Origin of the sequence: Paenibacillus sp. R14(2021) (assembly GCF_019431355.1) — a bacterium.
Taxonomy (GTDB): Bacteria; Bacillota; Bacilli; order Paenibacillales; family Paenibacillaceae; genus Paenibacillus_Z.
The window spans coordinates 4,796,374-5,027,059 of the sequence record NZ_CP080269.1 but is presented as its reverse complement, the minus strand read 5'-3'; the positions used below and the strand labels follow the sequence as shown (position 1 = coordinate 5,027,059).

At 52.8% G+C, this 230,686-nt stretch carries 175 protein-coding genes, 12 tRNA genes, 3 rRNA genes and 1 pseudogene (2 of these 191 running past the window's edge); 37 read left to right on the top strand and 154 right to left on the bottom strand.

The annotated features are described in order from the left end of the window. On the top strand, positions 1-1,106 hold the 3' portion of the coding sequence (locus tag KXU80_RS23280; protein ID WP_219835512.1) for an APC family permease. It extends 712 nt beyond the left edge of the window; 1,106 of the gene's 1,818 nt are visible here — the last part of the coding sequence; its start codon lies beyond the left edge, outside the window; its stop codon occupies positions 1,104-1,106. Between the two features lie 199 nt (positions 1,107-1,305). Here KXU80_RS23280 and mgrA read toward each other — a convergent pair whose 3' ends face one another. The 11 genes from mgrA to queF all read right to left on the bottom strand — a co-directional run bounded on the left by mgrA (position 1,306) and on the right by queF (position 13,934). Continuing rightward, positions 1,306-2,298, bottom strand: a complete 993-nt coding sequence (mgrA, locus tag KXU80_RS23275; protein ID WP_219835511.1) for an L-glyceraldehyde 3-phosphate reductase — start codon at positions 2,296-2,298, stop codon at positions 1,306-1,308. Between the two features lie 79 nt (positions 2,299-2,377). After that, positions 2,378-3,226 (bottom strand): AraC family transcriptional regulator, encoded by an 849-nt coding sequence (locus KXU80_RS23270; protein WP_219835510.1) that lies wholly within the window; start codon positions 3,224-3,226, stop codon positions 2,378-2,380. A 105-nt stretch (positions 3,227-3,331) separates the two neighbouring features. Continuing rightward, on the bottom strand, positions 3,332-4,777 hold the full coding sequence (locus KXU80_RS23265; RefSeq protein ID WP_219835509.1) for a bifunctional 2-methylcitrate dehydratase/aconitate hydratase: 1,446 nt from the start codon (positions 4,775-4,777) through the stop codon (positions 3,332-3,334). Between the two features lie 36 nt (positions 4,778-4,813). After that, positions 4,814-6,142 (bottom strand): citrate/2-methylcitrate synthase, encoded by a 1,329-nt coding sequence (locus KXU80_RS23260; RefSeq protein WP_219835508.1) that lies wholly within the window; start codon positions 6,140-6,142, stop codon positions 4,814-4,816. Between the two features lie 3 nt (positions 6,143-6,145). Continuing rightward, positions 6,146-7,054, bottom strand: coding sequence for a methylisocitrate lyase (gene prpB / locus KXU80_RS23255; protein ID WP_219835507.1), 909 nt, complete (start codon positions 7,052-7,054; stop codon positions 6,146-6,148). Between the two features lie 41 nt (positions 7,055-7,095). After that, the gene (locus KXU80_RS23250; protein WP_219835506.1) at positions 7,096-8,250 is read right to left on the bottom strand and encodes an acyl-CoA dehydrogenase family protein; all 1,155 of its coding nucleotides are present in this window, start codon (positions 8,248-8,250) and stop codon (positions 7,096-7,098) included. Positions 8,251-8,257: 7 nt separating this feature from the next. After that, a complete protein-coding gene (locus KXU80_RS23245; RefSeq protein ID WP_219835505.1) occupies positions 8,258-9,118 on the bottom strand; it encodes a 3-hydroxybutyryl-CoA dehydrogenase in 861 nt (286 codons plus the stop codon). Between the two features lie 155 nt (positions 9,119-9,273). Then, the gene (locus KXU80_RS23240) at positions 9,274-10,476 is read right to left on the bottom strand and encodes an acetyl-CoA C-acyltransferase (protein WP_219839194.1); all 1,203 of its coding nucleotides are present in this window, start codon (positions 10,474-10,476) and stop codon (positions 9,274-9,276) included. Continuing rightward, complete coding sequence (locus KXU80_RS23235) at positions 10,469-11,623, bottom strand: acyl-CoA dehydrogenase family protein (protein WP_219835504.1); 1,155 nt, start codon at positions 11,621-11,623, stop codon at positions 10,469-10,471. Before KXU80_RS23235 ends, KXU80_RS23240 begins: the two co-directional genes overlap by 8 nt. A 524-nt stretch (positions 11,624-12,147) precedes the next feature. Continuing rightward, positions 12,148-13,350: an MFS transporter gene (locus KXU80_RS23230; RefSeq protein WP_219835503.1), complete on the bottom strand. Its 1,203-nt coding sequence runs from the start codon at positions 13,348-13,350 to the stop codon at positions 12,148-12,150. Positions 13,351-13,436: 86 nt separating this feature from the next. Further along, positions 13,437-13,934, bottom strand: coding sequence for a preQ(1) synthase (gene queF, locus KXU80_RS23225; RefSeq protein WP_219835502.1), 498 nt, complete (start codon positions 13,932-13,934; stop codon positions 13,437-13,439). Between the two features lie 102 nt (positions 13,935-14,036). On the opposite strand from queF, the gene KXU80_RS23220 reads away from it, so the two are divergent. After that, entirely contained in the window at positions 14,037-14,558 is a 522-nt protein-coding gene (locus tag KXU80_RS23220; RefSeq protein ID WP_219835501.1) for a DinB family protein, read from the top strand. Between the two features lie 65 nt (positions 14,559-14,623). On the opposite strand, the gene deoC is transcribed toward KXU80_RS23220, so the two are convergent. The 6 genes from deoC to KXU80_RS23190 form a co-directional block, all read right to left on the bottom strand. Continuing rightward, positions 14,624-15,307, bottom strand: coding sequence for a deoxyribose-phosphate aldolase (deoC, locus tag KXU80_RS23215; protein WP_219835500.1), 684 nt, complete (start codon positions 15,305-15,307; stop codon positions 14,624-14,626). A gap of 29 nt (positions 15,308-15,336) precedes the next feature. Then, positions 15,337-16,290, bottom strand: a complete 954-nt coding sequence (locus KXU80_RS23210; RefSeq protein ID WP_219835499.1) for a DNA-binding transcriptional repressor DeoR — start codon at positions 16,288-16,290, stop codon at positions 15,337-15,339. Positions 16,291-16,319: 29 nt separating this feature from the next. Next, the gene (locus KXU80_RS23205) at positions 16,320-17,276 is read right to left on the bottom strand and encodes an ABC transporter permease (RefSeq protein WP_219835498.1); all 957 of its coding nucleotides are present in this window, start codon (positions 17,274-17,276) and stop codon (positions 16,320-16,322) included. 3 nt (positions 17,277-17,279) lie between these two features. Then, the gene (locus KXU80_RS23200; RefSeq protein ID WP_219835497.1) at positions 17,280-18,374 is read right to left on the bottom strand and encodes an ABC transporter permease; all 1,095 of its coding nucleotides are present in this window, start codon (positions 18,372-18,374) and stop codon (positions 17,280-17,282) included. After that, positions 18,371-19,894 carry an ABC transporter ATP-binding protein gene (locus tag KXU80_RS23195; protein WP_219835496.1) on the bottom strand — a complete coding sequence of 508 codons (1,524 nt, stop codon included), beginning with the start codon at positions 19,892-19,894 and terminating at the stop codon, positions 18,371-18,373. The genes KXU80_RS23200 and KXU80_RS23195 overlap by 4 nt, the downstream gene beginning before the upstream one ends. Positions 19,895-19,993: 99 nt before the next feature. Beyond that, entirely contained in the window at positions 19,994-21,118 is a 1,125-nt protein-coding gene (locus tag KXU80_RS23190; RefSeq protein WP_219835495.1) for a BMP family lipoprotein, read from the bottom strand. A gap of 569 nt (positions 21,119-21,687) precedes the next feature. Here KXU80_RS23190 and KXU80_RS28210 point away from each other — a divergent pair. Then, complete coding sequence (locus tag KXU80_RS28210; RefSeq protein WP_258171120.1) at positions 21,688-21,894, top strand: hypothetical protein; 207 nt, start codon at positions 21,688-21,690, stop codon at positions 21,892-21,894. A 68-nt stretch (positions 21,895-21,962) separates the two neighbouring features. On the opposite strand, the gene KXU80_RS23180 is transcribed toward KXU80_RS28210, so the two are convergent. The 4 genes from KXU80_RS23180 to KXU80_RS23165 all read right to left on the bottom strand — a co-directional run bounded on the left by KXU80_RS23180 (position 21,963) and on the right by KXU80_RS23165 (position 27,508). After that, positions 21,963-24,020, bottom strand: coding sequence for an acyltransferase family protein (locus KXU80_RS23180; protein ID WP_219835493.1), 2,058 nt, complete (start codon positions 24,018-24,020; stop codon positions 21,963-21,965). Between the two features lie 222 nt (positions 24,021-24,242). Then, on the bottom strand, positions 24,243-25,352 hold the full coding sequence (locus KXU80_RS23175) for an N-acetylmuramoyl-L-alanine amidase family protein (RefSeq protein WP_219835492.1): 1,110 nt from the start codon (positions 25,350-25,352) through the stop codon (positions 24,243-24,245). A gap of 138 nt (positions 25,353-25,490) precedes the next feature. Beyond that, entirely contained in the window at positions 25,491-26,723 is a 1,233-nt protein-coding gene (locus tag KXU80_RS23170; RefSeq protein ID WP_374987801.1) for an RtcB family protein, read from the bottom strand. Beyond that, positions 26,723-27,508 (bottom strand): nucleotidyltransferase domain-containing protein, encoded by a 786-nt coding sequence (locus tag KXU80_RS23165; protein ID WP_258171490.1) that lies wholly within the window; start codon positions 27,506-27,508, stop codon positions 26,723-26,725. Before KXU80_RS23165 ends, KXU80_RS23170 begins: the two co-directional genes overlap by 1 nt. A 168-nt stretch (positions 27,509-27,676) precedes the next feature. Between KXU80_RS23165 and KXU80_RS23160 the strand changes: the two genes are divergently transcribed. Together KXU80_RS23160 and KXU80_RS23155 are read left to right on the top strand one after the other, a co-directional pair. Beyond that, entirely contained in the window at positions 27,677-29,062 is a 1,386-nt protein-coding gene (locus KXU80_RS23160) for a helix-turn-helix transcriptional regulator (RefSeq protein ID WP_219839192.1), read from the top strand. Beyond that, complete coding sequence (locus tag KXU80_RS23155; protein WP_219835490.1) at positions 29,049-29,879, top strand: WYL domain-containing protein; 831 nt, start codon at positions 29,049-29,051, stop codon at positions 29,877-29,879. Before KXU80_RS23160 ends, KXU80_RS23155 begins: the two co-directional genes overlap by 14 nt. An 80-nt stretch (positions 29,880-29,959) precedes the next feature. Here the strand turns inward: KXU80_RS23155 and KXU80_RS23150 are convergent, their stop codons facing one another. The 8 genes from KXU80_RS23150 to KXU80_RS23115 all read right to left on the bottom strand — a co-directional run bounded on the left by KXU80_RS23150 (position 29,960) and on the right by KXU80_RS23115 (position 35,393). After that, entirely contained in the window at positions 29,960-30,280 is a 321-nt protein-coding gene (locus KXU80_RS23150; RefSeq protein ID WP_219839191.1) for a low molecular weight protein tyrosine phosphatase family protein, read from the bottom strand. Further along, positions 30,277-31,008 carry a class I SAM-dependent methyltransferase gene (locus tag KXU80_RS23145; RefSeq protein WP_258171119.1) on the bottom strand — a complete coding sequence of 244 codons (732 nt, stop codon included), beginning with the start codon at positions 31,006-31,008 and terminating at the stop codon, positions 30,277-30,279. Before KXU80_RS23145 ends, KXU80_RS23150 begins: the two co-directional genes overlap by 4 nt. An 89-nt stretch (positions 31,009-31,097) precedes the next feature. Next, positions 31,098-31,622: a hypothetical protein gene (locus KXU80_RS23140; protein WP_219835489.1), complete on the bottom strand. Its 525-nt coding sequence runs from the start codon at positions 31,620-31,622 to the stop codon at positions 31,098-31,100. A 105-nt stretch (positions 31,623-31,727) separates the two neighbouring features. Then, a complete protein-coding gene (locus tag KXU80_RS23135; RefSeq protein ID WP_219835488.1) occupies positions 31,728-32,243 on the bottom strand; it encodes a hypothetical protein in 516 nt (171 codons plus the stop codon). A 121-nt stretch (positions 32,244-32,364) separates the two neighbouring features. Then, positions 32,365-33,288: an SMP-30/gluconolactonase/LRE family protein gene (locus tag KXU80_RS23130; protein ID WP_219835487.1), complete on the bottom strand. Its 924-nt coding sequence runs from the start codon at positions 33,286-33,288 to the stop codon at positions 32,365-32,367. A 30-nt stretch (positions 33,289-33,318) separates the two neighbouring features. Further along, positions 33,319-34,467, bottom strand: a complete 1,149-nt coding sequence (locus KXU80_RS23125) for a mandelate racemase/muconate lactonizing enzyme family protein (protein ID WP_219835486.1) — start codon at positions 34,465-34,467, stop codon at positions 33,319-33,321. Between the two features lie 285 nt (positions 34,468-34,752). Continuing rightward, complete coding sequence (locus KXU80_RS23120; RefSeq protein ID WP_258171488.1) at positions 34,753-34,965, bottom strand: FCD domain-containing protein; 213 nt, start codon at positions 34,963-34,965, stop codon at positions 34,753-34,755. 41 nt (positions 34,966-35,006) lie between these two features. After that, positions 35,007-35,393 (bottom strand): GntR family transcriptional regulator, encoded by a 387-nt coding sequence (locus KXU80_RS23115; protein WP_219835485.1) that lies wholly within the window; start codon positions 35,391-35,393, stop codon positions 35,007-35,009. Between the two features lie 66 nt (positions 35,394-35,459). Here KXU80_RS23115 and KXU80_RS23110 point away from each other — a divergent pair, with 66 nt between their 5' ends. Then, complete coding sequence (locus tag KXU80_RS23110; protein ID WP_219835484.1) at positions 35,460-36,095, top strand: GntR family transcriptional regulator; 636 nt, start codon at positions 35,460-35,462, stop codon at positions 36,093-36,095. A 306-nt stretch (positions 36,096-36,401) separates the two neighbouring features. On the opposite strand, the gene KXU80_RS23105 is transcribed toward KXU80_RS23110, so the two are convergent. The 17 genes from KXU80_RS23105 to KXU80_RS23025 form a co-directional block, all read right to left on the bottom strand. Beyond that, entirely contained in the window at positions 36,402-36,971 is a 570-nt protein-coding gene (locus KXU80_RS23105) for a xanthine phosphoribosyltransferase (RefSeq protein WP_219835483.1), read from the bottom strand. Between the two features lie 132 nt (positions 36,972-37,103). Then, positions 37,104-37,180 (bottom strand) — tRNA-Pro (locus tag KXU80_RS23100). A 24-nt stretch (positions 37,181-37,204) separates the two neighbouring features. Continuing rightward, a tRNA-Arg gene (locus KXU80_RS23095) sits at positions 37,205-37,281 on the bottom strand. Between the two features lie 3 nt (positions 37,282-37,284). Beyond that, positions 37,285-37,359, bottom strand: a tRNA-Gly gene (locus KXU80_RS23090). A gap of 8 nt (positions 37,360-37,367) precedes the next feature. Continuing rightward, positions 37,368-37,450, bottom strand: a tRNA-Leu gene (locus tag KXU80_RS23085). Positions 37,451-37,484: 34 nt separating this feature from the next. Further along, positions 37,485-37,560: transfer RNA gene (locus tag KXU80_RS23080), tRNA-Lys, on the bottom strand. 9 nt (positions 37,561-37,569) lie between these two features. Further along, positions 37,570-37,645, bottom strand: a tRNA-Thr gene (locus KXU80_RS23075). 42 nt (positions 37,646-37,687) lie between these two features. Next, positions 37,688-37,764, bottom strand: a tRNA-Asp gene (locus KXU80_RS23070). A gap of 18 nt (positions 37,765-37,782) precedes the next feature. Next, a tRNA-Met gene (locus KXU80_RS23065) sits at positions 37,783-37,859 on the bottom strand. A 17-nt stretch (positions 37,860-37,876) separates the two neighbouring features. Then, positions 37,877-37,952 (bottom strand) — tRNA-Val (locus tag KXU80_RS23060). Between the two features lie 13 nt (positions 37,953-37,965). Next, a tRNA-Glu gene (locus tag KXU80_RS23055) sits at positions 37,966-38,040 on the bottom strand. A 13-nt stretch (positions 38,041-38,053) separates the two neighbouring features. Beyond that, positions 38,054-38,144 (bottom strand) — tRNA-Ser (locus KXU80_RS23050). 7 nt (positions 38,145-38,151) lie between these two features. Then, positions 38,152-38,227: transfer RNA gene (locus KXU80_RS23045), tRNA-Asn, on the bottom strand. Positions 38,228-38,350: 123 nt separating this feature from the next. After that, positions 38,351-41,277, bottom strand: a 23S ribosomal RNA gene (locus KXU80_RS23040). Between the two features lie 425 nt (positions 41,278-41,702). Further along, positions 41,703-41,819 (bottom strand): 5S ribosomal RNA (gene rrf / locus KXU80_RS23035). Between the two features lie 169 nt (positions 41,820-41,988). Continuing rightward, positions 41,989-43,531: ribosomal RNA gene (locus KXU80_RS23030) — 16S ribosomal RNA — on the bottom strand. The 16S, 23S and 5S rRNA genes sit together here with 12 tRNA genes alongside, the layout of an rRNA operon. Positions 43,532-44,118: 587 nt before the next feature. Further along, the gene (locus tag KXU80_RS23025) at positions 44,119-48,798 is read right to left on the bottom strand and encodes an S-layer homology domain-containing protein (protein WP_219835482.1); all 4,680 of its coding nucleotides are present in this window, start codon (positions 48,796-48,798) and stop codon (positions 44,119-44,121) included. A gap of 208 nt (positions 48,799-49,006) precedes the next feature. Here KXU80_RS23025 and KXU80_RS23020 point away from each other — a divergent pair, with 208 nt between their 5' ends. Then, the gene (locus KXU80_RS23020; RefSeq protein ID WP_219835481.1) at positions 49,007-50,164 is read left to right on the top strand and encodes an acyltransferase; all 1,158 of its coding nucleotides are present in this window, start codon (positions 49,007-49,009) and stop codon (positions 50,162-50,164) included. Between the two features lie 8 nt (positions 50,165-50,172). On the opposite strand, the gene KXU80_RS23015 is transcribed toward KXU80_RS23020, so the two are convergent. The 28 genes from KXU80_RS23015 to KXU80_RS22880 form a co-directional block, all read right to left on the bottom strand. Then, complete coding sequence (locus KXU80_RS23015; protein ID WP_219835480.1) at positions 50,173-50,520, bottom strand: hypothetical protein; 348 nt, start codon at positions 50,518-50,520, stop codon at positions 50,173-50,175. Positions 50,521-50,743: 223 nt separating this feature from the next. Continuing rightward, entirely contained in the window at positions 50,744-52,186 is a 1,443-nt protein-coding gene (locus KXU80_RS23010) for a nicotinate phosphoribosyltransferase (protein ID WP_219835479.1), read from the bottom strand. 15 nt (positions 52,187-52,201) lie between these two features. Further along, positions 52,202-52,759, bottom strand: coding sequence for a cysteine hydrolase family protein (locus KXU80_RS23005; protein ID WP_219835478.1), 558 nt, complete (start codon positions 52,757-52,759; stop codon positions 52,202-52,204). 55 nt (positions 52,760-52,814) lie between these two features. Then, the gene (locus tag KXU80_RS23000) at positions 52,815-53,588 is read right to left on the bottom strand and encodes an NUDIX hydrolase (RefSeq protein WP_258171118.1); all 774 of its coding nucleotides are present in this window, start codon (positions 53,586-53,588) and stop codon (positions 52,815-52,817) included. Positions 53,589-53,735: 147 nt separating this feature from the next. Then, on the bottom strand, positions 53,736-53,921 hold the full coding sequence (locus tag KXU80_RS22995; protein ID WP_219835476.1) for a DUF3934 domain-containing protein: 186 nt from the start codon (positions 53,919-53,921) through the stop codon (positions 53,736-53,738). Positions 53,922-53,927: 6 nt separating this feature from the next. Then, complete coding sequence (locus KXU80_RS22990; RefSeq protein ID WP_219835475.1) at positions 53,928-54,371, bottom strand: HEAT repeat domain-containing protein; 444 nt, start codon at positions 54,369-54,371, stop codon at positions 53,928-53,930. Positions 54,372-54,705: 334 nt separating this feature from the next. Continuing rightward, on the bottom strand, positions 54,706-55,056 hold the full coding sequence (locus KXU80_RS22985; RefSeq protein WP_219835474.1) for a hypothetical protein: 351 nt from the start codon (positions 55,054-55,056) through the stop codon (positions 54,706-54,708). Between the two features lie 154 nt (positions 55,057-55,210). Then, positions 55,211-56,056: a carbohydrate ABC transporter permease gene (locus KXU80_RS22980; RefSeq protein ID WP_219835473.1), complete on the bottom strand. Its 846-nt coding sequence runs from the start codon at positions 56,054-56,056 to the stop codon at positions 55,211-55,213. A gap of 13 nt (positions 56,057-56,069) precedes the next feature. Continuing rightward, entirely contained in the window at positions 56,070-56,972 is a 903-nt protein-coding gene (locus KXU80_RS22975) for a carbohydrate ABC transporter permease (RefSeq protein ID WP_219835472.1), read from the bottom strand. Between the two features lie 98 nt (positions 56,973-57,070). After that, positions 57,071-58,468 carry an ABC transporter substrate-binding protein gene (locus KXU80_RS22970; protein WP_219835471.1) on the bottom strand — a complete coding sequence of 466 codons (1,398 nt, stop codon included), beginning with the start codon at positions 58,466-58,468 and terminating at the stop codon, positions 57,071-57,073. Between the two features lie 411 nt (positions 58,469-58,879). Then, positions 58,880-60,163 carry an extracellular solute-binding protein gene (locus KXU80_RS22965; RefSeq protein ID WP_219835470.1) on the bottom strand — a complete coding sequence of 428 codons (1,284 nt, stop codon included), beginning with the start codon at positions 60,161-60,163 and terminating at the stop codon, positions 58,880-58,882. Between the two features lie 28 nt (positions 60,164-60,191). Continuing rightward, entirely contained in the window at positions 60,192-61,178 is a 987-nt protein-coding gene (locus KXU80_RS22960) for a substrate-binding domain-containing protein (protein ID WP_219835469.1), read from the bottom strand. An 18-nt stretch (positions 61,179-61,196) separates the two neighbouring features. Further along, a complete protein-coding gene (locus KXU80_RS22955) occupies positions 61,197-62,978 on the bottom strand; it encodes a cache domain-containing sensor histidine kinase (RefSeq protein WP_219835468.1) in 1,782 nt (593 codons plus the stop codon). A gap of 1 nt (position 62,979) precedes the next feature. Further along, entirely contained in the window at positions 62,980-64,599 is a 1,620-nt protein-coding gene (locus tag KXU80_RS22950; RefSeq protein ID WP_219835467.1) for a response regulator transcription factor, read from the bottom strand. 122 nt (positions 64,600-64,721) lie between these two features. Beyond that, positions 64,722-65,429, bottom strand: a complete 708-nt coding sequence (locus KXU80_RS22945) for a response regulator (protein WP_219835466.1) — start codon at positions 65,427-65,429, stop codon at positions 64,722-64,724. After that, positions 65,426-66,988 carry an ATP-binding protein gene (locus KXU80_RS22940; RefSeq protein ID WP_258171117.1) on the bottom strand — a complete coding sequence of 521 codons (1,563 nt, stop codon included), beginning with the start codon at positions 66,986-66,988 and terminating at the stop codon, positions 65,426-65,428. The genes KXU80_RS22945 and KXU80_RS22940 overlap by 4 nt, the downstream gene beginning before the upstream one ends. Before the next feature lie 54 nt (positions 66,989-67,042). After that, positions 67,043-69,370, bottom strand: coding sequence for a histidine kinase (locus KXU80_RS22935; RefSeq protein ID WP_219835465.1), 2,328 nt, complete (start codon positions 69,368-69,370; stop codon positions 67,043-67,045). Positions 69,371-69,455: 85 nt separating this feature from the next. Next, positions 69,456-70,019 carry a potassium-transporting ATPase subunit KdpC gene (gene kdpC / locus KXU80_RS22930; protein WP_219835464.1) on the bottom strand — a complete coding sequence of 188 codons (564 nt, stop codon included), beginning with the start codon at positions 70,017-70,019 and terminating at the stop codon, positions 69,456-69,458. 25 nt (positions 70,020-70,044) lie between these two features. Beyond that, positions 70,045-72,087, bottom strand: coding sequence for a potassium-transporting ATPase subunit KdpB (gene kdpB, locus KXU80_RS22925; RefSeq protein WP_219835463.1), 2,043 nt, complete (start codon positions 72,085-72,087; stop codon positions 70,045-70,047). 94 nt (positions 72,088-72,181) lie between these two features. Next, entirely contained in the window at positions 72,182-73,855 is a 1,674-nt protein-coding gene (gene kdpA / locus KXU80_RS22920) for a potassium-transporting ATPase subunit KdpA (protein ID WP_219839187.1), read from the bottom strand. 47 nt (positions 73,856-73,902) lie between these two features. Then, positions 73,903-73,947 carry a potassium-transporting ATPase subunit F gene (locus KXU80_RS28520; RefSeq protein WP_374987800.1) on the bottom strand — a complete coding sequence of 15 codons (45 nt, stop codon included), beginning with the start codon at positions 73,945-73,947 and terminating at the stop codon, positions 73,903-73,905. 208 nt (positions 73,948-74,155) lie between these two features. Beyond that, positions 74,156-74,308: a hypothetical protein gene (locus KXU80_RS22910; RefSeq protein ID WP_219835462.1), complete on the bottom strand. Its 153-nt coding sequence runs from the start codon at positions 74,306-74,308 to the stop codon at positions 74,156-74,158. 195 nt (positions 74,309-74,503) lie between these two features. Next, entirely contained in the window at positions 74,504-75,343 is an 840-nt protein-coding gene (locus tag KXU80_RS22905; RefSeq protein ID WP_219835461.1) for a methyl-accepting chemotaxis protein, read from the bottom strand. 176 nt (positions 75,344-75,519) lie between these two features. Continuing rightward, a complete protein-coding gene (locus KXU80_RS22900) occupies positions 75,520-76,731 on the bottom strand; it encodes an enolase C-terminal domain-like protein (protein WP_258171116.1) in 1,212 nt (403 codons plus the stop codon). A 93-nt stretch (positions 76,732-76,824) separates the two neighbouring features. Then, entirely contained in the window at positions 76,825-79,902 is a 3,078-nt protein-coding gene (locus tag KXU80_RS22895) for a discoidin domain-containing protein (protein ID WP_219835460.1), read from the bottom strand. Between the two features lie 196 nt (positions 79,903-80,098). Beyond that, complete coding sequence (locus KXU80_RS22890) at positions 80,099-81,778, bottom strand: ABC transporter substrate-binding protein (protein ID WP_258171115.1); 1,680 nt, start codon at positions 81,776-81,778, stop codon at positions 80,099-80,101. 192 nt (positions 81,779-81,970) lie between these two features. Next, positions 81,971-83,743, bottom strand: coding sequence for a sensor histidine kinase (locus KXU80_RS22885; RefSeq protein ID WP_219835459.1), 1,773 nt, complete (start codon positions 83,741-83,743; stop codon positions 81,971-81,973). Then, a complete protein-coding gene (locus tag KXU80_RS22880) occupies positions 83,718-85,289 on the bottom strand; it encodes a response regulator transcription factor (protein WP_219835458.1) in 1,572 nt (523 codons plus the stop codon). Before KXU80_RS22880 ends, KXU80_RS22885 begins: the two co-directional genes overlap by 26 nt. A 188-nt stretch (positions 85,290-85,477) precedes the next feature. On the opposite strand from KXU80_RS22880, the gene KXU80_RS22875 reads away from it, so the two are divergent. From KXU80_RS22875 to KXU80_RS22865, 3 genes are all read left to right on the top strand, one after another. Beyond that, positions 85,478-86,446 carry an ABC transporter permease gene (locus KXU80_RS22875; protein ID WP_219835457.1) on the top strand — a complete coding sequence of 323 codons (969 nt, stop codon included), beginning with the start codon at positions 85,478-85,480 and terminating at the stop codon, positions 86,444-86,446. Positions 86,447-86,463: 17 nt separating this feature from the next. Further along, positions 86,464-87,357: a carbohydrate ABC transporter permease gene (locus tag KXU80_RS22870; protein WP_219835456.1), complete on the top strand. Its 894-nt coding sequence runs from the start codon at positions 86,464-86,466 to the stop codon at positions 87,355-87,357. A 159-nt stretch (positions 87,358-87,516) separates the two neighbouring features. Further along, positions 87,517-88,320, top strand: coding sequence for an SDR family oxidoreductase (locus KXU80_RS22865; protein ID WP_219835455.1), 804 nt, complete (start codon positions 87,517-87,519; stop codon positions 88,318-88,320). 210 nt (positions 88,321-88,530) lie between these two features. On the opposite strand, the gene KXU80_RS22860 is transcribed toward KXU80_RS22865, so the two are convergent. After that, positions 88,531-88,866 carry a YflT domain-containing protein gene (locus KXU80_RS22860; protein ID WP_308858123.1) on the bottom strand — a complete coding sequence of 112 codons (336 nt, stop codon included), beginning with the start codon at positions 88,864-88,866 and terminating at the stop codon, positions 88,531-88,533. A 221-nt stretch (positions 88,867-89,087) separates the two neighbouring features. Here KXU80_RS22860 and KXU80_RS22855 point away from each other — a divergent pair, with 221 nt between their 5' ends. The 8 genes from KXU80_RS22855 (at position 89,088) to KXU80_RS22820 (ending at position 98,192) form a co-directional block, all read left to right on the top strand. After that, positions 89,088-90,836, top strand: a complete 1,749-nt coding sequence (locus KXU80_RS22855) for an alpha-glycosidase (RefSeq protein WP_219839182.1) — start codon at positions 89,088-89,090, stop codon at positions 90,834-90,836. Between the two features lie 189 nt (positions 90,837-91,025). Beyond that, complete coding sequence (locus KXU80_RS22850; RefSeq protein ID WP_219835454.1) at positions 91,026-92,267, top strand: sugar phosphate nucleotidyltransferase; 1,242 nt, start codon at positions 91,026-91,028, stop codon at positions 92,265-92,267. Positions 92,268-92,671: 404 nt separating this feature from the next. Continuing rightward, entirely contained in the window at positions 92,672-93,148 is a 477-nt protein-coding gene (locus tag KXU80_RS22845) for a chromate efflux transcriptional regulator ChrS (protein WP_219835453.1), read from the top strand. A 139-nt stretch (positions 93,149-93,287) separates the two neighbouring features. Continuing rightward, positions 93,288-93,884 carry a chromate efflux transporter ChrB gene (locus KXU80_RS22840; protein ID WP_219835452.1) on the top strand — a complete coding sequence of 199 codons (597 nt, stop codon included), beginning with the start codon at positions 93,288-93,290 and terminating at the stop codon, positions 93,882-93,884. Continuing rightward, a complete protein-coding gene (locus tag KXU80_RS22835; RefSeq protein WP_219835451.1) occupies positions 93,881-94,420 on the top strand; it encodes a chromate efflux transporter ChrA in 540 nt (179 codons plus the stop codon). Before KXU80_RS22840 ends, KXU80_RS22835 begins: the two co-directional genes overlap by 4 nt. A 148-nt stretch (positions 94,421-94,568) precedes the next feature. Next, a complete protein-coding gene (locus tag KXU80_RS22830; RefSeq protein ID WP_219835450.1) occupies positions 94,569-96,263 on the top strand; it encodes an S-layer homology domain-containing protein in 1,695 nt (564 codons plus the stop codon). 189 nt (positions 96,264-96,452) lie between these two features. Further along, positions 96,453-96,773: a hypothetical protein gene (locus tag KXU80_RS22825; RefSeq protein ID WP_219835449.1), complete on the top strand. Its 321-nt coding sequence runs from the start codon at positions 96,453-96,455 to the stop codon at positions 96,771-96,773. 174 nt (positions 96,774-96,947) lie between these two features. After that, complete coding sequence (locus KXU80_RS22820; RefSeq protein WP_219835448.1) at positions 96,948-98,192, top strand: cytochrome P450; 1,245 nt, start codon at positions 96,948-96,950, stop codon at positions 98,190-98,192. A gap of 206 nt (positions 98,193-98,398) precedes the next feature. On the opposite strand, the gene KXU80_RS22815 is transcribed toward KXU80_RS22820, so the two are convergent. The 7 genes from KXU80_RS22815 to KXU80_RS22785 all read right to left on the bottom strand — a co-directional run bounded on the left by KXU80_RS22815 (position 98,399) and on the right by KXU80_RS22785 (position 108,200). Next, a complete protein-coding gene (locus KXU80_RS22815; protein WP_219835447.1) occupies positions 98,399-98,701 on the bottom strand; it encodes a hypothetical protein in 303 nt (100 codons plus the stop codon). A 138-nt stretch (positions 98,702-98,839) separates the two neighbouring features. Further along, positions 98,840-100,864: an ABC transporter ATP-binding protein gene (locus tag KXU80_RS22810; protein WP_219835446.1), complete on the bottom strand. Its 2,025-nt coding sequence runs from the start codon at positions 100,862-100,864 to the stop codon at positions 98,840-98,842. Positions 100,865-100,925: 61 nt separating this feature from the next. Beyond that, positions 100,926-102,677, bottom strand: a complete 1,752-nt coding sequence (locus tag KXU80_RS22805; RefSeq protein ID WP_219835445.1) for an ABC transporter ATP-binding protein — start codon at positions 102,675-102,677, stop codon at positions 100,926-100,928. A gap of 422 nt (positions 102,678-103,099) precedes the next feature. Next, the gene (locus tag KXU80_RS22800; RefSeq protein ID WP_219835444.1) at positions 103,100-103,948 is read right to left on the bottom strand and encodes a DMT family transporter; all 849 of its coding nucleotides are present in this window, start codon (positions 103,946-103,948) and stop codon (positions 103,100-103,102) included. 2 nt (positions 103,949-103,950) lie between these two features. Continuing rightward, positions 103,951-106,365 carry an RNA polymerase recycling motor HelD gene (gene helD, locus KXU80_RS22795; protein ID WP_374987799.1) on the bottom strand — a complete coding sequence of 805 codons (2,415 nt, stop codon included), beginning with the start codon at positions 106,363-106,365 and terminating at the stop codon, positions 103,951-103,953. Between the two features lie 314 nt (positions 106,366-106,679). Further along, on the bottom strand, positions 106,680-107,111 hold the full coding sequence (locus KXU80_RS22790) for a VOC family protein (protein ID WP_219839180.1): 432 nt from the start codon (positions 107,109-107,111) through the stop codon (positions 106,680-106,682). Between the two features lie 90 nt (positions 107,112-107,201). Further along, complete coding sequence (locus KXU80_RS22785; protein ID WP_219835443.1) at positions 107,202-108,200, bottom strand: phosphotransferase enzyme family protein; 999 nt, start codon at positions 108,198-108,200, stop codon at positions 107,202-107,204. Between the two features lie 495 nt (positions 108,201-108,695). On the opposite strand from KXU80_RS22785, the gene KXU80_RS22780 reads away from it, so the two are divergent. Beyond that, a complete protein-coding gene (locus KXU80_RS22780) occupies positions 108,696-109,469 on the top strand; it encodes a phosphotransferase (RefSeq protein WP_219835442.1) in 774 nt (257 codons plus the stop codon). Here KXU80_RS22780 and KXU80_RS22775 read toward each other — a convergent pair. The 12 genes from KXU80_RS22775 to KXU80_RS22720 all read right to left on the bottom strand — a co-directional run bounded on the left by KXU80_RS22775 (position 109,466) and on the right by KXU80_RS22720 (position 120,104). Continuing rightward, entirely contained in the window at positions 109,466-109,834 is a 369-nt protein-coding gene (locus tag KXU80_RS22775) for an HIRAN domain-containing protein (protein ID WP_219835441.1), read from the bottom strand. The two genes, KXU80_RS22780 and KXU80_RS22775, sit on opposite strands and share 4 nt — an antisense overlap. 216 nt (positions 109,835-110,050) lie before the next feature. Continuing rightward, a complete protein-coding gene (locus KXU80_RS22770; RefSeq protein WP_219835440.1) occupies positions 110,051-110,266 on the bottom strand; it encodes an S-layer homology domain-containing protein in 216 nt (71 codons plus the stop codon). Then, positions 110,227-111,048 carry an AAC(3) family N-acetyltransferase gene (locus KXU80_RS22765; RefSeq protein ID WP_219835439.1) on the bottom strand — a complete coding sequence of 274 codons (822 nt, stop codon included), beginning with the start codon at positions 111,046-111,048 and terminating at the stop codon, positions 110,227-110,229. Before KXU80_RS22765 ends, KXU80_RS22770 begins: the two co-directional genes overlap by 40 nt. A 19-nt stretch (positions 111,049-111,067) precedes the next feature. Further along, positions 111,068-112,078 (bottom strand): LacI family DNA-binding transcriptional regulator, encoded by a 1,011-nt coding sequence (locus tag KXU80_RS22760; RefSeq protein ID WP_219835438.1) that lies wholly within the window; start codon positions 112,076-112,078, stop codon positions 111,068-111,070. A gap of 63 nt (positions 112,079-112,141) precedes the next feature. Next, positions 112,142-112,624: a DinB family protein gene (locus KXU80_RS22755; RefSeq protein ID WP_219835437.1), complete on the bottom strand. Its 483-nt coding sequence runs from the start codon at positions 112,622-112,624 to the stop codon at positions 112,142-112,144. A gap of 190 nt (positions 112,625-112,814) precedes the next feature. Continuing rightward, entirely contained in the window at positions 112,815-113,210 is a 396-nt protein-coding gene (locus KXU80_RS22750) for a GNAT family N-acetyltransferase (RefSeq protein ID WP_219835436.1), read from the bottom strand. A gap of 145 nt (positions 113,211-113,355) precedes the next feature. Beyond that, entirely contained in the window at positions 113,356-113,736 is a 381-nt protein-coding gene (locus KXU80_RS22745; RefSeq protein ID WP_219835435.1) for a VOC family protein, read from the bottom strand. A 233-nt stretch (positions 113,737-113,969) separates the two neighbouring features. After that, positions 113,970-114,794, bottom strand: a complete 825-nt coding sequence (locus tag KXU80_RS22740; RefSeq protein ID WP_219835434.1) for a carbohydrate ABC transporter permease — start codon at positions 114,792-114,794, stop codon at positions 113,970-113,972. Next, positions 114,791-115,675 (bottom strand): carbohydrate ABC transporter permease, encoded by an 885-nt coding sequence (locus tag KXU80_RS22735; RefSeq protein WP_219835433.1) that lies wholly within the window; start codon positions 115,673-115,675, stop codon positions 114,791-114,793. Before KXU80_RS22735 ends, KXU80_RS22740 begins: the two co-directional genes overlap by 4 nt. Positions 115,676-115,768: 93 nt before the next feature. Then, positions 115,769-117,112, bottom strand: coding sequence for an ABC transporter substrate-binding protein (locus tag KXU80_RS22730; RefSeq protein WP_219835432.1), 1,344 nt, complete (start codon positions 117,110-117,112; stop codon positions 115,769-115,771). A gap of 125 nt (positions 117,113-117,237) precedes the next feature. Beyond that, positions 117,238-118,314 (bottom strand): response regulator, encoded by a 1,077-nt coding sequence (locus tag KXU80_RS22725; protein ID WP_219835431.1) that lies wholly within the window; start codon positions 118,312-118,314, stop codon positions 117,238-117,240. Then, entirely contained in the window at positions 118,311-120,104 is a 1,794-nt protein-coding gene (locus KXU80_RS22720) for a sensor histidine kinase (RefSeq protein ID WP_219835430.1), read from the bottom strand. Before KXU80_RS22720 ends, KXU80_RS22725 begins: the two co-directional genes overlap by 4 nt. Before the next feature lie 310 nt (positions 120,105-120,414). Between KXU80_RS22720 and KXU80_RS22715 the strand changes: the two genes are divergently transcribed. Beyond that, complete coding sequence (locus KXU80_RS22715) at positions 120,415-121,572, top strand: acyl-CoA dehydrogenase family protein (RefSeq protein ID WP_219835429.1); 1,158 nt, start codon at positions 120,415-120,417, stop codon at positions 121,570-121,572. A gap of 7 nt (positions 121,573-121,579) precedes the next feature. Here KXU80_RS22715 and KXU80_RS22710 read toward each other — a convergent pair whose 3' ends face one another. The 6 genes from KXU80_RS22710 to KXU80_RS22685 form a co-directional block, all read right to left on the bottom strand. Beyond that, on the bottom strand, positions 121,580-122,290 hold the full coding sequence (locus KXU80_RS22710; RefSeq protein ID WP_219835428.1) for a PIG-L family deacetylase: 711 nt from the start codon (positions 122,288-122,290) through the stop codon (positions 121,580-121,582). Then, a complete protein-coding gene (locus KXU80_RS22705) occupies positions 122,287-122,601 on the bottom strand; it encodes a DUF1806 family protein (protein ID WP_308858122.1) in 315 nt (104 codons plus the stop codon). Before KXU80_RS22705 ends, KXU80_RS22710 begins: the two co-directional genes overlap by 4 nt. Before the next feature lie 107 nt (positions 122,602-122,708). After that, the gene (locus KXU80_RS22700; protein ID WP_219835427.1) at positions 122,709-123,332 is read right to left on the bottom strand and encodes a hypothetical protein; all 624 of its coding nucleotides are present in this window, start codon (positions 123,330-123,332) and stop codon (positions 122,709-122,711) included. A 173-nt stretch (positions 123,333-123,505) separates the two neighbouring features. Next, positions 123,506-123,847 carry a carbohydrate-binding protein gene (locus KXU80_RS22695; protein WP_219835426.1) on the bottom strand — a complete coding sequence of 114 codons (342 nt, stop codon included), beginning with the start codon at positions 123,845-123,847 and terminating at the stop codon, positions 123,506-123,508. Next, a complete protein-coding gene (bshB2, locus tag KXU80_RS22690) occupies positions 123,837-124,496 on the bottom strand; it encodes a bacillithiol biosynthesis deacetylase BshB2 (protein ID WP_219839178.1) in 660 nt (219 codons plus the stop codon). The genes KXU80_RS22695 and bshB2 overlap by 11 nt, the downstream gene beginning before the upstream one ends. A gap of 23 nt (positions 124,497-124,519) precedes the next feature. After that, positions 124,520-124,864: a YojF family protein gene (locus tag KXU80_RS22685; RefSeq protein ID WP_219835425.1), complete on the bottom strand. Its 345-nt coding sequence runs from the start codon at positions 124,862-124,864 to the stop codon at positions 124,520-124,522. A 203-nt stretch (positions 124,865-125,067) separates the two neighbouring features. Between KXU80_RS22685 and KXU80_RS28330 the strand changes: the two genes are divergently transcribed. The 4 genes from KXU80_RS28330 (at position 125,068) to KXU80_RS22665 (ending at position 129,105) form a co-directional block, all read left to right on the top strand. After that, positions 125,068-125,877: a methyl-accepting chemotaxis protein gene (locus KXU80_RS28330; protein WP_219835424.1), complete on the top strand. Its 810-nt coding sequence runs from the start codon at positions 125,068-125,070 to the stop codon at positions 125,875-125,877. Between the two features lie 266 nt (positions 125,878-126,143). After that, positions 126,144-126,941: an SDR family NAD(P)-dependent oxidoreductase gene (locus KXU80_RS22675; protein WP_219835423.1), complete on the top strand. Its 798-nt coding sequence runs from the start codon at positions 126,144-126,146 to the stop codon at positions 126,939-126,941. Positions 126,942-126,944: 3 nt separating this feature from the next. Continuing rightward, positions 126,945-127,679: an SDR family NAD(P)-dependent oxidoreductase gene (locus KXU80_RS22670; RefSeq protein WP_219835422.1), complete on the top strand. Its 735-nt coding sequence runs from the start codon at positions 126,945-126,947 to the stop codon at positions 127,677-127,679. A 40-nt stretch (positions 127,680-127,719) separates the two neighbouring features. Next, positions 127,720-129,105 carry a mandelate racemase/muconate lactonizing enzyme family protein gene (locus tag KXU80_RS22665; RefSeq protein WP_219835421.1) on the top strand — a complete coding sequence of 462 codons (1,386 nt, stop codon included), beginning with the start codon at positions 127,720-127,722 and terminating at the stop codon, positions 129,103-129,105. Between the two features lie 158 nt (positions 129,106-129,263). Here the strand turns inward: KXU80_RS22665 and KXU80_RS22660 are convergent, their stop codons facing one another. From KXU80_RS22660 to KXU80_RS22645, 4 genes are all read right to left on the bottom strand, one after another. Further along, positions 129,264-130,229 carry a mannonate dehydratase gene (locus KXU80_RS22660; protein ID WP_219835420.1) on the bottom strand — a complete coding sequence of 322 codons (966 nt, stop codon included), beginning with the start codon at positions 130,227-130,229 and terminating at the stop codon, positions 129,264-129,266. 135 nt (positions 130,230-130,364) lie between these two features. After that, positions 130,365-131,744: an ABC transporter substrate-binding protein gene (locus KXU80_RS22655; RefSeq protein ID WP_219835419.1), complete on the bottom strand. Its 1,380-nt coding sequence runs from the start codon at positions 131,742-131,744 to the stop codon at positions 130,365-130,367. Between the two features lie 39 nt (positions 131,745-131,783). Then, positions 131,784-132,614, bottom strand: a complete 831-nt coding sequence (locus KXU80_RS22650) for a carbohydrate ABC transporter permease (protein ID WP_219835418.1) — start codon at positions 132,612-132,614, stop codon at positions 131,784-131,786. Further along, positions 132,611-133,528 carry a carbohydrate ABC transporter permease gene (locus KXU80_RS22645; RefSeq protein ID WP_219839177.1) on the bottom strand — a complete coding sequence of 306 codons (918 nt, stop codon included), beginning with the start codon at positions 133,526-133,528 and terminating at the stop codon, positions 132,611-132,613. The genes KXU80_RS22650 and KXU80_RS22645 overlap by 4 nt, the downstream gene beginning before the upstream one ends. A 340-nt stretch (positions 133,529-133,868) precedes the next feature. Between KXU80_RS22645 and KXU80_RS22640 the strand changes: the two genes are divergently transcribed. After that, a complete protein-coding gene (locus KXU80_RS22640) occupies positions 133,869-134,771 on the top strand; it encodes an RraA family protein (RefSeq protein WP_219835417.1) in 903 nt (300 codons plus the stop codon). A gap of 86 nt (positions 134,772-134,857) precedes the next feature. Here the strand turns inward: KXU80_RS22640 and KXU80_RS22635 are convergent, their stop codons facing one another. The 14 genes from KXU80_RS22635 to KXU80_RS22570 all read right to left on the bottom strand — a co-directional run bounded on the left by KXU80_RS22635 (position 134,858) and on the right by KXU80_RS22570 (position 154,052). Continuing rightward, positions 134,858-136,027, bottom strand: coding sequence for a helix-turn-helix domain-containing protein (locus KXU80_RS22635; protein ID WP_219835416.1), 1,170 nt, complete (start codon positions 136,025-136,027; stop codon positions 134,858-134,860). Between the two features lie 57 nt (positions 136,028-136,084). Beyond that, positions 136,085-136,741, bottom strand: coding sequence for a GntR family transcriptional regulator (locus KXU80_RS22630; RefSeq protein ID WP_258171114.1), 657 nt, complete (start codon positions 136,739-136,741; stop codon positions 136,085-136,087). Between the two features lie 251 nt (positions 136,742-136,992). Then, entirely contained in the window at positions 136,993-137,280 is a 288-nt protein-coding gene (locus KXU80_RS22625) for a hypothetical protein (protein ID WP_219835414.1), read from the bottom strand. A 291-nt stretch (positions 137,281-137,571) separates the two neighbouring features. After that, the gene (locus KXU80_RS22620) at positions 137,572-138,354 is read right to left on the bottom strand and encodes a copper homeostasis protein CutC (protein WP_219835413.1); all 783 of its coding nucleotides are present in this window, start codon (positions 138,352-138,354) and stop codon (positions 137,572-137,574) included. 2 nt (positions 138,355-138,356) lie between these two features. After that, positions 138,357-139,385 (bottom strand): family 20 glycosylhydrolase, encoded by a 1,029-nt coding sequence (locus KXU80_RS22615; protein WP_219835412.1) that lies wholly within the window; start codon positions 139,383-139,385, stop codon positions 138,357-138,359. A 31-nt stretch (positions 139,386-139,416) separates the two neighbouring features. Then, positions 139,417-140,370: a carbohydrate ABC transporter permease gene (locus KXU80_RS22610; RefSeq protein ID WP_258171113.1), complete on the bottom strand. Its 954-nt coding sequence runs from the start codon at positions 140,368-140,370 to the stop codon at positions 139,417-139,419. A gap of 101 nt (positions 140,371-140,471) precedes the next feature. Then, on the bottom strand, positions 140,472-141,365 hold the full coding sequence (locus KXU80_RS22605) for a carbohydrate ABC transporter permease (RefSeq protein WP_219835411.1): 894 nt from the start codon (positions 141,363-141,365) through the stop codon (positions 140,472-140,474). 1 nt (position 141,366) lies between these two features. Continuing rightward, positions 141,367-143,979 carry a DUF5696 domain-containing protein gene (locus KXU80_RS22600; RefSeq protein ID WP_219835410.1) on the bottom strand — a complete coding sequence of 871 codons (2,613 nt, stop codon included), beginning with the start codon at positions 143,977-143,979 and terminating at the stop codon, positions 141,367-141,369. Positions 143,980-144,003: 24 nt separating this feature from the next. Beyond that, positions 144,004-146,064 (bottom strand): YIP1 family protein, encoded by a 2,061-nt coding sequence (locus KXU80_RS22595; protein WP_219835409.1) that lies wholly within the window; start codon positions 146,062-146,064, stop codon positions 144,004-144,006. A gap of 15 nt (positions 146,065-146,079) precedes the next feature. Further along, positions 146,080-146,952 carry a carbohydrate ABC transporter permease gene (locus KXU80_RS22590; RefSeq protein WP_219835408.1) on the bottom strand — a complete coding sequence of 291 codons (873 nt, stop codon included), beginning with the start codon at positions 146,950-146,952 and terminating at the stop codon, positions 146,080-146,082. Positions 146,953-146,957: 5 nt separating this feature from the next. After that, positions 146,958-147,860, bottom strand: a complete 903-nt coding sequence (locus KXU80_RS22585) for a carbohydrate ABC transporter permease (protein WP_219839175.1) — start codon at positions 147,858-147,860, stop codon at positions 146,958-146,960. 85 nt (positions 147,861-147,945) lie between these two features. After that, positions 147,946-150,900, bottom strand: a complete 2,955-nt coding sequence (locus KXU80_RS22580) for an extracellular solute-binding protein (RefSeq protein WP_219835407.1) — start codon at positions 150,898-150,900, stop codon at positions 147,946-147,948. 94 nt (positions 150,901-150,994) lie between these two features. Continuing rightward, positions 150,995-152,416: an ABC transporter substrate-binding protein gene (locus KXU80_RS22575; RefSeq protein ID WP_219835406.1), complete on the bottom strand. Its 1,422-nt coding sequence runs from the start codon at positions 152,414-152,416 to the stop codon at positions 150,995-150,997. A 481-nt stretch (positions 152,417-152,897) separates the two neighbouring features. Then, entirely contained in the window at positions 152,898-154,052 is a 1,155-nt protein-coding gene (locus KXU80_RS22570; protein WP_219835405.1) for a GntR family transcriptional regulator, read from the bottom strand. Between the two features lie 123 nt (positions 154,053-154,175). On the opposite strand from KXU80_RS22570, the gene KXU80_RS22565 reads away from it, so the two are divergent. Further along, positions 154,176-156,830, top strand: coding sequence for a transglutaminase domain-containing protein (locus KXU80_RS22565; RefSeq protein WP_219835404.1), 2,655 nt, complete (start codon positions 154,176-154,178; stop codon positions 156,828-156,830). Between the two features lie 206 nt (positions 156,831-157,036). Here KXU80_RS22565 and KXU80_RS22560 read toward each other — a convergent pair whose 3' ends face one another. The 4 genes from KXU80_RS22560 to KXU80_RS28515 all read right to left on the bottom strand — a co-directional run bounded on the left by KXU80_RS22560 (position 157,037) and on the right by KXU80_RS28515 (position 167,494). After that, on the bottom strand, positions 157,037-162,331 hold the full coding sequence (locus KXU80_RS22560) for an S-layer homology domain-containing protein (protein WP_219835403.1): 5,295 nt from the start codon (positions 162,329-162,331) through the stop codon (positions 157,037-157,039). Between the two features lie 284 nt (positions 162,332-162,615). Continuing rightward, complete coding sequence (locus KXU80_RS22555) at positions 162,616-165,528, bottom strand: S-layer homology domain-containing protein (RefSeq protein ID WP_219835402.1); 2,913 nt, start codon at positions 165,526-165,528, stop codon at positions 162,616-162,618. Positions 165,529-165,687: 159 nt separating this feature from the next. Further along, positions 165,688-166,311, bottom strand: coding sequence for a response regulator transcription factor (locus tag KXU80_RS22550; protein ID WP_219835401.1), 624 nt, complete (start codon positions 166,309-166,311; stop codon positions 165,688-165,690). A gap of 151 nt (positions 166,312-166,462) precedes the next feature. Further along, entirely contained in the window at positions 166,463-167,494 is a 1,032-nt protein-coding gene (locus KXU80_RS28515) for a LysM peptidoglycan-binding domain-containing protein (RefSeq protein ID WP_219835400.1), read from the bottom strand. A gap of 343 nt (positions 167,495-167,837) precedes the next feature. On the opposite strand from KXU80_RS28515, the gene KXU80_RS22540 reads away from it, so the two are divergent. Together KXU80_RS22540 and KXU80_RS22535 are read left to right on the top strand one after the other, a co-directional pair. Beyond that, entirely contained in the window at positions 167,838-168,881 is a 1,044-nt protein-coding gene (locus tag KXU80_RS22540; protein WP_219835399.1) for a stalk domain-containing protein, read from the top strand. 271 nt (positions 168,882-169,152) lie between these two features. Next, complete coding sequence (locus KXU80_RS22535; RefSeq protein WP_219835398.1) at positions 169,153-170,094, top strand: LLM class oxidoreductase; 942 nt, start codon at positions 169,153-169,155, stop codon at positions 170,092-170,094. Positions 170,095-170,165: 71 nt separating this feature from the next. On the opposite strand, the gene KXU80_RS22530 is transcribed toward KXU80_RS22535, so the two are convergent. From KXU80_RS22530 to KXU80_RS22510, 5 genes are all read right to left on the bottom strand, one after another. Further along, entirely contained in the window at positions 170,166-171,002 is an 837-nt protein-coding gene (locus tag KXU80_RS22530) for a phytanoyl-CoA dioxygenase family protein (RefSeq protein ID WP_219835397.1), read from the bottom strand. Positions 171,003-171,064: 62 nt separating this feature from the next. Next, positions 171,065-172,081 (bottom strand): LacI family DNA-binding transcriptional regulator, encoded by a 1,017-nt coding sequence (locus tag KXU80_RS22525; RefSeq protein WP_219835396.1) that lies wholly within the window; start codon positions 172,079-172,081, stop codon positions 171,065-171,067. Positions 172,082-172,126: 45 nt separating this feature from the next. Next, positions 172,127-172,966 (bottom strand): carbohydrate ABC transporter permease, encoded by an 840-nt coding sequence (locus KXU80_RS22520; RefSeq protein WP_219835395.1) that lies wholly within the window; start codon positions 172,964-172,966, stop codon positions 172,127-172,129. An 18-nt stretch (positions 172,967-172,984) separates the two neighbouring features. Further along, positions 172,985-173,860: a carbohydrate ABC transporter permease gene (locus tag KXU80_RS22515; RefSeq protein WP_219835394.1), complete on the bottom strand. Its 876-nt coding sequence runs from the start codon at positions 173,858-173,860 to the stop codon at positions 172,985-172,987. 125 nt (positions 173,861-173,985) lie between these two features. After that, positions 173,986-175,383, bottom strand: coding sequence for an ABC transporter substrate-binding protein (locus tag KXU80_RS22510; RefSeq protein ID WP_219835393.1), 1,398 nt, complete (start codon positions 175,381-175,383; stop codon positions 173,986-173,988). Positions 175,384-175,917: 534 nt separating this feature from the next. Between KXU80_RS22510 and KXU80_RS22505 the strand changes: the two genes are divergently transcribed. After that, positions 175,918-177,687 (top strand): ABC transporter ATP-binding protein, encoded by a 1,770-nt coding sequence (locus tag KXU80_RS22505; RefSeq protein ID WP_219835392.1) that lies wholly within the window; start codon positions 175,918-175,920, stop codon positions 177,685-177,687. Further along, on the top strand, positions 177,680-179,458 hold the full coding sequence (locus tag KXU80_RS22500; RefSeq protein ID WP_219835391.1) for an ABC transporter ATP-binding protein: 1,779 nt from the start codon (positions 177,680-177,682) through the stop codon (positions 179,456-179,458). The genes KXU80_RS22505 and KXU80_RS22500 overlap by 8 nt, the downstream gene beginning before the upstream one ends. A 53-nt stretch (positions 179,459-179,511) precedes the next feature. Here KXU80_RS22500 and KXU80_RS22495 read toward each other — a convergent pair whose 3' ends face one another. The 6 genes from KXU80_RS22495 to KXU80_RS22475 form a co-directional block, all read right to left on the bottom strand. Next, positions 179,512-180,051 (bottom strand): DinB family protein, encoded by a 540-nt coding sequence (locus tag KXU80_RS22495; protein WP_219835390.1) that lies wholly within the window; start codon positions 180,049-180,051, stop codon positions 179,512-179,514. 76 nt (positions 180,052-180,127) lie between these two features. Then, positions 180,128-181,042 carry a helix-turn-helix transcriptional regulator gene (locus KXU80_RS22490; RefSeq protein WP_219835389.1) on the bottom strand — a complete coding sequence of 305 codons (915 nt, stop codon included), beginning with the start codon at positions 181,040-181,042 and terminating at the stop codon, positions 180,128-180,130. 279 nt (positions 181,043-181,321) lie between these two features. Beyond that, a complete protein-coding gene (locus KXU80_RS22485; RefSeq protein ID WP_258171112.1) occupies positions 181,322-181,717 on the bottom strand; it encodes a TM2 domain-containing protein in 396 nt (131 codons plus the stop codon). A gap of 148 nt (positions 181,718-181,865) precedes the next feature. Continuing rightward, positions 181,866-182,486, bottom strand: coding sequence for a DUF8743 domain-containing protein (locus KXU80_RS28190; RefSeq protein WP_258171111.1), 621 nt, complete (start codon positions 182,484-182,486; stop codon positions 181,866-181,868). Between the two features lie 11 nt (positions 182,487-182,497). After that, positions 182,498-184,276 (bottom strand): restriction endonuclease-like protein, encoded by a 1,779-nt coding sequence (locus KXU80_RS22480; RefSeq protein ID WP_258171110.1) that lies wholly within the window; start codon positions 184,274-184,276, stop codon positions 182,498-182,500. After that, positions 184,248-187,004, bottom strand: a complete 2,757-nt coding sequence (locus KXU80_RS22475) for an MrcB family domain-containing protein (RefSeq protein ID WP_219835388.1) — start codon at positions 187,002-187,004, stop codon at positions 184,248-184,250. The genes KXU80_RS22480 and KXU80_RS22475 overlap by 29 nt, the downstream gene beginning before the upstream one ends. Positions 187,005-187,125: 121 nt before the next feature. Between KXU80_RS22475 and KXU80_RS22470 the strand changes: the two genes are divergently transcribed. Beyond that, the gene (locus KXU80_RS22470) at positions 187,126-187,725 is read left to right on the top strand and encodes a restriction endonuclease (protein ID WP_219835387.1); all 600 of its coding nucleotides are present in this window, start codon (positions 187,126-187,128) and stop codon (positions 187,723-187,725) included. Between the two features lie 200 nt (positions 187,726-187,925). Here the strand turns inward: KXU80_RS22470 and KXU80_RS22465 are convergent, their stop codons facing one another. The 14 genes from KXU80_RS22465 to KXU80_RS22400 all read right to left on the bottom strand — a co-directional run bounded on the left by KXU80_RS22465 (position 187,926) and on the right by KXU80_RS22400 (position 209,669). Next, positions 187,926-188,708: an alpha/beta fold hydrolase gene (locus KXU80_RS22465; protein ID WP_219835386.1), complete on the bottom strand. Its 783-nt coding sequence runs from the start codon at positions 188,706-188,708 to the stop codon at positions 187,926-187,928. A gap of 211 nt (positions 188,709-188,919) precedes the next feature. Beyond that, positions 188,920-190,236: a hemopexin repeat-containing protein gene (locus tag KXU80_RS22460; protein ID WP_219835385.1), complete on the bottom strand. Its 1,317-nt coding sequence runs from the start codon at positions 190,234-190,236 to the stop codon at positions 188,920-188,922. Between the two features lie 53 nt (positions 190,237-190,289). Further along, a complete protein-coding gene (locus KXU80_RS22455; RefSeq protein ID WP_219835384.1) occupies positions 190,290-194,519 on the bottom strand; it encodes a hypothetical protein in 4,230 nt (1,409 codons plus the stop codon). 25 nt (positions 194,520-194,544) lie between these two features. Next, the gene (locus tag KXU80_RS22450) at positions 194,545-197,613 is read right to left on the bottom strand and encodes a hypothetical protein (protein ID WP_219835383.1); all 3,069 of its coding nucleotides are present in this window, start codon (positions 197,611-197,613) and stop codon (positions 194,545-194,547) included. 177 nt (positions 197,614-197,790) lie between these two features. Then, the gene (locus KXU80_RS22445; protein WP_219835382.1) at positions 197,791-199,824 is read right to left on the bottom strand and encodes a helix-turn-helix transcriptional regulator; all 2,034 of its coding nucleotides are present in this window, start codon (positions 199,822-199,824) and stop codon (positions 197,791-197,793) included. Positions 199,825-199,995: 171 nt separating this feature from the next. Further along, positions 199,996-200,940 carry an ABC transporter substrate-binding protein gene (locus KXU80_RS22440; RefSeq protein ID WP_219835381.1) on the bottom strand — a complete coding sequence of 315 codons (945 nt, stop codon included), beginning with the start codon at positions 200,938-200,940 and terminating at the stop codon, positions 199,996-199,998. A gap of 37 nt (positions 200,941-200,977) precedes the next feature. Then, positions 200,978-201,619, bottom strand: coding sequence for an ABC transporter permease (locus KXU80_RS22435; RefSeq protein WP_219835380.1), 642 nt, complete (start codon positions 201,617-201,619; stop codon positions 200,978-200,980). Continuing rightward, positions 201,616-202,626, bottom strand: a complete 1,011-nt coding sequence (locus tag KXU80_RS22430; RefSeq protein ID WP_258171109.1) for an ABC transporter ATP-binding protein — start codon at positions 202,624-202,626, stop codon at positions 201,616-201,618. Before KXU80_RS22430 ends, KXU80_RS22435 begins: the two co-directional genes overlap by 4 nt. Positions 202,627-202,675: 49 nt before the next feature. Then, the gene (locus tag KXU80_RS22425) at positions 202,676-203,482 is read right to left on the bottom strand and encodes a DUF427 domain-containing protein (protein ID WP_219835379.1); all 807 of its coding nucleotides are present in this window, start codon (positions 203,480-203,482) and stop codon (positions 202,676-202,678) included. 222 nt (positions 203,483-203,704) lie between these two features. Beyond that, positions 203,705-204,274: an SF0329 family protein gene (locus tag KXU80_RS22420; protein ID WP_219835378.1), complete on the bottom strand. Its 570-nt coding sequence runs from the start codon at positions 204,272-204,274 to the stop codon at positions 203,705-203,707. 464 nt (positions 204,275-204,738) lie between these two features. Beyond that, a complete protein-coding gene (locus KXU80_RS22415; protein ID WP_219835377.1) occupies positions 204,739-205,683 on the bottom strand; it encodes a hypothetical protein in 945 nt (314 codons plus the stop codon). Position 205,684: 1 nt separating this feature from the next. Then, positions 205,685-206,362 (bottom strand): response regulator, encoded by a 678-nt coding sequence (locus KXU80_RS22410; RefSeq protein WP_219835376.1) that lies wholly within the window; start codon positions 206,360-206,362, stop codon positions 205,685-205,687. Between the two features lie 2 nt (positions 206,363-206,364). Beyond that, the gene (locus tag KXU80_RS22405; RefSeq protein WP_258171486.1) at positions 206,365-208,395 is read right to left on the bottom strand and encodes a sensor histidine kinase; all 2,031 of its coding nucleotides are present in this window, start codon (positions 208,393-208,395) and stop codon (positions 206,365-206,367) included. A gap of 89 nt (positions 208,396-208,484) precedes the next feature. Next, complete coding sequence (locus tag KXU80_RS22400; protein ID WP_219835374.1) at positions 208,485-209,669, bottom strand: MvaI/BcnI family restriction endonuclease; 1,185 nt, start codon at positions 209,667-209,669, stop codon at positions 208,485-208,487. A 213-nt stretch (positions 209,670-209,882) separates the two neighbouring features. Here KXU80_RS22400 and KXU80_RS22395 point away from each other — a divergent pair, with 213 nt between their 5' ends. Next, positions 209,883-211,241 (top strand): DNA cytosine methyltransferase, encoded by a 1,359-nt coding sequence (locus KXU80_RS22395; protein ID WP_219835373.1) that lies wholly within the window; start codon positions 209,883-209,885, stop codon positions 211,239-211,241. A gap of 217 nt (positions 211,242-211,458) precedes the next feature. On the opposite strand, the gene KXU80_RS22390 is transcribed toward KXU80_RS22395, so the two are convergent. The 6 genes and pseudogenes from KXU80_RS22390 to KXU80_RS28510 all read right to left on the bottom strand — a co-directional run bounded on the left by KXU80_RS22390 (position 211,459) and on the right by KXU80_RS28510 (position 223,951). Next, the gene (locus KXU80_RS22390; RefSeq protein WP_219835372.1) at positions 211,459-212,532 is read right to left on the bottom strand and encodes a PD-(D/E)XK nuclease family protein; all 1,074 of its coding nucleotides are present in this window, start codon (positions 212,530-212,532) and stop codon (positions 211,459-211,461) included. Beyond that, the gene (locus KXU80_RS22385) at positions 212,519-218,203 is read right to left on the bottom strand and encodes a DEAD/DEAH box helicase (protein WP_219835371.1); all 5,685 of its coding nucleotides are present in this window, start codon (positions 218,201-218,203) and stop codon (positions 212,519-212,521) included. Before KXU80_RS22385 ends, KXU80_RS22390 begins: the two co-directional genes overlap by 14 nt. Positions 218,204-218,219: 16 nt before the next feature. After that, on the bottom strand, positions 218,220-219,179 hold the full coding sequence (locus tag KXU80_RS22380; protein ID WP_219835370.1) for a hypothetical protein: 960 nt from the start codon (positions 219,177-219,179) through the stop codon (positions 218,220-218,222). Then, positions 219,169-221,211, bottom strand: a complete 2,043-nt coding sequence (locus KXU80_RS22375; protein ID WP_219835369.1) for a hypothetical protein — start codon at positions 221,209-221,211, stop codon at positions 219,169-219,171. The genes KXU80_RS22380 and KXU80_RS22375 overlap by 11 nt, the downstream gene beginning before the upstream one ends. Positions 221,212-221,338: 127 nt before the next feature. Beyond that, the gene (locus KXU80_RS22370) at positions 221,339-223,045 is read right to left on the bottom strand and encodes a hypothetical protein (RefSeq protein ID WP_219835368.1); all 1,707 of its coding nucleotides are present in this window, start codon (positions 223,043-223,045) and stop codon (positions 221,339-221,341) included. A 21-nt stretch (positions 223,046-223,066) separates the two neighbouring features. Beyond that, positions 223,067-223,951 (bottom strand): annotated as a pseudogene (locus KXU80_RS28510) (phosphorothioated DNA-binding restriction endonuclease). A gap of 1,987 nt (positions 223,952-225,938) precedes the next feature. Here KXU80_RS28510 and KXU80_RS22360 point away from each other — a divergent pair. Then, the gene (locus KXU80_RS22360) at positions 225,939-226,790 is read left to right on the top strand and encodes a ParB/RepB/Spo0J family partition protein (protein ID WP_219835367.1); all 852 of its coding nucleotides are present in this window, start codon (positions 225,939-225,941) and stop codon (positions 226,788-226,790) included. Then, the gene (locus tag KXU80_RS22355) at positions 226,790-227,713 is read left to right on the top strand and encodes a phage integrase N-terminal domain-containing protein (protein WP_219835366.1); all 924 of its coding nucleotides are present in this window, start codon (positions 226,790-226,792) and stop codon (positions 227,711-227,713) included. Before KXU80_RS22360 ends, KXU80_RS22355 begins: the two co-directional genes overlap by 1 nt. 729 nt (positions 227,714-228,442) lie before the next feature. On the opposite strand, the gene KXU80_RS22350 is transcribed toward KXU80_RS22355, so the two are convergent. Beyond that, a complete protein-coding gene (locus KXU80_RS22350; protein ID WP_219835365.1) occupies positions 228,443-228,751 on the bottom strand; it encodes a hypothetical protein in 309 nt (102 codons plus the stop codon). Between the two features lie 160 nt (positions 228,752-228,911). Between KXU80_RS22350 and KXU80_RS22345 the strand changes: the two genes are divergently transcribed. From KXU80_RS22345 to KXU80_RS22335, 3 genes are all read left to right on the top strand, one after another. Further along, positions 228,912-229,283 carry a helix-turn-helix domain-containing protein gene (locus KXU80_RS22345; RefSeq protein WP_219835364.1) on the top strand — a complete coding sequence of 124 codons (372 nt, stop codon included), beginning with the start codon at positions 228,912-228,914 and terminating at the stop codon, positions 229,281-229,283. Positions 229,284-230,000: 717 nt separating this feature from the next. Then, a complete protein-coding gene (locus tag KXU80_RS22340) occupies positions 230,001-230,258 on the top strand; it encodes a helix-turn-helix domain-containing protein (protein ID WP_258171107.1) in 258 nt (85 codons plus the stop codon). Positions 230,259-230,272: 14 nt separating this feature from the next. Further along, a protein-coding gene (locus tag KXU80_RS22335; protein WP_219835363.1) for a tyrosine-type recombinase/integrase crosses the window boundary here: on the top strand, positions 230,273-230,686 show its 5' portion. It continues 768 nt past the right edge of the window; the window shows 414 of its 1,182 coding nt (coding positions 1-414); the start codon lies at positions 230,273-230,275; its stop codon lies beyond the right edge, outside the window.

The window sequence follows — 230,686 nt, the reverse complement described above, 5'->3', positions numbered from 1 at the left end:
CGAACTTCAAGAAACCGGCGGAACGCAATGCCGCCCTGACGCTCATCATGATGGGCGCCATTCTTGGCGTGATGTTCATCGGCATCAGCTTGCTCGCGTATTGGAACGGCATTGTCCCGAATCCCAAGGAAACAGTCGTATCCCAAATCGCGAACGCCACCTTCGGGCGGGGCATACTGTACTACATCATTCAGGGGATTACGGCCTTGATACTGTTCTTGGCCGCCAACACCGCCTATTCGGCCTTCCCGCTGCTCGCGTTCATGCTGGCGAAGGACAAATACATGCCGCATGCCTTCATGGTGCGGGGCGACCGTCTCGGCTTCTCGAACGGGATTATTTTCTTAGGCGTATTCTCTGCGCTGCTCGTCGTGCTGTTCCACGGCAATACCGAGAATCTCATCCCGCTCTATGCGGTCGGGGTGTTCATTCCGTTCACGCTGTCCCAGCTCGGCATGATGGTGCGCTGGCTGCGCCTTAAGCCGGCCAACTGGCTGTTCGGCTTCATCGTCAATACGATCGGTATGCTGACGACGCTGGTCATTACGCTGATCTTTATTTTCACGAAGTTCAGCCAAATTTGGTTCGTCTTCATCTTCCTGCCGATCGTCATCATGATCTTCTACAAGATCAGCCGCCACTATACGAATACCGCCGATGAGCTTCGCATCAACATCGACAAGGAAAAGCCGGTGATCAAAGGCAGCACCGTCGTCGTGCCTGTTGCCGGTATCACAAAAGTCGTGCTGCATTCCATCAGCTATGCCAAGTCGCTTACCGATAACGTCGTCGCGGTCTATGTCGGCTTCGATGAGGAAGAGATTGAGCGGCTGGAGAAGAAATGGGAAGAGTGGAATCCCGGCGTTCGCCTGATCGTCCTGCGTTCCAGCTACCGCAGCATTATCCGCCCGATCATCCGCTTCATTGAGACGGTAGAATGGAAGACGCAGGAAACCGACCATATCACGGTGCTCATTCCGCAGTTCATCACAAAACACTGGTGGCAGAACTTCCTGCATAACCAATCCAGCCTGCTGCTCCGCGCCTATCTGTTCAACCAGAAGGATATCGTTATCGCGACGGTTCCATATCACTTGATGCGTTAATGGCCGTGCTCGCAGAGCCCATAAATCAACAAAACGTGCACCTTCCGCGAGGAGGTGCACGTTTTGTTTTAGGGAGGGGCTATGCCCTCATGCTTCCGGGCCGGTCCGTTCGCCAGAAGCTTCGACAATTACCGGATTCCTCTGGTTGTACAAAAAAAAGCGGAAAGCATGCAGCCATGCTTCCCGCTCACTTCCTCATCTACCCAAGCAATATCGCGTCGATGAGCGCTAGCTCGCTGTCCGTAAAATCAGGCGCCGCAAGCGCACCGACCGCATCATCGATCTGGCTGATCTTGCTCGCGCCGATCAGCGCGGAGGTAACGCGTCCGCCGCGCAGCACCCAGGCTAGCGCCATCTGCGACAGCTTCTGCCCGCGGGCACGTGCCAGCTCGTCCAAGCGGCGCACCTTGGCGAGAATTTCATCCGTGATGGTCTCTGCCTTCAAGAACCTGGAAGGTCCTGCGGCGCGGGAATCCGGCGCAATGCCGTTCAGGTAGCGGTCTGTCAGAATGCCGGCTCTCAGCGGAGAGAAGGCGATGGAACCGATCCCCTCTTCCTCCAGCACGTCCAGCAGTCCGTCCTCCACCCAGCGGTCCATCATGTTGTACCTCGGCTGATGAATGAGGCACGGCGTTCCCAGCGATTTCAGAATGCGCGAAGCCTCGCGCGTCTGCTCGGCCGAGTAATTGGAGAGGCCGACATACAGTGCTTTGCCCTGACGGACGATCAAATCCAGCGCGCTCATCGTTTCTTCCAGCGGCGTATCCGGGTCCGGACGGTGATGATAGAAAATATCGACATAATCGAGACCCATCCGAGTCAAGCTCTGGTTCAGGCTCGCCACGAGGTACTTCTTGGAGCCCCATTCCCCGTATGGCCCGGGCCACATGTCATAGCCTGCCTTCGTTGAGATAATCAGCTCATCGCGGTAAGGCGCCAAATCCTGCTTCAGAAGGCTACCGAAATTCTCTTCGGCGGAGCCGGGAGGCGGTCCGTAATTGTTCGCAAGATCAAAATGGGTAATCCCGAGATCGAATGCTTTCCTCGCCATTGCCCGCTGGCTCTCCAGCATATTGATGCCGCCGAAATTATGCCACAAGCCAAGCGAAATCGCAGGCAGGCGCAGCCCGCTACGTCCTGAGCGATTGTATGTCATTTTGTCGTATCGTTCTTGTTGGGCGCTATATTTCATGTTCAAAAATCCTCCTTAGTTTCATTACTATCATCTTAAAGGTGGGCCGTGAACAAGCCAATGTCAGCAAGGATGATAGTTATGTTATAATGTCAGCCCTCACACTAGACGGCATAAGCTGCTTCGGCGAGACGCCCTTTACTTTCTTGAACATTTTCGAGAAAAGCAGCGCATCTTGATAGCCGACGGACCTAGCGACCTCGCCGACCGTGTACGCACCGCTTTCCAGCAGGTCGCTAGCCCGATCCATCCGGTATTGAAGCAAATACTGCTGCGGCGGGAGGCCGAGCGCTTCTTTGAACAGGACGGAGAAATATTTGCGGTCCAGTCCGATCAGAGCGGCAAGCTGTGCGACGGTTAAATTCTCGGAGAAGTGGGCGTGGATAAACGCGATGCTGCGGTGAACGTAGCTGTCCTGCTTCCTTACGCTGGCATGCTTGTCCGCGGATGCCGGGGCCGCCTCGACCAAGGCAACCATAAATGAATAAAGAAGCGTCGTCAGCCGAAGATCAACACTGCCCCCCTGCTGCAGCGCGTCGCAGAGCGATTCGTAGAGCCCCGGCATGAGCTTCAGATCCATGGCAAAGACCGGCTCGGCCGGCTTCAGACTCGTACCGGCCAAAATATCCGGCATGCGCGCGCCTTGGAACGCCATCCATGAATACGTCCACGGCTCGGCCTCGTCCGCTTCATAGCGCGTTACCACCTGCGGGTAAATCAAGAACGCCTCGCCCGCTGACAGCTTGTACGACCGGTCGCCGACGGTTACCGTTCCGAACCCGTCATGCACGAAATGGACCTTATAGCATTCCCGGATGCCAGGTCCTACAGAATTGCCGGGCGTGCACTGCTCCTTGCCCCAATACAGGAGCTCCAGATCCGTATCCTCGCGGTAAGGCCGCTCAGGGTTGAAGATCGATTTTCCCATGCCGAATGCCTCCTCCGTGCAACCTTCTGCTAGCATCATAGCATAGAACAACTAGAAAAGCCTGCGCCGCCGGCACCCTGCTCACCGGTGTACACAGGCTCCTACTCACTTCGCCAGCAGGTCCATAAACTGATGTACCGCCATGGCGTCAAGCGTATCCGGGTCTTCGCAAATCGAGAGAATGCGGCGCACCCGTTCATCCGAATAGCCCGCGGCCAGATTGCTTTCGCATTTCCGCTTCAGCAGCGGGATGCCCTCCTCCCGTCTGCGCCGGTGGCCGATCGGATATTCGGTAATGACCTGCTCCGTCATGCTGCCGTCTTGAAAAAACACCTGCACGCCGTTCGCGATGGAGCGCTTCTCGGGATCCAGGTAGTCTCTGGAAAACTGAGCGTTCTCCACAATCTTCATTCTTGCCCTCAGCCGGTCGATTCGCGGATCCGCAGCCGCCGAATCCTCGTAATGATCCGCGGTCAAGCAGCCGTGAATCAGCCCGACGGCCGTCATGTACTGCAGGCAGTGGTCGCGGTCGGCCGGATTGTGCAGCGGTCCCTGCTTGTCGATGATGCGAATAGCGGACTCATGGGTTGCAATCACGATTCGGGCGATCTCCTCCAGCCTGCCGGCCACCCGGGGATGAAGCGCAATTGCGCTCTCCACGGCGGTCTGGGCGTGAAACTCGGCGGGGTAGGCGATTTTGAACAGGACGTTCTCCATCACATAGGAACCGAAGGGACGTTCCTGCGTCAGAGGCCGGCCTCTAAACAAGGCGTCGCTGAAGCCCCAGCCCTGCGCGGACAAGACGGACGGATAGCCCATCTCGCCGCGCAGCGTGAGGAAGGCCAGCTGCATGGCGCGGCTGGCGGCATCGCCAGCCGCCCAGGACTTGCGCGAGCCGGTGTTCGGCGCATGTCTGTAGACGCGGAGCGGATGACCGTCTAGCCAGGCATGCGACAACGCGCTGATGACCGCGTCCTTCGTGCCGCCGAGCAGACCGGTAACGATGGCGGTCGAAGCCACCTTGACGAGAATGACGTGATCCAGGCCGACCCGGTTGAAGCTGTTGCCCAGCGCGAGCACGCCTTGAATTTCATGCGCCTTGATCATCGCAGTCAGGACGTCGCGCATGCGAAGCGGAGGCTGGCCCGCCGCCTCGTTCTGCCGGCTGGCATAGTCCGCCGCCGCTAGAATCGCGCCGAGATTGTCGGAGGGATGGCCCCATTCCGCCGCCAGCCAAGTGTCGTTATAATCGAGCCAGCGGATCATGCAGCCGATGTTGAAGGCCGCCGTCACGGGATCCAGCCTATAAGCCGTGCCGGGAATCCGGACGCCGCTTTGCAGCTCCGCGCCGGGCACGACGGGACCGAGCAGCTTCGTGCATGCGGGATAGCTGAGCGCAAGTATGCCGCAGCCCAGCGTATCCATCAGGCAGTATCGCGCCGTCTCATAAGCCAGCTCGCTGTCGATCACGGCATCCGACGCATAGTCGGCAATATCGACAAGCAGCTGGTCCGGCTGGGGTCTTGCGTTATTTTCAAAGCCGTCCGTCATTCGTGCTCACCTCGCTTTCACGAGCGATTGGGATCGTTAACGTCTTCCGTGCAGCTCCAGCCAAGGCTGGTTGTCAGGTCCGACATATGCAGCGGTCGGCCGGATAATACGGTTGTTCTGCCGCTGCTCCATAATGTGGGCGCTCCAGCCCGCGAGCCGGGCGATGACGAAGATCGGCGTAAACATCTCCGTTGGAATGCCCATGAAATGATACGCCGTCGCGCTGTAGAAATCCAAATTCGGGAACAGCGCCTTCTCCTCGCGCATCACCTCTTCAACCGCTTCAGAGATCGGGTAGAGCCCAGCGTCCTGAGCCCAAAGCGAAAGCATCTCGGACCATTTCTTGATAATGTCCGAGCGCGGATCGGAAATGGCGTATACCCGGTGCCCGAAGCCCATGATGAGCTGCTTCGACGCAAGCATGGCCCGGATGCCTTCGACGGCTTCCTCCGGCGATTGGAACTGCGTAATGAGCGCCATCACCGCTTCGTTGGCCCCGCCATGCAAGTTGCCGCGCAGCGTGCCGATGCCTGTTGCGATGCAGGCATAGTAGTTGGACAGCGTGGATGCCGTCACACGGGCGGCGAACGTGGACGCATTGAACTCGTGCTCCGCGTACAGCGTCAGTGATATATCGAAGACGCGCTGGGAACGCGTCTCGGGATGCCTCCCGTGCAGCAGATGAAGAAAATGGCCGGCAACGGTGTAGCTGTCCGGATCGAAAGCCGGCGCTTTCGCAGAAGCGCTTCCGTCAGGTACAGCCGCAGCAGACTGGTCCGGACTTTCGCCCTCCACCGGCGTTCCCGCCGCACCGGACGAGCGGCCTTCGGCACCAGCATGCTCCGATCCTTCAGCCGCGCTGTTGGGAAGCCCATCATCCGTATCTGCGCGAAACACCCGACGCACCGGTTCGGCGGATGCCGGCGCCGCTGCAGCCCGGCCTCCGCCCCGGTGATAATGATGCCAATGCAGCAGCATGGGGCCCGTCAGCGCGATGAGCCGGTCGGCGATATCGGCAGCCGTCCGCTGCGGCGACTCCGGCTCCAGCGTCCCAAGCGCTGCACAGCCGATCTGCAGCACCTCCATGGGATGGGAGCTGGCCGGAAGCAGCTCCAAGAACTGCTGCAGCACCGCGGGCAGACGACTCGCGGCTGCCAGCTTGCGCCGGTAATCCGTCAGCTCGTCGACGTTCGGGAGCTTGCCGCGAATGAGCAGATATGCCGTTTCCTCGAAGCTGCCGTTCTCCGCCAAATCCTCGATTGCATAGCCGCGATACGTAAGTCCCCGCCCGTCCTTGCCTACCGTGCTGATTGCCGTCTCCCCTGCTTCCACGCCGGCCAAGCCGCCGGGCTTTTTCACGGCCATCCCTTATCCCTCCTCCGAGTTATTACCTGCGTCAAATAACGCATCCAGCTTCCGTTCGTAATCGTAATAGCCCAAATACCGGTACAGCTCCTCGCGCGTCTGCATGAGCCCAGTCACATCCGCCTGCGTTCCTTTCCCCCGAATGGCCTCGTACACGCGGAGCGCCGCGGCATTCATCGCCCGAAACGCGGACAGCGGATACAGCACCATCGCCGCGCCGGCGGTGCCCAGCTCCTCTACCGTAAACAGCGGCGTGCGCCCGAACTCCGTCATGTTCGCGAGTACCGGCACCGTGACCTGCGCCGTAAAGGCTTGGTATTCCGCCAAGCTGCCCGCCGCCTCCAGAAAAATCATGTCTGCGCCGGCTTCCACATAAGCCAGCGCACGCGCAACCGCGCCTTCCATGCCTTCCGCGGCAAGCGCATCGGTTCGCGCCATGAGGACGAAATCCGCGTCATACCGTGCGTCCGCCGCGCTCGCAAGGCGGTCGGCCATCTCGCTAGTCGTTACAAGCCCCTTGTTCGGCCGGTGGCCGCAGCGCTTCGCGGCCACCTGATCCTCGATGTGAATGCCTGCCGCTCCGGCGCGAATCATTTCTTTTACCGTGCGGGCGATATTGAACGCGGAGCCGAAGCCCGTATCCGCATCGACCAGCAGCGGCAGCTCCACCGCTCCGCTGATGCGGCGGACATCCTCCGCCACGTCGTGCTGCGTCGTGATGCCGAGATCCGGCAGCCCGAAGGAAGCATTTGCTACACCCGCGCCGGAAACGTACAAGGCGCGGAATCCCGCTGCCTGTGCCAGCATAGCCGCATAGGCATTGACGGCGCCTGCGATCTGCAGCGGCTTCTCCTGCCGGAGCGCCTCCCTGAACCGGCTTCCCGGTGATAATCGGCTTGATTGTGCTGCCATTAACGCGCAGCCTCCTTTCACTAACGGTATTGTTCCGTCCGCTATCGCTTAAGCAGCTCACCCGAAATCACGATCCGATGAATCTCGTTCGTGCCTTCATAGATCTGCGTTACCTTCGCATCCCGGAACAGCCGCTCCGCCGGCTGCTCCTCCGTCAATCCGCCACCTCCGCACCACTGCAGCGCCCGCGTCGCGACGCTCATCGCCGTATCGCTGGCGAACATTTTGGCCATCGACGCTTCCATCGCGCAGGGCCTGCCCTGCCGCAGCAGATCCGCGGCGCGGTAGACGAGCAGCGCGGCCGCCTCCACCTGCGCCGCCATCTCGCGCAGCTCGCTTGCGGCTCTCTCCCGCTGGCGCGGCGGCGCCTCGCGCATGCCGAGCTCCGCCTGCGACAGCGCGGCCCGCGCGATGCCGAGCGCCTGCGCGCCGATGCCGATGCGGCCGCCGCTCAGCGCGGATTTGGCAATGCGGAAGCCTTGCCCTTCCGCGCCAAGCCGCTGCGAAGCCGGAATCCGCGCCTCCTCCAGGATGAGCTCGCATGTATTGGAGCCGCGGAGCCCCATCTTCTTCTCCTTCTTCCCGACGCGGAAGCCGGGCGTATCCTTGCCCACGAGAAAGGCTGTCATGCCGCTCGTTCCCGTCCGCAGGTCGTCCGGCGCTGCTGCGCTGGCGTCCTGCAACGCAGCGAACAACAGATACTGATCCGCCTCCCCCGCGTTCGTAATAAACACCTTGGACCCTGACAGCACATACGCATCCCCGCTGCGCACAGCCGCCGTCCGAATGGTCGAAGCGTCCGAGCCCGCATGCGGTTCCGTCAGCGCAAACGCGCCCAGCCAAGCGCCGGAGGCAAGCTGCGGCAGGCAGCGGCGCTTCTGCTCCGGGGTGCCGTGATAGACAATTGGCAAGGTTCCGACCGATGTATGCACCGCCAGAATGACCCCGACTGCCGCGCTGACCCGCGAGATTTCCTCGATGGCCAGCATGTAGGCGACCATATCGCAGCCGCTCCCGCCGTATTCCGACGCAATCGGCAGCCCCAGCAAGCCCTGCCGTCCCATCTCATCCACGAGCGCCCGGGGGAAGACATCGCTCTCTTCCATCGCCAGAACGGCCGCAGCCACATGGGAAGCCGCAAATGTCCGTACCCGTTCCCGCAGCGCCTCCTGCTCCTGCGTAAACCGAAACCTCACCGGATGATCAGCTCCCTTCCCCGTAAACGTAGAACCCGCGGCCGCTCTTGCGTCCCAGCCAGCCTGCGTGCACATAGCTGCGAAGCAGCGGACAGGGCCTGTATTTGGAATCGCCGAAGCCGTCATGCAGCGTTTCCATAATGGCGAGGCATGTGTCCAAGCCGATGAGATCAGCTAGGGCGAGCGGGCCCATGGGGTGATTCATCCCGAGCTTCAGGATCCCGTCCACGGCCTCCGCTGAAGCGACGCCTTCATACACGGTATAGATCGCCTCGTTGATCATCGGCATGAGAATCCGGTTGCTCACGAACCCGGGGAAATCCCGCACCTCAAGCGGCGTCTTCCCCATCCTTTCGGCGAGGCCCGCCGTTCTTGCGTACGTCTCGTCGCTCGTGCGCAGCCCCCGGATCATCTCCACCAGCTTCATCACGGGCACGGGATTCATGAAATGCATGCCGATGACCTGCTCCGGCCGCCGCGTCGCCGCAGCCAATTCCGTCACCGACAGCGAAGACGTATTGCTCGCCAAAATCGCCCTTTCCCCGCATATTCCGTCCAGCGCGGAGAAGATCGCCTTCTTCACCGGCATGCTCTCCGTCGCCGCTTCAATGACCAGATCGGCACCTGCCGCATGCTCCAGCCCGCCGCCCGGATGGATGCGGGCCAGCGCCTCCGAAGCCGCCTCCGGCGCGATGCGCCCCTTGGCGGCACTGTCCGCCAGCCGGCCGCCGATGCCGGCAAGTGCCTCCGATACCCGCGCATCGTCCGTATCATGCAGCAGCACCCGGCAGCCTGATAACGCCGCGACCTGCGCGATGCCGCTGCCCATCTGCCCGGCGCCGACGACTGAAACCGAATGGATATCCATGCTGCCCGCCCTCCTTCGTCTAGCCGATTAAATGACTGTGAAACTTCGTCGACGCCTGGGCCCAACTGCTCCTTCCGCAACGCAGTTCGGAGCATGGCGGCTTAGCTGCGCACCGCTTACAGCTTAGCTCGCAGCGCGGAGCTCCGCACTCACGCTCACCCGTCAACCCGAATCAACAGCGCATCTCCCTGCCCGCCGCCGCTGCAAATCGCGGCGATGCCGAGTCCGCCGCCGCGGCGCCGCAGGCCGTTCATCAGCGTCACGACAATCCGCGCGCCGCTTGCGCCGACGGGATGCCCAAGCGCAATGGCACCGCCGTGCACGTTGACCTTGCTGCTGTCCCAGCCGAGCAGCTTGCCGCAGGCGAGCACGACAACCGCGAACGCCTCGTTCAGCTCGATGCGGTCAACGGCATCCAGCTGCAAACCTTGACGCTGCAGCAGCTTCTGCACGGCAAGCACCGGCGCGATCGGATAGAGGCGCGGCTCCACGGCGACGGCCGCGTGTCCGAGCAGCACCGCCTGCGGCGTATAGCCTTCGCGCAGCGCCCTCACCTTGGACGCGACGATCAGCGCGGAGGCGCCGTCGTTAAGGCCCGGGGCGTTGCCCGCCGTTACCGTGCCGGTGCCGTCCGCCGAGAACGAGGGACGCAGCGCCGCAAGCTTCGCCGCGCTGGTATCGCCCCGCGGCGCCTCGTCCGTGTCCACGGCGAATACGTGGCTCTGCGACTCGGGGCTTCCTCCGGCAAGGGGCACCGGGATGATCTCGCTGTGAAAGATACCCTGCAGTTTCCCCAGCACTGCGCGTTCATGGCTGCGCAGTGCCCATTCGTCCTGCTCAGTCCGGCTGATGCCGTACTCGGCTGCGATGCTGTCGGCATAGTCACCCATATGCCGGTCGGCGAAAGCGCAGCGGAGGCCGTCGCGCAGCAGCAAATCGGCGGCTCCGCCGTTACCGAGCCGCCGCCCGAAGCGAAGATCGGGCAGCGCATGCGGTACGCTGCTCATGCTCTCCATCCCGCCGGCGACGATCAGCTCCGCATCGCCTGCCGTGATGACTTGCGCAGCCAAAGTAAGGCTGCGCATGCCGGAGGCGCATACTTTGTTCACGGTCTCGGCGGGTACGTGGGCGCCAAGACCCGCATGCATCGCGGCCTGCCGAGCCGGGTTCTGCCCCGCCCCGGCTCCGACCGCCATGCCCATGATCACTTCGTCAACGGCTTGCGGGGCGACCCCGCCCCGACGAAGGGCCCCTTGAATCGCGATGCCGCCAAGCTCCGCCGCCGTAAACCCTTTTAATGCACCGCCAAACTTGCCGATCGGCGTGCGTGCGCTGCCGACGATTACCGTTTCAGCCACGGCGCCTCCCCCTTCCCGTTCTAGGCTGCGACGCCGCAAGATCAAGCTCCTTGAAGATTTGGACGGTCTTAGCATCCCGCATGCAGCGCTCTACGGGATACTCCTTCATATAGCCGTATCCGCCGTACACCTGCACCGCATGAATGCCGTTCGCCATCGCCGCGTCCGCCGCGAAGCTCAGCGCAAGCGCGGACGTCCCCTCGTCGGCCAATCCCTCATCCTCGCGCCAGGCCGCCTGGCAAGCCAGCAGCCCGGCCGCGTCCGCCGCCGTCTTCATATCCGCGAGCAGGAACGCAATCGCTTGATGCTTCGCGATCGGCTTGCCGAACTGCGCACGTTCCTGCGCGTAACCAAGTGCCGCATCGAGCGCTCCTTGTGCGATGCCCGCAGCGACCGCCGCAAGCCCGTAACGGACGCCTGTGGAAGCTCGCCTTGCTATGGCGCGTCCCTGTCCTTCCCCGCCGAGCCGATGCGCCTTCGGAATACGGCAGCCCTCGAACGACAGATGCGCCATACCCGCCGCGCGCAAGCCAAGCTTCTTTACGACGGGCTGGATGACAAGGCCCGGGCAATTCTTTTCCAGAATAAACGCATTGTATCGTCCTCGGCCGCTGGTTCCCGGTTCCCCGGCCGTCTCGGCATAGATAATGAAGAGCTCCCCGTGCGCGCCGCCGGGAACGTATTTTTGCTGGCCTTCCAGCAGGTAACTGTCACCGTCACGCTTCGCCGTTACGCCGACCCGCAGCTGCGATCCTCCGACAGCCGCGCCGGGGAGCACGCCTGCACTAGGCAGCCGCCCATCGATCAACGAGCCCAAATACGCCTCCTTTGCCTCCGCGCTGCCAAACCGAACGAGCGGCCAAGCCGCCAAGAACAAATGCGCCCACAGCGCCGCCCCGAGCGATGCGCTGACCCGGGACAGCTCCTGCAGCACCAGCGCGAAGCTGACAAAACCTCCTCCGGCGCCGCCGTCTTCCTCCGGCCAAGGCAAGGCCGTGAACCCTAATGCCGCCATCTCGTCAAACGACTGCCTGTCGAATCGTTCCGCCTCGTCCAGCACGGCTGCCCGCCGCGCTGCCTCCTGTTCGGCAAACCGCGCCGCCATGCCGCGGATCATCATCTCTTCCTCCGAAAGCCCGAATTCCACGTCAAGACGCTCCCCCCTTCTTGAACCAGACAGAGCGTGCCGGCTTAACTAGCGCTTATTACATCGTATTTGCTCTGCCTGCAATTCATGATAAAGCGAGGAAACCGATGCATGCGAAACCGAGAACAGAAGCAGTCCCATGTCATGTCCTCCCCCTGCCGTTTAACGACAACAATCCCGTTACCCGCCTGATTCAGGCGGATAACGGGATTATTTATACGATCTTACAGAAATGTTCTTCGTTTGATGACAGTCCGCTAACAATATCCAGCTACGATGGTAGCATTGCAACCCTAATCCGGAGCTCAGGGAGGAATATTCGCTCATGAAACGAATGCGCAGCTTGAAATCGCGCCTTTCGAAATGGAGAAATGCATGGAAGTCGCTGCAAAACGGACCTCTTCCGCAAGCGATGTAATTTGCGGCGCAGCAGCGAGCGAAAGCGCCGATTTTCCCCAAACAAAAACCACTCCGCCCGCCGAAGTGGTTCTTCTTTTTCCCCGAAAGGTATACTACGATTCTACTCACCCTGACTTGGCGGCAGCTTCAGGCATGTTCTGCGTCCTCAGCTTAAACAACAGCGCCGACACCAGCAGCAAGCTCCCGTTGATGACGAAAATCCAGCGAATCGGCATCCAGCCGCCGAGCAGCCCGCCGATAATCGGACCTGCCATCGTGGCGATCTGGGCAGCCGACTGATTGAGGCTGAACGCTCTGCCGCGGAAATCCGCTTCCGTAATCTGCACGATCATCGCATTAATCGACGGCGATACAGCGGCGAAGAAGAGACCGTAGCTGAACCGCAGAATGCCGAAGCCGATGTAGTTCGACACCAGTACCTGCAGCAAATTGCCGATCCCGCTGCCGACAAGCCCGATCAGCAGCATCTGCTTGTAGCCGAATTTCCGCCCCCACTTGCCCCAGCGCGGCGCCATGATGACCGTGGCAATGCCCACCGCCGAGAAAATAATGCCGGAGCTCAGCGATGCGCTGCTCTTCTCTACCCCCATGCGCAGCACGTAGACCGTAATGAGCGGCTCCAGAATCATGACGGAGAACGTGCTGACCGCAACCATCGTGAGCAGCATCGTGAACATCCGGTTCGAGAGCGCATGCTTCAAATCATCCCGCACATGCGACCTGGCTGCTTTGCGGTTGAAGTTCTGCTCCTTGACGAGGAACGTCGCGATCAGCGCCGAAATCAGCACGATGGCACTCGAGAACAGGAAGGCTTCGCGGTTGCCGAAATAATGGCTCACGACGCCGCCGACCAGCGGTCCGATGATGCTTCCCGTCGCTCCGGACGTCGACATGATGCCAAGGGCATAGCCTGTCTTCTCCTCCGGTGTATTCGTTGCCACGAGCGCGATCGAAGACGGCACGAAGCCGGCCAGCAGCCCCTGGAAAATGCGTATAACCAGAAATGTATACGGATCATGCACGAAGTAATTGATCAGGTAGAGCGCCGCAAGACTATAGCCAGATCGGATCAGCATCGGCTTGCGACCGTATTTATCGGATAACGACCCCCAATATGGCGAGATCAGCGCGCTGGCCAGAAACGTAATGCCAAACGCTACGCCAGACCAGGCTTCCAAATGATGCTCGACGCCAAGCTCCGTATTCAGGAAAATCGGCAGAAACGGTATCGAGATTGAATAGGCCATGCTGCAGAAAAAAACACCGATCCACAGAATGGCTAAGTTGCGTTCCCACGAAAAATTCATTGCTGCAGCCCCGTCCTTTCACAAGCACAAGAACATGCGGTCTCAGCAATGAGCTGCTGGGGCCGCACATTCTTATCCGGCTCGGCCTAGCGATTGTCTACTTTCTCGGGATACATATCGTGATTCATGAGACGATGGTTTGCCATTTCCTCGAATTTCGTGCCGGGGCGGCCCCAGTTGCAGTACGGGTCGATCGAAATGCCGCCGCGCGGCGTGAATTTCCCCCATACCTCGATATAGCGCGGCTCCATCAGCGCGATCAGATCGTTCATGATGATGTTCATGCAGTCTTCATGGAAATCGCCATGGTTGCGGAAGCTGAACAGATACAGCTTGAGCGACTTACTTTCGACCATTTTCACGTCCGGGATGTAAGAAATATAGATGGTTGCAAAATCCGGCTGTCCCGTAATCGGGCATAGGCTCGTAAACTCCGGGCAGTTGAACTTGACGAAATAATCGCGGCTCACATGCTTATTGTCGAACGTCTCCAGCACCTCCGGGCTGTAAGTAAACAAATAAGAGGTCCCTTGGTTGCCCAAATGGGTAATACCGTGCAATTCTTCTTTTGCTCTTCCTGACATTTGCTTCATCACTCCTTGTATTTGCACTGTACGGGCGTTACTCTTGTTCTAGTAGCTTACACCTTTAAGCTGTCTAAATTCAACTTCGAGGAGAGGATCCCCATGCTTAGCACGCCTGCAGCCGGCGAGTTCGGCGCTCATTTTGGTCATTATATCGGTCTCGTTGCCGACCGGGACGTTCTTACGCAATTAAACGACAATCAGACGCAGTTGACCTCGCTTTATACGGAACTGACGACGGAACAATCGCTGTTCCGGTATGCCTCCGGCAAGTGGAGCCTGAAAGAAGTACTTGGCCACATCGTAGACACGGAGCGGATTATGAGCTACCGGATGCTGCGCATTGCGCGCGGGGATCAGACGCCCCTCCCCGGCTTTGAAGAGAATGATTACGTCGCCGCCGCCGATTTCGACAGCCGTTCCATTCAGGAGCTGCTAGGCGGCTACATAGCTGTGCGCGCCGCCACAGTCAGCCTCATAACGAGCATTGCGGCAGAAGCATGGACACGCCAAGGCGTTGCAAGCGGCACCGGCATGTCTGCCCGCGCATTCGCGTATGTAATCGCTGGGCACGAACGGCATCATTTAAACATCATCCAAGAACGGTATTTAACCGCGCTCTGAACACGATAAAATAATTGAGAGAGGTGCATCTCTGCACCTCTCTCATGCTTGCCTATCCCTTGTAATTAATAGCCCTCGCCGCTTCCGCCGCTCACGATCGCCACGCTTGCGCTGGCGCCGATTCGCGTTGCGCCCGCTTCAATCAGCTTAAGCACGGTTTCCAGATCACGTACGCCGCCCGATGCTTTAACGCCCATCTCCGGTCCAACCGCTTCACGCATGAGCGCGATGTCAGCCACCGTAGCTCCGCCATGTCCGAAGCCCGTAGACGTCTTCACGAAGTCCGCGCCTGCATGCTTGCAAATCGCACTGGCCTTCACTTTCTCTTCATCGGTCAGCAAGCCGACCTCCAGAATGACCTTCATCACGGCACGGCCCTTGCACGCTTCTGCAACCGCACGCACATCCTGACTCACGGCCTCGAAACGGCCGGACTTCAATGCACCGACATTCAACACCATATCGATCTCCGTCGCTCCGGCCGCGATCGCGTCTCTTGCTTCCGCGACTTTCGAAAACGTGCTCGAAGCCCCGAGTGGAAATCCGATTACCGTCGTGATGCCGACGCCCGTGCCTTGCAGCTGCTCCGCTGCTTCAGATACCCAGTAAGGATTGATACAGACGGTCGCAAACTTGTTTTGCTTCGCCTCCGTGCACAATTTGACGATATCCGAGAATGTCGCTTCCGGCTTCAACAAGGTATGGTCAAAGTAAGCAGCCAGTGCTGCTCCTGTTAATTCGTTGCTCATTCTAATCCGTTCCTTTCTTTCATGCGGGTTTATGGACGATCCATCAAGTACTTGGCGGTAAACTGGTCGGTAATCAGCACATTCGTATATTTGCCTCGAAGAGCACCGTAAATACCATCTACTTTGCGAATGCCGCCTGCAACAAGAATAGATTGCTCCTTCTTCTTCAAGTCGTTCAAATCAATGCCGATTGTCCGTTGGTCCAGCTCCTGCGAGCAGATGATCCCGTCAATATTGAAGTAGCGGGAGCAGATGTCTCCTGCCCCCTTCTCGTAAATCAGCTTCAACTCTTCATCGCTAAAATAGTTCGCCTTGATCAATACGGAATCTTCCGTCGGTGCGCCGACCGTCACCATCGCCACATTCGCCTTCTTGCCCAGCTCCAGAATATTGCGAATATGGCGGTCGGTCTCGATCGTGCGCTTCACTTCCGGGTTATCGAAAATCGCCGGCAAGGGGATGAAGTACGGAATCGTGTGAAATGCTTTGCCGAACAAGCTGATAATTTCGCTGGCATAGGTGCTCGTCTCGGAGTGGCTGACACCGCCGTTCAACTGCACAACCTTGACATCCCTTACATGCTTATCCTGCAAATTAAGCGCTACTTCATACAGCGTCGTTCCCCACGTCGCTGCCACGATATCGCCGTCCTTGATGATATTGTCGAGATATTTGGCGGCTGCCACGCCCAAATACTTGCGTACAACGACATCCGCATAATGCGGTACGTTGACAATGACCACTTTCTTGAGTCCAAATTTTCGTTCGATTTGACCGGCTAGAAGATCGTTGTTCTCTATGGGGTCAATAATATTGATGACCACATAGCCTTCTTCCTTCGCCTGCTGAATGAACCGACTGACCGTCGGCCTCGATACGCCTAGCTGCTTCGCGATTTCCTGTTGACTGTAGTCCAACTGGTAATACATCCGAACGGCATCTATCATTTTCCCTCGTTTGTCGTCAGTGCGTTCGTCATACATGGGTTCTCAACACTCCCCTGGCCCAAGATTTAACGTTTACCGGAATCGAATACCTCCCCTGCCGCTTTAGGTGCCTGCGAACTCTTGGAGAACACCACCAGCGCGATCAATGTCACTGCGTATGGAAACACTTTAAGGATATACGGCGGAATCTCAGCCAATGCCGGAATAACCTGCGACACGTTGGCAATCGTCGTTGCGAAGCCGAAGAACAGCGTCGCCGCGAGAATACCGAGCGGCCGCCATTGGCCGAAGATCAATGCCGCGAGAGCAAGGAAGCCAAGGCCCGATACGGAGCCCGTAAATTCCCCCGAAATCGTAACCAAGTGAATGGCGCCGCCAAGACCTGCGAAAGCACCGGAAATGATAACGCCGATGTACCGCATCCGTCTGACGTTAACGCCGGCCGCCTCTGCTGCCTGCGGATACTCGCCGCAAGAACGAAGACGCAGGCCGAATGGCGTCTTCTTCAGCAAGAAGGCACTGAACAGCACGATAGCGAGAATGATCCACGTCGTCCAGTAGGTCTTGGAGAAGAGAAGCGGCCCAAGAACCGGAATATGGGACAACCCCGGTACATTAAAGGGCTGAAATCCATTTTCAAGCCGAATATTGCCGCTGCCTGTAATGTTGCGCGACAGGAATACGGTAATCGCACCAGCGATCATGTTAATTGCGGTACCGCTGATGACTTGATTGGCGCTCAGATGGATGCTCGCGAAGGCGTGCAGCAGGGAGAAGAGAATGCCGACGACCGTCGCAATCAGCAGACCAATCCAGATGGACTGCATCGGATGTCCCGGCCAAGCCGCGTTCAATTTGTAGATCGTGAACGCGCTCGTGAACGAGCCGATAATCATGAGCCCTTCTAGACCGATATTGACTACGCCGCTTCGCTCGCTGAACAGCCCGCCCAAAGCGGTAATGAGCAGCGGAATCGTAAACATGATCGCGTAAGGAAATATTTGAACAAGTGTCGTCCACATCAGCTATCCCTTCTCCTTTCCGTTGACCGGTCCGCCTGTGCCGCCGTTAACCGGCATTGAAGGAGCGCGCCTTTTGTTTAATATCCGCGTAATCAGCTTATCGAGCAGCACGCTCGTAGCCGCAAAGTAGATAATGATCGCGATAATCGAATCCGCGATTTCCGGCGGTATTTCCGTCATGGCGTTCATAAAGCCGCGTCCCGAATATAGTAATCCAAAGAACATCGCGGACAGCAGCACGCCAAGCGGGGAATTCGCGCCGAGCAGCGCAACGGCGATTCCGTCGTACCCTTGCGACGGCAGCACGCCGATCTGAATGTTCGCACCGTTGCCCGCGTATTGAGCCAAGCCGCCGAGGCCGGATAGCGCGCCGGAGATCAGCATGGAACGAATGATGCTTTGGTTGACGCGAATACCGCCGTACTCGGCGGAATGCCGGTTGTGACCGACCGCTTTGAGCTCGTACCCAAGCGTTGTTCTGTTAATGATGAACGCGATGAGAATCGTAGCAATTACCCCAAGGTATAGACCCATATTGACATAGGAGCCGCCGAACAGATCCGACAAATGCATCGCTTTAAGCGTCGCCTTATCGGGAAGGAGCCTGGACTCCGTCTCGATCTGCTCCCCTTTCAAGTAAGCAGGCACGGCGTAATACACCGTCCAATAGGCGACCCAGTTCATCATAATCGTGGATACAACCTCGTGAACGTTGAACCGCGCTTTAAGCAAGCCCGGAATATACGCCCATACACCGCCGCCAAGGATCGCTGCCAGAATCATCATCGCTAGCAGCAGCGGTCTGGACGTATCCACATTGAGGCCGATTACGGTTGCGCAGAAGCCGCCGAACAGCATTTGTCCCGCTGCCCCGATGTTGAACAGCCCCGTACGGAAAGCGAATGCTACCGACAAGCCGGTGAATACGAGCGGCGTTCCCGTTGCCAGCGTATTGCCGAAGCGCTCGGAATTTTTTAAGCCGCCTTGAAAGAGGAACTTGTATCCCTCTATGGGATCATGCCCTGTCGCTGCCATCAGAATTGCGCCGCCGAGTAAGCCGAACAATACCGCAAACAGGGATATCACGATGCTTCTCATTGTTCTCCCCCTTTGCTTACGCCGGCCATCAGCAAGCCTATTTCTTTTTCGTTCGTTTCGGAAGCATCCACGATGCCGATTAATTCTCCGCCGTTCACAACCGCGATACGATCGGAGACGTTCAAGACTTCGTCGAGCTCAAGCGATATGAGTAGCACTGCTTTTCCTTTGTCTCGGTGCTCGATAAGCCGCTTATGAATATATTCGATAGACCCGACGTCAAGTCCGCGCGTTGGCTGAACCGCGATGAGCAGATCCGGATTAAGCTCGATTTCCCGCCCGATAATCGCTTTCTGCTGGTTACCGCCTGACAACGAACGCGAGACGGACACAGGACCGCGTCCCGAGCGTACGTCGAAGCTGCTAAGAATGTCGCTCGTATATTTCCGAATCGCGGACCGGTTCAGAATCCAGCGCTTCGAGAACGGCTGCTTATTGTACACTTCCAAGATCATGTTCTCTTCCAGTGTATAGTCAAGCACCAGGCCCCGCTTATGCCGATCCTCCGGAATATGAGCAATCCCTTTATCGATCCGCGACCGGATGGAATCGCGCGTGATGTCCTTTCCTTGAAGAAGAATACGCCCGCTTTCCGTCTTGCGCAGTCCTGTAATCGCTTCCACCAGCTCCGTTTGACCATTGCCTTCCACGCCCGCAATACCAACAATTTCCCCTGCGCGAACGTCGAGGTTGAAGCTCTTCAGCCCGGCTACTTTCTTGTTGTTATTGACGGTCAGTTGTTCCAGCTTCAGGATAACTTCACCCGGCTTGCTGCGTTCTTTGTTCACTTTGAACGAAACGTTGCGGCCAACCATCATTTCCGCCATTTGCAGTTCATTGGTCGTTTTGACATCGACCGTGCCGATCGTCTTGCCTCTGCGGATAACCGTGCAGCGGTCCGCAACCGCTTTGATTTCCTTCAGCTTGTGGGTAATCAGAATAATCGATTTGCGCTCGGCTACCAGCTTCAGCATAATTTTGCTAAGCTCTTCGATCTCCTGCGGCGTCAGAACGGCAGACGGCTCATCGAAAATAAGCACCTCTGCGTCGCGGTAGAGCATCTTCAGAATTTCAACCCGCTGCTGCATGCCGACAGAGATATCCTCGATCTTCGCATGAGGGTCCACATTGAGGCCATAATGCTTGGACAGCTCTTCAATCTTACGGGAAGCCCCTTGGATATTCAGAACGCCGCCGCGCGTCAGCTCATTGCCCAAAATAATATTTTCCGTAACGGTAAAATTGCTAACCAGCTTGAAATGCTGATGCACCATCCCGATACCGTAATTGTTCGCGACGTTGGGATTGGCGATTCGAACCTGCTTGCCGCCAACCTTGATGGAGCCGCTGTCTGGCTGGTACATGCCGAACAGAATGCTCATCAACGTCGATTTGCCCGCCCCGTTCTCGCCGAGAAGCGCATGGATTTCTCCCTTCCGCAGCTGAAGGGTTATATCATCGTTCGCGATGACGCCAGGAAATTCTTTGTGAATATTGATCATTTCCACTACAAACTCCATACGATACGGCTCCTTTATCACAATAATCGTAAGGCAAGCAACCAAAAAGAGACGGATCTGCCCGTCTCTTCAAGGATATGACATACTTATAGCCTATTTTTATTTAATCAAATCGCCTTTTTCGGCAGCCACTTTGATCTCGCCGCTTTTCAGCTTCGTGATCACTTCGTTGACTTTCGTTATCGTAGTGTCGTCCAGGTTCGGGTTCGTTGCAGGAATACCTACGCCGTCGTTCTTGATGTCGAATGTCAAGGTTTGTCCACCTGGGAATTTGCCTTCTTGCAGCGCCTTCACCATATCGAAGGAAGCTTCGGAAACCTTCTTCATTGCAGATGTAAGGATGATGGATTTGTCGCCTTCATATACGCCGTCTTTGTATTGGTCGCCGTCAACGCCTACGATCCATACGGATTTGCCTGCTTTAGCGCGCGTTTTCGCCTCGTTAATCGCACCTACGCCTACGCCGCCTGCAGCGGTGAAGATGAAGTTAACGCCGCGGTCATACATTTGCGCCGCGATTTGGCCGCCTGCTGCCGCATCGTCGAAGCTGCCTTGGTACACGACATTTTCAGGCTTAAGCGTGATTTTCGTACCGAGATTGTCGTTCGCGTATTTCAGGCCTTGTTGGAAGCCCCAGTTATACTTTTGAACCGGCGGGATTTCAATGCCGCCGATGAAGCCAGCTTCGCCTTGTTTCAGCTGCAGCGCGGACGCTACGCCTGCGATGAAGCCCGATTCATGCTCTGCGAAGAAGATCGATACCGTGTTCGCTCCAACTTTTGGCGTCATATCCTTTGCTGTATGCGGTGAGCCGTCGATTAGGACGAAGTTTGCATCTTTGTATTTATCTTGTGCTGCATAGATAGCTGTTTCGAATTTGAAGCCTGGTACGACAACCATTTTGTAGCCTGCATCGTACAGGTTGCCGATTTCTTTCAAGTAGTCGGATTCTGTTGTGCCAGTCGGTTTCAAGTATTTGCTCTCAACGCCTAGATCTTTCGTAGCGCGCAGCAAGCCTTCCCAAGTACCTTGGTTAAACGATTTGTCGTCAATGGTGCCGGAATCCGTTACCATACCTGCTTTAAACGATGCCTTCGTGCCTTCGTGCGCGCTTCCGCCGTTCGTACCTGCGTTCGTGCCTTCGTTCTTGCTGTTGTTATTGCCGCACGCTGCCAAAACCAAGATCAACGTACAAATAACGAGCAGCCCAATACTTTTCTTCATTCCTTTACGCCCCATTTCCATATTTAGGTGTGTTACAGCCCCTGATTGAACATTTGTAAAAAAGCTGTTTTATCATTTGTTTGATATGTAACAAATATACGGGGATTTTCCCTTTTTGTAAACAGCTTTTGTTGAAATAACCTGTACTTCCTCTCTCTTAACGTTAGATTATGTGACATCAGATTGACACCTATCCTTATTTCACCATCGTATTACCGGAATCCTGGGGTCTTTCCAACATTCTTCCTGACGTATCATAGGTTTTCAATTTGCAAGCATGTCCCCATTCGAAGCCTGGATGGGACTGCTCACAAGCACAGCCGTCTTCATTCGTCGAGTCATTTCGACAGCAAACGACTTCAGTATGTAGTATAGCCGAATTCACTGGTAATTTCTTCATAAATAAACATGAAAGTGTTAATTTTTTTCTGGATGACGCCGTGGGCATCCACAGTGTTCGAGCAGGCAGCAGGTACATAAGCATACAACAGTTTCCGAATCGTATATTGCCAAAGGAGTGATTCTATCCATGTTCCCCCCCTAATCAAGCCAGTCAAATGCAGAGCGGCATGCAGCTGCAGCAAAAAGCGATGTACCTTATCGGCCGTCCGGTCGGCATTTCCTTGAAGAACGGTCACGGCGTATCCGGCACCCTCTGCAGCGTCCAAAACGGCGAAGTCTATGTGGTCCAATATTTGTATGCATCCCAGTTTGCCACCTTCCATTACCCCTTCAACCAAATCAACGATATTCTTCCATACCCCGCGTGTCAGTAAACTAAAACAAGAGCCGCCCTTCGTCATGTCCCCATGACCTCGGGCAGCTCCGTTTAGAGGAAGCAGGACTAGCTTATACTGCGGTGCTTCAACGAATCGACGATCAGATTGGCAAAAAACTCGCCGCCGCTCCGTTTCAGATGAACGCCGTCTTTGGCGAAGAAGTCCTCATGATCCTTGCTGGCGGTATACCAATCGATCAATTTCGTATTCGGCGTGTTTGCAACGGTATCTGTCAGCATGTCATTCACGACATCCTGCCATTTGCGCGGCACGCGGGTGTTCACAAAATAAATGGTATGGTCTTCGCCGATCGCTTCCAGCAGCTGATTAAGCTGCTTCTGCGTAAAGGAGCCATTGGTGCCGAGCTCGACAACGACGATTTGGCCAAGCTGCCTGCGCTTCTTGAGATCTGCAATCACGTCGTCCGCCTGAGACATTTGACGGCCGACCTTCCCTTCGACGACGACGCCTTTGATCCGTTTCTCCAGGAAAGACTTGGCGTCCAGAATAACGGAATCACCGATAACCGTTACACCAGAGCCTGCTTTCGGATTCGTTGTGGCTGGCTGCTGTTCGTGCCCGCCCGAATTCCCTGCTGCAGAGCCGCCTTCCGGCTTCCCTGCCTCAGAGCTGCTATTGTCTCCGGCCACCTCCGGTTTCAGATTCCCGCTGTTCCCTCTGTTCGGGCCTTTGCCGCTGCCCCCGCCCGGTGAGCCGGATCCTGGTTTTGTTGTATCGGCGCCGCCCCCCTTTGAATCATCAGCCGGTGTTCCCGAGCCGGCTGTCCCGTCTGATGCACCGGATTCCGCCGCGTGGCCCATGGTATCCACTAATCCAGCACTGCCCCCATCCGATGCATGGTTAACGGGCTGGTTATTTTCCGCTGCCGTATGGCCGTCGTCGCCTTCAACCTTATTGTTCGGACTCGAGCAGGATACGCTGACGATCATCAGCGCGCAGATGCCCGCAATCATCATGCCCCGGCCATGTTTCAACGGACTCACGCGTAAGTCTGCCGCGAACTTGCTGCGAAGCTTGCTGAGCGCACCGTGCCGAATCGGCTCCTCCACATAACGCCAAGACAGCTCGGCAAGCATTATGGATACGAGCACTTGAACCATGGCGCGGACCGGGTGGAATTCATCCACCTGCGCCGCCGGCGTCGATAATGCAATGACGGGATAGTGATACAGATATATCCCGTACGACCTGACGCCCAGCCGCCTGATCGGCTTGCTCCCGATCAGGCGGGCCAGCCGGCTTGCCGGGTGAGCCATCGCCGCAACGACGGCTGCGGTCGCTGCCGATACAATCACCATGCCGCCGCGATAGAGGAAGGTATCGTATTCGCCGACACGAGCAATCATGAACGCAACCGTCAGGAGTCCGGCGATTCCGACCGCATCAAGAACGGCTCTGCCGCGGTGTGAAAGCGCGCTGCTCAGCTTCCAGCTCGGCCAGACGACCGCCAGGGCCGCGCCGGTCAACAGCCCAAAGGCGCGCGTATCCGTACCGTAATACACCCGGCTCGGATCAAGCCCGGGCACATAAATCAGCGCCATAGCGGCTGCCGATACCGCCGCTCCGCCTAGAATCCAGAGCAGCAGCCTGCCGCGCTGCCGAAGCTTGCGCGCCATGAATACGAGTACGATCGGCCATATGAGATAGAACTGCTCTTCGACCGCAAGCGACCAGAGATGGCCGAGCGGAGAAGGCGGTCCGAAGCTTTCAAAGTAAGACACGTGATGGAAGATCATCCGCCAGTTGCTGTAATAAAGCAGCGCCGATACGATCTCGCCTTTCATCGCGAATAATCGAGCTGGGTCAGTGACCAGCAGCCATGCCGACACGAGCGTCAGCATGATCATCATCGCAGGCAGCAGACGCCGCGCCCGCCGAATCCAGAAATCCCCCAGGTTCAGACGCCCTGCCGTGGCATGCTGCTTGAGTAGAATATCAGTGATGAGATAGCCGGAAAGAACGAAGAAGATGCCGACACCCAGCAATCCGCCCGGCACCCATGAGAGGTTAAGATGATAGGCGATGACTGCAAAAACAGCGATCGCGCGCAGCCCGTCAAGGCCGGGCATATAACGGCCGCTGTTTCCTAATGGTTTTGGCATAAAACATTCTCCTTCCAGCAGGGGACGCTTCCCTCATGCTGTCTCGATTACCGCGTGATCCGGTTACAGTGTCGATTATAAGACGCGCTCCATTTAATGTCGTTACAGAAGAGTTACAACACGGTATCAAAGCAGCGCCTGCTCCTGCTCGATTTTGTAACCAATTGGACAAGCCTCGAATACACAAAAAATCCCCTCGGCCTGCGCCGAAGGGATCAACCATTAATGAAAATAATCCGCTACGCCTCTCGCGATCGCCGCGGCTGCTTTTCGCTGGTATGCGGAACCGCGGACGATCGACTCGTCCTTCGGATTAGAGAGGAAACCCAGCTCCACCAGCGTCGCGACGGTGTCGTTCTCGCGAAGCACATACAGATCGCCGAAGGAAAGCCCGTTGCTGCGAAGTCCGCTGCCGGCCCCGTTCAGCTCCGCCTCGACCGCCTGAGCAAGCGGCTTGTCCTTCTTCTCGGAGTAGAAGAAGGTGAGCACCCCGCTCGTCTTCTTCACGGACGAATTATAGTGAATGCTGACGAAGGCGTCGGCACGCTTATTTTCGCTGATGCGAACTCGCTCCGACAGCTCCGGTTTCACGTCCGTCGTACGCGTCATAATGACGGTCGCGCCGAGCCGCGCCAGCTCCTGCTTGAGATATTGCGCCGTGCTGAGCGTAAGCTCCTTCTCTTTCGTATCATAGGTCGTTCCGATCATGCCGGGATCACTGCCGCCATGTCCGGGATCGACGACGATAACTTTACCTCTAATGCCCTTGCCGGACGGCTTTGAAAGTCCCGCGCCTTTGCCGACATATTCCTTGGCCACCCAGCCCGCAACCTTATTGACCGTTAGGATGTGAAGCCAATCGCCTTTGCTGCCGGAGATCGTAACCTGCTCGCCTTGCTTAAGCGATCCCACGACTTTGTAGCTCGTCCCTGGACCGGAGCGAATACGCAGGGAATCCGTGATGACCGTCGCGGTCGAGCCCGGGTTCGTGCTCACATGGCCCGACGAAGGAGAGCCTGTCGACGTGCCCGCCGTCTGACCGCTGTTATCCGACTTGCGCAGCAGATAGCCTGCCGCATAACCGACGAGTTTATTGCGCTTGATCTGTACCCAGCCGTCGTCTTCCTCGTCCGTAACCGTAACGGTATCTCCGGCCTTTAATTGGCCGACGACAGAAGCCTGCAGAGACGGTTCGCTGCGGACATTGAGCACGGCGCTGCTGACTTTGGCTTGATAGGGAAGCTTGGTCGTTGCCGACGCTTCGCTGGAACGCAAGCCTAGGACACCGATAACAATAACTAGAATAAGAGCCAGACTGATCTGTTTTCGCATACAATCTCCTTCCTGCTGATAGAAAAGGTAGACTCCTATTATAGCAGGGCTGGAAGAATACGACATCCTACAATTTGGCCGTTTTTGTTACCATTCAAGGATCTTCATGAAGCGTGATTTCGCCTTCATTCGATCGCCCTAATCCTTATACGGGTCAAACTCATCCGCCCCGGCCATGCATACGCCGATCGGCTTCAGTACGTGAAGCACGTCGATGGTCCCGGCATGAGCGTCCAGCACATCCTGCAATTTGCGGTAGACGAACGGACTTTCGTCGGTTCCGGCACCGCGAAGCTCGACGCCGAAGGCATCCACCGCCGACTTCATCTGTGCCGGGGTAATCCGTCCTCCGCTGCGGGTACGGGTTTTCCAGTTCATTTTGCCCGCGGCTTCCGTTCGGCTCATGACACGGCCCGCTCCATGCACCGTGCTGTAGAAGGCATCCCGGTTCTCGGCCGTGTCCTTGCCCTTCACGATGACGGAGATGTCGCCCATGCTGCCACCGATAAAACCAAGCTGCCCTGGCGCGGAAGGCGTCGCTCCTTTGCGGACGACCACGGTATCCATACCGCTATGGCGTTCTTTCCAAGCGTAGTTATGATGGTTGTGCACTTCGAACTCCGCCTCGGCGCCCAGTATCCTGAGCACTTGGCTCATGACGTAATCCCGGCCAGCATAGGCATAACGCCCGGCCAGCCGCATGGCACGATCATACATGTCGCCAAGCTCGCTATGCAGAGCTAGCAGCACCGGCGGCTGATCCATCGATTCGCCCGGAGCCTTGCCGAGAAACTCCCGCCCCGCGGCCATGTTCATGAACCCGCTCGCCGTCTTGTGACCGAAGCCGCGGCTGCCAAAATGGTTCGCCGCCCACAATCTGCCCGTCGTCTCCTCCTCGAACAGATCCACAAAATGATTGCCGCTTCCAACCGTTCCCAGCTGATCGCGCGCAAGCGTCAGTAGCTTATCATGCTCCTGCCGCCCGACTGCCCGGTACACCGCCCAATCCGGGTCGTCGAACAGCTCGTGATCGACGCGTTCCTTGTTCACCCGCCCGACGCCGAACGAGATGTTTCGCGCAATTTCATTCATGACGGCGGCAAGGCGCGGCTTCACGTCCTTCGCCATCAGGTTCGTACGCACCGCTTTATTGCCGCAGCCGATATCGTAACCAACGCCGGAGGGCGAGGTTTGCCCGTCGTATACGACGACGCCTCCGATCGGCTGGCTGTAGCCTTTGTGATGATCCGCCATAAGCAAAGTCTGCACGACATTGCCGGCGGACGCGCAAGTTTTCGCTTGCGATACCGCCCCTTCATCAGGGGTGCCCCAAACGCGTACGCCGTCTATAAGTGTATATGCCACCTGCATCATCGCTCCCATGCTTCATAAATTGCGGACCGGAATATCCGGTCCAATTCGCTGCCCTGCGCTGGCTGAGCTGCCGGAATCGATACCGCGGCTTCTTCGAAGTACGCGATCTGCGCCTCCAGATAATCGTTCAGAACGGCCAGACGAGGCTCGTAATCCAGCTCGTCACCGGCGATTTTGCGCGCCAGCAGCCGGTCGATGGTCAGCCTCAGCTCGCTGTTCTCCGGAATCATAGCCGCCGCTAATGTTTGAAAGTCCATCGGCGGCATCGTGCCCGTGCGCTCGATCCAGCGGCAGGCCAGAATCAGCCGCAGCACATAGAAATATTTCTTCATTCGCACGCGGTCGCCCTGCAGGTAGACCCGGTAGTTCCCCCGTGCCATATGCAAGTAATGATAGAGGCAAGAACGGGGCGAGAAGGCGAGCGGCGACAGCCCGCGAATCCGTTCGGCGGCCGTCGTTTGCTCCATATAGAGAATCGGCGACTGCAGCCATTCCAGCAGCGGAGGGTTCGATTTGCGGAACAGCTTTAGCGCCTTCCTCAAATCCCACCCGCTGATATCCAGCATGCTGCTGATCGGCCGCTCAATAACATCCCTGCGTTCGTCAATCGATAGATATTCGTCCATGGGGCGCACATAGATGAACCGCACATCGTAGTCGCTGTCCTTGGACGGGAAGCCCCAGGCCCGGCTGCCGGATTCGCAAGCATAGAGGATGCGCACCTGTTCCTCCTGCTCAATGGCTGCGAGCTGTTCGTTGATCTGTGCTTTCGAGTAGCTGATGGTCAATGGAATCCTCTCCTTCGTTTCCGGCTCTTGCATCATTGTCCATGATTGCGCAAGTTTCGAACACGGCGAAAGTATGGCGATGCGCGAGAAACATTGCCGTTCCACATCAAGATGAGCCCTGCTACAATAGAGGCATAGCACAGATGGAAGCCGGTGACAACGTTGGCAAAAGAAAGCTTCGATAAAGAAATCCAGTTTCTGCGCATGCTCGTTCTGACCAGCGGCGCCTATAACCGGCAGCAGTTTGCGGACCGGCTCGGCATTTCGGTCCATACCTTCGACAAAACGATCCGCCGCCTGAAGGAGATCGTCAGCGCCGTACAGCAGCTTCCCGATGAAAGCAGCCGGGAGTTTACGGAGGCGGTCCGCTTCAGCTACTACGATTCCGCGGATCCGATGCTGCTCTTCCTGTTCCGGGCGAAGTCGCTCAAGGAATCCGAGAGCTACCGCCTTGCCCTGCTGCTCTCGGCCCTGCACGAGAAGCCGATGACGGCGCTGGAGCTGCTGGAGCACTGCTGCAACGAGCCTACCGGCGGGGACATGCTCTTCCCGGACGAGAAGACGATCCGCATGGATCTGAAATATATGGAGGAGGTCGGCGTCATCAAGCGGGCGACCGGGCCGCGTCCTTACCGTTACCGCATTCAGAACGACCTTGTGCGCGAGCTGTCGAACGACGAGCTTGTCGATCTGATGGACTTCGTGGATGTCATGGCCAACACGCAGGTGCCTTCGGTGCAGGGCTATCTGCTTCGCGACCATCTCCGCAAAAGTCTAACGAGCAGCGGCTCCAATACGGACAATTCCGGCCCTGTAGTGGAAGCCGCTGACGCGGAGCATGCCGAAGCGTCTGCGGCTTATCGCCTGCAGGCAGCTGCGGAGCCTTTTCTCTACAAATATCACTACTACTCCCGCATACTCGATGAGGCACATCTGTTTACGCTGCTCGCGGCGATCCGCAGCCAGCGCAGGGTGAACTTCCTGTATTTCTCGCCTAAATCCGAGCGGAGCTACGGCGCCAAGAACACCAATCCGCTGTTCGAGCGGGAGAACAGCGGCACCGAGCAGACCGCACTGCCGATCCGAATTGTCTATGACCACCAGTACGGCAGATGGTATATGCTCGCCAACAACAGCCGGGACGGCATTCGTAAATTCCGGCTGGAGGGCATGACGCAAATTACCGAAGGCGATGCCGTCGAGCCTGCGGTGTTCGAAGCAAAGAAAGCCGAGCTCGAAGCCCGCATGCAGCACAGCTGGCTGATCGACACGGGCGCTCCCGTTAAGGTGCGGGCGCGTTTCTTCCACCCCGGCGCTGGCCAGCCTAACTTCGTACGCGAGCGGGTGCTGCTGCAGGGGCAGTGGGGCGAAATCGTCGAGGAAGAAGACGAGGCGTTCATCTATGAAATCACCGTGAACGGCATTACGGAAATTCGGCCTTGGCTGCGGAGCTTCGGCTCCAGCTGCGAGGTGCTCGCGCCAATCCAGCTGCGGCGGGAAATGATCGCGGAGTGGAAGGAGATTGCCGGCTACTATGAATCCATTTGAAAAAATCTTCAATTACCAAGTCGTCTCCCGCCTGTCCGGATCCGGTACCTTCATGGTGACGTCCCACGAACGGGCCTGGCTCAAGCTGATGCTGCAGCACCCGGCAGCAGTGTCGGCATTTGCCCCAGAAACGCTGGCCAAGCTGCAGTATATCCTTCAAGAAGACGACGCGTTGACACTGGAGGCGATTTTTGAGGAGAAAGCACGCAGCCGCGAGAAGCAGGTCTATCACCCGCTTCTTCGTCCCCTGCGAAGATGCATTGCAGCGGGGTCAGGCGTGCTGCTGTCTTACTTCGTCAAGGATGAACGCGAATTCTCCCGCCAGCAAGGCGTTCCGTACAAGCTGGAGTATTCCATGGTGAAACGGGAGTGGTACCTGCTCTGGTACAACCTCCGGCAGCGCTCGTTCATGTCCACGAAGCTCGCCAAAATGACGGCAGCCGAAGAATTAAAGCTCGCACCGGAGCGCTTCGAGCAGGCGATGGCGTTCATTGCGCACAGACAGGAACGCGTCCGGCAGACGGCGCTGATCGAGGTCGTGCCTGACTATAATCGGGAGCTGTCGCGTATCCTTTATGCGTTCTCCTGCTTCGAGAAGAGCGTCGACTACGACGAGGATGCCCATGTCTACACGGTGAAGCTCACCTTCGGCAGCGACGAGAGCGAGTACGTGCTGTCTAAGATCCACTTTCTCGGCAAGCGGGTACGGATCGCCGAAGGTGATTATTTGCGGAAGCGAATGCTGGAATCCTCGCGGAAGGCGCTGGAACGATACGGAGTTAAGGCTGTGGAGGCCGAGGAAGATTTAATTGGTTGACCAGCATGAAAAGTCCGGCAGCCTATGCGCTTAATAGCGCAGCTGCCGGACTTTTTAACATACGATATACAGATCTTCCTTCACTCGGCGTATTCCGAAACTCCTGTCTTCAACAGCTCTACGAGCTCTACATCCATGAAACGGTAATCGTCCGGTATCCCCAAACAGATCAGTCTCTTGCTATGAAGCATGTCCGGGAACTTCTCCTTGATGCGCCGGACATGCTTCTTCTCCATCGCGAAGATGAGATCCGCCCAGCCGATATGACCGGCCGTCAGCTTGATTCTCGCTGCATCCTCCGTACCTGCCGAGCGGACCTGCCACCCGTCTGTGTCTTCGAAAATCTTCTCCGCCGTCAAGCTCCGCCACTTGTTGCGGCTGCATACGAACAATACGTTTATTGCAATCCCTCTTTCGCTGGCTTTCTTCCATACATCACGACAAAATTGAAATACTTGTAGACGCAGTCCACGTCCGAGAACCCGGCTTGCGTCAGCCAAGACAGCTGTTCGTTTAATCCTGCCATGCGGTCGATCTTCGTCCGCTCGTAGGCCGCTTCAAGCTCCAGCTGCGAAAGTCCGCTGGCCTGAATCTTCCGCGTCCAGTCCTCTTTATACAACGCATCGATGAACGGCGTACGACCGAGCACCTGATCCGCATTGACGAAAACACCGCCCTGCTTCAGATTGGCATATGCATGATTGTATACGGCTGCTTTCTCGGGATCGGACAAATGATGGATGGACAGACCGGATATGACGATGTCGTACTCATTCTCGGCTTTGTAATCCGTATAGTCCTCACAGAGATACGTAACGCCGGACTGTTCCCCGAACCGCGCCTTCGCGATGGCCAGCATCTTGTCCGATAGGTCAATCAGCGTCAGCTTCGCCTTCGGGTATTGCTGAAGCAGCATCGAAGCGAACAGCCCCGTTCCCGCTCCCAGATCCAGTATACGGGGCTCTTCCGCATGCGACACTGCCAGTGAGACGGCCGTGCCGTAATAATCGTCAAAGCAAGGAATTAACTTACGGCGCTGCGTGTCGTAACTTGCTGCCGACGCGTCGAACGTCATGCGCACATGGTGCATATCTTCCATCTCGACCACCTCCAAGGTTGCCTCCATCATAATCCACCGCGCCTGCCGCGTGAAATACGAAGAACCTATATGCCCCATTGGTTTCGCCTATGCCGGCGCTTGCCCTGGACTTCTTGCCCTTATTCGACCCCGTAAGCCTCCAGCGCTTCCAGCGTCTGCAGCATGTGATCGATCAGCTCGGGCAGGTCTCCCATCTGCTCCTCGTTAATCTTGCGATTGAAGTGAAGCTCGATTTCGTTCTGGTAACCTCTGTTTGCTTCACCGTACGTGAAGCTGAGCGTTTGCGTCGGAGGCAGCTCCGGCTGCCAAATCGTCATCAGGTGATTCTCAATGTAAGCGCAGGTTTGCACTGCATCATCGACCGGCATGTAGAAACGCAGTCTGACCGCACAGCCCGGTTGAACGCCGGGTTGATCTAGAATTTCAGCGGCCAAATCTTTCAGCGATGCCTCCAAGCGCACTTCGGCTGTTATCCCGCTTCCGTTCATCAGCGTGAACTGAAGCGCAAACACCCGAGACATAACGGCCATTTCCATGCGATCTATGCGGTGCGTAATCATGATCCGGTTATCCAGATTGTCTAAGTCGTATACGTGGTTCTCAATCGCGACCTTCAAGTTGTCAAAAATCGTAGGATCGAACATCTGGACCTCCTTGTATATGGCGAGTTTTCCCTATAGCTAACACTTACTACGCCGCAAACGAAAAACCCTTCCACGCACGTGGAAGGGTATTAATTTTTCTTACCGTTACGGGATAAACTGCTGTACGATCCGAACCACCTTGCCGTCCTTGATCGTCAAATGGTATGGATACTGGCTCACGTCGATCAACCCGTTCTGATGATAGATCGCATTAAATTTCGCGAGCGAAATGGCTTGATTCCACTCCGTCGTCCCTTGCACCAAGCTGCCGGTATGGTCATAGATTTGCATCATGACGTCCGCTTGCGGGTCAACCTCGAACGTCTCCAGCTTCTCATCGTCGTTAACGATGTAATAGCCGTCCGGTGCGCCGTCTTCGCCTGCATCCGGTTCGTCTTTCAGAAATTCGGCGTCCGCCGCTTTGCCCTCGAACCACTGGATAGGGTCCGCCTGCAGCGTCATTCTGCCGCCTTGTTGGTTGATATTGTGAATGAATACGGTGATCATATCCGGTGTTTGGACAACTGGGGTGTAACCTTCATTATCGACTGCCGACGCCGTTGAAATACATGCCGTTAAGCCTAGAATCGAAAGTAGAATACCCATAGCGTGCCGTTTCATCAAACACCATCTCCTCGCCAGCGGTTGCAAGCAAATTTGTGCGAATGCCTTCGCCTCTAACTCTACTATACTCGATTTTAGAGACTTTGATAGCCCGCCGCGAGTCGTGTTTTGCTAAAGATTAGTTTAAGCTTTTGCCGCTTCGAAACGCATGCGTCGGCGTCCCCCCAACCCCTGGCCGATACATGAAAATCCCTCCCGCATGCGGCTGTTCCTGGAGCTCCGCAGGCGAGATTCCGATGCTTGCCGTCGTGATGTAGAGTGTGCCGAGATCCTCGCCGCCGAATACGCAAGAAGTCGCTTTCGCCGCAGGCACGTAGACAGCCTCCAGCTTCTTGCCCGTAGCCGGATTCCACCTGGACACCTGCCAGCCGCCCCAATGCGCGATCCAGAGCATGCCTTCGGCATCGATGGTCATGCCGTCCGGTGCCCCTTCCTCTTCGCGGAAATCAATGATAACCCGCGGATTCGCGATGTCCCCTGCAGCCGCGTCATAATCGAATGCTCTTACCGTACCCTTCATGGAATCGATATAGTACATTGTCGTCTCGTCCTCGTTCCACGCGATGCCGTTAGACACCCCGACCCCGTCGTATGCTTTGCGGCAGCTAAGATCATTGTCCAGGACGTATAAGGCGCCGGTCACGTTCGCTTCGACGTCCTGCATGGTGCCCGCCCAATAGCGCCCGGCAGAATCGCATTTGCCGTCATTGAACCGGTTACCCGGCTTATCGGATTCCGGATCGACGATGGCCGTCAGCGTGCTCGTACGGCAGTCAAAGCGCTCGAACCCGTCACGCGTCGCGAGATAGACGACCTCGTCGTCTTCGGCATCGCAGACGACTGCTCCGACGGTTTTCCCCATATTGAACTGTTCGTTGCTGCCAGTTGCCGTATCGAGGTGCCCGAAGGACAGGCCTTGAATATCCACCCAATACAGCCTGTTTTGCCGGGCATTCCAATGCGGCCCTTCAGCCAAAATCGCTTTCGAATCCAGCAGCAGCTCCGCCGCATGGGCAAATTGTTTCGCTTTCGTTTGTGTCATCGACCACTCACTCCTCAGCATGAAATTGGACTACTTAACAGACTCGCGCTTCTCCCAGCCCTGTTTGAATAGGGGCAGCCAGTTTCCTACCTGGTACGGATGCTTGTCGATCTCCGCTAGATTGAGCTCCACGCCAAGGCCCGGCCCTTCCGGCGGCAGCAGATAGCCGTTCTGCACCTTCAGCGCAGGCTGCAGCACCTGCTCCTCCCAAGGCTCGTTGAACTCATCGAAAATTTCATGCAAATAGAAGTTCGGCGTTGCCATATTGAGATGACTGCATACGACGGAGCAGACCGGTCCTTGCGCGCTGTGTGGTGCCGTCACGCCGTTATGGGCGTGCACCATGCCGCAAACCTGCTTCGAAGCGGCGATGCCGAGAAACTGCGGCTCGAGTTGGATAATGTGGACTGCATCATGCCGCAGCAGCTCCGCGAACTGCTCGCGTGAATAGTAGTCTTCGCCGCAGGCAACCGGCACCGGGCTGCGCCTTGCCACTTCCACCATAGAGGATATAAGATGCGGGGGCACAGGCGCTTCGAACCACGTCGGCTCGTATTTCGCCATGGCGTCCGCGAACTGCAGCGCCGTGGACACGCTGAACCGATTGTGGCCTTCGATCAGAATATCGACACCCGGCCCAACCGCTTCCCTGACGGCCGCGATATTCTCCAGCGCCGCCGCAAAATCCGGCCGGTTCACCATCCGCCACGCCGCACCGAACGGATCGAACTTCAGCGCCGTATAGCCCTTGGCGACAACGATCTTCGCCTTCTCGAAGAAGTTGTCCGGCGTGTTCGGCCCACGGTACCAGCCGTTGGCATAGGCGCGCAGCTTATCATGGCATTTGCCCCCGAGCAGCTTGTACAGCGGCTGGTTCGTTACCTTCCCCATAATGTCCCAGCAAGCGGTTTCAATGGCGGCCAGCGCAGACCCTTGAATTTGTCCGCCGTCGGAGTAGACGTCGCGGAACAGCCGCAGGCCGATCGTTTCCACGTCGAACGGATCACGCCCGATGACAAGATGCTTCAACTCATGAATAGCCGCCTCGACCGTCTTCGCAAATCCGTTCAGTGTTCCTTCACCAAGCCCCGTAACGCCCTCATCCGTATCCACGAGCACGAACAGCCAATTCTTCCATGGATTGCCCAAAATAAACGTGCGAATCTCCGTGATTTTCATCCCATCGTCTCCCCGCTGCGCAAGTTTACGTACAGCTTCAACGTAGCACAGCTGCTCCAGGTCGTACAAGATGTCTAACTTTTATACATGAGATGATTGGTTTGCGTTCACTTCGTAAGAAGGGAATGCAGCATTCATCTGAGATGATTGGTTTGCGTTCACTTCGTAAGAAGGGAATGCAGCATTCATCTGAGATGATTGGTTTGCGTAAGATGATTGGTTTGTGTAAGAAGATTGATTTGCGTTCTCGACGCGAGACGAGAATACAGCATTCATCTCCGCCGCCTAGAGCATAATCTTCTTCACGTATTCAATATGCGCTTCAATAAGTCGAACGGCCGCTGCCCTATCTTGGCCTGCAAGCGCTTGGCGGATTTGCCGGTGCTCGGCCAAGCTGCTGATCAGTCTTCGCTTGTTTTTGACAAATGTCATACGAACCACGAGCAGAAATTTATCTTGAATTCTCGACATAACCTCCATGTACTCCCCGTTATCCAGACCCGCGACAATCAGGGCATGAAACTCGCGGTCGAGTTCGACTAACGCGTAATATCATCCCGCTGCACAGCCTCGTCCTGCAAATCCAGATTTTCGTCCAGCTTTCGAAAGAACGCTTCATCCATCCGTCCCGTCAGCTTTCGGGCGGCATACGTTTCAAGCGACAGCCGCAGCTCATAAAATTCAAGGATTTTCTTCAGTGACAGCTCCTGCACGAATACACCCTGCTTCGGTGACAGCTTCACGAGCCCCATCATCTCCAAACGGTCCAAGGCAGACCGGATCGGCGTCTTGCTCATACCAAGAAGCTCGCTTAGAAACTTCTCGGATAAGAATGTTCCACCCGCCCAATCTCCATGGACGATATGCCCTTTGATCGTTTGAAAAGCCTTATCTCGTAGCGTAACGGCGCCCTTCTGCTTGTCCATACAGCACTCCCCTCTCATGCTATACTGCAAATATAGTTATTTTCGGAAAAGGAGGTTCGAACGCCCATGTCCAATATCTCTCTTCGCGATCAAGCCTATCATAGCATCTATGAACAAATGCTGTCCGGCGAACTGGTCCGAGGATCTGTCACCTCCGAGATCCAGCTCAGCGAGGAGCTGAAGATGAGCCGTACGCCCGTACGTGCTGCGCTTCAGCAGCTGGAGACGGAAGGCTTCGTACGAATCGTTCCGAAGCATGGCGTACTTGTTCTTGACACCTCCGCCCAGCGAGTCAGCGATGTATTGGAGGTAATCGCAGCCCTAGTACTGTTCGCGGTCATTCGTGTGCAGCTTCTAGATCCAGATGGGCTGAGTGGTCTGTCCCGCGAACTCCTCGGTGAGCTTGAGACACTTGCGTCCGATGCTGCATCAGAAAGCTGCACGCAGCAGCTGTGTAGGTTCGAGCTTAAGGCAATCGAACGGATTGTTGCGCTTAGCCATAACCAGGAGATGAAGGAAACGCTACGGCGCAGCGCAGCCCGGCTCTATTGGACCAACAATCACCGCCGCTGGGCTGCCCCATATCGCGGCGACATGCTGATCGCAATTAAACAGCTGCTTAGCCGCTTATGTGCACCGCTTGCAGAACTTCAAATCGTATTGCAGCAGTACGTGCATGTGCTCAAGCGAACATGGAATTGATTTGAATAGCTTTTCATATCTACGTTTTCTTTCGACAAAGTATACCGATAATTGCATTCTGAGGAGGTACCCCTGCAAATAATGTCGACTATCATCTGTTCAAAACGATCCTTGCAGGCCTCATCGAGCTTCTCCTGTTTACCATTTTTATCAGCCTGACCTTCCTTATTTCGCGGAGTCTCAAACAGTTGAGCAGCATGCCTCCTCTGACTGCAGGTCCTCTTGCGGATCAGCTCGCTCATACAGAAAACGTCCTCGCCTTAGGCGAGGACGTTTTCACATTCATGGGTTGTTGAAGCTTTGATTCTATGCAAATACAACCTCTCCGCTATCCAGCGAAGCAACGCGCGCAAGCGATTCCACGCGATAACCATGTTCCAGCAGCTTGCCCCGTCCAGATTGGAACGACTTCTCGATGACGATACCAATTCCAGCAACCTCAGCCCCCGCTTTTTGTACGATCCTAGCCATGCCAAGCGCGGCTTCGCCATTCGCAAGGAAATCATCAATAATAAGCACGCGGTCACCTGGAGACAAAAACTTCCGCGATACGGTAACCTCGCTCTCCTCCTGCTTCGTGTACGAATAGACCCGCTCAGTGTAGAGATCCTCCCGAAGCGTTAGCGATTTCCGCTTGCGCGCAAACACCATCGGCACCCGCATCAACCAGGCCGTCATGACCGCTGGGGCAATACCGGAAGATTCTACCGTCATGATTTTTGTCACGCGGCTTTCACGGAACAATCCGTCAAACGTCCGGCCTATCTCCATCATCAGCTCCGCATCGACCTGATGATTCAAGAACGTATCCACCTTCAGCACGCCGCCATCCAATACGATACCATCCTGTTTTATTTTCTGTTTCAGTAATTCCATTATTCCACGTCCTTTCTTCTGTATGCAGTGTAACAAAAAATCTCCACGTAGTATGCTTTGCTTGCCATTGTAACGCGAATGATAAGCACAAAAAAACTTCCTGCCTAAGCAAGAAGTTCAAGGATTTACGAATGGTCGGGACGACACGATTTGAACATGCGACCCCCTGGTCCCAAACCAGGTGCTCTACCAAGCTGAGCTACGTCCCGATATGAAAAGAAGTGAAAAAGAAATGGCGTGCCCTGAGAGATTCGAACTCCCGACCTTTTGATTCGTAGTCAAATGCTCTATCCAGCTGAGCTAAGGGCACATATGGAGCGGAAGACGGGAATCGAACCCGCGACCCTCGCCTTGGCAAGGCGATGCTCTACCGCTGAGCCACTTCCGCAAAATGTATGGTGCGCGTAGAGGGACTTGAACCCCCACGGTCGCCCGCCAGATCCTAAGTCTGGTGCGTCTGCCAATTCCGCCATACGCGCGCACAATGCATGTACCACTTTCCTTTGAAGAAAATGGTGAGCCATGTAGGACTCGAACCTACGACACCCTGATTAAAAGTCAGGTGCTCTACCAACTGAGCTAATGGCTCGTCTAAAGATGGTGCCGGCGAGAGGATTCGAACCCCCGACCTACTGATTACAAGTCAGTTGCTCTACCAACTGAGCTACACCGGCATGTTGATGATTCTGTTTCATCTGTGCTGCCATTTGTTAAAATGGCGGAGCCGACGGGATTCGAACCCGCGGTCTCCTGCGTGACAGGCAGGCATGTTGGGCCACTACACCACGGCTCCACATGATGAAAGAGAATTTGGTTGCGGGGGCAGGATTTGAACCTGCGGCCTTCGGGTTATGAGCCCGACGAGCTACCGAGCTGCTCCACCCCGCGTCATTAGAAATCATTTATGGTGGAGGCTGACGGGATCGAACCGCCGACCCTCTGCTTGTAAGGCAGATGCTCTCCCAGCTGAGCTAAGCCTCCATAAGGATGAAAATGGTGACCCGTAGGGGACTCGAACCCCTGTTACCTCCGTGAAAGGGAGGTGTCTTAACCACTTGACCAACGGGCCTTATGTAACAATCTGGCGGAGAGAGAGGGATTCGAACCCTCGCACCACTTACGCAGTCTAACCCCTTAGCAGAGGGTCCCCTTGAGCCACTTGGGTATCTCTCCAAATGAATGGCTCCCCGAACAGGACTCGAACCTGTGACAACTCGATTAACAGTCGAGTGCTCTACCAACTGAGCTATCAGGGAACGGTAATACATTCGGGCAACTTTCACCCTGAAAACTGGATACGAACCTTTGCGAAGGTCATTACTTAGCTGAGCGAAGATGTTAACGTTGGTTTCCGAAGTGAACCCCTTAACAGGGTTCAATAGGATAAGCCCTCGACCGATTAGTATTCGTCAGCTGCATGCATTGCTGCACTTCCACCTCGAACCTATCAACCTGGTCGTCTACCAGGGGTCTTACGAATTGGGAAATCTCATCTTGAGGGGGGCTTCACGCTTAGATGCTTTCAGCGCTTATCCCGTCCGCACTTGGCTACCCAGCGGTGCTCCTGGCGGAACAACTGGTACACCAGCGGTGCGTCCATCCCGGTCCTCTCGTACTAAGGACAGCTCCTCTCAAATTTCCTACGCCCACGACAGATAGGGACCGAACTGTCTCACGACGTTCTGAACCCAGCTCGCGTACCGCTTTAATGGGCGAACAGCCCAACCCTTGGGACCTACTTCAGCCCCAGGATGCGATGAGCCGACATCGAGGTGCCAAACCTCCCCGTCGATGTGGACTCTTGGGGAGATAAGCCTGTTATCCCCAGGGTAGCTTTTATCCGTTGAGCGATGGCCCTTCCATTCGGTACCACCGGATCACTAAGCCCGACTTTCGTCCCTGCTCGACTTGTAGGTCTCGCAGTCAAGCTCCCTTATGCCTTTGCACGCTGCGAATGATTTCCAACCATTCTGAGGGAACCTTTGGGCGCCTCCGTTACATTTTAGGAGGCGACCGCCCCAGTCAAACTGCCCACCTGACACGGTCCCTGTACCGGATTACGGTACCAGGTTAGAACTCCGATACGATCAGGGTGGTATCCCAACGTTGCCTCCACCGAAGCTGGCGCTCCGGCTTCTTAGGCTCCCACCTATCCTGTACAGATCGTACCAAAGTCCAATATCAAGCTGCAGTAAAGCTCCATGGGGTCTTTCCGTCTTGTCGCGGGTAACCTGCATCTTCACAGGTATTAAAATTTCACCGGATCTCTCGTTGAGACAGCGCCCAAGTCGTTACGCCATTCGTGCGGGTCAGAATTTACCTGACAAGGAATTTCGCTACCTTAGGACCGTTATAGTTACGGCCGCCGTTTACTGGGGCTTCGGTTCATAGCTTCGCCTTGCGGCTAACCACTCCCCTTAACCTTCCAGCACCGGGCAGGCGTCAGCCCGTATACTTCGCCTTACGGCTTCGCACAGACCTGTGTTTTTGCTAAACAGTCGCTTGGGCCTTTTCACTGCGGCCCCCTCGGGCTATTCACCCTACCGAGGCACCCCTTCTCCCGAAGTTACGGGGTCATTTTGCCGAGTTCCTTAACGAGAGTTCTTCCGAGCGCCTTAGCATACTCTGCTCGACTACCTGTGTCGGTTTGCGGTACGGGCACCTTCACCTGGCTAGAGGCTTTTCTTGGCAGCCTGAACTCATGACCTTCGCTACTGCAATTTTCGCTCCCCATCACAGCCCAGCCTTATCGATGTGCGGATTTGCCTACACATCAGCCTCACTGCTTGGACGGGCATCCATCAGCCCGCGTCACTATCCTTCTGCGTCACCCCATTGCTCGTAACGGCTTACGGTGGTACAGGAATATCAACCTGTTGTCCTTCGACTACGCCTTTCGGCCTCGCCTTAGGTCCCGACTTACCCTGAGCGGACGAGCCTTCCTCAGGAAACCTTAGTCTTACGGCGGACAAGATTCTCACTTGTCTTTTCGTTACTCATACCGGCATTCTCACTTGAATGCGCTCCACCAGTCCTTACGGTCTGACTTCAACGTACATTCAACGCTCCCCTACCCCTGCAACATAAGTTGCAAGCCATAGCTTCGGTGGTGTGTTTAGCCCCGTTACATTTTCGGCGCAGAGTCACTCGACCAGTGAGCTATTACGCACTCTTTAAATGGTGGCTGCTTCTAAGCCAACATCCTGGTTGTCTTTGCAACTCCACATCCTTTCCCACTTAACACACACTTGGGGACCTTAGCTGATGGTCTGGGCTGTTTCCCTCTTGACAATGGATCTTAGCACTCACTGTCTGACTCCCGGATATAAGTACATGGCATTCGGAGTTTGACTGGACTTGGTAACCCTTGGCGGGCCCCGCACCCAATCAGTGCTCTACCTCCACGACTCTAAATTCCGAGGCTAGCCCTAAAGCTATTTCGGGGAGAACCAGCTATCTCCGAGTTCGATTGGAATTTCTCCGCTACCCCCACCTCATCCCCGCATTTTTCAACATGCGTGGGTTCGGGCCTCCAGTGCGTGTTACCGCACCTTCACCCTGGACAGGGGTAGATCACACGGTTTCGGGTCTACGTCCACATACTCATTCGCCCTATTCAGACTCGCTTTCGCTGCGGCTCCGGCTCTTCACCTTAACCTTGCATGGGAACGTAACTCGCCGGTTCATTCTACAAAAGGCACGCCATCACCCATATAGAGGGCTCTGACTTCTTGTAAGCGCACGGTTTCAGGTTCTGTTTCACTCCGCTTCCGCGGTGCTTTTCACCTTTCCCTCACGGTACTGCTTCGCTATCGGTCGCTAGGGAGTATTTAGCCTTGGCAGATGGTCCTGCCGGATTCCCACGAGGTTTCACGTGTCTCGCGGTACTCAGGATCCGTCTCGGAGAGTATTGACTTTAGACTACAGGGCTTTTACCTCTTATAGCGGGCCTTTCCAGACCTCTTCGTCTAGCCAACACCTTTGTAACTCCATGTGAGACGTCCTACAACCCCAAGGAGCAAGCTCCTTGGTTTGGGCTAATCCGCGTTCGCTCGCCGCTACTGACGGAATCACTATTGTTTTCTCTTCCTCAGGGTACTTAGATGTTTCAGTTCCCCTGGTGTGCCTCTTATGCAGCTATGTATTCACTGCATAGTGACTGGATATTACTCCAGCCGGGTTTCCCCATTCGGACATCCCCGGATCAAAGCCTGCTTACGGCTCCCCGAGGCATTTCGTTGTTCGCCACGTCCTTCTTCGGCTCCTAGCGCCTAGGCATCCTCCGTGCGCTCTTAGTAGCTTAACCTTGATGATTGGCTTGCGTGTACAATCCTAAGATTGGACATGCAGCATTCATCTTGTGCTTCGGTTTATGGTGCCGATTGTGCTCATGTGGTGCCGCCGCTTCAGTCCCGTCAACTTCGATGAAGCCTCCCGTGGTGCTTCGCACCAAAGTCGTTCTCATTCGAATTTGCCGGCGCTTTCGCTCCGTACCAAAATCGCTGCAATGACAAAACCTTCGCTAACAATCTTCGTTAATCTCAGCTAAGAGATGTTTCGCAAATTTCGTATCCAGTTTTCAAGGTGCAAGGAATTTTTGCGGTCGATGTCCTTCCTGAAATGACTTCAGTAAAAGATACAACCTTCAAAAATTGTTTTCTGAACGATACGCTTCTTGAATGACTTCAAGAAAGTAACATCCATTAAACAATATTGGTGCTATTAGCACCCGCTTGGCAACGTCCTACTCTCCCAGGACCCTGCGGTCCAAGTACCATCGGCGCTGGAGGGCTTAACGGTCGTGTTCGGGATGGGTACGCGTGGTTCCCCTCCGCCATCGCCACCAAACGGATAAGATGTTTTACGGTCGAATGCGCTTCCTGAATTCCTTCAGTAAAAGCATCAACCTTATGGTTTTGTTGAAGATTTGCGCCTTCAAAACTGAACATGAGCGACCATGTCATTTGTGCATCTTGCGATGCTATCTGATCTTCATCGAGATCAGGTATTCTCTTAGAAAGGAGGTGATCCAGCCGCACCTTCCGATACGGCTACCTTGTTACGACTTCACCCCAATCATCTACCCCACCTTCGGCGGCTGGCTCCCTTGCGGGTTACCCCACCGACTTCGGGTGTTGTAAACTCTCGTGGTGTGACGGGCGGTGTGTACAAGACCCGGGAACGTATTCACCGCGGCATGCTGATCCGCGATTACTAGCAATTCCGACTTCATGCAGGCGAGTTGCAGCCTGCAATCCGAACTGAGACCGGCTTTGATAGGATTCGCTCCACCTCGCGGTTTCGCTTCCCGTTGTACCGGCCATTGTAGTACGTGTGTAGCCCAGCTCATAAGGGGCATGATGATTTGACGTCATCCCCACCTTCCTCCGGTTTGTCACCGGCAGTCACCTTAGAGTGCCCACCCGAAGTGCTGGCAACTAAGATCAAGGGTTGCGCTCGTTGCGGGACTTAACCCAACATCTCACGACACGAGCTGACGACAACCATGCACCACCTGTCTCCAATGCTCCGAAGAGGGGCACTATCTCTAATGCTTTCATTGGGATGTCAAGAGCTGGTAAGGTTCTTCGCGTTGCTTCGAATTAAACCACATACTCCACTGCTTGTGCGGGTCCCGTCAATTCCTTTGAGTTTCACTCTTGCGAGCGTACTCCCCAGGCGGAATGCTTAATGTGTTAACTTCGGCACCAAGGGTATCGAAACCCCTAACACCTAGCATTCATCGTTTACGGCGTGGACTACCAGGGTATCTAATCCTGTTTGCTCCCCACGCTTTCGCGCCTCAGCGTCAGTTACAGCCCAGAAAGTCGCCTTCGCCACTGGTGTTCCTCCACATCTCTACGCATTTCACCGCTACACGTGGAATTCCACTTTCCTCTTCTGTACTCAAGCCTTGCAGTTTTCGATGCGAATCAGAGTTGAGCTCTGAGATTAAACACCAAACTTACAAAGCCGCCTGCGCGCGCTTTACGCCCAATAATTCCGGACAACGCTTGCCCCTACGTATTACCGCGGCTGCTGGCACGTAGTTAGCCGGGGCTTTCTTCTCAGGTACCGTCATTCCAAGCGCAGTTACTCGCCTGGCTGTTCTTCCCTGGCAACAGAGCTTTACGATCCGAGAACCTTCATCACTCACGCGGCGTTGCTCCGTCAGACTTTCGTCCATTGCGGAAGATTCCCTACTGCTGCCTCCCGTAGGAGTCTGGGCCGTGTCTCAGTCCCAGTGTGGCCGATCACCCTCTCAGGTCGGCTACGCATCGTCGCCTTGGTGAGCCGTTACCCCACCAACTAGCTAATGCGCCGCAGGCCCATCTGCAAGTGACAGCTTGCGCCGCCTTCCCCAATTCCCTCATGCGAGGAAATTGTGTATCCGGTATTAGCATTCGTTTCCGAATGTTATCCCAGTCTTGCAGGCAGGTTGCCTACGTGTTACTCACCCGTCCGCCGCTAACCTTCCCCGAAGGAAAGATCCGCTCGACTTGCATGTATTAGGCACGCCGCCAGCGTTCGTCCTGAGCCAGGATCAAACTCTCCATAAAAGACGATTGGTTTGCGTGTGCAACCGTGAGGTTGAACATGCAGTATTCGTCTAGATGAATTTGCTTGTTAGCTCATTCAAAAACTAGCTTGTTTAAATCTGTATGACAGATCGCTCATTGTTCAGTTTTCAAGGAACAAGTTGTTGTTTATTCTAGCGTCCGGCTCATGACCGGAATTAGAATATATCATATTTCGAAACAACTTTGCAAGCTTTATTTTTCAAAACTTTCAAGTGTTTCGCGCCGTTCCGATTAGTTTGTCTCGGCCGGAATTAGAATATACCATACGCGATTTGATTTGTGCAAGCATTTTTTCGGAATTTGTCGAAAAACATATATTAAGCCTCGTCAAGCAGTTGTCAGCCAATCCAATCATCGTGACAGACTGATTATCTTGTTCTTCCCGGTCCTTTCCACTGCTCCGTCGTCCTAGCATAACCCGCCCAATGGAATAAGTTGAGCACTGTGAACGGTTAGGAGAGGCAGGAATTTGTAGAAGGTGAATAGTAGCTTACTTGTGTACTTACTTCCTAATTAAATAAAAAGCGCCGAGCTAAGCCCGGCGCCTTGTGTCTTGTAAGCTGCTATTAGTTAAGTTGGAACGTGTCGAAAAACTGTCCTTTGTTCGTCCCGCCTATGGTGATTGTCACATTAGCGGTTAAGGTTAGTTTGAAATGCGTCGCATCTACCTTAACGGCTTTGGCTGCGACATTCGCTGCTTGAAGCTGCCAATTCAGATCAGCAACCATATCGTCCATGTCGTTATAAGCCCACTCCAGCACGATCGATGCCGTATGGTTACCATCTCCAACCGTAAATGAACGATTCTTACTAGTATCATCATTGGTCCCATAGAATTGATTACTCGTGAAGAAAGCCGCGTAGCCGCCGTCAAGCGTAATATGTGCTTGCGGTCCTGTCGCAAACGTAAAGATGGAGAACGTATTTCCGAAACCGACGGCTCCCAGCGTACGCAGGCCTAGATCAATATGATGATCATTGCAGTACTGCTGGATAAAGCTGTCGACTGCCGATCCTACCGCCTGTCCGGTTGTGAGCCCATTCAGCGGAATATCCCAGTTCAAATCAACCGGAATCGTAACTATGCCGTCGCTAATCGTGAATTGAATCGGGTGTGATCCGAAATTCGTGTCGGTGATCGTGATGCTTTCCCCTCTTGCCTGTGTTGCGTACACCGTTTCAAAATCAAAATTCGTCACGGACAGACTCGTGATGAACAGCGATTGGTACAGCGCAGCGATTTTCGCAACTGCGTCGTCCAGTATGGTTTTATTGGTCACCAAACCTTGCTGTGCGATGGTGAGTGCAGCATAAGCTTGGCTTGCAGCCTGCACTGCCCCTTCATCGGCCAAAGTAATAACATTGGTTGCCGGAAGTGCATTGATTTGGTTGATTACTGTGTTTGCAGCTTGTTGATCCAGCAGCAGCTGGGCTTTGAGCGCGGCGATTTTGGTTTTCGCTGCCGTGAGCGTGCCCGCATTCGTGACCAGCTGTTTTTGAGCTGCTGTCAGCACGTTGTACGCGTCATCCGCTGCTGTTACTGCTGCCTCGTCTCCGAGCGTCAGTGCGTTCGTTGCCGGAAGCGCGCTGATTTGCGTAATCACAGGAGCTGCCGCTTTGAGGTCGACGATCTTTGCCTTCGCTGCCGTGAGCGTGCTCGTATTCGTAACAAGCAGTTTTTGTGCAGCCGTCAGCGCATTATACGCGTTATCCGCTGCTGCTACTGCGGCCTCGTCTCCAAGCGTCAGCGCATTCGCTGCCGGGAGTGCACCAATTTGCAAGGTCACGAGTGCTGCCGCTTTAAGATCAGCGATCTTTAACTTCGCTGCCGTCAGTGCGCTCGTATTTGTGACTAGCAGCTTCTGTGCCGCGGTCAAAGCGTTAAACGCGTTATCTGCTGCTGTTACTGCTGCTTCGTCTCCGAGCGTCAGTACATTCGCTGCAGGAAGTGCATCGATTTGAGAGGTCACGAGTGCTGCCGCTTTAAGATCAGCGATCTTTGCCTTCGCTGCCGTCAGTGTGCTCGTATTTGTGACCAGCAGCTTCTGCGCCGCGGTCAAAGCATTATACGCGTTATCTGCTGCTGTTACTGCTGCTTCGTCTCCGAGCGTTAGTACGATCACTGCAGGGAGTGCGCCGATTTGCGAGATTACGAGTGCTGCCGCTTTAAGGTCGGCGATCTTTGCCTTCGCTGCAGTGAGCGTGCTCGTATTCGTGACTAACAGCTGCTGAGAAGCCGTCAGCGCGTTATACGCGTTATCTGCTGCTGTTACTGCTGCTTCGTCTCCGAGCGTCAGTGCGTTCGCTGCAGGGAGTGCACCGATTTGAGCGATGACAAGAGCTGCCGCTTTAAGATCGGCAATCTGTGCCTTCGCTGCCGTGAGCGTGCTCGTATTCGTAACGAGCAGTTTTTGTGCAGCCGTCAGCGCGTTATATGCGTCATCTGCTGCTATTACTGCCGCCTCGTCTCCGAGCGTCAGTGCGTTCACTGCTGGGAGCGCGCCGATTTGAGAGATGACAGGAGCTGCTGCTTTAAGATCGGCGATCTTTGCCTTCGCTGTCGTGAGCGTGCTCGTATTCGTCACCAACAGCTTCTGAGCCGCGGTCAAAGCATTATATGCGTTATCCGCTGCTATTACCGCCCCCTCGTCTCCGAGCGTCAGTGCGTTCGCTGCTGGGAGCGCGCCGATTTGGGTAATCACGAGTGCTGCCGCTTTGAGATCGGCGATTTTTGCCTTCGCTGCCGTGAGCGTGCTCGCATTCGTGACCAGCAGCTTCTGCTCGGCCGTCAACGCGTTATACGCGTTATCCACTGCGGTTACTGCCGCCTCGTCTCCGAGCGTCAGAGCGTCCACTGCCGGAAGCGCACTGATTTGCAATACCACCGGAGCTGCCGATTTGAGATCGGCGATCATGGCCTTCGCAGCCGTGAGTTTGCTCGTATTCGTGACCAGCAGCTTCTGCTCAGCGGTCAGTGCGTTATACGCGCTATCCGCTGCTGTTACTGCTGCTTCGTCTCCGAGCGTAAGTACGTTCACTGCAGGGAGCGCGCCGATTTGCGTAATCACGAGTGCTGCCGCTTTGAGATCAGCGATCATTGCCTTCGCTTCTGCGAGCTTGCCCGTATTCGTGACAAGCAGCTTCTGCTCGGCCGTCAGCGCGTTATATGCGTTATCCGCCGCTGTTACTGCTGCTTCATCGTGAATCAGCGTTAGCTGAGCGGCTGCTGGAATCGCGTTGATTAAGGCGATGACGTCGCCGGCAGCTTGCTGATCCGCTTGCTGCTCGGCTTTGAGCGCGGCGATTTTTGCTTTGGCCCCTGTAAGTTTGACCGCATTCGTGACAAGCAGCTTCTGCGCCGCGGTCAGCGCGTTATACGCGTTATCCGCTGCCGTTACCGCTGCCTCGTCTCCTAGCGTGAGCGCATCGGCTGCCGGAAGCGCGCCGATTTGCGTAATCACGGGTGCTGCCGCTTTGAGGTCGGCGATCTTGGTTATGGCTGCCGTCAGCTTACTCTTATTGGTGACGAGTGCTTGCTGCGCTGCCGTTAAAGCACCGTAAGCATCACTTGCCGCCTTCACGGCTGCTTCATCGTGAACAACCGTAAGGTCAGCTGTCGCCGGGAGCGCGTCGATTAGTGCGATGACCGCGTTTGCAGCCTGCTGGTCGGCTAGCTGCTGGGCTTTCAGATCCGCGATTTTCGTCTTCGCTTCGTTCAGCTTGCCCGTATTGGTAACCAGCGCCTTCTGCGCCGCTGTTAGTGCGTCATAGGCACTGCTTGCCGCCGTTACAGCCGCTTCGTTCGCAAGCGTAATGTTTAACGCCGCGGGAAGCGCCGCTATTAGCGAGATAACGCTGTCCGCTGCACGCTGGTCGATTTGCCCCTGCGTCAGGCCTCCGCCGGAAGAAGGCGGGTTAATCGGATTGCCATGTTCATCGACCTTGTTAGTCGGCTGGGAAGAAAAGGTTGTGGACGTTCTCGCATCTAGGTTCATTTGAGCCGTTTCTACCGTTCCTCCGCCAAAAACGTCAACAGCAGCGTTCAGCACCAATTTTACAACCTTTGCATCATTGCCGAGATTAATATCATTATCTTTGGAATCTTCATTGACGGTGAAAATATGAACATCGCCGCGCGGGATGTCGATTCGTACACTCGTACTCGAGACGTCAATATCGTCGAACGAGCCCAGCAGCGTGACTACGGCGCCTTTGGGGAGCAGCTTGCTTAATTGCACGTCCGTAAATCCTTCGCCGGTCAATTGGGATTCTTCGATCGTCACTCTGGACTGCACGACGACGTTAGCGACCGTCGTAGAGCCTTCCGCTACGATCCGGACGGTGCCCGTCCCTTTATCGACGACGATTTTGAGTAATACGGAATCCACGAAATGGATACTGTGCTCGCCGCCGCCGCTTACCGTTGTCGTACCTTTCACAGTGACATGATCCAAGACTGCATCGCCTTCGCCGATCCCCGCCGCTAATGTAAGATTGCCTTCAATCACGATATTCCGCAGCGTAACTCCCGGACTGGTTATCGTTACATCGCCTTTAATCGTTTGGCTGCCCGTTGCCGGACCGAAGGTTCCCGGCTTATCAAACAGAGATGCCACCGGCTTCACCGTAATGGCGTGATTGAGAATAACGACCGCTTCGGCACGCGAAGCATTGCTGCCTGGTTTAAACGAGTTGTCTTCGTAGCCTTTCATGATGCCGCCTGCTCCGACAGCGCCAATGGCACCTTTACTCCACGCCGGAATAGCCGCCGCATCGCTAAAGAAGTCTGCTGCTTTCTCCGAAGGCGTTAAGCCCAGCAGCCGTTCGACGATAAGCGCGATTTCCTGGCGGGTAATCGGCGCCTTTGGATGGATGGTGCCGTCTTGAAGGCCGGTTAGGTAACCCGCCTTAACAGCTTTCTGAATTTCGGCGTAGCTCCAGTCGGTTGTCTTCAAATCTTTGAACGCGGCAGTGCCGGCTGCAGTGAAGCCGAATGCACGGTTAACGAGCGCAACGAATTCCGCGCGCGTCACGCTTCCGTTCGGCTTAAAGCTGCCATCGCCGTATCCGCCGATCCAACCCTTTGCGATCCATTCCTTCAAATCCTGCTCCGCCCAATGCCCGCTAATATCCGCCGCAGTCTTATCTGTTTCCGCTGCTGCATGTACCGCCCCAAGCGACGTGAGAGAAAGTGAGCCCGCCATTGCAAGGCTGACCATCTTCTTCGTCATTTTTGCTTTTCCCATGAGATGCCTCCAGTATGAAATTTTCCTCCACAACCTATGTAAAAAGACATTATATGTTATTTTCGGCATGGTTCGATAGATACCTCTCTACGAAATTGTGTCGATTATGCAAAATGAGGCGAAATAGGGGTAACCACGTTACGCGATTGCACCGTTCCCAAATAACTGCTATCGTGTGAAAGTCTATGGAATCGGAGAGGATGGAACGATGCGTAAAAATAGAATCGAAGAAATCGAAGCACTGCGGGGGCTCTCGTTCATGGCCGTGGTTATGCAGCATGCCGCCGCTCATTATTTTCCCATGCCGGAGGCTCGGCTCGGCGACGGCGTGATGCTCGGCATCATCCTGCTCGCCGCCAAATTCGCTGTTCCGATGTTCGTGTTCATGACGGGACTTGTCCTGTTCTATAATTATGACGGCGATATTCGCTATGGGACGTTTGTCGGCAAGCGATGCAAGGATATCCTGCTGCCCTACGTGCCATGGGCCGTGCTTTATGCCGTGGAATTCCAGCACTTGAATCTATGGGATGCTGCATCGCTGTCTAGGCTTGGGATGATGATTTTCACTGGAAAAGCATCCTATCATCTCTGGTATATCGTGATGATCTTCCAGTTCTATCTGCTCTTCCCGCTCCTGCAGCGAATGGTTAGAAAAGTAAGCATCCACTCCGCCCGAACGGCGGCAGCCATTGTGCTGGCATTGGGCGTGCTTTACCTTGTGCTGATGTACAAAGGCAGCGCGATCTATCATGCATCCTTCCGCATTCATGCGGCTTTCCTTCGCGGCTGCTTCACGACTTATTTGGACCGCAATGCAATCATGTATTTCTTTTACTTCGCCCTTGGTGCGTTTGCCGGATTGCATCTGGAGGTATGGAGAAACTGGCTGGATAAAAGCCGATATATCATCTGGGCGCTCTATGCCGCTGCCATTGGTGCGATGCTCGTGAAGGTCGTTGATCATTTCAAGCTTGTCCCGGCGGTGCGCATCCGCTTCGACGTGCTTGCGCTGCTGCGGCTCGATATGTCCGTGCTTCTTATCCTTTCGATTGCCGCTGTCTACATCTTCACGCTGCGGCTCGTGCGGCAGGGGCCGGCCTATCTAACTCGGCCGGTCAGCATCATTGGCGCCTATTCATACGCGGCCTATCTGGCTCATGCCTACGTGCTCCGATACACGGAACGGTTGACGGACGCGATGCTCCCGGGCGGATCGGTCACCTCGCGGTCTCTCCTCGCCTGCGCGCTTTGCGTCCTGCTGTCCGTTATTGCCGCATGGACGGTGCGAACGTTGGCTGCAGCCGTTCGGCAGTTCTACAGCGCCCGCAAACGGGAATCGTTCGAGCGCACAAACTCCGCCTAGACGGGAAGCTACTTACGCTCGACTTGCAGGGAGGAAACCAGCTTTACCGTGTACGCGTTCTTGATAGCCTCTTCAGAAATTACGTTCAGCTTAATCAAGCTTGCGATCTTGCCTGAATCGGGCCTGGAGAGCAGCCGCCACAGCTCTAAGTTCGGCAGCGCTTCGAACAGCTTAGTCTCGTCGTATTCCTTGCGCTCCTGCGGAACAATTTTCACTCTGTAATTTCCGAGTTCCATGGCCGAAGTCCCTTGTTCGGAGCAATACGATAAAATTTCTTCACGCAGTTCGGCTAATTCCTGCTCAATTTCCTTCTGTTTCTGCTTCAGCTGGTAGTAGTTTTTGATCTTCTTGTCCATATCGGATCGCACTCCTCTCGTCTCGTGCTGATATATATGCAGGACGCGAGCGCAATAGAGCATCCGGCGGAATTCGCATCACCGACTTATCGCAGCAGAGACGCGGATTTGGGGAGAGGGATTGCAGGACAAAAAAACCGGCAGCAACGGACGTATGAATCTGTCCGTCGCTGCCGGTTTTCATTTTAGGCCCGAAGCTGTGTTTCGTACCATCTAAAGCTTCTCACTGCCGATACTTCGCAATGAGCGCCATTTTCAGCTGCCACGCCGTCTCGCTGAGATTGACTCGGTACTCCGAAGGATTCGTCTTGCGCAGCACCTGCGGCCAAAAGAGCGATAGCTGCTCGCGGTGGTAGCTGCGGATTTCTTCCAGAGCCGGCAGCGTATAGACAAGCTCGCCGTCTTCGAATATGCGCACCAGCAGCGGTACCGCATCGTACTGCTTTATCTCCTTCTGAATATATTGATGCACGGGATCGAACAGCGTGAGCGGCTCTTCCGTATTAATCGGGCCTTCTTCCACGAGTGTCATATAATCGCCTTCCGCAATGCCGGTCTCGCGGTTGATGATCCGGTAAACCTCTTTGCGCCCTGGCGTCGACACCTTCTCCGGATTGCCGGAAATCTTGATGACCGGCACGTACTCCCCGTCTTTCTCACGCGCTACCATTTTGTAAACGCCACCAAGCGATGGCTGATCGCCGGATGTGATCAGCTGCGTGCCGACGCCCCAGACATCGATCTTGGCACCCTGTCCCTTGAGGCTCAAAATCAGCGCTTCATCTAAATCATTGGAAGCAACAATGCCGACATAATGCAGGCCCGCTTCATCCAGCATCCGCCTGGCTTCCTGGGACAGGTAGGCCAAATCGCCGCTGTCGAGACGGATGGCATTCATGCGTTTGCCGCGGCGCTCCAGCATGCGTCCGATGCGGATGGCGTTCGGCACGCCGCTGCGCAGCGTATCGTACGTGTCGACAAGCAGCGTCACTTGATCCGGCAGCACCTCCGCAAATTTGCGGAACGCTTCCTCTTCGCTATCATGGCCCTGCACCCAAGAATGGGCATGCGTTCCCTTCGTCGGGATGCCGAAAAGCAGGCCCGCACGCAGATTGGACGTCGCGTGAAAGCCGGAAATGTAAGTCGCTCTGGCGCCCCAGACGGAAGCATCGGCCTCCTGCGCGCGCCTCGTTCCGAATTCAAGCAGACCGTCATCGCCGGCGACTTGTTTAATACGCGAAGCTTTGGTCGCGATCAACGTCTGGAAATTAACGAAATTGAGAATCGCCGTTTCAATTAGCTGCGCTTCGAAAATCCGCGCGGTGACGCGAAGCATCGGTTCATTTGGGAAAACGACCGTGCCTTCAGGAACAGCATCCAGCTGCCCCGTGAACCGAAACTCGCGCAGCGCATCCAGAAACTCTTCCTTGTATCCTTCCTCCTGCTCGCGAAGGAACGCGACTTCTTCTTCCCCGAAACGAAGGCCCTGAATATAGTGCACGACGCGTTCTAGACCCGCAAAAACCGCATATCCGTTCCCGAAGGGCAGCTTGCGAAAATATACGTCGAATACCGATCCCTCGTTGTGCGTACCCTGCACCCAGTGGGCGTACATCATATTGATTTGATATTTGTCCGTATGAAGCGTCAAATTCTCGTAATCCATACCGTGCTCTCTCCTTTACATCGTGATCCGGTGGCCATTTCTGTAAATATCCGCCCCAAGCGTCCGTTCGAAATGCGTCAATGCCCAGTCATGGCCCGGCAAATTAAAGGATGCAACCGCGTCTGCGTGGACGTTGATCCGAAAGCCTCTATTATAGGCGTCTACAGCCGTGTGCAGGACGCAAATATCGGTGCACACGCCGATCAAATGCAGCTCTTCAATGCCTCTCATGCGGAGCTGCAGTTCCAAGTCCGTTCCGCAAAAGGCACTGTAGCGCGTTTTGTCCATCCAGTAGATCCGGCTCTGATTCACCTCGTAGACATCCTTCAGCTTCCCGTAGAGCTCCCTGCCGCTGGTTCCTTCGATATTATGCGGAGGGAAAAGTCTATGCTCGGGATGCAGTTCATCTCGTTCCCGGTGCAAATCGACGGCCATGACGACAAAATCCCCCTGCGCAGCAAACTGCTCCGTCAGCCTGGCCATGCGTTCCTCGATATCAATCGCCGGCTGGCCGCACGGCAGCTTGCCGACCACGAAGTCGTACGTATAATCGATGACGATAAGTGCTTTCATAAGCATTCTCCTTTCGGGATCAGCGCATGCGAGGCAGCCCCTAGTCTGCTGCTCATCAGCTGTAGATCGACAGCTGCGGCACATAGTCTGTGAATCGATACAGCTGCGCCGCGCGCTGCGAGTGGCGGTTCGATTGTTTCAGCTCGCCCTTGTGGTCGCGTAGTTCCTCTATAATGCCTTTGCGGCTCTTCGTGGACGTGATCTTGCGGATGAAGTTTTTCTCCTCGAATGCCGGCACAACGGCTTCAATGACTTGATAGAGCTCGCCGATCGTAAATGCATCCGGCAGAAACGACTTCGCAATGGTCGTCGTCAGCATCTTGGTACGAATCTGTTCCAGCGCGTCCCGCAAAATCTGCCGGTGGTCGAAAGCGAGCTCCATCTCCAGCGCCTCCTGTACCGGAAACAGCTTGACGTCGGCAGCATCATCTGCCGCACGGCGATTCAGCAGCGCATGCTCGTGTACGAGCGCGAAGAAGGCATGCGAGATCATCCAACCGCGGGGATCGCGTCCCGGCGCGCTGTAGGCGTTGAAGTATTCGATATGCACATCCGCGACGCCCGTCTCTTCCTGCAGCTCCCGCAGCGCGCTGCCTTGCAGCGTCTCGGTTTCCTTCGAGAAGCCGCCGGGCAAAGCCCATTGGCCTGCGTACGGCCAGGCTTTGCGCTGGATCAGCAGCACCTCCAGCCGGCGCAGCGGCAGCGATTTCTTCGCGGTATTGCGCTCCGTGGACGTTATGGTGAAAATGACAATATCAGCCGGCGCACCGTCAGGCGTTCGATAATGGCCCGCGGAATAAGCGGCAGCTTCGTCTAGCGGGTCGTTCAAGGGATTCACCTGCTTCGATTTTTATAATGTCATTTTGACATATTTAAAAAGAAAGTCAAGGGGCGTAAACAGAAAAAATCCTCATCTGGGCAAAGCTGCCTGTTCTCCAGCTTGTACCCGATGAGGATTCTTAATACGTAATCCCGCTTATTTGGGGGATTTCGCCCCTTTACCGGCCGTTGCCGCCGGAGCTGTACCGCCCGCTCCGTCCGGTCTCTTCGTGCCCTTGCTCTTGTACGGCTTCGGCGCATTCTTCAAGCGTTTCTCGCTTGCCTGCCACCGGTTCCAGCCCTTCTTGTCCGTGCCGCGGCCCGTGCCGCCGCCTTTGCTCATAACGGACTACCTAGCCGACAAGGAAGACCATGTGTTCTCCAGCCATGCATCAAATCCGGCTTCCTTATCGCCTTCGTAAGTATCGTAAACATCCGTCCTCATGTGCTGCAGCTTGTCTTTGAACTGCTGGTACGTGTGGCCTTCGGGCAGGCTCTTCTTGATGCGGAGCAGGATTTTGGCCGTGCCTTTGATCAGCTCGCCCTTCTTCCGTACCGGCGCCTCTCCCTCTTCGCCCAGCTCGACCAGCTTGCGGTGAGCGGCCTCCTGCACCTGATAGACCGTATCACTCTTCGCGATGCGGGCAAGAAGCGCAATGACAGCGGGGTCTGCCATCTTGCTCAGTTCCTCCACCGCTTTAAGCCGCTCTCTCCAGTTGGACATGCGTCCTGCGGATTTCTTCAATTCCTCCAAGCTTGGCGTCTCATCCGTTCGTTGTTCTGTAAATTCCAATTAACATCCTACTCCCTTGCCTCTATATTCGGCTTGCGTACAAGGCCGAAAATGCCGGACCTCTATTGCGCTACTCTATATGAAAACATAAAGCGGGCGGTTAAGCAAACCCCGCCCTGCAAGCCCAGCCAAGAATCCGGTTGCCTGCGCGTCTTCACCGGCTTTCCGACCACCCAAGTTCGGAGCGTCGGGGCACAAAGGCTGCCGTCTTAGGCGCAAACGAAGAAGCCCGCCCTTCTTCCATCTGGAAGTCGGGCAGGCTTCACGCAGGCCGAGCCGGAGCCAGCCATGATTGCCCCGCAGAGCGAGTCGCTCCGGCTGCACGGACAGCCGTTTACAGCGGAATACGGTAAGACGAATGCGCTTCTATAATATGCTCGCCTTGGTTATAGACCCATTTGAAGGCGAACTGACTGCCTTCGTAGCTTGTGCGCCTTCGCAGATCCGGCAGCACGACTGCTTCGAAGTTAGTAAGCAGCGCCTCTTGAATTTCGGTTAGCCGCAGCTCGTTCGCGTCGCGCTGCTCCTTGGCCGCTTCTTTCGAAGGGGCTGTCTGCAGGAAATAAGCAAGTCCAACCTGATCCGGCGTTAAGTCTGCCGGCAGCGGCTGACCTGAACCTCGGAACACTTCCTTCACCGTCTCCAGCCAGTCCTCATAAAGATGAATCGTAATGTCGTTCGCCATTTGCCCTAAAGCTCCTTCAATATCACGTTTACCGTTTATTGTAGGGCGAACCGACTTCCATCGCAAGCGGTCCCGGCGGGAACAAGGCTTCTGCCGTTCACCGGCAGTTCACGGCAATCTATTCATTACCGCTAAGTCGGGCCTGGTGTCCATCCTACTTGACGGCACCGGCCGTAATGCCGCTCGCGATTCGGCGCTGGAAGACAATATAGACGAGAAGCACCGGCACGATGGTGAAGAACAAGGCGGCGAAGAGCGGTCCCCATTCGGTTCGGTATTGCATTTCCGCCTGCATGACCCCGATTTCCACCGGCAGCGTGTACTGGGTCGGATCGTTCACGAGAATCGTGCCGACGATGTACTCGTTCCAGATGTTGAGTACGTTGACGATGGCGACCGTGATCAGCCCCGGCTGCGAGAGCGGCAGCATGACCCGGAAGAACGTGCCGAAGTACGACGCGCCGTCCATGATCGAAGCCTCTTCGAGCTCCTTCGGCAGCGATTTGAAGAAACCGACGAGCACGAAGATACCGAAGGCCAGCACGCTGGAGGTGTAGACGAGGATAAGCCCGATTTTCGTATTGATCAGATGCATGGAATTCATCAAGAAGAACAGCGGGATGAGCGCCAAAATGAACGGCACCATCATGGAAGCCATGTACAGCAGGTAAAGCGCGCCGCTTCCCGGGAATTTATAGCGGGCGAGGACGTAGGCGGTCGTCGCCGCAAGCAGCAGGCCAAGCACGGTCGAACCTGTCGTGATGACAATGGAATTCAGGAAATACGAATCGAAATTGTACCGGTCCCACACGTAAGAGAAGTTGGACCAAAGCAGCGGGAAATCCGGCAGCGCCCAGGGCAGGTGGCGGAAGAACTGGTCGTTGTTCTTGAGCGCGTCGAGCAGCGTCCAGAGAAGCGGATAAAGCACGGACAAGCCCCAGAGGCACAAAATGGCGTAGAACGCGTATTTGACGATCGGGTTGCGAATGCCGCTTTTCATGATGTGATCCCCCTTAGCTCAGCTCGACGGACTCATGACGAAGCAGCCGCTGAAGCAGGACTGTCGTAATAAGCGAGAGCACCAGAATAAGTACGCCGATCGCGGCGCCGAAGCCGAAATGGTATTGCCGGAACGCCATTTGGTACAAATACGAGCCCATGACCTGCGTGCTGTTGTCGGGCCCGCCCTCGGTCATGATCCAAACGATGACGAAGGAGCCGTTCAGCGTTGTCATCATGATGTTCAGAATGGACACCTTCATCTGTTCCCAAATGAGCGGAACGGTAATGTTGACGAACTGCTTCCACTGGCCCGCGCCTTCGAGATTCGCCGCTTCGAAATACGAGGCGGGGATGTTCTGAATCGCCGCGATGAGCAAGATCATGTAGAAGCCGATGCCCGCCCAGATTGCCGGGGGAAGCAGCATCCAGATCGTATGGTTGGTGAAGCCGAGCCAGGTGATCGTCACCTTCTCGTCGGTGAACAGAGACAGAAACGCATTCAGGAAGCCGATTTGCGGATTGTATATGAAATTCCACAAGACGCCGATAACGACGACGGAAATAACGTTCGGAATGAAGAAAATCGACCGGAAGAAGCCGGCCAGCTTAAAATTGAACCGCGTGAGCGCAACCGCGAAGAAGGTAGCAAGCACCATGATACCGACGACTTTGCCCAGCACGAGGAAATAATCGTTGCCGATCGCGCGCCAGATGATGGGATCCTTGAACATTTCGATGAAGTTATCGAACCCGATGAAATCTTTGTTCTGCGACATGCCGGACCAATCGAACATGGAATAATAAAGTCCTTTGGCGACCGGATAGATCGTAAACAAGCAGAAAAACGCGAATGTCGGGATGATGAATAATGCGATGAAAAGCCTTCTCTGCCACTTGGCGCTGCCAGATTCCATGACGCCGACCGCCCTTCCGTAAATTCACGGAGGATGATCAAGGCTGAACAGCCGCCCCGTCATCCTCCGCTCTCTCTTCGTGTAAACTGCTTATGTGCTTATTTCGCTGCTTTTTTGACGACGTCGGTTACGCGGGTGACCCACTCTTCCGGCGTGATTTTGCTGATGGTCAGCGCGTCGGTTGCATCCTGCATTGCTTTGTCGACATCCGCGTTGAACGTGATCGTCGGGATGACGACCGTGTTTGGATCGGTCAGGTACTTGGCCGCGTCCTTAACAAAGCTAGGCGCGTTGGAAGCGCTGATGTCGCCTTTGATGTTGGACGGCGCGCCGCTCAGCTCTGCCCATTGGGACGCCTGCGCTTTCGAGAAGACGAATTGCAGGAACGCTTTGGCCGCGTCTTTGTTCTTCGCGTTCTTGGCGATCGCGACGGTGGCCGTCGATGTGTTCGCTACGATCTTCTGGCCGGCATCCTGCGTGATGGACGGAATGAAGCCGAAGTCGAAGCCTTGCGGAATGTCCTTGGACATTTCATTCGGCAGCCAGAGGCCGTTCGGAATGAACGCGTCCTTGTTTTGCAGGAACAGCATTTGCGAATCGGTGTGGTTGATTTGGATCGACGCTTTATCGATGAAGCCTTTGTCGCGCAGCGCGACGATTTTGTTCAGGGCGGTCAGGACGGACGGGCTTTGGTACGCCTCCACCTTGTTCGCTGCCATGTCCTGCAGAATCTTGTAGTCGCCGCCGTTCGCGGATACGATCGCCGGGTACAGGAACGCGCCGTTGATGTAGTACGGATATTTACCGGTATGGATGAACGGCGTAATGCCGGCCGATTTGATTTTGTCGCTGACGTCCATGAACTGCTGGAAGTCCTGAGGCTCGGTCCAGCCTTTTTCCTTGAAGAGTGCTTTGTTCCAGAAAATGCCCCATGAGTTCAGGACGAGCGGGATGTTGTAGATTTTGCCGTCATACTGCTGCGGCGGCTGGGCGAGAATGTCGATGATTTTGTCGCCGTCGACGTTCTTCGCGTCTTTGATCCAGTCGGTCAAGTCTTCGAGCTGGCCGTCTTCGACCATTTGGCGGTCGTTCAGCTCGGGGCCGTCGATATACACGAAATCAGGCGGGTTGCCGCCGATCCAGCGGGGTTTGTTTTGTTCGTTGATTTTCGGGCCGCCGAGCGCTTTGACGTGCAGGTCCGGGTTCGCCGCTTGGAAATCGGCGATAACCTTCGTCCACCACTTGTCCCCGTATCCGCCGACGAAATATTGAATTTCAAAATCGCCAGTCAGCTTCGCGCCGTCCGTTGTCGCCGCGTCCGTGCCTGCGTTGCCCGTGCTCGCGTTCGTCGTATTCGCCGCCGTGTTGGCCGGTTCGTTCTTGGCAGGCGTATTCGCCGCGTTGCCGCCGTCGTTGTTCGATCCGCAGCCTGCAAGTGCCATAGAAGCGAGCAATACGGCCGCGCTCATTGTCGCGGCTTTTTTCTTGTTCATCATAGAAACAAACCCTCCCGATTATCGTGATATATGGCGCCGGTCCGCGCGGTTCCAGAATCGGAAACCCCGCGCTGCGTCTTGTGCTTCAGCGCTTACTACCATCATAGCGGGCAGGTCGATTTGGCTGAATCGAGTATCTTCCATGAATTCTTTACTATTTTCTTATTGTAAAAAAGTGCTGGGTGAGTGGAGGATTGGCGAATGTGGGTGGTTTGGTAGACCTCTTTAGCGCAAAATCGCTGAGTTGAGCCAATGTGGGTGGTTTGGTAGACCTTTTTAGCCCGAAATCGCTGAATTCAGCCAATGTGGGTGGTTTGGTAGACCTCTTTAGCCCGAAATCGCTGAATTCAGCCAATGTGGTCGCCTATAACATAGCAAAAAAACCGGCCTGCTTTGCGGACCGGCTTCTCTCTATTGCTGCTGCCTGCTGCGCTTTTCGGCGAAATGCTGCAGCTCGTCGAGCGCCTTCTTGGGCGCGAGATGATCGTAGAGCACCGCATCGCCAAGCTTGCGCGCATAATCCATGATCGCCTGCCAAGCAGGCTCCTGCACGGGATAAAACTTCGCCTGGCTGAGCGCGTCGAGATTGGCTTTCATAACAAGATCCTGCGCCGCCAGCTTAGCGCCGACTTGGGCGTTGGCCGGCAGGAAGCCTTCGCGCTGGATCATCTCCTGGTAGGACGGGTCGTCGTATAAATAGTCGAGAAACTTGGAGAGTGCCTCCTTGTCGGTATGATCCGTCTTGAAGGAGACGAGCACGTCATGCACCCCGAAGGAGATCGGCCGGCTGCCTTCCTTGACGGGAATCGGACCTACACCCCACTTCAGGCCGGGAAATTCCTTCGGCACGACGGAGGAGAAGTAGTTGCCCGAAATCATCATCCCGAGCTTGCCGTCACCGAGAATGCGCTGCTTCTCGTCCCGCGTCGTAATCGTCGGCTCCGGATCCGTAAGCCCCCCGTCGTACAACGCCTTCAAATACGTCAGCCCTTCCACGTTGGCGGGCGAGTTGATCGTCCATTTGCCGTTCTGGATCCACCCGCCGCCGGCGCCGAAGAAGAAATACGACAAGTACGCCTGCGTCTCGTTGTCGGTTAGATCGACGCCGAAGCCGTAAGCGGCGCCGGCCTTCTTGATCCGAAGCGCGTCTGCCTTCAGCTCCGACCACGTGCGCGGCGGCTGCCGGATGCCGGCTTGATCGAATATCGCTTCGTTGTAGTACAGGTTGCGGATCGATGCGACATAAGGAATGGCATACTGGCGCCCGCCGATCTGATCCATTCGCATCAAATTCGGATACAGCTTGTTCCGCAGCTCCGACGAGAGAATATCGTTAAAGTCGTTCAGCAGGCCGTCTTCCGCGAAATGGGCATACACATTCGTGTTGAGCAGATCGGGCGGCTGGTTCTGACTGATCATCGTCGTGTAGATGCCGTCGAGAATGTCCCAATTCGCGACCTGGAGCTCGATGTCGATCAGCGGATTCTTGAGCTCGAATTCCTTGACCAGCTTCTCGAGAATCGGCTTCGTCTCCATGCTGTATTCCGACGCCACGAATCGGATAAGCGACCGCTTCTCTTGGGGAGCGGCCGCATGCCCGTCCTCTTTGCCCGCGCAGGACGCAAGCAGCACAGTAAGCGGCAGCAGGGCAATGACTGCGCCAAGTCCCGGCAATCGCTTGAAAGCACCTATCATGGCATGGACACTCCCTTCTTATGCCGAATTATTGGATGACCGTAAACGGGAACAGCAGCTGTTGATTTTCCGGCAAATACATATTGGCCCGCGTTACGACGGCGGCGCCGATTCTCGTCGTGCCTGCCGACTTGCGACCGTCGATCAGCTTCATGGCTGTCTTGACGCCGAGATAGCCTACGTTAAACGGCTTCGGCACGACAAGGGCGTTCACGGAGCCTTCTTCAAGCAGCTGAATTTCGTAGATCGTGCTTTCAAAGCCGACGAGCTTGTAGACATCGGTCTTCTTCGCTTCCTTGAGCGCCTTGGCCACCCCAAGCGTCGAGCCTTCGTTCAGCGTGATGAACGCCGTGATTCCGCTCGGCTTTGTCAGCAGCGATTTGGCGATATCATACGCGCTCTGCTCGGAATCTCCCGTATAGTACGTACCGAAAATTTGGCCGCCGTGCGCTTGCAGCGACTGCTTCACGCCTTCATAGCGCTGCTTGGATACGGGCGACTTCAACGAACTGCTGAACACCGCGACGACAGGACGTTTCTTCGTCAACCCGGCAGCCGTATCTCCGGCCTGCCGTCCGGCTTGCAGATGGTCATTGGCTACGAAGGCCGGCGCCTCCGTCAGCTTCGGCGCGGTATCCATGACCACGAGCGGAATGCCCGCTTCGCGAATGGCATCGAGCAGTGCCGGCATGCGCGGGTCGTCCACCGGCGCGACCGCGATTGCGTCCGGCTTGCGCTCGATCGCCGCTTGCAGCGCCCGAATCTGCGCTTCAGTGTCAGACTCTTGCAGCGGCCCCTGCAGGTCGAGCTCGACGCCGAGCTCCTTGGCCGCGGTCTGAGCGCCCGAGCTCATCGTCTGCCAATAGTCGGAACGGACGTTGAGCGACTTCAGCACGACGGTAATGGTTGTGTCCCCGTGCTCCGGCGCCATAAACAGCCTGGAGAAAAAGACCGCATAGAAGGCGGCTGCCAGAAGCACGAGAACGAGCAGAATCGTAAGGCGTTGCTTGCGCATGGGGGCGTTCTTCCTTTGTTAGAGTGTCGGGATCGTAATCGTCACGCAGGTGCCGGCTTCGAGCTCGCTGCGGATTTGGATGCCGTATTCATGGCCGAAATAAAGCTTGATCCGCTCGTTCACGTTGCGGATGCCGATGCCGCTTGTCCGGTTCTCCCCGTCATCGGGAAGCAGAAGCCGCTGGAGCTGCTCCGGCGACATGCCTTGTCCGTTGTCTTCGATCTCGAAGACGATGTTGTCACCCTGCTGCGTGCCTCGAATCGTAATCATGCCTTTGTCCGCGCTGCCCCGGATCCCATGATAGATGGCATTCTCCACGAACGGCTGCAGCAGAAGCTTGAGTGTCTTGAAGCGCAGAATGTCGTCTGCGATGTCGATCTCGTAGTCGAGCTGACTCTCGTAGCGCATCTTCTGTATGAGCAGATAGTTCGTAATATGCTCCGCTTCCACCCGGATCGGAATGATCTCCTGATCCTTCGTAATGCTCGCCCGGAACAGCTTCGCCAGCGCAGAGGTCATGAGCACGACCTCCTCATGCTGCTTCTGCTCCGCCATCCATACGATGGAGTCGAGCGTGTTGTACAGAAAATGCGGATTGATCTGCGCCTGCAGCAGCATCAGCTCGCTCTTGCGCTTGCTCTCCTGGTTGAGAATGATCTCGTCCATGAGCGTCTTGATGCGGCCAACCATCATGTTGAAGGTGCGGCCAAGCTGCCCGATCTCGTTCATCTGTCCGATTTCCGTCTGAATATGGAAGTTCCCGCGTTCCACGAGCTTCATATCCGCTTGTAAATCCTTAATCGGCCTGGAGAGCCGATGCGACAGCCAGAACGAAATAATAAGCGATATGGCCAGCCCGCACAGCGCATAGAGCAGAATCGAATTGCGAAGCGCAGCTTTGCTTGCGATCAGCTCGTCCGTGTAGGCCACGCCGACGATTTTCCAGCCGAAGCTGGTGTCCTGAATAGAATAGATGCGTTTGCCTTCATCGCCGCCCGCGATGAAGGAAGTGCCGCTCCTCGCGGCAGTCACTTGCGGAATCAGCTCCGTGCGCAGATTGCTGTTGATGAGCTGCTGCTGGGGATGATAGACGATGTTTCCTTTCTGGTCGACGATGAAGACGTAGCCTCGCTTGCCCAGATTGATATTGCTTGCGAGATCGTTAATGACGCTGAGGTTCAGGTCGACGAGGAACACGCCCTCGGCCGTAATCCCGTCCGTGCTCTTGAGCTCGCGGCTCAAGGAGACGACCCAGCGGTATTCGTTCTGAATGATGTTCTGCACATGCGGCGCCGATATGATGGACTTGCCCCCCGCGCTGCGCGCATCGACGTACCAAGGCTGCTCCTGCAGCTTCGCGTTGGGATTGAGCGCCGTAATCCGCCGGTCGGAGACGAATCGGCCGTTATAGCCGAATACCATGATGTTCGCGATGTCCTTGCGGGTATACAGAATGGCCTGAAACAGGTCGGAGATCCGTTTCTCGTAGGGCCTGCGCTCCTCGGCGCTGATGAAGCTGTTGTCGGAGATGTAGTATTTGACATCCTTGCTCGTCATCGCAAGCAGGGAGATATTCTCCATGTTGTCGACGTAGGACTGGATATTCGTGTTTACTTGCTTGATGATTTCTTCGATGTAGCCCTGCGCGTTCTTCTCGACCGCGGTGACGGACAATTGGTAGCTGATGAGGCTGGTCGAGACGATCGCGGCCAGAATGAGGCAGGAAAACGCAAGCGAAATGCTCGACTGAATGCTTTTGAGCGGAAATATGGGCAGGCGGAGCGGACGTTCTCTTGCCATATTAGAAACCGTTCTCCTTTGTCAGCTTATCGCGGTACTCTTTCGGCGTTACGCCGGCGCGTTTCTTGAACAGCAGGCTGAAATAATTGGGGTCGCTGTAGCCGACCTGACAGGCGATCTCATATGACTTCAAGCTCGTCGACTGAAGAAGCTCCTTCGCCTTGGCCATCCGAACGCCGGTCAAATACTCAATGAACGTCTCGCCTGTCTGCTGCTTGAACACGAGGCTGAAATAACTGGTGCTCATCAGCACATGTCGGCACAGGTCCTGAAGCGACATTTTGTCGTTGGCGTAGTTCGTCTCAATGTATTCGACCGCCCGATGAATCTGCATGCTCGTAAAATGATTGCGGTTGTCGGCGATCTCCGTCATGACGGCGTAGACGACCTGCTTGAGCCAGCCTTCGATTTCGTCCAGCGTCTTGTAGCTGTACACGTCCATGAGCATCATCTGGCTGTCGATCGACGCTTCCCGGTCATGCGCGACTACGTCCTGAATGGCGTTCATGAGCGTGAGCACGATCTTCTGCATGTACAGGAAGCAAGCCTCGATCGGCACGCGCGACTGCTTCAATTCGGCAATGCCGCGCCCGATCAAGTCGTGCGCCTCCTGGATCGAGCCTGTCTTGACGATCGAGACGAGCTTGCGGTCCCAGGAAGGCGGCGGCACGGCATCCGGCTGGCCTTCCATGTCCAGAATGCCGAGCACCTGGTTCTTGCCGTAGAGGAAACGGTAGTCCAGCGCGGACAGCGCGCCTTTGTAAGAGGCGGGTAGCATCTCGGCGGAATGGCAGATGCGGCCGACGCCTGCCGTTACCGTGAATTTCAGAAATTTCTCGATGTGGTAGCGTACGGCTTCCGCGAAACGGAAAGCAGCTTCGTACAGATCGTTCTCGCTGCCGTTCAAGGAAAGAATGGCAACCATGCGCTCTTCGCGGGTACGAAAGACGATCGCCTGCTCGCGCTCGGCGATCTCCTCGAAAATATCAAAAGCGGCAAACCGCAGAAATTCAACGTCATGCTCGTAGGAGAGCAGCTCCCGCTCCCCGAAGTCATCGATGTCGGCCGCGACGACGACCGTGTTCGCGGCAAGCGGCGGCAGGCCGAAATACGCGAATCGGTCATCGATTTCCGCCTTGCCGAGACCGACGGCGACGAGCCGCTCGAGAAATCGCTCCTTCAGCAGCGGCACGCTCTGCTTCAGCTGGCTCTGCAGCCGGCTGAGGTCCTCGCGCCGCTGCCGTTCTTCGTCCATTTCGCCGCGGACCTTATCGAGCAGCTGCCGGATCTCGCGGGCGGTAATCGGCTTTAGTATGAAGTCCGACACTTTCAGGCGCAGCGCCTGCTGGGCGTAGTCAAATTGATCGAATCCGGTGAGAATAATGATTTTTATATAGGGGTAGCTTTCGACGACCAAGCCGGCTAGCTCCAGGCCGTCCATGAAGGGCATGCTGATATCGGAGATGACGAGATCCGGCTTGTCCTGCTCAATCGCCTCCCATGCCTCCCGTCCGTTAGCATAGTCGCCGATTAGCTCGAAGCCATGCTCCCGCCAATCAATCGTGTTCTTCAGGCCGACGCGGACGACGGCCTCGTCGTCGACGATAATCGCTTTGTACATCGCTAATCAATCCTCCCGCATCCTTAGATTAGCCCATCGCGATCATACTCGTCCATGTCTATTTCTCAACCGCCAACCTCAATTGGTATATATATCCTTAGCGTGCAAAAGAGCCGTTCGGATTACCCGAGCGGCTCTTGCAGCAGAAACCGGTAGCCAATGCCCGGCTCCGTCTCGATAAAGGTCGGCCGCGTCGGATCTTCCTCCAGCTTCTTGCGCAAATGGCCGATATAAATGCGCAAATAATGACTGTCCGATTCATGGTGATGCCCGCCCCACACCTGCTGCAGCAGCTGCCGCTGGGTGATGACTTTGCCGGCATGCGAAGCGAGTATCTTCAGCAGCTCGTATTCCGTCGGCGTCAGCTTCACCCGGTTGCCGTCCAGTTCCACAAGCCGCTGCGCCAAGTCGATAACGAGACGGCCCAAATGCAGCACCGGCTCGCTCTTGGCATTCCCCGCATGGCGCAGCGCGACGCGAATTCGGGCAACCAGCTCGCCCATCCCGAACGGCTTGGTCACGTAATCGTCGGCTCCGCTGTCGAGCGCCGCGATCTTGTCCTCTTCCCGCTCCTTCGCCGTCAGTACGATAATCGGTATGCTCGTCCATTCCCGAATGCGTTTCAGCACTTCCATGCCGGACACATCCGGCAGACCCAAGTCCAGCACGATCAAGTCGGGATGACCGATGCTCGCCTGATAGACGCCTGCTTCTCCTGCCTCCGCTTCCAGAATATCAAAGCCGTGCGCCTTCAGCGTCACCTTCAGCAGCTTGCGAATTTGCGGCTCATCGTCCACGATGAGAATCCGCGCGCCATTCGTCGTTGTCATAACGTTTCCTCCTCCTCCTCTTGCAAATTCGGCAAATCTGCCGTTTCCGCGGGCAGCGATATACGTATCTCGGCTCCCTTCGTCCGGTGCGCTTCCGCGGCGATCGTGCCGCCGTGCGCCTCGACGATGCCTTTGCAGATCGCAAGGCCAAGACCTGTTCCCGTCACGCCGCCGGTCGTGCGCCCCCGGTAAAACTTATCGAAGACGCGGTCGATGTCCGCCGGCGCGATACCAACGCCTTCATCGGTAACCGAAAAGCGAATCCACGGCCCTTCCTGCCAAACCTCGATCACGATCTTGCTGCCATCCGGCGAATACTTAATCGCGTTGCTGACGACATTGATCAGCACCTGTTCAAGCAGCAGCTCATCGCCTCGAAAATAAGGCACCGGATCAGGCAGCTTGACTTGAATATGCCGCTGTTGGCGGAAATCCTCCACCTGCGCCAGCACGACGCCGAGCATATCCCCGGCATCGCACCAGTTCCGACGCAGCTGCAGCATGCCGCTCTCCAGCTTGACCATGCCGAGCAAATTCGTAACGAGACGGTTCATCCGCAGCGCGCCATCCCGAATCGTCACAAGCAGCTCGATTCGATCGGCAGGGGTAAACATCCCGTCCCCGTCGATCAGCCCCGTCGCGGAGCCGATTATCGTGGCGAGCGGCGTGCGCAGCTCGTGAGAGACGGAATCGAGGATCGCCGTCCGCAGCCGCTCGGACTCTGCCGTCAGCTGCGCCAGCTTCGCTTCCTCGCTGAGCTTCAAGCGGGCGATCGCACTTGCGGCCAGTCCGGCGAAAGCCTCCAGCAGACGGCGGCTGTCCGCGGTCAGCTCGCCGCCGCCCTGCTCCAAGCGAATGGCGAGCACGCCGTAGATCCGCTCCTCGGTGTACAAGGGCACGAACAGGCCCGGGAATTCCCGCAGCTCGCCCGTACCCCGACCTGCCGGCCTGCTGCGCCGATGCACCCAGCGCGCGACGGCCATGGCGGCTTCTCCTTCGCCGAAACCGTCGTTGCCTGCGGAACGGGCCGTCAGCGCCAACTCGCCTGCGGCATCGGGCAAATACACGGCGACCGGGCTTAGAGTCGTTTCGGCCACCTGCGATACGACATTGCCGAGCAGCACTTGAATATCGCCGATGGCGGTCATTTGCCGGCTCAGCGTATAAAGTGCCGCAGTATGCGCTTCCCGGCGCTCGGCAAGATGCAGCTGCTGCTTCAACCTAGCGGCCAGCGTCGCCGTCAGTGCGGCAACAGCCAAGTAAACCCCGAACGACAGCACATACCGCAGATCCTCCACCGTGAAGCTGAGAAACGGCGGGACGAAGAAATAATCGAAAGCGAGCACCCCTGCGGCAGCCGCATAGAATGACGGGCGCAGCCCCCAGTATACGGCGCTGAACAGCACCGGAAACAAATAAATCAAAGCGACATTCACCGCATCGAAAGCAAAACCCAGCGCATTAAGAATCGCTGTAAGCGCCGCTATACCTAAGGTGATTAAAATATAAGGCTTCAGCATGAATTTCTGTTTGAATGCAGCAAGCAGCGTCCGGTGCACCTCCAATGTAACCGAGCGGCATTGTAGCCGAATCGAGATTATGCTCGGTGCTTCTTATTCTTTCATCGTATCATAATCGGCCACGATCAATATATCCCGATGCCGCGACAAACGGATCAGCCGTTTGACGACGGTGCTTCTTCGCTGCACGTTCCACCACGAATTCTTCGTCTGTCCCATGATGAGCTGCGTCGCTTCCGCTTCGTTCGCTTTCTCCGACAGCAGATTCGCGATCCCATGCCGCGATTCGCAGCGATGGACAGTAAACGTCCCGCCGAGGCTGACCGTCAAGTGCTCCAGCTCTTCCAGCCTGCGTTTCCGTTCTTCTCCGCTTCCCTCGCCGGCGATATCAATATGCTGAACATGCCAAGCCGCCTTCAGCCGGTGCGCCGTACGGAATCCGCGCCGAATGAGCCGTTCGGCATGCGGCGTGTTGTTCACGCAGACGAAAATCACTTCCTTCCGCCGCCATGGGCCGCGAAGGGAGCTGGTCCGCTCCAGCGATTCCAGCCGTTCGTCCACGTCGTCGGCGATTTCGCGCAGCGCAAGCTCGCGCAGGGCTATGAGATTGCCTGTCTTGAAGAAATGCGACAGCGCTTGGTCGACCTTGCCCATCGCGTAAATCTTGCCCTCGCGCATCCGTTTGCGCAGTGCTTCCGGGGCTACGTCGATTAATTGTACTTCATCCGCCATTTGCAGCATACGGTCCGGCACCGTTTCCCTGACGCGGATGCCCGTAATTTGGGCCACCGCGTCGTTTAGGCTTTCCAAATGCTGCACGTTTACAGTCGTAATGACCGAGATGCCGGCATCCAAAATTTCCAGCACATCCTCATAACGCTTCTTGTTCCTGCTCCCCGGCACGTTCGTGTGCGCGAGCTCGTCGACGAGCACCACCTCGGGGCTGCTTCCAATGATCGCCGTCACGTCCATTTCTTCCAGCGTCACGCCTTGATAGTGTGTCATCCGCTTCGGAACGATCGGCAGATTCGCGATCTGGGCCACCGTTTCCTCGCGTCCGTGGGTTTCCAGCAAGCCGATCCGCACGTCGATCCCTTTGCGCAGATAGTCATTGCCTTCTCGCAGCATCGTATAGGTTTTGCCGACGCCCGGCGCAGCCCCGATATAGACTTTAAAGGTGCCTCGCTTGATTTCGCCGATCCGCTCCGTCACTTCCTGCTCGCTCAGCCGGCGGTACCGCTGCTGCTGATCCGCAGGAGAAGCGAACTTCGCCGGCAGCAAGCGCTCCCCTTCGCGCTCCGTGCGGTCCGCAACAAGGAAGACATCCAAGTTCCTTGCGCGCTTCAACAGCTGATCCACGATCGAACCCTGCCAAATCTCCTGCCAGCGGGTATGCTTCGTGTGCCCCATCACGATGCGGGTCACGCCATGGCGCGCCGCATAGTCCACGATCGTCCTCGGAATAAGTCTGCGATTCCGATAAGGCAGCTCCTCGAATTCGCCGCCGACCTTCTCCACCAGCTTGATCATGCTCCTGCGAAACGCAGCCGCCTCCTTCGACAAGGAGCGTTTCCCGTCTCGGAACGTGACGACCATCAGCTCGCCGTTCAGCCGCTTCGCGATTTGCTGGCCGCGCCGAACGTAGATCGATCCGTTCCAATGATACTGCGCCGAGACGAGAATCCGCTCGCCCGTCCCTGCCGGACCTGCGAGTCCGCGCTCCTCCCGGTATGCCCGCAGCGATTCGCTGACATCCTCCGCCATGAGGCGAAGCGCGAGCTCGCGCAGGACGCCGAGGTTCCCCCGCTTGAACAGCGAAGTTTCCTTGCTGCCCTGCAAATGCCCTTCCGCAAGCCGGTTCAGCACCGTTTCCGGCGTAACATCAATGAGCCGCACCTCGCTCGCCAGCTCCAGCGTATCCGCGGGGACCGTATACTTCACCTCGATGCCGGTCAGCTTATGCGCCAGCTCCGTATATCCCTCGAGCTCATAGACGTTCACCGTCGTAATGACGCTGATGCCATGTCCAAGCAGCCATTTGATGTCTTCCAGCCGCGTCGGGAAACGGGCTTCCGGCCGGTTCCGATGCGCCAAGCCGTCCACGAGCACGACCTCCGGGTTGCGGGCAAGCAGCGCGTCCACGTTCAAGTCCTTGCTTTCCGCGCCGTCCCGGTACCAATGGATACTCGGCACCCGCTCCAGCTCGCCGAGCTGCTCCACCGTCTCCGGCCGCTGCAGCGTCGATACCGCGCAAATGACGACGTCGACGCCCTGCTGGCGAAGTGTCTGCCCCTCCCGAAGCATATGATAGGTTTTGCCGGAGCCGCTGACAGGACCGATATAAATCTTCAGCGTCCCCAGGTGCAGCTTGGAGATCGACTGCAATATTTCCTCCGGCGTCTTGCGTTTAAAGCTCTCCATTGCCGCAATCCCCCTCTGATTCGTAAACGTAAGCGAGTAGACAGACAAAGCCACTCCCAGGTTGCGACGGGAGCGGCTGCAGCCGTTAGAGCTTGATTTGTTTCAGCAATTCGGTATTCAAGTCATTGACATTGACGCGGGGTTCTCCGAAGATGCCCAGTTGACGGCCTTTGGCAAGATTGTCGATCAGCTTATTGAGGTCGTCCGCGCTCATGCCGGTTTCCTTGCTGATTCGCGGCACCTGCGCCTTGGCCGCTTCCGGCGAGAGATCCGGGTCAAATCCTGAGCCGGATGCCGTTACGAGATCCGCCGGGATGTCCGTCAGCGAAGGATCGTTCTTCTTCACGCCGGCGACTTTATCGCCCATTTCCTTTACGTAATCCGCAGTGGCCACGGCTCTGTTGGAGCCGGCCGAAGCCGTCGGATCATACTTGGCGCCGGAATCCCTCGGATGGAAGAGCTTCGGCGTTTCTACGCTTTGCGCCAGCAGCTCCGAGCCTTTCACTACGCCGCCCTCCTCCATCAGACTGCCGTTCGCCTGCATCGGAAATAAGAGCTGCGCCGCCCCGGTCGTGACGAGCGGATAGATCAAGCCGCACAGCAGCATAAAGAAGAGGGAAACGCGTATAGCGGTCATTAACATTTTCATAGGTCATGCTCCTCTGAATTCGGTTTTAGGCAAGGTGAAGCCCATAGAGCACAAGGTCGATGAGTTTAATGCCGATGAACGGCACGATAACCCCGCCGATGCCGTAGAGCAGCACATTGCGCGACAGGAGACGGTCCGCGCTCATCGCGCGGTATTTCACGCCCTTCATCGCAACAGGAATCAGCAGCGGAATGATAACCGCATTGAAGATCAGTGCCGATAGAATCGCCGACTTCGGCGAATACAGGTGCATAATGTTCAGCGACTGCAGCTGCGGCATCGCAAGGACGAACATCGCCGGGATGATGGCGAAATATTTGGCGATGTCGTTCGAGATCGAGAACGTCGTCAGCGCGCCGCGCGTAATGAGCAGCTGTTTACCAATGGATACGACGGACAGCAGCTTCGTCGGATCGGAATCCAAATCGATCATATTGGCAGCTTCCTTCGCCGCCATCGTACCGGAATTCATCGCGAGGCCGACATCGGCCTGCGCCAGTGCAGGCGCATCGTTCGTACCGTCGCCCGTCATCGCGACGAGCTTGCCTTCCTGCTGTTCTTTGCGAATTGCCGCGATCTTGTCCTCCGGCTTCGCTTCCGCGATAAAGTCGTCGACGCCCGCTTCAAGCGCGATGGTTGCAGCCGTGAGCGGATTGTCACCCGTACACATGATGGTCTTGATACCCATGGCCCGCAATTCTGCAAACCGCTCTTTCAGTCCCGGCTTAACGGTATCCTTCAAGTAAATAACGCCGTAGATCCGGTTGTCGATGGCAAGCGCGAGCGGCGTTCCGCCGGCTTTGGCGATTTTGTTCGCGATGTCGTCCAGATCATGCGGCACGCTGCCGCCTTTGGCCGTCACATGCCGCTTCATGGCATCCACGGCGCCTTTGCGAATTTGTGCGCCGCTTGCGAGGTTCAGCCCCGACATGCGCGTCTCCGCGGTGAAATCAATAATTTCAGCATCCGCATAGTCTCTTTCCACTTGCGACTCCCCGCGCTTAACGGCCAGCTCAACGATCGATCTGCCTTCAGGCGTCTCGTCCTTCACCGAAGCGAGCAGCGCAGCTGCCGTCATCTCCTGAGGCGCTATGCCAAGGACGGGCAGGAACTCGGAGGCCATCCGGTTGCCGTAGGTGACCGTTCCCGTCTTATCGAGAATAAGTGTATTGATGTCTCCGGCCGCTTCCACCGCTTTACCCGACATGGCAAGCACATTATACTGCGTGACGCGGTCCATGCCCGCGATGCCGATCGCAGACAATAGTCCGCCGATCGTGGTTGGAATCAAACAAACGAGCAGGGCGATCAGCGTTGCGATGTCGAGCTTGATATTCAAGTAGCCGGCCATCGGAACCATCGTCAAAATAACGAGCATGAAGATCATCGTCAATACGGCAAGCAGCGTCGTCAGTGCGATTTCGTTCGGCGTTTTCTGCCGCTTGGCGCCTTCGACAAGCGAGATCATACGATCCAGGAACGACTCACCCGGATCCGTCATGACTTTGACGACGATATAGTCAGAGGCTACTCTCGTACCGCCGGTTACGGACGAGAAATCGCCGCCGGCTTCCTTGATAACCGGAGCGGATTCCCCCGTGATCGCCGACTCGTCAATGGATGCGAGACCTTCGATGATCTCGCCGTCTGTCGGAATGATCTCTCCCGCGTCGACGCGGACGATATCGCCTTTTCTCAGCTCCGTGGATGAGACCTGCTTCAGCTTGCCGTCCTTCTGAAGCAGCTTCGCCATCGTATCCGATTTGGTCTTGCGCAGCGTGTCGGCTTGCGCCTTGCCGCGCCCTTCCGCCAACGCTTCGGCGAAATTGGCGAACAGCACGGTGAACAGCAGGATAAAGAATACCGCGATATTGTACCCCCGGCCCGCGCTCGAAGCGACGAACAAGTCCGGTTTAATCGATAGCAGCAAGGTGATGAACGTTCCGACCTCAACGATGAACATCACCGGGTTTTTAATCATAACAGCGGGGTTCAGCTTCTTGAACGCGTCCGCCGAAGCTTGCAGGACAATTTCTGTCGTTAATGTTTTTCTGCGTGCAGCAGCCATATAGATCCTCCCTCGAATTAACGCCATTCTCCCAGGCGGTGAAGCTGCGCGGCTGCCGGCCGTTATCGCATAACGGCAGCCTGCGTTTCACCGCTTAGCGCGGCATAGCCAAATGTTCGGCAATCGGTCCCAGTGCAAGCGACGGGAAGAACGTGAGCGCCCCGATGACGAGAATAATCATGATGAGTATGCCCGTGAACAAAGGCGTGTTGGTTCTCAGCGTTCCCGTCGTGACCGGTACGACCCGCTTAACGGCGAGTGATCCGGCAATGGCGAGCATCGCGATAATCGAAATGTACCGGCCGAACAGCATCGCAACGCCGATACCGATATTGTAGAAGTCCGTATTCGCGGTCAAGCCGCCGAAGGCCGAGCCGTTATTGGCAGCGCCTGATGCGAAGGCGTACAGCACCTCCGTCAGACCGTGCATGCCGGGATTGGCGATGGACGACTGCGCGGAAGGACTGAGAAACGCGATCGCGGTCGGTGCCAGAATCATAAACGGATGTATGAGCAGTGCGATGGAAGCGAGCTTTACTTCCCTGCCTTCGATCTTCTTACCGAGGAATTCCGGCGTCCGTCCCACCATCAAGCCGCAAATAAATATGGATAAGATGAGATACAATAACCCATTAAGAAGCCCTACGCCCTTGCCGCCGAATACGTTGTTGAGCATCATTTGAGCCAGCGCGGTGAAACCGCCCATCGGCGTTAGCGATTCATGCATGTTGTTCACGCTGCCTGTTGTCGCCGCCGTCGTAACCGCCGTGAACAAGGCGGATTCCGATACGCCGAGCCTGACTTCCTTGCCTTCCATATTGCCGTGAACGCCCATGGCATCAATAGCCGCCACGCCTTTGTATTCCGAGAAGAAGACGGTCGTCAGCATGACCAGGAAAATGAATCCCATCGCAGCGAACAGCGCCCAGCCCTGCTTCTTGTTGCGGATCATCAAGCCAAATGCGTACACAAGAGCCGTTGGCAGCAGCATCATGCTCACCGTATGGACAAGATTCGTGAGCGGTGTCGGATTCTCGAACGGATGCGCTGCATTTGTGCCGAACCATCCTCCGCCGTTCGTACCGAGATGCTTGATCGATTCCAGCGATGCCACTAAGCCCCGCGTAATCGTCTGCTCTCCCCCTGCCAGCGTGGAGGCATGCACCGCGCCGAGCAGCGTCTGCGGAATCCCTTGGAAGACAAGGAAGATCGCCGCGATAAAGCTGAGCGGCAGAAAGACACGCGTGATGGAACGCGTCATATCGACGTAGAAGTTACCCAGATCATCCTTGCGTCCGATCAGGCCTCGGATGAAAGCTATCGCGATCGCGAACCCTGTTGCAGCCGACGTGAACATCGGGAACGTAATCGCCAGCAGCTGCGATAGGTAGGATAGGCCGTTCTCGCCGCTGTACGACTGCCAGTTCGTATTGGTCATAAACGAGATGGCTGTATTGAACGCCTGGCCTGCAGGCATATTGCCGATGCCGTCGGGATTCATCGGCAGGAAGCTCTGCAGCCTCAGAACGAGATAAATCAGAATCAGCATGACGAAATTGGATAACAGCACAGCGCCTAAGTAAGCGCGCCAGCCCATGGATTCTCCTTCACGGACACCCATGATGCGGTAGAGCATGCGCTCGAACGGACCGAATACACGATCCAGCCTCGTTTTTTCCTGCGAAAATACGTTGCAGAGATAAATACCTGCAGGTTTGACCAACAGCATTATAATAACGAGCGTAATGGCGACCTGTACGAATCCCATACCCATAGCAAACTTTCCTCCTCATTAATCAAGCAGCGACCGCTTAGTTAAAACTTCTCCGGTTTCACCAAGACGAAACCAAGATAAATCATCAACGCGATGGCAAGAATACCGATCACGATCATGGCCCTTCCCCCTTATGCTTTCTCGCAAAATTTCATGAATCCCCAAAGCAAACCGAATAGGGCTGCGAACAGGAACACCATGGTTGCATCATTGACCATCTCTGCATCCTCCTCCAATCGACTTCCAGCAGCGTTCGCCGCAGCTATAGGCGCCCTGCGAACGCGGCATCCTATGCTAATCCAGCATGTACGAGATTCTGCCGGTCCGGGAATGGACGATGAAAGGCAAGCCCTGCGCAAGCAGCAGCTTCATAAAATGTTCTCCCGCCGGTGTTAAGACCGACACGACAGTAAAGGCTGAGCCCTGCTGCATGTCTTGATCGCTCATGTTCCGCCTCCTTGCGCTCTTCTGTACACAGACATCTTAATCCCATTCCGTATAAATTCGGGGTAAAGAGATTGCACGCTGCGCGTAAAAATAATATAAAAATATATCAATATTCGCCTCGACCGAGACAGCGATAACGCAAAAAAGGCCGCATCCCGGTTCTGCCGGGATGCGGCCCTTCAGTGTGCATATGCCCTACTCGTGCTGATTCAGCGCAAATCTATCCATCAAGCCATTCGCCGTAACGGCGATATGCTCGAAAGCCTCGTCCAGTTCCTTGACGCTTTCGGAATGATGCGACATGTCGTGTTTGATCGCATCAATATCGGTGCTAATTTCCTTCAGCCGTTCTTGCATTTGGTTCAATTGCTCGCGGATGTCCTTGGACGACTCGCGGCTTTGCACCGCCATTCGGCGGATTTCGTTCGCGACGACGGAGAAGCCCCGCCCGAATTCGCCCGCATGCGCTGCCTCGATCGAGGCGTTCAAGCCCAGGAGGTTAGAGGTATCGGCGAGCTCCTGCACGATGCCGATGATGGACTGGATGCCGCCGATGTCCTGATTCAGCGTCTCGGATTTCGCCGAGAGCTTGTCCATCTCCTTGTTGATCGCGCTGAAAGCCGAAGCAATTTGATTGGACGTTGCCGTCATTTGCTCGACGGAAGCCGCCAAGCCTTCGGAGGAACCGCGGATCCAATCGACCTTATGGTTCAGGATCGCCGAGGTCAGCGCGCCGACAACCTCTCCTTCGAAGTACAGCGGCGTCGACGTGGCGACATAGGATACCCCGAACGCCTCCGGTCCGCGTTCCTCTTGGAATACGCGGCCGAACGTGATTGCCTTGTCCGACACCGTATTCGCCAGTTTCGACCGCGGCGTACCGACGGGAATGTCGACCTTCACGGTTGGCGAAGCGAGGAAGGCGATTACTTTATCCGTATCCAGCAGGACAAGCGATCCGTCCTCCGGTAAAATGTTCAAAATGCTGCCGAGCATATCGATTACGGAATGCAAATAGCTTTCTTTGGTCATCATGACGCTCCCCAACTCCAATCGTCTCTTTGTATGCTTTATCGGCATGACGTATCATGAAATTTAATACTAATTTCTTCCATTAAATAGGCAAAAGCCGCCCTTGCGGACGGCTTCAATCATGCTGCGATTCATCACTTCCAATGCTTGTACACGCTGGGCCTTGCACCTCAACCAGCCTACCTGCTCCAGCCGCTCGCCTGTACCTCCCGCGTGAAACGTTCGGCGTCAAACCGGATGCCGAAGCCAGGCTCCGCGGGCACATGAAACCGTCCATCTGCCACGCGGTAAGCGGATGCGTCCATCCCTTCGATGACAATATCGTCGTACTCGACGAACGCGAAGTGCTCGATCGCCGCAGCGATATGCCCGGACGCATAGATACCGTAAGCGTTGCCGTAACAATGCGGCGCGGATTGCAGCCCGTGCCGATCCAAGCGAGCGCCGAGCTCCAGCCAATGCGTAAAGCCGGGATGGATAATGTCGTACTGGAGCACGTCCACATGGCCGCGTATCGCCCAATCGACAAGGTGGGGCGAGGCCAGACCCTCGCCGTCGGCAATGAGCACCCGCTGATCTTGCGCGCGCAGCCACTCCTTCAAATCGGCGTACAGCGCGTCGTCCTCGTGAAACATCTCTTCGATCCAGTGCAAATTGACGTCCGATACGGCCGTCAGCACTTCCTTCGTCAAATTGAGATTGTACGCGTTGTTCGCATCGATCATGATAAGCCCTTCCGGTCCCGCAACCTCCGCCACGCCGTGGATGATGGCAATGTCGCGCTTGGTACCTTCCCAGAGCGGCATATGCCGCCCGCCGCGTCCGACCTTGATCTTGAAATGGCGGTGCCCCTTCGCGAAGCCTTCGGAAGCTTCCTGCTTCATCAGTTCCACCGCGGCCCGCTCGTCGGCCAGATGCAGGTCGTCAAAATACAGCGAGGTGTCGTAGCACGGCACGACGAGCGGCGTCCCCGGCACGCGGTGCGCGCCCGCCACCAGCTCGTAGACCGGCTTCTCCCACGTCTGTCCCAGCCAGTCCAGAATCGGATATTCCAGCGCCAGACGGTACGGCTCCAGCAGATGGCCCGTTACGGCGTCGAATAAGTCGGCCAGCCGCTTGCCGATGACCGCGTCCGCAAGCTCCTTCGTCAGCGCAATGCTGTTGCCGTAGCCGTGCCGGCCGTCGATCGTGATCCGCGCGACCGGAACCGAGCAGGCTTTGCCATGCATGCCGATTCTGCCGTTCAAGCCGGCATGCCGGGCGCGCTCGCCCCGCAGCGTCGCGAATTCGATGCGCTCGATGATCCAGCTTCGTTCCAGATTAGATACATCCATCTTGTTTTCCGCCTCCATTCGATTGCTGCCCCGATTGGACATATTCCACCCGCCCATTCTGCACTCCTATCCGCAAAATGGCCATAAAGACTTCAATATCGCGACGCAACGAAGACGGCGGGGTCGATTCCCGCCGTCTCTTATCCTTCCTTATCCGTTCGAGTACACGCTGAAAATCAAGTCCCGCTTCCCGTCGTTTTCCGTCATCCACGTCTTGCCGCCGTCGAGGGACAGCTTCTCGTAACCGTCCGCGTACGGATCGTTATCACTGTACGCGAAGCCGTAGTTGTTGTCCGTCGATGCCGTGTCCACGGATTTCGGCGACCGGAGGATCAGGCCGTACTTCTTGCTCGTATCCAAGTTATTCAGCTTCGGATAGATGGCGTATGGACTCACGCTTCCCGGTATATTGTACGCCGGCAGCGATGCGGAGAAGATCACGTTCTCCGGATTGTCGTTCGCGTCCAGCGTAACGATATCGAAGTAATAGGCATCCGCCGGCACCGCGTTTACGTAGCTCTCGTAAATGTAGACGTCCATCTTCGGCAAATCGCTCTTCGTCAGCTTGAACACTTGCATCCGCTGAACCTTGGCGCGGATATCGGAGTATTTCGCATAGTCCGTGTTGCTTGCGTCCTGCACGAGGTAGGCACCGCCGCCATTGACGTGGTACGCTTCGATCTCGCTGATCGAAGGAATGATATAATTCGTTTTCATGAACAGTCTGATCTTGGAGGTCGTGACCGTCTTGAAATTGATCGTCTTGTTGTCGCCCACCGTGAAGCCCTTCGTGATGTCGACGTAGCGCGTGCCGTCCCAATACTGCAGCGCGTAGTTGGCGATTTGGAAATAAGCGCCCTTGTATTCCTTCAAGACGACTTGGTTGACGTCCGTCGGCTGGCCGAAGTCGATCTCCGCCCATTCGTTGTTATAGTGCCCGTCGGCAGCGCTCCATCTCGTGGACAGCTGGCCGTCGGTCAGCTTCGCGCCTTCATAGCCGGAATCGGCCCACGTCGACGATACGTTCACCGGCTTGCCGAGCGCAAGATTGACCGGCATGCCGCCGTCCCTGCCGGAACCGCCGTTCGTAATTTTAATGATCGCCGTGCCGTTCGGCGGCAGCTTATAGGTGAATTGACCTTTGGCTTTGCCGAGCCCGCTGCCCGAGTAAATCTCCGTCAACGTATAGTTCGCGCTCTCGTTCAAGCCGAGATCGGACAGCTTCACGTTAATCGCAGCCTCTTCCTTCGCGTTCCAGTTCGAGAGTCCGACGTAGACATTGCCGCGCTTATCAGCCGAATACATGATAGACGGCGCATGCTCGGTCTTATGGTAGAAATTCGTCATGCTGACGGGCTTCGCCGCTTGGCCGGTCGCCGCGACATCGAGCAGCGCCTTGTTGTTCAGGAGGCTCATGCGCTCCTCACTGAGGAACGGGATGTTGTCGCCGATCAGCCAGTGCCCGCCGCCCATCGCGACCGTCGTCGCCAGCAGCTTGCCTTCGCTTTGGCTGTATTTGTACCAGAAGCCTTGCGTGAAGTTTTCCGGCATGATCATATCGGGATCGTTGTATTCGTACAGCGTACCGTTCGTCCACCAGGACGCCATGTCGTTGAACGCTTGGCGCTCGATGCCGCCGTAGCCGTATAAGCCGAGCGACGTATCGCAGGCCGCTCTTCTGCCATGCGCGAACGCAGCCGGCAGCAGCGGCGCGATCGACTCGTTAATGTAGACCGGACGGTTCGCGGCAAGCACCGTTTCCCGGATAATGCCCATGCCGATGCGGTACGCCTGCACGCCGTTTACATTCGGATCGTAATGCAGGCCTTCGTACATGCCCATATCGATAAAATCAAGCTTGAGGTAATCGTAGCCCCAATCCATGTAGCGCTTGATCGACGAGCGGATGGCGGCTTGGGCGGCCGGGTGCGAAATATCCATCGCGTACGTGCCCAAATACGTGCGGATCGGCTTGCCGTTCTCGTCCTTCAGGCAAATATCCCGGTAGGTTGCGTCCGTGCCCGGAATCGCCTGATCGAGCCACGAATCGTAAATCGTGAACGGCGTCTGATAGCCGCCGACCTTCAGCCCTTTACTGTGCACATAATCGGCGAACGCTTTCATGCCTTCCTCGAAGGGCAGATCGGCCTGCGGCCAGAATCCGCCGTCCTGGTTGAAATACTCGTAGCCGAGCGGCTTCAGGTTCTCCGCGACGTAATCGACCATCGCGTACATCGCTTCCGCGCTGGCATAGCCGTAATGTGAATAGTAGGTGTTGTAGCCCATCGGCACGTTGCCCTTCCATTCCATATGGGGCTCACCGATGTTGTACACCTTGCCGTATTCCTCCAAGCCCGCTTGGTAATCCCCGTAATAACCGAAGAAGAAACGATCCGAGCTGACGTTCGGCCCGCTTTGCGAACCGCCCCAGTTATAGACGCTGAACGCGGTCAGCGGTCCGTTCGCCTCGACCGCTTGGCCGAGCTTCTGGCTGCTCTTCCAATTCTTCACCGTCGCTGCCCCGGCCACGAAGCCTTGTTTGGCGGTATTGTCGAACACCGAGGACACCCAGTGGCTGATGCCGTTGAATGGCTCCCAGTTCAACTGCTCGCCTTCGTAGCGGTCGGCGCCGTTCTGGCTGCTGCCGAAATCGTTCACCGGCGCGACGCCGAAGTCGAAGTTGTTCGTATACGGCGTCGTCAGAATCCGTTTATCGGCACCCGCGCCGATATCGAGATTGGCGGCGGCGACCGGCTCTAGGATCTCGACCGCCTTCGTTCCGCTGCCGCTCACGCTCATATCGGAGAGGAAATACGCCCGATCCGCGTACAGATACAGATTCAGTGTGAGTGCCGGTCCGGCATCCAGCTGGCTGCGGATCGACAGCTTCATGCCGTCTTGTCCGTAGCCGTCGCCGGACAGCTTGCTCCATTCGGCCGTCCGCTTCGCGGGATCGGAGGAGCGGTAGCGCGTATCTTCGCCCGCAAATTTGATATCGGAGCCGAAATCGCGCATCACCGTCAACCCGCCCCATGCGAGATTTCCGAGTCCCGTGGCCAGATCGTATGTAATCGTGTACTGCCCGTTCGTGGCCGATATCACGTCTTTATTTTGTTCGATATTCAGCTTAGGCTTCGCTTCTGCCTCATGCACCTGCGGTATTAAAGTCCCTCCCAGAATCAACGTGACTACGACGGCAATCAGCCGCGTCCACAACAAGTTACGCATGAATGGCCTCCTTCGGATAAAGTCACTATATACCCGCGCTCGCGTTCCGCCACGCTAACATACGAGCCACGGAAGTGTGCGGAGCCGAGGGGCGCCGGAGGCGCCCCGTTCAATGCTCCCCATGAAGATGCCGCTGCCGTACGCGGTCAAACCGAACGCACCCTAGCATGGCGGCAGTCTAGTTCTCTTCCCATCCTTATTTCCAAAGTTCCATCCGTTTGTTGTAATTGTCGGTATAGATTTTCTCCAGCTTCGTCAGGCCGGCCGTTTCCAATTCCTTCATCATCTTGTCGTAGGTCGCAACGGCTTCGTCCTGCGAAGCAGCCATGACCATGCGCGGGAAGTACTTGGAGGTCGTCTCGTTCACCTTCTGCTGGATGATCGCTTCCGGCGTGCCGCCGCTCGGACCAAGGTTATCATATGGCGCCGTGTCGATGGACGTATCCGCAAGGTTCTTGATTGCAAGCGCAGATACCGGTTCCGTCTCGTAGCGGCCGATCAAGTCATACGGCGTGCCGTCCGAGCCTGGACCGTTCTTGATCGTCCATGTCCATTTGCGGATGCCCGTTTCCTTGGAATAAGCGCCCCAGTCCTTCTTGAAGCCTGCCAGCGTTTCCGGTCTTGGCACGTGCTTGCCGTCCTTCATGTCCCAATCCTTGCCTTCGATGCCCCACATCATCAGGTACTGTCCTTCTTCGCTTGCGAGGAAATCCAGGAATTTAATGGCGCGGACCGGATCCTTATTGCTCTTGGAAATCCCGATGCCATCCCAGCCTAAGGAGCTCTTCAGTCCGTAAGTCGCCTTGGAAGGATCTACGCCCGGAGCGAGTACTTTATACGGATAGAATTGACTCTCGTCCTTCAGTGATTGATCCTTGGCCGCCTCCTTCAGAATGGCGTTCGGCTTGCCAAGATTCCAGAACGCGTCAGCCGTTGCAAAATAGTTCGTGCTGGCCAGCTTCTGCTCATACTGCTGCGTCTTGTTCGTCGCCCACTCGGGATCGATCAGCCCTTGCGTATAGAGCGAGTTCATGAATTTGATCATATCGAGGTATCTCGGATCCTTCACATCGGCCTGCAGCCCGCCGTCCGTCTGGTAGTAGGGCATCATGCCGAACATGCCTTTGAACGAGCCGGTGATCGCGCCCATGTTCTCGCCGTTGAACGTCATCGGCACGGTCGGCTTGCCGTTCACAGTCGGATACTTCTCCTTGTACTTCTTCAGCAGGTCTACGAATTCGTCGGTGCTGAACGGCTGGCCATTGTTCACTTTGTCGCCGACGCCAAGCTCCTTCATGACGTCCATGCGCATCAAGAAGCCGAATATCGGATACTGCTCCAGGCCATACCAGTTGGCCAGGTAGTAGTTCTTGCCGTCTGCGCTTCTTGTTTTCTTCAGCATGTCGCCGTACATTTCCTTAATGTGTGTGCCGTATTTATCGATGAGATCATTCAGCGGAATGAGCGCGCCCGCCGCGATGTATTTCTCGAGAATATCGCCGCGGCCGATGTCCAGAATATCCGGCAAATCGCTGCTCGCCAGCATCAGGTTCAGCTTCTCGGACGGGTTGCCCGTCGGCTGCTGGATTTCGAGGGACACGTTCGTCCGCTTCGTGATCTCCTTGGCAACCGGGTTGTCGAACGAATCGCCGACGTTCTTGTCAAAGAACGTGAACGTCATCGGCTTATTATCCTCGGCTGCGCCAGCATTGCCATTGTCATCGCCTGCCGTGTTGCCCGCTTCATTGGCGGCCGGAGCGTTTGCTCCCGCACCGTCATTCGCAGCCGGCTTATTGTTGTTGCCGCCGCATCCCGCAAGCATCGTTGCCATCAACACCATGGCGACTGTAAATCGAAATTGTCCTTTTTTCCACATCGCGTTTTTATTCCCCCTTAACGTATTGGCGACTTGCCATGACAGCGATTACATAATTCGGCTGGAAGCCTGCCGGCTCCGCGAGGCATGTGCGAATCGCTGCTGCCTAGGTTTATTTTAGTCACCCGTTCCGCTGTGAATCTATACAACTTTGCATGCAATCATAACGGAAAACGACTTTCATCGCTCCGCTCACCGCGCCTTCGGCATCCGAATGTATACCGCCGTACCCATCCCCAGCCTGCTATGCACCTGCACGCCATAACGCTCTCCGAACGCCAGCTGGATACGCTTATGGACGTTATAGATGCCGTAACCAAGCGCTTGATCCGGCTTCTCCCGCATGCGCGCCATCACCTCGCGGGGGATTCCCATCCCGTCGTCGATCACAGCCAGCACAAAGTCGTCGCCTTCTTCCATCAGCTTGATTACGATATGAATGCCGTTCTCCTCGTCCCACATGGCATGATTGATGCAGTTCTCGATGAACGGCTGCAGAATCAGCTTCGGCACCGTGTAATGAAGCAGGGACTCGTCCAGCACGAAATGCACGCCAAACAGCCCCTCGAACCTGACCCTCTGGATGGCGAGGTAATGCTCGGTCAAGCGGATTTCCTGCTCGATCGGAATGCTTTTCTTACCCTTGCTGAGCGAGATCCGGTAGAATTTCGCTAGGTCATCCGCCATCAGATGGCTGTCCCGGTTGTTGCCCGCGACCGCAAGCGCAGAGATGGAGGCAAGCGTGTTATAGAGAAAATGGGGCGAAATTTGCGCCTGCAGGCTGTCCATCTCCGCTTCTTTCTGCGAAATTTCCTTCTTGTACACGTCGTTGATCAAATCCTGAATCGTCACCGCCATTTTCCTCAGCGCAAAAGACAACTGTCCCACTTCGTCCGTTCCCATCCGCGGCAGGTGCACATCGAAATTCCCCCGTTCCACCTTGCGGATTTGCTGCAGCAGCCATTCGAAGCGCTTCGTCATCAGCTGGCTCGTCGCGTAAATCAAGACGATCGCCAGGGCAATGCAAGCCAAGGAGATATAGAGCATTTTTCGGGAGGCGCTCGACGCTTGCTTGATCAGCTCATCATAGGGAAGCACCACGAACGTTTTCCACCCGTTAGGCAGCGATTTCTGAACCAGAATCGACGGTTCTCCGGCAATGTCGCTGTAGACGATGGAGCCCTTGTTCAGCGCATCCGTGTCCGCGCCGCTCGGCACGATGTCGGAAACTTTCCGATACGGGGAATTTTTGATGCTGGAGGTGATGATATTGCCGTTCGCATCGGAGACGTAGATCGCCTTATTCTTGTTCTCCTTCTCGATCAGGGAATAGAGCTCCCACTCGGAGATTTCCATCGTCAGGATGCCGTACGGATAATTGAGGCTCAAATAGTTAAGCGACCGCGCCAGAAGGATGACCTTCCCGTTCGCGGCCGTGCTGTTCAAGTAAAAGTTCGTGATCTGCCCCTCCGCATGAAGCGACTGCTGGACCAAGGCCGGCGGAAGCTCCTCCATATGCTTAATGAAGAACCCGTCCGAATTGAGCGAATTGTTGTTCGAGTAGATCGTGATCGCCTTCAAGTTCGGGTTCATGGCCAAAATCTTGTACAGCGACTTGTTGATGTAATCGAAGGCGTCCAGCACGAACACATCGTTCTTCTTATACGGATTCACCAAATAATTGCGAAGCTCCGTGTCCAAATAAATCAGCGTGGAAATTTGCGAATACAGATCAAGCTTGTTCTCGATGTTGTTGTTGATTTGGTCCATCGTGCTGCCGACGTTGTCGACCGCCTGGCTGATCAGCTGGTCCTTGATCGTATGGTAGGCGTACGACACGAGAACTGAGACCGGCACGATCGTAACCAACAGGAAGACGAGAAACAGCTTGCTGCGGTACCGCTTGTTGACCAGATTCATATAGACGCGCGACAGCGGATTATAGAAACTTCTTGCGATATTCATTCGGCGTGACTCCTTGCGTTTTGTAGAAGAACGAGCAGAAGTAGGACGTATTGTCGTAGCCGACCTTCCGGGCGACTTCATGGATTTTGAGCGTACGGTCGCGAAGGAGCTCCAGCGATTTGTTCAGCCGGATCGCCGTCAAATACTCGTGGATGGTGCAGCCCTTCTTCTCCTTGAACAGCACGCGCAAATAATTCGGAGACAGATAGACTTTGCCCGCCAAATAGTCGATCGTCAGCGAATCGAAGTATTCGTTGTCGATGATATCCATCACCTGCTGCACCAGCAGCATATGGTGATCCTGCTGCCTGCTCTCGATATGGATGCAAATCCGGTTGACCATGTCCAGCGTGATATCCCTGATCTCTCCAATCGACTCCGCGCGCTCGACGGCCTTCTGCCAGTCGCTTCGTTCACCAACAGCCCTTAGCCCCGCCCTGTCCTCGTATTTGGCATATTCGGTATCAATGGCACGCAGCAGTTCCCCCGTTCCTTGGCGCACATGCGCTTCGGCAGCGCGGAGCCGAATCATTACATCGTAATAATGCCGCACCGCCTCGCCGGCCCCTTCGCGGTCCGACAAATCGAGCCGATCGAGCCTTCCGGACTGCGCGCGTTCCTCGCCGCTGAGCTCCAAGTCCAGCCGGTCGCGCAGCTTGGATGCCAGCACCACATGCCCCGGCCCAAGCAGGAAACGTTCACGCACCGCACGCCTTGCCGTTTCGTACATCGAGCGGCCCTCCTGCAGCGTATTCGCTTTGTCGCATACGCCGATTGTCGCCGTTAAAGCGCTTGCAAGTTCGACCGTGCGCGCTGTTTCCTCCCAGAGGAAAGCATAGCCATCGCCTTCGGCGGCACAGGGCAGCGCAAGCAGCCACTCCTGCTCCTGCAGTCTGATCACGGTTCCCTCGACTCGGCGGACTTCGAGCAGTTCCTTCAACAGGGACGTTATACGGACCGCCTCTTGTCCGGCCTGCGGGTCGACAGCACGCCGAGCGGCATATCCGTCCAAATTTATTAAAGCGATTACAAATTTCAAGTCCGTATAAGCCGGGTACATCCCGGTCAGCTCCAGCCAGGCTTGTTCACGGCTCCCGCCGTCTTCTGCCGTGAGCAGCGTTTCGACTTGGTTCTCGATCAGCATTTCCTTGGAACGGCGAAGCAGCTTCGCCTTCTCTACCTCCGCCTTTACTTTGGCCATGACGGCGGATAGCTCCCTGCGGTCGATCGGCTTGAGCAGGTACCCGACCGCGCCTGTATGCAGCGCGGATTTGACGTATGTAAATTCATCGTGTCCGCTTAGGAAAACGACCTTGATCCAGTCATATCGTTCTTGAATGAGAGAGGCCAGCTGGAGTCCGTCCATGAACGGCATGCGCACGTCGGACAGCACGATATCAGGCTGCAGCACTTGGATTTGCTCCCACGCCTTCTTGCCGTTCTTCGCCGAGCCGATAACCTCGATCCCCATATCCGCCCAATTCATATGGTTCACCATCAAATTCAGCTCGATGGTTTCATCCTCCACCAGAAATATCGTCAGCAATCCGAACCCCTCCAGCTCTATTCGATGTTGGCCTTATTATACTACCCGCATCAGCCTTGAAGAAGAGGCGATCCGCATGGAACGGACATGAAAGACGTTTTCCCGTACATTTCTGTACATTGTTGTATTGCTGGCCGAAATTGCGAGCCCGTATACTTTTCACATTATGAACGAAAGAGGTGCACCTCATGGAAACGGCTGTTACGACAATTCGCACCAAGAAAGAGGCGGCCAAGAAGAATTTCACGCACCGGATCAAGGAACAGCGGTATCTCCTGCTTATGCTCCTTCCCGCGATTGTATGGGCGGTTCTATTTGCCTACCTGCCGATGGCCGGACTCTACATGGCCTTTATTAATTACCAGCCCGCGCTCGGCAATTTCTGGAGCAATATGTTCCAAGGCGAGTTCGTCGGGATGAAGTGGTTCACCTATTTCTTCAACAACGGCGATTTCTTCATCATCATGCGAAATACGCTTGCTTCGACGCTGCTTACACTCGTCGTGTCCTTCCCCATTCCGATCATCATTGCCATCGCTGTCAATGAAATCAAAGGCGCCGCGTTCAAGAAAACGGTGCAGACCGTCTCTTACCTGCCGCATTTTATTTCCTGGGTAATCGCCGCGAACATCATCGTTACGGTGCTCTCCTCGGACGGTATCGTGAACAATGTGCTGAAATGGCTGCATATTACCCGTGACAGCATTTTGTTTCTGTCGGAGGGCAAATATTTCTGGTGGATCGTTGCCTTCGGCAATACGTGGAAGGAAATGGGCTACAGCTCGATCATTTATTTGGCCGCAATCTCGTCGATCAATTTGGATCTGTACGAAGCCGCCAAGGTGGACGGGGCCGGCCGGTTCAAGCAAATTATCTACGTCACGCTGCCGCACTTGAAGCCGACCATCGTCATCCTGCTGATCTTCTCGCTCGGAGGCGTGCTAAATGCCGGCTTTGATCAGCATTTCCTGCTCGGCAACGGCCTGAACCAGGATTATTCCGACGTACTCTCCACGTACTCGTTCCGTTATGGTTTGCAAAACTCCATGTTCTCCTATGCATCGGCCGTCGGTTTGTTCAACTCCGTCGTGGCATTCATCATCATCGTGATCGTCAATTACGCCTCCAAGAAGTTCAACAACCAATCGCTATTCTAAAAGAAAGCAGGTGCCGTATGTTCGCCAAAAGCACGCTCTCGGATAAAGTATTCGATACGCTCATGTACGCGTTTCTGTGCATCGTCTTCCTCGTTACCTTCTATCCCTTCTGGAACATCCTGATCGTATCGCTCAACGATGCGACGGACTCCGTCCGCGGCGGCCTCTATCTGTGGCCAAGGAAGTTCACGCTGGAGAGCTACCAATCGATTCTCCGCAATTCGGAGCTCATCAGCTCCGTGAAGGTAACCGCCCTGCGGACGATCGTCGGTACCCCGCTGTCCGTGCTTGCCATCTGCATGATGGCCTATTCACTCAGCAAACGCGAATTGATCGCCTGGCGCTTCTTCACCTTGTTCTTCATCTTCACCATGTACTTCGGCGGCGGCTTGATTCCGACCTACATGATCATCAAATCACTTCATCTGATCGATTCGTTCTGGGTTTTTGTATTCCCCGGGCTGATCGGGGTCTTCCTCATGATTCTGGTGCGTACGTATATCGAGCAGCTGCCTCCCGAGCTGGAAGAGTCGGCCCGCATCGACGGCGCCAACGATATGCAAATCTTCGGAAGCATCATTCTTCCGCTCTGCATCCCGGTGCTCGCCACCATTGCGCTGTTCATTGGCATCGGCCACTGGAATGCCTGGTACGATTCCTATATTTATACCTACAAGCCGTCGCTGAAGACGCTGCAGGCCGTGCTTGTGAAGATTCTGAACCAGTACCAGACCGGCGCCATGGTGTCCGAAGCGGAGCAGCTGGCTCAATCCTCGAAGCGCATCCCGGTATCCGGCGAGAGCATCCGCATGGCGGTTACGATGGTCTCCACACTGCCGATCATTCTGGTTTATCCGTTTATCCAGCGTTTCTTCGTGAAAGGAATCATGATGGGCGCGATCAAAAGCTAGTCCTGCGTACTTGAGGTGTTATCCCAAGTCTATGGTTGCCGCCCCTTGAAAAGGGGTATGAAAGATAACAGCCCCGTTCGGGACACTGCTTTCCGAGGCGGGTAATGAGCACTTGCGGGATACCATCGAAATTGAAGTGCGAAGGAGGCTATTCGATCTATGGCTAAATCGGGTGATACGGGAAGAGCGGGCAACAAAGTCGCTTTCGTTACGGGGGCGGGTTCGGGCATCGGAAGAGCCGCAGCACTGCGGCTGGCCAAGGAAGGCGCGAAGGTTGCGCTGGTCGACCTGAGGGAGGACCGCATTGCGGATGTCAGGGATGAGATTCTGCATGCCGGCGGCGAGGCTATCGCTATAGAAGCGAATATCTCGCAGCCTACCGAGGTTGAGCATGCTACCCGGCAAGCTGTGAGCCAATGGGACCGGCTCGATATTGTATTTGCCAACGCAGGTATCAATGGCACGGTTGCACCCATAGAGACGATGTCGCCGGAGGACTGGAGCATGACGCTCGATACGAACTTGAAGGGCACGTTTCTGACCGTTAAATACGCCATTCCGTTTCTTAAAGCACGCGGCGGCAGCATCATCATCACAAGCTCCATCAACGGCAATCGGGTGTTCTCCAATTTCGGCATGAGCGCGTACAGCACGTCCAAAGCCGGACAAGTCGCCTTCATGCAAATGGCTGCACTGGAGCTCGCCCAATTCGGCATTCGCGTCAATGCGATATGTCCCGGTGCCATCCGGACGCATATCGATCAGAGCACGCATCCCGTGCCGGGGCTCGAAGCAATCAAGATCCCGGTCAACTATCCGGAAGGCGAACATCCGCTGGAGGACGGTCCAGGTCGAGCAGCCCAAGTGGCTGACCTCGTACTGTTCCTCGCTTCCGACGAATCGAGTCACATTACGGGCACCCCGATCTTCATTGACGGTGCAGAGTCGCTGCTACGCGGATAATACGAATAATCAGACATGAAGCGAAGCAGGCGGGGACCCTACCCTCGCCTGCTTTGTTTATGGAGCTGCATTCATGCATCCCACTCACGCTTCACGCCATAAGCGATTCTGCCGCCTGCTCGATTCATACGCAAACAGGCCGCCGTCCTTGGAGGACGGCGGCCTTCGCGCATCGATCACATTCGTTCGCTGCTCAGTTCGTTGTTCCTATTAATGGACGTTCGTAATGACGAGTAAACGACCGCGGTCAAGCTCCTCTTCGTAACGTTCCGCTTCCAGTTCGGTCAAGCCGATGGACTGCAGCTGGGAGCGAATTTCATCGCCCCTCGATCTGAACACATTCGCCATCGCTTGGAACATGCCTTCTTCCTTCATCCCGATCTCATTGGCTGAAGCCGTTTCGGATAGCGATTTGGTCTGTTCGCTGTCATGGGCAAGGACGTAAATGTCCTCCTGCTTGTATCCTCTTCGATTCAGTTCCTGCACGGTATGCAGTGCATCCATGGCTGTCGTCACAATTTGAACGCTCGGTTTCATCTGTTGCATGAGAATCCCTCCGCTTTTCAAAATAGATTTGCCAGGTGAGGCTAGTCTGGTTTTACCCCTGCGGAGGACAGGTGAAACAATTCGGCGTCGCGGCATCGCGTTACAGCGTGCGGCGTATTCCGATTCAGCGCGGCGCTAAGCCGTGTATAGGAGAGAAAGAGAGAGGCTGTCCACTTGCGGCATCGTTCGAATCCTCAGATACAGCAAAGGAGCTGAAGTCCATGTTTCAGGAATGCTTCCATCACTCGTCGCGCAGCAACTGGGCATACGCCTACGATAAGGACACGATTCATCTGCGGGTGCAGACCAAACGCGATGATGTCGAGGAAGTAACCACGATCGCCGGAGACAAATACGATTGGGGCAGCTTCAATGAAGAAATTCCGATGCTGCGGATCGCAACTGACCATTTCTTTGATTATTGGGAGGCGGCGGTCCAGCCGAAATTCAAGCGGTTCTCCTACATCTTCCGCCTGCGGCAGGGGGATGAGACGGTTTATTTGACGGAAGGCGGCATTTGCGCAGATTCGCCTCAGCCGACCGCGGGTTACTATGAATTTCCGTACATCCACGAAATCGATATTTTCGCAGCGCCGGAATGGGCCAAGTCCGCTGTATTCTATCAGATCATGCCTGACCGCTTCGCTAACGGGGACCCCGGGCTCAGCCCGGACGGCGTGCTGGATTGGGGCGCAGCGCCTACGAACGAGAGCTGCTTCGGCGGCGATCTGGCAGGCATTCTTGACAAGCTGGATCATCTGACCGACCTCGGCGTGACAGCGATCTATATGACGCCGATCTTTGTATCGCCCTCGAACCATAAGTACGACACGGTCGATTATATGCGAATCGATGAACACTTCGGCGATAACGCGGCCCTCAAGCAGCTCGTCCATGCCTGTCATGAGCGCGGAATCCGGGTGGTGCTCGACGCGGTGTTCAACCATACGAGCGAGCAATTTGCGCCGTTTCAGGACGTGCTGAAGCATGGCGAGCATTCCGAATACGCCGACTGGTTTCATGTGCGTTCTTTTCCCGCCGAAGTCAGAGACGGTATGGCGACCTACGATACATTCGGTTTCTTCGGCCAAATGCCGAAGCTGAATACCGCCAATTCGAAGGTCAAGAAGTACCTGCTCGACGTCGCCCGTTACTGGATCCGCGAGACGAATATCGACGGCTGGCGGCTCGATGTGGCTAACGAGGTCGATCACCACTTCTGGCGTGCGTTCCGCCAAGCCGTCAAAGAGGAGAAAGCCGATGCCTATATCATCGGCGAAGTATGGAGCGATTCGCGTACCTGGCTGCTCGGCGACCAGTTCGATTCCGTCATGAACTACCCCTTCGCCGACAAGGTGCTCGGCTTCTTCACGGGTGACAACCTCATCGATGGACGCACCTTCTCGGAGGGAATGAACAATTTGCTTATGCGCTATCCGCAAGGCACGAACGAGGTGATCTTCAACCTGCTGTCGAGCCATGATACGCCGCGGGTGCTGACCCGTGCCGGCGGCAACAAGATGAAGCTGAAGCTCGCGGCCGTGTTTCTGATGACGTACATCGGCACGCCGTGCATATTCTACGGGGATGAGATCGGCATGAAGGGCGGCGACGATCCCGAATGCCGGGGCTGCATGATTTGGGACGAAGCCGGTCAAGACCGCGAGCTGTACGACTTCTACAAGCTGCTGATCGCGCTGCGCAAGTCGCATCCCGCACTGCTGAGCGGTCGCTTCCGTTTCTTAAAGGCGGATGAAGGCGATACCCGCATCGTCTACGAACGGCTCGGCGAAGGCGAGCATTTCACCGTTTGGATGAATCCTTCCGCCGAGCGCACCGTGCTCTCCCATGCCATGGACACGAATGATTGGCATGACGCGCTAACGGGCGATCATGCGCCTGCGGAGAACGGTGAGCAGCACGTGGCGCTCTCCCCCTACGGGTACCGTATATTAATGCGTAAGCTGTAAGGGATCGTCCCGCTTCCCGGCAGCGCTTGTTCACCGCTGTGCAGACCCTCTAAGAGACGGGTATATACCCGCCGTTTTCCCGTTTGAAGCGGTATTTTCAGCTATGCCCGGGAAATTTTTATTAACGTTTCATTCGTCTTTCCCGGCGTGTATGTAGGAAGTACCAATTGACTTCGGGGAGGAAACCACATGAATACGAATGCTTGTGTCGCCATGCTGCTTGCAGGTGGAGAAGGACGCCGGTTGGCACCTCTTACAGGAAAGATGGCTAAGCCCGCCGTACCTTTTGGCGGCAGTTGCCGCATTATTGATTATACGCTCAGCAACTGCGTGAATTCGGGCATCGGGCAGATCGGCGTGCTTACGCAGTACATGGCGGATTCGCTTCACGCCCACATCGGGGACGGCGCCGATTGGTGCTTCGGCGATCATGCTGCTAACATCGCTCTGCTGCCATCCAATCGCATCGGCGGGGAGGGTTACCGAGGAACCGCGGATGCGATCTATCAGAATATCGATTTTATCGATGCTCAGAATCCGGAGCATGTACTGATTCTCTCAGGCGATCACATCTATAAGATGGACTATCGCAGCATGCTGCAGGATCATATCGCAAATGGCGCGGATGCAACGATCGCCGTAAAGCGCGTCCCCTGGCGCGATGCCAGCCGATTTGGCATTTTGGAGACGGACGAACAGCGGCGAATCGTCGAATTCGTAGAGAAACCAGCCAAACCGCAGAGCAACCTGGCTTCCATGGGTATTTATATGTTCAACTGGGATGCGCTTCGGACAGCGCTGCTCGCGGACCACAGGAACCCGGCTTCGAGCGGTGATTTCGGCATCGATGTCCTTCCCGCCCTGCTAAGAAACGGGACAAGCTTGCTCGCGCACGCATTCGACGGATACTGGCGCGATGTCGGCACGGTGGAGAGTTTATGGGAAGCGCACATGGACCTGATCGGCGGCAAGCTGGATGAGCATTCGAATGTCAAAGCGAAGCCATGGCCGATTCTGACTCGGGATCGTACTCCAACGATCTGCTCCTATTTATGTCCCAACGCCGACGTGCAGGGCTCTTACGTTCATGTCGGGAGCTCAGTCAAGGGCGAGTTCGACCGCAGCGTGATATTCGGAGACGTCGTAGTTGAGGAAGGTGCTGATATTCAGGAGAGCATCCTGATGCCCAGCGTTCATATAGGCGCCAACGTGCGTCTGTCCCGTGCCATTATCGGCGAAGGTGCGGTCATCGAGGACGGAGCGGTTATCGGAAGCTTGAGCGGCGACGTCACCGTTATTGCGCCGGGCGAACGCGTCGCAGCCCATCCCCGCTTCACCGTCAAGCCGTCGCTTCTGCCGCAGCCCCTGTTCGAGGGCCGCGAGACGGCGGCGGCCGATCTGCTGCTAGGCAAGCAGACGTATGGCGGCTGAATTAGCCAGCCAGGAGAGATTGAATCGGCGATACCTGATAGCGGCCAGTCTAACTGGCAGGCAAGGCAAACCGCAGCCATTATTGATGTACATTATTATAGAAGAAACAGAAACAGCGTAGCACGGTTTGGGACGCGATGCGCCAGGAGGCCTGCTCCGCAGCGCCGAATCATGACAAGGGAGAGGAGCCATCGGCTCCTCTCCCTGTCTCATGCTGCGCACTTTGCGCGCATTACTTCTTATTCGCTTCTTCCACTTCGGCATCGCCGCCGTATACGAGCGGCTGCAGTGCTTTGTCACTCCGATTTTGAGATGTAACTTAAAAACATGCGAAGTAGACATCTGATAAGACAATGGGTAAGATAGGGATAATTAAAAGCGCCTACCCGAAGGAGTGAGCTTTCATGCATACGCCGAACGATATTCCTGTCGCCAATTTGGACGATACCGACCGCAAAATCATCTCCATGCTCCATGCCAACAGCCGCATTTCCTATACCGATTTGGCCAAAGAAGTCGGCCTCTCCCGCGTTGCCGTTCAAGCCCGCGTCAATGCATTGTCGGAGGACGGCGTCATCGAACGGTTCACGGTCGTGCTGAATCCGGAGCGGATGGGCATTCAAGTATCCGCCTTCTTCAACGTGGAGGTCGAACCGCTGCATCTGCATAATGTCGCGGACAAATTGTCCGAGGAACCGGCCGTAACGAGCCTCTACCACATGACAGGGCCTTCCAAGCTGCATATGCACGGTCTCTTCGCCAACAATCAAGAGATGCAGGAGTTTCTGAAAGAGAAGCTGTACGTGCTGCCAGGCATCATGAGCGTCGACACCCAAGTGCTTATCAACCGCTACAAGAGCCGGATGGGCATGCGGCTATAGTTTCGTTTCGAATAAATTATTGCATATACACCTTACATTCGTAATTTATTTTTCATTTCTGTAGTCATTTTAAATGTGTTTGTGCTATATTTATTCCTAACCTCGATTAGGAATACGTACAGAAAGGCGTGGTCCGTCCATGCGAACAAACCAAGTTTGGCAGCTTTACATGTCCATGGCCCGAACCGGAATCGTCGGTTTCGGCGGCGGCCCCTCCGTTATTCCACTCATTCGCCACGAGGCCGTGAAGCGGCATCAATGGATGACCGATGACGAATTCGCGGAAGTTCTTGCGATCGCCAACACGCTTCCCGGGCCGATTGCCACGAAGATGGCCGCTTATCTGGGCCACAGGCTGCTGGGTGCAGGAGGTGCGATCGGCTCCGTCCTTGCCCATATTTTACCCTCCGGTCTCGCTATTCTTGCCCTCTACACCATCGCGACTCAGTTAGCCGGCTCCCATATCGTCTCCATGATGATTGCTGCCGTCAATCCCGTCATTGCCGTCATGCTCGGCCAGATGACCTATGAATTTCTGCACAAGACGGTCAAAGGCTTCGGCGTATGGGTCGGCATGATCCTCTTCTGCTTCGTGTTCGCACTCATCATGTTCACGCATCTCCACCCGGCGATCATGATCGTCCTCTTCCTTGGCTATGGCTTCTTCCATTACAAGCTCGTTGAACGGTTGATGCTGAAGGCCGTCACGCCTAAGAAAGGCGGGTATCCTTCATGATTTTATGGCATCTGCTGCTTGCTTTCTTCTTGGCTAATGTACTCGGTTACGGCGGTGGCCCCGCTTCCATTCCGTTCATGTACCAGGAAGTCGTAACGCATTTCAACTGGATCAGTGACGATCAGTTTTCCAATATGCTGGCGCTCGGCAACATGCTTCCAGGACCGATCGCCACGAAGATCGCCATCTATGTGGGCTATGACCAAGCCGGCTGGCTGGGCTCCGTTGCTGCGCTTGCGGCGACAACCGTCCCCTCCGCCGTTGTCTTGATCCTGCTGCTCAAGGTGCTTCATAAGCACCGTACATCCAAGGCGGTCAAAGGCATGACGCTGCTCGTGCAGCCGATCATCGCCGCCATGATGCTGCAGCTCACATGGAAAACAGGACTCCTCTCTTTTCATGCTCTCGGCATTTTGCAGACGGTCGTTCTGTTTGCCTTCGCGCTGCTCGCGCTCGTAAAGTTCCGTATTCATCCGGCGCTCGTCATCTGCGGCGCCCTGGCTTACGGGGGGCTTGTGCTGCCTTATATAAAATAACAGCGGTAGACCTGGGCGAAGATTATTGTCCCGGACTACCGCTGTTATTTTGAACAGCCCCTTCACTAGTAAATAGGACTAAACGTTTATACAGGAAATACCGACTAAAGAAGGTATGATCTATCACATTCTCTTAGGAGGTATCTGCATGCTTTTAAAGAAAGCTTCCAAACAAATGACTACGGTAATCGTGATTCTCACACTGCTGCTCACCCTATGCAGCGGGCTAGCCTCTGCCGAAGCCCAGGCGGGAGCTGAACCGGGGGGAGACGGAAACGTACCGCCGACTGTTGTCAGCCTAACGGCCGATAAAGCGATCACCATGAACGTCGGTGCTTCCAGAACCGTGCGCATTACAGCTCACATGAGCGATAACACGACGTCCGATGTAACGAGTATCGCGCAATGGTCAACCTCCGACGCAAGCGTTGTTTCCGTTACAGGTTCGGGAACACTTACCGCGGCTGGCCCAGGTACCGCCACTTTGACGGCAGCCTTGAATAGCCTATCGATTAGCATCGCAGTCACGGTGTCGCAGCCTGCGGGCGGCGATGGCGGAAGTCCACCACCTCCCACTCCCCCGACTGTTCTCAGCCTAACGGCCGATAAAGCGATCACCATGACCGTCGGTGCCTCCAGAACCGTACGCATCACGGCTCATATGAGCGATAACACGACGACCGATGCGACGAGCATCGCGCAATGGTCGACGTCCAACGCAAGCGTTGTCTCCGTTACAGGTTCCGGGACACTTACCGCAGCTGGTCCGGGTACTGCCACTTTGACGGCAGCCTTGAATAGCTTATCGATTAGCATCGCAGTCACGGTGTCGCAGCCTGCGGGCGGCGATGGCGGTAGCCCGACACCTCCTACTCCCCCAACTGTTGTCAGCCTAACGGCCGATAAAGCGATCAGCATGACCGTCGGCGCTTCCAGAACCGTACACATCACGGCTCACATGAGCGATAACACGACGACCGATGCGACGAGTATCGCGCAATGGTCAACTTCCAATGCAAGTGTTGTTTCCGTTACAAGTACCGGGACACTTACCGCAGCTGGGCCGGGTACAGCCACTTTGACGGCAGCCTTGAATAACCTGTCGATTAGCATCGCAGTCACGGTGTCGCAGCCTGCGGGCGGCGATGGCGGAAGCCCAACACCACCACCACCATCACCACCGATTCTCGATTCCAAACCAGAACCCGCACAAGAATCGGAACAATTGACGTTTAAAAAAGGTGTTGTTGATGCTGATGCATTGAAAGCAGAGGTAAAGAACGCCATTGAAACAGCACCGGCGGTTACGTTCAATGACGTGCCTTCAACAAGCTGGAGCTCCAAATCGGTTGCTCTGGCTGCGCAAGTCGGCTTTGTTGAGGGGTATGGCGATGGAACGTTCCATGCCGATGCTTCCGTCACTCGGGCTGAATTTGCTTCTATGCTGGTAAAAGGACTAGGCATCGAGGCGAAAAGCACCGACAGCTTCGCGGATGTTCACGGGCACTGGGCAGAAGCAGCTATCCAAGCCCTCAAGTCAAATGGAATCATCGGCGGTTACGCAGAGGGAACCTTCAAACCGAACAATGAGATATCCCGCGCTGAGATTGCAGCAATCCTCTCAAAGGTAATGAACCTGAGCCTTGTTACGGAATCTTCCAAATTCTTGGATGTATCGGGCAGTTGGGCGGAACAGTCGATCAACCAACTCGCTAATGCGGGTATCCTAAGCGGTAAAGGATCAAATAAATTCGACCCGAACGCTACCGCGTCTCGAGCAGAATCCGTTACGATGATCCTTCGTGTGTTGAATGTAAACCTGAACCTCGGTCTTCAACTTTAATCGTGTGGTCTAGCAAAGAAAGCGGCGGGCACTGTGGATACAGTGTCCGCCGTTTTATGTTAATGAGCTGCCGTTTTATGTGATTAAACAACCGTTTTTATATTATTTTGGTTAAGCCTGCTTCTCGCTTAAGTGGATACTTTATAGTAAAATGATGTCTCAGCCATACTGAAATTACGGGGTGCAGACATGCCGATTAGCTTCACCAAAGCGCTTATTCATCAGCTCGAGCGGGAGATCGCCGATATCGAGAGCAGAAGCATGGACGCGAAGAACAAGATCGAGAGGGCCCAGTCCAAGCGCAAGCAATTGCAGCGAGATATGAAATTAAGCCAATCGCACAGCGATTTGAGCAGCAAAATGACACGAATGAACAAGCTGGACGAAGAGATCAAATCCGCTCAGCGCCTGCAGGCCGAGCTCTTCAAGCAGGCTGCCGCCAAGAAACATACCCTTGAGCAGCAGCTTGCCAAGACTCCCCGGCAACAGGAGCCTGGCGGCGAGCAATAGTCCGATGGAACGCAAAAATCCGCGAATGCTAGCGGATTTTGCTGTTCAAACAGCTGTATACGACTAGATAATATGGAAATAAAATCAATTCAAGAAGGAGGATGCCAAGAATGCCTCGAATTAGGTACTAGAAGCAGCGAATAAAATCCTCTTAAGCAAAGGTGCGTGACCGCATTGCAGAAGCAGCAACCAGCTAAGGAAATGCCGGATATTCCATCCTGGTTCGATTCTTATTCCGACCGTTTGCACCACGATCCTTACCCTTTTTATGCGCATTTGCAGGCCAATGCGCCGCTCTATGAGCTGGAAGGGCGCGGCTCCTGGATCGCCTCGAGATACGAGGACGTTAACCGGATTCTCAAGGACCCGCTGTTCGTCCGCGAATACCGGAACGCCGTGCCGCAGCAGCAAGAACTGCCTCAGCCGCCGGCCGAATGGAAGCCGGTCAACGACCTGCTGGACAACTGGATGCTGTTTCGCGACGCGCCTTCGCATACGCGGCTAAGGGGCTTAGTCAGCCACGCTTTTACCCCGCGGACAATGGAGCGGCTGAAGCCCCAGATCGCCTCGATCGCGGCATTCTTGGCCGACCGGATGGCGGAGCAGGCACAGCCTGACTTGATCGCGTCGTTCGCCTTTCCGTTTCCGGTCATCGTCATCGCGGAGCTGCTCGGTGTGCCGTCCGAAGACCGTGAGCTGTTCAAGGACTGGTCGCATGTCTTCGCACGGGTGCTGGAAGGCGTAGATCAAACACCCGAATTCGCGCTGCAAGCGAAGCAAGCCGCCGAAGAAATAACCGCTTACTTCCGTGGTCTAGTCGCCGCGCGCAAAGCTTCGCCGCGCGAAGACATGATCAGCGAGCTGATTGCCGCGCAGGATCAAGCCGACAAGCTGACCGAGCAGGAGCTGATCGCAACCTGCGTGCTGCTGCTCGTCGCCGGGCATGAAACGACCGTGAACCTGATCGGCAACAGCGTCCTCCTGCTGCTCCGTCATCCAGATCAGCTGGCTCGCCTGCTCGAAACGCCGGATTTGGCCGCTTCCGCCGTCGAAGAAGCGCTTCGCTTCGAAAGCCCCGTGCAGATGACGTCGCGCTTCGCATCCTGCGATTACGAAATCGGCGGCCGAATCATCCCGCAGGGCTATAACGTCAGCGTACTGCTTGGCGCGGCGAACCGCGATGCCGCCCACTTCGACCGCCCGGAGCTATTCGATATCGGGCGCTCGGCGAACCGGCACCTGGCCTTCGCCTCCGGGCCCCACTTCTGCCTCGGGGCGCCGCTTGCGCGTCTTGAAGGCGCGATCGCGTTGACAACGCTGCTGGAACGGTATCCAAACATGAAGCTCGCCGATGAGAAGCTCGATTGGCGGAGAAATATATTATTTCGCGGGCTGTCGACGATGTCCGTGAAAGTATAACGAACCTACATAAGGCATCGGCAGCTTCGGACACGATTATCGTGTGAAGCTGCCGATGCCTTCGTGCTGCGCCAAGGACATATGTCCTTCCCAAGACCACGGCTTCTATTCTTTACTAAGAGGAGTAACGCGGAGGGGGATGTATTTCTGGGATTCGAACAGGCGCAAGCAGCGCAGCGTTGTATAGGTAATACAGCCAGCCCTCCTTACTCCAGCTTAAAGCGGCTCAGCTGCTCCCATAGCCCTTCCCGCTTCAAAATCTCCACCTGCTTCGCCCCGATCAAATCGAAATGTGGAAATGGCTGCCTGCGGTGGATGTACTTCGGCTCCAGGCCGTTCTCCAGGCACCACGCCGTCAATTTATCCAGATCGTCACAGCCCACCTTGGTGACGGTCTTCACGCCCTTGAACCGGGGCTCATGCCAATAATGCGTAATATAAGCGATTTCCCCGCTTGCCGCACGCGCTTTCCAGCGTTCCAGCTCTTCCCTTTTCACGCCGAATGCCATACCGGCCTCCCCCTCCATACGCGATTTCATCATCATTGTATGAACCAGTGTACCAAAAATCCGCTTGTATTGCCCGCTGGCTCGGCAGCACGCAAAAGGCCTCCGCGTTGACCCTAAGTCAAAACGGAGGCCTTCGCCCTATGCGCCTGCTGCAACCGCAGCGCCTTGCTGCAGCTGGTACATCGCATAATATTTGCCGCCAACGGCCATGAGCTCGTCGTGGTTGCCGCGCTCCACGATCCGTCCGCGGTCGAGCACGAGAATCTGGTCCGCCGCGCGGATGGTCGAGAGCCGGTGCGCAATGACGAACGTCGTCCGTCCCCGCTTCAGCACGTCAAGCGCCTGCTGGATGACGGCCTCGGTCTCGGTGTCGATGCTGGCCGTTGCCTCATCCAGAATCAGAATCGCCGGATCGAATGCCAGTGCACGCGCGAACGAGATGAGCTGCCGCTGCCCGGCGGACAGCGTGCTGCCCTTCTCGATGACCGGCTCATCCAAGCCACCCGGCAGCTGCATGAACATCTCATAGGCGCCGACATCTCGCAGCGCTTGCTCTACCTTGGCGCGCGTAATCGACGGATCGTCCAAGCTCACGTTGGATGCGATCGTTCCCGTGAACAGGAACGGATCCTGCAGCACGATACCCATATGTTCGCGCAGCTGCTGCTTCGTCATGCTGCGCGCATCGATGCCGTCGATCGAGATCACGCCGCGTTCGACATCGTAGAACCGGAACAGCAGGTTCAGAATGGAGCTTTTACCTGAGCCTGTATGGCCGACAAGCGCAACCGTCTCGCCCTGCTTGGCGCTAAAGCTGATGTTCTTGAGTACATCTTCGCCTTCTTTGTATCCGAAGGAAACATCCTCGAACGCCACATGGCCCTTGTAACGGCCCATCCGCTGCGCCGATACTTCGACGCCCGGTTCGTCGAGCAGCGCGAACACCCGCTCCGCGGATACCCGCGCAACCTCGAGGTTAGACAGCTGGCTCACGATGCCGACAATCGGCTGCATCATCCGGTTCATATAATCAATGAACGCATACAGGATGCCTACCGAGACTGCCGCGCCCAGCAAGCCGCCGGCGAACATCCAAATAACGAGAAGGAAAATCACGTTGCGGAACACGTTCACCAGGTTGTGGCTCGTTACGGAGTTAAGCGTCAGCAGCTTGTTCTGGTATTTGAAATACTCGTCGTTCATCTCGCCAAACTCCGCCATCGTTTCTTTCTCCCGGCGGAATGCCTGAATGATCGGCATCCCTTGAATCGACTCGTTGACCATCGCATTGATATCGCTCAGCCGCGACCGGATGACATGATTATAGCGCGAAGCGAACTTCCGATAGATGACGATCCACAGGTACAGGATCGGCAGAAGCGGCAGCGCGATCAGCGCAAGCGTATCGTCGAGGATGAACAACGCGCCGATAATCGCGGTCATATAGATGATACCGGAGAAGAAGTTCGCCAGCACGGAAACGTACAGCTCGCGAATCGCTTCCGTATCGTTCGTCACCCGCGCGACGACCTTGCCCGCCGGGAGGTTATCGAAGTACTGAACCGGCAGCTCCTGGATATGCCGGAACACGTCATTGCGCATCTTGCGCACGATTCGGTTCGCCGACACTTGGAGCAGATATCGCTGGCCGTACGCCAGTGCCGCGCCGACTAACAGCAGGCCTACATAGACACCCGCAAGCGAGATCATGCTCGGGAATTCCGGCTTATAGAAGCTGTACGTCTCGCTCAGGCTCAGCTGCTCGGCAGGAAACTGCTGCTTGCTGCCGTCCTCCGCTGTTACCGTCAGCTGGCCGTTCGCGTAAGACCGCTTTCCTTTATCCGGCACAGCTGCCGCATGGACGAAATAGTACGTTCGTCCGGACTGCAGGACGCGCACCTCGGTGCCTTTCACCTCGCCGTCCACCCAGTGATCCGCTCTCTTGTATAAGCTTCCTCCATAATCGACCGCGAAGCGCTCTTCCTGCTTCGTTTGGTACCAGGGCTTCTCGATGCCCATAATATTCGTATCGATCATCCGCTTGGCGAGGAATGGCCCCACCAGCTCCGCTGCAATGGCGAGAGCCAGGAGCACGAGCGCTAGCAGGATCGGCTTCTTATAATGCCATGCATATTGAAACAATCGTTTACCGTTGTTGCCCATTCGGGTAGTCACCTTCTTTTCATCCGTACATGAGATTATTTATGCTTCCTAGCCCCATTGCTTACTCTTCCACCACGGAAGCGAGCTGCTGACGGTCGAACTGTTCCCTGTACCAGCCGTTGTTCTGAAGCAGCTGCTCATGCATGCCCTCTTCCACAATTCGGCCTTCGTCCAGGACGATGATCCAATCCGCGTGCTGCACCGCCGAGAGTCTATGCGTCGAGATGAGTGTCGTCTTGCCGGCGCGTTCTCTGCGAATGCCTTGAAGAATTTCGGTCTCCGTCTTGGCGTCAACCGCGGATAGTGCATCATCCAGCATGAGAATCTCCGGATTGGCGATCACCGCTCTAGCGATGCTGACCCGCTGCTTCTGCCCGCCGGAGAGGGCAACGCCCTTCTCGCCGACCAGCGTCTCCAGGCCTTCCGGCAGGAAGGTCACGTCCTTGCGGAAAGCAGCCAGCTCCAGCGCCTGGTTCAGCTGTGCTTCATCAACACGGCCATCCGAGGTGCCGTATCCGATATTCTCGCGAATCGTCTTGCTGAACAAGATCGGCTGCTGCGGCACATAGCCGATCCAGCCGCGAATTTGATCCAGCTCGATATCCGTCATCGGGACGCCTCCGGCCGTCAACCTGCCTTGGCCCATCGGATATTCCCGAAGCAGCTGCTTCAGCAGCGTCGTCTTGCCGCTTCCCGTTCGTCCGACGATTCCAAGCGTCTGGCCCCTCACGAGTTTGAACGAGATATCGACCAAGTTGTCGATAGAAGAGGATGGATAGCGGAACGTCACGCCGTTAAATTCGATCGACTCCGGTATCGACATCGACACCGGCCGGTCAGCGTCCTTCACGTCCGGCTTCACGCCGAGCGTCTCGTTAATGCGATCCAGCGAGGCATTCCCCCGCTGCATAATATTAATCAGTTCCCCAATGGCGAACATCGGCCAGATAAGCATCCCGAGGAACATGTTGAACGACACCATCTCGCCGAGCGAGATTTCGCTGCGGAAGACGAGCACCCCGCCGTAGCAGAGGCCGATCAGGTAGCTGAGCCCGACCAAGATTTTGACCGTCGGCTCGAAGATCGCATCGATCTTGGCCACGGCGATGTTCTTGCCGAACACATCGTCCGTCATCGCGCTGAACCGGCCTCGGTCCGCGTCTTCCTGTACGAAGGCGCGGATAACCCGAACGCCCGATACGGATTCCAGCACCTGATCGTTCAGCTTGCCGAACGCATCCTGCTGCTCCATGAAGCGCTCATGGATTTTCTTGCCGAGATGCTGCATGATCAGCGCCATGATCGGCAGCGGCAGCATCGCCGCCAGGGTCAGCTTCCAGCTGATCACCCCGGCCATCATGACGAGAATGGTCAGCATGAACAAGGTGGAATCGATGAGCGTCAGAATGCCGAAGCCTGCCGTCTGCGATACCGCGCCGAGATCGTTCGTGGCCCGCGCCATCAGATCGCCCGTACGGTTACGCTCGTAGAACGTCGGCGTCATCCGTAGAAAATGCCGCATCAGCCGTGAACGCAGCGTTCGTTCGAGCACGAAGGAGGAACCAAACAGCAGCGACCACCATACGCAGGTGATCAGATAGCCGCCGACCGTAAGCCCCCCCCAGAATAGCAGCAGCTCCATCATCCGGTGCGTCGTCATCGTGCCTTGCTGAATGCCGTCGATCGCGGTGCCGATCAGCTTCGGAGGCAACACATCCATGATGCCGACGATCGTCAGCAGCACAACCGCGATCGTATACCGTTTCCAGTGCATTTTGAAAAACCAGCTTAATTTCTTGAGTACCACAAACATCTTCGATCAACAACCTTTCTTACTTCTAGCGAACAAAAAAGACGTACCGCCGTAAGCGATACGCCTGAACCCGATTGGCAGGAGGATCGCAGTATGAACACTGCTCAGCCAGCCGGGTGCGATGAAAAAGGCGCACGATTACGTTGCCGTAACCATGCGCCTCATGACGATGCAATGCGGGAATTCATGATTCTCCGCTTCGCTTGCGTCAGTTCACGCGAGGGTTACGTCCATTCCGATTAAATGCTCCGCCTACCGATGGAGCCAGCTTAAACAGATATGTGCTGCGCATGTACGTAACCCCCTTTCCGTTCATCAAAAGTATATGTGTCACTTTACCATCGCCCCCTAAAGATTGTCAACGGGGGATTTGAAAACTTCGTGAATTTTTAATATGGCACTATGAACAGCCTAGGCTGCTGCTACCCCCATACCCCGATCGTAATGATGCCCGCTGTAATAAGCAGCGAGGTCATGATTCGTCTGGCGCCTTGCTGCTCGCGAAGTATGAAGATGCCCATAACCGTTCCGAACACAGTCCCGATCTCCCTCATCGGGGCCAGCTGTGCCACTGGAGCGAGCGACAGGGCATATAGAAACAGCAAGTACCCGCCTGGCGCGATCACGCCGCCAAGCAAGATGATCTTCCAATTGAGCTTGATCTCCGTTCGCATGTCGCCCGAATGGAATGCCGCCCAAGAAAGTACCATCAAATTGCCAATATTCGTCGCTTCGTTCAACACGACCGCCGAAACATACTGGAGTGCCACCTTATCCACAACGATATAGCCAGCTATGCATAGACCCACGGCTAAAGCCAATAACGGTGCTTTGGACGAAAAGATTTCGTTACGCTTGTACTTCAGGTTACTCAACAAGGTAACCCCGATGACGATGGTGAAAATCCCCACCCATCCCACTACCGTCAACCGCTCCCCCAGCAAGGTCACCCCAAGCAGCGGTACCAATAACAGACTGGAGCCTCGCATAATGGGATATACCTGCGACAAATCTCCTGCCGCATAAGTCGCGGCAAGCAGAAGCACATATAATCCGTGCAGGCACATGGATACCAGAATCAGCAGAAGTCCTGTTCCGCCTAACTGACTGCTGCTCCATTCATGAATCGTCCATGGCAAAAACATAAGCACTGCAACTAGCTGGCAGTACCACAGAAAAACATGCTTATTGAGACTTTTCTTCGTGTACAGGTTCCAAACGGAATGGAGGAAGCCTGAACCGAGCACCAGCAGAATCGCTAAACTGAACATGCTTACATCCTCACCTCATACAGCGAACGATTCGTTCCCGAAATATAAGGCGTCCACTCCCCATTCGCGTACAGCTGAAGCCGATGCATCGCGCGCGTGCACGCGGTATAGAAGAGCTTGCGTTCGCTTTCGCGATGATAGACCTGCGCGGAAGCATCATAGATGAGCACGGCATCGAACTCGACGCCCTTCGCGAGATAGGCCGGAACCACCATCGTTCCTTGTTCGAAGGAGGGCGATTGCTTCGTCATCAGCTGCAGAGCCAGGCAGCCTTGCGCAGTCAAGCGCGCATAGGCTTCGGCGCTCTCCGCCGCGGTCTTGGTAATGACCGCAATGGATGCAAAGCCTTCGGCCTGAAGGACCGCAAGATCCTCGGCCATTCGGACAATTCGCTGCTCTCCGCTGCTTGCCATCGTGAGAAGCGGCTTCCCGCCTTTTCGCTCGAACGGCACGATGTCCTCGCTGCCCGGCAGCAGCGACTTCGTGAACGCCACGATCTCGCGGGTGGAACGATAGCTGCGAGCGAGATACACTTGGTTCGTTTCGGATGCGCCGTAAAGCTGGATCAGCGGGGAATCGGCTGTATGCAGATCGGTCGCCTGCGGGAAGATCGCCTGCCCAAAATCGCCGAGTACCGTCATGCGTGCACGCGGGAACAGCCGCTTGAGCAGCTCGTATTGAAACAGCGAGTAGTCTTGGCCTTCATCTACAAAAATATGCTGAATGTCCGCATTCGTTCGGACACCTTCGATGAGTTCCTTCAAGTAGAGATACGGGGATGCATCCTCGTAAAACATTTCGGAACGACTTAACTTCTCTTTCGTTTGCCTGCACACTTCCGCCCAATGCTCGGGCACTTCCGTCTTGTTGGTCATTTGCCGGTAGACCTCTTCAACGCTGAACAGCTGCTCGTACAAGCCCATAACATCGATAAACTTCAGCTGTTTCACGCTTTGCTTCAACGGTGCGAAGTGTTCGTCTACCACCATGCGGCGGAGCAGTTCTTCTTCCTTCCGCGCAAAATCAAAATCTCCTTCGTCACCCCGGCGCTTCTTATCGATGATCTCCCGGACTCTCGCGTATTGTTCGGCAAAATCGAAGACGCCCTGCTCTTGATGGAGCATGCCGTAGACGTCGGCATATCGTTCGTCGTCGATATACTGGATCTCCTCCTGCACCCACTCCGCTTCCCGCTCCTTGCGCTCTAGGACAGCCAGCTCCTTCAGCAGCCACGCCTTCAGCGAAGCAACGCGGTTCGCTATGCGAATGGATGGTTCGAAGCTATAGAATTGATCTCGCATCTGCGCGGCTGTAATGATGTCGCGGCCGCGAAAACGAATGTTAGTAAATCGCATGCCCGCTTGCCCAAGCCAGGACGCATAGTTCTGAATCGCCCTCAGAAAAGCTTCCGATGCTTTGTACGCGATTGCCGCGCGGCGGGCTTCGTATCCTTCCGAGGCTTCGGCCGTCAGCACATATTCGATCTGATCGAACAAATCATCGGACTGCAGCGCCGTGCCAAGCCAATAGTCCAAATAGTCTTGAAAGGTTGTCTGCTGCATGTTCTCTTCACCAAGCTCGGGAAGAACCGTCGCTACATAACTGTTAAACATCGGATTCGGGGAGATCAGGACAATCTGGTCTGCCTTCAGCCGTTCGCGATGCTTGTATAACAAGTAAGCCACCCGTTGAAGCGCTGCCGAGGTTTTCCCGCTGCCGGCGGCGCCTTGTACAATCAACATTCGGCTTTTCTCGTTGCGGATGATGGCGTTTTGCTCCATTTGAATCGTGCTGACGATGCTCTTCATCTGTCCGTCCGTGCCTTGACCAAGCACCTGCTGCAGGATTTCGTCGCCGATCGTAAGGCTTGCATCGAACAGATTGACGATTTCTGTACCCTGGATCTGATACTGCCGCTTCAATTCTATCGTTCCCGCGATGCGCCCGCCTGGCGTTTCATAGGCAGCGGCTCCCGGCGAATAGTCGTAGTACATGCTTGCAATCGGCGACCTCCAATCATAGATCAGGAAGTTCAAGCCGTCGGTCTCGACGAACGAAGAGACGCCGATATAGATGGGCTCGCTCTCGCTCTGCCCCTCCTCTCGAAAGTCGATCCGCCCGAAGTAAGGCGATAGCAGAAGCCGATTCAAGCTGCTCCATTGCTGTACCCGTTTCTGATGCGTCCGCTCCCGTTCGGACAACAAAGCGACCTGCTGCCTGATGGTGAAGAAGGTCTCTTCAAAATCTTCGTCCGTGCTCGTGTTAACCGTTACTTCCTCCCAGAATCGTTTGCGAATGTCCGTCACCTGATCGTATAGCCCGGCCATCTCCGGCTCCATTTCGGCGATTCTAGCCGACAGCTTAGCCGCCACCTGCTCCAGCCGTTCCTGTTCTTGCCGCATATCGTTCTCAGTCAGCACGCGTGAACACGCCCTTTCTTGGTCCCGTCTAAAGAAACAAAACAACGTTTGACAACCCGCAAGCCCATGTGCTAGAATTAAGGTATAAGTAACATGCGATTACTATGCACACTTTCAAGAAAAGGGCATCTGACTCATCATATCACACTGATTTCTCTGGTACAATTCCTTTTTTCTATTATTGAACCCGGCAGCGTTTGCCGGGTTCTTTTTGGTTCTATTGTGATGGGCCGGAACACAATGAAACAAGCCTCCTGTTCATTCGCGAACAGGAGGCTTGTTTCGTTAGTGGGGCCTATAGCTGTATGCGATTACTGCGGCATTTCTCCCGGTACATTCACTTGGAAAGTCACGCCGAATTTGTCTTTTACAATCCCGTATAAGGGGCTCCAATCCGTCTTCTGAAGGGGCATAACGATTTGTCCGCCGTCTTCCAGCGCAGCGAAGATTTCTCTGGCTCTTGCCTCTTCTTTTGGATGAATGGCAATCTGAACCGTATCGCCCGGCGTATGAGGCATGCCATCGAACGTATCGGAGAACATGAGCTCTGAATCGCCGACCTTTAAGTGCGCATGCATGACACGATTCTTCATTTCATCCGTCATCGGATAATTAGGGTCCGCCGGCATATCGCCGAACGCCATGATGCCGATCACTTTCCCGCCCAGCGCCTTCTCGTAAAAGTGGACCGCTTCCCTCGTGTTGCCGGCAAAAATCAAATACGGGTTCAAACTGATTGACATCATTCAACAGCTCCTTTTGGTATAATCTGGACAACCTTATTCATTATACACCAAAATTCCGCTGCCTAATAAATTGAAATGATTAAATCTCTACCGCTTTGCAGCCGGTATGTCTTGGCCGAAATTACGAGATGCTTCACCCATTGATTTCATTAGGTTCGCTCTCAAGTTCGTCATCCATTCAGGCTCGTTGACCCATTGGTCGGACATAGATCTCAGACAGCGGACGTACCCGTATAAATTAGCAAACCTTCTGCATGCCGGAAGGAATGCCATCGCGCCTGGAGCAATACTGAATTCGGTCAGGTAGCCGTCCATAAAGCATTGTTTTTTCTGATCGTAGCGGTCGCTTGGTATACCGTCTTTCAAACTATCAAGTGCCTGTTCAATATCCATGACGTACCAATGATACATCGCATCATCGAAATCGATTACGTTACAAGAGCCGGCTGCTTCATCATAAAAGACGTTGTCATACTCGAAGTCATAATGAATGAGGCCGTAATAATCGCTTGAAGTCGGCAGAGCAGCAAAGTAAGCTTGCAGCCGCTCGGATTCCATGCGTGCAGCCGTTTCATGCGGAAAATCGTCCAAGACATCCTGCATCCAAGCCAGTACATCACGCTGCGACCATCGCTTATGAGCGGCAGGCGTATACGTACTCGATAAATAATGGAGCCTCCCTAATGCTTTCCCATGGCTGAAAACAATGGCATCGCTAAAATCCGTCTGATTAATTTGCACGCCTGCTACGCGTTTAAACACAGATGCATAGTAATCACCCCAAGGCGTTCGCGCCTCTACAAGCTCCTCTCCATGATTCGAAGCGACGGCTTCGAGCACTCCGTAGCCTTGCGCGCGCAAGTAAGCGATGAAATCGAGCTCTGCTAGTATATTCGCTTCGCTTTTCTCTGCCTTTGGGGCGAATCTCAGCAGCCGGGTTGCGCCCTCGAAACGAAAAGGATAGATCGCATTTGAAGAAATCCGATAGTACTGAAATAGTTCGATCGATTCCTTGTCGTATGCCCAGTTTCCCAGAAGCATCTCAGCTAATGGCTCATTGTTAAATAAATGCTTTAATTTCAACATCGGCATCCTCCTTTGTCGGTTCCTTGACCGATCCAGTCTTATTTTTGCGCGCAAAAAGACCGCAAGGCTATGCCTGCGGTCTCGATCTGCAGTAATATCCCTATTTTAACGGCAGACTCGTGTCCGCCTTCACTATTCAGTTCATAATCACCATAACAACGTTTTCTTTAGTAGTAGCCCGGCGTTTCATGCCGCTCACTCCCTTCAGATGCATGTGCTTTGAATGGATCCCGGGAGTCCCTGAATCTTCCAAGAACTCATTCAACATCATAACAAACGGGAAAGGTTAAGTCTATATCTTTCGCCCCATTTATGTAAAAATATGTTTCGTAACCATGTGAGAACGGGAGGAAAAACGAAATGATGCCAGCATGCTTAGCTGAATATCGCACCTTACTGCCTATCCTTAGCGAGGTCACGGAATGGTCGCTCTTACGGAAATGGTCACTTTCGGAGGTCTACAGAGTCAGGCTCAGGTCAGGTGATACGCGCATTGTGAAATGGGGCGGAAGCGAGATGGCGGGGGAAGCCGCGATTTACCGCGACTTGGTGCACCCCTTGCAGATCAAAGCGCCGCAAATCTATGCATTCATGCAGTTGAAAGACAGCGGTGTCATGATCATGGAGGATGCTGGGAGAGTCAATGTGGAAGAGCAGCCGGAGCCCGCTCATTTTCTCGAGGCGGCAAGGGAGTTAGCGAGACTGCGCATGCGCGCAGCAGCCAACCTAGAGAAAGTGCTCCCTAAGCAGGTCATTGACACGTATACCGTCTCGGAGGAAGCCTTTCTAGCCCTGCTGGATGATCTGCTGCAGTCGAATTGGTTATCCGGGTCCGAGATTTTACTTCACCTCAAGGCCGCGCTGCCTCATCAGCTGGAAAGACTCTATCGAATGGTGCCCGTCTCTATCGTTCATCATGATTATCATGCCAAAAATCTGTTGGTCCAAGACAACGGCATTATGCCGATTGATTGGTCCATCGCCTACCTAAGCCCCCATCTTGGCGACCTGCATTGCCTGATTACGGAGGCCCACGCTTGGAGTCATACCCCAAGGGAAGATATCCTGGCAGCCTATATGGAGGTATCCGAGGTGCAGCTTGAAGATCTGAACTGGCAATTGCAAGTCGGCGGATTATGCTGGCTGATCAAGACATTGCGCTGGCTTGTATACGGCGGGACCGATATCATCCCTGGATCAGACGAATGGATACCCGATTTGCTGCAGGATGCAGAGCATCTTTATCAAGAGCTGACGATTGCATCCTAACGTAGGTAACCTTGACGCGGTGCTGGCTCCTGGACGGCGAACACGGACGACAACAGCGTCTCGTCGTACGTGCCGGCCAACTCCACGATGACCGTGTCTTTCACGACAAATCGGACGATGCCCATCAGCTTGTCCTCGAACGTATCGTAGATGCGTCCCGCGCTCTTGCAGCCTCGCGGAACGGTATGCGGACTATTGGCCACATAGCCGATTCGGCCAAGCGGCTGCAGATCGGCGCGGATGGCTTCCTGGTCATGGCGATTGTCCGGGTCCTTCGTCAGCCGGATCGTGAAGCCAACCTGAATAAACTCCGTTCCAAAATAATGATTCGTGCCCGTTACGGCAACGTAAACCGGCTCGTTCATCTGCAATCCCCCCTATTTATATTCCCTATTATTCTAAGCCTGCAATGCAGGCAAGCCAACGTTATCAAACCTTCTATTTGTAAACGAGTATAACACTCGTCATTGGGGGCAGCCTGTCAGCGACGTAGGTTCGATGCGGAAGTATGCACGAAGGAGCCCGAGAATCTGCTTCAGATTCTCGGGCTCCTTCTTAGTTATTATGTCATGCTCGAACGATTATTTCACCAGTCCGCGGAAGAAGACGGCCAGCATCTTCGCCGTTTCTTCGCGCATGGCGAATTGCTTCGGAGCGAAGCGGCCGTTGCCTTGGCCGCCGATGATCCCCGCTTGCTGAGCAGCCCGCGCCGCATCCAGCGCGTATGGCGAAATGCTCCAGCTCGTTGCAGCGGTTTCTAGCTTACTCCTTGTGAAAATCGATGTCGTCTCAACCATTGCTCGGCTGTTCTTACGCCTTCCGCCAAGTCGAATAACCGGCAGTCCGCATTGCCGATCCTTCCGCTTCGCGCCGAGCCGTCCTCATCCAGCTGCTCGCCAATTCGGTCGAAATCCTCGGAATCGTAGGCAAAGTCATGAAACCATTTCCAGATTCGTCCCCCATCCTCTGTCATGGCCGCACCCATCCGCTTCGTCGGCATCGCCTCGATCAGCGCTTCAGCCAGGTGAAAGCTGGTGCAAGAATCATAACCAGCGCCAAGCAGCAGCACCTTGGCGTCCAGCGCCTGCAGCTTACCAAGCGGCGAAGCGAGGCCAAACTGCGGCGTCAGCGGGTGATCGCTAACGATCTCCTCCGCGTGGGGACCGTTCGCGCAAAACGATACCTGCGGGTGCCGCGAACGGATCGTCCCCGGAAAGGTGCGGAACAGCTCGGCGATGCGTCCCATTCCCCGCGTCGGCGACAGCAGGGGATCGAAGGCCGGCATTTCGCGATAGATCGTATCGAGCCATGCTGCCGGAACAGGCGGATGCGCCCATTCCGCGGGATCGCTCCAATCGCCGCTCTGCGCGGGCATGATCAGCGTACCCGCTTCGCCGACAGCCAGCTGCAGCGCCTGCACGACCGCCTGCGGACCGCCGCATACCCAGCCCAAGCTGGACAAGGAAGAATGAACGAGCAGCTTATCTCCTTCTTGAACGCCTAGCGCGCGCAAGTCTCCCAGCATCGATGTTACCGTATTCGGCGCAACGGTATGCGCCACGACCTCATGTTCACTCATCTTTACGCCTTCCCCTCGATTAATAGACCGTTTCGAGGCCGCTCCGCACCGTGGATGGCCGAACCGTCAGTTCCACATCCAGCTCATGCGGTTCTAGCGGCAGCGCCTCGCCATTCATCAGCTTGATCAAGTAGTCCACGGCCAATTCCCCCATCGCCGACAACGGTTGTGTCATCGTCGAGAAGGCCAATTCATCCCAATGGACCGGAATGCCGTCAAAGCCGATCAGCTTCACGTCTTCCGGCAGCCTCCGCCCCTTGGTCGATAACGCCTTTCGCGCACCGATCGCCATCAGATCGTTGCCGGCAAACACACCGTCCAAATCCGGATGCCGATCCAGCAGCTCCAGCATCGCCGAATACCCGCCCTCGGCATGAAAATCGCCCTGCGCGATCAGGCTCGGCACGAACCAAGCTTTGCTTTGGCAAGCTTCCTCGTATCCCAAGCTGCGCTGATGGGATGCCGCCACTTGGAACGGCCCGGCAATGTGGGCGATTTTGCGGCAGCCTTGATCAAGCAAATGCTGAACGGCCGCGGCCGCTCCCTGCCTGTTGCGTACGCCAAGCGACAAGATCGGATGAGCCGGGAAGCTGTTGTCGACCAGCACGACAGGAATGCCCTCAGCTTGAAGTTCAAGAATCTGATCGGGCTGCACTGTATAGGAGGCTAGAATCAGCCCGTCGATTTTCTTGTTCTTCAGCACGTCAAAATATTTCCGCTCCCTGCTGCTGTCATGATCCGAATCGCATAGAATCACCGTGTAGTCGTGCTTGCTCGCGGTGCTTTCGACGGCCTTGGCCAGCTCGGGAAAGAAGGGATTGCGAATATCCGGAATCATCAGCGCGATCGTGGAGGTTTGCTTCCCCGCCAGACTTCTCGCGATGGCATTAGGCTTGTATTGCAGCGCGGTCATCGCCGACCGGATGCTGGACTCGGTCTTCGCGTTCACGTAGCCGTTCTGATTCAGAACGCGGGACACCGTCGCAACCGATACGCCCGCAAGCTTCGCAACGTCTCGTATCGTTGCCATATTATAAATCTCCGTTTCTATGAATTATCATTATTTGCAGCAGGCATTAGTAGATTGTTGCCGCTAACGATCAAATAAGCCTCTGCGGATCAAATTAGCGGTAACCGGCTGCTTGCCGATTTCGCGCGACCATATCGATAATTGGCCGATGTGATGGATCTCATGGGCGAGGACATGCCGCATGACTTCTCCATATTGAAACTGTTCCAACTCGCCCGATTCGTTCTGATCATCCAGAATGAGCGATTCCATGCCGCTGTTCCATCCGTATACGAAAGGCGCGATCCCTTCATGACAGCTTGCCGAGTAATCTCTCAGCTTCTGCACGGATGCATAGTCCTTGAACGAAGGCGGCATCGGGGGGAATGTCTTTCCTTGCATCATGCTGATCCAGCCGTACTCGACATCCACAATGTGAAACAGCGTATACAGGATACTGCCCGGGCCGCCCGTACGTATCTTCAGCAGCTCGTCCTCGGCGACCGAATCGCACCAATCCAGCCAATCCTTACGCACTTGCCAGTTATACTCGAATAATTTCAACATGCATAGAGTCTCCTTTTTATATCGGGGTCCGCATGATCGATAGCTTTTATTTGATGTAACCGTCTCTTTCCCAGCCTTTTATGATCATTGCCAGCCCTTTAATTAAGATTATATCGGATTTAATAGCCTGATCAATTGAAAGCGTTTAATAGTCTTGAAGATGTTTGCTGGTTACCTACCCATTTATTATCTATTTCTTTCTTGCTATTACATATGCTTTATCCGTTTTTTCAAAGCCTATTTTAGGATAGAAATCAATCGCCGCAGGTGATGAAAGCAAGACTAATGATGTTTCATCTCCCAGAAGGATTTGCAATTTATCAACAAGACTCTTTCCGATTCTTTGATTCTGATATTCCTTGTCGACTGCCAAGTCGGAAAGATAGCAGCAGTAAGAAAAATCTGTTATTGCTCTGGCAATTCCAATCATTTTGTTGTTATCCCATGCACTCACAATAAGATCTGAATTATCTATCATTTTTTGAATTCTTTCTAGGTCTTCATAGGGTCTTTTGATTCCGGATTGCTTGAATACTTCAGCAACATCTTTCGCTTTAAGTGATTTTTCTTCTGAATAAGTGATCATTCTAATCTTCCTTTCGTAATCGTTTTATATAAATTATCTCCACCTTCGAAGCTAGCACGAAATTAAGATACTTTTTTTATATCATTCGAAAAGTAGAGCGAAGGCAGCCGAATTCATTTCGACTGCCTCGTCTCTGCTTCCCTATTCACTTCTTCTCCAAGACCGCAAAGTAATTCTCTTCTGCATCCGCAAAGTTAAACACGCGGCCGAAGGGCATGTCTACAATCTCTCTGACTTTAACGTTCTTATTGGAGAGATCGGCGTGCAGTTGATCCAGATTATCCGAGAAGAACATCAAGGAGGGCGTACCCAGATTCAGTTCCGGCGACATTTTCGCAACGAATGCTTTGTTGTGGAGAACGAGGCTTGTTTCGGCCCCGTTTGCAGGACCAACCTCGATCCATCTCATGCCCTGCCCGTTGTTTTCTTCGGAAATCACTTTAAAACCCGCCTTCTCCGTCCAAAACTCCCTTGCTGCATCCTGGTCGTCCACATACACCATAATTTGCCCGACACGGTTCATCATACCTGCTCCACTCCCTTATTTAGCTAATCGCTAACGTGATACAGCAATCCTTACAGGAGTACAGTATCTCTTGCTTTCATGTAAGACATTCAACAACGCCTTCCTACTCTCCTTCCTATCGAATAACGGCGTATCTTCGACCCTCTCCTTACACGAACCAAACGCAAAAAGAAGACGTGATCGCTCACGTCTTCTTCATGTCTACTTTCTATTCTGGGCAGCCTGGAAACCCCTTACCCTTTAACCGCCCCGTCCGTGATCCCTTGGATGATCCAGCGCTGGAAGAAGGCGAAGACGAGTACGATCGGAATGGACGAGAGGATCAAGGAAGCCAAGATCAGCGACCAGTCGCGGCTGTATTTGCCGAAGAACATATTGATCGTCAGGACAAGCGTATAGTTGCGGTAATCGTTCAGCAGCAGCACCGGCAGCAGGAAGTCGTTCCACAGCCAGAGCAGGTTAAGCACGATGATCGTGAACGTTATCGGCATGAGCAGCGGGAAGATAATGAGGAAGAACCCTTTCCACTCGCCGCTCCCGTCGATACTTGCGGATTCGTCCAGCTCCCGCGGGATGCCCTTTACGAACCCGTGGTAGAGAAAGATTGCCATGTTGACGCCAAGTCCGGCGCAGACGACGCCAAGTCCGAACGGCGTGCCTTGCAGACCCAAATCGCGTGCCATTTTGGTTAATGTCACCATGATCGTCTGGAACGGAATCAGCATGGAGGCCACGAACAGCATGAAGATCCAGTTGCTCAGTCTGCTCCGCGTACGGGACAGCTTGTAGCCGGCCAGCGAGCTGCAGACGACGATTCCGACGATGCCCGTCACCGTGACGATAATTGTATTTAAGCCGCTTCGAAGCATATTCGCTTTCTTAAACGCTTCCACGTAGTTGTCGAAATGCAAGGAAGTGGGCAAGCCCAATACGGAGCGGTAAACCTCGCTCTGCGTCTTGAACGAATTGACGATAGCCATGTAGATCGGGAATAGGAAATAAACCGCCAGCAGCAGGAGAACCGCCCAGGAAAGCACGGAATAGATGCGTTTGCTCATGCTTCCACCTCGCGTTTCTTCATGATCGACACTTGAATCATGGTGATGACAAGGATAATCAGGAAGAGAATGATCGCTTTGGCGCTGGCATAACCGTACCGATTGTTGCCTTGGTAAGCTTCTTCGAGAATGTTCATCGTAATAACCTGCGTGCCCCGTCCCGGACCGCCGCCCGTCAAGGCGTAGACCAGATCGTACACTTTGAAGGAGCTGTTCAGGGTCAGGAAGATACAGATCGTGAGCGCATGTACGATCAGCGGCAGCGTAATATACCGAAGCATGTGGATCGGCTGCGCGCCGTCAATGATCGCGGCTTCCTTCAAATGCTGCGGGATGCCTTGGATGGCCGCCATATAGATGAGCATGAGCGTGCCGACGCCGCCCCAGAGCGATACGATCAGAATCGTCCAGAACGAGACATTCGGATCGCCGAGCCAGGACAAGTCCAGAAACTTCAGCGCGGCATATTCGGATAAAGCGGGAATAACCTTCGAGAAGACGAACACCCACATGAACGTACTGATGATGATGCTGAGCATGTTCGGCATGAAGAAGATCGTCCGGAAGAACCCTTTCCCCTTCTTGCGGGATTCGATCAGCATGGCCAGCAGCAGCGCCACGACATTCTGGAACACGACGGCGAAGATCACATACTTCGCTGTAAACCAAATCGCCGAACGGAAATCATGATCGTCGCGAAGTGCCTCGACGAAGTTCTTGATGCCGACGAAGTCGTAGGATTTGTTAAGTCCGTTCCAGTTCGTGAAACTGAAATATGAGCCTTTCAGCATCGGGATGACTAGAAACAGCAGGTAGAGAATAAAAGCAGGCAGCACGAACAAAATTAACGACAGGTTGGCTTTACTGCGTCGGCTCCTCATGATTGTGTTCACTCCTTATGGAAGACATACCCCGTTTCCGTGACCGCTTGCGGCGGCGGAAACGGGGTACGCTCGGTTTGGCTCGAGACCGATTTATTTATTGGTTGCGTTAGCTTCCTTCCACGTTTTGTCCAAGTCCTTAATGACGTCTTCCTTGGACAGTTTCTTGTCGAAGTAGGATTGGAGCGCCTTTCCGGACTCATCCTTAACCGCAGATGGGATCGCAGGATCTTTGTAGGACAGGCCTTGGTTAATGAATACCGCTGCATCTTCTACCCATGGGTAAGGCTTGAATGTATGATTTTTGGAAACCGGGTTGAATTTCAGGCTTTGATACAGGTCATTCGATGCTTGGTCGTCCAAGATGAAGTTAAGCAGGTCGATCGCCACTTCTTTGTTCTTGCTGTTCGGCGGTACGGACAGTGCCGTGGAGACCGAAACGTTGATACGCGACGATTGCGGATTGTCGTTGATCGGCAGCGGAGCGACGCCGAAATCGGCTTTGTCGTTCATTTTCAGAATGCTGTCCGCATCCCAAGTGCCTTGTACCCACATGGCTGCTTTGCCGTTCGCGAAATCCGCGGCGCCGTCGTCGTTGCCCTTCTCGAATGCGCGGTCCGTGCCGTTCGCGTTGACCAGATCGATGATGTCGAACATTTCTTTGATGTCGCCGAAGCTGCCTTGATCGCTGTTCATTTTATCCATGAAGTCCGGATGCGTGCTGTTCACGAGGCCCCCGACTGTCAGCGGCAGGAACAATTGCGGAATCCAGCTTTCCTTGTAGCTGAGGAGGAACGGCGTAACTTTGTTGTCTTTCAGCTTCTGCACAACCGCTTTCATTTCCGTCAGCGTCTTAGGCGGCGTCAGGCCCAGATCTTTGAAGATTTGTTTGTTGTACAAGTAACCCCAGGACAAGCTCTCCATCGGTACGGCAACCACTTTGTTGTCCACCGAGACAAGTTCCTTGATGCCGTCAATCAGCTTGCCCGCGAGCGGTTGATCGGACAGGTCTGTCAAATAGCCGGCTTTGTTGAACGTCGGCATGTCATTTCCCGCATGCAGGCTGAATACGTCAGGCACGTCGCCTGTCGCGAGGCGTGTTTTCAAAATTTGCGGCGCGTTGTCGGCACCTGGATACTCCGAGTTGAATGTGACTTCGATGTTTTTGTCCGCTTTCTCTTTCTCTGCGAATTTCTCGAAGTAACCGTCGAATTGTTCACGGAACCGGTCAAGGCCGCCCAAGAAGATCTTCAGCTCGACTTTCGTAGGCGCTGCATCGGATCCGCTGTTCGCTGCCTGATTGTTCGTCGTTGTATTTGCCGCCGCGTTGCCCCCGGTATTGCCGGATGTGTTGTTTGTATTGCCTCCGCCGGACGAACAGGCTGATAAGCCCAGCACTGTAACCGCTGCCAGAAGCGAAAGTGATTTCTTTTTCATTTCAAGACCTCCCTAGGTTGTGATAACGCTTACTTGATGATTATAACGGGAGGATGAATGCGCTTGCATTGGACCGCATTTGCATCTTCCTATGGACGATATTGATATTTGGCAGCGCTTCCTTCTTAAGTTTCCTGCGGTTCCCGTCTTGCTTGGGCAGGCGTAACTCCTGTTATTTTCTTGAATATACGATGAAAATACGTTAGGTCCGTATATCCTACCGCCTCCGCCGCATTCTTGATCGAGACAGAAGCCTGCAGCAGCCGGTTCGCTTCTTCGATGCGTTTCGTGATGATGTAGTCCATGACCGTCGAACCCGTAACCTGCTTGAACATGCGCGACAGATGCTCTTTACTGACGAAGTAGCGTCCGGCGATCGACTCCAGCGTGATCGGCTCGGGGTAGGATCGGTCGATGAACTGCCGAATATCCTCGATATCGATCCGGTTCTTGCTCTTGCGCAGCTGAATCGTCTGCTCCAGCACGGACGTATAAGCCGAGCTGAGCATGCCGATCCACTGAGTTAACGGCGTAAAATCCGTCACGAAGAAGGACGCCGCCTGCTCCGGCATCGCCGTCGACGGATCTATGCCTGCCTTCGCGGAAAGCTCGTCAAGCAGCAACATGAAATGCTTGTACAGCAGATGGAACAAGCCCGGCGATACCTCGATCTCGATGCGTGTCTTCAGCACCGTTCCGAGCGCCTCGAAGCAGTCCCGGACCGCCTCCAGCTGCAGTTCTTGAAAATGCCGCGTCAACTGCTCCTTGTACGCCGTCACGACGCCCATGACCTCCTTGTCAAGCGGCTGCGCCGCATGGAGCCCTCTCGATATCCGGAGCTCCAGCACCGCCTTCTCCAGCGCCCGGTTCAGCTCTTCCGCCTGCACGGGCTTCAGAATATATTCATCGACCTTCGAGAGGATCGCCTGCTTCGTATAGGTAAAGTCGTCGAAGCCGCTGATGACGATCTTGCGGACGAATGGATAGTCCTCCGTCAGCTTCTGCAGCAGCTCTACGCCATCCATCCCGCGCATCCGCATATCCGTAATGACGAGGTCCGGGCGAATCTCCTCGATAATGCGCAGGCCGCTCAGCCCTTCTTCCGCTTCCTCGATAACATCGATGCCGAAGCGCTCCCAATCCGCGAGCCGCTTGATGCTGTCGCGTGTCCAAAATTCATCGTCGATAATGACCACCTTCATACCGGTTCCCCTTCCTCGAGTACGGGAATCAACAGCTTGACCGTCGTACCCGCATGCTCCTCGCTCGAGATAAACAAGCCGTATTCATCGCCGAATAGCAGCTTAATTCTCGCATTCACGTTGCTCATCCCCATGCCGTCTCCATTCTCCAGTCCGTCCGTAGCCGCGCCGAGCTGCCTGCGAATTTCAATCAGACGCTCCTCCTTGATGCCCGACCCGTTATCCGCGATATCAATCTCGATCTCGTCCAGCACCTTTTCCACCCGAATCGCAATCGTCCAAGCGTCCATCTTGCCTTCAAGTCCGTGCATAAAGCAGTTCTCGACGATCGGCTGCAGCGAAAACTTCGGAATGCGGCAGGCTAAGCAATCTTCATCCACATCGATGGTAAAGGTAATCATGTCCTGGAACCGCAGCTTCTGGATTTGCAAATAATTATTCACATGTTCCAGCTCGTCCGCCACCAAGACGAGATCGGCCTTCATCCGAATGGTGTACCGGAACAGATCGCTGATCGCCCGGACATGGTCGTTGATCTCCGGCACGTTGCGCGACAAAGCGATTCCGCCGATCGCTTGAAGGGCATTATGCAGAAAATGCGGATTGATCTGCGCCTGCATCGCCTTCACCTGTGCGGTCCGCTTCTCGATCTTGGCTTTGTACTCCGTTTGTATAAGCTCCTTGATCCGGCTGAGCATGGAATTAAAACGCCGCTCCAGCGTTCCGATTTCGTCGCTTCCCGGCTCCCGAAGGCCGACGTCGAAATTCTGAATCTCGACCGCTTTCATCGACTTGGTCAAGCGGATGATCGGCTTCGTCGTGAAGTAGGCGATGAGCACGGAAACCGCAATCGCCACGATGGCGAAGGCAATTGCCGTGAACAAGCTGAAGTTCAGCGTGGAGGACGCCCCCTTGGTTACGTACTGGATGGGGATGAACTTCACGATCCAGAGCTGACCCGATACGGTCGGCTGGTAGAACAAGAAGCCATTTTTCGATTCCGTATAGCCGGCGCCTGCGGGGCCGGCTATCACCTCTTTGAGCATTTCCTTATCGGTCAGCGTATGAGGCGTGTAGGGGTTGTACATGATGTTGCCTGCCGCGTCCGCCAGATACACTTCGCTGTTCGATTCGGAGCGGACCATGTCGAGCACGCTCTTCATCATCTTCCAGCGGACTTCGAGGGTTACGCCCCCGAGCACATCTCGGTCGGAGAAGCGGTTCATGCTGCGCACAATGGAGAATGTATTCTGCTGGTTGTTGAACAACCAGCTCACGCTCTGATGCGTCGCCCCCAGCATGCCCCAATCGACATGCGGCGTCTGCAGCTGGTCCGTCGAGATGCCCGCGTCCTTGTCCACAACATATAAGCGGTTCTGCGACTTCAAGTACAGCGACACCTGCACCAGGTTCCTGTTGTTCGCGCTGTAAAGCGATTTCAATTTATCAATCGTGTATTGCTTAACGAACGAGGATGAGCCTGCACTTAGAGCCGCACCGCCGTTCGCGTTCGGGAACAGCGTGCTGTCAAGGAGAAGCGAGTACGTCACGGCCTGCAGCTGATCGAATTTCTCGTCAAAATATTTGGCCGCCCATTCCATCCGGGATTCGTTCGAGCGGACAACCTCCGCCGTGAGAGAATGCTTCGTCGTCTTCGTCGCGAACAAGGTAACCATCGACAGGGGCAGCACCGCAATGAGCACCATCATGAGCATAAGCTTGTACCGGAGACTCTTCTGAAAAGGACGCACGATCGCCCGTAATGCTTTCTCCGCCATCGTAAATGCCATCGCAACCACCGTTCCTCGCGGGATTCATCTTACAGCAAGTTTGATGCCTAATGGACCTCCTTGTCAACGCTCTCATTTTAGAGAAAAGCAGGGAACGCCAGCCTCTTCTGGGAACGAGGGCTTCCGAAGCGGCTGTGTGATGGGGCTGCCCGCCTGCCGATTCTGAGTCAAGCCAAGCAGGCCCATGCGCGTTCGCATGGGCCTCTTGAATATTCCTATTGGAAATTGGAAGGCTTGATCTTGATTCCGTCCGCCGCTACTCCCAACCCCTCAACAGTTGGTATAATACAAGGAAAGGAGTGAGTAGTGTATGAACCGATACATGGACCAATATAGCCGCAGCCCCGAACAGCTGGCGCGCGGGCATCAGGTCGAAGCGCTGGCGGCCCGTTTCGCGGAGAGAGCCGTGCGGCATGACCGCGAGGGCTCGTTCCCGTTCGAGAATTTCGCCGACCTGCGCGAAGCCGGGTATTTGAAGCTAACCGTTCCCCGCGAATACGGCGGAGACGAGCTGTCGCTCTACGAGCTCGTCATGCTCCAGGAACGGCTCGCTTACGGAGACGGATCGACTGCGCTTGCCGTCGGCTGGCATATCGGCCAAGTCCTCCATTTCCGCACAACCCGGAAATGGCCGGAGGCGGTATTCGCCGATCTGTGCCGCTCCATCGTGAACGACGGCACGATGATCAATACCTTCGCGAGCGAAGCCGCATCCGGCAGTCCGAGCCGCGGCGGACGCCCCGAGACGACAGCGATTCCCGCCGAAGGCGGCTGGCGGATTACGGGACGCAAGACGTTCAGCACGCTCTCGCCGATTCTCGACCGCTTCGTCGTGACGGCCTATATTCCAGGCGAGGAGGTCACGGCGGACTTCCTGATCCGCCGCTCGGACCGGGTCACAATCGTCGAGACCTGGGATACGCTCGGCATGCGCGCGACGGGCAGCCACGATGTCGTGCTGGACGATGTATTTGCCCCGGCCGACATGCGGCTCAACAGCAAAGGCATGGATGACGGAGGCGGCTGGCTGCTGCATATTCCAGCCTGCTACATGGGCATCGCCCTCGCCGCGCGGGACTATGCGCTCGACTTCGCCCGCACCTACCGGCCGGGCCACATGGACAAACCAATCGCCGCCCTGCCGTCCGTTAAGCAGGCCATCGGCGAGATGGAAATCGACCTGCGGACGGCGCGCTCGCTGCTCTACGCGACGGCCGACCGCTGGGATAAGGAAGCAGACGATCGTCCTGCGCTGAGAACGGACCTCGGCCTGACCAAATATGTCGTAACCAACAACGCGCTCCGCATCGTCGACCGGGCGATGCGCATCGTCGGCGGAACGAGTCTGTCCCGCAGCCTGCCCTTGGAACGGTACTACCGGGACGTGCGCGCGGGCCTGCATAATCCGCCGATGGACAATGCGGTTATTGCCGGCTTAGCCGACGCCGCGCTAGGCGAGTTACCCTGAGCGTGAATTAGAACAGATCATGCTGCGACCGCTGCGGCGCCTCTGTGTTTCCCTTCAGGAAATACTCGTGCCGTCCGAAATGAGCCAGCGCCTCGCGGTCGGGCAGCCATACCCATTCGTCGATCTCTGTCTGGCAGCGATGCGCGCGGAACGCGGCGAGCTTCGCTTCGAGATGCGCCCCGACGTCGATCTTGACGACGTCCTGACGGGTGTAGCCGTAACGCTCCGGCCGCTTCATCGCTTCGCCGAACGTGATGAAGTAAAGCGCCCCTCGGCTAGCGGACCGCCGGAAGGCAGCCGTCGTCGCTTTGCCGATCGCGCAGTGATCCGGATGACCGCCGAACTTCTCGTGGAACGTCAGCACGACGTCCGGATCGATCTCGCGGATAAGCGACTCCACGCGCGAGGTCAGCGTTTCCTCATCGATGAATTCCACCGTCTTGTCGCGGATATCCATGAATTGGAGCGTACCGATGCCCAGGTGCTTGCAGGCTTCCTGCAGCTCCAGCTCGCGGGCCGCAGCTATCGTCTCCCGGTTGAGATAAGGCGGGTTGCCCATGCGGCGGCCCATCTCTCCCCGCGTGGCGCTTACCAGCGTCATATCGACGCCTTCGCGGCCGTATTTGGCAAATGTGCCTCCGCAAATAAACGATTCATCGTCCGGATGGGCGAATACGGCGAGAAGCTTAAGCTTTGGCTCTAGATTAGCTTCATTCATTCTGGAAACGGCTCCCTTCCCAAGTGAAGCGCGACGTTCATCCGCCCTCTGTCGTCATAGCCTGCCAGCAGCAGGCGGCCTCTTCCGTCCACCTCGTAATGCGTCAGCTCTTCCATCCGCAGCCAGCCATGTCCGTCGAATCGAAGGGCGGCGCGGTACCGGCCTTCACCGGCGATTAAGGCCTCCGTCACATTCACCTTGAAATTGCGCACGAATACGAAAGACGTTGCTTCGCTGTGCACGTAGACGTCCGCTCCGACGAATTTCCGAAGCTCCGCCTCCACTTGCGGCTTGCTGATTTTGTTCATCATATAGGATCCTTTACTGGATAAATTTTGGGATTGCCAGCTTATTGTAGCACGGGCCGCCACCTATATAAACCGTTCGGCAGCCCAGGTACTTGCAGTCATTCAAGATTTTAAACGAAGGAAACCGTCATGGTCAGCGTGTCGAACAGCCGCGTCCGCACATCATTCTTGGATACGAATACGGCCTTCCCTTCTGCATCGAAGCAGTAGGCGATCGGCAGCGTGACATCGCTGCCTCTGAATGAGCCGTCGGCATGACTCGTGCCGATGATTATCGTTTGATAGGTAACCGCTATTTGCCGGGCTTCATGGATCCATTCCTCGAACTGCGCCTCGCTGAACATGCCGACACCGATGGGATGAACGAGTACATCAATCCCGTCCGTATCTTCACTGTTCACGCCCTGCACGACCAATTCATCACAGAGGATATGTCCCATCGTCGTACCCTCCACGGACTGAAAAGCCGTCCGGCTGTACTTCACCCTATCCAGAACGATATCGCCGGAGCGGTTGATAATAATCGCCCGATCCTTCGGACGGTCGTTAAGCCTTCGATAACCGCCAATCAAAATCGTATTCCATCGCTTGGCCGCGGCACATGCTTGTTCCACGTTTTCGTTCAAATAGCCCTCCGGAAAGATGACCGCGTCCACCGACGGATGTGCCTGCAATTCGCGTTCCAGCTGAAGGATGCTCGGCTCCAATTTAGGCTGGATAATTAGAAATTTCATATCCCCCTCCAATGTCTAGATTCATATTCGTACGCCTAGCCATTACTTCAACAGAACGTGTATGAATCCCTGTTGGAACGGCTCATGTGTCCAGCTTTATTGTTAATGACGAAGGGCCCTTCCACGTCATCATAAATGACGGTGGAAGAGCCCTTGGTCGGTTGCATATGTGCTTACACTTTCGAGTACTTCATGTTATCCAGGTTCCCGATATACAGAAGGCCGGAAGTTGTCGAGCCTTTAAATACAAGACAAATGGTTTGGCTGCCTGTAACCAAGTGGTCGAGGCTTGCGGTCGCGGTTTTGTAATTGTCCCACGCCCCTCCCGTATTCGGGAGATTGATTTTACCGAGCAGATCGCCGTCTTTGTTGTTCAAACGGATTTCCGCTACCACGTCATTCGGTATGCGATTGGATGGCGAGTCGTAATCCAGCGCGATGAAATTCTTGCCCTGCGCGCCGAAATCGACGTGATCTATATCAGAAATAGACTGAAATGCGGCATTACGATTCAAACTTGTACGTCCAGAAGACCTCGGTCCCGAACCTCACCTCCAGCTCCTTATCGGTATAATCCCGGTTTCCCATGAGCTCCGCCGCCTGAAACTGGGAGCGGTGCGCGCGAATCGAAGCCAGCTTGGACTTCAAATACGGCCTCACATCGTTAATGACATCGGGTGCTCCGATCTCCAGCTCGTGGCCGCTTGAGAAAGCCGAACATTGGACAGGCGGCCTCTCGTGTGCTGGCAGCTTGCCGACCGCTCGTACGACGGCTGCTCCGCAGGCGTTATGATCGGGATGAACGGCATAACCCGGATAGAAGGTCATGACCAGCGTCGGCTTGATTTCCTGCAGCAGGTCGCCGATCGTCCGGTCCAGCAGCTCCGGGTCCTCGAATTCCAGCATCTTGTCGTGAAAACCGAGCATTCTTAGATCCTGAATGCCAAGTGCGCGGCAGGAGTCTTCCAGCTCCAGCTTGCGAATGGCCGGCAGCGTAGCTCGGTTCGCAAAAGGAGGGATCCCCATATTGCGTCCCATTTCGCCCAGCGTCAGGCAGGCAAAGGTGACTTGCGCGCCGCTATGCACATGCATGGCCAAAGTTCCCGCTGCGACGAAGGCTTCATCGTCCGGGTGCGGCAGAATGACTAGAACATGGCGTTCCATCGCGTTTCTCATCTCCTCTACCATTAGAACGGCTCCCGGCTGAGCTGCAGTGCAACGACCAGCTTGCCTTGACCGTCATGTCCTGCCATAATCAACCGCGACGTGTCGCTCTCTTCATAATGCGTCAAACCCTCGGAATACACCCAGCCCTGCAATGTCTTGAGTCCGACCCGGAACGGCCCGCTGCCGGATATGGATCCATGCGAATACCGGATAACGGCATTCGAGATGAACGTCGCCGCCGGATGCTTGGAGCTGTCCAGGTGAGCGGCATACGCACCTGTCGTCATCTCCAGATGGACGTAGACGTCCTGATCGATCAGCCCATCGATCCGATGCTGGATTTCTTCCTGCTTAATCAGCTGCATCTTAATGCCCCCCTGCTTGATGAAACTTGTCATTCATCTATTCTACCGCAATCGAACGGCGAAGCCAAAAATAAACGAAGCGAGGCGGCAGGGCGCGCCTAAACAAAAAAAATTAACGCGGCTCACAACTTTCCTAAAAATTAGCCGATATACTCGTTGTAATTGGCGAATGAGCCAATCCAGAAGAGAAGGAGACATGGGAAATGGATAACAAGCTTCAGGCGCTGCTGTCTTTCTCCGAAATAATTCGGTCATTATTTCCAGAAGACAGCGCTATCGCCGTCTTCGATACGGAACGGCTCGTTCATTATGTTCCGGGCGATACGTTCGATTTGGGGCTGAAACCCGGTTTGCTGCTGAGCGATTTCGAAGGGTCGCTGCCCCATCAGATCCTGCAGACGAAGCGGCGGATCACGGAAGAACTGCCCAAGGATATGTTCGGAATACCGATCATTTCCGTTGGCATGCCTGTCTGGAACGACAACCAGGAGCTGATCGGCGGGTGCGTCGTATCGCAATCCGCGGACAAGCTGAACCGGCTTCGAGATTCCTCGACGCATCTCGTCGCATTGGTAGAGGAAATGTCGGCGACAACCCACGATATCTCGGATGGCTCCGAGGAAATCGCCGAACGCCTGCAAGGGGTTGTTGGAACGACCGATACGATGAAGCACGAAATTGAAAACATCCAGAACACCCTGATGTACGTCCAGGACGTATCGGACCAATCCCATCTGCTTGGCATCAACGCGGCGATCGAAGCCGCCCGGGCAGGAGAGCAGGGCCGAGGTTTCGCCGTCGTCGCGGGTGAAATTCGCAAAATGGCGGAAAATAGCAAATTGGCGGCCTCAAACAGCAAGGAGCAGCTGGAAACGATTCTGGAATCGTTCGGCCGCCTGTCGGACATCGTGCAGCAGATCGAAGCCATTACCGAGAATCATCGTACCCGCTTGGCAGAATTGACGGCCTCGTATGCCCGTATTGGGGATATGGCCGACAGCATGAATCGTTGAATAAACCGGCGTCGCCGGCTGCGCGAAGCAACCGCGCTTTGAGAAGGCTTCTGCCCCTGCGGGCAGGGGCCTTTGGCATATATGCCGGCCTCTTGCATCGTCACGTTCCATCTGCCATTCCCCGGCATTCTCTCGTATTCCCCCCAACTATTCAAAGAAAACCAACAAAATCATAACTTTACGGCATCGCCGCCATCGGCAACGATCACTAAGATTAAGAGGCAACGATCAATTTCCGTTACTAGCCTGATATTCGGAGGGGATCTATGAAGCTGCGGGGCAAAGTGGTCTTCATTACGGATGCGGACAGTGCTTCCGGCAGGGCGCTTGCGACTCGGTTATCCGAGGAAGGCGCTCATCTCATCTTAAACAGCCTGTCACATCGCGAACGCACGGAGGACGAGCGGGAGAACGCACAGGTTGGCAGTACCGGAATTGTCGTCATCTCGATCGATTTGTGCAGCAGCCTGGACGTGTCGGACGCCCTTGATCTGGCAGAGAAGCAGCTCGGAGGCACCGTCGACGTGCTCATTCATAATAACGACCTGCTGCATCCGGCGCTCGTAGAAACCTGTGCGGAGGATGTCTTCCTCGCGATCTTGAACGCCAACGCCAAATCGGCTTTCGTATGCACGCAGGCCGCAGGCAGGCGAATGGCTGCGAAACGGTCCGGGAAAATCGTCTACGTCTCGTCCATTCACGCCGAGAAGCCGACTGGTAGCTCTTTTGCCTACAGCGCATCCAAGGGTGCGGTCAAAATGCTTGCCAAGGAAGCTGCTCTAGAGCTGGGCCGCTGCGGTATCGGGGTCAACACCATTGAGCTCGGGCCTGTTCGCGGCGACGACGAACGATTCTCCAGCGGGTTCTCCTTCCTCTACGACGACTATGAACGTAAAATGCCACACAATCTGCCGGATGGCTACGATGACCTGGCCGGTCTGGTCGCGTATCTGGCCTCCGATGAAGTCCGCGCTATGAACGGAGCAGATATCCGCCTCGACGGCGGTTTCCTACTGCATTACATGGATCACAAGAAGAAACAGCTGAACGATGCGGGGCGGTGAAGCATGAACGCAGCGGGTAAGGTTGCGCTCGTAACCGGCGCAGGAACCGGTATCGGCAAGGGCATTGCACTCGAACTAGCTGGGCGGGGCTTGAATGTGGCCATACATTACAACCAGAGCAGCGCAGGCGCGATCGATACGAAAGGGCAAATCGACGGCTTCGGCGGTCAGGGGATGATCGTGCAGGGAAATGTCGCCCTGAAGCCGGACATCGATGCGGTTGTCCAGGCTGTCGTCCGTCAGTATGGCGGCATCGATATTCTCGTCAACAACGCCGCGCTTCAGCTGAACAAGGGTTTCTTCGACCATACGGAAGCGACGTTCGATACGATGATGCATATCAATCTCAAAGGTTACTGGCAGTGCATGCAGGCTGTCATCCCTCATATGAAGGCACGGGGAGCCGGACGCATCATCAACATTTCCTCCGTCCATGCCAAGCGGCCGACCGATTTCGATGCGGTCTACGCGATGACGAAGGGCGGCATCCGCATGCTGGGACGCGAGGCCGCCATCGAGCTCGGGAAATACGGCATTACGGTCAATACGATTGAACCGGGCGCCATTGATGTCGGCAAATCCGTCGTTAATGAAGCTTCCGTCAGACGCAGATTTCCGATGGGCCGCGTCGGGAAACCGCATAACGTAGCCCAATTGGTCTGTTTTCTGGCTTCGGATGAAAGCGAATTCATATCCGGTGCGGCCATCCGGCTGGACGGCGCCAGCATGCTGCTGTAAGGCAGCCGCAATCCATCTCACTATAGGAGTGAATCAATGCATGAACAAACCAACCTACGAGGACACGCTTGCTCACGTCAATACGCATTCCAATCCGGCGGAGCTTCGCATCACCGATATCCGTTTCGCCGATGTTGTGGGCGGTCCATTCCACAGCAGTTTAATCAAGGTCTATACGAACCAGGGACTCGTCGGCTTCGGCGAAGTCCGCGATGGGGCGGACAAGGTTTACGCGCAAATGGCCAAAAGCCGGCTGCTCGGCGAGAACCCCTGCAATATCGATAAGCTGTTCCGCCGAATCAAGCAGTTCGGCGGCCATTCCCGTCAAGGCGGCGGCGTAAGCGGACTTGAGATCGCCCTGTGGGACCTCGCTGGCAAGGCGTACGGCGTGCCGATCTATCAGATGCTGGGCGGACGGTTCCGCGACAAGATCCGCATGTACTGCGATACGGAAGTCTCCGGCAAGGATACGGGCACAGCCATGGGCGAAGCGCTGAAGAAACGGATGGAGGACGGATTTACATTCCTCAAGATGGATCTCGGCATCGGACAGCTCATCGGACATCCCGGCACGCTCAGCGCCCCGCTTGGCTTTCTCGAAGAGATGCAGGAGCTGTCCAAGAAGCGCTACAATCGCAGCCGAAACGGCATGACTGACGCGGAAATCCGCGACGTCCGCAACCGCCACTACGATCTGCATAACATCCCGCACCCGTTCACGGGCATTCACGTCACGGAAATGGGGCTGGATATGCTGGAGCAATATGTCGCGGACGTTCGCGCGGTGATCGGCTATCAGGTACCGCTAGCGATCGATCACTTCGGCCATATCGGCCTTGAAGACTGCATCAAGCTCGGACGCCGCGTCGAGAAATTCAATCTGGCATGGATGGAGGACATGATTCCATGGCAGTACACGGAACAGTACGCCAAGCTGGCGCGTGCGGTAACGACACCGATCTGCACCGGCGAGGACATCTATCTAAAGGAAAATTTCCGCCCGCTTCTTGAAGCCGGCGGCGTCTCCGTCATCCATCCCGACGTGCTGACGACGGGCGGCATTCTGGAAACGAAGAAAATCGGAGATATGGCGCAGGATTACGGCGTCGCTATGGCGATTCATATGGCGGAGAGCCCGATCGCCTGTCTGGCTGCCGCGCATGTTGCCGCCGCAACGGAGAACTTCCTTGCACTGGAATACCATTCCTGCGAAGTGGCATGGTGGGATGATATGATCATTGCGAGCAAGCTGCCGAAGAAGCTGGTGCAGAACGGATTCATCGCGATGTCGGATGCGCCGGGGCTCGGCATCGATGATCTGAACGACGAAGTACTCGCGGAGCATCTGCATCCCGATATTCCGGGCTTATGGGAATCAACCGACCTATGGAATAAGCATTATTCCAATGATCGGCTCTGGAGCTGATACGGCGGCGCTCGGATGGATTGCAGATATAAAGCAGAACGAGCGGCATGCTTCCCCGAAGGGAGCATGCCGCTCGTTTATTTTCAATGAAAGCACTGCGCTGCCACAAACGAAAGGGGCTGTCCTCCGGCCGTACCGGCCAGAGACAGCCCCCACTATTATCGCCCTGCCGAAGCCGCCTCCATCAATCCCCTGATGTAGCCGACGCCGTAGAGTCTGCCCAGCAGCTCATAGCCCGGATTATCGTTGCTCTCGCCGGCCATCGTCGGTACATGATCCGGTCTTGCCGGTCCGGTGAAGCCGACCTCATAGTACGTGCGCATCGCTTCAAGCATATCGGTCTTCCCATCGTCGTGGAACGTCTCTTCGAACTTCTCCGGCGTTCCGCGCACATCCCGAAAATGCACGAAGAACAGCTTATCCTGCTTGGCGAAGGCCCGGATGACCTTCGGAATGTCATCTCCTGCCGTTGCCAGCGTCCCTTGGCACAGTGTAATGCCGTTATAAGCGCTCGGCACCAAATCAATCGCGCGCTGAAGCGCGGCCGCGCTGCGCAGAATGCGGGACACGCCGCGAATCGGCGTAATCGGCGGGTCGTCCGGATGAAGCGCCAGCTTCACCTTCGCTTCCTCCGCCACAGGCACGATCCGTTCCATGAAGTAGTGGAGATTATCCCAAAGCTGCTCTTCCGTCACAATGCCGGCCTCCGTAAGCGGGGCATTTTGCATAAGGCTGTGATCGTAGCTGGATACAAGCGCCCCGCCGCGCGTATGGGTCGTGGTGGACGTGCGAAACCAGTTGAACTGGGCCATGAAATTGTAGCACAGCACGGGAATGCCGGCTGCCCCCATGTTGAGCAGGAACTTCTGGAAGACCTCGATCTCCTCGTCGCGGCCCGGCGTTCCGAGCTTGATCTGATTGCTAGGCGGCATCGATTCGATGACGGACAGCGTAAGACCGTGATCCGCGTACCGCTGTTTCATCCGGATCAGCGGCATCAGATCCCACGGTTTGTCGGTTTTCTCCTCCCAAGGAAGACCTCCGACCGCATAATTAACGTTCATTTGCTTCGCTAGCTGCCACAGCTGGGAAGGCTGGGATGAGAAAAATTCTGCAAGCTGCATGTACGCTGCTCCTTTCACAGTCCATAGACGTTCATTACACTGGCGAGCCGCACGGGCCGCATGGGCCGCATGGGCCGCATGGGCTGCACGGGTCGCATGGGCAGCACGGCTCGCACAAGCCCGCATGGGCCGCTTTTATTTCGTGCCTGCTTTGGCAGCCAGCTCCATGCCCATTTTATTGATCTTGTTATAAGCATCCTCAATGGATTGCTGCCCGTACGTGACGGCTTCCATCTCTTTCTTATAGGTGTCTACCCACTCCGAGAAGCCGGCTGCAGGGGAGTAGAACGGCAGCGCCTTCTCGACCGACAGGTCATAGATCGCTTTACCCAGCTTATCCTTCGGTTCAAGCGTAGGCTCAAGCGCCTTGTAGATGTCCGGGTTGATCGGAATGCCGCGCGTCAGCCCAAGCGCCGTACCCGCGTCCTTATCCGTGATGAACCATTTCACGAACCGCTTTGCTTCATCCTTGTGCTTGGAATTGGCGCTGACGCTCAGGAAGATCGTCGATTGCGCCCAGCCGCCGCCGGCAGGACCTGTCGGCATGTTGACGACGTCCACCTTGCCCGGCATAAGCTGCTCCAGCGCGCTGACCGAACCGGTCGTTGCGCCGCGGGTCATCACGACGCCGGATGCCATCGGATCGGCTTGCGGGTCATTCTCGAGGAAGGCAGCGGCTTTTTCCGCCGGCGGCACGATTTTGGCTTTGCGGAAATCGGCGTAGGTTTGATAGAACTTCATGAACAGCTCCTTGTCGAGCGTGAACGTCTTGCCTCCGTCCGCCATGACGGGAGCCTTGCCCATGGAGGTCTGATAGTAGTTAAACCCGTCCCATGTCGTCGTGTCGCCGATCGGGTATTTGCCTTCCGGCAGCTTGGCGCGGGCATCCTTCGCCCATTGGAAGAACTCGTCGTACGTCCAGTTCTTCGCAGGCAGCGCAATGCCGTACTGCTCCAGCTCCGGCTTGTTGAAGGCGATGCCCTGCGCATTCTGGCTGAGCGGAATCCCGTATAATTTGCCGCCGATCTTCAAATTCTCCACGACGTTTGGATCCACGATGCCGCTGAGATCGATGTCGGACAGATCCTCCAGCTGGCCGCGGGCAACATACTCTTGAATGTATGCGGCGTCCATTTGCAGCACATCCGTAATCGACTTGGATGCAGCGAGCGTAGGCAGCTTCTGCCAATACGCATCCCAAGCCATGAACTCCGGCTTGAAGGTCACGCCGGCATTCTGCTTCGAATAAAGCGCCAGCGCATTCTTGGTCGCTTCGTGACGTGCGTCGGTTCCCCACCACATGATGCTGAGCGTCGCCGCTTCCGGCGCTTTGGCCGGTTCGTTCTCCGCCTTCGCGTCATTGCCCTTGTCCGCCGGCGCGTCGTTCTTGGTGCCGCTCGCGCTATTGCCGGCGCCGCCGTTGTTCTCGCTGTTCCCGCCCCCGCTGCCGCACGCCGTCAGCACGAGCAGCACCGCCATGCTGAGCAGCAAGATCGCAGATCCTCTTCTTTTCATTCCTCGTCATCCCCTCTCATTATCGCAAGCGCATTCGGACTAGCCTTTCAAGCCTGTTGTTGCAATCCCCTCCACGAAATATTTCTGGGCAAACAAGAAGATGATGGCGGAAGGCAGAATAGACAGCAAGGACATCGCAAGCAGCTGGCCCCATTGAATATCGAACTGATCGATAAACATGCGCAGCGCAAGCCCTACGGTAAACTTGTTGACGGAGCTTAAGTACAGCACTTGCGCGAAGAAATCGTCCCAGCTCCAGATGAAGGTAAAGATCGCGACCGTGACCAGCGCGGGCTTAATGAGCGGGAATATAATCCGCAGGAAAATGCCGTACACGGAAGCGCCGTCAATCTTGGCCGCTTCGTCCAGATCGCGGGGAATACCCCGGATAAATTGGACAAGAAGGAAGATGAAGAAGGCGCCGCCGCCGAAGAAATGGGGCAGTACCAGCGGTACATAGCTGTCTACCCAGCCCAGCTTGTTGAACAGAATATACTGCGGCACCACGGTAACCTGACCGGGCAGCATCATCGTCATCAGCAGGATCGAGAACCAGAAGCCCCGAAGCTTGAAGTTCAAGCGGCCGAAGCCGTAAGCCACGAGCGCCGCGGTCAGCACGCCGCCGGTTACGTTGCCGAGCTCCATCAGGAGCGTGTTGCCGAAGAAATGCGCAAAGGTATAATCGCCGGAGAAGTGCCAGCCCTTGTCGTAGTTCTCCCACATCGGCGTTGACGGCCACAGCGTAGGCAGACCAAGCTCTGCCGTCTTCTTTAGCGAAGCGCCGACCCACCAGATCACCGGATAAAGCATCAGCAGGGAGAACGCGGCAAGGAACAGATGACTCGACAATTTGCCCCGAATCGTGCTCATTTGGCTTTCCCCCCATCCGACTCGTAGAATACCCAGTAGCGCGAAGCGAGAAAATTCAGGGCGGTCAGTACGGCTACGATGACCAGCAGAATCCAGGCAAGCGCGGAGGCGTAGCCCATTTGGTAATGCTTAAACGCCTTCTCGTAGAGGAACAGCGCATACATGTACGTGGAATTAATCGGGCCGCCTTTGGTGATGATCAAGGCCGAAGTGAACGTCTGGAAGGAGCCGATAATGCCGAGCACCAAATTGAAGAACATGACCGGCGAGAGCATCGGAAGCGTGATGCGGAAGAATTTGCGGATGCGTCCTGCGCCGTCGACCGAAGCGGATTCGTACAACTCCTGCGGAATTTGCTTCAGCCCGGCCAGGAAAATGACCATCGTGGAGCCGAACTGCCAGGTGTTCAGCAGGATCAGCGTCCCAAGCGAGGTATCCGGATTGGTGATCCAGCCCACGCCTTGAATGCCGAACCAGGCCAGCACTTGGTTGATGTAGCCGTCGAGCCCAAACATGTTGCGCCACAGCGCGGCTACCGCGATACTGCCGCCGATGAGCGATGGAAAATAGATCGCCGTGCGGTAGAAATTCATCCCTCGGATGCTTCTGCTTAGGGCAATCGCGACCATGAGCGAGAAGAACAGCTTCAGCGGCACCGAGACGAGCACGAAGCTGAACGTGACGCCAAGCGATTTGGTAAAGGTCGAGTCGTTCGTGAAGATGTTGACGTAATTGTCCGTACCTGTCCAAACAGGAGCTTCCAGCAGCGAGTATTCCGTGAAGGATAGATAGAAGGATTGCGCAATGGGCCATAACGTCAGAAGCAAAAATCCGATCAGCCACGGGGCAATAAACAGATAGCCGGCTGCATTGGTTTCTCCCTTGCTTTTGCGTTTACGCAGGGGCGCTTCCACCGCCGTCTCCGTATAGGGTGTTTGGGATAACGTTTCAGCTGTCACCCATGGATCTCCTCCTTATGAACCTTTTGAAGTGCGCGCTGTAACGGGCACTTCTTTACTCTATACGAAAGCGGTTTCATGAGCATAGGAGACGATTTTACGAAATTGTTTGTTTTATTAAACGATCTGCTTGATTGAACATTGGCCCCTGCATCCGGCGGCGGGAAGGTCGGTTTTATTATGCAGCCGCGCAGAAATGCCTTAAGAACGTCACATCGACAAAAGCTCCAATGTCCCTAACAATAGACTCAAGCAACCGCAATTATCGCCTAAACTAGACGGAAGAGGTGCTCGAATGAAATTTGACAATCCGGAAGATATCGTCCAGCTCACCCCCCAGTGGGAAGGGGAGCGTTTCCCGAACGGCCGGCCGAAGGTGTCCGAGGATGTGCTGCGGCGCATGCGAAAAATCACCCTGGAAGAAGCGTGGGGACCGCTCTGGAATAGGGGCTATGCCTATCAATTTGAAGGCGATTTCAAAATCATTCACCCGGACAAGATCATGGTCGGCCGTGCGGTAACCGCCGTCATGGTGCCGAAGCGTCCTGATTTGCACGACGTGCTGCTGAAGCTCGGCCATGAGCAGGAAGGGCGCAAGGGCTTCTTCAATCAGTGGGTCATCGACTCGCTCGTCGAAGATGACGTCGTCGTTGTCGATATGTTCGACAAGGTTCACCTCGGAACGTATGTAGGGGGCAATTTGAGTACCGCAATATCCACCCGTACCAAACGCGGAGGCGCGGTCATCTGGGGCGGCGTTCGCGACAACCAGCAGATTGTTGAAATCGAGGATATCAATGTGTATTACCGGGGAAGCGACCCTACGGCGATTGCGGATGTGACGATGGCGGGCATGAACGTGCCGACGCGGATCGGCCGGGCGATCTGCCTGCCGGGGGATATCGTGCTCGGCACCCCAGCCGGCGTGATCTTCATCCCTCCCCATCTCGCTGAGCTTACGGTTGTACAAGCGGAGAAGTCCCAGGTCCGCGACATCTTCGGCTTCGTTCGCCTCAAGGAAGGCGTCTACTCGACGGCTCAGATCGATGCGGCTTGGAACACGGCCCTGTGGAGCGACTTCGTAGGCTGGTTCGACAGCGATCCAGCCGCGAGGGACTACCGTCACTTAACATGGGAGAGCGAGCTAGCGGAGGCGGCGAAAACAGACGGCGGCAGCGGCTATGACGTTCGCCTGTAACCTGGCGCGGCCAGCCGCCTGCGTAAGTAAAAAAGGACTTTGGACGAGCGGGTCTCCCGCCTCCAAAGTCCTTTTTATTATATTCGTTACTGGCCAACCGACTCGCGGTACTGCGTCGGAGACAAGCCGACCTTCTTCTTGAAGATTTGACTGAAATATCGCGGATCTTGGTAGCCGACCTGCTCGGCGACCTCGTAATTCTTGTAATGCGTGCTGCCAAGCAGTTCCTTGGCCTTGTCGATCCGGATTTCGGTCAGGTGATCGATGAAAGTTTTGCCCGTGTTCAGCTTAAAGAGCAGACTTAAGTACGTCGGCGTCATATAGACCTTCTGCGCCGCGCTTTGCAGCGAAACGACCTGGCAATCCTGCTTCATATGGTGGATGGTTTTCTTGATGATGCTGCGATGGCTTTCTTTCTGATCAGGGGCCATGACGTCCTTCAAACCGAGCAAGAAACGGCCGACATACGCCTTAATCTCCTGCAGCGTCTGCATCTTGACGATGGACATGACCTCGATCTTCTCGTAAGCGGTCACAAGATTGCTGCTGGCAAGCAGCTTCTTCTCCGTTCCAATCAGCAGGCGAGCCGTCAGCTCGTACACCGCTTTGATGTCGATGGGGCCCTGCTCAAGCAGCGTATTATAGAAGACGTCGACGGCTTCCTCGATCTCTGACGGGGAGTCGGCCGCCTTCAAGGCATCAAGCAGCAGGGCTTCCTTGTCCGCCGGATAGTCGCCGAGGGCCGCATAGCGGGGAAGCTCGCTGTAATAAATGATTTTGCCCGTACCGTTATAAAATTTGTTTTGCAGCGCGCGCGAAGCCTGTTTGTACGATTGGTTCACGTCGCACAGCTGGCTGCACGGCTTGCCTACGCCAATATTGACCGGCAAGCTGAACTGCGCGCTCAGCAAGTGCTGGATGTCCTCTAGGAACACCTTGGATACCCATGAGAACAGCAGGCCTATCCGGTTCTTGTCATCTATGAACACGACGCTGCCGCTCGCCGTCTGCTGCTGCAGGTAATCCCGTATTTTCTCCATATGAAGGAGTTTCTCGTGCTCCTCCGCACAAGGGGAGATTGGCTCCAGCAGCGCCAGCGCCGGATACGTAAAATAGGGATTCAAATTCAAGCGGGATAAGCTTTCCTTCACATTCAGGCTCTTCTGCTTGCGCCCGAGGACGAGATCCTGAAGAAACCGGTCTCTCATCCACGTCAAGATCACATCGTCTTTAAACAGCAGCTCATCGCTTAACATGCTCCATCTCCCCTTTATGAAAGGATGTCTACCCAGGTGCATGACGCTATCCTGTCACTAGTCAAGGTCAATCATCTTATAGGCATGCATATGTCCGATAAACGCGGCCTCCGCCGCATCCGCATCGCCCGAACGCAGGGCATCGATGAGCAGGAGATGCCAGTCAGCCAGCACTTCGGTCGTATAGTGGCGATTGCTGATTGCCATGAACCGCATCACCTTGGTGCGCATATGGTTCCACAGCTCCAGGACGGCCTGATTGTCGCAGCGTTTATAGAAGAAACCGTGAAAATCCATGTCCAGCTCCAAAATACGCAGCATTTCATTTTGTTTATTGGCGATGTCCATCTCGCTGATAATGCCTTGCAAATAGCTGTAATCCGCTTCCGTTAACAGCGGCATCGACTGCCGGACGGCAAACCCTTCGATAATTTCACGAAGGACGTAAATATCCTTGATTTCCTTGGCCGTAATCGTCGATACGACCGAGCCCTTGTTGGGAATGCCGACAATAAGGCCTTCCTGCTTCAACCGCTCCAAGGCCTCGCGCACGGGTGCTTGGCTGATCTTATAATTCCCGGCAATCTCAGTGACGATAAGCCGGGTACCCGGCTGGAGATCTCCCGAGAGAATATCCCGCTTCAGATCCTTATAGACATGTTCGCTAATCGAGTTAATCGGATAATCGACCTGGCTGCTGCGTATGGCGCCCACTGCTCCTTTCAACATTATCGATTATCGATAATGTTGTGTGTAGCTTTATTATAGGGGCTGCTGCTGGCAGCGACAACGGTTTATTTTGTTGATTTTTGTCAGGCCGCGGAGATCTGCGCACTTGCGCCGAAAGACCTTACAGCGACAGAGGGCAAACGAATAGCCGAGCGAATGCAGGACAACCCTGCGCCTCGCTCGGCTATGATTCGATCCTCGTATTTATCCTATATCATCGTTCGTGACCGAAGCTGCTATGCCTTGCCAAGCTCCTTAGTTGCCGTCTCCAGCATGGCATTCCAGTTCGCAAAGTCCGTCTCTCTGGCAATATGGCGGTCGAACAGCTCTTCCGGAATATTCCGGATGTCATCCCGCGTGTCGACTTGGAACTGACCTTTCTCCAGAAATGCCGCGAAGCTCTCCAATCTGGAATATTTCTTCATAAACGATGCGTTAAACAGCTGCTCGAGCGGCACATTGTTCGGATCCTCTTGCGCCGTCTTCTGCCCTTGTAATTCCTTCAGCAATTCATCGAATGGCATTGGCTTTTGCTTTCTCAGACGCTCACCCCTAGACTATTTGATCGGACAGTATGGTATACATCATCTACCTAAGCCGTTCCTCTATTGAAACCGGCTTCGATAACGTTTCGAAGTCCACCCTTCACGTTACCATGACGATGCTTCATTTAGCAATACCTATCTGTCTATCTTTGACGGGTTTTCCGCGCTTGAAACCTATGCCGTAGCAAGGTTTTGCGCTGCTGCCCCGCATGGCAGGTTAGGTGAGGCGCTGCTAACGGCGCAGCTTGAACGCGGTTTGATTGCGTCCGATCAGATGTCCGCTGCCCTTTCATGACCGCAATCGGCGCCAGCGGCCTGCGGCTCATCTCCAAGCCGCTCACCGCGCTCAATCTCCTCCTCCGGCTCCAAGCGGTCCAGCAGCTCCCTTGCTTGCCTGATTCGAGCAGGGTCCAATGCGTTGTTCTGAAAGCCGCTCATGCGGACGCCTGAACCCATATGAACCTCGCGGACGCCGGTATTCCTGACGAAAGATTCCAGCGATTGAATCGTTAGGCCGCTGCCGGCAAGAATCGTAAGATGAGTATTCTGCGCAAGCCGAACCAGCCTGCCGAGCTCTGCCTCCGCATCCAGCGCGCTGTACATGCCTCCGGAGGTTAGGACGGTTCTTATCTGCGGGTAACGGCTCAGCACCTCAAGCGCTTCCGCCTGATCCCGCACATCGTCGAATGCCCGGTGGAACGTGACGGCGAGGTCGCCGGCAACATCCAGCAGGCGGCGAAGATTGTCTTCGTCCACGATGCCGTCAGCCGTCAGCGAGCCGAGCACGATTCCTGCCGCGCCCGTCTTACGGATGGCCCCGATATCGTTGCACATGACGCGTATATCATAGGGCGACATCTCGAAGCTCCGGCTGTGCGGCCGAACCATGACCCGAATCGGAATCGTAGTCGAGCCTGCAGCTTCTTCAACGACAGCCAGACTTGGCGTTAAACCGCCTTCCTCTATCGCAGCGATTAACTCGATACGATCCGCTCCCGCAGCCTCGGCGATTCTCGCCTCTTCAGCCGTCGTTGCAATGACTTCCAGCACCATGCTTACTCTCCTGCCTTCCGGAGTCGTTCCATGACGATGCCGAGCGTACGCGCTATGCCGGCGATATCGCCTTCGTCCTCTCCCAGATCCCCTTCGCCGAAGAGAGCCGTCACCAGCTTGGCTCCGGTCGCATTCCAACCTGTCACGAGCATGCCCGGCATTCTCGCCAGCGCTCCCCGTTCCTCTGCCTGCCGAACAGACTGGTCGAAGAAATCAAGAGCGGCCTCCGGTGTCTTCCAGCTGGAAGGCCATACCGTAAACCCCTTATCTAGTAAATGGCCTACCGACGGATAGGCGTCCAGCTTGTCGTAATGCCAGTCACACAGCACGATATCCTTCGGAATAAGGTCCACGGCTGGCCAAATGCCGTAGATATCGCCCTCCCACTCCGAATAGCCCAGCCCTTCCGAATCTATCAGCCGGTCGGCCCACATCAGCATCTGGAGCCCGCGTTTGCGGACGACATGCTCGTAATAGTCGTTGGCCGCTTTCGCGAACAGCTCCGCTTTGTTCTTCCCGCGGCAGCGGGGGCAGCCTTCGTCCGCGATCGCGAACACCTCGTCCATCCCTACATGAAGCGCATCCGCCTCGAACGCGTCCACCAGCTCATCCATGAGGTCGAACACAAGCGCGTTCACGTCCGGGTGCGACGGACACCAGCTCGGGCAGTAGAAATCCGGCCACTTCGCGTCCGTAGAAACATGAGGCGTTTCGTCGAATTCGGGATGCGCGCGCAGCAGCGAATTTCTAGCGCCGCCCCAGCCTTGGTGACCCAGGCAATCGAACAGCGGAATCAGACGGATTCCGCCTTCCCGGCACAACGCCGACAGCTCCCGCGCATCCTGGCGAGTCAGCGTTCCGCCGGACACCTCCGGATGGGAGCTGAATTGAAAATTCGTATTCACTTCCAGAATCAGCACATTTACGCCCATCGGCATCAGTGCCTCGGTAATGACTCGTTTTAACGCATCCACGTCCTCGTGAGATCCAAACCGCATATGAAAGCCGCGCAGGCCCCATTCCTTATTCATCCCTACCCTCTCCCTCCTGATGTAAACCGCCTTATCCTACAAGACCTGTCCGTTCTACGCCTTCGACGAAATACCGCTGCACGAAGAAATACATGACAATGAGCGGCGCGGTTAACAGAAGCACGCCGGTGTTTAGCAGCATGGACTGGTAGACCAGATCCGGCTCCTTGCCGAGCACCGAGCCCATATCCATCAGCTGCGTGGAAAGCACCTTTACTTTGCTGAAGAAGAGGGATACGTAATAGCTGTCGTTCCACTGCCACACGAAGGAAAACAAGACGACCGTCACGATTGCGGGCATGGCATTCGGCAGCATGATGCGATAGAACGTTTTGAAAATCCCCGCTCCGTCCACGAGCGCCGCTTCTTCGATTTCCTTCGGAATGCCCCGGAAGAACTGCCGGAAGATAAAGATATACAGCCCGTTCTTCAGTCCCATTCCGGTCGCGGAGGAGATGAGGAACGGCCAGAATGTATCGATCAGATTGAAGCTCGACCTGTTTGAGAACAGCCCCACCAGGCCGAATAAATCAAAGTAACGATACGTCAAGTAGAGCGGTATCATAATCGTCTGCGGCGGAACGACGATCGTGAAGACGACTAGGCCGAAGAGCAAGCCGCTGCCTTTGAACTTCAACCTTGCAAAAGCGTACGCCGCAAGCGCGCAGGTCGCCAGCTGAACGAGCGTCGTGCCTGCCGAGATCAGAAACGTGTTCAGCAGCGTCGAGAAATAATGCGTGGCTTCCATCGCGATTTTGATATTATCCAAGGTGAAATGTCTCGGAATCCAGAGCACGGTCGGATCGTAAATGTCCACCTTGCTGCGGAAGGCAACCGACAATCGAAGGAACAGCGGAAACAGAATACTAAAGCAAAAGCCGGCAACCAGGACGGCGCGTACGATTTTCCACAGCCATTGCTTGGATTTCTCGAGCGGATTGTACTTGGCATGGAGCATCTCCGCATAAGCAGCAGGCGATTTCATGGGCGTTTCCTCCTCTATTTGCCAATTCGGCGAGCCATCATGAGACTACCTTCGGCACGCATACCGAAGCGCAAACAGATTGGCCAATTCCGACCATTCGGTCAATCGTAATAGAAGACCTTTCGCGAAATCAGCGTCGTGGACACAGCCAGAATGAAGGCGACCAGCAGGAAGTACACCCAGGACATGGCGGCGCTTTGGCCGAATTCGAACGATTTGAATGCCGTTTCCGAGATTAGCGCATTGATCGTATTGTGATTGAACGAGTCGATAATGGAATAGACCGTATTCGTGAGAATCAAGGGCGTCATCATCGGAAACGTGATTTTCCAGAAGATTTCGTAACCGGTGGCCCCTTCGATCCGCGATGATTCGTACAGGGACGGCGAGATTGACTGCAGCCCTGCAAGGAAGATGAGAATTTGCACGCCGGAGGAGCTGATGATTTCATAAATCCGGTCCACCGCGCCCGTAATGTAATTGACGAACACGGGAGCAAGGCCGGAGTCCAGCATCATCTTCTTCAGCTCGAAGCTCTGCATCAGATTCCCGCTGTCCTCTCCTCCGCCGGAAGGAGCCGAGCCCCCGACAAAGCTGCTGATGTCGAGGTTCGCGATCGCCGCCGACGCAAGAATGACGGGCAGGAAGAAGATGGCTCGCGCCATCGCGCGTCCGGCGAACTTCTGGTTCAGCAGTACAGCGGCAAACAAACTGAAGATGATGATAATCGGCACGTTGACAACCATGTTCGTGATGGATTCCGTAAGTTTCCGAGGGAAATTTGGATTCGTCGTGAACAGGTTGCCGTAATTCTTGAAGCCTTCGTAATTGACCGCGAAGCCGCCTTCCACCAAATGAATGGAGCTTAGGCTGAAACGAAAGGATTGAATAAGCGGCAATATGAACAGCATGACCATGCCCAGTAGGAGCGGCGATACGAACAGCACCCCGAACCAAGCCTTCTTCTGCGTCAAGGTCAATGGTTTCCTTAACATCTTATTCACCGCCTACCCGGTAGCCCTCGGCCTCGATTTGTAAGCCGTTCACCGCTACCGCTGTATGATTGTAGTTAATCGTGATGGTCGTCCCGTTCCCGAATGTCGTCTGGACGATGCCGGGTGCCAGCTTCTCGTGCTTGACGATCATCTGATTGCGCACGCTGCCGAGAACGGTCTTGCTCTCGTTATAGAGCTTCACCGCTTCATCGAACCAGCTGCGGTAGCCGAGCCCGTACAAGTCGTTATAGTCGGTATCCTTCACCTTGGTAGAATCACTGTAATACCATTGGTAGAAGACGTTCGAACCGGTCTCCAGCCCTTGAAGCATGGACAGTCTCGGATTCTGAAGCTCATCCATGTTAAACGGAGCACCCGCCAAATCGTAATAACCGTGAAGGGCAATCTGATAGAATGGAATGTCCTCATCCGTAATGTTCATACGGCTGCTGCGCACCGGCGCGTTGACAATCACATCGGCGTACGGCAGGCTGTAGGCGTTGCCGCCGTTCACCATCAGCGAGCCCGCCTGCTGCTTCAGCTTGCTCGTCTGCTTCGCGATGGTCCGCAGCGCATCCTGCCTGTTCACCGTCTTTCCAGGGTCAAAGTCCGAATTCACTTCATTCCCCATATCGCGCAAGGACAAGCCCTTGTTCCCCGTATCCGCATAGTCCGACAGAAAACGGTCCACCTGCTTAGGCAGTACCGCGGGCGATAGAATGTAATGCGAGAACCGCTCCGTATCCTTGGCGTACATCACCGGATCGTACCGATAAACGGCCGCTTTGCTGCGGTCCAAGAACGTTGCCGCTCCGGCAGCTCCTTTATACTTCTCCAGAAAAGCCACATCCGGATAGAAGCCGATTCCGTTCTGCTTCGCGTAAGCGGTCAGATCCCGGAATCCGCTGCTGCCGCCCAGCGCGCCCGTTATGCTGATAGAGGACGGGGACGAATGATTGATGCCGCCGTTAAACCAGCCGACGTAACGCAGATCGATCTTGTCGACACCGGCTTGCTTGAGCTGCTTCAGCAGAGTCTGCGCCTCGTCGAAGCTCGTTAAGGATTCCGTGGACGGATACGGAATGCCGAGGAAGGATTTGCGCTTGCGAAACGCCCCGTCCAGCTCCAGAATAAACGGCGCTTCCTCCGCATCGTCAAGCGGCTTCAACTGATATTTACCGGCCAAATAGGTCCGGTACTGCTCCGCCATGCCGACGTAATTCGCGGCCGCTCCAGATAAGAACGCATACCTGAGCTTCAGGCTGCCTTCGTAGGTTTGGCTCTGAAACATCGGCACGGCGCTCGTCTTCGTGCCCGAGGTCAGCGTGTAAAAATCCATCGCCGCCACTTGAAATTTGCTGCTGACCGCGTTGTAGGAATCGTTGCGTCCGCTCACGTCCGCCGTGATGCCTGCCAACGCGTCGCCGTCTTCGATAATCCCAAGCATTGCATGGTCGTTCTGCTTCATGCCGAACACCGGGAGTCTTGTGATTTCATTGGTTTGGATATGCTCCTTCACGTCGAAGGAGCCGTCATTGCCGTATACGGGCAAGCTGTACGGCTCTGCTTGCTGCTTGCCGCTGTTCAGATGGATTAGCGCTCCCGAGCCGTCGGGAACGAACAGGTAACCGGATTTGTCCGTGCCCGCCGCGCCGAAGAATTTGAGCACCTGCACGGTTGCGAGCGGATAGGCCTTGTTGTAAGCCAGCTCCTTGCCTGGAACCGATACGACCAAGTGCTCACCGTCCAGCGTATATTCCACAGGCACGGTGAACTCCGCGTTCGCGGTTTCGGACGCATCGCCGGCTCCGTTCTCCTTATTGTCGCGCGCGGCTTCTTCGGCCGTGTAGCCCGCCTTCTCCAGCGTGGCGGATATCTCCTCCGCCACGTAATCCTGCAGCTTGCGGACGGTATAGATTTGCTTCTCTTCATCGAGGCTGAACTTGAACGCCACATCCTCGCGCGTGTCCTTATCCTGAATCCGGTCCAGGATTTGTGTCTGGAACCGTTCCTTGCTGATCGCTTTCGGAATGTTGGCGTAGCCCTTGGCGATATTGCCGATATGGTAAACCACCTTCAGCCCGTTATCCTTCGCCGAGATGTCGAATTGCTTCTTCGCCACGCTGTCGTCGTAGCTGTTGAACGTATTGACCTGCCCTTTATCGTTATAATAGGTGACCAATACCTGCGAGGACAGCTCCGACTTGTACAGCGGCGAAGCTTTGGGATCCGCTTCCCGCCCAGGGGGATTCGAGAACCAGCTATAACCGTCGCGCTTATCCTTGACGGCGATTTCGGCCGTGGCTCGATTCACGTACAGCTGCAGCGTATCATTCTCGGCGGCCTTCTCCATGGCAACCAGCGCCTGAATTTCCTGCGGCGTGTTCGCTGACGGAGGCTCGTGCTGTCCCTTCGCTGCGGGCAGCCGCAAAGCCGCTGCCTGCGAAGCCCCTTTCTCGGTCTGCAGCGCCGGCGGCCCGCTGCCGTCGCTTGCCCGCCCGTTGTCAGCTCCCTGTTCCCCGTAGCCGACAGACCCCATTCCGATTCCGATCATGCCGCCGATCAAGCATGCTGCGCAAAGGATAACCGCGGCCCTTCTCTTCTTCTCAGCCAAGGTGGATCCCTCCTTTCCTGCCTTTTACACCCGGAATGAAATTTCCTTATAGATGGATATCGCGAAGCTGATCATCTGCTGAAGCATGCTGAAGAATAGGACGCCCAGGAAAATGATGATTCCCATGACAAGCAGTGTGAGCAGCATCGTCACGAGCGTCTTGCCGGCGGAATATTGATGCACCGTCATCGTGCCCGTGAAGAGCAGCCAGACGAACCACAGCATCGCGATCGCATCCAACAGGTAATAGAAGGCGGTTTCCCCGCCGGTAATCATATTGCTGTACAGCGTTTGCGGTAGATAGATGATAACGAGCGGCAGCAGTGCATAGGCTGTCGCCATGACGATTTCCTTGAACTTCCCTTCGCCGTCCATCAGCGTTGTGAGCGACCAGTTTGCCACGCACCACAGCAGGAACGGAAGCACGATGAACTTCAGCTCATTCAAGCTATTCAACTGCTCAGGGTTATTGAAATTAACGACAAACCCGCTGTACTGCCGCTTGATGATTGCGGCAATGACAAGCGCGGCCACAATGCCGAGGGCGACCTTGATTCTGCCTTTATGCTCGTATTTCATCTCCCAAAATCCGTTAAAGGGATGCAGCATCGTGTAGAACGGGTTGCGAATGACGCCGAATTCCTGATAGTACTGTCCCTTGGCCTTCATCCGGCCGCTGAGCTTCACGGCTGTGATCAAGCAGGCCGCCAGCAGCGCGGCGACGAGCACCAGTGTGCCAAAATGCTGCAGGACGACGTCCTTCCGGTACCGCTTGAACGCCTCCGAGTAGTACTCCCGGTTATTGCCCAGCTTGAAATAGGTCATCGCTTCGCGGTTATCGCCCTTCTTGAGCAGGGACTTGCCGATGCCGATATAGGCGACGTCGAAGTTGCCGTTGAACTGCAGCACCTGCTTCCAAGCGGCGGCCGACTGCTCCGTCTTGCCGCCGTAGAGCGAGCTCACCGCTTCGCGGATCTCGGTTCCGTAACGGGTCGGCTTGAAGAGCGACAGCCGGTTGTTATCCTTATCCAGCACCAGCATGCGGTCGCCGAGTATCTCAATGGCGGAGGGCGTGCGGAAGTTGCTCTGCTGGCTCCCCAGCCCGCCGAATTCGTAAAGCAGATTGCCATCCTTATCGTAGGTGAATATCCGTCCCCGCTTGGCATCCAGTGCGCTGAACATGCCGCCCGTATCCGCGATTACGTCAACGAATATCGAACTGCCGGGCGAGCTGCCCGTTTCGAGCGTTCCGTTATCTCCCTTAGGCGGGAAATACCCTTTGCTGCGCAAAATATCCACGCCCGATGGATTCAGACGCTTGATCGGCCGGTCGGAATTTTCTTCCGACGTTGACGTATAAATAAAGCCGTCTCCATCGATATCCAGATTGTTGAATTCGAGCGGAATGAACTGCTCCATCTGCTGGCGCTGCGCTTTGGTCGAAATCCGCTTCCAGAACAGATCCACCGGACTGAACTTCACGCGGTTCGTCCCGATAAATCCGTTAAAGCCGCCATCCGCGTCAAACTCCATAATGCCCTCGTAAGACCCGCGGGTAACGACGTAAATCCGCTGCGCTTTATCTACTGCTACCTTAACGGGGGTATATTGGAAGCCTTCGCGCAGCAGCGTCGACTGCGGCTCCTTCACGATTCGGAGCAGTCCGCCCTTGTCATCCAATTCGACAAGACGGCGGTTCTGGGTATCCGCCACATAGATATGGCCTTCCGGATCGCTGAACACGCCCTCCGGCTGATTGAAGCCGTCCTTCTTGCCGTTGTTATCGAAGCCCTGAATAACCGCCTCAGCCTGCAGCTGTTCATTCAGCACGATGATCCGGTTATTTCCCGTATCGGCGATATACACCTGCTTATCCTGACCGACGAACACATCCTGCGGCGACGACAGCGAGCCGACGTTCCAGTCCGCCCCGACCATCACTCTATCTAGCGTATAGGGATTGGGCGACGGGACGGGATGCCCCCAATAGGAGTAGTTATAGGTATCGCTTGCGGAAGCCGTAACAGGAGCGGCCGCACCGATTAAGAGCATAACGATAAATAACGCGGCTATAATTCTTCTCATCTGCTGCTCCCCCTGTTATTCCTTCAAACCCGATGTAGACATCGTCTGAATGATATTGCTCTGCGTCACGATGAACACGGTGATCGGCACAAGCATCATGAGCAGCGTCACAGCCGCTACCGGGCCCGTTCTTGCAAGGCCGCCGTTTGCGATTTGCCCGAATACGTAGTCAACCGTCTTCAGCTGCTCGCTGTAAATGTATTTATGGCTCGTCACGGAGCCGTTCGTCCACAAATTCTGCAAGGAGAAAATAATAAGCGTCAGCCAGGCCGGCTTCACGATCGGCATCACGATCTGCCAGTAAATCCGGTACTCGCTAGCCCCGTCGATCTTGGCGGCTTCCAGCAGCGCATCCGGAATTTGCTCCATGAACTGCTTCATCAGATAGAGCCCCAGCGTCATCCCGAAGGCCGGCAGCAGAATCGCCCAGAACGTGTTAATGAGCCCCAGCATGGAAATGATCATGTAGTTCGGCACCTGGGTCACGTAAGACGTGAACATCAGGGAGAGCACCACGAGCCCGAACAGGAACCTTTTGCCCGGAAACGTGAGCTTGGCAAGCGGGTACGCCGCTGCGGACGCAATGACCACATGGCCTGCTGTGCCGACTATGGCAATAAAGAACGTATTGAACACGTATCTGGAGAACGGTACCCAGGAGTCGCTGAAGATGCCGATCAGATCCGAGAAGTTCTTGAAGGTCGGGTTGCGCACGAACAGCTTCGGCGGAAACGAGAAGATTTCATCCAGCGGCTTGAACGCGTTGCTGATCGTAAATACAAGCGGCAGCGCCATAAAGCAGGCGACCACGGCCAGCACCAGAAACAGAAGAATATCTCCCGTCCACGAGCGGTTCAGTCGTTGGGGCAGCTTCAATGACAGTCTCATTTTCTCTAATCACCCACTTTTGCCAGCAGCTTCTGCGTCAAGAGATTCGCTCCAAGCATAATTGAAAACAATACGGTGGCAATTGCCGAGGCATAGCCCATCTCGAACCGGATGGAGCCGTAATCCACCAAATGCGTGACGATCGTATGCGCGGAATAATCGACGCTTGGAAAGCCGATCAGATAAATCGAAATTTCGGCGACCGAGAAGGCCGATGAGATCTGGATTACCGCTCCGAACATCAACTGCGGCCTCATGGCCGGCAGCGTGATAAACCAGAGCTCCTGCCAGCGATTGCGGATGCCGTCGATGCTTCCCGCTTCATACAGCGTCCGGTCCACGTTCTGCAAGCCGGCGATGAAGGCAAGGAATGCCGTTCCCAAGCTGAGCCACAGCTGTACGAGAATTAGGATGCCAAGCACGAAGCGAGGATCCTGCAGCCACTGAATCGGCTCCAGAATGAAGCCCCACTTCATTAAGAAGGAATTGGCATACCCGTACGAGTCGCTCGCGAATAACAGCTGCCAGATCAAGTACGTATTGCCCGCAATCGACGGCGCATACAGCACCAGCGTCAGGAAGGCCCGCAGCTTCGGCTGCAGCTCGTTGATGAGCCACGCGAACAGGAAACAAGCCATGTAGCTGACCGGGCCGGTAATGGCCGCGAACAGGAACGTGTTCTTAATCGCGATTAGGAAGATGTCGTCCTGCACGAATAACCGCGCGAAGTTCTGCCAGCCGATCCACTTGGGCGCTTCCAGCAGGTTATAATTCGTAAAGCTGAGCACGAGCGACAGCAGGACCGGAACAATCGTAAACGTCCCGAAAATAATAAAATAAGGCGCCATCAGCACATAAGCATGCTTGTTTTTCTTCGCTTCGATGAACAGGCGCGCCCATTTGGACATCAGCCATGTGCCCGTCTCCGCGCTGCCTGGTACCTTCCCCCTTGCTAAGGGGCGTTCTGCGAGCTGCTGTTTCATATCAAGCCCCTCATTTCTCATAGGGAAGATTAAATTCTTTGCGTTTCAAGGTCATTTCCTCGTCCATCGCGCGCACGTAATTCTCAAGTGTCTCACGTGGATCGTCTCCTTGCACCACCACTCTGCGGAACGCATTATCGATATTGCGTCCGGTTAAGTAGCCGCCCGGCACTTCCGGAATCCCCTGCACCCACTGCATCTGCTCCTGCAGCTTCTGATAATCCTTGGTCGGCCAAGGTAGCCTTCCCAGCGCCTCCATGTTAGCCGTTGGATATCTGGCCGCCGCTCCCATCCGGATTTCCATTTGGCGACCGAAGGCAACCTGCGTGTCCGTGCCGGTCCACCACTTCATGAACGCCCAAGCCGCATCCTTGTTCTTCGTATGCTTGAACATGACGGTGGACGATCCTCCGCTGCCCACCTCGCGATGAATCGTGCCGTCGCCTGCGTCCGTTCCCGGAACAGGGGCGAAGGACCAGAGCCCTTTAATCTCCGGCGCAAACACGCTCAGCTTGTTATACATCGTGTAATCCACGATCCCGATCGGCATCTCGCCCGTCCGGAACCGGTTCGCGAAATCCACGGCAATCGGAATTTTATAATTCACGTAGAAGTCCGTCCATTGTTTGAACTGCTGAATAGCCGTCTCCGAATCCAAGTCGCTGGCCTTTCCCCCGTCCTTATAGAACTGTCCGCCATGCTGGAACAGAAACATCGCCATGGCGGGATTCGGCGGCAGCGTGGCGATATTGGTCGTCACCAGATCGTTGCCCAGCGAATCGAGCGGCTTCTGCGGGAGACCGAACTGCAGGTTATGCTTCTGCAGCGTCGGCAGCATATCGTAGACATCCTCCCAGGTTTGCGGCACCTTCAGATGCAGCTCATCCTCCAGAATATCCGTCCTGTAAAACAGCATCGGAAACGTCTGCTGCTCTGGCAGGGCGTAATAGCTCCCGTTATATTCGTAAGGGACCATCGCGCTCGGATTGAACTGCTTCCGCACCTGCTCGAAGTCCGGGAATTTCGATAGGTCCACGACCGCGCTGCGGCTTGCGTAGTTCACCGGCAAGTCATTGCCGACCTGCAGCGCCACATCCGGGCCTTTGCCCGCGACCGTCGAAGGAATAAGCACGTCTGCGCCAACCAGCTTCAGACTTACGTGGATGCCGGTTTTGGCGGTGAAGTCATCGTCCACCAGCCGCTTGATTACCTGCGCCTGATCCCGTGCCGAAGTGACCCAGACGGATACGCTGTCTCCGCCTTCATCCACGCCGGAGAAGTCGTCGTAATTCTCATAGAAGGAAGCTAGGAACGCCTTCGTGCTTGAGGTGAACTTGGTCCATGCGCCTGCCTCCGGATCCGGAAGCTTGTCGTTCGGCGTGCCGACGATGAGATAGTCCAGGGAAACCGGCTGTTCATTTACCGTAAGCATCCATGAACCTAATGAGCCGACATTGGTCTTGAAGGCATCGATCCGCGAAGGAACCGATTCCGGATTGTCGGCCATATCGTTTAATTGATAGGCAATCTTATTAATAATGGCGGTACGCTCATTGCCGTCGCCAGCCGCTCCTTCCATCCGTTTGGCAATGGAAGCGAGCTGAACGCTCTGCTTGCGGAATACCTCGGTCATCGTCGGAATCCGCTGCTCCAGATTGTAATCGCGGTAGGCATCGGGCACGGTTCCGGTATAGCTGATAATTTGCCGGTACATCGCATTAAGCTCCAGGATGCTGGACTCCACCGAACGCAGAATCGGCGCCAGTCCGCCGAGCGTCACTTCCATACGAATGCGGTGCTTGCCCTTGGATAGATGAAATAAATACGGCTCATCCTTGCCGGAGCCGATCACCTTCATCTGCCAGGACGAGCTGTACGGAAACGCGACATTGCGGAGCTCCTCGAAGGGCAGCTCCCCGTCGATGTACATGGTGCGCAAGGCGGACATGCCGCGCAGCGAGTTTTGCCGGCTCTTCAGCGCGATCTGGTACAGCGCATCCTGCGGCACATCGATCTCCCATTCGATCCATTGGCCCGGAAGTCTCCACGCCCAGCCGCCCATTGCATTGTTGCGCAGCTTCGAGACATGAAAAGGCTCCAGCGCCGGACTGGAACGGTCGTTGTACGGCAAGAGATTCGGCGTTGATTTGTACAGCGCCTGCTCGGCCTGCAGCTTAATGGACACCGCTTGGGCCGGTTTGTAGCCTTCTGCTTTATACCTGCTCGCCGCTTCTTTATAAGAGGGCGTGATTTGCGGTGTGGACAGCTTCAATTGATCGATGACCAGCGGTTCCTTCACCGAGGTCAGCGACAGGGTATGCTTGCCTGGGGAGAAATGAAATAAAAAAGGCTTCTCGTAAAAGCCCGTGCCATCCTTAATAAGGGTATCCTGCCACATCGGCGCTTCCACTTGATTAGGGGCCAGATCGTTGCCGCGGTCGTCGCGGTCAAAGGTTTGATGCTCATTCGTCCATATGCGATTGAAAGTCAAGCTTCTCGCTTCGGCAAACGGAAGAACGCCGTCGATCCGCAGCTCGCGTTCGATATCGGATTCTTTGCCCGGTTCCGTATACAAGCTCATCCCGATGTTATACAGGCCATCCTGCTTGACCTCAAATGTCCATGTCATCGTGCCGGAGTCTCCGGTTCGGACCGCCTTGCCCGGCTTGCCCTTGTAATGTTCAAGCACGGCCGGCTCCATCCCTTGAGCCTCTATGTAATTCTCGCCTTCAATAACGACGTCCTGCGCGGTTGCTCCTTTATCGTCGTATTGAGCCAAATACGCTTCGTATCCGCCTTTTTTAAGCACGCCCGTCATTCCCGTCCGTTCCTGGCCTGCCGCAGTGCCGACAGTGCCGACATCCGCAGACACCGCATCGCGGGGTGCCTTGCCGGGCAAGGAGAAGGCGACGTACGCAACAGCCGCAGCCGATAACAGAAGTAAAGCAGACACTTTTCGCCGCATTGGTTTCCCCCTCCTCTTGAGCAGTACCCCTAATCCCAACGTTTCCGTGACACTGAAACGGCGATTAGGGGTACCTGTCAAGAGATGCTATCTTTTATTTGCTGTCCTGCAGCAGCTTGTTGATATTGGCTTCGAACTGCGGTTTTACTTTGTCTACTGCCGTTGCCGGGGATACTTTGCCTGACGTAATATCCTTCACGACGCCTTCGAACAGCTTCTCGCCGTCCGGTATGCCGTAGTAAGAGATATACTCAATATTGTCGGCCATTTGTTTGCGCGTATCGAGTGACTCCTTGCTCGGGTAAGCCGTTTCCCACGATTGCTCGGACAATTTGCGGCCTTCGTCGTGCAGACTGATTTCATCCAGGATTTTAACGGCAACTTCGGCATTCTTCGAATACTTCGACACCATGTACATGTTGCCGAATGGCGTGTAGGATACGTATTTATCGGCTTTCGGGCCTTTCGGGAAGAACACGTAGCCAAGCTGCTGATCCTTCATGCTGTCGATCAGACCGCCAAGCTCCCAGCTGAAGCCGGCGTAAATTACGCCTTTGCCCGCGATGAACTCTTTGCTCGCGTCCTCCGGAACAGGCTGCATGATCGATTTGTCCGTATTGTACAGATCCGATACGAATTGCAGCGCTTGCGTGGCGTTCTCGCTCGTCAAGGAGAACTTGATCTCGCCGTTCTCGTCTTTATCCAAGGCGCCTTTGTTCGTATACACCAGCTGCTCGGCAAAGGCTTTCGTTTTGCCGTATGCGCCGGCAACGCCGAATACATCGGTTTTTCCGTCGCCGTTCGTGTCTTTGGTTCCTGCTTTGGCGAACTCGCGGAATTTCTCCCATGTCCATTCGCCTTTTTGCTGCAGCTCGTACGGATCCGGCAGACCCAGCTTCTGCACCAGCGTCTTGTTATAGAACATGCCGTACGGGGAAGGCGAAGAATCCGTCATGCCGTACTGCTTGCCCTTGTAGCTGCCGCCGGTTTTCATCCAGCCGATGTATTTGGGATCGGACAAGTCCAGGTAATCGTCGACAGGTTGAATGAACTCCTTATTGACGAGCTGCGGGAACGACCAGAAGAGCTCGAGGCGAACGATATCCGCGAACGGCGTTCCGGAAAGCGACGTCGTCGTGAAGTTCTCCACGTATTTCCCGTAGTCGCCGAATTTCACGAATTCGATTTTGGCGTTATATTTCTTCTCCGCTGCTTCGATCAGCTTGATTTGCGCTTCTTCCGCAGGGCCTTTCTCTTTGACTGTTCTTGGGTCCGCATCGTCGTACCAGACACCGATCTTGATGGAAGCGCCTTTGAGGTCGTAGGGATTTTCTGCAGGTGCAGCGGGTTCTGCTGCGGCAGGCTCGTTGGCGGCAGCCGTGTTATTCACTTTGGCCGGTTCTTCCGCGCCCGCGTTATTGCCTGCGTTTTCCGTCTTATTGCTGGAACAGCCTGCTGCCGTAACCACCACGGTCGTTGCGATAAGAACCGAAGAGAGCCATTTGAACTTGTTCATTTAAAATCCCCCATCATCCGTTTAGGACCGAAATTTTAAAAACCTTATGACTGTTTCTTGGCTGCGGAACCCAAAAGCAAATCCGCTTCTCCCTCCTTGCCGCAATCTGGATCGAATGAAAGAATGCGCTTTCAAACCTGACACGAAAAAATAAGCGATACTACCCAAGGACAAAATCGATCCAGTTATCAATGAGCCTGATAACGCCCTCCTGCTGCAAGACTTGCTCTAGAAGGAAGCTGAAGCTTGATTGCACAGCCGGAATGCGGCCTTCACCGTTTCTCCTTATGTAATTAGATATACCTTGCCTATCGCTTATAAAAGTTATTATAATCGGACATCAAATTATTGTAAATATAGAATATACTTTATTTCAAAAATATTGAAGTAACTTATACTCAATAGTAAAAAAGGACCACTAACCATCATGGTTAGCGGCCCTTAATTCTCTATAATTGTATGCACAGTTGGCTTAAAAACGCTATCCGATCTGTCCCTGTATGGACAAAATATCGGACGGCGCAGCCGTTGAGTCGCGTTCCACCCAGCCGACAGGCACCTTCACATGATGATGCGCGGTATCTGTCCGTTCGATCTGACGGACGATCAATTCCGCAGCCATGCGGCCGATTTCGTTGTAGTTCTGCGAAATCGTCGTAAGCGGCACTTCAACATGCCGGGCAATCATATGATCGTCGAAGCCTACGATCGACAGCTGCTCCGGTACGCGAAGACCCATTTCCAGCGCATTCTTAAGCAGATCGACGGCAAGATGATCATGCTCGGTCTGTATAGCCGTCACGCCGGCCTGAATGAGCTGCGCGATCATGGCTCTATAGAAGTCCTTCGCATTCGCGGGCTTGACGTCGCGATAGAAGTCGGTCAGCACAATCGTCGGATCGATCGGGATCTTGTGATCCTTCAGCGCCTTGCAGTAGCCTTGATAACGGTCTCGAACAGAGCTGCGGAATTCAATACTGATGCTGGATACGAAAGCAATTCGTTCATGGCCGAGCTCGACCAGCTTGTTCGCGGTCATATAGCCGCCCTCGAAATTGTCCGAAACGACGCTCGTAATCGGCAAGCTATCGAAATATTGATCGATCGTCACGATCGGGTAGTCATTCCAATGGATCGCATGGATCAAGTCAACGTTGCTGATCGTGCTGATAGGATACAAAATAATCCCGCTCGGGCCGTTCTTCGGCACTCTAAGCAGCAGATCCTTCTCCTTGTCCTTGCTCCAATTGCTGTCATGAATGCTTAAATAGTAGCCCTTGGAATCGAGATAATCGGAAGCCCCTTTAATGGAGTCTACTTCGCTGGTCGCCATATAAGGCAGGATCATGGAGATAATGCGATTCGAATTAACCAGACCCGCTGCCGGTCCCGGACCTTCCGCAGGAAAGCCCTCTTGTTTCTTCACGTAGCTGCCGCTTCCTCTAATCCGATAGATCAAGCCTTCCCGTTCCAGCTCGATCAACGCCCGTTTCGACGTGATGCGGCTGACGCCGGACTGCTCCGCCAACTCGACTTCCGTCGGCAGCTGCTGGTCGGGCGAATATTCGCCGGAGCTGATCTTCTCCTTAAGTCCCTCCATGATCACCACGTACAAGGGCTTATTCTCGGCTGACATAGAACTCACTTCCAGTCCGTTCCAATATTTCACATTCTCCATTGATTATATCAAATTGCAAGATTATAATGCAAATTAAATATATCAAATTTCCTACTATCTCATCAAGGAGCGATCATGTCGATGAATAACGGCCTTGTACTGGATTCAACCTGGAGGGAAACCGTTCGACAGAAATTTGAGCGTAAGCAGCAGCTTGCAAAATCCAGACATGCGCAGCTCTTCCATGTGTTCGACGAGCCGCTGTCCGAAGAAGAACGTTTTCTGCTTCAATTCCTCTACGCTTACATGCCCATGAATGATTTGGCCGATTATAGCGGTGAATTATTCCTCAGCCATGTTCGTACCACCTTGTTGATTCGCGGCCAGGTGCCTTGGGGCATGTCGATCCCCGAGCATCACTTTGTTCATTTTGTCCTTCCCTATCGGGTCAATAACGAGAATATCGAGGACAGCCGCGGGCTGCTCTTTCAGGAACTAATCGGGCGTGTGCAAGGACTGTCATTGACCGAAGCGATTCTCGAAACGAACTACTGGTGCCATGAACGAGCCACCTATGTCGGCAATGATCCGCGCACCGTCTCTCCCCTGACCTTAATGCGCACCACGCTCGGACGATGCGGGGAACAATCGACCCTCGCTGTCGCCGCGCTCCGCAGTCTCGGTATCCCTGCCAGACAATGCTATACGCCTCGCTGGGCGCATTGCGATTCTAATCACGCCTGGGTGGAAGCATGGGATGGGCATGCATGGCGTTTTCTTGGCGCATGCGAGCCGGAAGCCCGCCTGGATCAGGGCTGGTTCAAGGATCCGGCTGCCAGAGCGATGCTCGTCAACACCCGGGTGCCCTCCAATTACCCCGGTCCCGAAGAAATCACCCTTGCCCATCCTTGGTATACCGAAATCAATTTGCTGAACCATTACGCCCCCAGCAAGACCATTAAAGTACATGTCGTCCACGCAGACGGAACGCCGGCCGAAGCTCAGCTCAGCTTCCAGCTGTATAACTTCGCTGAGCTCTCCACCATTGTCACCAAGCAGAGCGATGCCAGCGGACAGGTATCTCTGACAACCGGCTTCGGCAATCTGTTCGTTCATGCCGCCGGCCCTGGGGCTTGGAATACGATGGTCATTCACCCCGCTGACGCGGATGAATTCACGATCGTGCTGAATGCTGGACTCGGAGATAGTGAGCTTGTGCAAGCGTTCGATATGGTGCCGCCGCCTGCTGCCGAATTGGGCAAGGAGGACGTTCCCGTGCACGAGCAGCTGCGGAATCAGGAACGCGTACAGGAAGGCGCGCGGATTCGCGCCGACTATGAAGCGACGTTCATGAATGAGGAAGCCGCCAACCGGCTTGCAGCGGAGCTGTCATTGCCGGCAGACCGGGTATGGACGGTGATCAGCCGCGCGAGGGGAAACAGCCATGAGCTTGCCTTGTTCTTGCGGGAGCAATCGCCCGCGCACGGACATTGGCCGCTGACGCTGCTGGAATCGCTGAACGTCAAGGATTTGACAGATACGCTCCGCCCAGCCCTAAACGATCATCTGAACGGCGCGCTGCCGTTCCTTGATGCGCATGATCTCGACTTCGTTGCGTCATATCTGCTCTGCCCGCGGATTCATTACGAGATGATCGTTCCTTACAAGCAGCGGTTTCAGCAGCGCTTCACGCCGGAAGAGCAGATGCAATACCGGGAGGATCCGCAGGCGCTGTACGACCGGATTGCCGGTGAATTCGAAGTCATCGAGGACATGAATTATTTTAACGGCTCCGCGACTCCGATCGGCAGCTTGGAGCTGGCCAAGGGCGACCGGCTTAGTCTGCATATTATGCTCACGGCAGCGGCTAGAAGCGTCGGCATTCCTGCCCGGCTTGATCCGAACGACCGCCGGCCGCAGTATTGGCAGGATGGGGCTTGGATCGATTATCGGCTCACTGCTGTATCGGAAGCCGCAGCTTCTCTCGAGCTTGGGGCTTCGCCCGAGCCGAAGGCTTCACCCGAGCTGAATGCTTTATCCGAGTTTCCCGATTCATCGCTCGGCTTCATTCAACTTGTCAGAGCTGGTAATGAGGAGGAGCAGGAAGCCGCCTACTTCAACAACTTCACCCTTGCGCGCTGGGAGGACGGCCTGTTCAAGACGCTGACGCTGCCATTCGGCAAGAAGGACTGGTGGGATTCTCCGCTAGAGGTGCTGAGCGGTCGTTACCGTTTAACCACCGGAACGAGAATGCAGGACGGAACGGCCAAGGTGCGGCTGACTTATTTCCAAGTGAAAGCCGGGGAATCTACGGAGGTTGCGTTGGTCTTTCGCCGGGAGGAGGAGGAGGAGGTTCCCGTCTTAGGCGCGGCGGCGATGACAACCGCCCTGTTCTCGCCTGAAGTCCAGCTTGACCTCGCAGCGGGTACGCATGGCGCGATTGTGGCCTGGATCGAACCCGATCGCGAGCCGTCGAAGCATCTGCTGCGCGAGCTCAGAGAACTGGCGCCCGCCTTCGATGCATGGGGCGGCCCGATCTTGCTGGCTGCCGGGGAGGATAAATTGACAGCCTCCTTCACTTTGGACCGGGATACGACCCTGCCGCTGCACGCTTCCTTTCACAAGGATCCCGGGTACATCGGACTGGATGCGCTCACTTCCGATATGGATAAGCGTCCTTCAGCGGCATTCCCCGTCGTGTTTGTCTTGGACGCTAAGGGGCAGATTCGCTACTTCTCGACCGGGTATAAGCTGGGGATCGGCCGCGAGGTGCTGGATGTGGTTGGGAGAATGTAGGTCGGAGCGCTACGCGCACGGATAACGTCAAAAAGATGCATCCTGAGGGATGCATCTTTTTGATCTTCCTCTTCGTTCAACCTGACCCTTTCGGATTTAGTCAGTCCTACTCTCTCTTCGTCTTGCGACTGCGGTGCATAAACAGCAGCCCGGACGCCTCCATCGGCAACCGGGCTTCCTGTTCTCTTGCAGGTGCTCTGCTCGTGCTACGACTTGTTACCCTGCGCCAGCATTTTCAATAGAACCGTAACGGCTTCCGCGCGTGTTGCTTGGCCGCCAGGATTGAACTGATTCGCGCCTTGGCCTTGAATGATCCCCCGCTTCTGCAGCGCATCAACGGCACTCTTCGCCCATGCCGGAATCGCCGCATCATCCGCGAACTGCGTCACTGCATTCAGGTCTGCTTTGATACCGAGCGCGGCAGCAACCATGGCCGCCATCTCGGCGCGCGTAATCGCCGCATTCGGACGGAAAGAGCCGTCGGAGTAACCGTGCAGAATGCCGGCCTGCACCGCCTGTGCAACTGCATTCTGTGCCCAGGCACCGATGTCCGACGAATCGGTGAACGCCAGCTTCGCGCTTTCGCCGTTCAGCTGCAGCGCATGAACGAGCATCACTGCGAATTCCGCGCGCGTCACCTCGCCGTTCGGCTTGAACGTGCCGTTCGGATAGCCGGATACGATTCCGCCGCTCACGGCTTGCTTAATGTCCGCCTCCGCCCAGTGGCCGGAGATATCGCTCAGGCTGACGCTTGGCTTCACCGGCGAATCGACGGCAAACACGGCATATTTCGTAAAATGATTCACATCGACGGTAATCCGATTGCCGTCCGTCACGCCTCCGACTTCCACCCACTGCTTCTTCGCCTCGTCATAATAGAAGATCGCGGCATGCTGACCCGGTTTTAGCTTCGCCGGATCGAAGGTAAGCGTGAGCGTCACCGGCTTGCTGAAGTTCGCCGTGAAATTCTTGAGCAGCTCGTAAATCGGGCTGGCCGGAACGAGATCGCCGGTAATCAGATGCTGAATATCTTCGACTTTCGTAATCGTGATCGTCAATTCTTGGTTTGAAGCACCCGTCGGAATAGAAACGGTAATGCCGTCGCCCAAGCTGACCGTACCGGATTGGTTGGCAGGCAGCGTGATATGGCCGTTGTTTCCGGCTGGAGGCGCCGGTGGCGTATAGCCGCCGCTGTTCGGTGCGCTCGGCGTGACGGCGTTCGAGCTTGCGGACGCCGCACTGCTGCCTACGCTGTTAATCGCTTTAACCGTGAAGGTATAAGCGGTCCCATTCGTTAGGCCCGTTACCGTAATTGGGCTGGCTGTTCCTTGTACGGTAATATTCCCAGGCGTCGACGTCACTTTATACCCTGTGATTGCGCTTCCCCCATTGTTGGAAGGTGCCGTAAACGTAAGCGTCGCTTGCCCATTACCGGCTGTTGCAACGAGATTCGTCGGTGCAGAAGGAGCGGTATGAACCGTTAAGACAGCCGCGTTCGAAATGACATCCCCCTTCACGACGACCCGATAGGCATAACCGTTCATCGAGCCGGATGCGTGCGTCACATGGAGCACAGCCGTCGCTGATCCGCTATAGACGGCATTATCCGTGACCGCTGTGAACCCCGTGCCTGTATCAACTTGCCATTGGTACGTGAGATCCGTACCTTCCGCTGCAACGTTAAAGCTGGCGTCGCTGCCTTCGTTAACTGTTGCACCGACCGGCTGGCCCGTAATGCTTGTGGGCGTCTTCACCGCTGACAGCTTGAGCAGCTTCGACTCCGCCGCCTGCAGCGTGATTTCGAGCGACCCGTTAACCGTGCTGGTATCCCCGGTCCACAGATCCTCCAGTGTCAGATCCGTACCGGCAGGCAGCCCGGCGCGGGCAAAATCAATCGTCTTCTCCGCGGCGTCAGTGCCCGAGTAATTAAAGACCGCCGCGTAATAATCATCGCCGTCCCGCAGCACGAACGTATCCGCTGCATTCGCGCCCGTGTCGCCTTCCACCGGACGGAACGCTTTGCCTTTGAGCGCTAGATCGCGCACTTTGACGTTCGTATACAATTGGCTCATGTAATCCTGCGCTACCGTGTTACTGACGTCGTCCGAATCGAGGAACACCGTGCCGGAAATGACGGCCGAGTTGACGCGGCTCCGCGCTTCGGTGAGCGAAGTGGCATGCGTCAGCGCCATATGATCGGGATCCGTATGGGTGTAGATCGTACCGTTCTGCCACCAGCCGTACGTCAGCGCGTTCAGCTCGTATTCGGATTCGCTGATCCGGCCGAACGTGTCCGTAGCGATCCGTCTGCTGTTCGCATACTGCGATGGGAAGAGCGGCGCGATCGATGCGCTGATGAACATCGTGCCGTCCAACAGTTCGTTCACGTAGCGCATGCCTTCATTGTACGCCTGAATGCCCGTCGTCACATTCGGATCGTTATGCACGCCCTCCAGCGCCCCGTGCGACAAGAAATCCAGCTTGATGTAGGAGAAGCCGAGTTCCTTGTACATGTTGATGTAGTAGGCGATCATCATTTTGGTTCCCGGGTGGGTCGGATCAAGCGGGTGGGCGCCATCAAGGATCGGCAGCGGTTTGCCCGTGCTGTCCTTAAGGACGATATCCCTGTAGGTGTATGCATCGTTCGTGCCTTCCACCTTCTGGTCCAAATCGTCGCCCCAATGGCCGAAAGGCGCCGTATAAATACCCGCTTGCTGCCCATTGGCATGAATGGCGGCCACGACCTGCTCCAGCTCATCCTTCGACAGCCCGTTCGCATCCAGGTTGATATAGACGGTACCGTCATTGTTGAAGTCCGGCAGCTGGTTTTTGAAATAATCCGACGTATCCTTCAGCTTCTGCACCGTGACGCCGCCGCCGAGCGCCGCGTAACTGTTCCAGCCGACCGGTACGCCTTGCGGCAGCGGACTGTTGACCGCAAGCGAAGGTGCGACAATCGCATTCGTGCGGCCGTAGGCTTCAAGGCCGTCCCGGTAATCCGCATACGCCCCGGTCATGATCGTCGGCGAGGTGACCTTCGTGCCGGATACGGTGCCATGCGGGAGCGAGTCGTGCGTCACGCTGGAGGATGCGCCTCCATAGACCGCAAGCTTATTGACCTGATTGTTCGATCCCGTCCAATCGATGCCGGTCTTCCACGTATCATGCGTGATGGAGCCGATAATGAGACCGTGGCGGGACGTATTGTCGTAAATCGCCGTGACCTCGTAGCTCGTATCGGAGCGGTTAAGCCGCTGCGCTTTATACCTAATCCACATATCGTTGTCGAACGGAACGCTCAGCACGCGGTTGTCCGCCGTTTGCCCCGTTTCCACGCCATTCTGCCGGTTCACGACGATTGGCGCCATGTAATTGGTCTCGATCGGCTGATCGCTCACCGCTTCGAGCCGGTTCAGGAAATACGTACTTCCTTCGTAGAAATCATATACTTGTCGGAGCGTCGGCTTACCGTCCTGGGTATGCGTGAATACCACTTCGATGCCCGTGCCGAAATCATCATGAATCGGCGACACCTGATCCAGCGCGAACGTGTGCGAGCTGTAATCCTTCGTCGTGATTTCGTCGCTGCCCAGCTTTATTTGGCCGAAAACGCCTGTTAACCGTTCTCCGTCGTTCCACTCGTAATTCGCCATGCCGTTGTCCGTGAAGAAGGAGACATGATATTGACCGTTAGTGATCTTCACGCCCGCTGTATACGGCTGCACCGTAATGGCTCCGTAATCAACCGGCGACAGCGGGCTGCCGATATTGCCCTCTTCGCCTGGGTTCTCGCCTTCGTCATCCACCGCTTGCACCTGAATGCGGTCGATATCCGGGGAATACCAGTTGTTGTCGGCAAAGAGAATCGTGTTCTCGCCCTCTGTCAGCGACAAGGTGAGATCATACGTGCCTACGGTGTTCCAATCCGCCGTCTTCAGCGCATCGTAGTTCACCGCTTCGCCGCCGTTCACGCTGACGTAGACGCCCCGCGGGTCGCCGGAAATAAACGACAGCGTAACCTTGTAATCGCCCGTCCGAGGCGCTGCGATGTGCGTGAATTGCAGCGAACTGCCTCCATACAGGCCGCCTACCTTCTGGCCGCCTGAGCATGCGTTACAGTTCGAGACCGAGGCGTTGCCGGTCAGCACGTTAACGGCATTCTCCGCCTCATACGAAACGGCGACCGGAATGACTTCGATCCGGTCGAGATCCGGCGAGTAGCCGTTATTGTCCGACAAGACGATCGTATTGCCGCCGGCACCCAGCATGACCGGCACCTCGTACGTGCCGACCGTGTTCCACGTCGCCGTGACCGGCATATCGTAGCTGTCCGCCTCGTCGCCGTTCACGCTGATCGAGAACGAACGCGGATCAGCCGAAGTGTAATACAGCCGCACAAGGTAACTGCCTGCTGCCGGCACGTTAATCGAAGGAAACGTCACCGAGCTGCCTCCGTACAGGTTGCCGATCTTCTGACCGCCCGAGCAAGCGCTGCAGTTCGAGACGGCTGCGTTGCCGGCAATCACGTTGCCTGCGTCCTCGGCTTCATACATCGTGCCGTGCAGGTCATCCCCGCTGCCGGGATCGGTACCCGGATCTTCGCCGCCGACGCGTTCGCCGATCACGATCCGGTCGATGTCCGGCGAGTACCAGTTGTTGTCGTCGAAAAGAATGGTATTGCTGCCGGCATTCAGCGGCAGCTCAACATCGTAGCTGCCTACCGTTTCCCAGTCGGGCATCGCCGGGAAATCATAGAGATCCTTCACTCCGCCGTTCGCGCTAATGTTGATCGCGCGCGGGTCGCCTGAGGTGTAGTACACCGTCACCTTGTACGTTCCGCTCGTGCTGACGGTAATGGCATTGAATTGGAGGGACGCGCCTTGGTACAGACCGCCTACCTTCTTCAAGCCCGAGCATAACGAGCAATTGCCCACGGATGCATTGCCGGTCAGCGTGTTGCCGTCCGCCTCGGCTTCGTAGACGGTAACCGGCGGCTCAGGCTCTCCTCCGATGCGGTCGCCGATCACGATTCGGTCGATGTCCGGGGAATACCAGTTGTTGTCGTCGAACAGAATGGTATTGCTGCCGGCATTCAGCGACAGCTCAACATCGTAGCTGCCTACCGTTTCCCAGTCGGGCATTGCCGGAAAATCATACAGATCCTTCTCCCCGCCGTTCGCGCTAATATTAATCGCGCGCGGGTCGCCGGTCGTATAGTATACCGTCACCTTGTATGTACCGCTCGTGCTGACGTTAATCGTATTGAATTGCAAGGACGCGCCTTGATAGAGGCCGCCGACCTTCTTTAACCCCGAGCATAACGAGCAGTTGCCAACGGATGCGTTGCCGGTCAGCGTATTGCCATCCGCCTCGGCTTCGTACACTTGCTGCGGCTGCGGGCTGTCAGCATGCGCCCGGCTTCCGCCCGGCCACCCCATCGCTAGAATCATCGTAAACACGATAAAAAGAAAGAAAGATTTCTGGCCCTTCTTGTGAGGCATAACGTTCCTCCTTATGGGATAAAAATTATACCTCTCCATTATAAAGCGCTTTCATTCTCTCGAATATATAAAAAAGATACTAAATGTATCAAAATATTACGATCGGCCTATCGCAAAGTAACACTTTTTCTATCAGCCTAAGCACGGCTGCGCAGTGCCGCCATAAAGCAGCGAGCTGAAGCTTTTCTGTCGCTTGGGAAGCAATCGCCCTCTGCGCATAAAAAAAGAGGGACGCGAATGTTCGCGCACCTCTTTCCGTTCCAACGTGCTGCAGTTCGTCTATATTAGCCGGAAACCGCATTTCCCTTGCTCGCTTGCGCCAGCAGATTTAGCAGAACCGTCACGGCTTCGGCTCGCGTCGCATGGTCTTGCGGTGCGAAGCGGTTGCCGCCCTTCCCTTGGACGATGCCCGTTTCCTTCACCAGAGCAACGCCACCTCTTGCCCATGCCGGAATGCCAGCATCGTCCGCGAAACCGGTATCCGCATCCGCTTCGATCTTGAGGCCCGTTGCTGTCGCGATCATCGTTGCCATCTCCGCGCGCGTAATGACGGCATTTGGACGGAAGGTACCATCCTCATAGCCATGAATAATGCCGGCTTTGACCGCACTCGCGATGGCTTCCCGCGCCCAATCGCCAATTTCCGCCGAATCCTTGAACGTAAGCTTCGCTCCGTCTCCGTGCAATTGCAGCGCATTCGCCAGCATCACGGCAAACTCCGCGCGCGTTACGGTTTGATTCGGTTTAAACGTTCCATCCGGATAACCCTTCACGAATCCGGCGCCGACCGCTTCCTTAATGCCTTGTTCCGCCCAATGTCCAGCAACATCGCTAAAGCCTTGGCCCGGATCAGCCGGCTGAGAAGCCCCTTCTCCTACAACCATGACCGCGTATTTCGTAAAGTGGTTTACCTCGGCTGTGATGTGATTGCCGTTCACCGTGCCACCGACTTCCACCCAAGCCTTCTTCGCTTCATCATAGTAGCATACGACTGCTTTCTGAGTGCCGCTCAGCGCCTTCGGATCGAACGCGAACGTCAACGTGACTGGTTTGCTGAAGTTCTCCGAGAAGTTTTTCAAAATCTCGAAGACCGGGCTGGCCAGCACTTCGTCATCCGTAAGCAGCTGCTGCGTGTTCGTCAACTTCTGAATCGTCAGCTTCAGCTCTTTGTCCGTCGCTCCAGCCGGGATCGAGACCTTGACCGCATCGTCCAAGCTGACTTCTCCAGTATGGCCTACAGGAAGCGTCAACGTGCCGTCCGTCGAGACCACCGGCGTATCGTTTACCGGAGCGGAAGAACCGCCGCTCGATGGCATGCTTGCCGTCGCCGGGAACACCGCCGTTACGATGCCCGAGTCCGCGTTATTCGTTACCGATGCGGCTCCCGCTACCGTGAAGAAATTTTTGCTTATGCCTGTTAACGTGTAGCCCGCCTTCGGCGTTAGCGTAATCGTCGCGGTATACGCCGTGCTCGGCGCGAATACGGATGCTGCCGGCGACCATGCAATCGCCGCTGTGTATTCGTTTGTCGCGGCGATCGCGGATACCGGCGATGCATTCCTTACCGGCGGCGTGACGCCGACGATAGCGGCTGTACCGATCGGCGACGGCGCGGCAGCCGTCGCCGGGAACACCGCAGTTACGATGCCCGAGTCCGCGTCATTCGTGACGGATGAAGCGCCGGCTACCGTGAAGAAATTCTTGCTTACGCCCGTTAAGGTATAGCCTGCTTTCGGCGTTAGCGTAATCGTCGCGGTATACACCGTGCTCGGCGCGAATACGGAGGCTGCAGGCGACCATGCAATCGCCGCTGTGTATTCGTTTGTCGCGGCGATCGCGGATACCGGCGACGCGCCTCTTACCGGCGGCGTGACGCCGACGATGGAAGCCGTGCCGATCGGGACGAGATCAGTCACCACGGTTAACGGGTTTGTCCCCGTCGTTTTGCCGGATGCCGTGTGCGTAATCGTAACCGGCGCGCCATCATGCAGGGCAACCGTTAACGCCGTTCCGTTCGCCGGGCTCGTCGTGTAGCCATCAGCCGTTCCAGAAGCGAAAGGTACATCGACCGTCGTTCCGTCGTTGTTCGTTTCCGTTACGATCATGCCGTCAAGCTCCAGCACGCCGTCCGTTCCTTCTACGTAGCTCAGCTTCGCCGGTTGCTTGCTCACAGCGATGCTACCGAGGGCGAGCGGAGCCGTCGCGCCGTAAGTCGCCGTGAACGTGACGGTATTGCCCTCGCCCGTACCGCTAGTCGTCGCCGCGCTTACCCCAGTCGAACCGGCCGCCGTTGGAGTGACTCCCTGCGTGAGGAAGCTTGTCCCGCTCTTCGACGTCAGCGTGACCGTTGCCGTGTACGCCTGGCTTGCCTTAAACTTGCCGCTTGCGGTTAACGCTTCGTTCCATGTGACGCCGGTTACGGTGAAGTCGGGATTCGCCGTTGCCGCTTCGACAGCCGCGGCATTAACCGGGGCTGATCCCGCTGACGGAGCCGCGATCGTCACTCCCGCATCACTAAGGCCTGTCAACACTGGCGAAATTAAGGCCTGACCCGAATGAAACGAAAGCGGTATATTCGCGATATCGCTTGGATTGCCTTGGATCGAGAAGGACACCATTCCGTTCACCGTATGCCAAGAAAACCCGTTTCTGACCGTTGTAATCCCGCCGAAATTAGTATCGTTCACGTCAATGTTGTAGAAGACCGTGTTCGGATCCGCAGAAGAGATGAATACTTCCGTCTGGCCGTTCACCAAATTCCCGTCGGTGCCGTATATGTTGTAGGGCACGCTTGTAAATCCGGGATGCGCGCTATCTGCTATAGGCTTGCCTTGCACAACATAACCAACGGGCAGCGAAGGTTTGTTGGCTTCAATTGCACTCAAATTCACATACGAAGTAGAGTTGGCGTTGAAGCCCGGCACCCAGCTTACGGTGCCGTCGCTGACATAACCGCCAACGATCGTTTTGCTGCTGTCGGTCGTAGTGACTGCGCTGTTCATCCCTTGCGCCGGGTCATTCGCTTGCGTAACCGTTCCATCCGAATAGCGTACATACGCATGCTCGGAGCTGCTCAACTGCTCTCCGCTGCTGTAGCTAATCGTGACTGAACCTACGCCTACGGCCACGCAGCCGCTTAACAGCACCAAAGCAAGCACCGGTGCAATGACCAAACCTTTTACTGAAAATCGTTTCATGAGAATCTCTCTGCCCCTCTACCATTTTTTGTCGAATTTACTCGTATTTTTACTACTATACGACTATTTTCGCAAAAAAATAACTCCCCGAATGGGGAGGTAAAGGGGCTGGAAGTCGGATGCCGACCGGCACCCAGCTCTAGCAACGCCGTGCGCCGTTCAGGCTAGTATCCTTAATTCAATGGCGCGCTGCAGCGCTCGTACGCGGTTGTTGACGCCCAGCTTGCGGTAGAGGTTCTTCACGTGAAACTTCACCGTTTCAGCCGTGATGTTCAGGAGCGGAACGATTTCCTTGTTGGACAAGCCATCCGCGATCAACCGCAGCACTTTCGTCTCCTGCTCGGTTAAGAGTTCCTCATAGAGCAGCCGCTGTTCCTGACCAGCGGTCAGCGCTATGGCAGCAAGTCTCTGGGACCCTGTTCGAGGCCGCTTCTTAATCTTATCGAGCGTCTTAGCCAACCGCTGGGCGGACACGGGCTTCAGCACATAATCCACTGCGCCCATCTCGAATGCCTGCACGGCATAATGGTCATAGGCGGTGACGAAGACCACATCGATCGTATCGTCGATATCCATCAGCAGACCCGATAGGCGCATACCGTCGATCTCAGGCATCGCGATATCCAGAAAAGCCAGATCGACCAGGTTCGATTTCACGAAATCACACGCATCCAGCGGGTTCATAAACGTATGGCACATCTCGATCTGTCCAGTCTCGGACAGTAGCTTCTTTAAATATTTCATCGGCAATGCTTCGTCGTCGACGATAATGGCTTTCAGCATGCTTCGACCTCCCGGCTGCCGCCCAAATGATTCATTTACATTCCAACGCGGCAATGAAAGCCTGATGTCGGAGCTATGCTTCCTTATTTTATCATTAAGTAAAGCAATCCCCTAATCGAATTTTGACGATTGTGCCGCCACAGCCCCGTCATCACGCGTGCAGCTTGACCTTCGTACCCGACGGAATCGTATCAAACAGCCATTCCACGTCTACGTTATGCATGCGGATGCAGCCGGCACTGGCGTTCGTCCCGATCGATGCGGGGGCGTTCGTGCCATGAATGCCGTATTTGGTCCCTTCGGTATGCGGAACGCTAAGCCCCAGCCAGCGGCTGCCGAGCGGATTCTTCGGATCGCCGCCGGGGATGCCTTTGGCCGAATACCACGGGTTCTTGATCTTGGTCATGATCTCGAAGCTGCCGGTCGGCGTAAGTCCCTTCCGCCCGCTTGCGATGTCGAAGCACTTCACGGTCTTGCCGCCGGCAATCACGTACAGCTTGTTAAGCGTAATGTCGATCTCGATCGACAACACCTTGGCCGGCGATGCAATCGTTACGCTTGCGGACGCACTCGCGCCGCCGGTCTTATAGTAGTAAGGATTTGGAATTCGCAGCACTTGCCCTGCACTGATCTTGCCCGTAGCAGCAGCGATTCCGTTGGATTGGGCAATCGCATGCTGATAATCTGCCGCTTTGAAGAATCGGGATGACAGGCTGTACAACGTATCGCCCGCAAGCACGACATGCCGCCTTTCCCCTGCGGGAAGCGGTATACGCAGCGCCATGCCCATCTTCAGCTCCGTGTTCGGATCGGTGATCCGGTTGTAAGCCATCAGGGCGTTCATATACTGATTGCGGTTGAAGTAGCGGTTCGTAATGGCAAACAAGGTGTCGCCCGCTTTGACCGTGTATTCATCCATGACCAGCGGATTCGACAGCTTCAGCGCTGTTCCCGCTTTCAGTGCCACTTTCGGATCAAATCCGTTCCATTTGGCCACCTGTACGTAATCTCCGGTCAAATAAAACTTCCGCGAGATGCCGTACAGCGTCTCGCCCGTCTTGACGGTGTGCGTCACGCTAATGAACGCTTCCTTGCTTGCCGCCGCATTCGTTACCCCCGGATAACCCGCCAATGCCATCAAAACCAGTACCATACCAATGACCCACTTCTTCTGCCTGCTCAACGATGATCACACCTTCTGCCTGATAATTTAGCGGCTCAGAGGATTCGCCGCCAATCGGCAATAATCCTTTTTATTTGAAGATGCCCGGCCGTAATTGATTCCATTGTAGGAGATATGCAGATGACGCCGATGAGGGCGGGTTCTCGAGGACTAAATTTTTCCTGTTGATGCCTAGCAAGGCTTCAGGGATAAAGTCCCGTTTCTCATATGGCGGCGAGCCGAGCTTCCGGGATTCAGCGCAAGCCGAGGTCATGCCGATTAGCCCGTTGCGGACTCAATCGAAACTATCTGACCCATTATTGCGTCTAAAGAGTACTACAAGAGAAAGCGAGGCCTTCCTTTCATGCCCAAAACAACAAGAATTCTGCCTAGCATCGCGTTATCATTGCTGGCTGTCATCCCGTTTCAAGCCGCAACCGCCTTTGCCGATACGCAGACCTCATCGCCGCCTTCCGTCTATTTGGACGGTCGTCCCTTAACCTTCTCGGTCCCGATCGTGATCGATGACGGCAACACCCTCGTGCAGATGCGTCCGATCTTCGAGGCCGAAGGAGCTGCCGTAACCTGGGATTCGCAAACAAGAACTGTTCAAGCATCCAAACCAGGCATTACCTTTACATATCGAATCGGCGACAAGACCGCATTCAAGAACGCACAGGCGATAACCGTCCCTTACCCCGGACGAATCGTAGACGGAGTCACCATGGTTCCCCTGCGATTCGTCAGCGAAGCGCTCGATAATCTCGTGGCATGGCATGCCATTCCCCGTTCGATCACGATCTCCAGCTCGCATAAATTGGACACGCAAGTCGAATACGGGGTCAATCTGCGAACATCGCCGGATTCAGCCACGAATGCCAACATCGTTCGCATGCTTTCGAAAGACGAGTCCATCCATGTCATACGAGAGGTCGACGCCGACTGGCTCGAAGTGCAAACGAAGGACGACAAGATTGGATTCCTGTCCGCCAAGCCGATGTACACGGATTACACGAGTCCCGCATTGGCTGAGAAACAAGGGGACGAGCTGCTCGCCTTCGGCTCCCGATTCCTCGGAACCCCCTACGAATTCGGCGCGACTTCCGGCCAGACGGGCACGTTCGACTGCTCTTCCTTCGTCCGGTACGTGTATGACCAGGCGCTGTCCATCGCCCTGCCGCGCGTCTCGTACGACCAAGCCAAGGTCGGTCAAGAAGTCGCGTACGACAAGCTGCGCAAAGGCGATCTGCTGTTCTTCAAGGCCCGCGGACTCGATATCGGCCACGTCGCCATCTACGCAGGGAATGGCCAGGTTCTCCATACGTATTCGAAAACGCTCGGCGTTCATCTTATGAAGCTGAACGATTCGTGGAAGAAGCGGTTCGTGACGGCTAGAAGAGTATTTTAATCCGAACTCACAGCAATCGGCATACAACAAGCAATAGACGCGGACAGAACGGCTATACGCCCTGTCCGCGTCTCCTGCTTCCCTCGATTATAAGACCCCCATCATCCGCAAAATCCATCTATGCTAATCGTCATGCCCGTATGATTATCAGATACAAAAAAACATGAAATATGGGACATGAAATAAAACGCCATTGGCGTATGCTATATTCATAAAGAAAAGGGCAAGCTCTTATAAGCCGAGTCCCAAACTACAAGCAAAGGTGACCCACATGAATTATTTTGATCATCATAAAGGCTATCAGCGGATGTACAAGCAAGGCGAGATGACGCTGGGCTTCTTTGTTCCGATGGAAAACTTCCGTTTCAAGGCGCCGACGCTTGAGAATCAGGTCGAGCTGGCGCAGCGGGCTGAGCAATTCGGTTTTACTTCGCTGTGGTTTCGCGACGTGCTGCTTGAGGATCCCGGCTTCGGCGACCCGGCCGCCGGACAAATTTATGACCTAATGGTGTATCTGACGTATATCGCGACGCAGACGACGAAGATCGGGTTAGGCACGGCTTCGGCGGTCTTGCCGCTCAGACATCCGCTGCGCTTGGCGAAGGAAATTGCCTCTATCGATCGCTTGTTTCCCGATCGGCTCATTCTTGGCGTATCTTCAGGCGACCGGGGCGCGGATTTTAACGGCTTGCGGGTTTCCCATGCCGAGCGCGGACAAGCCTTCGTCGATGCGTTTCATTATATAAAGCGAGTGCTATACGAGGAATTCCCGGCGGACCTTCTGCCCGGTGCGAATTTGGTGCCTAAACCGACGCAGCGAATCCCGGTCTTGATTACCGGTCATTCGCAGCAGAGCTTGGAATGGAACGCGCAGCACGGCGACGGCTGGATCTATTATCCGCGCAGCCCTTATGAGCAGAGCCAATCGATTGAAGCATGGCGGGAGTCGGTCGAGGTTCACCATCCCGGCGTCTTCAAGCCGTTCACGCAGCCGCTTTATTTGGACTTGGCCGAGGACCCTGACGAACGGGCGCGCCCGCTGCGTCTCGGTTACCGGGTCGGACGCAACCAACTCATTGAAATCCTGCAGCTCTACAAGAGCGTCGGCGTCAACCACCTGTTCTTCTCCCTATTCGACAGCACCCGGCCGGCCGACGAAGTGGTCCAGGAACTAGGCGAGGAAGTATTGCCGCATTTCCCGCCGAACGAATAAGCTGTAAAAAAGAAGCCGCATTGCAGACCTATTCCTCTATAGGCCGCAATGCGGTTTCTACGATTCATGGACTAATGCTTAGGCTCCGACACCGGAAAGCCGATTTTCTCTTTGCGCAGTAATCGCTGGGCTTTCTCCGAAAGCTGATCATAGGTCTTTTGCGGAATTTGAATGGTGCCCGTATACGGCCCGTTCGCCGAGTAAATGAGCGCCACGTTCGGTCTATGCTTATCGGAGCGGTTCGGCGTACCGCGATGCCATACTCTGTCATCTCTGATCAAGATGGAGCCTGCCGGCATTAACATTTTAATCCCATGCATATGCTCAGCGAGCTTTGGTTTGCTGAACGCAGTTGATGCGTACCAGTTGTCCGGATGCAAATGCGTCCCTCCGGGCCATATTTCCATGGGCCCATTATTCTCATTCACATCAACCAGCGGATAATTGACGATCAAGTTGGCGATCGGCAGATTTACTGCACATCGATCACCAAATCGAGAAGACGTATCCGAATGCACCGGCTGCGCGTTTTTGCCGCCCGGCATCGACGTGTTCGTCGCAAAATAGGTCATCAAGCAGTCTTCGCCCAACATGTGGTCCACGATGTCCGTAACGAAAGGATTGGCAATAATCGCTTCATCGCAAAAGGGCTTGTCGAAGGGCAAATAGAGGCGAACGTGGTTCGTACCGTCGTTAAATCCATTCTTGGGATTGAGAATCTCTTCGCGATGCTTCTCGAGGTAAGGATCTAATAGCGCAACATAGCTGTTAAACAGCGCATCGACTTGCGCTCTGGGCAGTACTTCTTCGAATAGCACATAACCATTGACCTTGATCAGCTGGACGGCCAGCTCCAATGTTTCCGGCGATAATTTTCCCTCTTTGAGCTCTTTAGGACTAAGTTTCATGCTTCGTCATCCCCTTCGCTTAAACGTTTAGGATCATTGCGATTCATCGCTTGAATATCCGGTTACCGTAATTTTTTGGTGCTTTCCCGTACGATCAATTCATTCTTCAGCACCACGTTGTGATTCACTTCTTTGCCTTCAAGCATGTCGATGAGCAGCTTCGCCGATTCCCAGCCCATCTCGTATTTGTTCTGATGAATCGTAGTCAGCTTCGGCGTACAATACGAGGATAGAATGATGTCGTCATATCCAACGACCGATACCGAATCGGGTACTTTTCTTCCTCGCTTGTCAAGCGCTCTCATTGCACCCAGCGCCATTAAATCGCTGGAACAGAATACGGCGGTAACCCCCGGATGTTCGTCCAATATACGAAACATCGCTTGTTCGCCGCCCTCCTCGGAGAACGCCCCGTCGAAGATTTTGGAAGCATCATAAGCCAAACCGCATTCGGAGATTGCTTGCTTAAACCCCGTCAATCGCTGCTCGCTGACGTGCGCTTCCGGATAGCCGTTAATCATCGCGATATTCGTATGACCCCAATCCGCTAGATGATGAACGGCCATTCGAACCCCTTCGACATTGTCGGTCGTTACATTCCCCAAAATATCATGCGAGAACGGAATATCGATAAGCACGCATGGGAAATTGGACTTCGTGATGACCTCTTCCAAGTAAGGGTCATCCACCTTTAAGCCGAAAATAATAGCCCCGTCCACATTTCGCTCTTTGCATAGATTGTAGTAGGATTTGATCCGCTGCTTAGACGGGCTCGTGCTGAATAATAAGATGTCGTAATTCATTTCGTTTGCCCGGTCGTTTATGCCGTACAAAATCTCAAAAGCGAGATTGTCCTTTCCGCCGGTATATTTGAGTCCGGAGAAAATAACGCCAATCGTATGCGTTTTGCTGGATACCAGGCTTCTTGCTACGGCATTGGGCGAATAATCCAGCTTTTCGGCAATGTCATAGATTCTTTTTTTCGTTTCCTTGCTGACATCGTCATATCCGTTAAGCGCTCTGGAAACCGTAGTCGTCGATACGCCGGCCATTCTAGCAATATCCTTAATCGTAGCCATAGCAACCACCTGTCAAAGTCATGAAATGATCGTTCAATAAGCGAATCAGCCTTTTACTCCGCCGCTGACGACGCTTTGCTGCACCTGCTCCTGCGCCACCATATACAACATAATGCTCGGCAGCGTCACGAGGGTTAGCGCCGCGAATAACTGCGTGTAGTTATACGAGAATTGCTCCGTAAAGAATTGCAAGGCGACAGGCAGCGTACGATTCTCTGCGGAAGATGTCAGCATGAAGCCGTAGAAAAATTCGTTCCAGTTGCCCAAAAACATCAGAATGCCCGCCGTCGCCAATCCCGCTTTGGCAAGCGGCAAATTGATATAGAAGAATACTTGCCAGAAGCTCGCCGATTCCATATAGGCCGCTTCATCAAGCTCCTTCGGAATCGACATAAACGATGCCCGCAAGATAAACAGCGATACGGCCAGTCCTGCTGAAATGTAAACGACGATCAGTGCCAGCCTCGTATCGTACAGCCCCGTGATATTAATAAAAGAGAAAATAGGCTGCGCCGTTGCATGACCCGGGATTAACAGCGTAACCGAGAACAGAATAAATAAGATCCGCTTCCCAATAAAATCGAATTTCGCAAAAGAATAGGCTGCGAGCGCATAGAATAGGAGCGCAACGAGCGTTGACGTGACCGAAATCAGAACGGAGTTAAACGTATTGCTTAAGAAATTGTTCATCTTCAGCACGGCGTAATAGGCATGAAAGTTAAAGTCTGTCGGGAGTGCGAATGGGGTGTTCAATATCGCTTTGTTTGATTTAAAGGAAGAGACGACAATCCAGAGAAGCGGGACAAGCGAGATGCAAACCGTAAATAAGAGCACCAGATAACTGATCACCCTTACAAGGCCGCGTGTCCACTGTTCAGCCTTCATATGCAGGATCACCACCTATCAGTTGTATACGCTCTTATTCATCTTGAATACTTTCGTCGTAATGGCCAGCACGCCGATCCCTAGAATGATCATGACTGTAGCTACCGCATTCGCATATCCAAATTGATAATTGATAATGCCGTCATAGAGCATAACGGAAATATTGTAAGTCGAGTTGCCGGGTCCGCCTTTGGTGGTCAAGAAGATCGCTTCGAACATCGTGATTCTCGCAATAACCGATAAAATCACGGCAGTGCCGAGCGACCCGCGAATCAAAGGAAAATTGATACGCCAGTGAATTTGCGCTTCCGTCGCACCGTCAATGGTTGCCGCTTCGTGCAGCTCCCTCGGAATCGCCATGAGATCGGACAATACGAGCAGCGTCACGATAACCGCATAGAAGACCCACGTTAAGCTGATGGCAGAGAACGCATACTGCCGATCGAAGAACCAATTGGTATGGAAGTCCGAGAAACCAAGCTTTCGGATAAAATTATTCAGCAGGCCCATCTGATCATTGAAGATAAAGCGATAAATAATCGCCCAGGCGGATACCGCGATTACGTTCGGAATCATAAATACGCCGCGTACAAATCGCCAGCCGACAGGCCGCTTATACATAATAAAAGCGACTAGTGCACCAAACGGGACATGGATGAAAGCAGCGATGAGCGACCACTTCAATAAATTGATTAATGAGACCGTGATGGAATTGTCATCGAAGAACATCATTTTATAATTCGCTAATCCGATAAATTTAGGTGCATTGAATCCATTCCACTCCGTAAACCCGGTTGTAAACACCGTCAAGATCGGAACGAAATAGAACGTTAGGAATACGATGAGCGTCGGAACGATAAAGAGGTACACCCATCGTTTATTGTACTTGTACATGACAGCAAGCCTCCCCGAAGAGCGGTATTCGATGCATGCACATAAGATGGGTCACGTTTGTTCATGGAAGAAGCGCTTAGCGGCGCAATGCGCTTCTTCCGAAACCGATCTCATGAACATGACAGTTATTTCTTAAACTTCTCCGCTGTGTCTGTCATGGCTTTACAGAACGCTTCAGGGGTCATATCTTTCGTAGCGAGCAGCGGCAGGTTTTTGGCAAACAGGTCCGAAACGGACTGAGGCACAATATCATAGATCAATCTGTTAAGCGTTTTCATTTTGGATCCAACTTCATCGTTCAACTGTCTTAAAATCGGATTCAATTTGGCTTTCGCCTCATCCGGCATAGGCAATTTAGGAGCAAAGCCGCCTTCCGCTACCAGGAATGCATTCAATTCATCCGGCGAATAGATAAATTTGAAATATTCAATCAATCCATCCACGACTTCCTGCGGCGTATCCTTCGGAATCGAATACCAGTAGCCGTCGGCGGAACCCAGTGCAACGCCATTCGGATAAATGGTTGCGCCTACTTTATCCGCGAACCCGGCGGATGCTTTGTCCGTATTACTGAAATCCGCAACCATCCATGGGCCGTTCGCGATCATTGCCGTATTCTCGCTGAAGAATTCATTGGCTGCGATAGAATACGTTGCGCCGAGTGCAGACTTCGTCGTGTAATCCGCAAGCAGCTTCTGCACCTTCGCAAAGGTGTTAATCCAAAGCGGCGTATTGAAGTTCGTGACGATATCGCCTTTCGTCAAGATCGCTTGACCTTCCGGCTCTGATGCGATCATCGCCGATGCGAGCAGCATCGTCGTCCATCCATTCTCGCCAGTCATTAAGGACAACGGCGTCACGCCTGCTGCTTTCAATTTATCCAGGTCGCCGAAGAATCCGTCCCACGTCGTCGACAGTTCATTAATGCCGGCCTTCTTGAGCAACTCCTTATTGTAGTACATGCCGATCGGGCGCTCAAAGGCTAGCGGCAGCGAAACGATTTTGCCGTTCTTGTCCGTATTATATTTAACAGAATCATCAATCAGAATGTTTTTGATATCCGGGTTTTTGTCGATGTAAGGCTTTAAATCCAAGAGATCGCCATTGTTAATCATGATATCGGCAAGCTCTTTATCGGTTTCGATGAGGGGAGGCAGCTTTTTCTGCTGGTAGAGGAGTTTAATCTTTTTGGCGTATTCGTCTTGCACGATTTCCTCGATTTCGATTTTGTACTTGCCGGCGTATTTCGTGTTAAAGCGCTCGATTTGAGGAAGGTAGAAGATAGCGCCGACGTTATTTCCCGTTTTGTAGCTCGGGAACTTAATGACAACTTCTTTGCCGCTATCTGCATTCTTCGTCGCGGTATCGTCCGCTTTCTCGGCAGTTGTATCATTCGCTGTTTTGTTGTTGTTACCTGTGCTGCTGGTATCAGTGCTGGTGCTGCCGCTGTTGTTCCCACTGCTGCATGCTGCCAACGAAAAAACAAGCATGCATGCTGCTAATAAAAAACGCATTCTTCTCATCGTGAAACCTCCCCAATTTAAACTTGTCACTTTCATAAAATGAAGCATGACTGAAAATGAGGCAGCGGTTACATATTAACTCTGCAAAAAGCAGAACGCCTTTCTTCGCCCTCCTTATTCCATCGCATCTCATCTTCCGAAACGTTTAAGGAAGACCGCGATTCATTATAGTTACTATTGGAAGCAATTATTACAAGAAAATTTTAGCGTTACCTTAAACGGGATTTGACGACCGGTTGTCGGCGCACATGCGGTCAATGCAGGAGTCATTCAAATTTACGGACAAACGATTGATTTTTCGAAACCGCTGCCCTTCTTAGATCTGGTAAATTATCGGGCCGGATTACGACGGGAGGCCGCGCGAACGGTGGAAGCCGGCATACTGAATCTCGGGCGGCGCATTGTCCAACCCACCGAGCCAAAATCGAACAAGAATTAGGCAAATAGTTTCCAGTCAGATATGTTATAATGCCTTTGTTTTCGGTTTCCTGCCCGAATTCCTGCATTCAGAAACTTACAGAAGCCGGTGATTCCATGTTTCAACTGAAGTGGTTATGGCACAACCTGACAGGCGATCGATTTCGTTACGTGCTCGCGTTATGTCTCTCGATCGTAGGCTCTTCGCTCACCATCATTAACCCGTACATCGGGCAGCGCATCGTCGATACGTTCATCTCAGGCGACGACGCGCTGCAACATCTCACGGACGAACGCGGGCTGCTTATCGGACTTTGCGTCGGGATGGTCGGCTTCTCGCTGCTGCGTACGGCACTCGCGTATTTCACGACGATCTTGTACGAACGGGCCTCGCAGAATATGCTGTACCGTGTCCGGATTTACTTGTACAACAAGATCCAAGGACAAGATATGAGATATTACGACCGCAATCGGACCGGTGATCTCATGACCAAAATGACCGGCGACCTCGAGATGGTGCGGCACTCCCTCGCGTGGATCATCAAGACGATCATCGAATCGTTGACGATCTTCGCGGCGGCGGTGGCCTACTTCTTCTACATCGACAGTGAACTGACGCTGTGGCTGCTGATCCTGTCGCCTCCGATTTTTATCGCCGCCTTCCTATTCGCGAGACGCGTCCGGCCCATGTACGTCGAACTCCGGGAGCGCCTCTCGCAGCTCAATACCGCCACGCAGGAGAATATCGCAGGCAACCGCGTCGTCAAGGCATTCGCGCGGGAGGACTACGAAATCCGGAAGTTCAACGAGAAGAACGTGAACTATGCCGAAGCGAATAAGACAGCCGCGATGGTGTGGCTCGATTACTTCCCTTATCTGGAAACCTTCGCACAGGCGTTCAACGTCATCCTGATGGTGGCGGGCGGCTTGTTCGTCATGGACGGGCGCATCACGTTCGGGGAATTCTCCGCCTTCTCCGCGCTGATCTGGGGCTTGTCCAATCCGATGCGCAGCATCGGCATCATCATCAACGATATTCAGCGCTTCTTCGCGAGCCTGAACAAAATCATCGATGTCTACTATGCCCACCCGGACATCGTGAACGAGCACAAGCCTGTCGTAAAGCGGCGTTATGGCGGACACATCCGCTTCGAGAACGTGAGCTTCAAGTACGAAAGCGCCACCGTGCTGCAAAACATCAGCTTCGAGGTGGGGCCCGGCGAGACGGTCGCCATCATGGGAGCCACGGGTTCGGGCAAGACGACGCTCATTAACCTCATTCCGCGTTTCTATGATGCAACGAAGGGGCGCGTCCTGATCGACGGCACCGACGTGCGCCAGCTGGAGCTGGATGAGCTGCGGGGCAATATCGGCGTGGCGACGCAGGACGTGCTGCTGTTCTCCGACACGATCGACGGGAACATTGCCTACAGCAACCCCGACATCCCCGAGGAGGAGGTCACGAGGTTCGCCAAGCTCGCCGCGGCCGATGATTTCATCCGCAAAATGCCGCAGGGCTACGACACGGTCGTGGGCGAACGCGGCGTCGGCTTATCCGGCGGGCAGAAGCAGCGAATCGCGCTGGCCCGCGCCATGGCCGTGCAGCCGCCGATCCTCATTCTCGACGACACGACGTCCGCCGTCGACAACGAGACGGAAGAACATATTCAGCGGAGCTTGCGCGAGCTCGATTATGCGTGCACCAAAATCATCATCGCCCAGCGCGTGTCCACGACGGCGGAAGCCGACCGGATTCTCATTCTCGATCAGGGCCGCGTCATCGAAGAAGGCACCCACGCCGAGCTGCTCGCGAAGCGCGGCTACTATTACGACGTATTCATGCTGCAGAACGAAGGCATCGGAAGGCAGGCGAACGCAGTTGGCTAGGAATAAATTCGACATCGACGAAAACTTGGAAGCCCCCTTCGACATCCGGCATTTCAAGCGTGCGCTCGTCTATATTCGCAAACAGAAGACACCGATGATCATCGCCCTCGTGCTCAGCACGCTGTCCGCAGGCATCGGATTATCCGCACCGCTTATCCTGCAGCATGTGGTCGACGTGACGATTCCCGGCCGAGACAAATCGGCGCTCGTGGGCTGGTCCGCGCTGATGCTCGCGACCATCGTCGTCAGCGTCATTCTCGCCACAATCCGCTCGCGCATGATGACGCGGGTCGGGCAGGATATTATTTTCGATATTCGGACGGACCTGTTCAAGCATCTGCAGAAGCTGCCGTTCCAATATTACGACGACCGGCCGCAGGGCAAGATCCTCATCCGGGTCGTCAACTACGTCAACTCCGTTTCGGACGTGCTGTCGAACGGCATCATCAACTTCATTCTGGAGATTCTGAACCTGGTGTTCATCGCCATCTTCATGTTCGCCGTCAACGTGCAGCTGTCGTTCGTCATCCTCGGGGGGCTGCCGATCTTCCTCGGCATCATGCTGCTTCTCAAGACGAAGCAGCGCCGCGCTTGGCAGGCGGTGTCGAACAAGGGCTCCAACATGAACGCCTATTTGCAGGAGAGCATCAGCGGTATTCGCGTCACGCAAATCTTCACTCGCGAGAAGCATAACGAAGGCATCTTCACCCGCCTGTCCGCCAATTATCGCCGCGAGTGGATGCGGACGATGTACCTGAACTTCCTCGTTCCGTTCACAGTCGACAACCTGTCGACGATCGTGGGTACGGCGATCTTCCTCATCGGGCTGCTGGCCCTCGGGCCGGAACAGGTTACGTTCGGCGTCATTCTCGCCATGGGCGGCTATGCTGCGCGCTTCTGGCAGCCGATACTCAACCTGTCGAACATCTATAACAGCTTCATTAACGCCGTCGCTTACCTGGAGCGCATCTTCGAGACACTCGATGAACCCGTGACTGTCAGCGACGTGCCGAATGCGCGCGAGCTGCCGCCGATAGAGGGCCGCGTCACCTTCGACGACGTGACCTTCGCCTACGATCCGGGCGTCAACATCCTAGAGCACCTTAGCTTCGACGTCAAGCCGGGCGAGAGCATCGCGCTCGTCGGACCGACAGGCGCCGGCAAGACGACGGTCGTCAATCTGATCTCGCGCTTCTATAACATTACCGGCGGCCAGCTTCTCATCGACGGACACGATATCGCGGGCGTGCAGCTGCAGTCACTGCGCAGCCAGATGGGCATCATGCTGCAGGACAGCTTCATCTTCTCCGGCACGATTCTGGACAACATCCGATACGGCAAGCTCGATGCAACCGAGGAGGAAGTGATCGCCGCGGCCAAGACCGTCTGCGCCGACGAGTTCATCCGGGAGTTCGAACAAGGCTACTTGACCGAAGTGAACGAGCGCGGCTCGAAGCTGTCCCAAGGCCAGCGGCAGCTCATCTCGTTCGCCCGCACGCTGCTCGCGGACCCGCGGATCCTGATCCTCGACGAAGCGACGTCTTCCATCGATGCCCAGACGGAGCGCTTGCTCCAGAAGGGCCTGAACGAGCTGCTCAAAGGCCGCACCTCGTTCATCATCGCTCACCGCCTATCGACGGTGAAGAACTGCGACCGCATCATGTACGTCGCAGACCGAGGCATCGCCGAATCCGGCTCGCATGACGAGCTGATGGCGCTGCGCGGGCGGTATCATAAGCTGTATACAGCGCAGAAGATGCATGCCGTGTAGAGTGACTGCATAGGCAAGCCCCCGATCGTGATCGGGGGCTTGTTTTTGTTCCCTTATTGATCAGCTGATACGGGTCTTTCCAGCATATCCGCAGGTGACTGATACCAATAAAGCGCATAATCAGTCATCGTGGATGCGTGGCCCAGCTGACGCAGCATCGTCGAAATATTCCCCCTATGATAGCTCCCGTGATTGACCACCTGCAGCACGATTTCCGATAAACGTGTCTGGCGGGGACCGGCGTACGGATTATTAAGAAGAATGGTTTTCTCCAAATCGGCTTGGCTCGAGAGCCATAACCGGAATTGTTCCGCTAACTGGGCAAAGCTATCGGTGTATTCATCTACAGTTGGCAGAACGTGCGCATTGAGCGGCATACAGTCTTGCAGCGCCTCTCCCATCTCGGTGCCTGTTAATACCTGATACCACATCCGATCAACCGCATAGATATGGCTAAGGGCATGGGCGAGCGTAGGGTACGAGCTGTTCACGTCTTGACTCAGCACGGCGGGCGGAAGTTCCTTGATTCTGCCTAAAATCGTTTGGTTGGCCCATGCGTGGTAATTGTACATTTCAACGGGATGATTCGTCATTCGTATCGTCTCCTTTGTGAACCGCTATGATTAAGCTATGTCGTTATTATAAGCAAAGAAGTATGACAACAGACTGTCATACTTCTTCATAACGTTTCAGCGCAGCTAGCAGCTGCTCTCGTACAATAGCTCGCAAAGCAGGGGGTTCGAGGACCTCCGCGCCGCTGCCAAGACTCAGCAGAATGGACCGCAGCCACCGCGCTTCTAGTGGTCTGCATACAGCCATTCGCATCGTCATGCTGCCATCGTCATGAAACTGCTTCTCCACCGGATGAAACTGATCCATCGCTTCCGCCAAAGCCTCGGCACCCACTCGGATTACGACGTCCTCCCCCACATCTCGCGATGGCCTTTCCGGGTAACCGGCCTCTTGCGGTTCGTTATGCGGTTGAAACGTACCCTGTGTCAGGACTATATGCATCATCCGGGATAGCCGAAACTCTCGATACTCCCGCCGCGTGCGGCAATACCCATAAATGTACCAATTGCTGTATTTAAAATGAAGCCGCACCGGTTCCAGATCACGAGTGGTGCGTTCGTTCTTGGCATTAATGTATTCGAACCGGACGGTCCGGCGCTCCGTAATGGCCGCGCGTAACTGGCGAAGCGCTTCGGAATCCGTACGGCGAGATTCAAAATCCACCGTCAGACTCGGTGTCTGCTGCTCCGTTTCCAGCGACTTGAGCCGTTCAATGGTACCTTGCGCACGGTCGTCCTCGAACACGGTAGAGAGGCTGCGGAGCACGGTAATCAGGGAAGCGACATCGTAGGAACCGAGGAGGCTTTTGTCCAATTTAAAGCCGTCTATCATGCCGAATCCGCCCTTCGTTCCCTGATACGCGACAACCGGGAAGCCCGAGGCACAGATCACGTCGATGTCCCGATAGATCGTTCTCGGGGACACTTGAAACTCTTCCGCCAGCATGGAGGCCGATAACACGTCGTGATTCAGCAGCTTGTAGATCATGGCGATTAAACGTTCTAATTTCATGGGTATCCCGCCCGTTGTTCGGTTTGTGGTGTTGAATAGTTATTATATCATAGGGGCTGCGTCGGTTAATGTTGAAGCAAAATAAAAGACGCCATTGGTTTCCTGGCGTCAATTGCTCGATTAGATCTACTAAGATAAAAGTAGATTCTTTTAGTATCAATAACTTAATCGCGTTGGGCTCTCGCATTGCAAAAAACTTCTATAAATAGAAAACTTGAATCCATTTAAAAAGACCACAAACTTATGATGCCTGTGGCCTTGAAATTGGTTCCCTACCATTTATACGTAATATGGGTCCGGCTTAAACAGCAGTGCAATAAAGTCAATAACTATACCAATAAAGAATAGGCCTCCTGTAAAGAAGTATAAAATCCCCATCCCTACTCTGCCTTCATAAAATTTATGTCCGCCAAAGTAACCAAGAAAAATGCATAAAGCTAACGCCACCCATTTACTTTTCTGTCTTCCAGTGACAAAGCTCCCAACTAAATTTGTGTTCGTGTTCGTGTTAACATTTGAATTATTAACGATTACAGTTGGTTGCTGACCTGCACCTTTTAACTCTTCAACCTGCAATCCACACTTGTTGCACACGACAGCTTCAAAGTGAATCTTTTCTGCACAGTGTTTACAAAACTTTGTCTTTTCATAAGATGGTAATGTCAATTCCGACACGCTTTTACACTCCCTATGGTTTTAGTGTTTTAGCACCAGGACTTCCAAACTATATACTAGCATATTTTACCACGGGTAGAGTATGTTTTTGTTAACCATATATCTCCCAAAAGGTATTTTGTCATCATATCAGTTAAAGATTGCCTTCCTACTTAATTCCGATATCCAGAACTCCAGAAGCCAAATCCACAAACTCATGATTCAGCTCCACATTTATCTTTCCCTGACGCCTCTTCTCTCGCCACAATGTGATTTCCTCTTGGGTCCGCAGCCTTAGTTCTGCAATTTCGACTGCTCGATCGAACACATACTTCGACGTGCATAGCAGCTTATAGATCCCGCGGCCTCCAGGGCGTATAGGCGTTGCCCGCTTCAACCATTGCTCCAGCGTGAACTTTACATATAGCTTTTCTTCCGTCCCCAGCCTTGCAGGCAGCTCCTGAATTTCATGCCGCCGCACGACCTTCCAGTCACGTATGCGACCATACCAGTGAACGCCCGCTTCCAGCCCGCTCGATTGGAATTTCCCGATCGACTGATAGAGCGCCACGTATTCCAGCTGTGAGAGCAGTGTATGATCCGTAAAATTCTCCAATGGCACATGGTAGAATCCATACCGAAGTGCCGCATCCAACTGCTCCACTTGACGCAACGAACCGACCAATACATTTTGTCCGCTTAGCTTTTCCTTGTAGTAGTCCTTCGTTCCCCTTGGGCGCATAGAGCGCTCGTGCGCTTTCTCCGGGCTATCTTGGATGATCTCATCCAAGAAGGCCTCCATTAGCTTTGTCGCATTCGGCAGAAAAGGGAACCCCCGACGTTCACAAGCTCGATACTCTTATGGAACTTATGCGCCTTAAATTGCTCCTCATCATGGTAAGGAAATAACACGTAAGCACCGAACATGCTTCGTTCGAGCTCTTTCCCGCCACCTTCTGCATATACAATTGCATCCCGATAGCGGTGCATCGTATTGATGTCCGACTCCTCCGGCCCCGGCGTACCGTAGATGCTTCGATAAGGAGTATCTTCATAAGCTGGATTCAGTCGGTACTTGGCATCAAATATATACTTATACTCCATAGTTGAATCATTCTTCTTTAGCGTCAGCACATTATCCGGCTTCTGCGAGACCGTCGGCGTCTTCTCACCGCTCGGAAGCGTGTTGTAATAAAGCGTAAATACCTCGCCGTTCGCCGGGTTCCGGTACACCATCTTTGCCTTCTGTGATTTGTCCAATGTCACGAACACGCCTGTCCGATTCACCTTGATAATATCCTGTTTCAGCAGCTCGTACTTACGGCTAAGTAGATCGTGTATTTTCAAGAAGCACCAATATTCATAGAGCTGCGCTAGATCCTTCATCGACAAGCGGAACAGGTCGCCTTGAATGGACAGCCCTTTCATCAGCATCAGGTAGTTGCGATATACCTCCCGATAGCCAGGTGCCATCTGTAGCACGAGCGTTACTGATAACTGCCGCATTTCCCGTACCTGCAGAAAATCAAGCCCCAACAATCGTCCCAGCTGTTTCCCCATATCATCCAGCTTGCGGGCTAAGAGGGGATCCTGCAGCCGACCCTTGTCGATGAGACGCATCTTCAATTCCTTCAGCTTCTTCGCAATCCGCAATAACACCCAGCGGACAAAACGGTTCTCGTTGGTATCATAGTCCACATGCCGCTTCGTCTCGATGGCGTGGCTCGGGATGTATTTCTGACCGTTAAGCGTGACGACGCCTCGCTGATCATCTTGAACGAGCAGATGCGATCGTTTGGTCAAAAAAGTAATATTCCTCTTCCCCGGCTTTTTCACCCGTCCCGCCTCCACAATCCGGTTCTCCACCTGATGTTTGGAATGCGGTGAACTGTTGATACGCTCCACAGCCTGCACCATTTGCCCGAACACATGCTGAAGAATGGAGAAGAACTCCGTCAAGCTCTGATGCCGCGTTTCTTTGAGACCCGTGAGATTGTAGGTTTTTCGCAGAAAATCGAACGAGAGGTTATAAATCTGTTGATTTACGTCGTTTAGAATCATCTGGTAATCTTGCTTATAATCCATCTTCACCGGAAAAATCTCCAGCTGCAGCTGAAGCACCGTCTGCCCATACAGTCGAAGCTCCAGGTCCGTTAAACCGACCTCGTTCTGAAAGTTGAGGATCCCGGATAAAATCCGACTCCCGAGCGGCTTAACCGCCTGCCTGACATGCACATTCTCGTGATAGAAGGTAAGCGGAAGCTCTTCTTTCTTCTCGATGACCAGCTCATAGGCTTGCGTCTCATAGAAGAACGGATAAACGCTATCGCCCGTTTGCCACGGCACAAGCTTGCGCGTTATCGGATGAAACAGCAGGATACGCTCGATTTGTACCGAAGCTGTCGGTGCTGTAATCTGAAGCTGCGCGGGCATCAGTTCATTTTGATCCGTACGATGAAGCTGCAACGTATCCACCGTCGGATGGTATGGCTTGCCCTGAATGTAGAGATTGAACTGGTTCGTCTCGATTCGAAGCAGCTCTATGCTGGTGCTAGGAGAGCCAATAGGAAGTGAATCCATCTTCCTCCAACCTCCGCAGCATGAATGCAAGTTTACGTGCACTGAATGGATACTTGGCTTTTTCCTCGGAAGCCGACCAAGAACTCCACTTCATATAGAGCTCGCTTGCATTATCAAGATAATCCTGCAGCGGCAAATTCCGACCAAGCGCCACTTGCATCAGTTGGAGCAGGACACGCTTTACGGAAGAAGAACTGCCTTGTACCCGTGGCAAAATCTTCTGCAGCAGTTGCAGGTCAAACGCCTCGTCCTCTCCCATCAGCTCGAATTGCTCATTGTAGATCATATAGAAGCACACGGCATCCCGGATCCGGAAACCGACGTGGGAATGTACCTGTTCGAGGATGCCGTTCACGCGGACTAACTGTGCCGTGACCCTCTTAGCAAGCTCTTCATGCTGGGCGTACGCATCGATGAGTTGGAGAAACTCGCTCCGTAGGAACGCATTTGGCGCCCGCCCCCCTGCTTCCTCAACTTGCGACCCAACTAAATCCGGGAACTGTTCGAGATTGATATAATTGAACTCGATCGTATTCGCTCGGTCGAGGACCTTCTTGCTGAATGGATGCGTCGTCTCGTCCATGTTAACCGTGCCGATCAGATACACGTTATCCGGTAACGCGAGGCCGCCGTAGAGTGGCTGATCCTCCGGCGCCAAACTTTTTGCTTCGATTAGCGGCACCGTTACGATTCGCTCTTCTCGCCATTCCTGCGTTTCTATGACACTAAGCAAATCACTGAAATAATGCTCCACACGGGCCAAGTTCATCTCATCCAAGCAGATAAAATAAGGTTTATGCCGATTGCGCTCCTGTGCAGCAACCGCCAGCACTTCAGCCAATTTCCCCGGACGGAAAGCTCCTGTCAGATCCTTGTAGCCGAGCAGATCCGAAGGATCGCTCCAATCCGGCCGCACCGGAATGAGCGTGAACTGACCACTCGAACTCGTCGCGCCGAGCGCTTCGGCGAAGAGCTTCACAAGCTTGGTTTTGCCCGTACCTGATACGCCGGCAAGGATGGCAAACGGCTTGGTCTTCAGTGAGAGGTAAAAATTCTCGATGAGGCCTTGCGGAAAATGAAATCCCTTGCCACGGATGAACACCTTGATCGCTTCTATGCGTTCCATTACCGATAGATTATCCACGGGTTCCTCCTTGATGGGTTGTTCGTATGTATACATATCGCCGGATTTGCGAAGATATTGGAGCTCTTCAAGCCAGTTCAGCATGAATCGTGAACGACTTTCCTGTGTCACGGTACTCCATGACTCTTCCATGCCCATAGCAGCGATGAAGGGCTCATTGAACTGGACTAGGGTGAAGTTCTCTAGCTCCTCGCATAAGGCAATTGCAAGGTTCATGACTTTGATCAAATTCGATGCTTGGTCATGAGCTACTTCCTCGGAGAAATAATTTCGGAGCAGCTCGGCCTGATTCGCGCTAAGCTGCCATATTTGCAAATCAAAACCCTGGAAGTAGTTCCAACCCAGCGATGTTAATGCGTATTGGTTATCCTCGATTGTAATGAGTCCAAGCTCTTGAATCGCTCGACCAAGATGCTGAGCTCGCTCTTTGGGGTTCTTAATCTCGTCTCCTGTTTTGAAAATAACACCTGGATGCGCGATTAATTCTTCCAAAGACGTAAATTGATTCGGATATTGGCCAAGATAGTTGATGATGCCTTGGGTTAGATATAAATGTGCGATCGTGTACTTAAACACTGGCAACTCGGTTGGCGGGCTCTTCTGTGCTACAATTTCGGCATAAAGTTTGTAGTTGTGGACCACATTCTTCAGGTCTGCTAGAAGTTGAGCGTCATTTGGAACTTGACCTCGTTCATAACGGACCGAGGCGATTATTGCAGCTTGATAATCGTCGCCGATCCCCGGTACAAGATCATCTAGTTGAAGATTCTCAAGAGGTAAGATAGCTCGGATCTCTTCTGACTTTTGCTTAAAATAAGGATAGGCCCTCTTCTTCTTCAGACGCTGAAGAGGCTCAGTCACGCCTTGAATGAGCGTCAAATACACCGCACTCATATCTTCAGCGAACAAATATACGATGTACTCACCGCGTTGAATCGTCATATTAAGCCGCTTATCCAAGATCGCAATCCATGGGATCCCTACCCAATTGCCTTGTCCGATTGAGCCTTGGACCTTATATTCGGAATCTATGAAATCAAGTGATCGAAGATATTCCGGAATCCGATTACGAACTAACGCGCCTACTGAATGATTGGCGAAAGGTTGTGTTTTAAATGTCAAATAGTTATCCAGAACGTGATCAAATGTTTCTTTTAGCGAGAAGTTGAATTGCACTGCAAGCTGCTCATTATATGCATCTAACTGAGTTTGTGCGTATTCCGCTAGTTCTTGAAGCATTGCCTCATCCAGTACGGACCAGATCGAAGTCTTGAAGGTAATGGAATCACCTGTCGTTTCTAGAACAGCCGACAAGGCATCGATAGGCGTTTTCAGCAGCGACTTCGTCTGTGTTAACGTGAACGCTCCCCAGCTGTCCGCTACATTTGCCGGAGGGGTGTCGACGGTTTGTCCCTCTTCATTACTACTCTGGTAATACGACAAAAAACGCTCAGCGACAGTGCTCAGCGGTAGGAATTGAAGTTTAGTTTGCTTGTACTCTTCAATGATGCACAGAATGAGCACCATTTTATATGACTTTTGCTTGGCACGGAAGATGGATGCCAGCTCTACCGGTAAGGTCATGAACGCTTCGCTCCAAACTGGGATTAATATGTAGGATAGTAATAGAATTCAAGAGCATAGTCTGAAAGTCCTGCTAGTTGCAACCGATATAATAGTATCACAGTATAGAAGGAGCTTTGAAATGAAAGAAATTATACTATTCATTTTAGCGGTTGCCGCTCTGGGTGCTCTGGCTGGCATCATGCAACCGAAGAAAAAGCGTCGGCAAAGGAAAACCACAAAGAAACCTAATCAAAGAAATTCGAAGCCGACGGCAAACAGACGAGTCTCCAAGGTTTGTCACGAAGATAATATTATCCTAAAGAGTGAATTGAATGATATATCGGGTGCTGAATTTGAAAGGCTACTCGCTCTCTATTTTAGAGATCAAGGTTATACCGTACATGAAGTTGGGGTCGGCGGCAATGATGGAGGCGTGGATCTTGTAATCGTAGATAAACGAGGAGAAAGAACCGCTGTTCAAGCAAAATGCTATGCGGATCACAATACGGTCGGAGTCACGGTAGTTCGGGAGCTTGTAGCAGCCAAGAGAAATCACAACTGCGTACTCTCGATGTTAATTACAACCTCCGATTTGACCATGCAAGCTAAGAAGGAAGCCGAACAATTTAAAGTTGAATACTGGCACGGTGGTTTATTGGAACAAAAGCTGCGTAATTGGAGTAAATGGCAGTCGAACAAGAAGTCTGCATCAAATGTCTCTGCAAAACTTTCCCCTTAATAGTTAACTAAGCGACTTCCATGTTTCTTTTGAAACGTTTTACCTATCTACTTTTTCAGGCTTATACCTACCCTTGTCAGTGACTACTTGTATACAAGTCAAATCGTATATTCTTCTGGCCAGAAAGAAGAAAACCGGCCATTCGGCCAGCTCGCTTCCCTGCTTGATAGGGTCATCTAACGCTCTTAAGGGCGTAACACTCAGCAGATAAACTGCAGCAGGACCTGATTGAATCGTTCGCGTTCGTCCAGAAACGGCACATGGCCGCTGTATTGGAACGGAACAAGTACCGAGCCTTTGATTAACTGATGGGTTTCCTGCGCATTCGCGAACGGCACGACCTGGTCATGGATGCCGTGCGCAATCAATGTCGGTACGCAGATCGTCCCCAGATCGTTCCGCACGTTCTGATCCCTTAACGTCATCATTGACGCCGCCGTCGCCCAGCCCGCTCCCTGGAGTCCGACTTGAAAGAACCAATCCGCGAACGGTCCCGTGCTGTGTCGAAAAAAGAATTGATTCGGCAGCCCCGCAAGCAGCGATGGCCGGTCCGACAACGTTTGCTCGATGAACGCATTGGCGGCCTGCTGCGGCACGGACCCCGGCGACTGCGCATCGATCATCACGAGCTTGGATACGCCGTGGCCCTGATGCCTGGCCATATAGCGGACGATCAGTGCGCCGCCCGCCGAATGCCCCGCCAGCGTGATATTGCGCAGCTGCAGCGCGTCGATAACGGCCCGAATGTCGTCCGCCAAGCGATCCAGACTGTATCCCGTATAAGGCTTATCCGATTTCCCGAATCCCCTCCAATCCATACCGATGCAGCGGACGTCGTACGATGGAAGCACGTCGTATTGGTACTCATACTGCTGATGGCTGAGCGGCCAGCCGTGAATAAATAAAATCGTCCTGTTCCCCGTCGGGAGCAAGTCCTGCACATATACCCTCACGCCAGGTTCTACCGTAATGTAATAGCCCAAGGTTCTCCCCCTTACTAGGTAATGGAGCTCCCTAGATACCTATTAGAAGGATCGCTTCGGTAGACCTCTGTTCTTCCCAATCACGTAATTGTAATCAGCCAAATAAAAAAGGAACTCCGACGTTAATTCCGAACCGGAGTTCCTTAAGTATAAGACCTTTATTAAGACTCAGAATGCCGCGTCATGCTGCCCTTCGCTGTTCTTCTGCCCGCTAAATAAACGTAGGGCCAATCTGCATATGAATGTGGTCGAAGTGAGCCGCTCTTAGCTTCTTTACGGAATGTGGATCATCTACATAATCCGGATGGATAACAAAACCGCCGATATCACCGATTGCTTTACCGGACCACGTGTTAGCAGCACCTATCCCATTGTTTTCGCATTCGAAAGAAGCAAAGTTGAATACCTTTAAGAAGAGTTCATGTGCCAATGGATCCACTGCCGGATCAAGACGCAAGGCCTTTCCCGGTATCTCCGGCTTATTCCCCCAGTCTCGTGCAATCTGGCGGTTAAAAGCAACCTCCATAAAAGTCCCCTCGAGGCCGGAAAAATCCATCGCTCTCCCTTGGTTGTGACAATCATTAGGGTTCTGGCCGCCATGTCCAATGCCTAAGTGCCGAATAGCAGAAATATCGGGCTGCGAGGCATTCACCCATCGGGTCAAACGGTACAAGCAAACTAACATACGCTGGTCGACGTTGTCGATGACTGCAACTCCAACATTATTCTCATTGATTAAATCGATATGATTGATCGTTGCGGGCGATACCGCGACGCGCTGCGTTGGTCTGGGCGACTGGATGTTGGTCGACCAATCGCCGTTGTATGGGGTTTGAGTCGCTTTTAAGGAAAGTTTGCCGTTCTGGATAAGGTATCCCATGGCTTTGTTCGCTTGCTCTACTGTTAATTCCCGGGCTGGCGTCCACATGCCTGATGGAACCGGATCTAATACTAAATCGTCTATTTGCCCGCTTGCATCCACGCAGTCCGCATCCAAGTCATATCGGCGGTACTCACTGCCTTTGAAGAAATAGGCCTTCTGCCCGCCTTGATAGAGTACGGCATCGATGTTATCCGGCCAGACGCCAGGCCACCAATCGCCGATTGGCTTAGGGTACTCGGGGTCGACACGGTCCAGCGTGATGTCGTAACGCAAATATTCAGAGCCGCGGAAAAAATAAAGTTTGCCATTCCCCCAGTTTACGGCGGCATCGATACGATCCGGCCAAACTCCCGGCCATTGGTCGGCTATTTTGCGAGGGGGATTCGGAGCGAGATACCATTCGTCCACTCCATCATTGCGAACGTCATATCGGACATATTCATCTCCATAGAAGAAGTGAGCTTTGCCAAACCCCCAATAGACCGCAGCATCCGGCGCTTCCATACGAAGCCCTCTCCATTGAGCCATGGATTGCGCGTCCTGATCCTGTGATCCGCTTTCGAAATCGAATCGAATATAATCGTTATTTCTGAATAAGTAGGATTTCCCATTAGGCCATGCAATAGCGGATTTAATTTCAGACATCGTTCGTTCTCCTCTCAAATTTTCCAAATTTGTAGACATTCACCGATCTACCCTTACAGCTGTAAGATATCCACGTAAACCAGACGTGTCATCGTCACATCGCGAACTTCAGATGGTACCGCGGCGTCCAGCGTCTCGAATTCCTGAACGACGAGTCTAAGCGTCTCCCCTAGGTATTCCTGGGGAATTTGGAATTGGCCCTGCCAAACGACTCTGCCAAGGGCATCCGGTACGCCTGCGTCCAGCATGAATCTTAAGGGAAGATCGACCCATCCGATCGTTTCGTCTTCGATCTCGGTATCGCGGCGTTGCACGTTTACTTCCACCTGGCTTGAAGCCGGTATGACCAGATTACCGTTCGTCGAACGTCTCGCTGTATAGGTTACCCCGCTTACGGAAATGCCGTATCCACCCGGTGCCACGCCAATTCTAGTAACCGTGCAGATCCGGTCGGGTGCTGTCTGAACGATATCGGCAAGTACGACGGACGACAAGCGAAGGTCCAGCTGCATCCTTGCGTCAAGATTCCCATGACCGTCCGTCAAGGAGTTCGGCTGGAAACGGGCGAGTGCAAGGCGAATGAACGGAAAATAGGCATCAGATGTATCGAGCTCCATATCGCTGTACCACAGCTCGCGCGAATCATCCCACTTGACTGGAAAAACGGCAACGCTTACGAACGTGTTTGCTAGTTCGGCCATTTTCACATTTGCGTAAACATGACTGCTGTTTTTGAAGCTGGCCGTTCGCGGCATCGGCAGCCCCGGAGATTGCCATACCGGATCTTGACCCCAATGCGTCGAATAGTTGTAGAGCGGTTCTTGCGGAACCGAGAGATCATGACCCAGAATGACGCCCAGCATTTCTCCGTCTCCCGAAGACCACCAAGGACGATCGAGATATACCCGCAGCCCCCCTCCCTTTCGTGTACTCCTTAAGCTCCCGTCTTCATCGCCATTACCCTCCTCCCAGGCGTACGTCGGTAGTACATACCGTACACGGGGCGCCGCAGGGCGAGCCGAGCTTAGAATATCGACAACCGTTTCCTCGCTCTCCCGGAGAAGTTCCTCGGTTGTCATCTGTTGCGGGAAGTATTCGCGGAATCGAGTCGTTGCCTTGACCTTATAACGAACACGGCGGTATTTGGTGTCGCCGAACTCGTGTGCGGTAATCTTGCTTGCCAAGTTAATCTGATTCTGGTGATATCGCCGCCGAATTGTATCTGAAGCCGGCAATCCATCTAGTGCCTCCTGATGCCACTTGCGGGCCTCGCCGGCCTGGTCAGCGCGAAATACGAGAATCTTATCTGACTCCAGCCGCAATGGGTCAGGGACAATGTCGCTATACGTCAATAGAATAGGTTCACCGTCATCTTGTACGGTCGGGATTTCCATTACATGCGCGCTGACATTCAGATCATTCTTATTCGCATTGAGAGACAGCTCATCGCGCGGTTCCTTCCAACTCGCCACAATATCTAGTTTGGCCGTGCTGGGAGCATGCAGGTAGATCTCTCCCTGAAGCCAGGCGACTGTCTCACCCTGCGAGCGATTGGCGGTCAGTTTAGGCTCTGGTGCGGCTAACGGCTGCTGAACCGCATGAACGAGAGTGATATCCCGATACGGAGTGAACATCCAATGCCGGCCATCATGAATGGCTTGCTTGAGCTCGGATAACCTTTCAAAGGATACGGCGCCGTTCTCCGCTGCTTCTATTAGCCATTGCCACAAACCCATTGCATCCAAATCGCCGGCGAACATGGAACTAATACGCACCCGAGCAATTCCCGATTTTGGGAGGTAGATCTTCAGCACGCGCTCCGAACTTTCCCACTCGGGAGCTCCATCGCCTTCGATTAAACGCAGCCTGAAGGGCGCAGCCTCATACCAGATCGGTCCGCCAAAAGGAATAGACAGCCGTTCATCCGGTGCAATGCCGGGCAAACCTTGAAAGACGACACCGGCGGACCAAGGGTCGGGAAGATAAGGAAGGATGGCTTGCTCCTCCGTATGGACGGCGTACCCTTCCCCCGGCCCTTCTTCTTGCCCCGTCCGTACGAATCTCACCGAAGGCAGCTCCTGATCATTCCATGAACCTGATTCCCGCAAGGCCACAGTCTCGTACACATTCAGAACGCGTTCCCGGATTTCCTGCGGCGTCAGCCCTGCGCTCTTGGCATCCAATGCCTCGTCCAGCAAACCATGCAGCTCAACGAGTTGAAGCGAGGCCTTGGGAGCAGCGATGTGCCTGTCGTTATAAGGCCGATAGGCAGGGCGCAGTTCGACGTACTCCTCTGACGATAGCTCGAAATTGCTGCGAATGACCAACCTTTCCAGCGATTCCCCCTCCGCATAAGCAGTCGCTTCGGGATGTTCCGTATTGCCGTCGGTACTATATAACTGGCATGGAATCAACTCAGGCGGAGGTATGGGTTCGAATCGACGGTAAATCAGAGCCAGCTCTCGCGGAGGAGGCAATACCGACTCAAGCGTATTCGCTTCTTCTAATGCAGGACTGTTGCCAGCAAGATCGACGGCGCGCAGCCTGATCCGGTAACCCTGTCCGAACCGCAGCCTGGGAAGCGTCCCTGGTTGAACCTTAAATTTCGTCTCCAAGCCGAGCCTTGTCATGGCTGTGTTCTCGACGCGCTGCGGCATCGAATCCGGATCGCTTGGATCCGGGGCACGTGCGCTGCGGCTGATGCTCAATCCGGGTCGCGGCGCCGATAAACTCCAACCATCCCAACTGAACAACGATTCGTGAACGTAAAGCTCCTCTCCCGGATCACGGGGGACGCCTTGATCGCGTACCGGCCCGGTTACACTTGCTTGGACATACCCCTCATCGTTGATGTCATCCGGGATAACGCCCGGAGCGCCAGGTGTTGCATAACTTCCTATGCGCTGGTGAAGGGAATGCCATTTTCCCGACCGTTCCTCATACACATCCATTCGATAGCCGCGGGTCAAATCTTCGGCATAAAGCGCAGTAACAATAGGCGGGTCGGACGATAGACATTCATTGAGCTTCGTCGACCGTACGAAGGATTCATAACGACGATTCGCATTGCCTTTACGGAAGATTGAGATGCTTCCCGTACGCAGCGAAGGAACGCCCGCTTTTTCCGGAGCGTCGATTGCTAGTGATTCCTCCTTTATCGCCCTTCCCAGCGTTTCAACCAAATTCAACGTTTTGAGCGCAGCACCGTCTACGTCTACTTGTTCAAGGCCCAGCTCATCGCCCGGATTCACTAATCCCGCGACAAATTCCCCATTGGCCGAGTGCGCCGCAAACAACGTCTGGCCGCCCTGCTCGCTGTGAATGAACTTCGTCCATGGGTAGTAGTCGGCTGTCCATGTCGTCAAGCCAGGCTGCTTCCTGGGCAATGATGAGTTCCAGCTAGGAAGGACGGACAGGCTTCTCGGCGCCAACTCGCTTGACGGCGGTAAATCGGCAGCGTCGATCTCCAAGTCGATAATCAATCCCAATCGGCGAAGGATTTGGGGAAAGTCTCCGAGCGCGGATACCATCTGGTGAAAATCAAACTCCTCCTCGAAGCCGGCACGCGCAGCCGGGCCTTGCGGCAGATCGACCGGTTTGGCCATGGGGGGACGATAATGGAATAGAGCGGTTCGGAAGAATGGATCAGCTGCGCCTCCGATTCCATCCGGGATGTACGGACCTCCCCCGATCACCCCTTGAGCGCTCCTGCGACGAGCGTCCCTGCGTGATCTCTCAATGGAAGCATTTAGCCGATCGTTAAGCGGCGTGTGATCGTCTTCATATGGGAGGTGAAGCTTGCGCAAGTCCCCGAAAGCTTCTTCCAAACTAAGCTGCCCTTCCTCGTCATTCGTCGTTTTTTTGATTGCAGGGTGATCGTATGGGGACTTAGCCGCGATTTGTTGGTAACAGGTCTTGATATCCTTCAGAATGGCATCGGCAGGAAAACTTACAATCGGCCGGTTGGAATAATCTTCGAATTGATAAGGACGGACGGGTATCTCTTCATGGAAGAATGCTCGCCACAAAACGGCGTCTGGCGGATTACTTGTAACGACCGAGCGTACCTCTGTCCCGTCATCCAAACGGACGGTGAACATCGACAGACCAGGCTGCATAAGCGCCCCCCAGTCTAGAAAATCAGGGTATTGCCTAAGCGTCATTCCTTCGTCGGAGCGCAGCCGCGGGTTTACGAAGACGGACAAACGAAGATAACGTTTGTCGTCTTCTGCGCGTACGCCGCCCGGGAGCGCGATCCAGAGAATGTCTTGCGTTAGGGTCATCCGCATAAGCTCCTTTCTTACTCGTTCAGGCAAATGCTTCGCAATAATTCTCCCATTCGCTTGGAGAGACAAGCTGGCCGAACGTAGGGTCTCCCGCTGCGCCGGCGAACCTTCGTTCCACCTTCAACTCGACGCTTTTACTGAAAAAGGCGATATCGATACAGACGGTTACGGTGGCTTGCCCCCATACTTCTCCTTTTTCGTTGCCCTTATCGAGGTACGAGAATCCCAAATAAAACTCGACCGAAAGAGAGATCAGGCCAAGTACGCTGAGGTACCCTCCGCATCTTAAATATCCCGTAAGCATGACGTTGTCTTTGTCCATGCCGAAGTAGATGCCCGCCATGACGGAGATGCCGCCGCTTGCCACGCCAAGGTCCAAGCTGACATTTCCTCCGAACTCGATAGCAGCTTCAATCTGTTCGATTCCATGCGCGTTAAGCGACAAGGCGAAGAATCCGCTGCCGCCAAATAGACCGACCGTGACCAAGAAGGGTTTTTCCCGTTCAGAGATGTTGAAGCGGATGCCCGCAGGTTGATTGACAAAAGGCAGCGTTAGAGCCGCACCCAAGCTCAGGTTTTGTAAACTGAAGATGCCTACGTTGACGGTCGGCACACTAAGCGTGTATCCGGCTCGGATCCCCGAAGCCGTTACGTCCAAGAACGGAGGGTCGCTGAAACCGTTAGATGGAATAATGTTCTTAAGCGTATCGACGAATTTCAGCGGACCCGTGAATGTTAACGCCAGCCCTTCCACGCTGACGTCCGCCTTCTTGCCATCCACGCTGCGGAAGCTGAGCGATTCGAAGTCCAGGTTGAGCGCATTGGCAAACGCCAATTTAAATTTCTTCAATTGTCCGTATACCTCGAACGTTAACGGATCGCCATTTAAAGGCGTCACGAGGATCGTACGGAGAATCAGTTGGCCTAATGCGGCTTCTGGTTGGAACTGAAACGGCCCGATGGTATGATCTCTGATATCCGGCTTCCACAAGAACCGCGTTTCGACGGCAATCGGAGGAGCCGTCGGCTTCTTCGGATCTACGCCAGGCGGATAGATCTCGCGGCTGGTCAGCAGCGGAATTTTCAACTTGAAGCTGGGCTTGTCGAGTTTGGCAAGCAAATCCTCTACAGGCAAGTCTGCGTGCTCAAAGTGATCAAGATCCAAACTTCCTGCCTCGATCAGAATATCCTTCAACGTAATGCCGCCTAGGAAGCTGGCTTTGTCAAACATGCTCGTGTCCAGTTTATTGTTACGGAATTGATCCAGTTTATCGACGGGACCAAGCAATCGGGAAAGCCCCGCGATGGACATATCCGGCTTAACCAACCCTCCTGTCAACTCCGGTGGAATAGGCAGGGCAAGGCTTGTCGGGAGCTCCGCAAATAGCTCGCCTCGGTTATTTTGCGGATCCATGCCACCAGTCAAGTAATCCTCGGCCAATTTGATATCTACGGGCAGAGATCTGCCCAAGAGACGTTCAACCGACGGTATACGGACACTCGCAGCCGTTACTTCCGGTAAAAACGGCGGCTGACCGTTGGTCAATTTCCCCAGCTTGCCGGCATCGTCAACGAGTTGCATCGTAAACGTTATGTTTTCCGCCGATAACGAAGTCTTGCCCTTTCCTTCAGTCGTTGTCTCGGCGAAAGCTACGGATTGCGCATGCAGCGGTACGGTTTTATAGTCCAGATAGTGCGATTTCTCATATTCTAGCTTCACATCGTGCCAATCGATGAACGTATCTTTGACAATCACTCGAAAAAAGGGAAAGCGACTGATCGTTCTTTGTTGGACCGTCAAGGGGACAAATAGAAGCGGGCGCTCCATATGAACCGTTTTCCCTTCCGCATCTTCCGCGACCATCTGGAAGAGAAACGGCTTCCCGCCAACCATCGGCCAGAAGAGGCCTTCGGGGTGCGGATCGAGCATCGGCGTTGCACGGGTCGTGATGCGGATGGTTTTGAAAGGCATTTCTCGGCCATTATGCGCATAGGCCCACGCCAAAGGCGTGTAATCCTTAATCGGCTCTTGCACTTCGATGTACTCGTATTGCCGCAAGTATGCGATCGAACCAAAAATACCGATGTTACCGTCTTGCGTATGTTCGGTTCGAATTTGATAGGGCTGAAATTCGCGCCGGGTAATGGTGACTATAGAGACGCGATGACCCGTATCGCAAAGGTATCCTTTTCTAACGGTCTTCACGTATTGATCTCTTCCTTGCGCGGCGATATGCTGCCATTGCTCAAGGGACAGCGGATCGTAACCCAAGCCATCGTTGACGCCCTTTATTATTGTAGGATAATCCCAAGCGCTCTCGAGGTTCGCCCATGCACCTGCTGATGAAAGCATAAGACGTCTGACACGCACGGGACTCGGCACGTATTTGAGCGGGAGCCCTTTGTCGGCAAGACGTTTCTGCCAATTTCGAATTATAAGCCTATCGATTGGCCGTTGCAGCCAATTCGGTAAACCATTGGTACCAGGCATTCGCGGCATTGAAAAGTCGGAGGATAAGCGGGCAATATCGGTGAGCGTATCATTGCCTCCTGCGTTTAGGGAGGTCTTGAACGGGAACTGCACATCTGTCGTGCCGATAACCCGGGAATAGACAGGTGTATCATTCGTATCTTTCGTATCTGCCCCGGGCTCCTTCGGCCGGGCTGCTCCCAAGCGGGTATGCCACAGTTCGAAGCGCCCCTCGGATCCGACTGGCTGTATGGAATGGTACCAGGTGCCAAACCGATCCGGGGACAAATACAACCCCGTCGGGACTTCAAGCGCGGTTTCCAGGGGAACCGGTTTCTTGATGCCTGGGCCCGATGTTGCTTCGAACGGTAATGCATTAGCCGATAAGACAGGCTCATAAGCCTGCCAGTCCATCAGCGTATCCATGGTGAGCGGCCATTCATTCCGATCATCGTGGAGCTTGAATACCAGTCGGCTCGGACCGGCCAATAATGCCATCACGGGGGGAGGGCCGGCAAATAAGCTTCCCGCTTTGTTTTGAATAAACGCTTGTTCGGCCACATGCTGCGGGGGGAAATGTACGATGAGAAGCGCAGCCTCGCCTGGAATGATTCTCGTCAAGCGATGCGGCGCTCCTTCCGCCCGTACATTTATCAACTCAAAGGTCAGATTCAGAAAATCTTCCTTACGTAATACGCTCAACTGAAAGCGATCTTCGGACATGGCAGCTCACCCATCCATCGATTCATTTAAGTGCTTCAATGCCTATAGGGTACCACAGGAATATATCACCGGATATTATCCGAAAGTTGTATTTCGTTCGGTGCATTTATTGATCAGCTGTACTCGGTTATTGACATCAAGCTTTCTGAAAATATTCCCGATATGCTTCTTAACGGTAGCCTCGCTGAGATAAAGCTCCCCCGCAATCTCGATGTTCGTTTTGCCTTTCATGATTTGCACAACGACTTCTTTTTCCCGGCTGGTCAAATCCTGCAACCGTTCGTCCTCTTCATCCCCGTCTTCGGACAGACCGAAAGAAGCGATCATTTTATTCAAATAGCGATGGATGTTTTTGCCTCTCGTATCCATCACGTAATAGGAGGTCGGCGTCACCCCGTCGTAATCGTAATGGACGACGTCCTTGGCTTTCTCCAGCCCCAAGCTCGTGCAAATCGCGTTAGAAATCGGATTTTCGGTCGGGGCCGCCACCACGTATCCCGCGGTCAAGATATAGGTAATTAAGGTAAACAAAGAAGCTTGCATCATGGAGGGGTCGGCGAAGTCGTAAACGTCGAGTATTTTCGCAAAATAACCGGCTTTCGTATGGCCTGGTACCATCAGCTCTTTTCTTGCGGATTCGGACAGATGGCGAAAATAGGAGGAAGAGAGGGGCCTCGCTATTAAATAGTCCATTGTGGCTTCATTGATCGGAATAATCTCCATCATGCCGTATACTTTTCCTTCGGCGTTTCGAATTAACTTCACGCACGTCGGATCCAGGTCGTACAGCTCTTTCAATCGAATTTGATTCAATATATTGAGACTTTCATTAGCTGTTAGGAGGAACTCGACGCTCTCGTTCGTCTCTCGGTTTGTAAAGACAAAGGGCGAATCCTTCGCAGTAAGTCTGCGTTGTTCGATGTACCGCTCGGCTTCCGACCAGTTGGATGGATGAAGCGGTTCCACACTGAAACAGATCGATTGGCGATACAGCAAAAACTGAACGAACTGATTGCCAATGTAATATAGAAATTCACCGTTTTCCCAGGCTGCGGATTTTCTTTTCGCTGAAAGTTTCATTTTATTGCAGTAGTATAAAACGCAGCGTTTCCACAGCCGATTATGGAATTCTGGCCTGCGAAGGCGCAGCTCCAATCCGATGGCGTCGCGAAGCAAATCATGAAGCAGCCAACCGCGTTCTACCCGTTGAACGAAAGAATATCCCGTCAACTTAAGAAACTGCGTAGTTGTTACTTCTTTGTCCAACACGCGGCTGAGCAATTCCTGATTAAATTGACGCAAGACGGACGCAGTCTCCACCAATTCCCTCATTTCGGGATCGGGAACCTCCTTGAGCCACGTGTCGACGACGTACGAAAAAACTTCGTTCTCATCTAGAAATTTTTGCATCGTTCCGACCAGCGTAGTCGAAACGATCAGCGATAACGTTAAGGGATGGCCTTTTGTTTTCGTCCAAATATGATGGATTTGCTGATCTTGCATAACCCCAGCGTGCTCCAAATATCGTTTGACCGCATTTAAATCCAGTTCAGCAAGTAACATCCGGTGAACCTTATGCCGCCATAACGGTGAAGCAAGCCAAGATCCCTGCAGCGGGAATCTGCCGGATATAACGACAAGGACATCAATAGGCAGCTGAGGCAGAAATACCTCGCGCAGCCAATATTCCATTTCTCCGATCGCTTCGAACGTATCCAGTGCAAGAACGATTTTTTCTCTCAACGCCTTCTCTCGAATCACGTCGAGACAGATCTCCGTTTGCTCACTACTATCCATTGTTTTCTCCAATCTTTGCAGTGGGTATTGAAGCACGCGCAGCAGATGCCTGCAAAAATCAAGAGGAATACCGGGGAAAACGCGGCAATCCAGTAAAATGAACTTTCGATTCGCATTTACGGAAAGCCGCCTGAACTCATCGAGCAAGTAACTTTTGCCGACACCGCCGGTTCCGTAGACATTAAGGATACCTTTGCGTGCGTTATCCAAGTCCAAGAGTCCCCGAAATAACCGGAGTTCTTCATCCCGCCCTACGAAAAACTGCTGTTCCATCTCGCTGCCTACGCTGTGAAGTCGATCTTCGCTCAACATGTATGCAGTTCTCCCTTCCCGCATAAAAAACCAGCGGAAGATAAGCTTCCGCTGGTTCATGGTGTAATCCATTTATTGGGATTATGTGGCTATTCAGTTGTTGTTGCCACTATCGTATCAGGCGATTTATTCCCTGTCAACGACCAAACTCTGGCCGAGATGGAGACTGGATTATTTCAACAGCCCCTGCTCCGTCAGCCACGCTTTGGCAACCTCATCCGCATTCTGATGCTCATTCACCACTTTACTGTTCAGCACCTGCATTTGCTTCTCGTTGATTTTGCCGGCGAGTTTGTTCAAGACGTCCTTCAGCTCAGGATGCTTCTTCAACGCTTCGTCTTTCACCATCGGGACCGCATCATAAGGAACGAACAGATGCTTGTCATCCTCGAGCACCTTGATTTTATTGACGGGGATTCTTCCGTCCGTCGTGTACACGACAATCGAATCCACCTGCTTCTTGGTCAGTGCGATATAATCCAGCTGGAAGCCGAAGGTTTTGATCTCTTTGAAGTGCATGTTGTACGTTTTCTGAACCGCGGGCAGGCCATCCGGACGATCAACAAATTCCTGCGGACTGCCGAAGACGAATTTATCCGACTGCTCCGCCAGCTGCGATGTCGTATTGATGCCGTACTTCTCGCCATCTTCCTGGCGGATCGCCATGGCGTACGAATCGTTGAAGCCAATGGGGCTGAGCAGCGTCCAGTGATATTTCGCCTCCAGCTGCTTGGATGCTTCTTCGTAGACCTTCTTGGCGTCATAGATGGGCGCTTGCTTCAAATATTGAATCAGCACCGTGCCCGTATAATCGACGAACGCATCCACGTCCCCTTTCGTGAACGCTTCGAACAGTACATTGTCTTTCAAATTGTTTCTTACCGTGACCTTGATGTTCGTATCCTGCTCGACCAACTGCTTCATGGCACTAGCCAAAATATCCTGCTCCGCAAAGCCTTTGCTGCTCACGACAAGCGTATCCTCTTTGCTCTTGCCGCAGGCTGTAAGGGCCAGCGCTAGCATCACCGTTGTTGCCGTTAATATGCGAAGCCTGAACATAGGGCGCTCGGTGCCCGCTTCCTTCTGCTCGATCTTGAAATCATTGAAATCAACCATGACGCGAATTCCTTTCTTAGCTCGCTTGCGAGACGTATTATCGTTTGCGAAGACCTGCCGGTATCCATAACTTCCCCAGTCCGAACAGCAGCAGGTTGACCACGATAACAAGAAGACACACGGGTATTGCGCCTTCCAGAATCGTTACGGTATCAATTGCCGCAATGCCATGCGTGATAATATCTCCCAACCCGCCTGCCGCTATGTACGTAGCAATGGTAGCACTGCTGATCGTTTGCACCGCAACCATCCGAACGCCCGCTAAGATGAAGCTGCTTGCCACCGGCAATTGCACCATTCGCAAGAGCTGCCACCGCGTCATCCCCATCCCGCGTCCAGCCTCGATGATCGCGGGGTCCACCTCGTTGATCCCGACATACGTATTCTGAAGAATCGGAAAGAGAGCATATAAGGTAAGCGCAACGATCGCGGGCAATGTGCCGATGCCGAACAATGGAATCATGAAGCCGAACATCGCCAGACTCGGAATGGTCTGAATGACGGATACCACGTTCAAGATCGGCTGGGCCAGTCGACTGTTTCGTGTTAAGTAGATACCGAGCGGGATGGCGATCACACACGCGGCCGCGACAGCAACGATGGAGAGGTAGATATGCTCCTGCACTTTGCTCAGAATGAAGGGCCATTCCGTAACGAACGTATGCCAAAGACGATTCATCCGAGCACACTACCTTGCAGCAAACGATCGGCGAGCAGCGGATACACATCGTCTCTCGTAATCAAGCCCACGAAGCTCCGATCAGGTCCTAGCACCAGCAGAACCGGATGCTCCATCAGCAGCCGGAACACCGCCGTCCCCGGCATCGACATCTCAATCGATGGAGCGCCTGCCGCCAGCGCTTGCTCCATCCGTACCGCATGGTCCTCTTGCTCCGCGAGCATCAGGTCCCCAGCCGTCCGGCTGACATTCTTCAAGTCAGCGGCACGGAACCGTTCCTCGCCGACGAACTCGCGGACAAAAGCATCCGCAGGCTCCGTGACCAGTTGATCCGGCGTGCAGGATCGAACCAGCTTGCCATTCTTCAGCAGCACGATTTGATCGGCAATCTTCAAAGCTTCCTCAATATCGTGCGTGACAAAAACAATCGTCTTCTTCACCGTCTGATTCAGCTTCATCAGCTCATTCTGCAGCTGTACCCTGCTAATAGGGTCAAGCGCGCTGAACGGCTCATCCATTAACACGATGGACGGGTCGGCCGCCAATGCGCGAGCCACGCCGATGCGCTGCTGCTGGCCGCCGCTCAGCTCATGCGGGTAACGATGACGAAATTCGCCGTAATCAAGCCCGATCAATTCCAGCAGCTGCGCGGTTAGAGCGGCCATGCTCTTCTTGCGCTGTCCCTTCAGCCGCGGAACGACCGTGAGGTTATCTTCAATCGTCATATGCGGGAACAAGCCAATTTGCTGAATGACGTAGCCGATGCTTCTTCTGAGCAAGACGGGATCTATTTTGCTTACATCGCTTCCGTTTACAACAATCGTGCCTGCGTTTGGCTCCACCAATCGGTTGATCATCTTCAGAATCGTCGTCTTGCCGGAGCCCGAAGGACCGATCAGCGTCACGATCTTCCCTGCTGGGATATCCAGATCGAAGTTCTGAAGCACATAACCAGATCCGAAGCTCTTATCTACCGCTCTAAACACTACTGCACTCTGCATGCTCATGCCATGCCAGCCTCCGTTCCAACCATCCTCTTCTGTACTTCTCCCGTTCTTACCGTACAAGCCGTTCGCTATGCGATTGCGGCCATGGCTCGCCATCCACGAGCAAGGCATCCACTTTCTCGCCGTAAAAGCTCACATACCCGGTAATTTCTCGAACAGCTCCCATCGGATGCTCATAGCTCCACAAGACATCCTTGTACAGCTTGTCCCCGATTTGAATGGACCAATACGAAGCAAGGCCTTTATACGGGCAGCGCGTAGTCGTGCTGGATGCGACGAGCACGTCCTGCCGTATCGCTTCCTTGGGGAGATAGACGCGAGGCGCCAAGCCCGTTTCAAAAACAACTACCGTCTGGCTGCTCTCGGCAATAACCTCGCCGCCGACGACCACCTTCACATGACGAGAGCTCGGAATCGCATCGGCTCGCACATAAGGATCGCGCGCATGGCCGAACACCTGCAGCTCTTCCTCGAACCAAGTGATCGAGCGGTTCCAGTAGAAGGATAGCAGCCCTTCGATCCCCTTGGCCCCAGGTGTTGGCGTACGGTAGCTCCAAGCGGCGTTGTCCACTACGCTTCCGCCCGCCTGAATACTCCAGTAATTCGCCGTTCCTTTATGGGAACAGATATATTGCTCATGGGACGGAATGAGCAGCTGCATGTTGACATCATCCTGGGGGAAGTAATAGACGGGGCGCGCTCCCTTCTCGAAGGCCAAGACGACGCGCTTGCTATCCGCAATGGTTTCTCCTCCGAATTTCACCCGTACCCAGCGAGAAGAAGGCTCTACCCGAAAGTCCCATGCCGCTCCTTCCGCAGGAAGCTCGCAAGTCGATCGTTCGTCTGATGCCGTCATTAATTGTTCACTCTCTTCATTATTTGGATTGCAATTGCAGATGCTGTATGTGTGGTAAATGATTCCGTATTAGTCTGAGAAGAACAGCGTTAAACTATGCGCTTGGGGTAGTGAATCATGGGGAGTAGCGCATAAAAAAGACGCACAGGCGATACCGATACCTGGCGTCTTCTTTACACTGAACTGTTTTCTATCTTGGGCAGCTGCGCGTATTAGTTAATTTCATACCGTGCTAAGCCGTAATTCGTAAAAATACTGCACAGCCGGATGCTTCAACTTCATCTTCTCGGCCATGTTCAATATTCGTTTCTTGCCCACTCGCCTGTCCACCAGAGCTAGAATATTCAATAAAATATCATTGCTCTCGATGCTCTCCTCTATAGGCGTGGATAAGAACCTAGTCGCTGCAACGATAAAATTCGATTTACTTAATGAAGACTGTGCCGACAAAAGCTCCTTGGCAACTACTGCTATTTTTCTGCCTCTTGCAATGACTTTCAGACGTTCCTCCGGAACGGCGCCTTTGGTCTCAATTCTGACTGCTTCCAATTCCTCATTGTTAATTGGAACTTGGATATCCGAATCATTCTTAATTTCCAGCTCCGTCTGATACCATCTGATTACGTTCGTTGGATCACTCATATTGAGTACATTCTTCTTATCTACTGCAATATAACAAATCCCTGATTTATCAAGTAAATACCGGTAGCTGGTGGCTCGGTATTCGACCCTTCCGTATAACGCAGGACAAAGAAAACTCTCCAAGTTTTGTTTCAATTTACTCCAGGCCATGTACTCCTCCATGTTCGATATGCGTAATTAACTATTGGGGCAATTGTCTTATCATTCATCATACAATAACCAACACCTAATCCCCAATTATAAATAACGTTCTCTATAGTGCATTCACTCCCTTGAGAATGCAAAATAGCGGTACAGGGTTAACCGCCCTGTAGCCGCCAATTGGATCAATAGCTTGTTCTTGTTGAAATTGAGCTGTTCTTTGTACGAGTTAAATGTATATTTGGGACAGCGGCAGACTAATTTTGTATTCTACATTCATTTCGTACAAGCAAAGCCACCGATTCCACATGCACTGTATGCGGGAGCATGTAGGAGTTGTTTGTAGTCTGTGTTAGTTGGTTGAAACCCTTGATTTATAAGGATTTTAACAATAGCATATTGTTCTATTTGTTTCAGTTTGATTGCTTGTTGGCGATGTTCGTCAACAGCTTGTCAACATATACCCTGCAAAACTAAGAAACAACTTCTTGTAACTCCGTATCGTCATCATTAACTTTATACATAGATAAAGGTTCAAATTGTGGGAACTGCTTTGCAACAAGTTTAAAATATGAGTGTGCTTTTCTAGGCCTTCCCGATTTCATATACAAACATGAAAGTAGAAAATTACGGTAATATTCATTTTGTGATGAAAAAGTGATACTTTCCAATATTTCTATAAGTGAGAGAACTTTTTCTGGTTCATTATTAATAACATTCCAAGGAATAAATTCTTGTTCGCCGTGGACAATTATTCTTGACCTTACAGCATCAATTGTTGTCAGTAAGTCTGAGTGTAGTGCCTTTAGAAATTGAGGATTCTGAGCAAGTCTGTTATCAAGGCTAAGCTTTTTGCATAAATCAAGCGGGTCTGCAGCAAGAACCCTAGAGTAACTTCTTTTCAAGTTTAAAGATAACAATTTCGCAAATTGCCTAACATTATAAGTTTTGCTAAAATATTCGTTAAACGAATCAATTAGTGCTTCTAAATAAATCGAATTTATTACCACTTTCATTTGTGGCTTAAAAGATACTTCACTAGTATTTACAGTAAGGTTAATAGCATCATTGAATCCTATGTATGCTAAGGCTCCTGAGGCTTCACATAATTTTTTTCCTAGTTCACCAGTAGAACACGAAAAAGCAAATATGAATGAATTTATCACCCCTTTTAGATCTTCCAATCTAAGTTGTACTTCTGTTCCTTTTTCTAATTCCCCCACGAAATATTCTGGTTCACCATGGCTTGTAAATACAATGATATCAGTTTGATTAATTCTGTTACCCAATTCATTATATAAGGTAGAAGAACGGTTAATATGAGTATACTTATCTTGTATTCTATCTTTTAAATAGGTTTTGAAGCGAGCCAAAAATCTTATTCCGGCCGATCTGGGATAAAAATGAATAACTTTCAATCTACTTACCACCTGTCAATATATTGTGTATAATAACTGACTCAGCCAAATTACTTTTATACAATCTACCCTCATCTGCATCTTTTTTTATCAGATTAATAATCTCATTCACGGAATAATTTTTCCCAGCAACAGTAATCATTTCATCAGAAATTACTTCTCTGTATTCTGCGAAATATCTTTCCAATGTAACTTGAACAAAATCAATATCTTGAATTGCATCTATAATAGTCTCAACTCTTAATTGCATTTGCCCCGATCCGAACAACGTTGTACTACTCGTAGACATATCTTTCGACAAGAAACGGAAAATACCTAGGTTAAATAGATTGATTAAATCTAGTCTATTAGGGAATATCTCGGCTAAGTCACCCATTGAATAAAATATCAATTTACAATGCTTATTAATATGCTGCCTGATTTCTTGTATTAACTCATCACCAGAATGTTCATTGCCCCCCTCAGAAAGGTTATGATCAACGATCACTACATCAAATACGATATCTGGATCTTGAAGTAATTCGATAGCCTCCTCGTATTTTTTTCTTGTATGAAAAATCAGATTATAATCTAAGTTTCTAGCCTCTTTCAGTTTTTCAAAAATTGTACTATAGCTTTTAATATCTCGATCTATATTTTTAGAGTCATCAACGATCAATATAATTCTTTGTATCTCCACTTCTATTCCTCCAGATCAAAACTAATTTGAAAAGCTGCTCCTATATTACTTTTAATTAGATGGATCTCCCCGTAATTACTTTTTACAAGTTCATCTACTATGGATAATCCCATTCCAAATCCACCTTCTCTTGTCGTGAAAAACGGAGAAAAGATATGTGGGATATCACTTTCTTCTATGCCAACTCCGTTATCTCTAAAAATAATATTTAACTTGGTCGCTGTCATTTCATACACTACTTGAATTTCTTTTTTTCTATTATCTATTATGTCAGATAAGGCTTTTCTTGAATTTGAAATCAGATTGTCGAAAATTACTTTCAAATCATTCAAATCCACTTTAAGTTTTCCAGTCACTGGCCCTTGTATTGAATATGAAATATTTTCCTTAATTAATGAATACTTCGATGTTTGGAATATCTTCTCAAGTTGTTGGTATATATTTATCTCTATTCGTTCTCTCTTTTTTAATAAGTAGTTACGTGCATCGAGTAGGTATGTATTAATTTCCTTAAGCGTAGAAAGTGTAAATTGCTCATATTCATTAAACAACTTATTCAGATGCTCATCGGCCATATATATAGCTAAGTCACTTTTCTGATTCCACACAGCAGTTTCGATATTTTGTAACCTTATTAAGACTTGATGTATAATTCCATGAAGTAATGTCTCTTTACTGGCCATTCTTTTATAAACTTCAACTAATTGCAATTGATTCCTTATTATCTTGTCTTGCTCTTGATTTTTTTCTCGAATCAATTTAGATAAATCAACAACTTGTTGTGCTAGCTCAGGAGAAAACTTCTTAATTTCTTTAGCCATTATGTTTAATTCTTTAGTCGCACCAGAAATTTCAGCCCGGTGCTGTACATGCATGCCCTCAGGGGCTTTGAACCTCTTTAAAAAAAAGTATTCTTCTAGTTTAATCATTGCTTCTTTTTTAACGAAATTCCTCAGTTCAGTTAGAGATTCATTCTCTTCCAGACCTTGTCGATTAGTTGCATCGATAAACATCGGATTATACTCTCGATAAATTTGGATAAAACCTATAATATCTCTAGAACCCAGGAAACGGTAATGTCCTTGTGATTTCCTAATGTCTAAATCTAACCAATCGTTATTCGACTCACCATATGGATATATTTGAAAATAATCTCTGTATATTCTTATATTCCCGTAATCCTTAACATTATCTTTAAATTTATGGTAAAAGCTTACTTTATCTGACTGATCAAAAGAATAAATGATTGTTCTTACCGGACCGATACTATATTTGTTGTTATATGTATGTTCTTCTATCAACGCGCCATTTCTATATACTTCCAAATTTATGACATTTTGATTCTCCAAAGGGACACTTAACTCAACCCAAAGTGAACTTATATCACTTAATTGATAAGCTTCTAAAGTTTTGTTATCAAAGCCATATTTTTTGCAATCTAAAATTATTTTAAAGGGTTGCGTATCAAAATTAGAAAAGGGAGATAGCATTCCTTTTAAACGCTTTTCTAGAGATTCTACCTCTGTTTTAGTCCATAAATCTCTAAGACCCGTTATCTTTAATGTTACTCCTTTCTTTTTTCTAAGAATTTTGTTTACAGAATAATCAATTTCAATATCACTTAGTAACTTATCTTTTTGATCTTCGAATTTTCCCCAATCGAATAGCATTGATACTGTTTGCTTGCTATTTTCTTTACGACTAATTAACTCTAAATTCTTACCTAATCTATCAACAGAGAATCTACCTATTCCTTTCTCACCGTTCAATGGTCGCCCCTTATCTGTTGAATTTCTGCCCCTTTTGTTATCTGTCCCAATGACCATCCACTTATTTCTTATATCATCAAGACTCATACCATCTCCATCATCCCAAATAGTAAGTTCATCGCCATCCGGGTCAATGCTAACCTTTACTTCGTCAGCATCCGCATCAAATGCATTTTTAACTAATTCGAAGATTGCTGATATTTTATTTGTGACCAATCTTCTTCCTACCAAATCTTTTAAATTAGTTGAAGAGCTAAAATGCATTGTTGGCAAAAAAATCACCTGCTTTTCTATTCTAATTATTCAATATATTAGCCGCGCTATATAAAATCCCCTTTTTCTTCCTTATAATCTTATTTAAATTCTACATCATTAGTCTCACCAAAGAGCAAACTCCTGTTACGCGGCGAAATTCTATAACAATGACCTTTATCTTTATATCCAGTTCTATCTGCGCGAACCCTTCCACGCCAATCGTAAGTAACAATGCCTTGGTTAATTAACGTTGTAAACTGCGAGAATATTGGGCGCTGAGTCAGTTGGATTTGGTTATAGTTAAAATGTATTTCACCGTTAATTACTTTTTCTTCTGCAACAAGCCAAGCAGTTTTAGGATGTTTTTCTTGGAGTTTTTGCTTAACAGCCGAATATTCCCAAGAGCAGACTTCATTAATAATTCCATTAATCTTGCTTCTTTGGTATATTATCTGTTCCTCATCATCTGCCCCTAGAAAAAGGCTTTGGTTATTTGGGCTGTTGCTAACTGTTACATATAAATCATAAAAGCCACTATATTTATTACTTGGGTATCCGTAAGTCAACATTATATCTGTTGAACTTTTAAAAGCACTGATATCCCAGTTAGGAACCATACTGAATAATGTGTCGAGATTTCCTCCACCGGCTCTCTTACATTTTAATTCAATTGCTCCTTTAAAATCCGCTTGGGCGATGCTATTGGGGCTTATCCCCAGACAGTTTTCTAAAGTTTCGCCTACATCTTTTGGACTGCTTTTAAATGGAGATATACTTTTAATCCATTGATTTGATATTATTGAAAGACGCTGCAATAATTCTTCTAGAATCAGATAATCGTCATTGCCACCAAAATATTGCGGGCATAATATTCCTAGCGACTCTATTGTGATAAGTGGGATAACCACAAGATTTCCTTGAAAAGAAGTGAAGTATATCAATGTACCGGTAGAAATATACTTTTTAAAATCGTATATCCATATTCTCGGATCTCCAAGTTTGGTATTCGGCCTGTAAAAGCTAGTTTTCATATTTACTATATCGGAGTTCAAAAAAACATGAGAATCCTTCAAGATTTTGTATTCAGTTCCCTGAAGTACATTATCATAGTTAACAATATCATTGTCTCTTAAAATCGTTCTTAAAGGACCCGATGCATCAATGATACTTTTCTCAAGCATTGTTGCAGTCATTCTAATTAAAGTAAATTCATTCCTACAGTATTGTTGAATCAATTGAATTTTCTTTTGCTCTTCCTCATTAGGTAAAAAGTATGGATTCATTAGGACCACCTTATTTTTTCCAGTTGTATAAGTTCTATATTAGCACCTATAATATGCATTTACGACATTGTTCAATTATTTTCGCAATAAATCTATCCATAGATATAATGAATGCTTTATAATAGAACATATATTCGCAAAATAAACCTGGACTTTTATTTCAGATTCAGTCATAATAAAGATAACCTAGTTTTGAAAAAAGAGGTGCACTATATGAAACCATTTGCTATCGATTTATTTTGTGGTGCTGGAGGGATGAGCGAAGGCATTTTACAAGCAGGATTTCATATCCTATTTTCCAGCGATATTAATGAGGATGTCGAAAGAACTTATAGAAATAGACACGATCAACTCGGTCTTATCCAAGGTGTGAACACTTTCTTCAAAAGAAGCGATATTCGCGAACTCCCATCAAGCGAAATTATTGAATCAATTCAAAACCTCAAAATGTTCCAAAATAAACCCTTTCCGAAAATAGACGCTATTTTTGGCGGCCCTCCGTGTCAAGGATTCAGCCGCGCTGGGCTACGAAAAAAGGATGATCCTCGCAATACACTATTTAAAGAGTACTTAAGAATTATTAATGACTTGAGACCAAACTATGTTGTTATGGAGAATGTGGAGGGCTTTAACGATACCCGATTAGATGGTTTTGTTGGAGTAAAAGGTACAATATATCCTGATAACAGTTTAGTTCCCGATATACTAAGAAACGAATTCTCAGAAATTGGGTACAATACTCTTTCTACCCAAGTATTAGATTCTTCTGACTTCGGGGTACCACAAAGAAGACGTAGGGTGATTTTTATAGGATATCTAAATTCAGTTAAACCGCCGGCCTATCCCACACCTACTACACCTAATGAAACAAGTAAGGTCACTGTTTTAGACGCTATTAGTGATCTGATAGTTAATCAGAACAGTAACCTTATTATAAAAAAATCATCAAAATATCAAACTGAATCTCGTAGAGGGCGTACAAGGACATTTTCCGGAAAGTCAGTTGACTACAATGGTGAGATATATAATCACGATCTATCTAGACATAATGAATTAATTACAGAGAGGTTTTCTCTTTTTAGAGAAGGAGAATCTTCCTCAGCACTAGTTAAAAGGATTAAAAGCGAAGGAATAGATCTAAGACAATATCCTTCATTATTGAAGGAATGTGAACGAAAACTAACTGATTATACAGCAAAACAAATTATTGATATGTTTATAACCGGTAATATCAGCGATGAGTTTCTAGATGCTTTATTAACTAAAAAAAGCAACAGATTCAGATTAAATAGAAATAACGTTGCGCCTACCATGGTCACATTACCTGACGATTTCTTAACTCCATTTGAACATCGAATCCCAACTGTTAGGGAGATGGCTAGAATCCAGTCATTTGATGATAGTTTTATTTTTCTTGGCAAGAGAACTACTGGTGGTCCAAGAAGAAAAGTAGAGGTTCCGCAATATACACAGGTTGGAAATGCTGTCCCTCCTTTATTAGCTAGAGCAATTGCACTCGAGATAATGGAAGCAATAAAATTAAATCAATCAGTATATCAATTATCACATTGATTAATGAAGTTTATAATACTTTATTTGGCAAGACTGTCAAGACCCACAGTGGGGCGGATGTTTTTAAAATCGCTCGATAAGAAGAGAAGCAGTGATGGTAGACCATCTACTGCTTCTCTATTTAATTTGTGTTAATTTTTTTCTAATATTCCCTCTAGTCCCCACAAATAATGATCCTGAAAAACAAATGTTTCTCAATCTCTGTTTATTTACTATTTTAGGAGTATATCGTTGTTAGCAGCCCCTCCGAGTAGGAATGGGCGACATCATCTCGTAGTAACCCATATGCACAAATCAACGATCCAGCAGATATATTATGCCTTTCAAGGTCTAGTCCTCTTATTTTAATCATACTCCCCTTCCATAATAACTTTAGTAAACCTTTATTGTTACCTAAATGTTGTACATCTATATACATCCCTTGTACATCATTAGGCCAATCATCTCTTCTAGATATAGCGCGGCGATTCCAATATGGTTTACATTGATGCCTATAGGTACAGTTGACACAATTTGCCGGACTCGGATTACCTAGTTGTTCCTCAATTTCGTTCGTGTTCTGACTTGTAGTGATGGTTCGATTTATACGCTCAATCAAATATTCTGCTTGCTTCAACAGTTGAATGCATTCCTGAGGAGTATATCTAATTTCATGACTTAATCCACTCAAAGTTTGAATTCTTAATGATATTGGCCATTCCCCGAACTTAGTATAATAAGACGAAGCATATAATTTCATTTGGTATTGATAAGACTGTTTAACCTTGCTCGTAACTTTATCTATCACTTCACCTGTTTTATAGTCGATTATTTCACAACCATTTGACGAATACGTTAACCTGTCTACAACTCCATTTATTAGTCCGTTACTTGAACTAAGATTAAATTCTGATCTACTTTGAACTGGTGACACATGATGACCTTTTCTTGAGATCAAAGTTACAGCAGTTTTAAATACTAACCGTTTTTTCACTTCATACAGTCTAACATTATTTTTTAGAGGAACTAGATGTTTAGCGAATCCAGTCTCCTGCAATGATCTTTCTTCACTTTTCAAAATGGATTCCCAGATCTGCTCTAGTTGGTCTTCGCTTGTTTGCCCGTTACTAGCCGTCTCTAGGAGCCGGTGAGCAACTTTTCCGAAATAAGTATTCGGAGATTCAGGTAACATCCCCTGAATCCCCGAAACACAGAAAACTTCCTGTAAAGCACAATTTAACGTAGCATAGTACCGACTTGGCGCGATATGCTGAATAGTCTTAAAATAGTTATTCGCCTCACCACCAGTCATCACTACCACCTATCTGTTCATGACACCACCCTGGTCTACGTAACAAATTAAAAGTATCGATAAAGTCTGTATCACCACCCGCTGCCACAATAGCGTCAGCCAATATCCCACCGGGATTTGATAAAGACCATAATGGATGAACAACCAGAATTGTCTTTCCTTCGGCTTGAACAGCAGGCAATCCTGAATAATCCACAACTCGGTAATTAAAATAGGATGCAAATTGGTTTGCAAGCGCTCTGGCTGTTTCAATCCACCCGGTTAATTCGGGTGTCGAAAAATCACCGTTCAACCCACATGAATACTCATTACTAGAAATACACTTCAGGTACGACAAGCCTAATCTCCAGTCAAGCAAACCATGGTAAGGCATATTTCGATAGTGCATCAAGCAACTGTAACAAGCTGACTTACACTCATGGCGAGCACTCGTAATATATCTTATGAATGGATCCGTGGTTGATATATCCACTATACTGGTTAACACATCAGTCCAATTATCATTAAGCCATCGGACAAATCCAGCACCATTCGGTAGTCTATCTGAAAATACAAGCTCTCCAACAGATGAACCATCAGTAGTCTCAGATCGCAAGAAATCACATAGCTCTATTTCATCGGCATCGATATCAAGTTGTTCTGCGACGACTGAACGTAGCAAAAATCCTGCTGAATATAATGCAGCTTTTGCTTTGATATTCTTGGGATCCAAATCTAGTCCTTCATTAGTCCTAAAAGGTCGGATCCTCAGTAAATCTGTTGTCTTAGATGATGCGATTCCAATTTCCTCTATATCTTGCATTGGCTGTTCACTAACATAAGAAAAATCCTTAAGAATCCACTGACCCGATAATTTCACTTTTGCAAAACCAGGTTTGCCTGAAGGATACTTCAGCTTGTTAGTTGTTACCACTCCGCCGCGGAACAATTTTTTCCCATTATCATTGATCCTCCAGATTCGCCCATCATGATTAAAGTTAAGCTGAGAGTTTGTATCTTGCACATTAATGAAGGAAACAGCACGTCCTTCCGCTACATTGGAAGGTATCCCCGAAAAAGGCATCTCCTCATCCCTTGCATCTAATCCCTTGGACAGGTCAGTCCTAAAAGCTAGCGGTATTGCGACATTATATATTCTAAATCTATCACCTTTGGATTGACCACAATTCGTACATTCCTCAGGAGAGTCATCCACTCGCATGTAGCCGCAATTACTGCAATGTGCGATACTATAGCGTTGTGGTAAAGGATCCTCCTGAGAAGGCCTTAAAGTGTTATGTTGACCTTGCATTAGTGGAGCGGTGAATCCAATAGCAGTATGAATTGCCTTATTTTTTGTTTTTTGTGCACCCGGTGAAAATTCTGTAATCGCTAACTCGATATCTCTATCGATTGTAAGTGGTGCCCCGTTTTCAACACCATGGTATAATAATCTAGATCTGGATGGCATACCAAACATCGGGAGCTTTGCGCCTTCTGCAAGTGCTTCTGCTAATCCTTCTCCCATTAATTCTGGATTCTCATAACATTTATCTATCTCCGGTATCAAATCTTCTTTAATATATCTAGAATACATTGTTATTTCTTCTGATGTCGTTGCTCTTTGTGGAATTAAAGCAATGATTACCGCAACGATTGCCTCAGTATTCTTCCCCAACCAATCAATTACTTTTTTCTTATTATTAGGCCAATCTCTCTTGTACCCATACTCCCCATGAGAATCTGGTGGAGTTGTTGGACCATTCCAATACCTTACTCCTATTCCCTTGAAAGCTTGTCTTAAACATTCCTTGACTAATAACCGTTTTAATATCTGCGGTTGATCATATGAAATAAAAGGAACAGGCGGTGGATCACCAGTAATTGAGCTAGGGTTTTTGAAGTAGTGATCGTCATGACTCCTACCTCCACGACACAAGGTAAGAACATAGGAAAATGCTTGTCCACGCCGGCCTGCTCGGCCAACCCGTTGTTGATAATTGAATCGCATTGGGGGCATATTTGCCAGCATAACAGATTGTAGACTACCAATGTCAACCCCAACTTCCATCGTAGTTGTAACACTTAATACATCAATTGTATCAACCTGACGTATCCGTGGGATCCCATCTACATTCAGCAAAATGTTCCTAAAGTGACGTTGCCTCTCTGCTTGATCATCCGTCTGTGCAGTAAGTTCTTCTGCATGTAGTCTTATCGGTAACTTATCACCTAATGCTTTAAATGCAACATAATTTTTACGCATTAGTGTACCACACTCGCCACTCGGTATGTCTTGCAATGAGTGATGACAATTAGTACAAATGCCTGCCGAGAAGTGAAGATGAGGTCGTTTGCAATTTGGGCATTCCCAGTATGGGGTTGTATCTAATGCTACTCTAATATCGAGTTTGCTAGTTAGAAGTTTTGCGCCTTGATGCCCAGACCTTATAATCGTCTGAAGAACCCTCTCGCCCATCTTCTCCTTACGAGAGGATATTCGCAATTTATCACACACTCGTTCGATATACTCTTTAAAATGTGCCCTTGCATCTGTAAAGGAAACCCAGTCATGTTGATAATATTCAGAAGATTCGTGCCGAAATAAATCCCCAAGAATCCTTACTGAGGAACAACAAATTTGCTTAAAGGTCTGTATATCAATGTCTAATTCTTCAGCAGTAGCCATTAATATCGATTCTTCAGCTTGGAGAACAGGGTAACCTAAGCCTGAAGATTCAAAACTGAAGTATAACCTGCTAAATAATAAATCACATATTTCCGCCCTCATTTTTTCAATTATTTGCGTCTTGTAGACCTGAGCCTCTGGGGGAATCGAGGACGACCAGGATTTGGTGTCAAAGTCAAACATCTCTGTCCAACGATGATCTCGACCTCCCCAATTGAAATATTGAAACTCAATATCATTCCCCGCTGGATTAACTCCCAAACTGATTAATCGAGAAATTAACCGCCCAGTATCTTCTTGTGAATTAGCTTGTAAAATAGACTCACAGGGAACAGTTAATGTTTGCTTTCGTTGCTTTATACGATTAATCTCATTCAAGGCATCATCATATAACCTTTTGTACATCCCTGAAGCAGGTGGAGGTACTTTTAAGCCTTCAACCTTTTCTTGTAACTCACTTACTTTCTCAGGATAAGCCTCAATAAATTCTTTTGCATAAGAAGACATGGGTTCATCAGTTTCAAGATGTTCAATAAATTCTGATTCGCCAAGTGCAGAGAGCAATAACTCTTTTACTACTATTTCTCTAACTAAATCCTGATAATGATTTCTTTCGACACCATTAGAAATTTGAGCTGCATCTTCTCGGCTATCCGAAAAAATAACCAGTTTTCGGTCATCCGCTCCTCCCAGCTGATAGAAAAGTTCCTTAGATAAGATTTGGTTTACTTTCGAGAAACCGGATCTAAAGCCTCTGACAGATGACATTTTCTTTCGTTGGGTGTAATCGGAACAACAGCATGGACAAATTGCTGGTAATGCTTTAAATTCATTCTCAACTTCAGTGTCTATAGAAAAGAAATATCCTTTTATATTATTAACAGGATCTTCTTCAGCTTTTTCGTGCGACAAGGTCACTCTACCAGTTGCTGAGCTTAGCGAAGCCAACCGCCATTCTGCCTTAGCATTGCCAATTCCTTTGATTGCTTTAGGTTGATCCCATTTCCCTAAGTCTGGATGCAACTTGTCTTCCTCGGATACCGGCCAAAAAACAGCATATTCATTGTAGTATCGTTGTTCAACAATATATTTTTTATTTCTGTCGGGAATACCCTCTATGTCAGGTGAAGTAATTAATAATTCAATTTCACCTGAGGTAAGTCTTAATTTATTACCACCGTAAAATACCGTTCCACATTGTTCGCAATATAGAAGGTCAAGTATCCTCTTACCGGCTTCATCAACAATTTCTGGATGTGAAAATAACTGCCCTACTGTACGATCCTTTGGTAATCCGGTTCTACTTGTAGAAGCCCATAAACCCTCAATATTCCTAAAAAACCAATGAAAACGGAAGGACGGAAGACTACTTGCTTGATTATTGGTATCACATAATTGCCTAGCAATAAATAGCCCTGTGATTGCTTCTTTCCGGAGCTTACTATCAATATCTTCCCCAAATACCCGTTCAGTGAATTTATGTAAAGGTACTGCTCTTACTCGATCACTTTCTATACAAGCTTCTGCCAAAATTTTACCGAGCCCTAAATTAGGTGATTCCATTACTTCCTTTAGCGCTTCAATACCGGATTTCTCTCCACTATATGCAAACCGCATGAGTAATTGTCTTATAGCGGCATCTTTATTCTCCTGATAAATTTTATAGAATTCGAGAAAAGGTTCATAGTAAACACGCGAATCGGCAGCCTCCGGTAAGGATTCTGGTGAACCGGTAATAATCTCAAACCCATTACCATCAACACCAAAGAAATCTTGAAGAAACTTTCTACTCTTGGAATCCTCCGGTTCCAACGAAGCACTAGAAGCAAGGATCCGTAATTGTGGATGATTTGGGTGCAATCCTAATCGATGTAGAAATAGTTTTAATAAATACGATACCTCTGCACCCGAAGTCCCCCGATACAAGTGAAGCTCATCTATAATTAAATGAAATATATGACTCTCATCTTCACAAAGCCACTTCTTCGTTTCCTCAAATATTCCACTGTCTACTTCCCTCATCATCATAATACTGAGCATAGAGTAGTTCGTAATCAAAATGTCCGGAGGAGCGTCCTGCATATCCCACCGTGATCTCATCTCTGCTCCATCTAGTTTTGGAAAAAAGAATGGAATATCTTGATTTCCAGTTTCGTTAGCATACCTTTTTGCTTCCCTATTTGTAGCATCCATTTTTTCTAACTCAGCGGCTAAATCTTCGATTTTATCTCTATTCGGCTTCTTGTTTTCTTTTATTTCATGTCCTGGGACTGCAGTAAGCGAATTATACCGCCCAAAATAAATTTTGTTGCCGAAAAATTCCTGATCATATACTTCACGAGCAGCATCTGAGTCCAATGCTTTTCGTAATCTAGTAAGTTGATCTTCAACCAAAGCATTCATGGGATAAAGTATTATTGCTCGAACCGCAGCTTGCCGCTTTTCGTTCCCCCTCTGAGGAACCCTATACGAACGAACCAATTGTTTATTATTCAAACAGGATATTTTCCACTGTTTGTCACTCCACCAGTTATTAACATTCGGGTGAGGAGCTTTCGGCTTTGACCACTTCCGCGCTTCCTTAGATAAATATGCAAATAATGGGAGGAGAAAAGACTCTGTTTTACCAGACCCTGTACCGGATGTAATAACACAATGATTTTTGGATAATGCAGATCGAAGCATCCTTGCCTGATGATCATACAAAGGATATCTTGGATCAAATAAGCCGCTGCTCACTAATCTCTTAAACAACTCAATATCCTTTTCATCCATACCAGGCAAATCAACTCGAGACAGGTTTTCGATTTTATTGCCAGAGCTTTTATACCGTGGCAGCGGTTCAATCATTGGCTCTTGTGTTAACACGCCATCCTGTAAAAGCAGCTTAGCACGCTCTTCCTCAATTGAAGAGAATCTTGTACCGAACGCAGTCTGTACATATCGCAAAAAATTTGAACGAATCTCTTCAAAAGCTTGTATTGGATTTGAAGCTGTGGTCATATAAATTACTCTCTCCCTATATGTTAGTGTAAACAAGACACTGCCCCAGCTTTGAAGCTAGTTCATTTGCTATGACATATGGCACCGAGTCATACACCTGAATTGGTGATCCTTGAGGTAAAAGGCCCGCTTTTTGCGAGAGTTCCATTTTCTCTGGTGCTAAGCCAGAGCACATGGTCACTGATTTGGCATAATCCCTTGGAAGTGGCACAGTAATAGGAACAGCTAACTTATTAGAAGTACCATCATATAATAGTATTGAAACCTTTTTATAATGAAGCATGATATACCTGCCCCAGTTTCTATCCAATTCAACAGCTTGTTCTCCGTTCCATAACCATGTCACTTGTTGTTGGGTATATGGATTGGTGTAATTACCCAGTCTTATATCAGCTCGATCCTCAAAAAGATTAAAGCTTAAAGTGTTATAATGAAAGAATCTCTTATTCCAGTCAGGTTCTGTACGGAGTTCATACTTCAAAGAGGCTAATTGATCTGAAATCGATGGTGCTAACTGTAATAATAACCAAGCAACTGGCCAATCTAATATTGATACAGCCTCTATTTTCTCAGCTACTTGCCGCAGAATAGAAATACTCGTCGCCTCAATGAGGATTCTTTTGGGAATATTTCCGTCACTAGAAGCGGGGGCTATGGTTAGTCCAAAATTACTTTCATTGCTCGCTAATTGGGACAGCCGCGTAATCGTTTCCTCATCTCTGGCTCCTGCCAGTACCGCTTTTGGAAGCCCGTAAGATGGAATTAGGGCAACAGTAGGAGGACAAATTGCAACCATTCTTCTTTTAAAATCTATTTCGCAATGACCAAGTGATTCTAAGTAACTCAAGAATTCATAAGGTTTTAAAGAATATTTATTTGTTTCTTGATCTTGAAACGACTCGTATATCATCTTGAATTTTTCCAGATTAAAAATCCCTATTGTACTAAGTATGGACAGGATATTCTCAGTATTCATTTGTCGCTGCTCCCAGATAAGACTGCCAAAGATCTTTTAATAGGGGAAATGAGAAAGTATCACTAGTTGCAAAATTATTCATGTAAATAACCGCCTCTTTCCATTGAACAACACCTAGTTCTTCTTCGGTTGGCTCTTCAACAAAGCATTCATCTACCCCAGTACCTAGGCTACAGAATATTAACCCCCAATGATTTCGGCCATGTTTTATTAAAGCCCAAACTGGATGCCAGTTCCAGTTAAACACCGAATGCTTAGTCCAATGAATGATCTGCCCGGGCCGTTTACCAATAAGAATCATTTCGAAAGAAAGAAATCTAGGAAACGAAGGATCATATGACTTTATCATAAAATCTTTTTCAGGAATGGGATATACGCCAATAAAATTTGAACTATCGCGTTCAAAACTCCTTGTTCTGTGTAAGTATAAATTAATATCTCGTAGAAGTATCTTTGACGGAATTAATTGGAACGTTGCCTTTGCTATATTCTGTTCTTCTTCATTATAAACTTTGACCGTGATTAGTTCTTCTACGGGAAGCAAATTAGGAAACTCCCATTGTTCAGTTTCTGAGTTATAAGTTAATTGTTGATCATTCCACCGGACTGAGCCTCTTATATTCTCAAGAATGACTTTGGGAGGACTGGAATGATAAAAAACATTTCCCTTCCCGATTCGCATGCCTCCTACTAATCTCACTCGCCCTTCGCTTCTTATAGCAAGTGCCTCGATTTGGGGGCAAGAATTTCGAGCATTCATACCGGCGTAAAGAACCCAATCGGATGGAATTCCTTCGTAGTTCACCTTTTCAAATCTTTCACACTCATTTTGTCCCCATGTATGAATAATACCTGTTAACTCAGAATGGGCTAATATCACAAATTGTCCACTCTTATCCAAGCCTTCTACTTCAACATAATGATTTTGTAACCCTAGCTTACCTCCTCTAACAAAAATACGTAGGCTATTTCCTTTAAAACGTGCTCTCCAATTAGCACTATCATCTTCGAAATGTAAATCATGAAGTAAATCTGACGAAGGATCAAAATATAGCCCTTGTTGGTTCCTTAACTCTGTTGACCAATTAATAATACTTCCCTTGCAAAAAACAATTTGATTGAAACCTTTTCTTTTTAGAGTCAAACCTTCCTCAGGAAACTCATTATTAGATTGGATCCTGAAAGTAAACTTCGCCCTTTTGTTCACCTTATCTAGATCTATGCACAGTTTTATTGATGAGTTCAAATAGCGTTCACCGTTAAGAGGTGCAATACCATCGGGTAATGTTCCATCCCAAGCATCTAATTCCTCACGAATAAGGTTTAATAGTGCCAGTAAAAGTGAAGAATTCGATTCCTGACCTCTGAGTAACCTAAGAGTTTTCTGTGAAAATACGTCTTCGCCGTTCGTTGTTAATATCGAACGTAGGATGTTGTCATTTTGCGTTGCAGGTGCCACCATATGAGCTTTATTAAACAGTAGTGGCAGCTTCTTACGTTCCTTATCAGATAATATCGTTTGGGAAAATGGAATACCTACGTGCCGATTATTCCCCCTGATGGTTAAATTAAATCTGCCTAGCTCCTCTAACTTATCATCACGTGACCAGATTTCCAGATCAGCCCACAACTCGAACATCTGATCAAAATGCCGTACTTGCCCGCTGGTTGGTGCTTCACCTAGCAGACTTCGAAGTTTAGGATAATATGCGATCTCGGAAAACATTTCATTATCCATGCTGGCTGCTAACACAAATAAGGCAAGATACCCCATATAGGGAGGGTACATATATCCCCGCTTACGCCAATTATGCATGGTGAGTAAAGCCTTTTGGCAAATTGTTGACCTTTTATATTCAGTCCACCACGGCCCCGTGAAAATACATTTAAGGAAGTCATCGAGATTTTCATTCGATTCTTGCCCTAGTTCTTCTATCAATTGCCTATCAATATATAAAAGAACCTCTCTCCCCGCCATGCTTTCATTAAAAAAATATTGAGCTATCTTATCGTTCCATTCAAGGTAGTTCATTATAATTAACTCCCAATGTCATCCTTTACTGCAACAAATGCAGTTCCCATATACTATATTTGTTGGTAAAAACTAATGTTTTATAATACAGCAAACCAACTAAATTTACACTAAGTAATACTATGCTTTACATGATGGCCTTCATATTGTGCAATTCCTCAATTAACGATTCATTCGCCATTTGCTCAAAACAATCGTTAATGGAAATGATTGCTTTAATGAGATCGCCCTTTTTATATTGTTCAATGAAATCTTTAAACTGTTTCAAACGAAAATAATGGTTTCCAGTTAAATCATTACTTTTTTCAAAAAATTGCTGGATTACATCAATTGTTTTGATGGAAAAGTTATAATTGATGTAACCTGTAGTTTTGTATTTCTCTAGTGCATCGATCATCTGTTGTATAGCAATACCAGAAGACTTTTGATTCGGACGATAAGGGGTTAAAAGACGTTCTTCAATGAATTTACATGTAAATTTAAACGGATTTGGCTCCTTCTTCTCAATCGCACTTAAATAGACCGCACCAATTATGGCCTGCAAAAATTCAGCGTTAGTTTTTACATTGGAGAAAGATATCCCCTTTGAACCTGCTAATAGAGATAGTTCATTCGCAAATAAATCACTTGCAATATTTCCAAGAACTTGAGTTCGGAAATCTAGATCCCTCATTTTTTTTAACCTATTCCCATGATTAGCCTTAGAAATATCACGAACAGACATCAGACTTAAACAAAAATCTAGCACATAATACCCGAGTGTGGAGAGCACGTTACTTGAGCTTATTTCCGATTCCTCTACATCAGAGTATTGAATTAACGTGGCGTCAAGAAGAACTATGGATACTAGATGTTCATCCAAGTGTAACTGTTCCCTTAATAACCTCAAAATTTCATGTGACCTTGTTGAGTTTGATGACTTGGTTATGTATATACGTGTGGCTGACACATCATTATGATGTGGGATCTTTATATTGAGCCGCTCGCAAATGTTTTTGGCTGCATTATTTTTCGCTTCATGCAACTTTGCACCAATACCACGCGTTCTAATACCCGCTGCTAATAATTCCAACTGAAAAATACAACCCTTTTCATCCTGAATTTCTTCAATGTTATAAAAATGAATGCTTGTCTTATCTCGGGCAACATGCTCTTTGAGAAGTAGCAAATAATCTATTGGAACAGGTGTCTTATTCATTAGGCTCGTTATATAATTTAACAACTTTAAAAACCCGTGGGCTGAGTAAACTGCATATATAAGTGTGAAAAGTGCATCGTTATAATTCCTATATGCCGAATCAATACTATTCGATATTTGCAATTCTCGATAAAAAGTACTACGCATAGAATCGAAATCCCAGATAATTGTTTTTTTCAAGTTTGAATCCGGTACTCTATGATCATAGAAACGTAAAGTACCTATTATTAAAAATAATAAAGCTTTTCCGCATTTTGCTTTGGCTCGATAATCAATCAGCTCTTGTTCATGTTTTATTGCATTTGGATGTGTTAAACACTTTCTAAGTTCAGAATCTGGCAAATCAAACCCAATGCTTTTTAAAACTTCGCCAGTGTTTTTGGAGCTTGATTGTATATTAGGCCAACGAACATTAGCAATAATCAATTTGTCTGAGCCCACATTAATTACATGATCCCCCCACGCAATATACTCAGTAGTACATTTGGGGCAAAACCAGACCTCTGAGTTTCTCATTTCCGTTCTTCCGGTCTTTTCGTAAAGCCAGAGCAGAATCTTCTGTTTGGGTATCAAAGCATATGCAACTTTACATAATCTGCATCGTGTTGAAGCTTGGCAAAACAAGTATTCATCCATATTGCACCTCGATATTTTCCGTTACTCAACCTTAAAAGATGGACTCACAGGAAGCCATTCTAGTAAAAGCCTTCTTTCCCTAATATGCCAGTTTAAATAATACATTTTTGGCATGTATATCGGATTTATGAGGGATCGAAGCATCTTACCATGGAATTTCATAAGCCACTCATCAAAACCGTTCGTCCCATGGGCTTGCTCAGCCACAAGCAATTCCCGCTCCTCCGATATAGTAAAAACACCGCGGTCAAACAGCTTATGATGCATCGAGCAAAGTGCAACCCCATTTTCCTCAGTGTCGGGTCCACCTGCTTGATGCCATTGAATATGGGCTGCGTCAATAGCAACCAAATTGTTTCCCAATCTGACATTAAAACCACATACCGCGCAGCTGTATTCATATGCCTTTAAAATTTTATCCCTAAAGTTAGGGTCACGTTTTCGCTTTTGCCTTATAGATAATTCAAGTCCAACTTCTTCAAGAATATCCTGATGAATACTTCCAGGAAAATGCTCGCTTAGAATCAATTCAGCCAGCTCTTGAATCAACAAATCATTGTTTTTAAGATGAGCAAGCACTTTCTCGTTAAACCCTCCCCAACTTGTTGCTTAAGAAGCTGCTTATCTGAGAAACTCCTTTTATCAATAACACTGTTAAAGTCCAGATGCCATCAGTGGTTAGTCGAACAGACGGCTCTTCTGGATGATACGATTTTCTAGGCGGACCAAATTCAATGACCAGTCTTTTCAATTTTTCACGTACTTGCTCGTAGGGTACGACCGCATTGCTTTGCTGCAGTTGAGCAAGCCCTAGTAGGATTAAAAGTGGTTTGTGCGGAGCCCTTGCCCTTTCTTTTTCCATATGGATAGATTAGATATCTTTTCTTTTAACTCTGACGCTTCCATTCTCTCTACCTCATGCATCGTTTTTTTATAGTCCACGAAAACTTTCATTCATAAAAAAAATATTCAATTAAAGAAAATTAAACAGGAAGCAATTACTTAGAACATCACTTTAGTTCGGGCCCGCTTCTTTTTAACCAAAACAACTCCTTACTTCAGGGGCTACGAAAAAACGACTCGACATGTTTGTAGTGTTAAACAGACATAACTGGCCGTAGCTTGCTCTTAAACGGCCGACTTCGATTTCAAAACGCTGCTTGGTATTCTTCCAAAAAAAGATTCTACTTCTATTTATCATCATAATACCATATTGCCTAGGAGTTTTGACTCTTGTTTTTTTTAGTTATTGGTATATAAGCAGGGCCTATTCAAATAGAGAATCCAACTTTCTAAACTAGTATAGATTAATCTATATCACATCATTTGCGTCACTATTTTTGGTTGGATAACTAGAGTTAAAAAATTAGCCATATTCCAGACCAAGTGGATTGAGTATGCACCTCATCTTTTTTGAGCTGTCATAAAACAAGTTATACAAAAGGCCCCATCATTACTGCAGTGGTACCTGCTCTTGCTATTGTCGTTCAATGTGATACTTTAGCCGATAAAGACAAAATTCATTCGACCAGCGGTACAGAATGAAACGATGCTCGGTAAGGATTCTAACCTTAAACTAACACAACATCCTCGAAGCGGGTAACACTCACGGGAATAAATGTACTTAAATTAATTTGACACATTAAGTATTGTCATCGACATCGCCTATAGGTTTTGGGAATACAGTCATGAACAAGCTAGTTGTAAACCGGCATGGTTATTTCATTTTTTACATGTTAGTTATCTATTATCGCATCACAACCAATGAAATTGAAAAGACTAATGTTAATTGAGATTTTCTCTAAATTGATGTGAGAACAAAATATTTCAAAATTCCTTCTCAGAAAGAAGGATAGGGTCACCCAAAGGTGACTTAAAGTAACCTCTGGGTGACCCTATATTGATTTTTTATAGCCAGACTCATATACAATGGTGAAAAAACCAAAAAAACTAAGCTAAAGTGGATAATACTTACTCCAGTAACATTATTGTCCCGTACTATCAATAAAAGATAAGGTCACCTTTTGGTGACTTTGAGTGACCTTTGGGTGACTTAAAGTCACTCTTTATAAGATAATACTAACTAAGATTTTTTTGAAAAATTAGCTGCACAGTTTCTTAGAATTTTTGCTTGCAATCCAACTTTTATTAGTATATATTTGCCCTATACCCTACTTACAACTTTCACTTACTGCGGGCAGACGCTGGCAGTCATTCTAACTCTTAAATCCTTCCTAAGGGAAGACAGTCTTTTAATTCTTATTTGATTGATTATTTTATTAATGTTCTCTAAGAACTATAAGCCCTTGGGCACGTTATTCCTTGTGAAGTCAAAGGATTAACCAGCCCAAGGGCTTTTTTACATTTCATTCGTGCGATTCCAAGCCAAGAAACGATGTCTATAAGGACAAAATTTCTTGGTTTTTTTTATATAGATATATATTCATTACTGATTCGTCAGGCATATAGCGGAAATTCGCTATATAGGGCACTGGTGATGCCCATAAATTCACCAAACAACACAAAGCTCAATATGAGCGACAAACCGCTGGCACGGCAGATAAGTGCACCTTACATAGCCGGGACCGTCCCGCCGAGCTATGGTTCATACAATTGGGCAAGAAAGCGACCTGGTCTTGTACCGAGCATTATGCTTGCATATTGCGGGTCGCTGAAAGCGGAGCCTGCGCTCACCCATTCCTGGGTATGCTTTTCTTTACTCAAAATATTGTTCCTTGAAAACCTCAGAGAGAAATTAATAAATTGGCTTACTAATCTTAGGTACTTCAGGGTTTCCCAATTCAGGATCCATGAAGAAACGCAGAAGATGGGCTGAAACCTTGGTTCAGCTATGCCTATTTTTCAAAAAACCATATAAAGGAGATGGATTAATATGAAAATTTATGAACAAATTCAAGAGATACCAATCAATACACTTACTGAGCACTCGTTAAATACAGAATACCACTCGGAACTATCTTCTTCAGAATATGACCTCTTATATCAAGATATTAAAACCAACGGATTGCAACATCCTCTACTAATTAATAAAGACAACGTTATTCTCAGTGGACACGCACGTTGGAAAATTTGCAGGGACTTAAATTACGAAAACATTAACGTAAAACTCATTGAATGCTCAACGGATGAAGAACTTGAACTTCTTGTATTGGCAAATAAGACACGCCGCGGCTCAGAAAGGGACCATATCAAAATTGCTAAACAAATTAAACTTCTTTATGAATGTTGGAAGGTCTCGCCTGGTCGGAAAAGTGTGCATGATGCACAGGATAATGACCTAAAAAACCGTCACGATGTTGCTCTGGCGTTTGACAAGAGTGACTCTCAAATCAGACGGTATTTGCAGCTATTAAACCTGAAACAGAATCTGCAAAACTTGGTGTCAGAAGAAAAAATCACTCTAATGGGCGGAGTAGAACTTTCAGGTCTTTCAACCGATTCTCAAGATAAATTTTACGAATGTTTACAAAATATGGGGTTTCCTAAACTTACAGTCCAGCAAATCAAGAAAATTATTGGATCTATTACTGTAGCAGAAGAAACCAAAAATCGAGATAACACTACAGTAACAGATAGTGATGTAATCAATATAGAAGAAAAGGAAATTAAAAAAGTTCATAAAGCTGTATTAACAATTCTACAACTTAAACTTAGTACAACATCTATAGATCAACTAAAGGCAATCTTCATCCATGCAATTAACAATCTGGAGGGAAATGTCTAATGGGAAAATCGACTATCGAAGTGCAGCTGGACATATGCTTTCGGCACAGCAAAAGAAATAGTTATCTTAGTAGAAAAAGATACTTTGGAAGTTGCAAGCCTTTTATTTCTTATTTGGAGGACGAGTTTAGGCTCCAAAATCTCCGTAATCTTCATGATAAGCATGTAGTAGCGTACATTACGGAGAGACAAAAGCAAGGTATTTCGGCAAAAACTATCCTGAATGATTTATGTGCTATTCGGTATCTCCATGATCTTATCCAAAACCCACGATACGAGCTATCAGATAATAGAACCTTGCAAGAAAAATACGGACTAGTTCTAGATATAGCGCCTGTTGTAAATGGAGACCGGTCATGGACTAATGAAGAGTTTAATCGAATGCTGGACCTAGCCATTGAATTAAACCGAGAAGATATTAAAGATGCTATGACCTTAGCAAAAGAACTTGGGCTTCGTGTAACTGAGGTCATAGCTATGTCACGTGCCCAAGTTGAAAAAGCACTTCGAACACGAGTCTATACAGTTAAAGGCGAAGCAAAAAACGGAAAACATAGAAATGTTCCTCTTTCGTTTACAGCTGAGCGAATAATGAGAAAGCTTATGCAACTAACACCTCGAGGAGGAAAAGTGTTTGTAGAGAAAGGAGAAAAAGTCCATCACGTCTCAAACAGGGTCCAGCAATTCATTATTTACCATCGTGAGAAAATTGTAACCCCAGAAGGAGAACTACGTAGGTCGGACCGCAGGTATGGTACCCCTCGTGAACTCACAATGCATGGTCTGCGGTACAATTATGTACAAGAACGATTTGAGGCTGAATTATCTATAGAAGGAGTAACTGAACTAGATGCTGCGCTAAAGATAACTAAGGAGATTGGTCATAATCGTATAAATGTTCTCAAGGTATATAAGGGGGGATAAAAAAACTGCGGTTAATAGACCTTCAGGATATAACCATACATTCGGTTATATCCTTTTAAATTCACTGAAAAAAACTCATTCAAGCGATTTATTAGATAACCCTTTCCGTTATTTTTCTGAAATAGTTATACTGCTCATCAACCCGCTTCAAGGTTGATAAATCTGGCTATTAATCTGTCCTTTACAAGTCTATCCAGCAATCATATCATCGATGATATTGATACTTAAAGCATTCTACTCAAGATCTGGAACGTAGTAATCAGCAACTACTCAGCATTATCAATTTGGTCTAAAACCATTGCTACAATTCTCAACAGTTCAAGATCCGTTAAATCCTTCACTGGCATCACTTCATTTTCCATATGAGACCGGAATTTCTGAACCTTTTTTGAAATTTTTGGATTATTCGGTTGACTAAGTGATACTTTCCTACAGTATAGCTCAGCTATACATTCTCGAAGGACATCGGTCATCTTATTTGATTGATTTAGCATAAAGATCCCCTCGTTAATTAGTATCGTGCGTCCTAACTAAGACCATTTGATAAATTTAGCTGTGCATACACCCTTAGGTGCCTGCTTTGCATCAGTTGCTCTATCCCTCCATGTTGGCTATCTCTATTTTCAGAACGAGCGCTAACACCCAACGTATTCATCCGTATCTTGTTCATATTTGTAATTCCCTTCTAAATCAACCACATTGTTAGTGGTATACAGTATATTTCATCGCTTAGATAAATTTATTTAAATTTAGTGCATTCTGATACGAGTCAACAATACTGTACTTATATATCTCTTCATCAGCATGATGATGATTAGGACGATATGATATACCCAAAACCCTGTAAATCCTCCCTTCGACATCCATTAAATCAGTAATCCCATCTTCTGTTTGAGTAACAACCATCCGATGTACTACTTCCCCCTCAATTAATTCTAGGATCAGTTGATCCTTGGTACGAAATATCTTTTTATACCGACAGCATTTATTGATACCTTCAGTAGTAACCAAGATCAATGTATGTATTTGTTCTTCCATTAGTAAAAGTCCCCCTTCCAAAAATTCGAAAGTACTACAAACACTATATATAATAAAAATATATACATCACCTATATTTAACAAGACTCGTATTGGGCTTAACTATTATAAATAAATCTTATGAGATTTATTTCTGCTTAATTTCAGGAGGATGGGATAAATGGATACTGTCAGAAAACTTATCGGTAAAAAAATAAGAGCTATTCGAAGAGAAAAAGGATTAACGCAGGTCAAACTAGCCGACAAAGCACAGCTCATGTACCAATATGTTGGGGCAGTTGAACGGGGCACCAGAAATATTTCCTTAGATTCCTTAGAACGGATTATCACAGCGTTGGATGTAGATTTGGAACAGTTTATTAATCTAACAAACATAAACAAGAATTTAATATCTGAAGAGGAAGCAAACAAAGGCTATATTCTAACTCTTCATAATTCCTTATTAAAACCACGGTCTGTACAAGAGATAAAAACGATACACAAAATCACCGAGGAAATACTGAAGATTTTGCCCCCAATTAAACAGGCATAAACTTGCATACCCAAGTATCGGATCCTTTTCAGACTGAAAAGGGTTCTATATTTAGTTCCGTACTAGCACGCTTTTTAGATGAACATATGCTTTTCTTGATATACTTCTAACTTTTGAGTATGGATCTACTTTACTTAAATCTTTATCTAGTACGATTTTTTAGCCATTGGGTTCTTCGCGAACATTTTCCACATAAAATAATGAGGCCCCTGCTTCCTTTGCCTTCTGTCGAACTGATTTTTTTACTTTTTTGAAATATCTGAGCCAATTCCTCTCTGCTTAATCAATCACGAAATAGTATTCACCTTAACTTGACAAGACTTACTTGGGTATATATTATAAAATTATACCATGTAGTTTTTACCCTTTACTTCTATTCCCTCCATACGGTCTGGGGATCATTCTATCTTTAATTCTCTGTTTAATTAATAATTGGCGATTTCTCCGTCTAAATACAAAGCCCTTTTCAGGTAGTAAGCTTTTTTCTACTGAAAAGGGCTTTTTTGTGTGTTTTACCAGTGATCTAACTCAATTAGCCGAATTCCCCCCATCACCTGATCGGCCGGCTTATAATCGGGGAACACAATCATTATGATTTACTGGAGGTCGGTTAAAGAAAACAACAACTTTCTGTTTCGCAATTGAAATTTGGGGTATCCGAAAAATGCTGACAATCCCCAGAAGTTTTACTCTATATTTAAGGAGGTTTTTTCTATTATGCCTAATTCTTATAAGCAATCAATCGATTATATTCCCATGGCGAAACGGAACACATTAACCTTAACAGAAGCCTGGGAAGAGGTTTTTGAATGTCAGATTTCTAAAGACAAGCTTTACGCTGAGGTCCGAGCGAAGAAAATTCCACATACTAGAATTGGAAATAAAATCCTTTTTAGAAGAGATACTTTGCTGACGTGGTTTCACGAACAAGAGACAAAAAACTATTGTTTATCCGACATTGAATCACATGCATAATAGGAGGTATTCTCATGGCAAGTTTACAAAAACGAGGTAATGATTCATGGCTTTTAGTTGTTGAGGCCGGAATTAAAGCTGACGGAAAGAGACTAAAACGCACTAGAACTGTAAAGGCAAAAGGAATACGCGAAGCAAGAAAGCTTCTCGCTGAATTTGAAACTGAAGTTGAATCAGGACACTACATCGCCCCTGAAAAAATGACCTTTGCAGCTTTCGTAGGTGAATGGAAGGAGAAGTATGCAAAGAGTGACCTTGGAATAAAAACATTAGATATTTATTCGCGGTTCCTAAAAAATCGGATTCTACCGGTCTTTGGTCATATGCGTCTGGATAAAATTCAACCATTTCAAATAGTCAACTTTATCTCCGATCTCGGCAAGGAGGGTAGCCGACAAGACGGCAAAAAAGGCCCACTCTCTTCAGGT

Bases quoted from the DNA above. Each gene is read 5' to 3' on its own strand.
- KXU80_RS22505 (WP_219835392.1), top strand. From the start codon at position 175,918: ATGTTTCAACTGAAGTGGTTATGGCACAACCTGACAGGCGATCGATTT.
- bshB2 (WP_219839178.1), bottom strand. From the start codon at position 124,496: ATGGAACGCCATGTTCTAGTCATTCTGCCGCACCCGGACGATGAAGCC.
- KXU80_RS23265 (WP_219835509.1), bottom strand. From the start codon at position 4,777: ATGACGGACGGCTTTGAAAATAACGCAAGACCCCAGCCGGACCAGCTG.
- KXU80_RS22710 (WP_219835428.1), bottom strand. From the start codon at position 122,290: ATGAATGAAGCTAATCTAGAGCCAAAGCTTAAGCTTCTCGCCGTATTC.
- KXU80_RS23145 (WP_258171119.1), bottom strand. From the start codon at position 31,008: ATGATGGAGGCAACCTTGGAGGTGGTCGAGATGGAAGATATGCACCAT.
- KXU80_RS22890 (WP_258171115.1), bottom strand. From the start codon at position 81,778: ATGTGGAAAAAAGGACAATTTCGATTTACAGTCGCCATGGTGTTGATG.
- KXU80_RS22700 (WP_219835427.1), bottom strand. From the start codon at position 123,332: ATGAAATTTCTAATTATCCAGCCTAAATTGGAGCCGAGCATCCTTCAG.
- KXU80_RS22430 (WP_258171109.1), bottom strand. From the start codon at position 202,626: ATGAGCATGCAGAGTGCAGTAGTGTTTAGAGCGGTAGATAAGAGCTTC.
- KXU80_RS22455 (WP_219835384.1), bottom strand. From the start codon at position 194,519: ATGACCCTAACGCAAGACATTCTCTGGATCGCGCTCCCGGGCGGCGTA.
- KXU80_RS22660 (WP_219835420.1), bottom strand. From the start codon at position 130,229: ATGCAGCTTGCAGAATTTTTCTCATCCCAGCCTTCCCAGCTGTGGCAG.
- prpB (WP_219835507.1), bottom strand. From the start codon at position 7,054: ATGGCAGCACAATCAAGCCGATTATCACCGGGAAGCCGGTTCAGGGAG.
- kdpA (WP_219839187.1), bottom strand. From the start codon at position 73,855: ATGGGATTCGTACAGGTCGCCATTACGCTCGTTATTATAATGCTGTTG.
- KXU80_RS22905 (WP_219835461.1), bottom strand. From the start codon at position 75,343: ATGATGACCAAAGAAAGCTATTTGCATTCCGTAATCGATATGCTCGGC.
- KXU80_RS22475 (WP_219835388.1), bottom strand. From the start codon at position 187,004: ATGACCTTACCGGTAGAGCTGGCATCCATCTTCCGTGCCAAGCAAAAG.
- KXU80_RS22620 (WP_219835413.1), bottom strand. From the start codon at position 138,354: ATGGTGCTGGAAGTCATTGCAACGACGGCTGAAGAGGCGAGAATCGCC.
- KXU80_RS22595 (WP_219835409.1), bottom strand. From the start codon at position 146,064: ATGAGAAGAATTATAGCCGCGTTATTTATCGTTATGCTCTTAATCGGT.
- KXU80_RS22345 (WP_219835364.1), top strand. From the start codon at position 228,912: ATGGATACTGTCAGAAAACTTATCGGTAAAAAAATAAGAGCTATTCGA.
- KXU80_RS22425 (WP_219835379.1), bottom strand. From the start codon at position 203,482: ATGACGGCATCAGACGAACGATCGACTTGCGAGCTTCCTGCGGAAGGA.
- KXU80_RS22470 (WP_219835387.1), top strand. From the start codon at position 187,126: ATGAAAGAAATTATACTATTCATTTTAGCGGTTGCCGCTCTGGGTGCT.
- KXU80_RS22615 (WP_219835412.1), bottom strand. From the start codon at position 139,385: ATGAATAAGGAATGGGGCCTGCGCGGCTTTCATATGCGGTTTGGATCT.
- deoC (WP_219835500.1), bottom strand. From the start codon at position 15,307: ATGAGCAACGAATTAACAGGAGCAGCACTGGCTGCTTACTTTGACCAT.
- KXU80_RS22635 (WP_219835416.1), bottom strand. From the start codon at position 136,027: ATGTTAAGCGATGAGCTGCTGTTTAAAGACGATGTGATCTTGACGTGG.
- KXU80_RS22860 (WP_308858123.1), bottom strand. From the start codon at position 88,866: ATGCAACAGATGAAACCGAGCGTTCAAATTGTGACGACAGCCATGGAT.
- KXU80_RS22790 (WP_219839180.1), bottom strand. From the start codon at position 107,111: ATGTCAATCAGTTTGAACCCGTATTTGATTTTTGCCGGCAACACGAGG.
- KXU80_RS22520 (WP_219835395.1), bottom strand. From the start codon at position 172,966: ATGAAGGCTGAACAGTGGACACGCGGCCTTGTAAGGGTGATCAGTTAT.
- KXU80_RS22525 (WP_219835396.1), bottom strand. From the start codon at position 172,081: ATGGCTACGATTAAGGATATTGCTAGAATGGCCGGCGTATCGACGACT.
- KXU80_RS22625 (WP_219835414.1), bottom strand. From the start codon at position 137,280: ATGCCATTCGATGAATTGCTGAAGGAATTACAAGGGCAGAAGACGGCG.
- KXU80_RS23020 (WP_219835481.1), top strand. From the start codon at position 49,007: ATGCGTAAAAATAGAATCGAAGAAATCGAAGCACTGCGGGGGCTCTCG.
- KXU80_RS22565 (WP_219835404.1), top strand. From the start codon at position 154,176: ATGAATAACGGCCTTGTACTGGATTCAACCTGGAGGGAAACCGTTCGA.
- KXU80_RS23130 (WP_219835487.1), bottom strand. From the start codon at position 33,288: ATGACACAAACGAAAGCGAAACAATTTGCCCATGCGGCGGAGCTGCTG.
- KXU80_RS22845 (WP_219835453.1), top strand. From the start codon at position 92,672: ATGCATACGCCGAACGATATTCCTGTCGCCAATTTGGACGATACCGAC.
- KXU80_RS22650 (WP_219835418.1), bottom strand. From the start codon at position 132,614: ATGAGCACGATTCGGGGCAAATTGTCGAGTCATCTGTTCCTTGCCGCG.
- KXU80_RS22725 (WP_219835431.1), bottom strand. From the start codon at position 118,314: ATGAAGGTGGTCATTATCGACGATGAATTTTGGACACGCGACAGCATC.
- KXU80_RS22355 (WP_219835366.1), top strand. From the start codon at position 226,790: ATGGGAAAATCGACTATCGAAGTGCAGCTGGACATATGCTTTCGGCAC.
- KXU80_RS22960 (WP_219835469.1), bottom strand. From the start codon at position 61,178: ATGCGCAAGCAACGCCTTACGATTCTGCTCGTTCTCGTGCTTCTGGCA.
- KXU80_RS22885 (WP_219835459.1), bottom strand. From the start codon at position 83,743: ATGAATATCGCAAGAAGTTTCTATAATCCGCTGTCGCGCGTCTATATG.
- KXU80_RS23220 (WP_219835501.1), top strand. From the start codon at position 14,037: ATGCTTAGCACGCCTGCAGCCGGCGAGTTCGGCGCTCATTTTGGTCAT.
- KXU80_RS22550 (WP_219835401.1), bottom strand. From the start codon at position 166,311: ATGCTGAAAGCCATTATCGTCGACGACGAAGCATTGCCGATGAAATAT.
- KXU80_RS23200 (WP_219835497.1), bottom strand. From the start codon at position 18,374: ATGAGAAGCATCGTGATATCCCTGTTTGCGGTATTGTTCGGCTTACTC.
- KXU80_RS22985 (WP_219835474.1), bottom strand. From the start codon at position 55,056: ATGGCGAACGACATTACGATTCATCTTTATGAGGACTGGCTGGAGACG.
- KXU80_RS22440 (WP_219835381.1), bottom strand. From the start codon at position 200,940: ATGGTTGATTTCAATGATTTCAAGATCGAGCAGAAGGAAGCGGGCACC.
- KXU80_RS22735 (WP_219835433.1), bottom strand. From the start codon at position 115,675: ATGAGGAGCCGACGCAGTAAAGCCAACCTGTCGTTAATTTTGTTCGTG.
- KXU80_RS23025 (WP_219835482.1), bottom strand. From the start codon at position 48,798: ATGGGAAAAGCAAAAATGACGAAGAAGATGGTCAGCCTTGCAATGGCG.
- KXU80_RS22900 (WP_258171116.1), bottom strand. From the start codon at position 76,731: ATGGGCGGGTGGAATATGTCCAATCGGGGCAGCAATCGAATGGAGGCG.
- KXU80_RS22570 (WP_219835405.1), bottom strand. From the start codon at position 154,052: ATGTCAGCCGAGAATAAGCCCTTGTACGTGGTGATCATGGAGGGACTT.
- KXU80_RS23015 (WP_219835480.1), bottom strand. From the start codon at position 50,520: ATGGACAAGAAGATCAAAAACTACTACCAGCTGAAGCAGAAACAGAAG.
- KXU80_RS22995 (WP_219835476.1), bottom strand. From the start codon at position 53,921: ATGAGCAAAGGCGGCGGCACGGGCCGCGGCACGGACAAGAAGGGCTGG.
- KXU80_RS23175 (WP_219835492.1), bottom strand. From the start codon at position 25,352: ATGCGAAAACAGATCAGTCTGGCTCTTATTCTAGTTATTGTTATCGGT.
- mgrA (WP_219835511.1), bottom strand. From the start codon at position 2,298: ATGAAATATAGCGCCCAACAAGAACGATACGACAAAATGACATACAAT.
- KXU80_RS22965 (WP_219835470.1), bottom strand. From the start codon at position 60,163: ATGATAGGTGCTTTCAAGCGATTGCCGGGACTTGGCGCAGTCATTGCC.
- KXU80_RS23170 (WP_374987801.1), bottom strand. From the start codon at position 26,723: ATGCAGGTGGCATATACACTTATAGACGGCGTACGCGTTTGGGGCACC.
- KXU80_RS22715 (WP_219835429.1), top strand. From the start codon at position 120,415: ATGAACCGATACATGGACCAATATAGCCGCAGCCCCGAACAGCTGGCG.
- KXU80_RS22840 (WP_219835452.1), top strand. From the start codon at position 93,288: ATGCGAACAAACCAAGTTTGGCAGCTTTACATGTCCATGGCCCGAACC.
- KXU80_RS22510 (WP_219835393.1), bottom strand. From the start codon at position 175,383: ATGAGAAGAATGCGTTTTTTATTAGCAGCATGCATGCTTGTTTTTTCG.
- KXU80_RS22745 (WP_219835435.1), bottom strand. From the start codon at position 113,736: ATGATGAACCGTGTCGGGCAAATTATGGTGTATGTGGACGACCAGGAT.
- KXU80_RS22590 (WP_219835408.1), bottom strand. From the start codon at position 146,952: ATGAGACTGTCATTGAAGCTGCCCCAACGACTGAACCGCTCGTGGACG.
- KXU80_RS22530 (WP_219835397.1), bottom strand. From the start codon at position 171,002: ATGAAACTTAGTCCTAAAGAGCTCAAAGAGGGAAAATTATCGCCGGAA.
- KXU80_RS23245 (WP_219835505.1), bottom strand. From the start codon at position 9,118: ATGGATATCCATTCGGTTTCAGTCGTCGGCGCCGGGCAGATGGGCAGC.
- KXU80_RS22435 (WP_219835380.1), bottom strand. From the start codon at position 201,619: ATGAATCGTCTTTGGCATACGTTCGTTACGGAATGGCCCTTCATTCTG.
- KXU80_RS22560 (WP_219835403.1), bottom strand. From the start codon at position 162,331: ATGCCTCACAAGAAGGGCCAGAAATCTTTCTTTCTTTTTATCGTGTTT.
- KXU80_RS22775 (WP_219835441.1), bottom strand. From the start codon at position 109,834: ATGAACGAGCCGGTTTACGTTGCCGTAACGGGCACGAATCATTATTTT.
- KXU80_RS22665 (WP_219835421.1), top strand. From the start codon at position 127,720: ATGAACAAACCAACCTACGAGGACACGCTTGCTCACGTCAATACGCAT.
- KXU80_RS22390 (WP_219835372.1), bottom strand. From the start codon at position 212,532: ATGACTGGTGGTGAGGCGAATAACTATTTTAAGACTATTCAGCATATC.
- kdpC (WP_219835464.1), bottom strand. From the start codon at position 70,019: ATGAAAATGTTAATGACCGCTATACGCGTTTCCCTCTTCTTTATGCTG.
- KXU80_RS22605 (WP_219835411.1), bottom strand. From the start codon at position 141,365: ATGTTAAGGAAACCATTGACCTTGACGCAGAAGAAGGCTTGGTTCGGG.
- KXU80_RS28330 (WP_219835424.1), top strand. From the start codon at position 125,068: ATGGATAACAAGCTTCAGGCGCTGCTGTCTTTCTCCGAAATAATTCGG.
- KXU80_RS23135 (WP_219835488.1), bottom strand. From the start codon at position 32,243: ATGAAACGGCACGCTATGGGTATTCTACTTTCGATTCTAGGCTTAACG.
- KXU80_RS22770 (WP_219835440.1), bottom strand. From the start codon at position 110,266: ATGGTTGAGACGACATCGATTTTCACAAGGAGTAAGCTAGAAACCGCT.
- KXU80_RS22875 (WP_219835457.1), top strand. From the start codon at position 85,478: ATGGAAACGGCTGTTACGACAATTCGCACCAAGAAAGAGGCGGCCAAG.
- KXU80_RS22950 (WP_219835467.1), bottom strand. From the start codon at position 64,599: ATGTACAAAGCGATTATCGTCGACGACGAGGCCGTCGTCCGCGTCGGC.
- KXU80_RS22850 (WP_219835454.1), top strand. From the start codon at position 91,026: ATGAATACGAATGCTTGTGTCGCCATGCTGCTTGCAGGTGGAGAAGGA.
- KXU80_RS22360 (WP_219835367.1), top strand. From the start codon at position 225,939: ATGAAAATTTATGAACAAATTCAAGAGATACCAATCAATACACTTACT.
- KXU80_RS22955 (WP_219835468.1), bottom strand. From the start codon at position 62,978: ATGGCAAGAGAACGTCCGCTCCGCCTGCCCATATTTCCGCTCAAAAGC.
- KXU80_RS22805 (WP_219835445.1), bottom strand. From the start codon at position 102,677: ATGTTTGTGGTACTCAAGAAATTAAGCTGGTTTTTCAAAATGCACTGG.
- KXU80_RS23195 (WP_219835496.1), bottom strand. From the start codon at position 19,894: ATGGAGTTTGTAGTGGAAATGATCAATATTCACAAAGAATTTCCTGGC.
- KXU80_RS22515 (WP_219835394.1), bottom strand. From the start codon at position 173,860: ATGTACAAGTACAATAAACGATGGGTGTACCTCTTTATCGTTCCGACG.
- KXU80_RS22555 (WP_219835402.1), bottom strand. From the start codon at position 165,528: ATGAAACGATTTTCAGTAAAAGGTTTGGTCATTGCACCGGTGCTTGCT.
- KXU80_RS22640 (WP_219835417.1), top strand. From the start codon at position 133,869: ATGAAATTTGACAATCCGGAAGATATCGTCCAGCTCACCCCCCAGTGG.
- KXU80_RS22395 (WP_219835373.1), top strand. From the start codon at position 209,883: ATGAAACCATTTGCTATCGATTTATTTTGTGGTGCTGGAGGGATGAGC.
- KXU80_RS22705 (WP_308858122.1), bottom strand. From the start codon at position 122,601: ATGATGAACAAAATCAGCAAGCCGCAAGTGGAGGCGGAGCTTCGGAAA.
- KXU80_RS22970 (WP_219835471.1), bottom strand. From the start codon at position 58,468: ATGATGAACAAGAAAAAAGCCGCGACAATGAGCGCGGCCGTATTGCTC.
- KXU80_RS23270 (WP_219835510.1), bottom strand. From the start codon at position 3,226: ATGGGAAAATCGATCTTCAACCCTGAGCGGCCTTACCGCGAGGATACG.
- KXU80_RS23010 (WP_219835479.1), bottom strand. From the start codon at position 52,186: ATGGATTACGAGAATTTGACGCTTCATACGGACAAATATCAAATCAAT.
- KXU80_RS22480 (WP_258171110.1), bottom strand. From the start codon at position 184,276: ATGGATTCACTTCCTATTGGCTCTCCTAGCACCAGCATAGAGCTGCTT.
- KXU80_RS22370 (WP_219835368.1), bottom strand. From the start codon at position 223,045: ATGGATGAATACTTGTTTTGCCAAGCTTCAACACGATGCAGATTATGT.
- KXU80_RS22865 (WP_219835455.1), top strand. From the start codon at position 87,517: ATGGCTAAATCGGGTGATACGGGAAGAGCGGGCAACAAAGTCGCTTTC.
- KXU80_RS22825 (WP_219835449.1), top strand. From the start codon at position 96,453: ATGCCGATTAGCTTCACCAAAGCGCTTATTCATCAGCTCGAGCGGGAG.
- KXU80_RS22730 (WP_219835432.1), bottom strand. From the start codon at position 117,112: ATGAAAAAGAAATCACTTTCGCTTCTGGCAGCGGTTACAGTGCTGGGC.
- KXU80_RS22420 (WP_219835378.1), bottom strand. From the start codon at position 204,274: ATGGCCTGGAGTAAATTGAAACAAAACTTGGAGAGTTTTCTTTGTCCT.
- KXU80_RS22740 (WP_219835434.1), bottom strand. From the start codon at position 114,794: ATGAGCAAACGCATCTATTCCGTGCTTTCCTGGGCGGTTCTCCTGCTG.
- KXU80_RS23210 (WP_219835499.1), bottom strand. From the start codon at position 16,290: ATGTATGACGAACGCACTGACGACAAACGAGGGAAAATGATAGATGCC.
- KXU80_RS22535 (WP_219835398.1), top strand. From the start codon at position 169,153: ATGAATTATTTTGATCATCATAAAGGCTATCAGCGGATGTACAAGCAA.
- KXU80_RS22910 (WP_219835462.1), bottom strand. From the start codon at position 74,308: ATGAGCGATCAAGACATGCAGCAGGGCTCAGCCTTTACTGTCGTGTCG.
- KXU80_RS22445 (WP_219835382.1), bottom strand. From the start codon at position 199,824: ATGTTGAGCGAAGATCGACTTCACAGCGTAGGCAGCGAGATGGAACAG.
- KXU80_RS23230 (WP_219835503.1), bottom strand. From the start codon at position 13,350: ATGAATTTTTCGTGGGAACGCAACTTAGCCATTCTGTGGATCGGTGTT.
- KXU80_RS22610 (WP_258171113.1), bottom strand. From the start codon at position 140,370: ATGAAATCGCCTGCTGCTTATGCGGAGATGCTCCATGCCAAGTACAAT.
- KXU80_RS22375 (WP_219835369.1), bottom strand. From the start codon at position 221,211: ATGAACTACCTTGAATGGAACGATAAGATAGCTCAATATTTTTTTAAT.
- KXU80_RS22495 (WP_219835390.1), bottom strand. From the start codon at position 180,051: ATGACGAATCATCCCGTTGAAATGTACAATTACCACGCATGGGCCAAC.
- KXU80_RS23005 (WP_219835478.1), bottom strand. From the start codon at position 52,759: ATGAAAGCACTTATCGTCATCGATTATACGTACGACTTCGTGGTCGGC.
- KXU80_RS22855 (WP_219839182.1), top strand. From the start codon at position 89,088: ATGTTTCAGGAATGCTTCCATCACTCGTCGCGCAGCAACTGGGCATAC.
- KXU80_RS22380 (WP_219835370.1), bottom strand. From the start codon at position 219,179: ATGAATACTGAGAATATCCTGTCCATACTTAGTACAATAGGGATTTTT.
- KXU80_RS23155 (WP_219835490.1), top strand. From the start codon at position 29,049: ATGAATCCATTTGAAAAAATCTTCAATTACCAAGTCGTCTCCCGCCTG.
- kdpB (WP_219835463.1), bottom strand. From the start codon at position 72,087: ATGGCTGCTGCACGCAGAAAAACATTAACGACAGAAATTGTCCTGCAA.
- KXU80_RS22810 (WP_219835446.1), bottom strand. From the start codon at position 100,864: ATGGGCAACAACGGTAAACGATTGTTTCAATATGCATGGCATTATAAG.
- KXU80_RS22800 (WP_219835444.1), bottom strand. From the start codon at position 103,948: ATGTTCAGTTTAGCGATTCTGCTGGTGCTCGGTTCAGGCTTCCTCCAT.
- KXU80_RS22765 (WP_219835439.1), bottom strand. From the start codon at position 111,048: ATGAGTGAACATGAGGTCGTGGCGCATACCGTTGCGCCGAATACGGTA.
- KXU80_RS28210 (WP_258171120.1), top strand. From the start codon at position 21,688: ATGCAGCTGCAGCAAAAAGCGATGTACCTTATCGGCCGTCCGGTCGGC.
- KXU80_RS23105 (WP_219835483.1), bottom strand. From the start codon at position 36,971: ATGGAATTACTGAAACAGAAAATAAAACAGGATGGTATCGTATTGGAT.
- KXU80_RS22750 (WP_219835436.1), bottom strand. From the start codon at position 113,210: ATGATCACTTATTCAGAAGAAAAATCACTTAAAGCGAAAGATGTTGCT.
- KXU80_RS22835 (WP_219835451.1), top strand. From the start codon at position 93,881: ATGATTTTATGGCATCTGCTGCTTGCTTTCTTCTTGGCTAATGTACTC.
- KXU80_RS23140 (WP_219835489.1), bottom strand. From the start codon at position 31,622: ATGTTCGATCCTACGATTTTTGACAACTTGAAGGTCGCGATTGAGAAC.
- KXU80_RS22350 (WP_219835365.1), bottom strand. From the start codon at position 228,751: ATGGAAGAACAAATACATACATTGATCTTGGTTACTACTGAAGGTATC.
- KXU80_RS22490 (WP_219835389.1), bottom strand. From the start codon at position 181,042: ATGAAATTAGAACGTTTAATCGCCATGATCTACAAGCTGCTGAATCAC.
- KXU80_RS23125 (WP_219835486.1), bottom strand. From the start codon at position 34,467: ATGAAAATCACGGAGATTCGCACGTTTATTTTGGGCAATCCATGGAAG.
- KXU80_RS22670 (WP_219835422.1), top strand. From the start codon at position 126,945: ATGAACGCAGCGGGTAAGGTTGCGCTCGTAACCGGCGCAGGAACCGGT.
- KXU80_RS22785 (WP_219835443.1), bottom strand. From the start codon at position 108,200: ATGTTGAAATTAAAGCATTTATTTAACAATGAGCCATTAGCTGAGATG.
- KXU80_RS23260 (WP_219835508.1), bottom strand. From the start codon at position 6,142: ATGGCCGTGAAAAAGCCCGGCGGCTTGGCCGGCGTGGAAGCAGGGGAG.
- KXU80_RS22945 (WP_219835466.1), bottom strand. From the start codon at position 65,429: ATGACAACGACGAATGGCGCGCGGATTCTCATCGTGGACGATGAGCCG.
- KXU80_RS23110 (WP_219835484.1), top strand. From the start codon at position 35,460: ATGTCCAATATCTCTCTTCGCGATCAAGCCTATCATAGCATCTATGAA.
- KXU80_RS22400 (WP_219835374.1), bottom strand. From the start codon at position 209,669: ATGAATCCATACTTTTTACCTAATGAGGAAGAGCAAAAGAAAATTCAA.
- KXU80_RS22580 (WP_219835407.1), bottom strand. From the start codon at position 150,900: ATGCGGCGAAAAGTGTCTGCTTTACTTCTGTTATCGGCTGCGGCTGTT.
- KXU80_RS22935 (WP_219835465.1), bottom strand. From the start codon at position 69,370: ATGGAGAGCTTTAAACGCAAGACGCCGGAGGAAATATTGCAGTCGATC.
- KXU80_RS22975 (WP_219835472.1), bottom strand. From the start codon at position 56,972: ATGGAATCTGGCAGCGCCAAGTGGCAGAGAAGGCTTTTCATCGCATTA.
- KXU80_RS22675 (WP_219835423.1), top strand. From the start codon at position 126,144: ATGAAGCTGCGGGGCAAAGTGGTCTTCATTACGGATGCGGACAGTGCT.
- queF (WP_219835502.1), bottom strand. From the start codon at position 13,934: ATGTCAGGAAGAGCAAAAGAAGAATTGCACGGTATTACCCATTTGGGC.
- KXU80_RS23180 (WP_219835493.1), bottom strand. From the start codon at position 24,020: ATGCCAAAACCATTAGGAAACAGCGGCCGTTATATGCCCGGCCTTGAC.
- KXU80_RS22460 (WP_219835385.1), bottom strand. From the start codon at position 190,236: ATGTCTGAAATTAAATCCGCTATTGCATGGCCTAATGGGAAATCCTAC.
- KXU80_RS22540 (WP_219835399.1), top strand. From the start codon at position 167,838: ATGCCCAAAACAACAAGAATTCTGCCTAGCATCGCGTTATCATTGCTG.
- KXU80_RS23190 (WP_219835495.1), bottom strand. From the start codon at position 21,118: ATGAAGAAAAGTATTGGGCTGCTCGTTATTTGTACGTTGATCTTGGTT.
- KXU80_RS22830 (WP_219835450.1), top strand. From the start codon at position 94,569: ATGCTTTTAAAGAAAGCTTCCAAACAAATGACTACGGTAATCGTGATT.
- KXU80_RS22755 (WP_219835437.1), bottom strand. From the start codon at position 112,624: ATGTTGAAATTATTCGAGTATAACTGGCAAGTGCGTAAGGATTGGCTG.
- KXU80_RS22585 (WP_219839175.1), bottom strand. From the start codon at position 147,860: ATGTCCAAATGGGCGCGCCTGTTCATCGAAGCGAAGAAAAACAAGCAT.
- KXU80_RS22385 (WP_219835371.1), bottom strand. From the start codon at position 218,203: ATGACCACAGCTTCAAATCCAATACAAGCTTTTGAAGAGATTCGTTCA.
- KXU80_RS22655 (WP_219835419.1), bottom strand. From the start codon at position 131,744: ATGAAAAGAAGAGGATCTGCGATCTTGCTGCTCAGCATGGCGGTGCTG.
- KXU80_RS22980 (WP_219835473.1), bottom strand. From the start codon at position 56,056: ATGAAAAGCGGCATTCGCAACCCGATCGTCAAATACGCGTTCTACGCC.
- KXU80_RS22685 (WP_219835425.1), bottom strand. From the start codon at position 124,864: ATGCAGCTGATTAAGCAGGAAGAAATCCAGCATCGGATCGATGGGCTG.
- KXU80_RS22720 (WP_219835430.1), bottom strand. From the start codon at position 120,104: ATGGCATTTACGATGGCGGAGAAAGCATTACGGGCGATCGTGCGTCCT.
- KXU80_RS22870 (WP_219835456.1), top strand. From the start codon at position 86,464: ATGTTCGCCAAAAGCACGCTCTCGGATAAAGTATTCGATACGCTCATG.
- KXU80_RS23115 (WP_219835485.1), bottom strand. From the start codon at position 35,393: ATGGACAAGCAGAAGGGCGCCGTTACGCTACGAGATAAGGCTTTTCAA.
- KXU80_RS23205 (WP_219835498.1), bottom strand. From the start codon at position 17,276: ATGTGGACGACACTTGTTCAAATATTTCCTTACGCGATCATGTTTACG.
- KXU80_RS22895 (WP_219835460.1), bottom strand. From the start codon at position 79,902: ATGCGTAACTTGTTGTGGACGCGGCTGATTGCCGTCGTAGTCACGTTG.
- KXU80_RS22575 (WP_219835406.1), bottom strand. From the start codon at position 152,416: ATGAACAAGTTCAAATGGCTCTCTTCGGTTCTTATCGCAACGACCGTG.
- KXU80_RS22340 (WP_258171107.1), top strand. From the start codon at position 230,001: ATGCCTAATTCTTATAAGCAATCAATCGATTATATTCCCATGGCGAAA.
- KXU80_RS22760 (WP_219835438.1), bottom strand. From the start codon at position 112,078: ATGGCAACGATACGAGACGTTGCGAAGCTTGCGGGCGTATCGGTTGCG.
- KXU80_RS22815 (WP_219835447.1), bottom strand. From the start codon at position 98,701: ATGGCATTCGGCGTGAAAAGGGAAGAGCTGGAACGCTGGAAAGCGCGT.
- KXU80_RS22405 (WP_258171486.1), bottom strand. From the start codon at position 208,395: ATGCATTTTAGCTCTTCAACTAATTTAAAAGATTTGGTAGGAAGAAGA.